This is a genomic window from Klebsiella sp. JB_Kp004 (genome assembly GCF_040065795.1).
GTDB lineage: Bacteria > Pseudomonadota > Gammaproteobacteria > Enterobacterales > Enterobacteriaceae > Klebsiella > Klebsiella quasipneumoniae.
The window spans coordinates 1-193,114 of record NZ_JBEAKW010000047.1; the positions used below are offsets into that span (position 1 = coordinate 1).

Below are 193,114 nucleotides of genomic sequence, written 5' to 3' on the forward strand. Positions count from 1 at the left end.
CCTTCCGGGAACGTCTCAGCGATTTTGAGGCCGCCAGCACCGGCAGTTTCAGCAAGGCTGGTGAATAAATTAACGACAGGTCGTAAGAACGTAGGCCGGGTCAGGCGTAGCCGCCACCCGGCATAAAAACGGCTCCGTGCCCGCTGTCATCGCCCGGTGGCGCTGCGCTTACCGGGCCTACGAGGTATGAGCCTGTGAGAGGACCCCGTAGGCCGGGTAAGGCGGAGCCGCCACCCGGCATAAAAGTGGCTCCGTGCCAGCTGTCATCGCCCGGTGGCGCTGCGCTTACCGGGCCTACGATGTGTCAGCCTGTGAGAGGACCCTCCAGGCCGGGTCAGGCGCAGCCGCCACCCGGCAAAATAACGGCGCAACAGGATTGCCTGGAAGGTAATCGGCGCTGCGCTTGCCGGGCCTGGGGGGGAGCCTACGGGAGGCCCCCCCAGGCAGGGGAATGCGGGAAGCTGGACTAGATCCGGGTTCCCCACAGATCGTATTCGTCGGCGTGCTCGACTTTCACCCGCACCACGTCGCCCGGCTTAACGCGGGTTTCGCCGTTCAGGTAGACCGCGCCGTCGATTTCCGGGGCGTCGGCCATGCTGCGGCCAATGGCGCCTTCTTCATCCACTTCATCCACCAGCACCAGGATTTCGCGGCCCACTTTTTCCTGCAGACGCTCGGCAGAGATCTGCTGCTGCAGCTGCATAAAGCGGTTCCAGCGCTCCTCTTTCACCTCTTCCGGCACCTGGTCCGCCAGCTCATTGGCGGTGGCGCCTTCAACCGGGCTGTACTTGAAGCAGCCGACGCGGTCGAGACGCGCCTCTTTCAGGAAGTCGAGCAGCATCTGGAAATCTTCTTCCGTTTCGCCCGGGAAGCCCACGATAAAGGTGGAGCGCAGGGTCAGATCCGGGCAGATTTCACGCCACTGCTTGATGCGCGCCAGCTGACGGTCCGCGGATCCTGGACGCTTCATCAGCTTCAGGATACGCGGGCTGGCGTGCTGCAGCGGAATATCGAGGTACGGCAGAATTTTGCCTTCCGCCATCAGCGGGATCACATCGTCGACGTGCGGGTACGGGTAGACATAGTGCAGGCGCACCCAGATGCCGAGCTTCGCCAGCTCTTCGCACAGGCTGACCATGCTGGTCTTCACCGGCATACCGTTGTGGAAACCGGTGCGGTGCTTGACGTCGACGCCGTAGGCGGAGGTGTCCTGCGAAATCACCAGCAGTTCTTTCACGCCAGCGTCAGCGAGGCGTTTGGCTTCCGCCAGCACTTCGCCAATCGGACGGCTCACCAGATCGCCGCGCATGGACGGAATAATGCAGAAGGTGCAGCGATGGTTGCAGCCTTCGGAAATTTTTAAGTAGGCGTAGTGGCGCGGCGTCAGCTTCACGCCCTGTTCCGGCACCAGGCTCAGGAACGGGTTGTGCTTCGGCTTTGGCGTATAGTGGTGGACGTGCTCCAGCACCTGCTCATAGCTGTGCGGACCGGTGATCTCCAGCACCTTCGGGTGCACTTCGCGGATCTGATCCTCTTTTGCGCCGAGACAGCCGGTGACGATCACCTTACCGTTCTCTTTCAACGCTTCGCCGATCGCTTCCAGCGATTCCTGCACAGCGCTGTCGATAAAGCCGCAGGTGTTAACGATCACCATATCGGCGTTGTCGTAGGTAGGTACGACGTCATAACCTTCGGTGCGCAGTTCGGTCAGGATACGCTCTGAGTCCACGAGGTTTTTCGGGCAGCCCAGGGAGACGAAGCCGATTTTCGGCTGGTGCGTGACATTGCTCATAGCTTAAAAAGTGTTCAATTATTGGAATGGTCAGGGCAGGAATTCTACAGATCTTTGCGAAAAAGAGTATAGCTCCGTCACGGTTAATGGTGAAAAAGCGCACCCAACCCTGCCTTTCACGACCCTGCCGCTACAGCGGATCCCGCACGCCCCGGGGCAGAGGGGCGGGAAACGCTTCCGGCACGCCGTGCGCGCGGGCGGCGACTCATGCCCGGCGTTGCTGCCGGGCAGAGACTTATTGTGCCGGGGTGACGGCTCCGGAGGGGGCGACGCCGGGCTTTTTCGGCTCGCGCTTATCCTGCAGCGTGAAGACAGAGATCAGAGTAAAGAGCCCGGCGATGCCGCCGAGGATCAGATAGGTGTCGGCGAAGCCAATGGTATCGTACAGATAGCCTGCCAGCGGCGAGTAGATGGCGGTGGCGATCGAGGCGACAAACAGCACCAGTAAATAGACTGTTGAAGAGAGCTTGTGGTCGAAGTTGGCGGCGATGAATTTAAAGACCGACACCAGAATTAACGGTTTCTCCAGGGCATGCATCATTTTTACTGCGCCAATCCACACCGGGCCGAGAGGCACCGCCGAGCCAGCAATACGTACCGACATGATCAGCCCGGCAATGATCAGCGCCCATTTGGCGCCGGTCCGGTTAACAAACCACGGCATCAGGCATAAGAACAGCGTTTCGCCGCACACCTGAATGGAGGCGAGGATCCCATACCAGCGGTTGCCTTCCTCCGGCGTCGGGAATTGCAGCGAGAAGTACTGGGCAAATTGCTGATCGTAGGTGTCATAAATCTGCGTGACGAACAGGGTAAAGATCAGCAGCATCCAGAACTGGCGGTTCTTCGCCAGCTCAAGGGCATGGGAGACCTTCAGCGATTCGCTTCGCGCCACATCGGCGTCAGTTAATTCGATTTTGGTCAGCATAAAGCAGACGGCGGCGATGACGATGGCGAGGCTGGCGAGCCAGAAGGCCAGATTGGGATTGCTGTCGATATATTTACCGACGATCCAGGCCGCGGCCGCCCAGCCTAACGAGCCCCACATCCGCACCCGACCGTATTCGAACTGGTAGCGGCGGGAAATCTTATCGATATAAGAGTCGATCACCCCGCAGCCGGAGTTAAAGATGATCCCCAGATAGATGCCCCCCAGCAGCGCGCCAATCCAGAAGCTGTGCATCAGCAGCGGCGCGTAAACGTAGATAAAGAAGGGGCCTACCGGCAGGAGCAGCGCCACCAGCAGCCAGATAAGGCGTTTTTTCAGGCCGAACTTGTCGGAGATAAAGCCGAAGAAAGGCTGCATCAGCAGGGCGATAAAGGCGTTGACCGAATAGAGCAGGCCGGTTTTCGTGGCGCTGATGCCAAGATGCTGGGTGGTCCAGATGACAAAGAAAGCCATGGTCGACGACCAGGCGAACAGGTAGAGGAAATCGAAAAGACTCAACAGAAAGTAGTTTCTTTTACCGGGCGTCATGGTTCAGTTCCTTGCAAATGGGCAGAGAGATTATCAGCGAACCGCGGTCGCTGTTTTTATTAAATGTTATACGTATTACATTAATGATTTGTTATGGCATCCTGACTGGCGATCGCGCAATAGCGCCAGCAATATAATGTGATCATTGCAGCACTATTTTGGCCATTTTATAGCGGCGAATGCGAATTGATTTCTTTATGAAATCAAATGTGATCGTATAACATTATCTTTGTTATATACCTGACAAAGCGGCAAGGTTGTTACATTGTAAAGGGTGTTAAAGGCTTGGGAATAATTGACCTGGCGCATCATTTTGTACAAAAAATAACCGTATTATGGATGAGGTAAAGGACGACAGAGGAGGAACCGTGATGAGCGTTGACAGACTATACCGCCACCTTTTGCAGAAGCTCATTAACGCCAATATCGATATTGACGCCTATCTGCAGCTGCGAAAGGCCAAAGGCTACATGTCAGTCAGCGAAAATGACCATCTGCGTGAAAACTTGTTTGAGCTTTGCCGTGAAATGCGTGCCCAGGCGCCGCGCCTGCAGAATGTCATTTCACCGGAGGAGAGGGATGCCCTTCGTTTGGCCGGCGAGTCCGTCGCCGCCGCTGCAGTATGCCTGATGAGCGGACATCATGATTGTCCGCTGTACATCGCTGTTAACGTAGAGAAGCTAGAACGCTGTCTGACAGGATTGACTTCAAATATTCATAAATTGAATAAATTGTCGCCAATCCCTCATGCCTGATCGGCTGAAACCCAGGGGAAGTGGACGCTTCCCCTGTTAAAGGTTATGTAAAAATCCCCGCGCAAATTTCCCCGCTGGCTACCCTTTAGCGCAGAGCTGACGAAAGGAGAATGCCATGCGTCCGATCCCGCTGCTGTTGCTATTGAGCGCCCTGTCGCTGCCGGCCCTGAGCCAGGCCGCGGTGCGGGTGGAAGTATTGCAGAACCGGCTGGCCCATCCGTGGAGCCTGGCGTTTCTCCCCGGCGACCAGGGCATGTTGATTACTCTGCGCGGCGGCGAGCTCAAGCGCTGGCAGCCGGGTAAAGGCTTGTCGGCGCCGATAGCCGGCGTGCCGCAGGTGTGGGCCAACGGCCAGGGAGGCTTACTGGACGTGGCGCTGGCCCCGGATTTCGCGCAGTCGCGGCGGGTGTGGCTAAGCTATGCGGAGAGCGACGCCAGCGGCAAAGCGGGCACCGCGGTGGGCTACGGGCAGTTGAGCCAGGATGCCACGCAGCTGACGAACTTCACCGTGGTGTTTCGCCAGCAGCCGAAACTCTCCGTCGGCAATCATTTTGGCGGCCGGCTGGTGTTCGACGGCAAAGGGCATCTGTTTATCGGCCTCGGGGAGAACAATCAGCGTCCCACCGCTCAGGATCTCGGCAAGCTGCAGGGAAAAGTGGTCCGTCTGACGGAGACCGGGGGCGTTCCGCCGGATAACCCCTTTGTTGGCCGGGCCGACGTGAGGCCGGAGATCTGGGCCTACGGCATCCGCAATCCGCAGGGTATGGCGATGAATCCGTGGAGCGGGGCGCTGTGGCTGAACGAGCATGGCCCGCGCGGCGGGGATGAAATTAATATCCCGCAGGCGGGAAAAAACTACGGCTGGCCGCTGGCGACGCACGGCATTAACTACAGCGGCCTGCCCATTCCGGAGGCCAGGGGCAAGACGGTGCCGGGGACCGAGCCTCCCCTGTATGTCTGGCCGGTCTCACCGGGAGTGAGCGGGATGGCCTTTTACGCGGCGCAGACCTTTCCCCAGTGGCAACATAAGCTGTTTATCGGCGCGCTGAAGGAGACGTCGCTGATTGTTCTGGCGGTGGACGGCAATCAGGTCCATGAGGAGGGGCGCCTGCTGGAGGCGCGCGGGAAACGGATCCGCGACGTCCGCGTGGGACCCGACGGCTATCTGTATGTGTTAACCGACGAGTCTAACGGCGAGCTATTGCGGCTGAGTCCGGAGAGTTAATTTCAGGTGACCGGGATCTGCACCACTTCGCGCCAGGCCGGACGCTGGCTAATCTGCTGATACCAGCGCTGCAGATGGGGACGCGGTTGCCAGCTGTCGAGGATCGACAGCAGGTTGTAGACGAAGGGGGCGACGGCAATATCGCCAAGGCCGAACTGCTCGCCGGAGAGCCACGGCGTTTTCGCCAGCTCGTCATCCAGCATGGCGAACAGCGCTTCGCAGGCGCTGATCCCCGCGGCGATGGCCGCCGGGTCGCGTTGCTCCGGCGGCGTCCTCACCAGGCCCATTAACACCGGGCGATGGGCGGGAGAGAGGGTGCCGTTGGACCAGTCCATCCACTTATCGCCTTGCGCGCGCTGCGCCGGCGCGGCCAGCCACAGACGGTCAGCGCCATACTGGGCGGCAAGATAGCGAATAATCGTATTTGATTCCCACAACACCACCCCGGTGGCATCGTCCTTTAACAGCGGCACCAGCCCGTTGGGGTTCATCGCCAGATATTCCGGGTCACGATTGAGACCAAACTCCAGCCCGGCGAGGATCTGCTCATACGGCAGATCCAGCTCCTCCAGCACCCAGCGCACTTTCTTCACGTTGGTCGAGTTATTACGTCCCCACAGTGTAATCATTTTCGCTCCTGAGTTTGTTTCACTGCCGTTGCAGCGCGATCGGCGATCATGTTGGGATAAAGTTAATATTTAGGCAATCACGATCAAAAAAATTGTTCTGATTAAAGCACAGCGGCATGTTATTGCGTAAACTTTAAAAACTTTACCAACTCGCTGTTTCTTTAAGGTCATTTGTACGCTTTACTCACCGGTTGCTGCGGCGCGGTCAGAGTGGCGCGGCATATTTTGTTTGGAAAGGATACTTGGGTGGCTCTTATGATGCATGACGCTTTTTCCCTTCGCGGCCTCGCGGCAGGTTGCGCGCTGTTATTTCTTGTCGCACCTGCGGTGCAGGCTGCAGAACAACTCCCCGACGCCCCTTCGATTGACGCTCGCGCCTGGATCCTGATGGACTACGCCAGCGGGAAGGTGCTGAGCGAAGGCAATGCCGATGAAAAACTCGACCCGGCCAGTCTGACGAAGATTATGACCAGCTACGTGGTGGGGCAGGCGATAAAAGCGGGAAAAATTAAACTGACCGATATGGTGACCGTCGGGCGCGATGCCTGGGCGACCGGCAACCCGGCGCTGCGCGGTTCATCGGTGATGTTCCTCAAGCCCGGCATGCAGGTTTCAGTAGAAGATCTGAACAAAGGGGTCATCATTCAGTCCGGTAACGACGCCAGCATTGCCATTGCGGACTACGTGGCGGGCAGCCAGGACGCTTTCGTCAGCCTGATGAACGGCTACGCCAAAAAAATGGGGCTGACCAACACCACCTTTATGACCGTCCACGGCCTCGATGCGCCGGGGCAGTTCAGTACCGCCCGCGATATGGCGTTACTGACCAAAGCGATGATCCACGACGTACCGGAAGAGTACGCGGTACATAAAGAGAAAGAGTTTACCTTTAATAAAATTCGCCAGCCAAACCGTAACCGCCTGCTGTGGAGCACCAACCTCAACGCCGATGGCGTGAAAACCGGGACCACCGCCGGGGCCGGCTATAACCTGGTATCTTCGGCCACTCAGGGCGATATGCGTTTGATTGCCGTGGTGCTGGGGACCAAAACCGACCGCATTCGCTTTAACGAGTCGGAAAAACTGCTGACCTGGGGCTTCCGCTTCTATGAAACCGTGACGCCGATTAAACCGGATGCCACCTTCGTCACCCAGCGCGTGTGGTTTGGCGACAGCAGCGAAGCGAAACTGGGGGCCGGCGAAGCGGGCTCTATCACCCTGCCGAAGGGCCAGCTGAAAAACCTGAAAGCCAGCTACACCTTAAACCAGCCGCAGCTTACCGCGCCGCTGGAGAAGGGGCAGGTGGTCGGGACTATCGACTTTAAGCTGAATGATAAAACCATCGAGCAGCGCCCGCTGATCGTCATGGAGCCGGTGAAAGAGGGCGGCTTCTTCAGCCGGATGATCGACTTCGTACTGATGAAACTGCACGGCTGGTTCGGCAGCTGGTTCTCCTGATGCCATGACCGCGCCCGGCGGGGCGCGGTCAGTTACGCTTCAATGGTGACGCTTCAATACAGCAGGGAGATCTGCTGTGCCTTCGCCAGCGCCACCAGCTCATCATCCGGGCAGATATCGCTGGCGATCACGTCAAACTTCGCTAACGCCCCCATGCGCGCCGGACGCACTTTGCCAAACTTGCTGTGGTCGACCACCAGCACGTGGTAGCGCGCGTGTCGCATCGCCCAGTGTTTGACCGGAAGCTCCTCCAGGTTATAGCAGGTCGCCCCCTGTTCGCAGTCAATGCCCGCCGCCGAGTAAAAGGCGATGTCAGGGCTCAGATGGCTGAGGGTATCCTCAAGGCTCAGCGGCATAAAAATCGCGTTGCTGGCATGAAATTCTCCACCACACAGGACCGCGCGGCACTGGGGCTTTTCCTGCAGGGCGAGAAAGGTGTTCAGGGAGTAGCAGACGCCGGTGAAGGGCAGGGCATCGTCAATGGCGTCGATGATCCACGGGGTGGTGGTCCCGCAGTCGAAGAAGGCCATCTGATGGGGCTCCAGCAGCGCGGCCGCATGGCGGGCGGCGCGGCGTTTCTCCTCGACCAGCCGGGTCTTTTGGTCGCTGAGCAGGTAATGGGTGGCGCTGCGCGGCTCCAGCACAATGTATCCGCCGAGCAGCACGACCGGACCGCTGTGGCCGTTGAGGTCGCGACGAATGGTCATTTCCGACACCCCAAGCAGGGAGGCCGCTTCTTTCAGATGCAGCTTATCGCTGCGCTTGAGTGCCTGAATGAGCTGACTGATGCGTTCGTCACGGCGAGTTTCCATATTCCCTCTGCGCTAAAATCGCCCTGCGGAGGCAGGGCGTTAGCGGGATTTTACCTGTCGCTTGCGGGTTAGTCACGCGGTGGCCGCCGCGACGGTCGGCGTTTAGCCGCGCACCCAGCCTTTGCGGATCGGCAGGGAGAAGCAGAGGCGATAGAGGCGCTGCAGCTGACGGTACAGCGCCGGGCCGACAGTATGCCAGATTAGCGCCGCGCCAAGGCAGCCGCACATCCCGGCCAGCAGGCCGCCAACCATGTCCAGCGGCCAGTGGACGCCGAGATAGACGCGGGACCAGGCGATGGCGGCGGCAAGGGCCATCAGCAGGGCGCCGGACCACAGGCGATGCCAGAACAGGAAGGCCAGGGCAAAGGTAAAGCTGACGGTGCCATGGTCGCTGGGGAAGGAGTCGTCCGCCGCATGGTGCAGGAAGTTATAGCCCACGCCGGCGACAAACGGCCGATCGTGCGGATAGAGGTGGCCGATCGCCCATGAGACGGTCAGGCTGATCGTCAGCGCCAGCATCAGCTTAAAAACCATCTGCCGCTGGGCAGGCCCCCACAGCCACAAGGTCACCACCAGCAGGGGCACGATCAGAATCAGATCTTTAGCGATGAAAATCGCCACCTCAATGGCCCACTGCGGCGAGGCCGGGGTCGCGTTGAGCAGGGCGAACAGCGCGTAGTTAATATTTTCCAGCATAGACTTCCAGGCTCGTTGGTCCGATAGCAAATAAGCCGCCTACCCTAAATAAAAGCGGTGCGGAGATAAAGCAGCATTGTCTTAAAGATCAGGTTGTTATGAAATGTTGCCTCCTGAGGCGCGGCGCTAACCCCCTGAAAAGGGTCAGTATATCCTTTGTCACATTGCTGAAACATAAACGGAATATATACGCAGAGTGAATTGCAAAGAAGAAGTCTGACGGTGGCGCGCAACTCGCAATATTGTGCGGTGTCACCCACAATTCACTATCTCCGCGCCGGGAGTTTCATTACACTTTGCGCGATTTTTGATAGATAAGAGATTTCATGCAAAATTATTCGCTTTCAGGCCGCCGCCTCGGAAGGCAGGCGCTGCTGTTCCCGCTATGTCTGGTGCTGTACGAGTTTTCCACCTATATCGGCAACGATATGATCCAGCCGGGTATGCTGGCCGTGGTTCAGGAATTCCAGGTGGGCAACGAGTGGGTTCCCACCTCGATGACCGCCTATCTGGCCGGCGGCATGTTTTTACAGTGGCTGCTGGGGCCGCTGTCGGACCGTATTGGCCGCCGTCCGGTGATGTTGACCGGGGTGGTGTGGTTTATCGTCACCTGCCTGGCGACGCTGCTGGCGCAGACCATTGAGCAGTTCACCCTGCTGCGCTTCCTGCAGGGGATCAGCCTGTGCTTTATCGGCGCGGTTGGCTACGCGGCGATCCAGGAGTCCTTTGAGGAGGCGGTGTGTATTAAAATCACCGCCCTGATGGCCAACGTGGCGCTGATTGCTCCGCTGCTGGGGCCGCTGGTGGGCGCCGCCTGGGTGCATATCCTGCCGTGGGAGATGATGTTCGTGCTGTTCGCCGTGCTGGCGGCCATCTCGTTTGTCGGCCTGCAGCGAGCGATGCCGGAGACCGCGACGCGGCTGGGTGAAAAGCTGTCGGTCAAAGAGCTGGGCCGCGACTATCGGCTGGTGCTGAAGAACCTGCGCTTCGTCGCCGGCGCGCTGGCCACCGGCTTTGTCAGCCTGCCGCTGCTGGCGTGGATTGCCCAGTCGCCGGTCATTATTATCAGCGGCGAACAAGCCACCAGCTATGAGTATGGCATGCTGCAGGTGCCGATTTTCGGCGCGCTGATTGCCGGCAACCTGGTGCTGGCGCGCCTGACTTCGCGCCGTACCGTGCGTTCGCTGATTATCATGGGCGGCTGGCCGATCGTGTTTGGCCTGCTCCTCTCCGCGGCGGCGACGGTGGTCTCTTCCCACGCCTATCTGTGGATGACCGCCGGCCTGAGCTTCTACGCCTTCGGGATTGGCCTGGCGAACGCCGGCCTGGTGCGCTTAACCCTGTTCGCCAGCGAGATGAGCAAAGGCACGGTTTCGGCGGCGATGGGAATGCTGCAGATGCTGATCTTCACCGTCGGCATCGAACTCAGCAAACATGCTTACGAGCTGGGCGGCAATGGGCTGTTCAGCCTGTTTAACCTGCTGGGCGGGGTGCTGTGGCTGGGGCTGATGATCTACTTCCTGAAAGATAAAAGCGTCGGCAATTCGCAGCAGGGGTAACCGGTTTTCAACCCGGATGCGCTTGCATCCGGGTCTTATCAGGCGAACGGCGCTTCGCGATCCAACACCTTATCGATAATCTGCAGAACCCCCTCTTCGTTGTTGTGCGGCGCATGATAGCGGGCGACGGCTTTGACGTCTTCCCGGGCGTTGGCCATGGCGAAGCCAAACCCGGCGTGCTGCAGCATTTCGATATCGTTGCCGCTGTCGCCGAACGCCACCACCTCATGATCCTCGATGCCCCAGCGCTGCTGCAAAATACGCAGGCCGTTGGCTTTGTGCACCCCCGGGATAATTAAGTCGATGCTGCCGTAGCCGGTGGCCACTGCGGTCACCATGTCCCCCAGCGCCGCGTGCAGCCTCGGCTGAATTTCCGGGATCAGGCGGTCCGGCACGTTGAGACCAAATTTGAGGATGGTGTCATCGAGATGGTTAAAATCATCCACCAGTTCAAGGCGGTGATAATACTTCGCCGCCACCGTCTTCAGCGCGTCGTTGTAGCGGTTGAGGGTGTAGGCGCTGCGCTTCCCGCAGGCGATGATTTCGATATTCGGCAGCGTCTGCAGATGATCGACCACGGCGTTGAAATGGTGAACCGGCAGCTGGCAGTTGAAGACATCTTCATTGCCGCTCACTACCCAGCCGCCGTTTTCCGCCACGAAGGCGATCTGGTGGGCGATCTCCGGAAAGAAGGAGATCAGCTGGTAGTACTGGTTGCCGCTGGCGACCACGAAGCGAATGTTCTGCTCGCGCATTCGTTGATACTGGGCGAGGAAGCGCGGCCGGTTGTAGGTTTTGGCATCGCTTAAAAAGGTGCCGTCCATATCCACCGCAATCAGTTTGATGCTCATTAGCTGTTCTCCATAACGGGTTCAGACTGTGGCTTAGCCACCGCGCGGGCGACCAGCGCCGCCACCATCACCAGGCCCAGCACCACCAGCATCGCGCTGCGCAGGCCGAAGTGCTCGCCGAGGAAGCCCAACAGCGGCGGCCCGACGAGGAAAGCAAGATACCCGGTAATCGCCACCACGCTGACGCGCTTAGGGGCATCCGGACCGGTATCACTGGCGGCGGAAATAGTCAGCGGGAAGCCGAGCGAGGCGCCGATGCCCCACAGCAGCACCGAGATGCCCGCCACCCAGGGGTTATCGACGAAGATAATCAGGCCGATACCCAGGGCGCCCATCACCGCGCTGCCGCGAACCACCGTCACCCGGCTGTAGCGATCGATAAACCAGCCGCCGGTAAAGCGGCCCAGCGTCATGCCGAGGGTGAAGCCGGCATAGATCAGCGAGCCGGAGGTGGGGCTAAAGCCGTGGCCGTCCACCATCAGCAGCGGCAGCCAGTCATTGGCCGAGCCTTCGGCAAAGGCCATCGCCAGGACGATGACCCCGATAAGCAGCAACTGCGCGTCGCGCCATACCGGCAGACCTTTCGCCTCGCCGTGGGCGGCTTCGGCGGCATTTTTACCGGTACCCTCCGGAATGGCTCGGATGGCAATGGCGATGGGCAGAATGGCCACCAGCGCGGCCGCCAGGATATGCGGGGCGGCGGGCAGACCGAACCCGGTCACCGCCATGCCCACCCCGGCGCCGAACAGGGTGCCAAAGCTGTAGAAGCCGTGCATCATCGGCAGCACCGTTTTATTCATCTCCCGCTCAACCGCCGCGCCCTCGACGTTAATGGCGACCTCTGCCGAGCCAAAGCTGGCGCCAAAGATGGCCAGACCGAAGGCGAACAGCGGGGCGGAGGTGACCCACAGCGCCAGGCTGAGCACCAGCATGCCGAGTACGGCGAAGGACATGGTGGTGCGGATGACCTTGCGGGTGCCAAAGCGCTTCACCAGCCACGCCGAGCAGAGAATACCGCTCATCGATCCCACCGACAGGCCAAACAGCACGACGCCCATCTCTGCGGTAGAAAGCGCCAGCAGATCGCGGATCGCCGGCGTGCGGGTGGCCCAGGAAGCCATTAATAAGCCGGGGATGAAAAAGAACATAAACAGCGCCCACAGTCGAAGCTGGAGCGCTCTGCGCGAAGATTGCGTCGTCATCCGTAAACGCCTTAAAGGAGAAGAGTGAAGACAACAGTAGCAAGCATGTGTACATTTGTACATAAACCGGAAGAGGAAAATCATGGCCCGTAGACCGAACGATCCGCAGCGCCGCGAGCGCATCCTGCAGGCGACGCTGGACACCATCGCGGCGCACGGCGTCCATGCGGTGACGCACCGTAAAATCGCCACCTGCGCGAATGTGCCGCTGGGGTCGCTGACCTACTATTTCAGCGGCATCGAGGCGCTGATCGCGGAGGCGTTCAACCTGTTTACCGCCGAGATGTCGGCGCAGTATCAGCAAAGCTTCGCCGGAGTAACGAACCGGCAACAAGCCTGCGATGCCATCGCGGAGCTGATCTTCAGCGCCCAGGTGACCACGGCGCGCAATATGGAGCTGATGTACCAGCTGTACGCGTTCTGCAGCAGCCAGCCAGCGCTGAAGGCGGTGATGCAGAACTGGATGCGGCGCAGCCAGCAGACGCTGGAGCAGTGGTTTGCCCCCGACACCGCCCGCGGCCTTGACGCCTTTATTGAAGGGATGACCCTGCACTTTGTCACCGACCGCGCGCCGCTGTCGAAGGCGGCGATCCGCATGTTGGTCGGGCAGCTGGCAGGGGAGAGGGCGCAGGAAGAGGGGCGCTGAGGCGGCGTTTCAGCCGGAATGGCTAAACGCAGGCAACAAAAAACCCATCAACCTTGAACCGAAGTGGCGGGGTTGATGGGCTCCACAAAATGGGGACATCAAAGAAAAGCAGTGGCATTACTTATGACTGATGCCCTGAGAAAAAGTTCTGCCTGTGGCGGCTTTTTTCGCAAAAAATTTATTGTAGCCCTGGCCAGATGATCACGATGAGCGTCCCGGCGAGGGTGAGCAGCACGTTGGCGATGGCGTAGGTGCCCGCATAGCCGAGCGCCGGGATGTTGCTGCGCGCGGTATCGCTGATGATCTCCATCGCCGGGGCGCAGGTGCGGGCCCCCATCATGGCGCCGAACAGCATCGCCCGGTTCATGCGCAGCACGTAGGCGCCGAACAGGAAGCAGATCACCACCGGCACCAGGCTGACGATAAGCCCGGCCGCCAGCATCTGGCCGCCGACGGCGCCCAGCCCGTTATTGATCCCGGCCCCGGCGCTGAGCCCGACCCCGGCCATAAACACCATCAGGCCAAACTCTTTCACCATGTTCAGCGCCCCCTGCGGGATATAGCCGAAGGTTGGGTGGTTGGCGCGCAGGAAGCCAAGCATGATGCCGGCGAACAGCAGGCCGGCGGCGTTGCCGATGCCGAAGCTGAAGGAGCTGAACTGGAAGGTGATCATGCCGATCATCAGGCCGACGATAAAGAAGGCGCAGAAGGCGAGGAGGTCGGTCACCTGGCTGTGAATGGAGATAAAGCCGATGCGGTCGGCTACGGTCTTCACGCGGCGGGCGTCGCCGCTGACCTGCAGCACGTCGCCTTTGTTCAGCACCACGTTGTCGTCGATAGGCATCTCGATCTGGCTGCGAATGACCCGGTTCAGGAAGCAGCCGTGATCGGTAAGCTTGAGCTGCGCCAGGCGGCGGCCGACGGCGTTGTGGTTTTTGACCACAATCTCTTCGGTGACGATGCGCATGTCGAGCAGGTCGCGGTCGAAAACCTCTTTACCGTTGCGGAAGCTCGGGTCGAGGCGGGCGTGCGCGTCCGGGTAGCCCACCAGCGCAATATCGTCGCCCATCTGCAGCACCGCGTCGCCATCCGGGTTGGCCAGAATGCCGTTGCGGCGGATGCGTTCGATATAGCAGCCGGTCTGGCGATAAATGCCCAGCTCGCGCAGATTTTTGCCATCCGCCCATGCCACCAGCTCCGGGCCGACGCGATAGGCGCGGATCACCGGCAGGTAGACTTTACGTTTGGAATCGGTATCGAGGCCGCGCTCGCGGGCGATTTGCTGGGCGCTGGTCTGCAGATCCTGATGCTGCAGCTTGGGCATATAGCGGGCGCCGACGATCAGGCTCACCAGACCAACCAGGTAGGTCAGGGCATAGCCGAGGCTCAGGTGGTCAAGCGACTGCGCCAGCTGATCGCTGGGCAGGCCGAAATGGCGCAGGGTGTCCCCCGCGCCCACCAGCACCGGGGTGGAGGTCATCGCCCCCGCCAGCATACCGGCGGTGAGCCCGATATCCCAGCCGAACACTTTACCCAGCACCATGGCGATCAGCATCGCGCTGCCGACCATCACCAGGGCCAGCATCAGATAGTTTTTCCCGTCGCGGAAAAAAATCGAAAAAAAGTTAGGACCGGCTTCCACGCCGACGCAAAAAATAAACAACATAAAGCCGAGATTAAGGGCATCGGTGTTAATCGCGAAATGCTGCTGACCTAATAATAGAGAAACGACTAAAACGCCAATGGAATTACCAAGTTGTACTGAGCCGAGACGCAGTTTTCCCAGGCATAGTCCTAATGCAAGTACAACGAATAATAACAGGATGTAATTCCCGTTTAACAAATCTGCGACGTTTATATTCACGAAAGCCAACTTCTCGTTTACTAGTAAGTTGTTGAAGGAAATGGTTATTTGGTCTAAGGTTGCTCAGGCGTTCGCGTTGTCGCGAACCTATTCTGGCACCCTGTTATAACCAGCAAAAATATACCCGCTAGTTTAATCCTTCCTGGATGCGGCGGCTAGTGACAATCGTTTTTAGGCTGGTAGGGGAGTTATTGGCATGGATTGCCGAAATGCTTTATCTGACTGGGCGACGTGGACGTGAGTTAGAGGCAACATCAGGAGGATACGGTGAAATCTGAGCGTAGTTGGGCCGGCATTATCTGTGGCTTCGTTCTGTTCATTGTGGTGTGCTTATCGTTGTTGTTACATATGAAAGGGGCCTTTCGCGCCAGCGGCAACCCGGAGCTGGGCCTGCTCTTCTTTTTGCTGCCAGGGGCGGCGGCGAGCTGTCTCTCTCCCGGGCGGCGGGTGCTGCGTCCTTTGCTCGGCGCGATACTGGCGGCGCCGGTCTGTATGGTGACGATGCGGCTGTTTTTCGTCACGCACCGGACGTTCTGGCAGGAGATGGCGTGGGTACTGAGCGCGGTGTTCTGGTGTGCGCTCGGGGCGTTGTGCTTTTTGTTTATCTGCGCCTGGCTTGATACCTGGCGCAGTCATTCATCGAGTAAATAAATTTACTCAGGCAAACAGGCCAAGGTTCTCTTTCGCCCAGGCTTCGAAATCGGTGCAACCGCCGATGTGTTTCTGGTCGACGAAAATCTGCGGTACGGTTTCAACCGGTTTGCCGACGGTTTTTTCCAGATCAGCTTTGCTGATGCCTTCGGCGTGAATATCCACGTAACGGTAGTTAAAGTCATCACGCTCGTTGGTCAGTTTTTCTGCCAGCTCTTTGGCGCGAACGCAGTAAGGGCAGCCTGGACGACCAAAAATAACGGTAAACATTGCTTCTCTCCTTAAACCTCAGCCGGATGGCGAATGGCGCTTATGATGCCTGCATTGGCCGGTGAGGGAAAGAAGGTTCTGCCTTTTGCTTCGATGGTTTACGGCTATGTTTGATAAATGTCGTACTATCAAAACCCGTATACTGACCCGGCGGCGCGGTGGCATTGGCTGGCGCGCCGCGTTTATCAACCGGAGAGGCGTGATGCGAAAATTTGCCCCGTTGCCAAAAAGCATACTGCTGGTTGAGATCCTCGGGATGGGGCTGTTAACCCTCGCCTGGCTCTCGCTTAACCAGTATGTCCAGCTGCCTGCGCCCATTGCCAGCCCGACCGCGGCGCTGGTGATGCTCTTTGCCGGGATCGTGCTGATGATCCCCGCCGCCATCGTTGTGATGTGGCGGATGGCGCAGATCGTGGCCCCGCAGTTAACCCACTCTCCTGAGCCTGAATCCTTGTCTGACAGAGAAAAACGAAATGACGCCGACCATTGAGCTGCTGCGCAGCCACCGTTCTATCCGCCACTTCACCGATGCGCCCGTGAGCGACGAACAGCGCGCGGCGATTATCGCCAGCGCGCAAGCGGCATCTACCTCGAGTTTTTTACAGTGCACCTCCATCATCCGTATTACCGACCCGGCCCTGCGTGAACGTCTGGTCCCGCTGACCGGCGGCCAGCAGCACGTCGCCCAGGCGGCGGAGTTTTGGGTCTTCTGCGCCGACTTTAACCGCCACCTGCAGATCTGCCCGCAGGCGGAGCTGGGGCTGGCAGAACAGCTGCTGATCGGCGTTGTCGATACGGCGCTGCTGGCGCAAAACGCGCTGACCGCCGCCGAGTCCCTCGGGCTGGGTGGCGTCTATATCGGCGGGTTGCGCAACAGCATCGAGGCGGTGACCGAGCTGCTGGAGCTGCCGCAGCACGTCCTGCCGCTGTTCGGTCTTTGCCTTGGCTGGCCGGCGGATAACCCGGACATCAAGCCGCGGATGCCGGCCGCCATGCTGGTGCATGAGAACCGCTATCAGCCGCTGGATAACGCGCTGCTGGCCGAGTATGACGAACAGCTGGCGCACTATTATCTGTCGCGCGGCAGCAACGCCCGCCGCGATACCTGGAGCGATCATATCCGTCGCACTATCGTGAAAGAGAGTCGTCCGTTTATTCTCGACTATCTGCATAAGCAGGGGTGGGCAACGCGCTGATTACGTGTACACTGCTGCTCCGGCCAGGCGGTATCCGACGCTGGCGGCAGGAAAGGTGGAAGTGTGTTCGATAGCTGAGGCCCGCCAGTGCGGGTCTTTTTGCAGAGGTGCAGGATGAAAATTGCCATATTATCCCGGGATGGAACGCTTTATTCATGTCGACGCCTGCGCGAAGCGGCGCAACAGCGCGGGCATCAGGTCGAGATCCTCGATCCGCTTTCCTGTTATATGAACGTCAGCCCGGTGGCCTCTTCGATCCACTATAAAGGGCGCCAGCTGCCGCACTTTGATGCGGTGATCCCGCGCATTGGCTCGGCGATTACCTACTATGGCACCGCGGCCCTGCGTCAGTTTGAGCTCCTGGGAAGCTATCCGCTGAACGAATCGGTCGCCATCACCCGCGCTCGCGATAAGCTGCGCTCGCTGCAGCTGCTGGCGCGCCAGGGCATCGATCTGCCGCTGACCGGCATCGCTCACTCCCCCGATGACACCAGCGATCTGATCGCCATGGTCGGCGGCGCGCCGCTGGTGGTGAAGCTGGTGGAGGGCACCCAGGGGATCGGCGTGGTGCTGGCGGAGACCCGCCAGGCGGCGGAGAGCGTGATCGACGCCTTTCGCGGGCTGAACGCCCACATCCTGGTGCAGGAGTACATTGCCGAGGCGAAAGGCTGCGATATTCGCTGCCTGGTGGTCGGCAATGAGGTGGTGGCGGCGATCGAACGGCGGGCGAAAGAGGGCGATTTTCGCTCTAACCTGCACCGTGGCGGCATGGCTACGGTGGCGCAGATTAGCGATGAGGAGCGCGCCATTGCCATCAAGGCGACGCAAACCCTGGGCCTGGACGTCGCCGGTGTCGATATTTTACGCGCCACCCGCGGGCCGCTGGTGATGGAGGTGAATGCCTCGCCCGGACTGGAAGGCGTGGAAACCACCTCCGGCGTGGACATCGCCAGCAGGATGATCGCCTGGATCGAGCGCCAGGCGACACCGGAATTCTGTTTGAAAATAGGCGGCTAACCGCCGGATGCAAGACTGTCATGGTATGCGGCGCTTTTTTTGCGTAAGCTATGGCGTCGTTTTTCCACTGTAAGAGGTCACAGGCACTATGGATTCACTGGTCGTTCCAGGTCTGGATACGCTACGTCGCTGGCTGGATGAGATCGGCATCAGCTTTTTTGAGTGCGATTCCTGTCAGGCATTGCACCTGCCGCATATGCAGAATTTCGACGGTATTTTTGATGCCAAAATTGACCTGGTGGATAACGTGGTGCTCTTTTCCGCCCTGGCGGAGGTGAAGCCGTCTGCTTTACTGGCGCTGTCGGCGGATCTCTCGGCCATCAACGCCAGTTCGTTAACCGTGAAGGCGTTTATCGACATTCAGGACGATAATTTGCCCAAGCTGGTGGTCTGCCAGTCGCTGTCTATCGGCCCCGGGGTGACGATGGAGCAGTTCGCCTGGTTCTTCCGCCAAAGCGAGGAGCAGATCTCGATGGTGATCCTCGAAGCCGGCGCCAATCAGCTGCTGTACAAAGGCGAAGAAGAAGAGCCGGCCGCGGAAAACGTGCAATACCATTTTCTTCACTAAACCTGCCTAAAATTAGCGCAGCCACTACCGCAGCGGCTGCGTATTACCCGCTTTTATTCTGCATTTAACCTTTCTTTAAAGCATTATTCACCGCCATTCAGGCCGTTTTGGCTTATCACGTAGACCGTTATTGCATAAAAATTTGATAAAAGGCGTTTTTTTACCTGGGCTATAGCCTCTTATTCTGGCTACAGTTATTCTGGCGATGCTTCCAGTTGCGAGCAACCACTCCGGGAGAGATCCGCTCTCCTTTTCTCAGGCAATGAAAAAATATGCATGATTTTTGCATGCGTAGAAATGCGTATATTTGAGCCCGTAAGTTAACGGGCGTTGAGAAGGAAAAGAGATATGACCGCCTTTGGTAAAAAATGGTTAACAGGTCTGGTTACGGGTGCGCTGATGGCCGTCTCTGCCGGTTCGCTCGCCGCCGAACAAAAAACCCTGCATGTCTATAACTGGTCTGATTATATTGCGCCGGACACCGTGGCCAATTTCGAAAAAGAGACCGGGATTAAAGTCGTGTATGACGTTTTTGATTCCAATGAAGTGCTGGAAGGTAAATTAATGGCCGGCAGCACCGGTTTCGATCTGGTGGTGCCATCGGCCAGCTTCCTTGAGCGCCAGCTGGCGGCGGGCGTGTTCCAGCCGCTGGATAAGAGCAAACTGCCTAACTGGAAGAATCTCGACCCCGAAGTGCTGAAGCTGGTCGCCAAGCATGACCCGGAGAATAAATACGCCATGCCTTACCTGTGGGCGACGACGGGCATTGGCTACAACGTGGATAAGGTGAAAGCCGTCCTCGGCAAAGATGCGCCGGTGGACAGCTGGGATCTGGTGCTGAAGCCGGAGAACCTTGAAAAACTGAAAAGCTGCGGCGTCTCCTTCCTCGACGCGCCGGAAGAGATTTTCGCCACCGTGCTGAACTACCTTGGCAAGGATCCGAACAGCAGCAAAGCGAATGATTACACCGGTCCGGCCACCGATCTGCTGCTGAAGCTGCGGCCGAACATCCGCTACTTCCACTCTTCGCAATATATTAACGACCTCGCCAATGGCGACATCTGCGTGGCGATCGGCTGGGCAGGGGACGTCTGGCAGGCGGCGAACCGCGCGAAAGAGGCGAAGAACGGCGTCAACGTCTCCTACTTTATTCCGAAGGAAGGCGCCCTGGCGTTCTTTGACGTCTTTGCGATGCCGGCCGACGCTAAGAATAAAGATGAGGCCTATCAGTTCCTTAACTATCTGATGCGCCCGGATGTGATCGCCAAAATCAGCGACCAGGTGTTCTACGCCAACGGCAACAAGGCCTCTACGCCGCTGGTCAGCGAGACTATCCGTAACAACCCGGCGATTTATCCGCCAGCGGATGTGTTCGCCAAACTGTTCACGCTGAAGGTGCAGGATCCGAAGATCGACCGCGTGCGGACCCGCGCGTGGACCAAAGTGAAGAGCGGTAAATAAACTCTGACGGCCCGGTAAGCGGGCCGTATCAGAACGGCACTCGCCGGGAAATGGCAGCGCGCCCGGCGAGCAGAAGCACCAGGATGGTGCACCTGCACTGTTAAGCACGAAGTATGGCACCGGACCATATGGTGATCGTTTTTTTGCCGGAGAGCACCCGATTGAACGACGTAATGCCCCGCCCACAGGCGAAAGCCCCCAAAGCGCTGACCCCGCTGCTGGAAATCCGTAACTTAACCAAGTCGTTTGATGGCCAGCACGCTGTCGACGATGTCAGTCTCACTATTTATAAAGGCGAAATTTTTGCTCTGCTCGGCGCATCAGGCTGCGGGAAATCGACCCTGCTGCGCATGCTGGCGGGCTTTGAGCAACCGACCGCCGGACAGATTATGCTCGACGGCGTGGATCTGGCGCGCGTACCGCCCTATCAGCGGCCTATCAATATGATGTTCCAGTCCTACGCCCTATTTCCCCATATGACCGTTGAGCAGAATATCGCTTTCGGTCTGAAGCAGGATCGTCTGCCTAAGGCGGAAATCACCGCCCGGGTGCAGGAGATGCTGGCTCTGGTGCACATGCAGGAGTTCGCTAAACGTAAGCCGCACCAGCTCTCTGGCGGTCAGCGCCAGCGCGTCGCGTTGGCGCGCAGCCTGGCGAAACGACCAAAGCTGCTGCTGCTCGACGAGCCGATGGGGGCGCTGGATAAAAAGCTGCGCGATCGCATGCAGCTGGAGGTGGTGGATATTCTTGAGCGCGTTGGCGTGACCTGCGTGATGGTGACTCACGATCAGGAAGAGGCCATGACCATGGCGGGCCGTATCGCCATCATGAACCGCGGCAAGTTTGTGCAGATTGGCGAACCGGAAGAGATTTACGAGCACCCGACCACCCGCTACAGCGCCGAGTTCATCGGCTCGGTGAACGTCTTTGAAGGGCTGGTGAAAGAGCGTCTGGAAGATGGCCTGGTGCTGCGCTCGCCGGGACTGGTGCATCCGCTGAAGGTCGACCCCGACGCCTCGGTGGTGGACAACGTGCCGGTGTGGGTGGCGCTGCGTCCGGAGAAGATCATGCTGTGCGATGAGCCGCCGGCGGATGGCTACAATTTTGCCGTCGGCGAGGTGATTCATATCGCCTATCTGGGGGATCTCTCCATCTACCATGTGCGCCTGCAAAGCGGGCAGATGATCAGCGCCCAGCTGCAGAATGAGCACCGCCATCGGAAAGGGACGCCCACCTGGGGTGACGAGGTGCGTTTATGCTGGGATGCGGACAGCTGCGTTGTACTGACGGTGTAAGGAGAGGGCGATGAGTACCGTTGAATCCCCGTCAGGGGCGAAAAAACCGGGCGGCTTCGCGCTGTGGGCGGCGCGCCTGCAGATGGCGCATGGCCGCAAGCTGGTGATCGCGCTGCCCTATCTGTGGCTGATCCTGTTGTTTATGCTGCCGTTCCTGATCGTGTTCAAGATAAGTCTTGCCGAGATGGCGCGGGCGATCCCTCCCTACACCGATCTGATGGAGTGGGCGGATGGTCAGCTGACGCTGACCCTTAACTTTGCCAACTTCCTGCAGCTGACCGACGATCCGCTCTATTTTGAGGCTTATCTGCAGTCGCTGCAGGTGGCGGGCATCTCGACGCTCTGCTGCCTGCTGCTGGGCTATCCGCTGGCCTGGGCGGTGGCGCACAGCAAGCCGTCGACGCGCAATATTCTGCTGTTGCTGGTGATCCTCCCGTCGTGGACGTCGTTTTTGATCCGCGTCTATGCCTGGATGGGACTGCTGAAAAGCAACGGGGTGTTGAATAACTTCCTGCTGTGGCTAGGGGTTATCGATCAGCCGCTGGAGATCCTGCACACCAACCTGGCGGTATATATCGGTATCGTCTATGCCTATCTGCCGTTTATGGTGCTGCCTATCTACACCGCGCTGACCCGCATCGACTATTCGCTGGTGGAGGCCTCGCTGGATCTCGGCGCCCGGCCGCTGAAGACCTTCTTTCAGGTGATCGTTCCGCTCACCAAAGGGGGGATTATCGCTGGCTCCATGCTGGTGTTTATCCCGGCGGTGGGGGAGTTCGTGATCCCGGAGCTGCTGGGCGGGCCGGACAGCATTATGATTGGCCGCGTGCTGTGGCAGGAGTTCTTTAACAACCGTGACTGGCCGGTGGCTTCGGCGGTGGCGATTGTCATGCTGCTGCTGCTGATCGTGCCGATCATGTGGTTCCATAAGCACCAGCAAAAACAGATGGGAGAGCAGGGATGAACGACTTGCCGGTAGTACGCTCGCCGTGGCGCATTCTGATCCTCGTGCTCGGGTTCACCTTCCTCTATGCCCCGATGCTGATGCTGGTGATCTACTCCTTCAATAGCTCAAAGCTGGTGACGGTCTGGGCCGGGTGGTCAACGCGCTGGTATAGCGAGCTGTTCCACGATGACGCGATGATGAGCGCGGTGGGGCTCAGCCTGACTATCGCCGCCTGCGCGGCGACGGCGGCGGCGATCCTTGGCACCATCGCCGCGGTGGTGATGGTGCGCTTTGGACGTTTTCGCGGCTCCAACGGCTTCGCGTTCATGATCACCGCGCCGCTGGTCATGCCGGACGTGATCACCGGGCTCTCGCTGCTGCTGCTGTTCGTGGCGCTGGGACATGCCATCGGCTGGCCGTCGGATCGCGGGATGCTGACCATCTGGCTGGCGCACGTCACCTTCTGTACCGCCTACGTGGCGGTGGTGATCTCCTCGCGCCTGCGTGAGCTGGACCACTCGATCGAAGAGGCGGCGATGGATCTGGGCGCCGCGCCGCTGAAGGTCTTCTTCGTCATCACGCTGCCGATGATTATGCCAGCGGTGATCTCCGGCTGGCTGCTGGCCTTCACGCTGTCGCTGGATGACCTGGTGATCGCCAGCTTTGTCTCCGGTCCCGGGGCCACGACCTTGCCGATGCTGGTCTTCTCCAGCGTGCGCATGGGGGTCAACCCGGAGATTAACGCACTGGCGACGCTCATCCTCGGCGTGGTCGGCGTTGTTGGTTTTATCGCCTGGTATTTGATGGCCCGCGCAGAAAAGCAGCGAGTGCGCGATATCCAGCGTGCAAGACAAGGCTGAACCACCTAAAATCGGTACAGCAGCCTCCGGTCGGCGCCACTCTGTGGCGCCGTTTTCATGGAAGACATTACGTTGGGATTGTTTACGAAAACTCGCTCATCGCATGCCCGCCTTAACGTCCCTGCGCTGGTGCAGGTGGCGGCCTTTGCGATTATTTTGATTCGCGGTCTGGATCTGCTGATGATCCTCAATCTGTTGGGCCTGCAGGGGCTGAACGAATTCATACACCGTAGCGTCCAGACCTGGAACCTGACGCTGGTCTTCCTCGGCAGCCTGGCGCTGGTGTTTATCGAAATCTGGTGCGCCTTCTCGCTGGTGAAAGGGCGCAACTGGGCGCGCTGGGTTTATCTGCTGACGCAGATGATAGCCGCCGGCTACCTGTGGGCGGCGTCGCTGGGCTACGGGTATCCGGAGCTGTTCAGTATTCCCGGCGAATCCAAACGGGAGATCTTCCACTCGCTGGTGATGCAAAAACTGCCGGATCTACTGGTCCTGACGCTGCTGTTTGTGCCAGCGACCTGCCGTCGGTTTTTCCGCCTGCAATAACGGTGATACAATCCCCGCCCCTGGAATTTTGAAGGTCAATTATGCATTGCGCACTCTACGACGCCGGCCGCTGCCGTTCCTGTCAATGGCTGGAACGGTCGGTTCCGCAACAGCTCGCCGATAAAATGGCCGACCTGCGCACGCTGCTGGCGGCAATCCCCGTCGCCGACTGGGGCGAGCCGGTCAGCGGGCCGGAGGCGGCTTTCCGTAACAAGGCCAAAATGGTGGTCAGCGGCAGCGTGGAGCGTCCGCTGCTGGGGATGCTGCACCGCGATGGCACCCCGGTGGACCTCACCGACTGCCCGCTCTATCCCGCCGAGTTTGCGCCGGTGTTTGCCGGCCTGAAGCCCTTTATCGCCCGCGCCGGGTTAACTCCCTACAACGTCGCGCGCAAGCGCGGGGAGCTGAAATATCTGCTGCTGACCGCCAGCCAGCAGGGGGAGATGATGCTGCGCTTCGTGCTGCGCTCAGAGGCCAAGGTGGCCCAGCTGCGCGCCGCGCTGCCCTGGCTGCAGGCACAGCTCCCGCAGCTCAAGGTGATCACGGCGAATATCCAGCCGGTGCATATGGCAATCATGGAAGGCGAGCAGGAGATCTTCTTCACCGAACAGCAGGCGCTGGGCGAGGTCTTTAATGAGGTGCCGCTGTGGATCCGTCCGCAAAGCTTCTTTCAGACTAACCCGACGGTAGCCAGCCGGCTGTACGCCACCGCCCGCGACTGGGTGCGCGCGCTGCCGGTCCAGCATATGTGGGATCTGTTTTGCGGCGTCGGCGGTTTTGGCCTGCACTGCGCGACGCCGGCGATGCGCCTGACCGGGATAGAGATAGCCCCGGAAGCGATCGCCTGCGCCAGGCAGTCTGCCGCGCAGCTGGGGCTCGGCAATCTGCATTTTCAGGCGCTGGACTCCACGCGGTTCGCCACGCATGAAGCGGATATCCCGCAGCTGGTGCTGGTCAACCCGCCGCGACGCGGCATTGGCGCTGAACTGTGCGACTATTTGAGCCGCATGGCGCCGCCCTACATTATCTATTCCAGCTGTAACGCCCGCACCATGGCGACCGACATTGCCCGTCTTAGCGGCTATCGCGTCGAGCGGGTCCAGCTGTTTGATATGTTCCCTCATACCGCCCACTACGAAGTGCTGACCCTGCTGGTCCGCGAAGTTTAAACAAAATGTGAAGGCTTTGCGCCGCCGAAATCGGGTAAGCTTGACGCAGCATGTTTTGTTATTGGTGGGGGGAATCTAATGGCCAAAACCATTCTGCTGGTGGAAGATGATGAGGATATAGCCACGCTGCTGCGGCTCAATCTGCAGGATGAGGGCTATCAGATTGTGCATGAGGCCGATGGCGGCCAGGCCCTCGCCCGACTGGAAACGCGGGTCTGGGATGCGGTGATCCTCGATTTGATGCTGCCCGGCGTCGATGGCCTGGAGATCTGCCGGCGCATCCGCCAGATGACCCGCTATCTGCCGGTGATCATCATCAGCGCTCGCACCAGCGAAATGCACCGTGTGCTGGGCCTGGAGATGGGCGCCGACGACTATCTGGCGAAACCCTTTTCGTTACTGGAACTTATCGCCCGCGTTAAAGCGCTGTTTCGTCGCCAGGAGGCGATGGGGCAGAACCTGCTGATGGACGCCGGGCGGCTGTCCTGCCATGGCCTGAGCATCGATCCGCTGTCCCGCGAAGTGAGGCTGCGCGGCGAGATGGTGGACCTCACGCCGCGCGAATTCGAGCTGCTGTATTACTTTGCCCGCCATCCCGGGGAGGTGTTTTCCCGGCTGGCGCTGCTGGAGCAGGTCTGGGGATATCAGCATGAGGGCTATGAGCACACGGTCAATACCCATATCAACCGCCTGCGCAGCAAAATCGAACGTGACCCGGCCGAGCCGGACATCATTCTGACCGTCTGGGGAAAAGGCTATAAGTTCGCCCCGGTGACCCAGGAGGCCGCCCCGTGATCCGCCGCCTGAGCCTCAGCCAGCGGCTGGCGCTGGTGGTGGTCTCCCTGCTGATGCTGTGCGCGGCGGCGGTGTGCGCCGTTCAGTTACACAGCAGCGCGCAGTATGGCAACGCCATGGTGCAGCGCCTCTCCGCCGGGCTGGCTCAGCAAATTGTGGCCCGCGAACCGCTGCTGGACGCCCACGGCGAGGTCAACCGGCAAACCCTGAAGTCGCTGTTTGACCGCCTGATGACCTTTAATCCCAGCGTGGAGCTCTATCTGCTGTCGCCGGATGGCGACCTGCTGGCCGATGCGGCGCCGCCGGGCCATATCCAGCGCCAGCGGATCGACATGGCGCCGGTACAGGTTTTTCTCACCGGCAGTACGTCGCCGGTGTATGGCGACGATCCCCGCAGCCTTGACGGGCGAAAAGTCTTCAGCGCCGCCCCGCTGCGCGTCGACGGCCAGCTGCGCGGCTACCTGTATATCATTTTGCAGGGGGAGACCTTTAATCATCTGGCGGCCGACGCCTGGCAAAAAACGCTGTGGAGCATTGTTCTGTGGACCCTGCTGCTGGTGGCCCTGTTTGGTCTGCTGGCGGGAGGCCTGGCATGGTTCTGGGTTACCCGGCCTGTCCGCCAGCTCACCGCCCAGGTGGCGGCGAACGATCGGGACAGCATCAGCGCCATCAAAACCCTGGCGGCCCGCACGCCGGAGCCACAGCCCGGTAACGAGGTAGCGGTCCTTGAGAACCGCTTTATTGACCTTGCCCGGCAGATAGCCGGTCAGTGGGATCGGCTGGCCGATAGCGACCGCCAGCGCCGCGAATTTGTGGCCAATATTTCCCACGATTTGCGCACACCGCTGACTTCGCTGCTGGGGTATCTGGAAACGCTGACCCTGAAGGACGAACGGCTGACCGCCGAGGAGCGCAGGCAGTATCTCACCATCGCCCTGCGCCAGGGCAACAAGGTGCGCCATCTTTCACAGCAGCTGTTTGAGCTGGCGCGACTGGAGCACGGGAGCATTAAGCCGCAGCGCGAGCGTTTCGCGATGGGGGAGCTGATTTCCGACGTGGCGCAGAAGTTTGAACTCACCGCCCGCACGCGCGAGGTGAACCTGCAAATTGATGTGCCGGGGCCGTTGCCGCTGATCAACGCCGATGTGTCGATGATTGAGAGGGTGGTGACCAACCTGCTCGATAACGCGATGCGGCATACTCCCGTCGGCGGGGAGATCCGTCTGGCGGTCTGGCAGGAGAATCAACAGCTCCAGGTTGAAGTGGCAGACAACGGAACGGGCGTCGATGCCGCGCTGCGCGATGATCTGTTCCAGCGGCCGTCGGCGTTGTCTACCCAGGCGTCGCGGGAGGATCGCGGTGGGTTAGGACTGCTGATTGTGAAACGGATGCTGGAGCTGCACGGGGGCGGGATCCGGCTGGTGGAGTCGGTAAGCGGGGCGCGGTTCAGGTTCTTCGTGCCACTTTGAGAAATTGCCGGGTGGCGGCTACGCCTTACCCGGCTACGGGGACGGAGCAGGCCGGGTAAGCGCAGCGCCCCCCCGGCAAAAAAGTTACTCCGGGAACCACTGGTTGCTGATTTTCTGGTAGGTACCGTCGGCTTTAATCGCCTTCAGCGCGGCGTTCAGTTTCTCCAGCAGCGCCTTGTTATCCGGGCGCACGGCAATCCCAAGGCCGGTGCCAAAGTATTGCGGATCGGTTACTTTCGGCGTGGCTGCCCCCAGCTGCGGGTTGGTTTTCAGCCACTCGTTGACCACCGCCGTGTCGCCGAACACGCCGTCGATACGGCCATTTTTCAGGTCGATAATCGCGTTCTGGTAGCTGTCATAGGCGACGGTCTTCACCTCAGGATGTTTATCCTGCAGATATTTCTGGTGGGTGGTGCCGTTTTCCATGCCGATCCGTTTGCCTTTCAAATCATTGAACGAGTGGAACGCGTCTTTTTTGGCGATCACCAGCGCGGAGTTGGCGTAGTACGGGTCGGTGAAGGCCACCTGCTTGCTGCGTTCCGGCGTAATATCCATTCCGGAAATCACCGCGTCATACTTCTTAAACTTCAGCGCCGGGATCAGGCTGTCAAACGCGTGGTTGGTAAAGGTGCATTCTGCCTGCATTTGTTTGCACAGCGCATGGGCCAGATCGATATCAAAGCCGACAATCTGGTTATTCGCGTCCATCGATTCAAACGGCGGATAGGTCGCGGACACGCCGAAGCTGATTTTCTCCGCGGCGGCGGCGCCGAAGGTGAACGTGGTGAGCAGTGCAGCCAGAACTAACTTTTTCATCGTGGAACTCCCGTCTGTCAATCTTATGATTATTTGCCGTGTCTGCGGCATAGGGTGACAATGCCATTAAATGAATTTGTATGCAATAAAAATGATTAACTATTTTGTTTGATATAAAAAAAGACGGACAGGTATTAGACTTGTCCGTCTTGTTGTTCGCTTATTATGCAAATACGCCAGGCGCTAGTTACGCCGTTCGAAAGCTAGCGCTTTGCGCTCCACCAGGCGCATCAACAGGGTCAGCAACCCGTTGACGATGAGATAAATAATCCCGGCGGCGCCGAACACCATCACGTCGTAGGTCCGTCCGTACAGCAGCTGGCCGTGACCCATCACTTCCATCAGGGTGATGGTGTAGGCCAGAGAAGTACTTTTGAACACCAGCACCACTTCGTTGGAGTAGGACGACAGCGCGCGTTTAAAGGCGTACGGCAGCAGGATCGCCAGGGTATCCTTTTTACTCATCCCCAGCGCGCTGCACGACTGCCATTGCCCGTCGGGGATCGCCCGGATGGCGCCATAAAACAGCTGGGTGGTATAGGCGGCGCTGTTAAGCGACAGGGCGATCAGGGCGCACAGCCACGGCTCGGAGATAAGATGCCACAGCCATGGATATTCCTGCAGCGAAGGAAACTGCCCGGGGCCATAGTAGATCAGGAAGATCTGCACCAGCAGCGGCGTACCGGTAAACAGGGTGATGTAGCCGCGCACTATCCACACTAGCCCCGGCGTCTTCAGCGTCAGGATAATGGTAAAGATCAGCGACAGGATCAGCGCCACGATAATCGACGCCACGGTCAGCGTCAGGCTGGTATGCAGGCCTTTCAGCAGTTCGGGTAAGTAGTCGAGCATCAGCCTGGTCTCCGTTCGAAGCGCGTCGCACGCTGGTCAATCCGCTTAAGGATGTATTGACTCAACAGGGTGATGACGAGATAGATTGCTGCGGCAATGATATACCAGTTAAAGGGCTCCTGAGTGCGGGTGGCGATGCTTTTGGTCTGCAGCATCAGATCGTTGACGCTGATCAGGCTCACCAGCGCGGTGTCCTTCAGTAGCACCAGCCACTGGTTGCCGAGACCGGGCAGGGCATGGCGCCACATCTGCGGCATCACCAGGCGGAAGAAAATGGCCGCTTTCGACAGCCCCAGCGCCTGGCCGGACTCCCACTGACCCTGCGGAACGGCTTTCAGCGCGCCGCGCAGCGTTTGCGAGGCGTAGGCGGCATACAGCAGCGACAGGGCGATCGCCCCGCAGAGGAACGGACTGACGTCAAAGTTCTCAATCTGCATCTGCACCGGGATCTGCGTGAACCCGAGCGGGATGGTGAAACCGTCAGAGAGCGTCAGCAGCAGCTGGGACGAGCCGAAATAGATAAACAGCACCACCAGAATTTCCGGTAGGCCGCGCAGAATGGTCACAATGCCGGTTGCAAGCCAGGCTACCGGGCGCCATTTCACTGACTCCAGTACCGCGAAGAGCATCGCCAGGACGAGGCCGATGGCGAGCGCGCAAACGGCAAGGCCGACGGTCATCCCGGCGGCGCTTGCTAATGGAAAAATTTCGTTCATTCAGTCTTACTTCTGGAACCATTTGTTATAGATGGTCTGGTAAGTGCCGTCTTTCTTCACTTTTTCCAGCGCAGCGTTAAATTTCTGCTGCAGGTCGGTGTTGCCCTGACGCACGGCAATGCCCAGCCCGGTGCCGAAATAGGCTTTGTCGGTCACTTTATCGCCCACGGCCGCCAGCTTCGGATTGCTCTTCAGCCATTCGGTGACCACAGCGGTATCACCGAAGACCGCGTCAATACGACCGTTCTGCAGATCCAGCTTCGCATTCTGGTAGCTGTCGTAAGGCACGGTGGTGATTTCCGGATGTTTATCCGTGATAAATTTCTGGTGGGTGGTGCCGTTCTGTACGCCCACTTTTTTGCCCTTCAGCTGGTCAATGCTGGTGAACTTGCCCTGCTGACCGACGAACAGCGCCGAGTTGTCATAATACGGGGTGGAGAACAGGACCTGCTTTTCACGCTCAGGCGTGATGTCCATCCCGGCCATGACCGCGTCGAAACGGCGGAATTTCAGGCCCGGGATCAGGCTGTCAAAGGCCTGGTTGGTAAAGGTACAGGTGGCGTCGATCTCTTTACACAGCGCGTTAGCCAGATCCACATCGAAACCGACGATCTGGTTGTTGGCATCCACCAGCTCAAACGGAGGGTAGGAGGCCTCGGTGGCGAAACGAATGGTTTGCGCGGCGGAAGCGGAGAGGCTCATGCCTGCGAGCAGGGCGGCAATCAGTACTTTTTTCATCGTCATTTCCCCGAAAAACATCAGTGTGAAAGATAGTTTTTAAACGCGTCAGTTTGCGGATGCGTGAAGCAGGAGGCATCCCCTTGCTCGACGATATGGCCATTTTCCATATACACCACCCGGCTGGCCGTCTTGCGCGCCACTTCAACTTCATGGGTGACGATAACCTGGGTGATGCCGGTTTCAGCCAGCTCGCGGATGATACTAACGATCTGGGCGGTGATTTCCGGGTCGAGCGCCGCGGTAGGCTCATCGAACAGCAGAACCTGCGGCTCCATCATCAGCGCGCGGGCGATTGCCACACGCTGCTGCTGACCGCCGGATAAATGCAGCGGGTAACGATCGCTGTAGGGCTTCAGACGCAGGCGCTCCAGCAGCTTCTCTGCGCGAGCCAGCGCCTGATCCTTGCTTAACCCCAGTACGCGACAGGGGGCCTCGATCAGGTTCTGCTGTACCGTCAGGTGCGGCCACAGGTTGTACTGCTGAAAGACCATGCCGACGTTCTGCCGCAGTTCGCGAATCGCTTTATCGGACGGCGCTCTGGTGAAGTCGAAATGGTTACCGGCGATGGTTAATGAACCGGAACGCGGCATCTCCAGCAGGTTGAGTACGCGCAGCAGCGAGCTCTTCCCGGCACCGCTGGGGCCGAGCAGCACCAGCGTTTCCCCCTGCGGGCAATCCAGCGTGATGTCGAACAGCGCCTGGTGCGCGCCGTAGAAGCAATTAATGCCGTTTAGTTTAATACTCATCTGGGCAGTCTGATACGAATAGCTATTGAGGCCGCAAATACTACCTTTGGCAGAATAGTTATGCAATATTTATGCGTTAAAAGTTAAATCTAAACCACGTTTAGCTTTAAAGTTAGCACAAAATATTGCCTGGTGGGTGAGGGGGGAGTAAATGTCGGCATTCTCGGGGCGAATACCGACATTTTACCGGGGTTATCGTTTCAGCGACGTCGCTTCAACTCCAGAACTAACGTTTCTCCAGACTCTGTCGCAACGTCCCGGCCGGCGCGTGGCTGTTGTTGCCGAGATAGCGAACGTCATCGACGGCCCAGCACTGTCCTTCCTGGATCATCAGCACTTCGTCTTTCCAGCTCTGGGTTCCCTGCTTTAGCTCCACGCGCAGCGGAATGTTGCGCGCATCGCGATTAGGGATGGTTGAGGCGCTGGCGACGACGGCGCTGTCCGCCGGGGTGCTGCTGCTCGAGAACAGGTTAGCCTGCAGCAGTTTGCTGTTGGCCGGATCCTGACGGGCGTCATTGAGTAACTTCGCCAGGCCGTCGCTGAGATAGGGGCGCAGCGCCGCCGGATCCTGCGTACGGTTCTGGAGCTGGGTGTCGTAGAATTTTTGCGCTACGTCGTCAGGGCCGCCTTCGACACAGGGGCCGCTGCGGGTGCCATTATCTTTATAGGCCGGGGTGACGGTCGTACAGGCGCTGAGCGCCAGCGCGCAAGGGAGAAGTGCTGCAAGAAGTTTGTAGCGCATGATGATTTCCTTATAAGCGAACTACGTTTTCAGTTTCCGTTAAAGCATAGCGTATAGCGTGCGGATTGTACTTGACGCAAAGAGCTAAGACCTTGATGTGACTACGGCCTTAGGGCAGGACATCGACAGGGAAGATCACTATATGATATTAAGGCAGGAAAAACTGGGGCCGTTTAAAAATAAACAGACTTTTTGGGCAAACAAGAAACATTACCCGGGCAATATGATAATGTTTCTTGAAATATAAGATTAATTACTTCTTCTTATAGATGTTAGCGGAGATGTGCAGTTTTTTATCGGTATTACCGGAAGAGAGCACGATAACGTCTGCGCCTTTCTCATCGGCCTTTTTAATCAGTTCTTCACGGGCATCGCTGGGTGCAGTCTGACCGGTAGAAGAAATGGTACCGATTTTAGTATATTGCGTATGGACCTTATCGAAGGCTTCTTTCGTTAAAATTTCTGCAGAGAAGGCGTTCGCCGTTAAAAACAATGCTGCACCTGCCACTAAAGCTGCATATTTCATATTTTTAGACTCCATTGTTTATCTTGCTATCATCATGCTCTTGTTTTATCTCACCAATGAGCGGTTTCAGATTGTACTAACACCGTTTTTTTTTCAAGTGCAATACTGCAATTTTATGACGGTTAGTTAACTCTTTTTTAAAGAAAAGATGACGTATTTCGCATTGATAATGCTTGCTTTTTTTTGCCAGATACACATAGGGAGAGGACTAGACCCTTTTCATCTGACGTTAGCAGAAAATCAGCTTAAGGCGCCGGGGCAGAAAGGGGGCAGCGTTGACAGACATTCCCGGAAACATGGTTTATCATAAAGCAAAGCAGGGTCTGCGCCCATGGTCATGCAGGTCACCAGGGAGATAAGATGTTAACAAATAAGCAAGAGGGCGTCCGCCAGCTGCGAACCGAGCTGTGGGCCACCAGAGATAATGTCCAGCGCCATGCGCTATCCATGAGTATGCCCTGGCTGGCCTTTGTCAATATCGCTTTTGCGTTAATGGTTTTCTTCCGCAATTTTATCTTTACGCATTTTGATAAGAAGCTGTTAACGCACCAGGCGGTTATTCCTTATGTCGAAGTCGCGCTGATCGCGGTTATTATTATTTCGATAATTTTAGCCATTATTGCCGTCACGCCGCGCCTGGCGCAGGGGCGCTATACGTTGAGCATTATCACCGGCCTGCAGCTGGCACTCAGCCTGTGCTGGTCCCTGAGTAATTACTGTTTTATCTTTTTCTGGACACTGCCCTTCGCCTGGCCGCTGCTGGTGATATTAATGACCACCGGCCTCGCCGCGCTGTATCACCATTGGCCCGGCATTATCGCTTTTTTGCTTCCGCTATGGGGAACCGCCCTGCTGGCGGGACTACAGATCCACCCTCACACTGAGGTCCGCTTTTTGATCCTGTGGGGAATTTTTACGGCGATTTTACTCTATGGCAGGCGTATTCTTAAGCGCTGGTATGATGAGGCCTGGAATACGCATCAGGAAAATATGCGGCTTATTCAGCGGCTGGAAAGCATTGCCAACCAGGATGCATTAACCGGGACCGCGAATCGCCGGGCGCTGAATGCCTATCTGGCGGAGATTTGGCAGCAAAAAACGCCGTTGGCGCTGATGATGATCGACGTCGATTACTTTAAGCGTTACAACGACCAGTATGGCCATCAGGCTGGCGACGATTGCTTATCGACTGTCGCCCAGGTGCTTAAAATGGCGGTACGGGCCGAGGGCGATCTGGTCGCCCGCTACGGCGGCGAAGAGTTTGTCATCGCGCTGCCCGGGGTTTCCTTAGCGCGAGCCACCTCCATTGCCGAGCGCATTCAGCAGAAAATTAGCGAGGCGGCGATCCCCCATGAAGCTTCGGCGGTGGCCTCGGTGGTGACCGTCAGTATGGGGGTCGTCGCCTCCGACGGCACGGTTCCGATGGAGACGCTGATCGCCCGGGCGGACAGCGCGCTGTACCAGGCGAAAAATAAAGGACGAAATCGATGGTCTTATTAACCCGGAGACGCTGCCGGGCAAGGATGAAAGAATGACACGGATTGCGCTGATCGCGCTGCTGGCGTTACTGCTAAGCGGCTGTGCCGGCGAAAAAGGGATTATCGATCGCGATGGATACCAGCTGGACACCCGCCATCCGGCGCAGGCGGCCTATCCGCGAATAAAAGTGCTGGTGATCCACTATACGGCAGACAACTTTGATACTTCTCTGGCGACCCTGACCGATAAAGAGGTCAGCTCCCACTATTTAATTCCTGAACAGCCGCCGCGCCACCATGATAAACCGCGGATCTGGCAGCTGGTGCCGGAAGAGGATCTGGCCTGGCACGCCGGTGTCAGCTACTGGAGCGGCAGCACGCGCATCAACGATACTTCCATCGGTATTGAACTGGAAAACCGCGGCTGGCAGAAGACCGCGGGAGGTAAAAGCTTTACCCCCTTTCACCCGGAACAGATCGCGGCCCTGATCCCGCTGGCGCGCGATATTATCACCCGCTACCACATCGCGCCGCAGAACGTGGTGGCCCATGCCGATATCGCCCCGCAGCGCAAAGACGATCCGGGGCCGTTGTTCCCCTGGCAACAGCTGGCGCAGCAGGGGATTGGCGCCTGGCCGGACGAGCAGCGGGTGGCTTTTTATCTGAACGGGCGGCCGCCCAGTGAGCCAGTGGACCCTGAGGTGGTGCTGGATTTGCTGGCGCGCTACGGCTATCAGGTCACGCCGGAGATGACTCCCGCGCAGCAGAAACGGGTAATTATCGCCTTCCAGATGCACTTCCGCCCCCAGCGCTGGGATGGCGTAGCGGATGCGCAAACCGAAGCGATAGCCGAGGCGCTGTTAGAGAAATATGGCCAGGGTTAGCGGTGAAGTTTACCGTGGTCGCGTAACCAGGCGGCGGTACGCACAATCCCGTCGTCCAGCGTCACCACAGGCTGATAGCCCAGCTCATCCTGCGCGCGCGTGATATCGAGCGTAAAATCAAAATTAAGTTTAGAGACGCCGTAGTGGGTAAAGGCCGGCTCTTTGGCCGTTTTATCGCCAAAACGCTCCATGCTGCGGGCGATAATATCCAGCATCGGGTAGGGAACTGAACGGATCCGGCATTTGATGCCCAGCTCATCGATCAGTTTCTGCACGATGCTGCGCAGAGTGCGCGGTTCGCCATTGCTGATATTCCACGCGCGGGCGGAGGGAAGATGATCGCAGGCAGGCTGGCTCGCCAGCCACATCGCGTGGACGGCATTTTCATAATAGGTCATATCGACCAGCGCGCTGCCGCCCCGCGGCAACAGGACGCTGCCGTAGTGCTGCATCATTTGCGCCAGCCGGGGAATAAAGACTTTATCGTGCGGCCCGAACAGGCTCTGCGGGCGCAAAATGGTAAAACGGGTGTGCGGGTTGGCCTGCGCCAGCAGGTTGATCACCTCTTCGCTGGCCGCCTTGCTGCGGGCAAACTCATTGGCGAAGCGGTGCGGGCGGAAATCTTCCTGAATATCGCGATGGTGGTGATAATCAAAATAGAGCGAGGGCGAAGAGATATGGACGAAATTGCGTACGCCCCATGCTACCGACCATTCGCCGAGGCGGCGGGTGGCGCGGACGTTAGCGAGATCGAAAGCCTGTTGCGTGCCCCAGGGCGAGGTGAAACTTGAGCAGTGCCACAGGGTATCGATACCGGCGAGCATCACTTTAGCCTGCGAAGAGACCAGCTCGGTTAAATCTGCCGGGATGAATTCCGCCCCCATTTTGCTCAGAAGCTTACCCATCGCTTCGTTGCGCCCGGTCGCTCGCACGCTGATGCCCTTGTTGCGCAGATATTCCACTGCGTTGCGGCCTAATCCGCTGGTCGCACCGGTAACCAGTACCTTCATATTACTCTACTGTCCCAGAAAAGAATTTCGTGCGCATTTTTCCGTGATTCTCCCGACTATGCAATGAGAATCATGAAAGAATAATGCTTATCCTTCGACTCTGCCTGAGATTTGTTCGGCCAACCGGGTGATGCGTTGCGCCATACCGCGGAAAATAAACAGGTGCGCCGGGATCATCAGCAGCCAGTAGACCAGGCCCGGCATACCGTGCGGGTGCCACCAGGCGCGGACGTCCAGTTCACGACGATCGCCTTTATCGTTAATGGTAAAGCTTAACCGGCCCAGTCCCGGCGCTTTCATGCCGAACAGCAGAGTGAGCTGTTTTTCTTCCTCCACGATAATCACCTTCCAGCTGTCGACCGTATCGCCGGTCTGCAGATAGTCGCGCTGCGGTCGCCCTTTGGCCAGCCGGTGGCCGACCAGCAGATCCAACGCGCCGCGGGTTTTCCACAGCAGATTGCCGAAAAAATATCCCTCTTTACCGCCGATTTGGTTAACGACCTGCCACAGGGCTTTGCGGCTCGCCTGAGTGGTGATGGTGCAGCCTGCCTGTTTCGGATAATAGCCATACTCCGGTCGCCAGCGGGCGAAAGCCTGGGCGTCGTAGCCCCAGTCGCTGGAGTTTACCAGCTGCTCTTCTTCTTTCAGGGTGCGGCGAACCGCCTGATCGAAGGGGATCAGCGTTTGCGGGATCAGCGCCCGCAGCGTCCGGTCATCGGCGATCAGATCGTGCTTCAACCCCTGAATTAGCGCTTTGGCGATGGTCGGCGGCACCGAGGTGATGACATTGAGGAACCACACCGAGATCCAGCGCGTCGGCAGGGGAATCGGAATGAGCGGGCGGTGTTTGCCGCTGACGGCCATAAAGCGAATGAACTGCTGCTGATAGCTTAACACCTCCGGACCGGCGGCTTCGAAGACGCGGTGCGCGTCGGAAGGATGATTCAGTAGCTCAACGAGGTCAACGAGCAGATTTTCCAGCGCGACAGGGGTGGTACGCGAACGCACCCAGCGCGGGGGGGTCAGCACCGGCAGGTTATAGACCATGTCGCGCATCACCTCGAAGGCGGCGGAGCCGGCGCCGACGATAATTCCGGCCCGCAGCTCGGTTACCGGCACGCCCGACTCGCGCAGGAGATCGCCGGTGACCTGACGAGCGCGCAGATGGTCGGACTGCTCCTGCGCTGGAGCCTGCAGCGAGCTGAGAAAGATAATCTGACGCACCGGCGTCTGGCGCAGGGCATCGCGAACATGCGTCGCCACCCGACGCTCATGGGCGATAAAATCGCCGCCTTCGCCCATGCCGTGTACCAGATAGTAAAGGGTATCGATACCTGTGAGCAGCGCAGGCAGAGCCTGCGGCTGATTGAGATCGACTGACCGGCAGGTGACGCCGGGCAAAGCGAGTTTTTGCAGTCGGTCGGTATGGCGCGCCGCCGCCAGTACCGGATAACCCCGCGCGCTTAATTCGCGGACTAAATGTTGACCAATATAGCCGCTGGCGCCGAGCACCAAAACCGATTGCGACACGCCTGACTCCTTAGCGTTGTAAAAAAGCCTGCCAGTGGGCGACCACTTCGCTCAACTGCTGACGATTGACATCCAGGTGAGTGACCAGACGGACGATGGGCGAGGCGTTGATCAGCACGCCGCGCGCCTGCATAAACTCGCCGAGCGCCCGGGCCTGTTCATCACCGACGCGAACGAACAGCATGTTGGTATCGTGACGGGTGACGTCGGCGCCGATGGCGCGCAGCTGATCCGCCATCCACGCGGCGTTATCATGATCCTCCTGCAGGCGCTGCACGTTATTTTTCAGCGCGTACAGCCCGGCGGCGGCCAGAATGCCCGCCTGGCGCATCCCGCCGCCGACCATTTTCCGCCAGCGAACGGCGCGGCGAATATACGCCTCACTGCCGACCAGCAGCGAGCCAACCGGGGCGCCAAGCCCCTTTGACAGGCAGATGGTGAAGGAGTCGCAGTACTGGGCGATATCGCGCAGCTCACAGCCGTAGGCGACCACGGCGTTAAAGATGCGCGCGCCGTCGACGTGCAGCGCCAGATCGCGCTGGCGGGTAAACGCCCAGGCTTCCTGGAGATAGTCGCGCGGCAGCACCTTACCGTTATGGGTGTTTTCCAGGCTCAGCAGGCGGGTCGGGGCAAAATGGATATCGTCAGGTTTGATTTTCGCTGCGACTTTATCCAGCGGCAGCGAGCCGTCCGCCGCGGCGTCAATCGGCTGCGGCTGAATACTGCCGAGAACCGCCGCCCCGCCGGCTTCGTACAGATAGTTATGCGCCCCCTGGCCGACGATATACTCTTCGCCGCGCTGGCAGTGGCTGAGCAGGCCGACGAGGTTGGCCTGGGTGCCGGTGGGCAGAAACAGCGCCGCCTCTTTGCCGGCCAGGTCGGCGGCGTAGCGCTGAAGTTCATTGACGGTAGGGTCGTCACCATACACATCGTCCCCGACCGGGGCGGCCATCATGGCTTCCAACATGGCGCGCCCGGGACGGGTAACGGTATCACTGCGCAGATCGATCACGGCTTTTCCTTGTTCTGGTTCAGAGTATTGCTTCTGTTTTACCTGAGCCAGTTGGTTTTCGCCAGTTCGATGACTTCATCGCCGCGCCCGCTGATGATCGCCCGCAGCATATACAGGCTAAAGCCTTTCGCCTGCTCCAGCTTGATCTGCGGCGGGATCGCCAGCTCCTCTTTGGCGACCACGACGTCGACCAGCACCGGACCGTCGGTGCGGAAGGCGGTCTGCAGCGCTTCATCCACCTCGGCGGCTTTCTCAACGCGAATACCTTTAATACCGCAGGCTTCGGCGATGCGGGCGAAGTTGGTGTCGTGCAGCTCTGTGCCGTCGGTGAGATAGCCCCCGGCCTTCATCTCCATCGCCACGAAACCCAGCACGCTGTTGTTAAAGATGATAATTTTCACCGGCAGCTTCATCTGCGCCAGCGACAGAAAATCCCCCATCAGCATGCTAAACCCGCCGTCGCCGCACATGGCCACCACCTGACGCTCCGGCGCGGTGGCTTTGGCGCCAATGGCCTGCGGCATGGCGTTGGCCATGGAGCCGTGGTTGAATGAACCCAGCAGGCGGCGTTTGCCGTTCATCTTGAGATAGCGTGCCGCCCAGACGGTCGGGGTGCCGACATCGCAGGTGAAAATGGCGTCTTCATCGGCAAAATGGCTGATCTGCTGCGCCAGATATTGCGGGTGGATCGCCTTCTCGCTGGGCTTCGCCAGATCGTCGAGTCCTTTTCGCGCGTCGCGATAGTGCTCCAGCGCCTTATCGAGGAAGCGGCGATCGGTTTTCTCTTCCAGCAGCGGCAGCAGCGCCTTTAGCGTTGATTTGATGTCGCCCACCAGCGCCATATCAACCTTACTGTGCGCGCCGATGCTGCCGGGGTTAATGTCGATCTGAATAATTTTGGCGTCGGTCGGATAGAAGGCGCGATAGGGGAACTGGGTGCCGAGCAGGATCAGGGTGTCGGCATTCATCATGGTGTGGAAGCCAGAAGAGAAGCCAATCAGCCCGGTCATGCCCACATCATACGGGTTGTCATACTCCACATGCTCTTTACCGCGCAGCGCATGGACGATGGGGGCTTTAATTTTTGCTGCGAACTCCACCAGCTCCTGGTGGGCGCCGGCGCAGCCGCTACCGCACATGAGCGCGATATTGCTGGAGTAGCGGATAAGCTGCGCCAGCTTGCGCAGCTCCTCGTCGGCCGGGGAGACCGTCGGCAACGGCGCATGGTACCAGTGGCTGCTGGCGCTCTCCGGGGCGGCTTTCAGCGCCACGTCGCCGGGCAGAACCACCACCGAAACGCCGCGGTTAATCACCGCCTTGCGCATCGCCACCGCCAGCACCTGCGGGATCTGCTCCGGGGTGGAGACCAGCTCGCAGTAGTGGCTGCATTCGCGGAACAGCTCCTGGGGATGGGTCTCCTGGAAATAGCCGCTGCCAATCTCGCTGGAAGGGATGTGGGCGGCAATCGCCAGCACCGGGACATGGTTGCGGTGACAGTCAAACAGACCGTTGATCAGGTGCAGGTTACCCGGTCCGCAGGAACCGGCGCAGACCGCCAGTTCGCCGGTCAGTTGCGCCTCCGCGCCGGCGGCGAAAGCAGCGACCTCTTCGTGCCGGGTGGCCATCCAGTCGATGGTGCCCATGCGGTTCAGGCTATCGCTCAATCCATTGAGGGAATCGCCGGTGACGCCCCAGATACGTTTCACGCCGGCCTGTTCCAGCGTTTTGGCAATGTATGCGGCCACGGTTTGTTTCATGATCTCCATCTCCTTTTTTTGATAACGCCTTCAAGCTTAGATGAAACTGCAGCGTACGTTGCCGATTTCCCTCAATTTTTCGCTGGTTTTATTGCTGAAGTATTGGGCATGCTCTGGCATCTCACAGGGTGTAAAACAGGAAGCACATCAAATGGTTAAGGGATTGTTAAACACAGTAAATAGAACGCTGTCGCATGAAGATGCCGGTAAACTCTTGTTACGACTCGCCGTCGGCGGGTTAATGCTCTTTCACGGTTTGCACAAGCTGCTGGATGGCGTGGACGGCATTAGCGGGATGCTGGTGGCGAAGGGGTTGCCGGGGTTTATCGCCTACGGTGTGCTGGTGGGGGAAGTGGTTGCCCCCTGTTTGTTGATTGTCGGCATCCTGACGCGCCCAGCGGCGCTGGTGTTGGCTTTCACCATGGTAGTGGCGTGGCTGATGGTCGGTCTCGGCAAGACGTTTGCGCTTGATGCGGTGGGCGCGTGGGCGATTGAGAATCTGGTCTATTTCTTTGTTGGCGCGCTGGCGATTGCGCTTTTGGGCGCCGGGCGTTACTCGCTGGCCGGTCAGTCGGCCTGGCGATAGCCATGCGCCGAAAGGCGGAACAACTGCGTACGACGTAAAGCAGAAACAGAGGCCGGATAAACCTAGCGTCATCCGGCCTTTTAAGGTCAGGCCAGAACCAGATCGCCCAGCGGGTGACAGGAGCAGGCCAGCACATAGCCGTCGGCGATTTCGCCGTCGGTCAGCGTCATGGTGCTGGTGACGCTATACTCCCCGGAAACGACTCTGGTTTTGCAGCAGCCGCAGACGCCGGCGCGGCAGGCGACGGTCACCGGCACCTGATTGCTCTCCAGCGCATCGAGCAGGGTGGTGCCCACCGGCGCGTAAAATTCTCGCGCCGGCTGCAGTTTGGTGAATTTCAGCCCGCTGGTGGCGGCCTCCGCCACCGGGGTGAAGAACTTCTCCTTAAAGAAGCGGGTAACACCCAGGGCGGCAACGTCCTGTTCAACTTTCTCCATATACGGCGCTGGCCCGCAGGTCATCACGGTGCGGCTGGCGATATCCGGCACGCTCTGCAGTAGTTCCGGGGTCAGACGGCCGGCGACAAAACCGTGCGTCGCGTGGTGCTCCGCCACCAGGGTAACCGGATAGTTGCGCCACTCTTCGGCAAAGATCACATCCTCCGGCGAACGAACGCTATAGATCACCTGCACGTCGGCCTGCGGACGGTACTTCGCCAGCCAGCGGCGCATCGACATGATCGGCGTGACGCCGCAGCCAGCGGCCAGCAGCAGGAACTTATCATCCGCCTTATCCTCGCAGGTGAAATCCCCCATCGCGTCGGACAGCCAGATATAGTCGCCGCGCTTTATGTCGCGGGTGAGCCACTGTGAGCCCGCGCCATCGTCAATACGGCGAACGGTCAACGTAATATATTCGCTGACGCCCGGCGTGGACGAAATAGTGTAAGCGCGCAGGGTCTCTGCCGAATGACGTACGCTGACCAGGGCGTACTGCCCGGCACGGTACGGATAATAGTCATGGCAGAGCAATGAAACGGTCCACACATCCGGCGTTTCCTGATGGATGTGATGCACCTGCATTCGCCACGGGCATTGTGAGGTTGGCATGGTCATCAGGGACTCCTTACGCGCTCAGCAGCTGCTGCATATCTTGTTCCACGGTGGTCACGGAACGCAGACCAAACTTCTCATTGAGGATAGCCAGCAGATCCGGAGTGAAGAAGCCAGGAGCCGTCGGGCCGGTGACAATGTTTTTCACGCCGAGAGACAGCAGCGTCAGCAGGATGACGATCGCTTTCTGCTCGAACCAGGAAAGCACCAGCGACAGCGGCAGATCGTTGACGCCGCAGCCCAGTTTTTCCGCCAGCGTGACCGCCAGAATAATCGCCGAGTAGGCATCGTTGCACTGCCCGGCATCCACCAGACGCGGCAGGCCTTCGATATCGCCGAAGTCCAGCTTGTTGAAGCGGTATTTACCGCAGGCCAGGGTCAGGATCAGGCAGTCGTCCGGCACGCTGGTGGCGAAATCGGTGAAATAGTTACGTTCCCCGCGGGCGCCATCGCAGCCGCCGACGAGGAAAATGTGACGCAGTTTTTCCCGGCTGACCAGATCGATCAGTGTGTCCGCCGCGCCGAGCAGGGTCTGACGGCCAAAGCCGACGGTGATCAGATGCGGGATTTCGCTGTACGGGAAGCCAGCCATCTGCTGCGCCTGGGCGATAACCGGCGCGAAGTCTTCACCTTCCAGGTGGTTCACGCCCGGCCAGCCGACGATGCTGCGGGTCCAGATACGATCGTCGTAGGCGCCGACGGTGGGGTCGATGATGCAGTTAGAGGTCATGACGATGGGGCCCGGGAAGCGGGCGAACTCCACCTGCTGGTTCTGCCAGCCGCTGCCGTAGTTCCCAATCAGGTGTTTGAATTTACGCAGCTCCGGATAGCCGTGCGCCGGCAGCATTTCCCCGTGGGTATAGACGTTAACGCCGGTGCCTTCGGTCTGCTCCAGCAGGTTATAGAGATCTTTCAGGTCATGGCCGGAGATCAGGATGCACTTGCCCTCGGTCGCTTTAACGTTGACCTGGGTTGGGGTCGGATGACCGTATTTGCTGGTCTCACCGGCGTCCAGAATGCTCATGACTTTGAAGTTCATCTGGCCGATCTCCATTGAGCACTCCAGCAGCGCGTTCATATCGGCAGGCCAGGTACCCAGCCATGCCATGATTTTATGGTACTGGGCGTAGATGTCGTTGTCATACTGGCCGAGAACGTGCGCGTGCTCCATATAAGCCGCAGCGCCTTTCAGGCCGTACAGGCACAGCAGGCGCAGGCCGAGAATGTTGTCGCCGATGGCCGCTTTGTCTTTGTTCGGGGTAAATTCCGCCGCCTGACGCTGCAGGTCGCCCAGATCGTCGCTAGCCAGTTGCAGAGCGGCCATCGGATTGTTAACCGTCGCGTGGGCATCAATGTTCAGGCACTGCGCTTTAAGCGCTTCACGCATGGCGATAGCCTGGCGCGCATAGCCAACTATACGCGGGGAGTCGAAGTTAACGTTAGTCAGCGTAGAGAAAAAAGCGCGCGGCGCAAAGCTATCGACGTCGTGGTCGATAATGCCATATTCGCGGGCCTTGAGCGCCCAGGCGGAGAGGCCTTGCAGTGACGCAATCAGCAGATCCTGTAGATCGGAGGTTTCCGCTGTTTTACCGCACATCCCCTGCGCGTAAGAGCAGCCGTTGCCGGCCGGGGTACGAATGGTTTGTTCACATTGCACACAAAACATGGTCACACCTTTAAAGTTATATTTGATATACATGTTTAAGGTTATGCCCGAGCGCGTGAGGAGAAAAGGTATTTCTGATACAACTTAAAGGGAGATTGATTTAGCGCAAAATTGGCGGCAGGAAGTCTGCCGCCAGCGCCTGCTCAGGCGGCAAAAAAGGCGATCAGGATCGGGACCAGCAGGCTCAGCAGAAAACCGTGCACGATGGCGGCAGGGACGATCTCCACGCCGCCGGAACGCTGCAGCACCGGTAAGGTGAAGTCCATGGAGGTGGCGCCGCACAGCCCCAGCGCCGTGGAGCGGCTACGGCGAATCAGGCCCGGAATTAACATGATGGCCAGCAGCTCGCGGCACAGGTCGTTAAAGAACGCCGCGCTGCCGATCACCGGGCCAAAGGATTCGGTCAGTAAAATACCGGAGAGTGAATACCAGCCGAAGCCGCTGGCCATCGCCAGACCGGTCTTTAGCGGCAAATCCAGAATAAAGGCGTTGAGGATGCCGCCGAGTAATGAACTGGCCGTGACCACCACGGCGACGATCATTCCCCGCCGGTTGAGGACTATTTGTCGCAGACTCATTCCATTATTGCGTAATTGAATACCGACGAGGAACAGGAGAAAGATCAGCGTATATTCGCTGGCTTCGGTGGCGTGTTGTAAAAAAGACAGGCCGGTCAGGCCAAGCAAGAAACCGAGCACCACCACACCGCACAGCTGGAGTGATTCCAGGGCCATGGCCAGGCGCGAGGGTAATTTCTCCTGACGATGCAGACTGCGCCAGGGCATTTTTCTTTCCAGCCACAGCAGAGCGGTAATATTACACAGTAAAATGATGACCACGCTCACCGAGGCGTAATGCAATATCGCCAGCAGATTGCTGGCCAGATTGTCGAGAAACGCCAGGCTGATACCCATAAAAAAGAGGATCACATAGACAATCCAGCTCAGCATCCGGTTAATCAGTTTTAACGCGGAGGAGTGACGAAGAGGCAGTAAATAGCCGACGACCAGCGGCAACAGAATGATGAACAGTCCCGAGAACATGAACGATGCAACCCTTGCATGATGAGAATAGCGCTCATGACACTATCCAAATAGCCGGGCCGAGTAAAGCTGTCGCCAGAAAGAAAAAGCCCGGGGACCCGGGCTTTAGAAAAGATTAATCGCGTTTTTCCAGCAGAGTGCGGTATAGCACGCCGCCGAGGATCCCGCCGACGATCGGCATGACCCAGAACAGCCACAGCTGCTGCAGCGCCCAACCGCCCTGGAAAATCGCCACCGCGGTGCTGCGCGCCGGGTTGACTGAGGTGTTGGTGACCGGAATGCTGATCAAATGGATGAGGGTCAGCGCCAGGCCGATAGCGATCGGCGCGAAGCCCGCAGGCGCGTGTTTGTCGGTAGCGCCATGGATAACCAGCAGGAAGCCGCAGGTCAGTACGATTTCAATAACGATAGCCGACAGCATAGAGAAGCCGCCCGGGGAGTGTTCGCCATAGCCGTTGGAGGCAAAACCGCTGGCGGCGGCATCAAAGCCGGCTTTACCGCTGGCCACTACGTACAGCACCGCGGCGGCAATAATTCCGCCGACCACCTGGGCGATAATATAGCCAATGACCTCTTTCGCCGGGAAACGACCGCCGGCCCACAGGCCTAAGGTCACCGCCGGGTTGAAATGACCGCCGGAAATATGGCCAACCGCATACGCCATGGTTAATACGGTTAAACCAAATGCCAGCGCCACGCCGGCAAAACCGATACCCAGCTCGGGAAATGCTGCGGCAAGGACGGCGCTACCGCAGCCGCCAAATACAAGCCAGAAGGTGCCGAAGCATTCGGCTGCTAATTTTCTGAACATAACCACCTCAATTTAAATGTATACGCGCACGAGCGGACCGTGCCGTTCTTTATTTATCGTGATAAGGGACGACGATAAAAATAAAGCGGCGTTATTCTAGAGATAATCGCCATCCCAGAGCCAGTTAAATATATTGATATTATTTGATTTAGGGCAAGGTGAAGGGATTGCGTTTGCCAGTTTAACTATTCCTATATCCATCCAAGATTATCAATAGTGTAGAACATAACGTCTGAAATAAAACTATTTTGTTTGATGAATAATCAACAGCGGTTAATAGGCGGTAAGTGTGTAATTTTATGAATATATTTAACCTCCTGAATAGGATGCGCGAGGTGACCAAGCGGAGTGTCATCTTGCCGCCGCCCTCGCTATACTGTTGATTACTGAAGGAGAGTGGTGGTTTAGCGGAGGGGATATGCTTCTTGAGCGCGTAGAAATCGTCGGTTTTCGCGGTATCAATCGTCTGTCGTTGATGCTCGAGCAAAATAACGTCCTGATCGGGGAAAACGCGTGGGGGAAGTCCAGTCTGCTTGATGCGCTGACCCTGCTTTTGTCGCCAGAGTTCGATCTTTATCACTTTGTTCGCGATGACTTTTGGTTCCCCGCGGGCGACATCCAGGGGCGCGAGCACCATTTGCATATTATTCTGACCTTCCGCGAAACGGAGCCGGGACGCCATCGGGTGCGGCGTTTCCGTCCGCTTCAGCGCTGTTGGGTGCCCTGTGATGACGGGTATCACCGGGTGTTCTACCGCCTGGAAGGCGAACTTGCCGATGACGACAGCGTGATGACCCTGCGCAGTTTTATCGATGGCGAAGGCGAAGCGCTGGCGCTGGAGGATATCGATGAGCTGGCCAGACACCTGGTGCGTTTGATGCCGGTGCTGCGTCTGCGCGACGCGCGCTTTATGCGGCGCATTCATAACGGAACGGTACCGCACTCGCCGCAGATAGAGATCACCGCCCGCCAGCTGGATTTTCTGTCCCGCGAACTGGTCAGCCACCCGCAAAATTTATCCGACGGTCAGATCCGCGAGGGGTTGTCGGCCATGGTGCAGCTGCTGGAGCATTATTTTGCCGAGCAAAGCAGCGCCCAGACGCGACATCGCCTGATGCGGCGGCGTTCCCATGATGAACAGCGTAGCTGGCGTTATCTGGATATTATCAACCGGATGATCGACAAGCCCGGCGGGCGCAGCCATCGGGTGATCCTGCTGGGGCTGTTCGCCACCCTGCTGCAGGCGAAAGGGACGGTGCGCCTCGATCGCGACGCGCGGCCGCTGCTGTTGATTGAAGATCCCGAGACCCGCCTGCATCCGATCATGCTCTCCGTCGCCTGGCATCTGCTGAATTTGCTGCCGTTGCAGCGGGTGACCACCACCAACTCCGGAGAGCTGCTGTCCCTGACGCCGGTGGAGCAGGTGTGTCGGCTGGTGCGTGAATCGGCGCGGGTGTCGGCATGGCGGCTGGGGCCCGGCGGAATGAATGCCGAAGAGAGTCGGCGCATTGCCTTTCATATCCGCTTCAATCGCGCCTCATCGCTCTTCGCCCGCTGTTGGTTGCTGGTGGAGGGGGAGACGGAAACCTGGGTTATCAACGAACTGGCCCGCCAGTGCGGCCATCATTTTGATGCTGAAGGGGTGAAAGTCATTGAATTCGCCCAGTCGGGCCTGAAGCCGTTGATCAAATTCGCCCGCCGGATGGGGATCCAGTGGCACGTGCTGGTGGACGGCGATGAGGCAGGGAAAAAATATGCCGCGACCGTACGCGGCCTGCTGAATAACGATCGCGAACTGGAGCGCGACCATCTGACCACTCTGCCGGCGCTGGATATGGAACACTTTATGTATCGTCAGGGATTTGATGACGTTTACCACCGGGTGGCGCAGATCCCGGATAATGTGCCCATGAATATGCGGCGGGTGATCACCAAGGCCATTCATCGTTCATCCAAGCCGGACCTGGCGATTGAGGTGGCAATGGAAGCCGGCCGCCGTGGGGTGGACGCAGTGCCGACGCTGCTGAAAAAAATGTTCTCGCGGGTACTGTGGCTGGCCCGCGGTCGCGCCGATTAATCTCTTCGCCGTCGGGGAGCTCGGTGGCGCAAAGCTCTCCGGCAGCTAAACAAAACGTCATTGGCGCGAAAAATGGATGTTCTGTTGCCAATGGGTTTCGATAGAATCACCGCCTGGAGCGGCAGGGAAACAGCAGGAATCGGAATATGAAAGTGAAGGGAAAACGCAGGACCGTCTGGTGGCTGTTGGCGATCGTGGTGCTGGGTCTGGCGGTCTGGGGATGGCAGATCCTCAACGCGCCGCTGCCGCACTACCAGACACTGGTGGTGCGCAAAGGCGACCTCCAGCAGAGCGTGCTGGCTACCGGCAAGCTGGATGCCCTGCGAAAAGTTGACGTCGGCGCCCAGGTCAGCGGACAGCTGAAGACGCTGCACGTGAATATCGGCGATAAGGTCAAAAAGGACCAACTGCTGGGGGTTATCGATCCTGAGCAGGCGCAAAACCAGATCAAAGAGGTGGAAGCGACGTTGATGGAGCTGCGCGCCCAGCTCAATCAGGCGCGCGCGGAGAGTAAGCTGGCACAGGTGACCCTGGCCCGTCAGCAGCAGCTGGCGCAGCGCCAGCTGGTCTCGCGACAGGACCTCGATACCGCGGCCACCGACCTGGCGGTGAAACAGGCGCAAATCGGCACCATTGAAGCGCAAATTAAGCGCAACCAGGCGACGCTCGACACCGCGAAGACCAACCTCGACTACACGCGGATCCTGGCGCCGATGGCTGGCGAAGTGACGCAAATTACCACCCTGCAGGGACAGACGGTGATCGCTGCCCAGCAGGCGCCGAACATTCTGACTCTGGCGGACCTCAGCACCATGCTGGTTAAAGCGCAGGTCTCCGAAGCGGATGTCATCCATCTCAGACCGGGGCAAAAGGCGTGGTTTACCGTGCTGGGCGACCCGTTAACCCGCTATGAAGGCAAGCTGAAGGACATTCTGCCGACGCCGGAAAAAGTCAATGACGCCATCTTCTATTATGCCCGCTTCGAGGTCCCGAACCCGCAGGGGATCCTGCGCCTCGACATGACCGCGCAGGTGCATATTCAACTGGCCGAGGTAAAGAACGTGATCACCATCCCGCTGAGCGCCCTGGGCGATGCGGTCGGTGATAACCGCTACCACGTCCGGCTGTTGCGTACCGGCGAGGTCAAAGAGCGTGAAATTGTCATTGGCGCGCGCAATGATACCGACGTCGCGGTGGTGCAGGGGCTTGAAGAGGGGGATGAGGTGATCGTCGGCGAGAGCGCGAGCGGGGCGGCAAAATGACGGCCCTGCTCGAGCTGCGTGATATTCGTCGCAGCTATCCTTCCGGCGACGGCAGCGTTGAGGTCCTCAAGGGGATCACCCTCAGTATCCATGCCGGGGAGATGGTGGCGATCGTGGGCGCCTCCGGCTCGGGTAAATCAACGCTGATGAACATCCTTGGCTGCCTTGATAAACCCACCAGCGGCACCTATCGGGTGGCGGGAACCGATATTGCGCAGCTGGATGGCGATGCGCTGGCCCGTCTGCGGCGGGAACACTTTGGTTTTATCTTTCAACGCTATCACCTGCTGTCGCATCTGACCGCCGCGCAGAACGTCGAAGTGCCGGCGGTGTATGCTGGCAGTGAACGGCGGGCGCGCCTGGCGCGCGCTCATGAGCTGCTGGCGCGCCTGGGGCTTGGCGATCGCGCCGACTATCAGCCGTCGCAGCTGTCCGGCGGCCAACAGCAGCGGGTCAGTATCGCCCGCGCCCTGATGAACGGTGGGGAAGTGATCCTCGCCGATGAGCCGACCGGCGCGCTGGACAGCCATTCCGGCGAAGAGGTGATGGCGATCCTGCACCAGCTGAAAGCGCAGGGGCACACGGTCATCATTGTCACTCACGATCCGCAGGTCGCCGCTCAGGCGGAGCGGATCGTCGAGATCCGCGATGGCGAAATCGTCCGCAACCCCTCCGCCAGCCGCCAGGGCGGTGGGCTGCGCGCCCGTCAGCAGGAGGAGCCCTCGGCGTGGCGTCAGTTCACCAGCGGCTTTCGTGAGGCGCTGGTCATGGCCTGGCGGGCGATGGCGGCGAATAAAATGCGCACCCTGCTGACCATGCTCGGCATTATTATTGGGATTGCCTCGGTGGTGTCGATCGTCGTGGTGGGCGATGCCGCCAAACAGATGGTGCTGGCAGATATTCGCGCGATAGGCACCAATACCATTGACGTCTACCCTGGCAAGGATTTTGGCGATGACGACCCGCGCTATCAACAGGCGCTGAAGTATGACGACTTGCTGGCGATCCAGAAACAGCCGTGGGTGCGTTCCGCTACGCCGGCGGTGTCAAAAAGCCTGCGTCTGCGCGCCAACAATATTGACGTAGCCGCCAGCGCGGAAGGGGTGGGGCCGCAATACTTTAATGTTTACGGCATGACCTTTAGCGAGGGCAATACCTTTAATGAGCTGCAGCTCAACAGCCGGGCGCAGGTGGTGGTGCTCGACAGCAATACCCGTCGCCAGCTGTTTCCCAACAAAGCGAAAGTGGTGGGCGAGGTGATTCTGGTGGGCAATATGCCGGCCACGGTGATTGGCGTTGCGGATGAAAAGCAGTCGATGTTCGGCAGCAGTAAAATTCTCCGCGTCTGGTTGCCCTACACCACCATGGCGGGAAGGGTGATGGGCCAGTCGTGGCTGAACTCGATCACCGTCCGCGTTCATGAAGGCTATGACAGCGACACCGCTGAAAAACAGCTGCTGCGTTTGCTGGAGCTGCGGCATGGTAAAAAAGATGTATTCACCTGGAATATGGACAGCATCTTGAAAACCGCCGAAAGGACCACACATACCTTACAGCTGTTCCTCACATTGGTGGCGGTGATCGCCCTGGTGGTCGGCGGGATTGGCGTGATGAATATTATGCTGGTGTCGGTGACCGAACGAACGCGTGAGATAGGCATCCGCATGGCGGTTGGCGCCCGGGCCAGCAATGTGCTGCAGCAGTTTCTCATCGAAGCGGTGCTGGTTTGCCTGGTCGGCGGCGCGCTGGGGGTGACATTGTCGCTGATGATTGCGTTTATTCTGCAGCTGTTTCTCCCCGGCTGGGAGATCGGTTTTTCGCCGCTGGCGCTGGTGACAGCGTTTCTCTGTTCGACGTTAACCGGGGTGCTGTTTGGGTGGCTGCCGGCGCGCAATGCGGCGCGGCTCGATCCGGTGGATGCCCTGGCGCGGGAGTAGTCGGGATGAGAAATAAAAATGCCAGTCAGAAGGACTGGCATTTTATTAGCAGGATGTACACAATGAAGCAAAAGAGTTATGCAGCCGTTTCCGCTTCCACAGGGACGATCACGCTGGCGTGGTTGCCTTTTGGCCCCTGGTGAACATCAAACCGAACGGCTTGTCCGGCTTTTAGCGTTCTGTAACCATCCATCTGGATGGTGGAGTAATGGGCGAAAATGTCTTCGCCGCCGCCCTCAGGGCAGATAAAACCGAACCCTTTGGCATTGTTGAACCACTTAACAGTACCCATTTCCATACTTCGACATCCTTCGTAAATCTTTATTAGTAAGATGGAATGAACCGGTGGTGGAGTGACGAGTTGTTCAATTGCTCGCCAACTCTCGCCACTACAATTTAGAGAAATACGAAAACGCGTCAAGCGATTGAGGAGGGGGAGCGGCGAAAAATGCGTCAAAATTTGAAGCAGTTAACGCTATTGCCGGGGAATGTGACAGCCGTCGCGGATAGAAGCGATAGATGATAGTTATCTATGATCTGTTGTAGATTTGTGATGAGCATAACCTCTGGTCATCGACAGGCCTCCGCCTGTTGGCAACAGCAACCGATGATGAACACTGACGATGAGTAAGAGAGATTGGCTGGACTTCGAGCACCTGGTTGACGACGAAGTTCGTGATGCGATTAAACCGCCATCTATGTATAAAGTGATATTGGTCAATGATGACTACACTCCAATGGAGTTTGTTATTGACGTGTTACAAAAATTCTTTTCTTATGATGTTGAACGTGCAACGCAACTGATGCTCACGGTTCACTATGAAGGTAAGGCGATTTGTGGCGTGTTTACCGCGGAAGTGGCGGAGACCAAAGTCGCTATGGTGAATCAGTACGCGAGGGAGAACGAGCATCCATTGCTGTGTACGCTGGAAAAAGCCTGAATACAGGCATGAAAATTGGGGGAGGTGCCTATGCTCAATCAAGAACTGGAACTCAGTTTAAATATGGCTTTCGCCAGAGCGCGCGAGCACCGTCATGAGTTTATGACCGTCGAGCACTTGCTGCTGGCTCTGCTAAGCAACCCCTCGGCCCGTGAGGCCCTGGAAGCGTGTTCAGTGGACCTGGTGGCATTGCGTCAGGAACTTGAAGCCTTCATCGAACAAACCACACCCGTCCTGCCAGCCACGGAAGAAGAGCGCGACACCCAGCCGACGCTGAGCTTCCAGCGTGTGCTGCAGCGCGCCGTCTTCCACGTGCAATCTTCTGGCCGCAGCGAAGTGACCGGCGCCAACGTGCTGGTGGCGATTTTCAGCGAGCAGGAGTCGCAGGCCGCCTACCTGCTGCGTAAACATGAAGTGAGCCGACTCGATGTGGTGAACTTCATTTCTCATGGTACACGCAAAGACGAGCCGAGCCAGTCTTCCGATAACAGCGGAAGCCAGCCTGGCAATGAAGAGCAAGCCGGCGGGGAGGAACGTATGGAAAACTTCACCACCAACCTCAATCAGCTTGCTCGCGTCGGCGGCATTGATCCCCTGATCGGCCGTGAAAAAGAGCTGGAGCGCGCCATTCAGGTTCTGTGCCGTCGGCGTAAAAATAACCCGCTGCTGGTGGGGGAATCCGGCGTCGGTAAAACCGCCATCGCCGAAGGCCTTGCCTGGCGTATTGTGCAGGGCGATGTGCCGGAAGTCATGGCTGACTGCACCATCTACTCGCTCGATATTGGTTCTCTGCTGGCCGGGACGAAATACCGTGGCGATTTTGAAAAACGCTTTAAAGCGTTGCTCAAACAGCTGGAGCAGGATACCAACAGCATCCTGTTCATTGATGAGATCCACACCATCATCGGTGCGGGGGCGGCGTCTGGCGGTCAGGTCGATGCGGCTAACCTGATCAAACCGCTGCTTTCCAGCGGCAAGATCCGGGTGATTGGCTCCACCACTTACCAGGAGTTCAGCAACATCTTTGAGAAAGATCGTGCGCTGGCCCGCCGTTTCCAGAAAATTGATATTACCGAACCGTCGGTGGAAGAGACCGTCCAGATTATCAACGGCCTGAAGCCGAAGTACGAAGCGCACCACGATGTGCGTTATACCGCCAAGGCGGTGCGTGCCGCGGTTGAGCTGGCGGTGAAATATATTAACGATCGTCATCTGCCGGATAAGGCGATTGACGTGATTGACGAGGCAGGGGCGCGGGCGCGCTTAATGCCGGTCAGCAAGCGTAAGAAAACGGTTAATGTGGCGGATATCGAGTCAGTGGTGGCGCGCATTGCGCGGATCCCTGAGAAGAGCGTCTCCCGCAGCGATCGCGATACGCTGAAAAACCTTGGCGATCGACTGAAAATGCTGGTCTTTGGTCAGGATAAGGCCATCGAGGCGCTGACGGAAGCCATCAAAATGGCGCGCGCCGGGCTGGGCCATGAGCACAAGCCGGTGGGTTCATTCCTGTTCGCCGGGCCGACCGGGGTGGGGAAAACCGAAGTGACCGTGCAGCTGGCGAAGGCGCTGGGTATTGAGCTGCTGCGTTTTGATATGTCCGAATATATGGAACGTCATACCGTCAGCCGTTTAATCGGGGCGCCTCCGGGCTACGTCGGCTTCGATCAGGGCGGGCTGCTGACCGATGCGGTGATTAAACATCCGCACGCGGTGCTGCTGCTCGATGAGATCGAAAAAGCGCATCCGGACGTGTTCAACCTGCTGCTGCAGGTGATGGATAACGGAACGCTGACCGATAACAACGGACGTAAAGCGGACTTCCGCAACGTGGTGCTGGTGATGACCACTAACGCCGGGGTGCGGGAAACCGAGCGTAAATCGATTGGCCTTATCCAGCAGGACAACAGTCCGGATGCAATGGATGAGATCAAGAAGATCTTTACGCCGGAGTTCCGTAACCGTCTCGACAACATTATCTGGTTCGATCACCTCTCCACCACGGTGATCCATCAGGTTGTCGACAAGTTTATCGTCGAGCTGCAGGTTCAGCTGGATCAGAAAGGCGTCTCCCTGGAAGTCAGCCAGGAAGCGCGCGACTGGCTGGCGGAAAAAGGCTACGACCGGGCGATGGGGGCACGTCCGATGGGACGCGTCATTCAGGACAACCTGAAAAAACCGCTGGCGAACGAGCTGCTGTTTGGCTCGCTGGTCGACGGGGGGCAGGTGACGGTCTCTCTGGACAGCGTGAAAAATACGCTGACTTACGACTTCCAGAGCGCGCCGAAGCACAAACCGGAAGCCGCCCACTAAGGCGATATCTTGCATGTAAAAACCGGCCATTGGCCGGTTTTTTTTTGCTGGCTGGCGGTAGAAATGAAAAGACCGGGAATTATCCCGGCCTTCAGCATCTGACGCCTTAGTGGCGAAAACAATCAGCGACTACGGAAGACAATGCGGCCTTTGCTCAGGTCGTACGGGGTCAGCTCAACAGTCACTTTGTCGCCCGTCAGAATGCGGATGTAGTTTTTACGCATTTTACCGGAGATATGCGCGGTTACCACGTGACCGTTTTCCAGTTCTACGCGGAACATAGTGTTAGGCAACGTTTCAAGTACGGTGCCCTGCATTTCAATATTGTCTTCTTTGGCCATCTAGTCCTCTGGGGTATCACTACCGTAGTTTTGAACCGGCAAGATAATGCCGAAGTTCATCATGTAAGTAAAGTTTTACGTGTCTACCCTGAATCATTCACCTTACCGCAAGGCGCGCAGTCAGCACGCCGGCAATGGAAATATGACGGGTATGAATCGCCGAAGTAGTTTTGGCGCATTGCCCGGGACACACACGGCCATGCCGCGTGACAGGCGCAAACGTAAAGGGGAGTGACAGAACGATGGGCGTTATCTGACTCTTATTATTCCCAAACGGCGGCGGGGCAACAGGCAGAAGCTACTCTACCGCGCAATTATACCATCCTGACGCAAAATGTGCTGAAAACATTTTATTATCCGCCCGGAAATAGCACCCGTGGTACCCAAAATCGCTCGGGTAGACGGTAGCCGCGTAATACCGAGAGATAGTCCAGATAATCGCGGCGGGGAATATCCACTGCGCCTAATGACGCGGTGTGGTTGTTCAGCACCTGACAGTCAATTAATTTACCGCCGCTCTGCGCAAAGTCCTGGCAAAATACCAGCAGCGCGGTTTTAGAGGCATTTTCCGCCCGGCTGAACATCGACTCGCCGCAAAACAACGCCCCCTGCGCCACGCCGTACATTCCCCCCACAAGGGTATTCTCCTGCCAGACTTCAATAGAGTGGGCATGGCCCAGCTCATGCAGCTGGTGATAGGCGCGAACGATGCTGCTGGTTATCCAGGTGCCTTCGTCACGATCGCTGGCGCAGCCCTCAATCACCTCGCCAAAGGCATGATTGAGCGTGACGCGGTAGGGGGAGCGCTGATGAAAGCGCTTCATGCTGCGGCTGAGATGGAACTGCTCCGGCCAAAGCACTGCCCGGGGATCGGGCGACCACCAGAGGATCGGGTCGCCGGGGGAAAACCAGGGAAAAATACCACGCTGATAGGCCATCAGCAGACGCGCGGGGCTTAGATCGCCGCCGAGCGCCAGCAGGCCGTTAGGTTCACGCAGGGCGCCTTCCGGAGAAGGGAAGGCGATAGAATGCCGGGAGAGCTGAACCAGACGCATTTTAACCTCAATACGCATCAGCAAAAATTAGATAATAGCCTACAGACGCTGTTTAAACTGGAAGTACCGGCCCTGTTTAGCGAGCAGCTCCGCGTGACTACCTTGCTCAATTATCTGGCCGTTGTCCATGACTATTATCTGATTAAAACGCGCCAGGCCTCGCAGGCGGTGGGTGACCATCAGCACGGTTTTCTCGCGCATGACTTCCGCCAGCAGATGCAGGATCTGGCTTTCGGTGGCGGCATCCAGACCTTCTGTCGGTTCATCCAGCAGCATCAGCGGCGCATCGTGGAGCAGCGCGCGGGCAATGGCCAGCCGGCGCAGTTCGCCGCCGGAAAGCTGGCGTCCGCCTTCGCCCAGCCAGCCGTTGAGTCCGCCATCTTCCAGCAGTTTTTCCAGGCCTACCTTCTCAAGGGTGGCGCAGAGCAGAGTGTCATCAGCCTCAGGCGCCGCCAGCCGCAGGTTGTCGCGCAGGGTGGCGCTGAACAGATGCACGCGCTGCGGCACCACGCTCATTGACTGCCGCAGGGTGGCTTCGCTCAGCCCGGACAGCGGCTGGTCGTTGAGCAATATCTCTCCCTGCGCCGGATCCCATGCGCGGGTGAGCAACTGCAACAGCGTCGACTTTCCGCAGCCGGTTCGGCCAAGAATAGCGATATGTTCCCCGGCGGCAATCTGCAGGGAGATGTTCTCCAGGGCGGGGGAGGGCTGCTGCGGGTAGCGGAAGGTGACCTGCCTGAAGGTTAAGGCCACCTGCGCAGGCCTGCTGGCCTCGCCCTCAACGAAGGAGACTTCCGGCTGCTGGTCAGTGATCTGCGAGATCCGCAGCGCGGAGGCGATCACCTGACCTAAATGCTGGAAAGCGCCGGTGACGGGCGCCAGGGCTTCGAAAGCCGCCAGGGCGCAGAAGACGAATAGGGCGATCAGCGCCCCGGGCTGACTGTTGCCGCCGACGCCGTCTGAGGCCAGCCAGAGCATGGCCACCACGGCGATTCCGCCAATTAACAGCATTAGCGCCTGTGAAAGCGCGGTCAGCTCGGCCTGGCGACGCTGCGCGTCCTGCCAGCTGAGCTCGGTTTTTTCCATTTGCGCGCGATAGCGGTCGCTGGCGTTAAACACCATCAGCTCCGCCTGGCCCTGCAGCCAGGCGGTAAGCTGTTGTCGATACTGACCGCGCAGCTGGGTCATACTCTCTCCGGCCGGTTTACCGGCGCGATAGAACAGCGGCGGCATAACCAGCAGGGTCACCAGCATGATGCCGCCGAGCGTCAGCGCGAGGGTAACATCGAGCAGGCTTAATCCGCAGGTCACCACCACAATCACCACCAGCGCGCCGACCAGCGGCGAAATGACCCGCAGGTAGAGATGATCCAGGGTGTCGACGTCGGCGACTACGCGGTTGAGCAGTTCCCCCTGGCGAAAGCGCGCCAGCCCCGCCGGAGAGAGGGGGAGCAGTTTGCTGAAGGTGAAGACGCGCAGGTGCTGCAGCACGCGGAAGGTGGCATCGTGGCTGACCAGACGCTCGAAATAGCGTCCGGCGGTACGGATAATCGCTGCGCCGCGGACGCCCGCGGCGGGCAGCATATAGTTAAAACTGTAGATCCCGGCGACGCCCACCACCGCAGAGGCGGAGAGAAACCAGCCGGAGAGCGTCAGCAGGCCGATACTGGCCAGCAGGGTCACAATAGCCAGTACGATGCCGAGCAGCAGCATCCATTTGTGGCGTTTATACAGTGCCAGATAGGGTAAGAGCGCACGCATTTAAATCTCCTCCTGACGATGGGCCAACAGCGCCGAGAAGACCCCGCCGGCGCGGGCCAGCGTGGCGTAGTCGCCTTGTTCGATAATCTGTCCGTTCTGCATCACCCAGACGGCATCCCAGTCCGCCAGTCCCTCAAGCTGATGGGTAACCAGCAGCGTGGTTTGCTGGGTGGAGGCGTGGGTCAACGCCTGCATGACCCGTTGTTCGCTATGGGCGTCGAGGCTGGCGGCGGGTTCATCCAGCAGCAGCAGGCGGCACGGCACCAACAGCGCGCGGGCGACCGCGATACGCTGCGCCTGGCCGACCGACAGACGGCCCGCCTGATCGCCCACGGCGGTATGGATCCCATCCGGCAGCAGAGCGATAAACTCGCTCACCCAGGCCTTGTCCAGCGCCAGCCGAAGCTGGGCATCGCTGGCTTCCGGCCACGCCAGCAGCACATTTTCCCGCAGCGTGGCGGCAGGAAGCTGGGGATTCTGCCCCACCCAGCTTAACAGGCGACGCCAGCGATCGGCGTCCAGCTCGCGCAGCTCCACGCCGTTGACCTTCAGCGAACCTTCATAGGGCAAAAAGCCGAGCAGGGTGTTCAGCAGGGAACTTTTCCCTGAGCCGCTCTGTCCCACCAGCACCACCCGCGCGCCTGCAGGCAGTGAAAAATTCAGCGGCCCGGCGAGGACTTTCCCGTCGGGGGATTTAATCAGCAGATCGCGCGCTTCCACGCCAATCAGATCGTTATCATTTAAGGTTTTTTCGCCACGCTCCACCTGGGTCAGCGGGGTTTCCATAAACGTTTTCAGACTGTCCGCAGCGCCGACGGCCTGGGCTTTGGCATGGTAGAAGGTGCCCAGGTCGCGTAATGGCTGGAAAAACTCCGGGGCGAGGATCAGCGTCAGGAAGCCCGCCATCAGCGTGACGCCCGCGCCATAGTGGCCGAAGTTAAGCTCGCCCAGGTATGAGAAGCCGAAATAAACCGCTACCAGCGCAATGGAGAGCGAGGTGAAAAACTCCAGTACTCCGGAGGAGAGGAACGCCAGGCGCAGGACTTCCATGGTGCGTTGGCGAAAGTCCTGCGAGGCGTCGCGAATATTATCCGTTTCGGCCTGACCACGGTGAAAAATACGCAAGGTTTCCATGCCGCGCAGACGGTCGAGGAAGTGGCCGCTGAGGCGGGCCAGCGCCTGGAAGTTACGCCGGTTGGCATCGGCGGCGCCCATCCCAACCAGGGCCATGAACAGGGGGATCAGCGGCGCGGTGCCGAGGAGGATCAGCGCGGCGGCCCAGTTGATCGGGAAAATAGTGATAACGATCAGCAGCGGCACGCAGGCCGCCAGCGTCATCTGCGGCAGGTAGCGGGCATAATAGTCATGCATATCGTCGATCTGCTCGAGGATAAGCGTCGCCCAGCTGCCGGCCGGTTTAACCTGGATCCACGCCGGGCCCGCCTGCTGGAGACGGTCGAGCACCTGGCGGCGAATTTCATAGCGAATATGCTGTCCGGCCTGAAAGCCGACCCGTTCACGCAGCCAGACCACCCAGGCGCGCAGCACAAAGGTCAGCACCAGCAGGGTCAGCGGCAGCAGCAGGGCGGTCGCAGGAATATTCTCCATCACCATCCGGTGCAGGATCCGCGCCAGGAACCAGGCCTGCGCCACGATCAGCAGACCGCTCGCCACGCCGAGGAGGCGGGAAATCATCAACCAGCGACGGGAGATAATGCTTTGCTGTTTTAACCAGCGGGTTAACTCTTGTTGACGGGTTTTATTCATTGCGCGCTTAGCAGGTGTCGTTATGGGAATATTGGGCACGGCAATGTTACATCGCGGCAAAAATAAAGGCGACTTTTCGTCGCCTTCTTTACCTTTGTTACTGACTTGTAAAGATTATTTGCACGCGTCAGCCAGACCGTCGAGGTAACGTTCAGCGTCCAGCGCCGCCATGCAGCCGGTGCCGGCGGAGGTGATAGCCTGACGATAAATATGGTCCATGACATCGCCGGCGGCAAACACGCCCGGGATGCTGGTCTGGGTCGCGTTGCCGTGGATACCGGACTGCACTTTGATGTAGCCGTTCTCCAGCTCCAGCTGACCTTCAAAGATGGCGGTGTTCGGGCTGTGGCCGATGGCGACAAACAGACCGGCTACTTCCAGGGACTCGACGTTGTCGCTGTTTTTGGTATCGCGCAGACGCAGGCCGCTGACGCCCATCTGGTCGCCGGTCACCTCTTCGAGGGTGCGATCGGTATGCAGCACGATGTTGCCGCTTGCCACTTTGTCCATCAGGCGTTTGATGAGGATTTTTTCCGCACGGAAGGAATCGCGACGGTGGATCAGATGTACCTCAGAGGCGATGTTCGACAGATACAGGGCCTCTTCAACCGCGGTGTTGCCGCCGCCGATCACCGCCACTTTCTGGTTGCGATAGAAGAATCCGTCACAGGTGGCGCACGCGGAAACGCCGCGGCCCTTGAAGGCTTCTTCGGAAGGCAGGCCCAGGTAACGGGCTGAAGCGCCGGTGGCGATAATCAGCGCGTCACAGGTGTATTCGCCGCTGTCGCCGGTCAGACGGAACGGCCGGTTTTGCAGGTCGACGCGGCTGATATGGTCGAAAATAATCTCGGTTTCAAATTTCGCGGCATGCTCGTGCATGCGCTCCATCAGCAGCGGACCGGTCAAATCGTTCGGATCGCCTGGCCAGTTTTCCACTTCCGTCGTGGTGGTCAGCTGACCGCCTTTTTCCATCCCGGTGATCAGCACCGGCTGCAGGTTGGCGCGCGCGGCATAGACCGCCGCGGTGTATCCCGCAGGTCCAGAACCAAGAATAAGCAGTTTACTGTGTTTGGCTGTGCCCATGAGATCCCCATAATAATTGGCATACATTGGGCTGGGATTGTAGGGAATTTGTTGTCGTAAAAAAAGAGCGCAGCGATTTTGTTAACGATGTGTGCAATAGAAGCGGCCGATGAATTGGCGATTTTCCCGGCAAGGAATATAACTATTTCTACTGTTGGCGGGACAATTATAAGACGAAAAAATGAGAATCAACCAGGGTGGATGATGAATATCTGGCATCTTGTACTAAAAATCGATGTTTTGCTTTGACAATCCCCTGTGCTTTTGCGAAAACATTCAAGGAAGAAAAAAAGCAGTATTTGGCGTGCGGCGAATTTTCATGCACGCAAATGCCATTTTTATCCGGGTTAACGAAATCTACGCATGGTGTGGACAGACGCCATGCGTGATATCGGTGACTGCCGTCAGGCAACGGGCTTCTCACGTACCCCTGGGTTACCTAATGTCGTACGGGTAATAACAGGATGGGCTCTGGCAGTGAAGGCACAGAGCCGGAACAGGAGTAGGGAAGGAATACAGAGAGACAATAATAATGGTAGATAGCAAGAAGCGCCCTGGCAAAGATCTCGACCGCATTGATCGTAACATCCTGAATGAATTGCAAAAAGATGGGCGAATTTCTAACGTCGAGCTTTCTAAACGGGTGGGACTTTCTCCGACGCCTTGCCTTGAGCGTGTGCGTCGTCTTGAAAGACAGGGTTTTATTCAGGGCTATACGGCGCTGCTCAACCCGCATTATCTGGATGCATCACTTCTGGTATTTGTTGAGATTACTCTGAATCGTGGCGCACCGGATGTGTTTGAGCAATTTAACGCCGCAGTGCAAAAACTTGAAGAAATTCAAGAGTGTCATCTGGTTTCCGGTGATTTCGACTATCTGTTGAAAACCCGCGTACCGGATATGTCAGCGTATCGTAAATTACTGGGCGAGACCTTGCTGCGCCTGCCGGGCGTTAACGACACCCGTACCTATGTGGTAATGGAAGAAGTCAAGCAAAGTAATCGTCTGGTTATTAAGACGCGCTAACACGGAACAGGTGCAAACTCGACGTAGTTTGATTACACTCCTGTTAATCCATACAGCAACAGTGCCGGGGAGACCCGGCGCTGTTGTCCGTTTTAGCAGCAGGCAGGAAACAGCCTGATACCTGGAGAGCCTTTCTTGAGCCAGGAATACACCGAAGACAAAGAAGTCAAACTTACCAAACTCAGCAGCGGGCGCCGACTCCTTGAGGCGATGCTCATCCTTTGCTCCCTCTTCGCCATCTGGCTGATGGCGGCATTACTGAGCTTTAACCCCTCGGACCCAAGCTGGTCGCAAACGGCATGGCATGAGCCTATTCATAATTTAGGCGGCGCCCCCGGCGCGTGGCTTGCCGATACCCTGTTTTTCATTTTTGGCGTCATGGCCTATACCATCCCGGTGATCATCATCGGCGGATGCTGGTTTGCCTGGCGGCATCAGGAAAACGACGAATACATTGATTATTTCGCCGTTTCTCTGCGTCTCATCGGTGCGTTAGCCCTGATCCTGACCTCCTGCGGTCTGGCGGCGATTAACGCCGATGATATCTGGTACTTCGCCTCTGGCGGGGTGATTGGCAGCCTGCTGAGCACCACCCTGCAACCGCTGCTGCACAGCAGCGGCGGCACCATCGCTCTGTTGTGCATCTGGGCGGCCGGCCTGACGCTGTTTACCGGCTGGTCGTGGGTCAGCATTGCGGAAAAACTGGGCGGCGGCATCCTGTCCGTACTCACCTTTGCCAGCAACCGCACCCGTCGGGATGATACCTGGGTCGATGAAGGCGAATACGAAGACGACGATGAAGAGTACGACGACGAAGAGGCGGCAACCCCCCAGGAGTCGCGTCGGGCCCGTATCTTGCGCAGCGCGCTGGCGCGGCGTAAACGTCTGGCCGAGAAGTTTACCAACCCTATGGGGCGTAAAACCGACGCGGCGCTTTTCTCCGGCAAACGGATGGACGACGGGGACGAGGCCGTGCAGTACAGCGCCAGCGGTGCGCCTGTCGCCGCCGACGATGTACTGTTTTCCGGCGCCAGCGCCGCGCGTCCCGCAGAGAATGATGTGCTATTTTCCGGCGCCAGCGCCGCGCGCCCGGGCGATTTCGACCCTTACGATCCGTTGCTGAACGGCCACAGTATCGCTGAGCCGGTGGGCGCAGCGGCGGCGGCCACTGCCGCGCCGCAGGCGTGGGGCGAGTCGACGGCGGGCCATCAGGGCGCTGCGCCGGCTTATCAGCCAGAAGCCAGCTATCCGCCGCAGCAGGCCTACCAGCCTGAACCCGCCCCGTTCCAGCAGGCTGCTTATCAGCCGCCAGCGGGGCAACCCGCGCCGCAGGCGTATCAGCCAGAGCCAGCGCAGTATCAACAGCCGGTTTACGATCCGCATGCCGGACAACAGCCTGCGCCGCAGGGCTATCAATCCGAGCCTGCACAGTATCAGCAGCCGGTTTACGATCCGCATGCCGGTCAGCCTGCGCCGCAGGGGTATCAACCCGAGCCTGCACAGTATCAGCAGCCGGTTTACGATCCGCATGCCGGTCAGCCCACGCCGCAGGGGTATCAACCCGAGCCTGCACAGTATCAGCAGCCGAGTTACGATCCGCATGCCGGCCAGCCCGCGCCGCAGGCGTATCAGCCTGAGCCCGCGCCGGTACCTGCCGCGCAGCCAGAGCCTGAGGCCGTGCAGGAAGAAGTGAAACGCCCGCCGCTCTATTACTTCGAGGAAGTGGAAGAGAAACGGGCGCGCGAACGCGAGCTGCTGGCTTCCTGGTATCAGCCTATTCCGGAGCCGGAAAGCCCGATCGCCACCAAACCGCTGACGCCGCCAGCCGCCCCGTCCAAACCGCCCGTGGAGTCAACCGTGGTTTCTGCGGTGGCGGCCGGGGTGCATCAGGCAACGGCTGCCAGCGGCGGCTCAGCGGCCGCGACGACGGCGACCGCCGCGTCCGCAGCGACGGCGCCATTGTTCAGCCCGGCCTCCAGCGGACCGCGGGTACAGGTGAAAGAGGGCATTGGTCCAAAACTACCGCGGCCTAATCGCGTTCGCGTACCGACGCGTCGGGAACTGGCCTCCTACGGCATCAAGCTACCGTCGCAGCGTGAAGCAGAACAGCGCGCGCGGCAGGCGGAGCGAGACCCCCATTATGATGATGGGCTGCTCTCCGATGAGGAAGCAGATGCTATGGAGCAGGATGAACTGGCTCGCCAGTTCGCCGCCACTCAACAGCAGCGCTATGGCCATCGCTGGGAAGACGATAACGCGACTGATGACGATGATGCCGACGCCGCGGCGGAAGCGGAGCTGGCGCGCCAGTTTGCCGCCACCCAGCAGCAGCGCTACGCCTCCGAGCAGCCGCCGGGCGCCAATCCGTTCTCGCCGGCGGATTACGAATTCTCGCCGATGAAAACCCTGGTCAATGAGGGGCCGAGCGAGCCGCTGTTTACGCCGACACCGGAAGTACAGCCGCAGCAGCCAGCCCAGCACTATCAACAACCGGCCGCCGTTCCGCAGCAGGGTTATCAACCTGCGCAGCACCAGCCGGTACACCATCAGCCAGTACCGCCGCAGCCTTACCAGACTGCGCCGCAGTCCGTGCCTCACCACCAGCCGGTTACCCCGCCGGGGCATCAGCATGCCGCGCCTGCGCCGCAGGAGAGCCTGATCCACCCGCTGCTGATGCGCAATGGCGATAGTCGACCGCTGCAAAAGCCGACGACGCCGCTGCCGTCGCTGGATCTGCTTACGCCGCCGCCCAGTGAAGTCGAGCCGGTGGATACCTTTGCTCTCGAGCAGATGGCACGACTGGTGGAAGCGCGACTCGCCGATTTCCGCATTAAAGCGGATGTGGTGAACTACTCGCCGGGGCCGGTGATCACCCGCTTCGAACTGAATCTGGCGCCTGGCGTCAAAGCGGCGCGAATCTCTAACCTGTCACGGGATCTGGCGCGTTCACTGTCCACGGTCGCCGTGCGCGTGGTGGAGGTGATCCCGGGTAAACCGTATGTCGGGCTTGAGCTGCCGAATAAAAAGCGCCAGACCGTCTACCTGCGTGAAGTGCTCGACAACAGCAAGTTCCGTGATAACCCGTCGCCGCTGACCGTGGTGCTGGGTAAAGACATCGCCGGCGATCCGGTGGTGGCCGATCTGGCGAAAATGCCGCACCTGCTGGTGGCCGGTACCACCGGTTCCGGTAAGTCGGTCGGCGTCAACGCCATGATCCTCAGCATGCTCTACAAGGCGCAGCCGGAAGATGTGCGTTTCATCATGATTGACCCGAAAATGCTGGAGCTGTCGGTCTACGAAGGTATTCCGCACCTGCTGACGGAAGTGGTTACCGACATGAAAGACGCCGCCAATGCGCTGCGCTGGAGCGTCAACGAGATGGAGCGTCGCTACAAGCTGATGTCGGCGCTGGGCGTGCGTAACCTGGCGGGCTATAACGAGAAGATTGCAGAAGCGGCGCGCATGGGGCGTCCGATCCCGGATCCGTACTGGAAGCCTGGCGACAGTATGGACGCCGTGCACCCGGTACTGGAAAAGCTGCCGTACATTGTGGTGCTGGTGGACGAATTCGCCGACCTGATGATGACCGTCGGTAAGAAGGTGGAAGAGCTGATCGCTCGCCTGGCGCAGAAAGCGCGTGCGGCGGGGATCCACCTGGTGCTGGCGACGCAGCGTCCGTCGGTGGATGTCATTACCGGTCTGATTAAGGCCAACATTCCGACGCGCATCGCTTTTACCGTGTCGAGCAAAATTGACTCGCGTACCATTCTGGATCAGGGCGGTGCGGAATCGCTGCTCGGGATGGGGGACATGCTCTACTCCGGGCCGAACTCCACCACGCCGGTGCGCGTCCATGGGGCGTTTGTTCGCGACCAGGAAGTCCACGCCGTGGTTCAGGACTGGAAAGCCCGCGGTCGTCCGCAGTATGTAGACGGCATTACCTCCGACAGCGAAAGCGAAGGCGGCGGCGGTGGCTTCGACGGTGGTGAAGAGCTGGATCCGCTGTTCGATCAGGCGGTCAGCTTTGTGACCGAGAAGCGTAAAGCGTCGATTTCCGGGGTGCAGCGCCAGTTCCGCATCGGCTATAACCGTGCCGCGCGTATTATCGAACAGATGGAAGCGCAGGGCATTGTCAGCGAACAGGGCCATAACGGTAACCGCGAAGTACTGGCGCCGCCGCCCTTTGAATGAGTGCAAAGTTGGGTAAATAAGCGCAAAATCAGCCAATTCTTCTGTCCCGCCGCCGTCGGCGGTCCTACATTAGGGGCAGAAGAGGCTCCCGCGTCGGGAGTGACGCACATTAAGGAAGAACAATGAAAAAACTCGCAATCACCTGTGCATTACTGTCTGGTATGGTCGTCAGCCAGGTCTGGGCAGATGCGGCCAGTGACTTAAAAAGCCGTCTTGATAAAGTGAGCAGCTTCCATGCCAGCTTCACGCAAAAAGTCACCGACGGCAGCGGCAACGCCGTGCAGGACGGACAGGGCGACCTGTGGGTAAAACGCCCGAATCTGTTTAACTGGCATATGACCCAGCCGGATGAGAGCGTCCTCGTTTCGGATGGTAAAACCCTGTGGTTCTATAACCCGTTCGTCGAGCAGGCCACTGCGACCTGGCTGAAAGACGCCACCAGCAACACGCCGTTTATGCTGATTGCCCGCAACCAGTCCAGCGACTGGCAGCAGTACAATATCAAACAAAACGGCGATGATTTTGTGCTGACGCCGAAAAGCGGCAGCGGCAACCTGAAGCAGTTCACGATCAACGTCGGTCGGGACGGCACCATCCATCAGTTCAGCGCCGTCGAGCAGGATGATCAGCGCAGCAGCTATCAGCTGAAATCGCAGCAGAACGGCGCCGTCGACGCATCTAAGTTCACCTTTACGCCGCCGAAAGGGGTGACGGTGGACGATCAACGTAAGTAGAGGCGAAAGTGAGCAATCTGTCGCTCGATTTTTCCGACAACGCGTTTCAACCTCTGGCCGCTCGCATGCGGCCAGAAAATTTAGCGCAGTATATTGGCCAGCAGCACCTGCTGGCGCCGGGCAAACCCCTGCCGCGGGCGATCGAAGCCGGGCACCTGCATTCGATGATCCTCTGGGGGCCGCCGGGCACCGGCAAGACTACCCTGGCGGAAGTGATCGCCCGCTATGCCAGCGCCGATGTCGAACGGATCTCGGCGGTGACCTCCGGGGTGAAAGAGATCCGCGAGGCCATTGAGCGCGCGCGGCAGAATCGCCACGCCGGCCGACGAACGATTCTGTTTGTTGACGAAGTGCATCGCTTCAATAAAAGCCAGCAGGATGCCTTTCTGCCGCATATTGAAGATGGCACCATCACCTTTATTGGCGCGACCACCGAAAATCCCTCCTTTGAGCTTAACTCGGCGCTGCTCTCCCGCGCCCGCGTCTACTTACTGAAATCGCTTACCACCGACGATATCGAGCAGGTGCTTGACCAGGCGATGCACGATAAAACCCGCGGCTACGGCGGCCAGGATATCGTTTTGCCGGATGAGACCCGCAGGGCCATCGCCGAACTGGTGAACGGCGATGCGCGGCGGGCGCTGAATACCCTGGAAATGATGGCCGATATGGCCGAGAGCGATGATGCGGGCAAGCGGGTGTTGAAGGCGGAACTGCTGACCGAGATCGCCGGCGAGCGCAGCGCGCGCTTTGATAATAAAGGCGACCGTTTCTACGATTTGATTTCCGCCCTGCATAAGTCAGTGCGCGGGAGCGCGCCGGACGCGGCGCTCTACTGGTACGCGCGGATCATCACCGCCGGGGGCGATCCGCTGTACGTTGCCCGCCGTTGTCTGGCGATTGCCTCGGAAGACGTCGGCAACGCCGACCCGCGGGCGATGCAGGTGGCCATTTCGGCGTGGGACTGCTTTACCCGCGTCGGGCCGGCGGAAGGCGAACGGGCGATTGCCCAGGCCATTGTCTATCTGGCCTGCGCGCCGAAGAGCAATGCGGTCTACACCGCCTTTAAAGCGGCGCTGGCCGACGCGCGAGACCGTCCGGACTATGACGTTCCGGTGCATCTGCGCAATGCCCCGACGAAGCTGATGAAAGAGATGGGCTACGGGCAGGAGTATCGTTACGCTCATGACGAACCTAACGCCTACGCCGCCGGTGAGCAGTACTTCCCGCAGGAAATGGCGCAAACGCGCTATTATCACCCGACAAACCGGGGGCTTGAGGGCAAAATTGGCGAAAAGCTCGCCTGGCTCGCTGAACAGGATCAAAATAGCCCGATAAAACGCTACCGCTAATTGAGGCGTTGCGGTAAGGTTATTACACTATTTCCGTGGTCGTAGTCTGCGGCCACTATTCTTTTTTTAATTCGATAAGCACAGGATAAGCATGCTCGATCCCAATCTGCTGCGTACCGAGCCAGACGCAGTCGCAGAAAAACTGGCACGCCGGGGCTTTAAGCTGGATGTAGATAAACTTCGCGCGCTTGAAGAGCGTCGTAAAGTTCTGCAGGTGCAAACGGAAAACCTGCAGGCGGAGCGCAACTCCCGATCGAAATCCATTGGCCAGGCGAAAGCGCGCGGGGAAGACATCGAGCCATTACGCCTGGAAGTGAACAAACTCGGCGAACAGCTGGATGCCGCAAAATCCGAGCTGGAAGCGCTGCTGGCGGAAATCCGCGATATCGCGCTGGCGATCCCGAATATTCCTCACGATGACGTGCCGGTTGGCCGTGACGAAAACGACAACGTTGAAGTCAGCCGCTGGGGCACGCCGCGCCAGTTCGATTTCGACGTGCGCGATCACGTGACGCTGGGTGAAATGCACGGGGGGCTGGATTTTGCCGCCGCCGTTAAGCTCACCGGTTCGCGCTTCGTGGTGATGAAAGGCCAGCTGGCCCGTCTGCACCGCGCCCTGGCGCAGTTCATGCTTGATCTGCACACTGAACAGCATGGCTATAGCGAAAACTATGTCCCGTACCTGGTTAACCAGGACACCCTGTATGGCACCGGCCAGCTGCCGAAATTCGCCGGAGACCTGTTCCATACCCGTCCGCTGGAAGAAGAGGCTGACAGCAGCAACTACGCGCTGATCCCGACGGCGGAAGTGCCGCTGACCAACCTGGTGCGTGATGAAATTATCGATGAAGACGATCTGCCAATAAAAATGACCGCCCATACGCCGTGCTTCCGTTCCGAAGCAGGTTCTTATGGTCGCGACACCCGCGGTCTGATCCGTATGCACCAGTTCGATAAAGTTGAAATGGTGCAGATTGTCCGTCCGGAAGACTCGATGGCGGCGCTGGAAGAGATGACCGGCCACGCCGAGAAAGTGCTGCAGCTGCTGGGCCTGCCTTACCGTAAGGTCGCGCTGTGCACCGGCGATATGGGCTTCAGCGCCTGCAAAACCTATGACCTCGAAGTATGGGTCCCGGCGCAGAACACCTACCGTGAGATCTCTTCCTGCTCCAACGTCTGGGATTTCCAGGCGCGTCGTATGCAGGCTCGCTGCCGCAGCAAGTCCGACAAGAAGACCCGTCTCGTTCATACCCTGAATGGTTCTGGCCTGGCGGTCGGTCGTACCCTGGTGGCGCTGATGGAAAACTATCAGCAGGCCGATGGCCGTATCGAGATCCCGGAAATCCTGCGCCCGTATATGCGCGGCCTCGAATATATCGGTTAATTTTTACCTTCTCCCTTAAAAGCGCCTGCGGGCGCTTTTTTTACATCCTTATTGATACCGGGCAATAATCCCATCCGCGAATGCAGTGATACTCCCTTTGGATTAAACCAGCATAAAAAACCAATAATATTTCAAAGCCTTATATATATCACTATATAGCGCTTGTCAGTTTATTGTGAGCAACCAAAGCGAGTATCCATGAAAATTAAAGCCCCCGATGCTTTACTGGCTGCTGAGGTAAGCCGCCGTGGTCTGATGAAAACCACGGCAATAGGCGGCCTGGCGCTGGCCAGCAACGCACTAACGTTACCCTTTTCCCGTATGGCCCACGCCGCCGACACGCCAGCCCCGGCCAGTGAGAAAGTGGTCTGGAGTGCCTGCACCGTCAACTGCGGTAGCCGCTGCCCGCTGCGCATGCACGTGGTGGATGGCGCGATTAAATACGTCGAAACCGATAATACCGGTGACGATAACTATGACGGCCTGCATCAGGTGCGCGCCTGCCTGCGCGGGCGGTCTATGCGCCGCCGGGTTTATAACCCCGATCGGCTGAAATATCCGATGAAGCGCGTAGGCAAACGCGGTGAGGGTAAATTCGAGCAAATCAGCTGGGAAGAGGCGTTCGATATCATCGCCAGCACGACGCAGCGCCTGATTAAAGACTACGGCAACGAGTCCATCTATCTGAACTACGGCACCGGCACGCTGGGAGGCACGCTGACCCGCTCCTGGCCGCCGGGGAAAACCCTGATTGCCCGTCTGATGAACTGCTGCGGTGGGTATCTCAATCATTACGGCGACTATTCATCCGCGCAGATTGCCGCAGGGTTGAATTACACCTACGGCGGCTGGGCGGATGGCAACAGCCCGTCGGATATTGAAAACAGCCAGTTAGTGGTGCTGTTCGGCAACAACCCCGGGGAAACGCGGATGAGCGGCGGCGGGGTGACCTACTATCTTGAGCAGGCGCGCCAGAAATCCAATGCCCGGATGATCATTATCGATCCGCGCTATACCGACACCGGCGCCGGCCGCGAAGATGAATGGATCCCGATTCGCCCCGGTACCGATGCGGCGCTGGTATCGGGTCTGGCGTGGGTGATGATCACCGAGAATCTGGTCGATCAGCCGTTCCTCGATAAATACTGTGTGGGATACGACGAGAAAACTCTGCCTGCCGATGCCCCGGCCAATGGCCACTATAAAGCCTGGATACTTGGCCAGGGCGCCGACGGTATCGCCAAAACGCCGGAGTGGGCCTCGACCATAACCGGTATTCCGCGCGAACGCATTGTTAAACTGGCGCGCGAAATTGCCAGCGCCAAACCGGCCTATATCAGCCAGGGCTGGGGGCCGCAGCGTCACGCCAACGGCGAAATCGCCACCCGGGCTATCGCGATGCTCGCCATTCTGACCGGTAACGTCGGGATCAACGGCGGTAACAGCGGCGCGCGCGAGGGCTCCTACAGCCTGCCGTTTGAGCGCATGCCGACGCTGGAGAATCCGGTTCAGACCAGCATATCGATGTTTATGTGGACCGATGCGATTGAGCGCGGCCCGGAAATGACTGCCCTGCGCGATGGGGTGCGTGGCAAAGATAAGCTCGATGTGCCGATCAAAATGATCTGGAACTATGCGGGCAACTGCCTGATCAACCAGCACTCAGAGATTAACCGCACCCACGAGATCCTGCAGGACGACAAGAAGTGCGAGATGATTGTGGTCATCGACTGCCATATGACCTCGTCAGCGAAATACGCCGATATTCTGCTGCCGGACTGCACCGCCTCTGAGCAGATGGATTTCGCGCTGGATGCCTCCTGCGGCAACATGTCCTACGTCATCTTTGCCGACCAGGCCATCAATCCGCGTTTCGAATGCAAAACTATCTATGAGATGACCAGCGAGCTGGCGAAGCGCCTCGGCGTCGAGGAAAAATTTACCGAAGGCCGTACCCAGGAAGGCTGGATGCGCTATCTGTATGAGCAGTCGCGCACAGCGATTCCCGACCTGCCGGATTTCGACACCTTCCGTCAGCAGGGCATCTATAAGCAGCGCGATCCGCAAGGGCACCATGTGGCTTATAAAGCCTTCCGTGAGGATCCGCAGGCTAATCCGCTGACCACGCCTTCGGGCAAGATTGAAATCTATTCGCAGGCGCTGGCGAAAATCGCCGCCACCTGGGAGCTGCCGGAAGGCGATGTCATCGATCCGCTGCCGATATACACCCCGGGCTTCGAAAACTACAACGATCCGCTGACGGCGAAATACCCGCTACAGCTGACCGGCTTCCACTATAAATCGCGCGTCCATTCAACCTACGGCAACGTCGATGTACTGAAGGCTGCCTGTCGGCAGGAGATGTGGATTAACCCGATCGATGCCCGCCAGCGCGGTATTGCCAACGGCGATCGCATTCGCATCTTCAATGACCGTGGGGAAGTGCATATCGAAGCGAAGGTGACCCCGCGCATGATGCCAGGCGTGGTCGCGCTGGGGGAAGGGGCCTGGTATAACCCGGACGCCTCGCGCGTGGATCAGGCTGGCAGCATTAACGTGCTGACCACCCAGCGCCCCTCGCCGCTGGCGAAGGGGAACCCGTCGCATACCAACCTCGTCCAGGTTGAGAAGCTGTAAGGAGTAACCGATGACAACTCAGTATGGATTTTTTATTGATTCCGCCCGTTGCACCGGTTGCAAGACCTGCGAACTGGCCTGTAAGGACTACAAAAATCTGACCCCGGAGGTCAGCTTCCGCCGCATTTATGAATATGCCGGCGGCGACTGGCAGGAGGATAACGGCGTCTGGAATCAGAACGTGTTCGCCTATTACCTCTCCATCGCCTGTAACCACTGCGAAGATCCTGCCTGCACCAAGGTCTGTCCGAGCGGAGCGATGCACAAGCGCGAAGACGGTTTTGTGGTGGTCAACGAAGAGGTGTGCATTGGCTGCCGTTACTGCCATATGGCCTGTCCTTACGGCGCGCCGCAATATAATGCCGACAAAGGCCATATGACCAAGTGTGACGGCTGCCACGAGCGCGTCGCCGACGGGAAAAAGCCGATCTGCGTCGAGTCCTGCCCGCTGCGGGCGCTGGATTTCGGGCCGATTGCCGAACTGCGCGCTAAGCACGGCCAGCTGGCGGCGGTGGCGCCGTTGCCTTCGGCGCACTTTACCCGGCCGAGCATCGTGATCAAACCTAACGCCAATGCCCGGCCGTGTGGCGATACCACCGGTTACCTGGCAAACCCGAAGGAGGTGTAAGATGGGAAACGGATGGCATGAATGGCCGCTGATGATCTTTACGGTCTTCGGCCAGTGCGTCGCGGGCGGCTTCATCGTCCTGGCGCTGGCGCTCATGACGGGCAAGCTTTCCCGTGAGCAGGAGCAGCGCGTGGTGGGTAGCATGTTCGGCCTGTGGGTATTGATGGGGATCGGGTTTATCGCCTCGACAATGCACCTCGGTTCGCCGCTGCGGGCCTTTAACTCGCTCAATCGCGTAGGGGCCTCATCGCTGAGTAATGAGATAGCCAGCGGGGCGATCTTCTTCGCCGTCGGCGGGATTGGCTGGCTGCTGGCCGTGTGTAAAAAGCTGCCTGCCGGACTGCGTAGCCTGTGGCTGGTCGCGACCATGGCGCTTGGGGTGATCTTCGTCTGGATGATGGTGCGGGTCTATAACACCATCGACACGGTGCCGACCTGGTATACCCTCTGGACGCCGCTGAGCTTCTTCCTGACGTTGTTTATCGGCGGTCCGCTGCTGGGCTACCTGCTGCTGCGCGTCGCAGGCGTTGACGGTTGGGCGCTGCGCCTGCTACCGGTGGTCACTTTACTGGCGCTGCTGGTGAGTATCGTGGTGGTCCTGATGCAGGGGAGTGAACTCGCCACTATCCGCAGCTCAATTCAGCAGGCCTCCGCCCTGGTGCCGGATTATGGGCTGCTTATGGCCTGGCGCGTGGTGCTGCTGGCGCTGGCCCTGGCCTGCTGGTGCGTGCCGCAGATCCGCGGCCGCAAGCCGACGGTCTCGCTGCTCGGCCTGGCGTTTGTTCTGGTGCTGGCGGGAGAGATGATTGGCCGCGGCGTATTCTATGGTCTGCATATGACCGTCGGGATGGCTATCGCCAGTTAATCAGCGTCATCATGCCGGCGCAGGCGTGCCGGCATGATGAAAACGTGCTGTCGATAGATGAAATTTTTCAACTGAAATCAACGTCGACATTTATTAATAAATTAAGAAAAACAACAGCGTATTATCTGTTGCCTCATCTTTATCCCTTCTGTGGATAAAAAACTTCTATCGTGCCCGGCAAAACCGCGTCAGGCCTGATTTCAGGTGGATTGACAATGTTTTTAGCGGTGGCATGATGCGCTCGCGATCTGAACATTCCTCACGGTTTTTACCCATGACCATCTACACCCGGCCAGTGCAAATGCTGCTCTGTGGCCTGCTTTTACTGACCCTGGCGATAGCGGTGCTGAATACGCTCGTCCCGCTCTGGCTCGCCCATGAAAATATGCCAACCTGGCAGGTCGGCATGGTGGGGTCATCCTATTTTACCGGCAACCTGGCCGGTACGTTGCTTGCCGGCTGGGTGATCAAGCGCCTGGGGTTTAACCGCAGCTATTATCTCGCGTCGTTAATATTCGCCGTCGGCTGCGTAGGGCTGGGGATCACCGTGGGTTTCTGGACGTGGCTGAGCTGGCGTTTTATCGCCGGCGTAGGCTGCGCGATGATTTGGGTGGTGGTGGAAAGCGCGCTGGTCTGCAGCGGCACTTCACGCAGCCGCGGTCGTCTGCTGGCGGCGTACATGATGGTCTATTACGTCGGTACCGTACTGGGCCAGCTGATGGTCAGTAAACTCCCCACCGATTTAATGAGCGTCCTGCCGTGGGTGACGGGTCTGGCGCTGGCGGCGATCCTGCCGCTGCTGTTTACCCGCATCATGGGGCAGGCCGAAGAGCCACATGAAACGGTACGTATCTGGCCGATGCTGAAGCTGCGCCAGGCGCGCCACGGGGTCAATGGCTGCATTATCTCAGGGATTGTCCTCGGCTCGCTGTATGGTCTGATGCCGCTGTGGCTGAACCATCAGGGCGTCAGCGACGCCGGCATTGGCTTCTGGATGGCGGTGATGGTTAGCGCCGGGATCCTCGGCCAGTGGCCGGTAGGGCGTCTGGCAGACCGCTACGGTCGCCTGCTGGTGCTGCGGGTGCAGGTGTTTGTGGTGATCCTGGGATGTCTGGCGATGCTCAGCCAGGCGGCGATGGCGCCGGCGCTGTTTGTGTTGGGCGCTTCGGGCTTTACCCTCTATCCGGTGGCGATGGCCTGGGCCTGTGAAAAAGTGGAGCACCATCAGCTGGTGGCAATGAACCAGGCGCTGTTGATGAGCTATACCATCGGCAGCCTGCTGGGCCCGACGCTGACGGCGATGCTGATGCAGAACTTCTCGGATAACCTGCTGTTTATTATGATCGCCAGCGTGTCGTTTATCTATCTGCTGACCCTGCTGCGCAAAGCCGGACATCATCCAACGCCGGTGGCGCACGCCTGACCCTGTAGCGCGCAGCGCATGCTGCGCGTCATCCGTTTTAATAGCCTGTGCTTACTGCAGTAGAGCCGTCTTGCATAAGAATGCAACGGCTGGACGGTAACAGCTTCCCACGCCGTTGCAGGCCGGCATAAGCGCATCACCGGCCCGGGCGGGATTAGTACATCACTTTGTGCCCATATTGCTCAAGGATGCCTTTGACTCGCTCCATGGTCTCTTTCTTCGGCGGATGGACGCCGTCCAGCTTGTACTCTTCGCCCATCGCTACCCATTTGTGTTTGCCCAGCTCATGGTAGGGCAGTAGCTCGATTTTTTCGACATTGCCCATATCGCGGGTAAATTCGCCCAGGCGGTGCGCGGAATCATCATCGTCTGACCAGCCCGGAACCACCACGTAGCGGATCCAGACATTGATATTCTTCTTCGCCAGATACTGGGCGAATTCCAGCGTACGATGGTTAGAGACGCCGACCAGGTTCTGGTGAATCTCATCGTTCATCTGCTTAAGATCCAGCATCACCAGGTCTGTTACCTCCAGCAGTTCGTCGATAACGGGATCGTAGCGACGAACAAAGCCGTTGGTATCGAGACAGGTATGAATACCTTCCTTCTTACAGGCGCGGAACCAGTCGCGAACAAACTCCGCCTGCAGGATCGCTTCGCCGCCCGATGCGGTGACGCCGCCGCCGGAAGCATTCATAAAGTGACGATAGGTCACCACCTCTTTCATTAACTCTTCAACGGTGATTTCTTTGCCGCCGTGGGTATCCCAGGTATCACGGTTATGGCAGTACAGGCAGCGCATCAGGCAGCCCTGGAAAAAAGTAATAAAGCGGATGCCCGGGCCATCAACGGTGCCACAGGATTCAAAGGAGTGAATGCGACCAATAACTGACATTGCGGTGTTTTCTCCAGATGTGGCCCATCCGGGGCCGTGTTGGTGCACAGCTCAGCGGCTGTGTCGAGTCTGTTTTGACAGATACCCAAAGTATAGATAACTGGCAAAGCAGGCTAGGGCGGGGATTGCTTGTTAAAAAGGCCCCACTGATGTGGGGCCTTTATTGTACGCTTTTTCAGTCAGACAGGGAATTACATGGTCTGAGTGAAGGTACGGGTAATAACGTCCTGCTGCTGTTCTTTAGTCAGGGAGTTAAAACGTACAGCGTAGCCAGATACGCGGATGGTCAACTGCGGATATTTTTCCGGGTTTTCCATCGCGTCGAGCAGCATTTCGCGGTTCATCACGTTCACGTTCAGGTGCTGACCACCTTCGATGGACGCTTCGTGGTGGAAGTAACCATCCATCAGACCCGCCAGGTTGGTCTTACGAACTTCGTCATCTTTACCCAGCGCGTTCGGTACGATAGAGAAGGTGTAAGAGATACCATCTTTCGCGTAAGCAAACGGCAGTTTCGCTACGGAGGTCAGAGAGGCAACAGCACCTTTCTGATCACGGCCGTGCATCGGGTTAGCACCTGGTCCGAACGGCGCGCCAGCGCGACGACCGTCTGGGGTGTTACCGGTTTTCTTACCATATACCACGTTAGAGGTAATGGTCAGAACAGACTGAGTCGGGATCGCGTTGCGGTAGGTGTGCAGTTTCTGAATTTTCTTCATGAAACGTTCAACCAGGTCAACGGCCATGTCATCGACGCGAGCATCGTTGTTACCAAACTGCGGGTATTCGCCTTCGATTTCGAAGTCGACAGCCAGACCGTCTTCGTCACGAATCGGTTTAACTTTCGCATATTTGATTGCAGACAGGGAGTCAGCAGCAACGGACAGACCCGCGATACCACACGCCATGGTGCGGATAACGTCACGGTCGTGCAGCGCCATCAGAGAGGCTTCGTAGCTGTACTTGTCGTGCATGTAGTGGATGATGTTCAGCGCAGTGACGTACTGTTTAGCCAGCCAGTCCATGAAGTGATCCATGCGTTCCATCACTTCGTCGAAGTTCAGAACGTCGCCTTTGATCGGTTCAGATTTCGGACCCACCTGCATTTTCAGTTTTTCATCCACGCCGCCGTTGATAGCGTACAGCATGGTTTTTGCGAGGTTGGCGCGAGCACCGAAGAACTGCATTTGCTTACCAACAACCATCGGGCTTACGCAGCATGCGATAGCGTAGTCGTCGTTGTTGAAGTCCGGACGCATCAGGTCATCGTTCTCATACTGCAGAGAAGAGGTATCGATGGACACTTTAGCAGCGAATTTCTTGAAGCTCAGCGGCAGTTTTTCAGACCACAGGATAGTGATGTTCGGCTCCGGAGACGGCCCCATGGTGTACAGGGTGTTCAGGAAGCGGAAGCTGTTTTTGGTCACCAGAGTACGGCCGTCAACGCCCATACCGCCGATGGATTCTGTTGCCCAAATCGGGTCACCGGAGAACAGTTCATCGTATTCCGGGGTACGCAGGAAGCGAACCATACGCAGTTTCATGACCAGGTGGTCAACCATTTCCTGCGCGTCTTGCTCGGTGATTTTACCCGCCTGCAGGTCACGTTCGATGTAGATATCCAGGAAGCTGGAGGTACGACCGAAGGACATTGCCGCGCCGTTCTGAGATTTAACGGCAGCCAGGTAACCGAAGTAGGTCCACTGGATAGCTTCCTGAGCGGTGGTCGCCGGACCGGAGATGTCGTAGCCATATTTAGCCGCCATCTCTTTGATCTGGCCCAGCGCGCGGTGCTGTTCAGCGATTTCTTCACGCAGACGGATGGTCGCTTCCAGATCTTCGCCGCTTTCCAGTTTCGCTTGCAGAGAGTTGAACTGGGCGAATTTGTCTTTCATCAGGAAGTCGATACCGTACAGCGCAACGCGACGGTAGTCACCGATGATACGACCACGGCCGTAAGCATCCGGCAGACCAGTCAGCACGCCGGATTTACGGCAGCGCAGGATGTCCGGAGTATAGACGTCGAAAACGCCCTGGTTGTGAGTTTTACGGTACTCAGTGAAGATTTTTTTCAGCATCGGGTCCAGCTCGCGATTGTACGCTTTGCAGGAACCTTCAACCATTTTAATACCACCGAACGGGATGATCGCACGTTTCAGCGGCGCTTCGGTCTGCAGACCAACGATTTTTTCCAGACCTTTCTCGATATAGCCTGCGTCGTGAGAGGTGATGGTGGAAGCCAGGGCAGTGTCAAAATCAACAGGCGCGTGAGTGCGGTTTTCCTGTTTTACACCTTCCATTACGCTGTCCCACAGCTTGGTGGTCGCTTCAGTCGCGCCAGCCAGGAAGGATTCGTCGCCTTCATATGGGGTGTAGTTTTTCTGAATAAAGTCACGGACGTTGACTTCATTCTGCCAGTCACCTTTCGCAAAACCTTCCCAGGCTGTGGCTAACTTTTCATTAAGCTCGGACATGTAACACCTACCTTCTTAAGTGGATTTTTTATTTACTGCCTGAAACAACCCTTAGTGATGGTCGTTGCCACGCAGGTAAATGACCCAGTATGTCAACCCGACCAGCAGACCCCCGCCGATAATGTTCCCGATAGTTACCGGAATCAGGTTATCAGTGATGAAGTTCATAACGGTCAAGTGAGAGAAACTTTCCGGAGTCGAACCGATTGCGGTCCAGAATTCCGGGCTTGCAAAGTTGCGGATTACGATACCCATCGGGATCATAAACATGTTGGCGATGCTGTGCTCAAAGCCGCTGGCAACGAACATCGCTACCGGCAGAACCATGATCATCGCTTTATCCATCAGGCTACGACCGGAATAGCTCATCCATACGGCGAGACAAACCATCAGGTTAGCGAGGATACCCAGGCTCACGGCCTCCACAAAAGTATGGTGCATTTTGTGGTCAGCGGTCTGCAGGACATTGAGCCCCCAACCGCCGTTGGCAGTCATATATTCGCCTGATAACCACATCAGCAGCACAAACAGCAGTGCGCCCACCAGGTTACCAAAATAGACGTTGAGCCAGTTTTTTGCCAGTTGCCCCCAGGTAATTCGACCGCTGGCTTTCGCCACCACGATCAATACCGTAGAGGTAAAGAGGTCAGCGCCGCAGATAATGCACAGAATCAGACCCAGGGAAAAACAGACCCCACCGATAAGCTTGGCAATCCCATAAGGCATCGCGGCAGTGCCGGTGGTCGCGGTGATATAGAATACGAAAGCGATGGAGATGAAAACGCCAGCGGTGATCGCCAGATAAAAGGTCTTCATCGGATGCTTCGTTGCTTTATAGACACCTGCTTCTTCGGCGACTTTCGCCATCGCGGCAGGGAGCAAAAGATCAAAAGGGTTGTCAGCTTTCACACTAACTCTCTCTTTATATAAGTTGGCGGTGAGATACTAACAAAGCATTATAGAAGGGAAATTGATATAGATCATATCTCACCGGAACTATATGCCTTTTTAGTGTGTGGTTTTTGTGTTTTTAGTGGTTAAATGATTGAATATTATGAAGAAAATAAATTTTAAAATTTATAAGTTATGTTGAATTTTTTCGTTTTCACGCCATTTTTTGAGTTAATTAATATGGAGTATTTTATTTAAAATTAACGAATGGTAAATCTTATAAGCGCATTATTTACTATTAATTAACTTTGCAACTACAAACTATAGTGGCCGCCTCGTCAGGTGAAATCAACGGAGCCGTATTGGGCTCCGTTGCTGGTCACCACGATGGCGCGCTTAGGGCTTATTTTGCCCAGAACGCCGCCTTCGCTCGCTGCAGTTTTTCATAAGCCTTCAGTAGCGACTGATGGGCCGGGAAGGCCTGCAGATCGCTGTCGACAGCCTGAAGGCCATAGAACGGCGCTTCCCCGCTCAGCGCCGCGCTGGCGGCTTCGACCGCTTCGGCGCCGTACATACGGATAAAGGCGTTCAGGTATTGCAGCGGCTGACGCTCCTCTTCCTGGCTCAGCAGCAGCAGGGTCTGCAGGCAGCGATAGTAGTTAGCGCGTTCCGCGCTGAAGACCGAAGCGTTGAACTCCATGGTCCACTCGGTCCAGATCAGCGCCTGCTCCAGATCGCCGCCGGCCAGGGCCAGCATGGCTTTCAGCTCACCGACGCGCAGGGTATACCAGCCGTTGTCTTTGCCGGTGGCGAGGCCCAGCAGTTCGCGAACGCGGGTGAAATCATCCAGGCCTTCATCGTCCATCTGCTCGATCAGCGCCAGGTAATCTTCTTTTTCCCACTCGCTGCCCGGCAGGGACAGAATGGTGTCGCGCAGATGAGCGCCCATGCTGTTGTTCGCCAGCCACAGATCTTCCGCCGGGTAAATATCCGACATCCCCGGGACGATGATACGGCAGGCGTAAACGCCCAGGTGCTCGTAGTCGGCGATATACACTTCTTTATCTTCGGCCTTGAAGATGGCCATCAGGGTGGCGAACTCTTCTTCTGTGGTGCCGGAGAAGCTCCAGTCAACGAACGGATAGTCGGCATCCTGCTTGAACATATCCCAGGAAATCAGGCCGCTGGAGTCGATAAAGTGGGTTTCGAGGTTAGCATGCTCGGCGACTTCTTCGTCGTCGAAGGTCGGCGGCGTGAAGACGTCGAGATCTTTCAGACTGCGGCCCTGCAGCAGTTCGGTGACCGTACGCTCCAGCGCCACGCCGAAGTCCGGATGGGCGCCGAAAGAGGCGAAGCAGGTGCCGTTTGCCGGGTTAAACAGCACGACGCAGATAACCGGATACTTGCCGCCCAGCGAGCCATCATAGGCAAAGATCGGGAAACCTTCGGCTTCCAGTTTGGCGATCGACTCCACGACGCCCGGATAGCGCGCCATGACCTCCGCCGGGATCTCCGGCAGGCTGATGCTTTCGGCGATGATGCGGTTTTTGATATGGCGCTCAAAGACTTCGGACAGGCCCTGCACGCGAGCTTCATTACGGGTGTTGCCAGCGGACATGCCGTTGGAGACATACAGGTTGCCGACGATATTCATAGGAATATAGACCGTTTCGCCGTCGGACTGGCGGGTAAAGGGCAGGCCGCACACGCCGCGCTCATCGTTACCGGATTGCAGATCCACCAGCATGCTGGCCGTCAGCTGATCGTCCGGATCGTAGAACGCGAGCAGGCGGGCATCCAGCAGACCTTCCGGGACGTCGTCGTTTTCGGTCAGCGGGAACCACTTTTCGTTCGGGTAGTGAACGAACGGGCCGTTAGCGATAGTGTCGCCTAACCAGAAGTCAGCGAAAAAATAGTTGGTGGACAGGCGCTCGAAATATTCGCCCAGCGCGGAGGCGAGGGCTGCCTTTTTGGTGGCGCCTTTACCATTGGTAAAGCACAGCGCGCATTCCTTATCGCGAATGTGAACGGACCACACGTGCGGCACCGGGTTCAGCCACGAGGCCTCTTCGATATCAAATCCGAGGTCGAGCAATTTTTGCTGGAAGCGAGCGATGGAATCTTCCAGGGCGGCATCTTTGCCGGGAATAAACGTTTGGGTCATGGCGATCACTTTTGTCGTACGGAAAGCGCGCAATGATACGGCTTTTATCTGACAGGTGCTATCTCCATCATCTGGCTATGCTTAGAGACATCTTTTAATGCTCAGGGAGATGATAATGAAAGCCTTTGACTGGCAGCGGATGGCGCTCGATAAAGTGCCGGTGGAATTTCTCGGCGAGGTGGCGTTGCGCAGCCTCTACACCTTCGTTCTGGTCTTTATTTTCCTCAAAATTACCGGACGGCGCGGCGTGCGGCAGATGTCGCTGTTTGAGGTGCTGATTATTCTGACCCTCGGCTCGGCGGCGGGGGACGTGGCGTTTTATGACGATGTCCCGCTGTTGCCGGTGCTGGTGGTCTTCGTCACGCTGGCGCTGCTTTATCGCGGCATCATGTGGCTGATGGGGCATAGTGAAAAGCTGGAGGATCTGCTGGAGGGCAAGCCTATCGTGGTGGTGGAGGAGGGGCAACTGGCATGGGAGAAACTGCATGCGGAAAATATGACCGAATTCGAATTTTTTATGGAGCTACGGGTCAACAGCGTCGAGCAGCTCGGCCAGGTGCGGCTGGCGATCCTTGAAACCAATGGCCAGATCAGCGTGTTTTATTATCCCGATGACGAGGTGAGGGCCGGGTTGTCGATTCTCCCGACGCACTGCACCACGCGCTATACCACTATTCCTCAGGAGGGGATCTACGCCTGCGTACGCTGCAGCATCGTGATGGCGATGCAGGCGGGAGAAAAGCGAATATGTTCCCGCTGCGCAAATGCAGAATGGTCGAAGGCCAGCCGGGCGAAACGACTCACCTGACAGCAAATATGTCGGTTTTATTACGTCAAGCCGATAGATTCTGTTGTGTGACGGCTGCCGCGTTTTGCCGTCGGCGAGTTTTAGCCATTGCGGACCGTGTCACTGAATGATAAAACCGATAGCCACAGGAATAACTTATGCCCGCGGCGGTTCGCGGGCAAAACAACATAGCAACGTGGTGAGGGGAAATGGCTCAGGTCTATAACTTCAGTTCGGGCCCGGCAATGCTGCCGGCGGAAGTACTCAAACTGGCTCAGCAGGAACTGTGCGACTGGCACGGTCTGGGTACGTCGGTCATGGAAATCAGTCACCGTGGTAAGGAGTTCATCCAGGTGGCAGAAGAGGCAGAACAGGACTTCCGTTCTCTGCTGAATATCCCTTCCAACTATAAAGTGTTGTTCTGTCATGGCGGCGGCCGCGGCCAGTTCGCCGGGATCCCGCTGAACATCCTCGGCGATAAAAACGTCGCTGACTATGTGGACGCTGGCTACTGGGCCGCCAGCGCGGTCAAAGAGGCGAAGAAATACTGCACGCCTAACGTCATCGACGCGAAAATCACCGTCGACGGCAAGCGCGCGGTCAAGCCAATGAGCGAGTGGCAGCTGACGCCGGGCGCGGCGTATCTGCACTACTGCCCGAACGAAACCATTGACGGTATCGCGATTGATGATACGCCGAACTTCGGCGACGACGTCATCGTGACCGCCGATTTCTCCTCCACCATTCTGTCCCGCGAAATTGACGTCAACCGCTTCGGCGTGATCTATGCCGGCGCGCAGAAGAATATCGGCCCGGCAGGGTTGACGCTGGTCATCGTACGTGAAGATCTGCTGGGTAAAGCCAGCGTGGCCTGCCCGTCAATCCTCGACTACACCGTGTTAAGCGAGAATGACTCGATGTTTAACACGCCGCCGACGTTCGCCTGGTATCTGGCCGGTCTGGTGTTTAAGTGGCTGAAACAGCAGGGCGGCGTTGCCGCGATGGACAAGATCAACCAGCAGAAAGCCGAACTGCTGTATGGCGTGATCGATAACAGCGGCTTCTATCGTAACGATGTGGCGCAAGCCAACCGCTCCCGTATGAACGTGCCGTTCCAGCTGGCGGACAGCGCGCTGGATAAACTGTTCCTTGAAGAGTCGTTTGCCGCCGGGCTGCACGCGCTTAAGGGCCACCGGGTGGTGGGCGGCATGCGTGCCTCCATCTACAACGCGATGCCGTTGGACGGCGTGAAGGCGTTAACCGACTTTATGCTGGACTTCGAACGCCGCCACGGTTAATCGCCCGTTCCTTTCTTCCTCCCCGCGGCCTGTCTGCGGGGTTTTTATTCTGTTTGTTTGAGAGTGAAGTTTGATGGATTCCCTGACGTTACAACCCATCGCACGCGTAGAGGGCACCGTGAACCTGCCAGGTTCGAAAAGCGTCTCCAACCGCGCGCTGCTGCTGGCCGCCCTGGCCCGCGGCACGACGGTGCTGACCAACCTGCTGGACAGCGACGATGTGCGCCATATGCTGAATGCCCTGAGTGCGCTGGGGGTTCAATACACCCTGTCTGCTGACCGTACCCGCTGTGAAGTGACCGGCAACGGCGGCCCGCTGCATGCCGCAGCGGCGCTGGAGCTGTACCTCGGCAACGCCGGTACCGCGATGCGCCCGCTGGCGGCAGCCCTGTGCCTTGGCAGCAACGATATCGTGCTGACCGGCGAGCCGCGAATGAAAGAGCGCCCGATCGGCCATCTGGTGGATGCCCTGCGTCAGGGCGGCGCTCAGATCGACTATCTGGAGCAGGAAAATTATCCGCCGCTGCGCCTGCGCGGAGGGTTCCAGGGGGGCAATGTTGAAGTTGACGGCAGCGTCTCCAGCCAGTTCCTGACCGCGCTGCTGATGACCGCGCCGCTGGCGCCGCAGGATACTGTGATCGCCATTAAGGGCGATCTGGTGTCAAAACCCTATATCGACATTACGCTGCACCTGATGAAAACCTTCGGGGTTGAGGTGGACAACCAGTCTTATCAGCGCTTTGTGGTGCGCGGCAAGCAACAGTATCAGTCGCCGGGGGATTACCTGGTGGAAGGGGATGCTTCATCGGCCTCGTATTTCCTTGCCGCTGGCGCTATTAAGGGCGGCACGGTGAAAGTCACCGGTATCGGCCGCGGCAGCGTACAGGGCGATATTCGTTTCGCCGACGTACTGGAAAAAATGGGCGCCACCGTCACCTGGGGCGACGATTTCATCGCCTGTACCCGTGGCGAGCTCAAGGCTATCGATATGGATATGAACCATATCCCGGACGCCGCGATGACCATCGCCACCGCCGCGCTGTTCGCGCAAGGGACCACCACGCTGCGCAATATCTACAACTGGCGGGTCAAGGAGACGGACCGTCTGTTCGCCATGGCGACCGAGTTGCGTAAAGTGGGCGCCGAGGTGGAAGAGGGTGAAGATTATATTCGCATCACCCCGCCGGCGACGCTGAAGTATGCTGAAATCGGCACCTATAACGACCACCGGATGGCGATGTGCTTCTCGCTGGTGGCGCTGTCTGATACGCCGGTGACCATCCTTGATCCGAAGTGTACGGCGAAAACCTTCCCCGACTATTTTGAGCAACTGGCGCGGATCAGTACGCCGGCCTGAATGACGCGAATTTAAGGTAACAACGCCGACCCTCAGGTCGGCGTTTTTTTATCTCTGCTTGTCGGACAGGAAACTAAATGCTAGCCTTGCTTGCTTGTAAATATAGGATTTATAAGCATTTATTATGCTAATCAATGGATGATTGATATGAGAAATACAAAAGTAATGCTGGCTTTGGCCGTTTCCGCCACGTTGTTGGCAGGTTGTAAAAATATGCAGGGGATGGACACCAACGCCCTCGTCAATTCAGGAATGACGGCTTACAAAGCGGCGACGCTTTCTGACTCTGAAGTCAAAACGCTTTCCGACGATGCCTGTAAGCAAATGGATAGTGAAAATAAACTGGCTAGTGCATCAAGTAAGTACACCAAACGTCTGAACAAAATTGCCAAAGCGTTAGGAAATAATATCAACGGCACGCCGGTAACCTATAAGGTTTACATGACATCCGACGTCAACGCCTGGGCAATGGCCAACGGCTGCGTCCGCGTCTATAGCGGCCTGATGGACATGATGACCGATAATGAAGTTGAAGCGGTTCTGGGCCATGAGCTGGGTCACGTTGCGCTCGGACACTCGCGCAAAGCGATGCAAACCGCGTATGCGACTATTGCCGCACGCGATGCAATTTCAGCGACCAGCGAAGCGGCTGCAAGCTTGTCTAAATCTCAGTTGGGCGATATCGCTGAGGGAATGATCAACTCTGCGTTCTCCCGCTCGCAGGAGTCGGATGCTGATGATTTCTCTTACGATCTGCTGAAAAAACGCAACATCAGCACTCAGGGGCTGGTGGGCAGCTTCGACAAACTGGCCAGCCTTGACGCCGGCCACAGTAAATCTCTGTTCGATTCACACCCGCCTTCCGCTGAACGCGCGCAGCATATCCGCGACCGTATCGCTGCAGATAAAAAGTAAAACTCCCTCATCTTCCGGGCTGATGCTCTATCAGCCCGCTATAATTGCTCAATTCTTCCGCATGAGATTTCCAGTTATCTGTAATTTAAAAGCAAGACTCACTTTCCGCCGAAGAGATGCGTATAATGCGCGGCGTTTCGATATTTATGCGCCTTGCTGAAGGAGAAAAAGATGACGGCAACAGTTCCGGTAATCACCATTGATGGGCCTGGCGGTGCGGGTAAAGGTACGTTATGCAAGGCAATGGCGGAAGCGCTGGGCTGGCATCTGTTAGATTCAGGCGCGATCTACCGCGTTCTGGCGCTGGCGTCGCTGCATCATCATGTTGACGTGGAGTCCGAAGAGGCGCTGGTGCCCCTGGCTGCCCATCTTGACGTGCGCTTTATTTCTACTGACGGCAACCTCGAAGTGGTGCTGGAAGGGGAAGATGTCAGCGGCGAAATTCGCACCCAGGAGGTCGCGAACGCCGCCTCGAAAGTGGCGGCTTTCCCTCGCGTTCGCGAAGCGCTGCTGCGCCGCCAGCGCGCCTTTCGTGAACTGCCGGGGCTGATTGCCGACGGGCGCGATATGGGCACGGTGGTTTTCCCGGACGCGCCGGTGAAAATTTTCCTCGATGCCTCGGCCGATGAGCGGGCGCATCGCCGCATGCGGCAGTTGCAGGAAAAGGGCTTTGATGTTAACTTTGAACGTCTTTTGTCCGAGATAAAAGAGCGTGACGATCGTGATAGAAATCGCGCCGTGGCGCCGCTTGTCCCGGCTGCCGATGCATTAGTTCTCGATTCAACCGAACTAAACATTGAGCAAGTGATTGAAAAAGCGCTACAATATGCGCGCGAAAAATTGGCCGTTGCGTAAGCCTTAACCGGTCACGCGCCGAAGCCTCCGAATTATAGCAGTACCCCGCGGCAATGGATGGTCAGCGGGTATGTGAAACAACCCCATCCGGCACGGAGCCAGGTGGACGTTAATATTAACCTGAAGATTAAACATGACTGAATCTTTTGCTCAACTGTTTGAAGAATCCTTAAAAGAAATCGAAACCCGCCCGGGTTCCATCGTTCGTGGTGTTGTTGTTGCTATCGACAAAGACGTAGTACTGGTTGACGCCGGTCTGAAATCTGAGTCCGCCATCCCGGCTGAGCAGTTCAAAAACGCCCAGGGCGAGCTGGAAATCCAGGTTGGTGACGAAGTTGACGTTGCTCTGGATGCAGTAGAAGACGGCTTCGGTGAAACTCTGCTGTCCCGTGAGAAAGCTAAACGTCACGAAGCTTGGATCACGCTGGAAAAAGCTTACGAAGACGCTGAAACTGTTACCGGTGTTATCAACGGCAAAGTTAAAGGTGGCTTCACTGTTGAGCTGAACGGTATTCGTGCGTTCCTGCCGGGTTCCCTGGTAGACGTTCGTCCGGTGCGCGACACGCTGCACCTGGAAGGCAAAGAGCTTGAGTTCAAAGTCATCAAGCTGGACCAGAAGCGTAACAACGTTGTTGTTTCTCGTCGTGCCGTTATCGAATCCGAAAACAGCGCAGAGCGCGATCAGCTGCTGGAAAACCTGCAGGAAGGCATGGAAGTCAAAGGTATCGTTAAGAACCTCACTGACTACGGTGCATTCGTTGATCTGGGCGGCGTTGACGGCCTGCTGCACATCACCGATATGGCCTGGAAACGCGTTAAGCATCCGAGCGAAATCGTAAACGTTGGCGACGAAATCACTGTTAAAGTGCTGAAGTTCGACCGCGAGCGTACCCGTGTATCCCTGGGCCTGAAACAGCTGGGCGAAGATCCGTGGGTAGCTATCGCTAAACGTTATCCGGAAGGTACCAAACTGACCGGTCGCGTGACCAACCTGACCGACTACGGCTGCTTCGTTGAAATCGAAGAAGGCGTTGAAGGCCTGGTTCACGTTTCCGAAATGGATTGGACCAACAAAAACATCCACCCGTCCAAAGTTGTTAACGTTGGCGACGTAGTGGAAGTAATGGTTCTGGATATCGACGAAGAACGTCGTCGTATCTCCCTGGGTCTGAAGCAGTGCAAATCTAACCCATGGCAGCAGTTCGCGGAAACCCACAACAAGGGCGACCGTGTTGAAGGTAAAATCAAGTCTATCACTGACTTCGGTATCTTCATCGGCCTGGACGGCGGCATCGACGGCCTGGTTCACCTGTCTGACATCTCCTGGAACGTTGCAGGCGAAGAAGCAGTTCGTGAATACAAAAAAGGCGACGAAATCGCAGCAGTTGTTCTGCAGGTTGACGCAGAGCGTGAGCGTATCTCCCTGGGCGTTAAACAGCTGGCGGAAGATCCGTTCAACAACTACGTTGCTCTGAACAAGAAAGGCGCTATCGTTGTTGGTAAAGTGACTGCAGTTGACGCTAAAGGCGCAACCGTAGAACTGGCTGACGGCGTAGAAGGTTACCTGCGTGCTTCTGAAGCATCCCGTGACCGCGTTGAAGACGCAACTCTGGTTCTGAGCGTTGGCGACGAAGTTGAAGCGAAATTCACTGGCGTGGATCGTAAGAACCGCGTAGTGAGCCTGTCTGTACGTGCGAAAGACGAAGCGGAAGAAAAAGACGCTATCGCTACCGTGAACAAGCAGGAAGACGCGAACTTCTCCAACAACGCCATGGCTGAAGCGTTCAAAGCAGCGAAAGGCGAGTAATCTTTGTCATTCAGGTAATAACAACCTGAATAGTGACGAGTTTACTTGACAGATTGCAGGATTCGTCCTGTAATCAAGCACAAAGGGCGGCTACGGCCGCCCTTGTTTAAGCTGTTAGCTAATTTTTGCCTTGAAGGAAACCGGAGGAATAATGACCAAGTCAGAATTGATTGAAAGACTTGCCAGCCAGCAATCTCACATTCCGGCGAAAGCGGTGGAAGATGCTGTTAAAGAAATGCTGGAACATATGGCCTCAACGCTTGCTCAAGGTGAGCGCATTGAAATCCGCGGTTTCGGCAGCTTCTCTCTGCACTATCGAGCACCTCGCACCGGACGTAACCCGAAAACTGGTGATAAAGTCGAACTGGAAGGTAAGTACGTTCCGCACTTTAAGCCCGGGAAAGAATTACGTGACCGCGCCAATATTTATGAAGGGTGAGTTGCACGACGTGCAACCTGCCTGACGATAAAAGCACCTTTGGGTGCTTTTTTTGTACCCGCCATTTGCGTTCCGCCTCGCAAAACAAAAGTGCCTGACTGCAAGCGTGACGATTGTCTGGAACGCTGCGCGCGCGCCTGAATACTGCCCCAGGACGCCAGCCTCGCTTTGCGTAACACTGCCCGCTCACAGGGAGGTGTTTATGCGTCTACCATGGCTTGCCGGATGCGCCATCATCGCAATACTGCCGCTACTCTGGCTACCCGCGTTGCCGGGGCCGGGCATTCTGGCGGTCGCCGGCGTACTGGCGATATTGCTGACCCGTCTGCGCGGGACGGTCGTCGCCGTTGTGACGATGACGCTTCTGCTGATGGTCTGGGGAGTTTTAAGCGCGTATCAGGCGCTGTGGCCAACGCAGCACCTCACCGGCGCCGTCCGTCAGGCGGAAGTGATCCTTCACGAGACGGATGGTCAGACCCTGCACCGCGGGCAGATTGTGCGCCTGGCGGGTCGCTTCCTGTTCCCTCCGGTTGGCGTGACTTTATACGGGGAACTTGCACCTGCGCCCGTCTGCGAGGGGCAGCGCTGGATGATGACGCTGCGCCTGCGGCCGGTGCATGGGCAGCTCAATGACGGGGGCTTCGACAGCCAGCGCTATGCGCTGGCTCAGCATCGGCCGCTGAGCGGGGGGATCGTCGCCGCTTCCGCGCTGGATACCCGCTGCAGTCTGCGCGCCCGCTACCTGGCGTCGCTGACCCGGCGATTGCAGACTTATCCCTGGCATCCGGTGATGCTGGGGCTGGGAATGGGGGAGCGGCTGGCGCTGCCGGCGGAGATAAAGGTCCTGATGCAGAACACAGGCACCTCCCACCTGATGGCTATCTCCGGTTTGCATATTGCTCTCGCGGCTTCCCTGATCGTGCTCCTGCTGCGCGGATTACAGTCACTTTTACCGGGGCGCTGGATCGGCTGGCGGCTACCGCTGCTGGCCGGGCTGGCGGGCGCCGTCGGCTATGCCTGGCTGACCGGTATGCAGCCGCCGGCCCTGCGCACTTGCGTAGGGCTTGCGGTCTGCTGTGCTTTACGTTTGTTGGGTCAACGCTGGACGGCATGGCAGGTGTGGCTCTGCTGTTTGGGGGCGATACTGGTTGCCGATCCGTTAGCGGTGTTGTCGCAAAGCCTGTGGCTATCCGCCTTCGCCGTGGCGGGGCTGATATTCTGGTACCAGTGGTTACCGCTGCCTGACAGCCGCTGGCGCTGGCCGTGGAAAGCCCTGTTCGCCCTCGCGCATTTGCAGGCTGGCGTGACGCTGCTGCTGATGCCGCTGCAACTGCTGCTCTTCCACGGCATAAGCCTGACGTCGATGGCCGCCAATTTGTTGGCGGTACCGTTAGTGACCCTGCTGGCGGTGCCGCTCATTCTCGCCGGAATGCTGCTGCATCTCACTGGACCGGAGATGGTGGCGTCGCTGAACTGGCTGGCAGCCGATCGCGTGCTGGCGGTATTGTTCTGGGGGTTACGACGTTTACCGGACGGCTGGCTGACGTTGGATGCCCGCTGGCTCTGGATCAGTAGCCTGCCGTGGCTGCTGGTGATGGGCTGGCGTTTTCAGAGCTGGCGACATTCGCCGGCGCTGTGTCTGAGCGTGCTGTTTTTGCTGACGCGGCCATTCAGCCGGCAACCGCCCGCGGACCAATGGCAGGTGACGATGCTGGATGTCGGGCAGGGGCTGGCGATGGTGATCGAGCGTTACGGCAAGGCGTTATTGTACGATACCGGGCCGGCATGGCCGCAGGGCGACAGCGGTCGACAGGTGATTATCCCGTGGCTGCGCTGGCACCATCTGCAGCTGCAGGGGATTATGCTGAGCCACGAGCATCTTGACCATCGCGGCGGCCTCGAATCGGTGCTGCAGGCATGGCCGCAGGCGTGGGTGCGCAGCCCGCCAGGCTGGTCGGGTCATCTGCCGTGCCATCGCGGCGAGCGCTGGCAGTGGCAGGGACTCACTTTCCAGGCGCTGTGGCCGCTGCCGGGCAGCACGGCAAAGGGAAATAATCACTCCTGCGTGGTGCGGATCGATGACGGTCGCTCCAGCATCCTGCTGACCGGCGATATAGAACGTCAGGCGGAGCAGGCGATGATCAGCCGCTACTGGCAGCATCTGGCGTCTACACTTATTCAGGTTCCCCATCACGGCAGCAACACCTCCTCCAGCGAGCTGCTGATCCGGCGGGTGGATGGCGCGGCCGCGCTGGTTTCCGCTTCGCGCTACAATGCGTGGCGGATGCCCTCGCAGAAGGTCGTTCAGCGTTATCGCCAGCGGGGGTATCGCTGGTTCGCCACGCCGCAGCAGGGGCAGATAACGGTGGTTTTTTCTGCAGAAGGGTGGCAAATCCATAGCTTACGGGATCAAGTTTTACCACGTTGGTATCATCAGTGGTTTGGCGCGCCCGCCGATAACGGGTAGAATATGCGGCTATTTCAACACAAGCTGGTTTATTGAATGCAGAACGATAAAGATCTCTCCACGTGGCAGACCTTCCGCCGACTTTGGCCGATTATTGCACCGTTTAAAGCCGGGCTAATCGTAGCGGCGGTGGCGTTAGTGCTTAACGCGGGCAGTGACACCTTCATGTTATCGCTTCTTAAACCGTTATTGGATGATGGTTTTGGTAAAACGGATCGCTCAGTGCTGCTATGGATGCCGCTGGTGGTTATCGGGCTGATGGTGCTGCGTGGGATCACCAGCTACATCTCGAGCTATTGTATCTCCTGGGTTTCCGGCAAGGTGGTGATGACCATGCGTCGTCGCCTGTTCGGCCACATGATGGGTATGCCGGTGGCATTCTTTGACAAGCAGTCTACCGGGACGCTGCTGTCACGTATCACCTATGATTCCGAGCAGGTCGCTTCCTCTTCTTCCAGCGCGCTGATCACCGTGGTCCGCGAAGGGGCATCGATTATCGGCCTGTTCGTGATGATGTTCTATTACAGCTGGCAGCTGTCGCTGATCCTGATCGTACTGGCGCCTATCGTGTCGGTAGCAATCCGCGTGGTCTCCAAGCGTTTTCGCAATATCAGTAAGAATATGCAGAACACGATGGGGCAGGTCACCACCAGCGCCGAGCAGATGCTGAAAGGGCACAAAGAGGTGCTGATGTTTGGCGGCCAGGAAGTGGAAACTAAACGTTTTGATAAGGTCAGCAATAAAATGCGCTTGCAGGGGATGAAGATGGTTTCCGCCTCGTCTATCTCCGACCCGATCATTCAGCTTATCGCCTCCCTGGCGCTGGCCTTTGTCCTGTATGCCGCCAGCTTCCCGAGCGTGATGGACACCCTGACCGCCGGGACCATTACCGTGGTCTTCTCCTCCATGATTGCGCTGATGCGTCCGCTGAAGTCGCTGACCAACGTCAATGCCCAGTTCCAGCGCGGGATGGCGGCATGCCAGACGCTGTTTGCGATCCTCGATTCCGAGCAGGAAAAAGACGAAGGTACGCGCGTCATTGAGCGGGCGAAAGGCAATCTCAAGTTCGAGAACGTCACCTTTACCTATCCGGGTCGCGAAGTGGCCGCGCTGCGCAATATCAATCTCGATATCCCGGAAGGGAAAACCGTGGCGTTGGTGGGACGCTCCGGGTCGGGTAAATCGACCATCGCCAGCCTGATCACACGCTTCTACGATGTCGACGACGGGCAGATCCTGCTGGATGGCCACGACCTGCGCGAGTACAAGCTGAGCTCGCTGCGCGACCAGGTCGCGCTGGTTTCACAGAACGTGCACCTGTTCAATGATACCGTCGCTAATAACATCGCCTATGCCCGTACCGAAGAGTACAGCCGCGAGCAAATTGAAGAGGCTGCGCGGATGGCCTACGCCATGGACTTCATCAACAAGATGGACAATGGCCTGGATACCATCATCGGCGAAAATGGCGTGATGCTGTCCGGCGGCCAGCGCCAGCGTATTGCTATCGCCCGTGCGCTACTGCGTAACAGCCCGATCCTGATCCTCGATGAAGCCACCTCGGCGCTGGATACCGAGTCCGAGCGTGCGATTCAGGCGGCGCTGGATGAGCTGCAGAAAAACCGCACCTCGCTGGTTATCGCCCACCGTCTGTCAACCATTGAGCAGGCTGATGAGATCGTGGTGGTTGAAGACGGGCGGATCGTGGAGCGCGGAACGCACCACGACCTGCTGGAGCATAAAGGCGTATACGCCCAGCTGCATAAGATGCAATTCGGCGAATGATCGCGCGCATCTGGTCCGGTGAATCGCCGCTGTGGCGCCTGCTGCTGCCGCTCTCCTGGCTGTATGGCCTGGTGAGCGCGGTGATTCGCCTCAGTTATCAGCTGGGGTGGAAAAAAGCCTGGCGCGCGCCGGTGCCGGTGGTGGTGGTCGGTAACCTGACCGCCGGCGGCAATGGTAAAACGCCGGTGGTGATCTGGCTGGTGGAGCAGCTGCAACAGCGCGGCATTCGCGTTGGGGTGGTCTCCCGCGGCTACGGCGGTAAAGCCGAACGCTACCCGCTGGTGTTAACTGACCGGACCAGTACGGCGCAGGCAGGTGATGAACCGGTGCTCATCCATCAGCGCACCGGCGCGCCGGTGGCTGTCTCTCCGCTGCGCAGCGACGCGGTGAAATCGCTGCTCAGCGCGCACGATCTGCAGATTATCGTGACCGACGATGGTTTGCAGCACTATAAGCTGGCGCGGGACCGGGAAATTGTCGTCATCGACGGCGTGCGCCGCTTTGGCAACGGCTGGTGGCTGCCTGCCGGGCCGATGCGTGAGCGGGCGTCGCGCTTGCAAAGCGTTGATGCGGTTATCGTCAACGGCGGCGTGGCGCGTCCGGGAGAGATCCCGATGCAGCTGCGTCCCGGGATGGCGGTCAACCTGCTCACCGGTGAACGTCGCGATGTCTCTACCTTCACTAACGTGGTGGCAATGGCCGGCATCGGCCATCCGCCGCGCTTTTTCGCCACCCTCGAAAGCAGTGGCGTCCAACCGGTCAAAACCGTGGCTCTGGCGGACCATCAGGCGCTGAGCCAGGCCGATGTCGCCGCCCTGGTAACCGCCGGGCAGACGCTGCTGATGACCGAAAAAGACGCCGTGAAATGTCGCGATTTCGCCGCTGCGAACTGGTGGTATTTACCGGTCGACGCCATAATGGCCGATGAACGCGCACAGCGGTTGCTTGCGGACTTAGCGACGTTGGCGCAACGTTAACCGACGCGCCGGCTTTGCTCGCCGCTGTGCTGGAAATCCTGACGGAGAACCTGCATGTCGGTATTGCAACTATCGCTTAATGAGGCGCGCCACCTCCATCTCGCGGCGCAGGGGTTATTAAAAAAGCCCCGGCGTCGCGCTCGCCCAAATGACATCCTTTCCACCGTCCAGCAGATGTCGCTGCTGCAAATCGATACCATCAACGTGGTGGCCCGCAGCCCCTACCTGGTGCTGTTCAGCCGTCTCGGCAGCTATCCGCAGCACTGGCTGGATGAGTCGCTGCGCAACGGCGAGCTGATGGAATACTGGGCGCATGAAGCCTGTTTTCTGCCGCGCAGCGATTTCGCCCTTGTACGCCACCGGATGTTGAACCCCGACAAGATGGGCTGGAAATATCATCGCGCGTGGATGGAGGAGCATGCCGGCAGTATTGCAGAGCTGGTGGCGCATATCGGCCAAAACGGGCCGGTTCGCTCGGCGGATTTTGCCCACCCTCGCAAAGGCGCCAGCGGCTGGTGGGAGTGGAAACCGCATAAGCGCCACCTGGAAGGGCTGTTTACCGCCGGGGAAGTGATGGTGGTGGAGCGGCGCAACTTTCACCGCGTGTATGATTTAACCCGGCGGGTGATGCCGCACTGGGACGACGAGCGCGATGCGCTGTCCCGCGACGCCGCAGAGGCCATCATGCTGCGCAACAGCGCCCGCAGCCTCGGCATCTTTCGTCCCCAGTGGCTGGCGGATTACTATCGTTTACGTCAGCCGGCGCTACCGGGTCTGCTGGCGGCCTGGCAGGAAGAGGGTCTGGTGACCCAGGCCAACGTGGAAGCGCTTGGCGAGATGTGGCTCCATCGCGATGCGCTGGCGCAGCTGGAGTCCGCGCCCGGCGGTAAACTTACCGCCAGCCATAGCGCCGTGCTCTCGCCCTTCGACCCGGTGGTCTGGGATCGGAAACGCGCTGAGCAGCTGTTCAACTTCAGCTATCGCCTGGAGTGCTATACCCCTGCGCCGAAGCGTCAGTATGGCTACTTCGTACTGCCTCTGCTGCACCAGGGAAAACTGGTCGGGCGGATGGACAGTAAAATACATCGCAAAAGCCGGGAACTGGAGATCTTCGCCCTGTGGCTGGAGGATGGGGTGAAGATCACCCGTGGTCTGGAGCAGGGGCTGCGCCGGGCGATCAACGATTTCGCACGCTGGCAATCGGCAGAGCGGATCCTGTGCCGACGCCTGCCGGAAGGGCTGTTTGTCGGCCAGACGCAGGGGTGGGAAATCGATGCCGATTGATCCCGGCGCCGACCTTCCTGTGTTATGCTGCTGAGAAATCTATCCGGTCCATCAGGAGGAAACATGGATCACCGTTTACTTGAAATCATCGCCTGCCCGGTCTGTAACGGTAAGCTGTATTACAGTCAGGATAAGCAAGAACTTATTTGCAAACTTGATAGTCTGGCGTTTCCGCTCCGCGACGGCATCCCTGTGCTGCTGGAGACAGAAGCGCGTCCGCTGGCGGTAGAAGAGAGTCACTCATGAGTTTCGTGGTCATTATTCCTGCGCGTTTCGCCTCCACGCGCCTGCCGGGAAAACCACTGCAGGACATTAACGGCAAGCCGATGATTGTCCATGTGCTGGAGCGCGCCCGCGAATCCGGCGCGGAACGCATTATTGTCGCCACCGATCACGAAGATGTCGCCCGGGCGGTTGAAGCCGCCGGCGGCGAGGTCTGCATGACCCGCGCCGACCATCAGTCCGGCACCGAACGGCTGGCGGAGGTGGTGGAGAAGTGCGCGTTCAGCGATGACACCATCATCGTCAATATCCAGGGCGATGAGCCGATGATCCCCCCGGCTATCGTCCGCCAGGTGGCGGAGAATCTGGCTGCCAGCACCAGCGGAATGGCGACGCTGGCGGTACCGATCCACGATGCGGAAGAGGCGTTTAATCCAAATGCGGTCAAAGTAGTGATGGATGCGCAGGGCTATGCGCTCTATTTCTCCCGCGCCACCATTCCCTGGGATCGCGATCGCTTTGCCCACTCCCGCGACGCCATTGGTGATTCTCTGCTGCGCCACATCGGCATCTATGGCTATCGCGCCGGCTTTATTCGCCGCTACGTCAGCTGGGCGCCAAGCCCGCTGGAGCAGATTGAAATGCTCGAGCAGCTGCGGGTGCTGTGGTATGGCGAGAAGATCCACGTCGCCGTGGCGGCCGAAGTGCCCGGCACCGGCGTCGATACCCCTGAAGATCTGGCGCGCGTCCGCGCTGAACTGCGCTAGTCCTCTGTCCCCTCCTTGCAGGAGGGGATATCCCCTCCAGTTTTATGCTTTTTTTGCCCATTTTTGATCTTATCCGATGACAACCCAGATGCGGGCGCTCATTATGAAATCAGTAGTGTTCATAGGGGTAATCGACAATGGAACAGTTGCGAACCGAACTCAGTCACCTGCTTGGCGAAAAGCTGAGCCGGGTGGAGTGTGTCAGTGAAAAAGCCGCTACGGCGCTGTGGTCCCTGTATGACGCGCAGGGAAATCCGATGCCGCTGCTGGCGCGAAGTTTCACCACGCCCGGGGTGGCGCGGCAGCTGGCCTGGAAGATCTCAACTCTGGCGCGCAGCGGTACGGTGCGCATGCCGGTGGTCTACGGCGTGATGACGCACGAAGAGCATCCTGGGCCGGACGTGCTGCTGCTTGAGCGCCTGCGCGGCGTCCCGGTGGAGGCGCCCACCCGCACCCCGGCGCGCTGGGAGCAGCTGCAGGAGCAGATCGTCGAGGCGCTGCTGGCCTGGCATCGTCAGGACAGCGGCGGCTGCGTGGGAATGGTCGATAATACCCAGGATAATCTGTGGCCGAACTGGTACCGGCAACGGGTGGCGATGTTGTGGAGCACCCTGAACCTGTATCAGGACACCGGCCTGACCATGCAGGATAAGCGGGTTTTGTTCCGCTCTCGCGAGTGTCTGCCGGAGCTGTTCCGCGACTTCAATGATAATGCCGTGCTGGTGCACGGCAATTTCACCCTGCGCAGCATGCTGAAAGATCCGCGCAGCGACCAGCTGCTGGCGATGGTCGGCCCGGGGATGATGCTGTGGGCGCCGCGGGAGTACGAACTGTTCCGTCTCGCGGAGGGGGGCCAGGCCGAGCAGCTGCTATGGCGCTACCTGCAGCAGGCGCCGGTTTCCGAGGCCTTTGTCTGGCGGCGCTGGCTTTATCTGCTGTGGGATGAGGTGGATAGTCTGGTCAATACCGGGCGCTTTGACCGCGCCCGTTTCGACCTCGCCGCAAAATCACTCCTGCCCTGGCTCGCCTGAGCTGCCTTTCAGCCATTGCCAAACGCGACCGAGCGTTTCATAGCCGACCCGGTCGCTGTGCATCAGCCACACCGGAGAAGGAATGACCCGCTCCCACGGATTGAGCGGTGACGTGATCGCCATCTGATTAGCCGGTGCGGGCAGCGGGTCCAGACCGGCATGGCGAAAGAAGATCATCGCCCGCGGAAGGTGTGACGCCGAGGTGACCAGCAGGAAGGGGGCGTCGCCGATGGCGCCCTTCACCGCCAGCGCTTCCTCTTCCGTATCTTTCGGCTTATCGAGCACGATGATATCGCTGCGCGGTACGCCGAGGCTCTCCGCCACTCTCGCCCCGGCCTCCGCCGTGCTGACGGGGTTGGTTTTTGCCGCCGCGCCGGTAAAGATCATTTTCGATCCCGGATTCTCCTGCCACAGGCGAATGCCCTCCGTCAGGCGCGGCAGGCTGTTGCTGATAAGGTTAGAGCTTGGCGCCCACTCCGGGTTCCAGGTATAGCCGCCGCCCAGCACCACCACGTAGCTCACCGGCTGCTCGCCGCGCCAGGTGGGATAGCGATCTTCTATCGGCTTAAGCAGGCTGTCTGCCACGGGCTGCAGGCTCAGCAGCGCCAGCAGCAGCCAGCCGAGGCTCACGCACAGCTTCCCGGTACGTTGAAAGCGGCTGAACCATAACAGGGCGATCCCGATACCGATCAGCAACAGCAGGGCAGGAAGCGGCAGCAGCAGACCGCCGACGATCTTTTTTAGCGTGAAAAGCATGCCAGATGGTTCCTTTTTTAACCATATAACCAAAGTTATGTTCGGATCTTATAACAGATCGCTTCATTCTCGGCGCGGGTATGACAAAATAGCGGTTTTGTGTTGGCTTGTGGAGTCGCCCGTGCAGGATCGCAATTTCGATGACATTGCTGAAAAGTTTTCGCGCAATATTTACGGCACCACAAAAGGCCAGCTGCGCCAGGCGATCCTCTGGCAGGATCTGGAGCCGCTGCTGGCGCAGCTGGGGCCGGGACCGCTGAGGGTACTGGATGCCGGCGGCGGCGAAGGGCAAACGGCCATTAAAGTGGCGCAACTGGGCCATCACGTGACGCTGTGCGATCTCTCCGCTGAAATGGTGGCCCGCGCCCGCCAGGCTGCTGTCGATAAAGGTGTGATCGACAACATGCATTTTGTACAATGCGCGGCTCAGGATATTGCGCAGCACTTGGAAAGCCCGGTCGATCTGGTACTGTTTCATGCGGTGCTGGAGTGGGTGGCGGAGCCCCAGGCGGTGCTGCGTACCCTGTGGTCGACGCTGCGTCCTGGCGGCGGCTTGTCGTTGATGTTCTACAATGCTAACGGCCTGCTGATGCACAATATGGTTGCCGGTAATTTCGATTACGTACAACTGGGCATGCCAAAAAAGAAAAAACGCACGCTGTCGCCGGATTATCCGCGTGAGCCGCAGCAGGTTTATCACTGGCTGGAAGAGATTGGCTGGCAAATTGTCAGCAAAACCGGCGTGCGGGTGTTTCATGATTATCTGCGTGAAAAACGCCAACAGCATGACAGCTATGCGGCGCTGCTGGAGCTGGAGACGCGCTACTGTCGTCAGGAGCCGTACCTCAGCCTGGGTCGTTATATTCATGTCACCGCGCTTAAGAGCCAGGCTCATAGCCGCAGATGCAAGGATAAAGTATGAGTGAATTTTCCCAGACAGTCCCCGAACTGGTTGCCTGGGCCAGGAAAAATGATTTTTCTATCTCGCTGCCGGTCGACAGGCTCTCTTTCCTGCTGGCGATCGCCACCCTGAATGGCGAACGGCTGGAAGGAGAAATGAGCGAGGGAGAACTGGTGGATGCGTTCCGCCACGTGAGTGATGCGTTTGAGCAGACCAGCGAAACCATCAGCCAGCGCGCCAATAACGCCATCAACGATTTGGTGCGCCAGCGTCTGCTGAACCGCTTTACCAGCGAAATTACCGAAGGCAATGCAATCTATCGTCTGACGCCGTTGGGGATCGGGATCACCGATTATTATATCCGGCAGCGCGAATTTTCGACGCTGCGTCTCTCGATGCAGTTGTCGATCGTCGCCGGAGAGCTGAAGCGCGCGGCGGACGCGGCAGAAGAGGGCGGCGATGAGTTTCACTGGCATCGCAACGTTTTTGCCCCGCTGAAGTATTCGGTGGCGGAAATTTTCGACAGCATCGACCTGACGCAGCGCATCATGGATGAGCAGCAGCAGCTGGTGAAAGACGATATCGCGCAGCTGTTGAACAAAGACTGGCGCGCGGCGATTTCCAGCTGTGAACTGTTGCTGTCGGAAACTTCCGGCACCCTGCGTGAACTGCAGGATACGCTGGATGCGGCGGGGGATAAGCTGCAGGCGAATCTGCTGCGCATTCAGGATTCGACCATGGCGCGCGACGATCTCCATTTTGTCGACCGGCTGGTGTTCGATCTGCAAAGCAAGCTCGACCGCATCGTCAGCTGGGGCCAGCAGGCGATTGACCTGTGGATCGGCTATGACCGCCACGTGCACAAGTTTATCCGTACCGCTATCGATATGGATAAGAACCGCGTCTTCGCACAGCGTCTGCGCCAGTCGGTACAGACCTATTTTGATGAGCCGTGGGCGCTGACTTACGCCAACGCCGACCGTCTGCTGGATATGCGCGACGAGGAGATGGCCCTGCGCGATGAAGAGGTCACCGGCGAGCTGCCTGCGGACCTTGAATTTGAAGAGTTTAACGAAATTCGCGAGCAGCTGGCGGCGCTGATCGAAGCGCAGCTGGCGGTCTATAAAGAGAAAGGAATACCGCTGGATCTCGGCCTGGTGGCGCGGGAGTTCCTGGCGCAATATCCGCGCGGGCGTCACTTTGACGTGGCGCGGATCGTCGTGGATCAGGCGGTACAGCTGGGCGTCGCCCAGGCAGATTTCACCGGACTGCCAGCCAAATGGCAGCCGATTAATGATTACGGAGCCAAGGTACAGGCGCATGTCATTGACAAATATTGAACAAGTGATGCCGGTTAAGCTGGCGCAGGCGTTGGCCAATCCGTTATTTCCGGCGCTGGACAGCGCCCTGCGCGCGGGCCGACATATCGGCCTCGACGAGCTGGATAATCACGCATTTTTGATGGATTTCCAGGATTATCTGGAAGAGTTTTATGCTCGCTATAACGTCGAGCTGATCCGCGCGCCGGAGGGCTTCTTCTACCTTCGCCCGCGTTCCACAACCCTGATTTCACGCTCGGTGCTGTCCGAACTGGATATGATGGTGGGCAAAATTCTTTGCTATCTCTATCTCAGCCCGGAGCGCCTGGCAAATGAAGGGATTTTCACCCAGCAGGAGCTGTATGACGAGCTGCTGACCCTGGCGGATGAATCCAGGCTGCTGAAGCTGGTCAACAACCGTTCCACCGGTTCGGATCTGGACCGCCAGAAGCTGCAGGAAAAAATGCGCGCGTCGCTTAACCGCCTGCGCCGTCTGGGGATGGTGTGGTTTATGGGCCATGACAGCAGCAAGTTCCGTATTACCGAATCGGTATTCCGCTTTGGCGCCGATGTGCGCGCCGGCGACGACCCACGCGAGGCGCAGCGCCGCCTGATCCGCGACGGGGAAGCGATGGCCCTGGAAAATCACCTGCAGCTCAATGATGAGAATGAAGAGAACCAGCCGGATAGCGGGGAGGAAGAGTAATGATTGAACGCGGTAAGTTTCGCTCGCTGACGCTGGTTAACTGGAACGGTTTCTTTGCCCGGACCTTTGATCTTGATGAACTGGTCACCACCCTCTCCGGGGGGAACGGCGCCGGTAAGTCGACGACCATGGCGGCCTTCGTCACGGCGCTGATCCCCGATTTAACCCTGCTGCACTTCCGTAACACCACCGAAGCGGGGGCCACCAGCGGCTCACGCGATAAAGGCCTGCACGGGAAGCTGCGCGCCGGGGTCTGTTACTCCGTGCTCGACGTCATCAACTCCCGCCATCAGCGCGTGGTGGTCGGCGTGCGTCTGCAGCAGGTTGCCGGGCGCGATCGCAAAGTCGATATCAAGCCTTTCGCCATTCAGGGGCTGCCCACCGCTATCCTGCCGACCCAGCTGTTAACCGAAACGCTGAACGATCGCCAGGCGCGCGTGGTCAGTCTCAATGAGCTGAAAGACAAGCTCGAGGCGATGGAAGGGGTCCAGTTTAAGCAGTTCAACTCGATCACCGAGTATCACTCGCTGATGTTCGACCTGGGCGTGGTGGCGCGTCGTCTGCGTTCCGCCTCCGATCGAAGTAAATACTATCGCCTGATCGAGGCCTCGCTGTACGGCGGGATCTCCAGCACCATTACCCGCTCGCTGCGCGACTACCTGTTGCCGGAAAACAGCGGCGTGCGTAAGGCATTCCAGGATATGGAAGCGGCGCTGCGGGAAAACCGCATGACCCTCGAGGCGATCCGCGTCACCCAGTCCGATCGCGATCTGTTCAAACACCTGATCAGCGAAGCCACCAACTACGTGGCGGCGGACTATATGCGTCACGCCAACGAGCGGCGCATTCATCTTGATAAGGCGCTGGAGTATCGTCGCGATCTCTTTACCTCGCGTTCGCAGCTGGCGGCAGAGCAGTATAAGCACGTCGACATGGCGCGCGAGCTGCAGGAGCATAACGGCGCAGAAGGCGATCTGGAAGCGGATTACCAGGCCGCCAGCGACCACCTGAACCTGGTGCAGACCGCACTGCGTCAGCAGGAAAAAATCGAGCGCTACGAAGCGGATCTCGACGAGCTGCAGATCCGTCTGGAAGAGCAGAACGAAGTGGTGGCGGAAGCCATCGATCGCCAGGAAGAGAACGAAGCCCGCGCCGAGGCCGCCGAGCTGGAAGTGGATGAGCTGAAAAACCAGCTCGCCGACTATCAGCAGGCGCTCGACGTGCAGCAGACCCGCGCCATTCAGTATAACCAGGCGCTGCAGGCGCTGGAGCGCGCGAAGGCGCTGTGTCATCTGCCGGATCTGACGCCGGAGAGCGCCGACGAGTGGCTGGAAACCTTCCAGGCGAAAGAGCAGGAAGCGACGGAGAAAATGCTGTCGCTGGAACAGAAAATGAGCGTGGCGCAAACCGCGCACAGCCAGTTTGAACAGGCCTACCAGCTAGTGGCGGCGATTAACGGCCCGCTGGCGCGCAATGAAGCCTGGGACGTGGCGCGCGAATTGCTGCGCGACGGCGTGAACCAGCGTCACCAGGCCGAGCAGGCGCAGGGGCTGCGTAGCCGCCTCAACGAGCTGGAGCAGCGCCTGCGCGAGCAGCAGGACGCCGAGCGCCAGCTGGCTGAGTTCTGCAAACGGCAGGGCAAACGCTACGATATCGACGATCTGGAAACGCTGCATCAGGAGCTGGAAGCGCGCATCGCTTCGCTGGCCGACAGCGTTTCTAACGCGCAGGAACAGCGCATGACCCTGCGCCAGGAACTGGAGCAGCTGCAGTCGCGCACTCAGACGCTGATGCGCCGGGCGCCGGTCTGGCTGGCGGCGCAGAACAGCCTTAACCAGCTGTGCGAGCAGAGCGGTGAGCAGTTTGAGTCCGGCCAGGAGGTTACCGAATACCTGCAGCAGCTGCTGGAGCGCGAGCGCGAAGCTATCGTTGAACGTGACGAGGTCGGCGCCCGCAAGCGCGCCATCGACGAAGAAATTGAGCGTCTCAGCCAGCCGGGCGGTTCGGAAGATCCGCGCCTCAACGCGCTGGCGGAACGGTTCGGCGGCGTTCTGCTGTCCGAGATCTACGATGATGTCAGCCTTGACGATGCGCCGTACTTCTCCGCGCTGTACGGTCCGTCGCGCCATGCCATCGTGGTGCCGGATCTGTCGCAGGTTGCCGAGCAGCTTGAAGGACTGGAAGATTGTCCGGAAGATCTCTATCTGATCGAAGGCGATCCGCAGTCCTTTGACGATAGCGTATTTAGCGTGGATGAGCTGGAAAAAGCGGTGGTGGTGAAGATCGCCGACCGCCAGTGGCGTTATTCGCGCTTCCCGTCGCTGCCGCTGTTTGGCCGCGCCGCGCGTGAAAACCGCATTGAAACCCTGCATGCCGAGCGTGAATCGCTGTCCGAGCGTTTTGCGACCCTGTCGTTTGACGTGCAGAAAACTCAGCGTCTGCATCAGGCCTTTAGCCGCTTCATTGGCAGCCATCTGGCGGTGGCCTTCGAGGACGACCCGGAAGAAGAGATCCGCAAACTCAACAGCCGCCGCGGCGAGCTGGAGCGCGCGCTGAGCGCCCATGAAAGCGATAACCAACAGAACCGCGTGCAGTATGAGCAGGCGAAAGAGGGCGTGTCGGCGCTCAACCGCCTGCTGCCGCGCCTGAATCTGCTGGCGGATGATACGCTGGCCGACCGCGTGGACGAGATCCAGGAACGTCTGGACGAAGCGCAGGAGGCCGCGCGCTTTATTCAGCAGCACGGCAACCAGCTGGCGAAGCTGGAGCCGATTGTTTCGGTGCTGCAGAGCGATCCGGAGCAGTTTGAGCAGCTGAAAGAAGATTACGCCTATGCGCAGCAGACCCAGCGCGATGCGCGCCAGCAGGCTTTTGCCCTGGCGGAAGTCGTCCAGCGCCGGGCCCACTTCAGCTACTCCGATTCGGCGGAAATGCTCAGCGGCAACAGCGATCTCAACGAGAAACTGCGCCAGCGCCTGGAGCAGGCGGAAACCGAACGCAGCCGCGCGCGCGACGCGATGCGTGCCCATGCGGCGCAGCTTAGCCAGTACAATCAGGTGCTGGCCTCGCTGAAGAGCTCGTATGACACCAAGAAAGAGCTGCTCAACGATCTGTATAAAGAGCTGCAGGACATTGGCGTGCGCGCCGATGCCGGCGCGGAAGAGCGTGCCCGTGCGCGTCGCGATGAGCTGCACATGCAGCTGAGCAATAACCGCTCCCGTCGCAATCAGCTGGAGAAAGCGCTGACCTTCTGCGAAGCGGAAATGGACAACCTGACCCGCAAACTGCGCAAGCTGGAGCGCGATTACTGCGAAATGCGCGAGCAGGTGGTGTCCGCCAAGGCGGGCTGGTGCGCGGTGATGCGCCTGGTGAAAGACAACGGCGTCGAGCGTCGTCTGCACCGCCGCGAGCTGGCCTATCTCTCCGCCGACGAGCTGCGCTCCATGTCGGATAAGGCGCTCGGTGCGCTGCGTCTGGCGGTCGCCGATAACGAACATCTGCGCGACGTGCTGCGTATCTCGGAAGATCCGAAGCGCCCGGAGCGCAAAATTCAGTTCTTCGTTGCCGTCTACCAGCATCTGCGCGAGCGTATCCGCCAGGATATTATCCGCACCGATGATCCGGTGGAAGCGATCGAGCAGATGGAGATTGAGCTCAGCCGCCTGACCGAAGAGCTGACAAACCGCGAACAGAAGCTGGCCATCAGCTCCCGCAGCGTGGCCAACATCATTCGCAAAACCATTCAGCGCGAGCAGAACCGTATCCGAATGCTCAACCAGGGATTGCAGAGCGTCTCCTTCGGCCAGGTCAACAGCGTGCGTCTGAACGTCAACGTGCGCGAGACCCACTCGACGCTGCTTGATGTGCTCTCCGAGCAGCATGAACAGCATCAGGATCTGTTCAACAGCAACCGCCTGACCTTCTCGGAAGCGCTGGCCAAGCTCTATCAGCGCCTGAATCCGCAGATCGACATGGGGCAGCGCACGCCGCAAACCATCGGCGAAGAGCTGCTCGACTACCGCAACTATCTGGAGATGGAAGTGGAAGTTAACCGCGGCTCCGACGGCTGGCTGCGCGCGGAGTCCGGCGCGCTGTCCACCGGGGAAGCGATCGGTACCGGGATGTCGATTCTGGTGATGGTCGTCCAGAGCTGGGAAGATGAATCCCGCCGCCTGCGCGGCAAGGATATCTCGCCTTGCCGTCTGCTGTTCCTCGATGAAGCGGCGCGTCTCGACGCCCGCTCCATCGCCACGCTGTTCGAGCTGTGCGAACGTCTGGAGATGCAGCTGATTATCGCGGCGCCGGAGAACATCAGTCCGGAGAAAGGCACCACCTATAAACTGGTGCGTAAGGTGTTCAATAATCACGAACACGTCCACGTGGTGGGGCTGCGCGGGTTTGCCGCGCCGCTGCCGGAAGCGCTGCCGGGAACAGCCGACGCCTCCTGAGGCTGCGGCTACATTCTGGCGGCTAAGCGGTGAAGAGGGCAACGTTACGTTGCCCTTTTTTTCTATCCAGCCCGGTATGCGAGGGTGGTATAATCTTTAAACTTCTTTACATTAGGTAAGGCAAAAGCCTTTTCGTCTTTATATACTGAAAAAAGAGCCCCAATTTTGTGGGCAGCAATGTGTGACAACAGGGGGCAAGGGATGTTGCTAAAGAAACGGTATGGTCGTCCATTGTCAGCGCTCAGCCTGAGCCTGGCACTGGCATTTGCTCCGCTGTTCAATGTCCAGGCCGAAGAGCCTGAAGTCGTACCCGGCGACAGTTCTGCGGCGCCCGCCGAGGTTTCCGCTGCGCTGGCGCAAAGCGATGGGCAATCGCCGGCGGTCGCGAAGCTGGCCGGTGAGCAGCCGCTGTCGATGGAGGCGGCGGCAAACAGCCGCGCCCAGATCGAGGCGCTGTTGCCGGCAGGGTACAAACCCGTCTTTATGAATCCGCTGGTGTCGCTGTACGCCGCCAGGGATATGAAACCGATGTGGGAAAACCGCGAGGCAGTGCAGGAGTTCCAGCAGCAGCTGGCGGAGATCGCCATCGCCGGTTTTCAGCCGCAGTTTACCACCTGGGTCAGCCTGCTGACCGATCCCGCCGTCAGCGGCATGGCGCGCGATGTGGTGCTGTCGGACGCCATGATGGGCTATCTGCACTTTATCAGCGGCATCCCCACCCAGGGGACCCGCTGGTTGTACAGTTCAACGCCGTACAAGATGGCGACCCCGCCGCTGTCGGTGATTAACCAGTGGCAGCTGGCGCTGGACAATGGCTCCCTGCCGGCGTTTATCACCGGCCTGGCGCCGCATCATCCGCAGTATGAAGCCATGCATCAGTCGCTGCTGGCGCTGGTGGCTGATTCTCGCCCATGGCCGCAGATGACCGGCAGCGGCTCGCTGCGCCCCGGCGAATGGAGCAATGATATCGGCGCCCTGCGCGAGATCCTCCAGCGTACCGGAATGCTGGACGATACCGCCAATATCGTTCTGCCCGGCGATGTGGTGAGCCCGTCGGCGAAGAAAAAGAGCAAACCTGCGGCGCGCGGCGTTTACGATCGCCAGCTGGTGGAGGGGGTTAAGCGCTTCCAGGCGATGCAGGGGCTGGGGGCGGATGGCGTCATCGGCCAGTCGACTCGCGACTGGCTCAACGTCTCTTCCGCGCAGCGCGCAGGGGTGCTGGCCCTGAACATTCAGCGTTTACGCTTACTGCCGGGCAAACTGTCCACCGGCATTATGGTCAATATTCCGGCGTTCTCGCTGGTCTATTACCAGGACGGCAGCCAGGTGCTGGCCTCGCGGGTAATTGTGGGGCGTCCGGATCGCAAAACGCCAATGATGAGCAGCGCGCTGAATAACGTGGTGGTCAATCCGCCATGGAACGTGCCGCCAACCCTGGCGCGCAAAGATATCCTGCCGAAGGTGCGTAACAATCCGGGCTATCTTGAGCAGCATGGCTACACCGTCATGCGCGGCTGGAACAGTAAAGAGACCATCGATCCTTATCGGGTCGACTGGTCGACCATCACCGAGAACAACTTACCGTTCCGTTTTCAGCAGGCGCCCGGAGCGCGTAACTCGCTCGGACGCTACAAATTCAATATGCCGAGCTCCGATGCCATCTACCTGCACGATACGCCGAACCATAACCTGTTCCAGAAGGATGTTCGTGCGCTCAGTTCCGGCTGTGTGAGGGTGAATAAGGCTTCGGAGCTGGCCAATATGCTGCTGCAGGATGCGGGCTGGAACGACACGCGTATTTCCGATGCCCTGAAGCAAGGGGACACGCGCTATGTCAATATTCGGCAAAATATACCGGTGAATTTATATTACTTAACGGCGTTTGTGGACGCTGATGGACGTACACAATATCGAACAGATATTTACAATTACGATATCACCGCGCGATCCAGCGCACAAATTCTGACGAAAGCTGAGCAATTAATCAGGTAAATGAAGTAGTTCAATGGATTTTGTTGTCCTAGCACTGGGTAAAAAAGGGCGCTGCTCCTCTGCAGCGCCCGATTTTCCTGGGGTGAGGCTGCCTTGACGTTGGCAATAATGCCCGGTAAGGTGCCTTTCGTGCGCCAGAAGTGCATATACATATCATTCCGCTCAATGCGTGACGCAGTCAGCGCGAACGCTCTCTTTTGCCGGGCAGCATCACGGCTGTGGCGAGCGATGGCGTGCTGAGGTTCAGCATCGCGCAAGGCGGAAAAAGTATATAACGATTCATTGACTGTAGACCTGATTATCATGGACAAATTTGACGCTAATCGCCGCAGATTGCTGGCGTTGGGTGGTGCTGCGCTGGGTGCTGCCGCCATTCTCCCTGCGCCGGCATTTGCCACCCTCTCGACCCCCCGTCCGCGTATTTTGACGCTGAATAACCTGCATACTGGTGAATCACTCAAGGCGGAGTTTTTCGATGGCAGAGGCTATATTCAGGATGAATTAGCAAGACTTAACCATTTTTTCCGTGATTACCGCGCGAATAAAATTAAGTCCATCGATCCAAATCTGTTCGATCATCTTTATCGGTTGCAGGGACTACTTGGCACCAACAAACCTGTCCAGCTTATCTCTGGCTATCGTTCCCTCGATACCAATGATGAGCTTCGCGCACGAAGCCGTGGTGTAGCAAAACACAGCTATCACACCAAGGGGCAGGCAATGGATTTCCATATTGAAGGTATTTCGTTAAGCAATATTCGCAAAGCGGCGTTATCTATGCGCGCAGGTGGTGTAGGATACTACCCACGTAGTAACTTTGTGCATATTGATACCGGTCCCGTAAGGCACTGGTAACGAAAGGAGCGTCATGAACTATCGTATTATTCCGGTTACCGCGTTCGCGCAGAACTGTTCTCTTATCTGGTGCGAACAAACCCGGCTGGCGGCGCTGGTCGATCCTGGCGGCGATGCTGAACGTATCAAAGCGGTGGTGGCGGAGGCTGGCGTCACGCTGATGCAGATCCTGCTGACGCATGGCCATCTCGATCACGTCGGCGCCGCTGCGGAACTGGCGCAGCACTATGGCGTACCGGTTATTGGTCCGGAAAAAGAAGATGAGTTCTGGCTGGAAGGATTACCGGCGCAAAGCCGGATGTTCGGCCTGGAGGATTGCCAGCCGCTGCGTCCGGATCGCTGGCTCAATGAAGGCGATGTGGTTAATGTGGGGAATGTGGCGCTGCGGGTATTGCACTGCCCGGGCCATACGCCGGGTCACGTGGTCTTCTTTGATGACGCTTCCCGCCTGCTCATTTCCGGAGATGTGATTTTCAAAGGCGGGGTGGGGCGCAGTGATTTTCCACGCGGCGACCATGGACAGCTGATCGCGGCCATTAAGGATAAGCTGTTGCCGCTGGGCGATGACGTGACCTTTATTCCCGGCCATGGTCCGCTGTCGACGCTGGGTGAGGAACGCCGCAACAACCCGTTCCTGCAGGATGAGATGCCGGTCTGGTAACCGACCTGACGCGAACGTAAAAAAGGCCGCATTCGCGGCCTTTTTCTTTATAGCGAATAATATCGCTTACAGCACGGCGACGATGGCTTCACACAGCGGCGCCATGTTGTCAGGCGTCATGCCGGCCACGTTGATACGGCCGGACGCGACCGCATAGATGGCGAACTCTTCACGCAGACGCAGCACTTGCTCTTTAGTCAGGCCGCTGAACGAGAACATACCGTTCTGCTTGCTGATAAAGCTGAAGTCGCGGCTCGCGCCTTTCTCCTGCAGGGTGTTGACGAACAGCAGGCGCATACGCTGGATGCGCTGGCGCATATCGGTCAGCTCCTGCTCCCAGATTGCCCGCAGCGCATCGTTGCTCAGGATGGTCGCGACCACGGACGCGCCGTGCGCTGGCGGGTTGGAGTAGTTAGCGCGGATCACCGACTTCATCTGGCTGAACGCGCGGTCTACGGTCTCCTGATCGGCGGCGACCAGGGTGCAGGCGCCGACGCGCTCGTTGTACAGGCCAAAGTTTTTCGAGTAGGAGCTGGCGACCAGCAGCTCTTTATGCAGAGCAGCAAAGGCGCGCAACCCTTCAGCATCTTCTTCCAGACCGCGGGCGAAGCCCTGGTAGGCGAAATCAAACAGCGGCAGCCAGCCTTTCTCGACCGACAGCTGCGCCAGCGTCTGCCACTGATCGAGCGTCGGATCGATACCGGTCGGGTTGTGGCAGCAGCCGTGGAACAGTACCACGTCGCCTGCCTGGGCTTCGTTCAGGCTGGCCAGCAGACCATCAAAGTCCAGCGCGTGGTTAGCCGCATCGTAGTAGGCATATTCACGTACTTCCAGCCCGGCGGAGGTAAACACACTCTTATGGTTTGGCCAGCTTGGATTGCTTACCCACACGCGTTTCACGTCGGTGTTTTTGGCGAGGAAGTCTGCGGCGACGCGCAGCGCACCGGTACCGCCCGGGGTCTGCGCGGTGCGGGCGCGTTTATCGGTGATAATCGCATTGCCTTTACCGAACAGCAGCTCCTGGGTGCAGCGACCAAATTCAGGAATACCATCAATGCCCAGATAGTTTTTAGTCGTTTCATTTTCCAGCAGGTACTGCTCTGCTTTTTTGACGCTGGTCAGAACGGGTGTTTTACCGGTTTCATCCTTGTAAACACCAATTCCGAGGTTAATCTTTTCAGGGCGGTCATCGGCACGAAACAGATCGGCCAGACCTAAAATCGGGTCGGCTGGGGCGGCGGTAATGTTCTCAAACATGACGAGGTTCCATTGTGATTACTGAAGGGAAATCCGCTATCAGGTTAACGGGAGAACAACGAATTGCCAACCGTTTGCGATAAAAAGCGCGAAGGTTTTCGAAAGATACGATCTTTGCCTCAGTAATAGAGAAAAGCAGGACCGAAGTCCTGCTCTGAAGGCATATCACGAAGGGGTGTACTGCAGATTAGAACTGGTAAACGATACCCACGGCCGCCTGGTCGTCGGTCGCTACGCCAGCTGCTTTGGTGTAATCGTTGTCGCTCAGCTGGTTGAATTTATACGCAGCGTAGACGTTCATGTTCTTGTTGAAGTAGTACCAGGTTCCCACTTCAATGTATTTAACCAGATCCGCATCGCCGCCTTCGAAATCAGTACCTGGACGTGCCTGCAGATTTTTACCTTTGGTCTGCACGTAGCCGATGGACGGACGCAGGCCGAAGTCGAACTGATACTGTACAACCGCTTCAAAGTTTTGAGTTTTACCTGCAAAATACTTTTTAGCGGTGGCAGGTGCATCAGACGGGTTGCTCTCAGGAGTCATATTGTAGGTCTGGGAGTACATGACGGCTGCATAGACGTTGTTGGCGTCATACTTAGCAGAGGTCGCCCAGGCTTCGGCTTTGTCGCCATTACCGTCAGCTTTCTGCGCGCTGCTGCGGTTGGAATTAGCGTAACCTGCGGAGAGCGCGATACCGTTGTCGAACGCGTAGGTCGCCGCGGTGCTGAAGCCGTCGCCATTCTGCTTACTGATAGAACGGTCGTGGTCGTTTTTACCCTGGTACTGCAGCGCGAAGCTCAGGCCGTCAACCAGACCGAAGAAGTCAGAGTTACGGTAGGTTGCCACGCCGTTGGTACGGCCGGTCATGTAGTTGTCGGTGTAGTTCCAACCGTCGCCACCCCATTCAACCAGCATATCGGTTGCTGCTTCGACGTCGTAGATCGCGCCGTAGTTACGGCCGTAGTCGAATGAACCATACTCGCCCGCTTTCAGACCTGCGAACGCCAGACGGGTTTTCGTCGGCTGGGAACCTTCAACATTGGAGGCGTCCATGTTGTATTCCCACTGACCGTAGCCGGTCAGCTGATCGTTGATCTGGGTTTCGCCTTTCAGGCCGATACGGGCGTAGGTGGTATCGTCGCTGCTGGTCTTGCCATTGGTGGTCCAGACGTGCTCGCCGACCATTTTTCCGTAGAAGTCCAGTTTGTTGCCGTTTTTGTTATAGATTTCTGCAGCGTTAGCTGCACCGGCTACCAGCAGGGCAGGGATCACCACTGCCAGAATATTGCGCTTCATCATTATTTATTACCCTCATTAATATTTTTTATATGAACACGTGCCACTGCCGTCAATAAGTTCTGTCAATAAAAACTTACAGAACCATTGATGAGAGTTTGGTGTCTGAAGGCATCTTTCCATCCGCGACAACGTTTCGCTAGCCGGAAAATGCTACTAATATCTCATATGAGTAACAAAAAGAAAAAACATGTAACTAAATATGTATTTATGGGAACTTTGTGAACTTAATCAAAATTCCGTTCCACATGGTGAGGTAAATCGCCTTCCCATATCTATCTATATGAATTATTTATGATTAATTTGGATAAGCGTAAATTTGCTCATTTTGTGTGTTGAATTAGCCTTCTTTTTATTCAGCCTTTGTCTTGGCAAGACGTGCGGCGCGTGGTTAAAAAATGAGCAAATTTATCAGGGGTTTTGCTCTGTTATGAACATAAAGTGCGATCTGCATCACCCGGATGCACCGAAACAGTGCGTAACATAAATGTGAATCCGAGGCCTTGATGTTTAAGTTTGTTGAATTTTGATAACAGTAATTGACATAAAAAAAGGCCAGCTTGCGCTGGCCTTTCAGGTTTATGTCAGAAAAATTTAGAATGTCGCGTTGCGCGGGGTCCGCGGGAACGGGATGACATCGCGGACGTTCTGCACGCCGGTCACGTAGGCGATCAGACGCTCGAAGCCCAGGCCAAAGCCGGAGTGTGGAACGGTGCCGTAGCGGCGCAGGTCGCGATACCACCAGTAGTCTTCTTTATTCAGACCCATCTCGGCCATACGCGCGTCGAGCACGTCGAGGCGCTCTTCACGTTGGGAACCGCCGATGATCTCGCCAATACCCGGCGCCAGGACGTCCATTGCCGCGACGGTTTTACCGTCTTCGTTAAGGCGCATGTAGAAGGCTTTAATATCTTTCGGATAGTTTTTCACTACCACCGGCGCTTTGAAGTGTTCTTCAGCCAGGTAACGTTCGTGCTCGGAGGAGAGATCCACGCCCCAGTACACCGGGTTCTCGAACTGCTTGCCGCAGTTTTCCAGAATAGTGACGGCGTCGGTATAATCCACCTGCGCAAAATCAGCGGTGATAAAGCGCTGCAGACGGTCGATAGCGTCTTTATCAACGCGCTCGGCGAAGAACTGCATGTCGTCCGCGCGCTCTTCCAGTACCGCTTTAAAGACGTACTTGAGCATCGCTTCCGCCAGGCCGGCAACATCGTTCAGGTTAGCGAAGGCCACTTCCGGCTCCAGCATCCAGAACTCCGCCAGGTGGCGGCTGGTGTTGGAGTTTTCCGCACGGAAGGTCGGGCCGAAGGTGTAAATCTTCGACAGCGCGCAGGCATAGGTCTCGCCGTTCAGCTGGCCGGAAACGGTCAGGAACGACTCTTTACCGAAGAAGTCTTTGTCGAAATCGACTTTGCCCTGATCGTTACGCGGCAGGTTTTCCAGATCCAGCGTCGACACGCGGAACATTTCGCCGGCGCCTTCGGTATCGGAGGCAGTAATCAGCGGGGTGGAGACCCAGAAGAAGCCCTGCTCATCAAAGAAGCGATGCAGCGCCTGCGCCAGGGTGTGACGCACGCGGGCAACCGCGCCGATCAGGTTGGTGCGCGGACGCAGGTGGGCCACCTCACGCAGATACTCGATGCTGTGACGCTTGGCCGCCATCGGGTAGGTGTCCGGGTCTTCCACCCAGCCGGTCACTTCCACGTTGGTCGCCTGGATCTCAAAGCTTTGACCCTGGCCCTGGGAAGCCACGACTTTACCGGTGACAATCACCGAGCAACCGGTGGTCAGACGCAGCACTTCCTGATTGTAATTGGGCAGAGAATTATTAATAACGGCCTGTACAGGATCAAAGCAGGAACCGTCATAGACGGCGAGGAATGAAAAGCCAGCTTTTGAATCTCGGCGGGTACGCACCCATCCGCGGACCGTGACTTCGCTGTCAACGGCAACGCGGCCCTGGAGTACGTCGGCTACAGGCACAACGCTCATAATAATCTCTCTATATAGTCCAATAAAAAAGTCTCTTCCCCCTACAGCGGGGGGATATCTATGTTACCTGTCATCTTCCATCAGACAAGTAGATTTCGCACAGGGAAGGGTGGATTTCGGAAATAAATACACCTCCGGGACGTTCTTTGACTCCCCATTTCGACTTTTACACGACTTACTCGATAATGACCGTCATTTCCTGCTTCGCATTTTGCATCGACACGATGGTCCGGAAAGACTTGATATTTCCCGAGGCAAAAAAGAGTTCACGGGTTAGCGCTTCGTATTCCGCCATATCACGGACGTTGATCACGAGCAGAAAATCGAAGTCGCCAGTGACATAGTAGACCTGCTGCACTTGCGGACAGGTTACGAAACGCTGTTTATCCTCCTCAAGCAGATCGAGACGTTCATTCTCAATGGTCACCTGCACCATAATGGTGATGGGTCTTCCCACTTTACTGGCGTCCACTAAGCTAACACTGCCTTTAATCACCCCTGCATCCTCAAGTGCAGCGATACGCCGATTGACTGCCGAAGGAGACAGGCTGATCCGATCGGCGATCTCCCGTTGCGACAAGCGATTATTACGCTGCAAGAGCGTAAGAATTTTTTTATCCCATGCGTCAAGTTTCATCATATATCTCGTCCTGCAAGCCTGTGATCAATCTCACTCATGCAACGTTGTTGCGTGAGAATCATAAAACAGAGTGAAAATTGCGGCGCGATGGGCAACTTTGCGCCAATTAACCGCCGGGCGCAGTGTACCATCACAGGCAGTGGGAAAGCGGCATATCGCGACAAAAAGCCTCTCACACTCTGACTTAACCAATTTAAAGCGACCGTCCTGTCTCAGGCCGCACGGATCCGTGCACCCGTCGTTTAGGCGGAATGGTCGCAAATAACGTTATCGTCCCAGGACGATATGAAAATAGAGGTGCCTGAATAGTGGACACAATTAAATTTCAACTCAACGCCCGGCGGCAGCCCTATGGCCAGGGAGCAGACTTGAGTCTGCTCAATGAAAGCGTGGGGAACGAAGTGCTGGCATTCCATCAAAAATTTCCTGATTACCGGGTCACGCCGCTGCGTAAGCTGGAATTTTTAAGCCAGCGGCTGGGCCTGGGGTCGATCCATATAAAAGATGAAGCCCAGCGATTCGGTTTGAATGCGTTTAAAGGATTAGGCGGATCTTATGCGATGGGGAAATATCTCGCCGCTCTGCTTGAGCGAGATATTACTACGTTGAGCTTTGCCGAGCTTAATTCACCAGCGATTAAGGCGCGTATCAAGGACATCGTATTTGTGACTGCTACCGACGGTAACCATGGACGTGGCGTGGCGTGGGCGGCTGAGCAGCTTGGGCTGCGTGCGGTGGTGTATATGCCAAAGGGCTCCTCACCGGTACGCGCGCAGAATATTCGCCGGCATGGCGCCGAATGCACGATTACTGAACTGAACTACGACGACACAGTTCGGCTGGCGGCCAAAACCGCGCGCGAGCAGGGATGGGTTTTACTCCAGGATACCGCCTGGCAGGGCTACGAGCAGATCCCCACATGGATCATGCAAGGCTATATGACCCTCGCTGTTGAAATCTGGCAGCAATTGGTAGAAAGCGGGGCGCCGATGCCGACGCATCTGTTTTTACAAGCCGGTGTCGGGTCGTTTGCCGGCAGCATCATGGGATATTTCATCGAAAAGATGCAGCAGCAGGCTCCCACCATCATCATCGTTGAGCCGCACAAGGCGAACTGCCTGTATCGCTCGGCAACCATTAATGACGGGCTGCCGCACAGCGTCGGCGGGGATATGTCAACCCTGATGGCCGGGCTTGCCTGTGGTGAACCTAATATCACCAGCTGGCCAATGCTCCGCGACCATGCCACCTGTTTTATTTCCGCCGACGATTGTCTGGCCGCCAATGGCATGCGCCTGCTGGCCGCTCCGCGACCAGGTACTGACGAACCTTTTATCTCCGGGGAATCCGGCGCTATCGGCACTGGCGTGCTTTACGCGCTGATGACTCAGCCGGAGTATCGCGAGCTTGCCGAATCTCTGCGCCTGAATGCCGATGCACAGGTTCTGTTAATCAGCACGGAAGGAGATACATCACCCGATGTCTATGAAGACATCGTCTGGTTTGGACGTAATGGTTGAGCGCTATCGACAATAACAAGGGGGCCATCTTACCTACCCTACGAGCCCTCGGTGTGACAAGCGTTCTGACTCATAACGAAAACATACGCGCTTTCGCGTCATGCACAGAGAGAACCTGACCGATGAATACTGAAAATATAATTATCAATAAAGGATGTTCCGATCCCGCAAAGTGGCATAGCGAAGATACCGTTTGGGTCCTTGGCCTTTTCGGTACCGCAATTGGCGCCGGGGTGCTGTTTCTGCCGATTAATGCCGGAATTGGCGGCTTCTGGCCGCTGCTGATTGTTTGTGTCCTCGCTTTTCCTATTACTTATCTGGCTCACCGCGGTCTGGCGAGATTCATTTACTCTTCCAATACGCCGGAAAGCAGTATTACCGATGTTATTGGCGAGCATTTTGGCGCGCTGGCGGGAAAAGTGTTTACCGTCATCTATTTCTTCGCTGTCTATACCATTTTGATTATGTATGCGGTGGCAATCACCAACACCGCGCAGAGCTTTATCACCCACCAGTTGGCAATGGCCGAGCCTCCCCGGTCGCTGGTGGCCATCGTTCTGATCCTCGGGCTGATGTTTATCGTCCGTTTTGGTCAGCGTTTGATAATGCGGGTGATGAGCACCCTGGTTTATCCCTTTATTATCTCGCTTATTTTTATGGCACTTTTTCTGATTCCGCACTGGAACGGCGCAATTTTGCAAACCGCAAGCTTCAGCGCCACAGGCGATGGGCAGGGGATCATGTTATCCCTCTGGATGACCTTCCCGGTACTGGTGATGTCGTTTAACCACTATCCCATCATTTCGCCGATGGTGGTGCGCCAGAAGCAGCGTTACGGTCTGGCGCTCGCTGAGGGGAAATGCGCGCAGATCCAGCGCTACGGTATCCTGCTCATGACGGTGGTGGTGCTGTTTTTTGTTCTCAGCTGCGTGTTAAGCCTGTCGCCGCAGCAACTGGCGGAAGCCAAAGCCCAGAATCTGTCGATTTTGTCCTATCTGGCCAATCAGTACGATACACCGATTATTGCCTGGCTATCGCCGATTATCGCCTTTGTCGCTATTACTAAATCATTTCTTGGCCACTACATCGGCGCCTATGAATCGCTGCGCGACCTGATTCTGGAGGCCGCCGCCGCACGCGGGAAAAAACCTGGCATTCGCCTCGTCGACGCGGTCATCCTGGTGTTTATGGTGTTTACCTGCTGGTTCGCCGCGTACAAGAACCCCAGTATCCTCGGTATTATCGAATGCATCAGCGGTCCCACCGGGGCGGCAATTCTTCTGCTGTTGCCTATGTACGCCATTCATAAATTACCGGTGCTTGCCCCCTGGCGCGGTAAAGCGAGCAATGTTTTCGTCACCCTGATCGGGCTTATCACCGTCTCTGCCATTTTTTACGGCATGTTCCAATAACCACCATCACTAGCGAGATGTTTTATGAGTCATTTTCTGCAGATTAACGGCCAACGGCTTATCGATTCCCTGTATGCGCTTGGCGAATATGGTGCGCTGGAAGGCGGCGGCGTATGCCGCCTGGCAGCGACGGCCGAAGATAAAGCCGGCAGGGACTTTGTTGTAGCCCGCATGAAGGCCCTGGGCCTGAGTGTGTCTATTGATGCTATCGGTAATGTCACCGGTGTTTATCACGGCGAGGAGACGTTGCCGATGGTGATGATGGGGTCACATATCGATACCGTCGCTACCGGTGGGTTATACGATGGCAACTACGGCGTTATGGCCGGCCTTGAGGTGATTGCCACCCTCCAGGATGCCGGGATCCGCCCCCGACGACCGTTGGCGGTAACCTTCTTTACTAACGAGGAGGGGGTGCGATTTCAGCCCGATATGATGGGCAGCGTGGTGTTTGCCGGCGAGTATCCGTTGGCGCAGGCGCTCGCGGCAAAAGATCTCGACGGTATCACGCTCGATGAAGCGCTACGTAGCATTGGTTATAAGGGCGAACGTCAGCCGGGAGATATGGCGGTAGATAGCTACGTTGAGCTGCATATCGAACAGGGACCGATTCTTGATAAAGAGCAAATTGATATTGGCGTTGTTACCGGCGTACAGGGTATTTCGTGGCAGGAATTTACCCTGAGAGGCGTATCGAATCATGCGGGTACTACCCCAATGTCCATGAGACGCGATGCCGGGCTGGCGGCTGCGAAAATCGCTGTTTTTGCCCGTGAGCTGGCGCTAAGCCTTGGTGGTGATCAGGTAGCTACCGTTGGGCATTTCAGCGTGAAGCCTAATCTGATCAACGTCATTCCCAACCATGTCGTTATGTCAGTGGATCTTCGCAATACCGATAATGCGATCTTATGTCTGGCGGAGCAGCAACTGGCAGAATTTGTTGCAAAAACGTCGCAGGAAGAGGGCGTGGAGATAACCAGCCGCTCACTGGCGCGCTTTGAACCGGTCATTTTTGCCGATGAGATCGTCAATGCGGTGGAAGCCGAGGCGGAGCGTCAGGCGCTCAGTTACCGACGTTTGCCAAGCGGCGCTGGACACGATGCACAATTTATGGCGTCGGTATGTCCAGCCGGGATGATTTTTGTCCCCTGCGTTGATGGCATCAGTCACAACGTCAAAGAACACAGTGCGGCCAAAGACCTGATTGCTGGCGCCAATGTGCTGCTGCAGGTGGTTTTACAGCGCGCCCAGCGTATGGACTAATGTTTACAGGAGCAGAGAATGAATCAGCAACAGTTAAAGCAGCAGCTTATCGCCTGGCGTCACTATTTGCATGCCCATCCGGAAAGCGCCTTCGAAGAGCAGAATACTTCACGGTTTATTGCCGAAAAGCTCGAGGCCATGGGCATTGAGGTACACCGCGATATTGGCAAAACCGGGGTAGTGGGGAGATTGAAATGCGGCGACGGCAAGGGCGTTATCGCTATTCGTGCCGATATTGATGCCATTCAATTGACCGAACAGGGAGACCGGTCTTACCGCTCCATGACCGCCGATCGGATGCACGGCTGCGGGCATGATGGTCATACCTGCATTGCATTGGGCGCGGCGCAGTTGCTATTGCAGCGGCAGAATTTTAACGGCACGGTCATCTTTGTTTTTCAGCCTGCTGAGGAGCCTGGCTATGGCGCCAGAGCGATGATGGACGATGGCGTTATTGAACGCTTTGGCATTGAGGAAATCTACGGTCTGCATAATATGCCGGGTATGAAAGCCGGGACTATCGCCACGCGAGTCGGTGGCATTGTGGCCAGTGAAGATAACTTTATTATTCGTATTCAAGGGCAGGGAGCGCATGCGGCGCGGCCGCATATGGCGAAAGATCCGCTGGTAATTGCGGCGGAAATCATCCTGGCTTTGCAGACAATTGTTTCGCGAAATGTTGATCCGAACGTGCCAGCGGTCATTTCCTGTACTGAACTGCACACCGACGGCATCCGCAATGCGATTCCGACGCATGTTGAAATCAAAGGGGATACGCGCAGCTTTGTACCGGAGGTGCAGATGCTGCTCGAAGAACGAATGCGTACCATTAGCGAAGCAATTTGCGCGATGCACGGTGCGAGGTGCCAGTTCAGCTATACCCATGAATTTGCGCCAACGGTGAACTGGCAGAAATGCGTTGATGTGGCGGTCACCGCTGCGATTAACGTGGTAGGGGCTGAGAAGGTGGACGGCAACGTCGCACAGATGATGATTTCGGAGGATTTTGGCGCTTTTCTGCAAAAAATCCCCGGCTGTTTCATCTTTTTAGGCAACGGCGATGGTTCAGATGCTCAGGGCAATACACCGTTGCATAATGCCTGCTACGACTTTAATGATGAGATATTGCTAACTGGCGCGGAGTATTTTGCCGAGGTCGTCAGAACCCGTCTGCCGCAGGAGTGATATTGATTGGCCCGATAGCAGAATGCCGTCGGGCCATGTTTTTTAGCTCGCCTTTTTAATCGGCGGCAGGTCGAACGCCTCGCGCAGGGCGCGGACGAAGGCCTTATCGTGGCAGATGGTTTTCCCCGGGCTGTCGGAGAGTTTCGCCACCGGCTTGCCGTTACATTCCACCAGCTTAATCACGATATTGAGCGGTTTAACCTGCGGCAGATCGCAGGTTAAACGGGTACCAATACCAAAGCTCAGCTTCACCCGCGAGGCGAAGTGGCGATACAGGTCGACGGCTTTCGCCAGGTCGAGATTATCGGAGAAGACCAGCACTTTGCTCAGCGGATCGATGCCCAGCTTCTGGTAATGGGCGATGGCTTTTTCACCCCATTCCACCGGGTCGCCGGAGTCGTGGCGCAAACCCTGATAGCGGGTGGCGAACTCCGGACCGAAATCGCGCAGGAACGCATCCATGGTGATGCAGTCGGTCAGCGCGATGCCCAGCTGGTCAGGATACTCTTCCAGCCAGGCGGCGAGGGCCGCCCGCTGGCTGCTGGCCAGGTTCGGGCTGATCTGCTGGTGGGCCTGGAACCACTCATGGGCCTGGGTGCCCATCGGGGTTAAGTTCAGACGGCGCGCCAGATCGTAGTTGCTGGTGCCGACAAACCATGGCTCCTGCTGCAGGCGTTGCACAATGGCTTCCTGTACATCGCGTGAAAAACGACGGCGGGTGCCGAAATCCATCAGGCGGAAGGCGCTCATATCGAGGTCAGCGGTCATGGTGGCGAAGTCGCCTAGCTTATGCTCCAGCGCGTTTAGCGCTTGTTCAACGCCCATCTCGGGTGAACGGTAGCGATGGACCAGCTCGCTTATCACCGCCAGCAGGGGGACTTCCCACATGATGGCTTCCCGCCACGGGCCGGTGAGGCGAATGTTCAGCTTGCCGTTGTCATTGGCGACCGTGACCTGGCGCGGGTCATAGCGAAAATCGCGCAGCCAGTCGAGGTAATCCTGGCGAAAAAAGGGAAGGGTGGACAGCCAGCGATATTCATCATCCCGCAGCCTCAGATCGCGCATGGACTCCACCTGCTCGCGGATCGCGTCGGCATAAATGCCGAGCAGGTCGTCTCCACGGCAGCGAAACTCCGCCGCCACATGTACATCGCCGTAGCGGTGGAAGACAGCCTGCTGCATGTGCAGCTTGTAGGCATCCGTATCAAGCAGCGAATGCAGTACAGGAGAAGTGAATTGTGTCATGGTGCGCAGTAGCATCCTCTCACTGGAGCGTTCCATCGAAACCAACGCGGAAAAAGGAGGCGGAGTATACCTTTATTACCCGGCTCTGTCCCGCGATGGCGAGCGATGGCGACGCTGACGGTCATTTGCGAGGCCTAGTTTAATATATTGAACATGGATCACACCACAAGCTTTGCGTCGGGTCGAGGGCAATTCGTGCCGCGAGTGTTAACAAAATGTAGCGATTTTCGTGTTTCACGTTGAAAAGATGAAGATTCTGCATAGCGCGATTGACACAACAGGAATAGACTGGGACGACACTTTACCGAAGATGCTAAAGGTTTTTTATGACACAACAGCCCCAAGCCAAATACCGCCACGACTATCGTGCGCCGGAGTATCTGATTAGCGATATCGATTTGACCTTTGACCTGGATGCCGCAAAAACCGTTGTTACGGCCGAGAGCAAGGTCTCCCGCCATGCGGCTGCGTCTGATGTGCCATTGCGCCTGGACGGCGAAGATCTGACCCTGATTGCTCTGCAGGTGAACGGCCAGCCGTGGAGCGACTATAAAGAAGAAAACAATCAGCTGGTGATCGGCGGCCTGCCGGAGCATTTCACCCTGACCATCGTCAATGAGATCAGCCCGGCGGCGAACACCGCGCTGGAAGGCCTGTATCAGTCAGGCGAAGCGCTGTGCACCCAGTGTGAAGCGGAAGGTTTCCGCCATATCACCTGGTACCTGGACCGTCCGGATGTGCTGGCGCGCTTTACCACCAAAATTATCGCCGATAAAGCCAAATATCCGTTCCTGCTCTCCAACGGCAACCGGATGGCGGAAGGGGAACTGGAGAACGGTCGTCACTGGGTACAGTGGCAGGATCCCTTCCCGAAGCCGTGCTACCTGTTTGCGCTGGTGGCCGGTGATTTCGACGTCCTGCGCGACACTTTTACCACCCGCTCCGGGCGTGAAGTGGCGCTGGAATTGTACGTCGACCGCGGTAACCTCGACCGCGCGCCGTGGGCGATGACCTCGCTGAAAAACTCCATGAAATGGGATGAGGAGCGCTTTGGCCTCGAGTACGACCTCGACATCTATATGATTGTCGCCGTCGACTTCTTCAATATGGGAGCGATGGAAAACAAAGGGCTGAACGTCTTTAACTCCAAATATGTCCTGGCCCGCACCGACACCGCCACCGATAAAGACTACCTCGATATCGAGCGGGTGATTGGCCATGAGTATTTCCATAACTGGACCGGCAACCGCGTCACCTGTCGCGACTGGTTCCAGCTCAGCCTGAAAGAGGGGCTGACCGTGTTCCGCGATCAGGAGTTCAGTTCCGACCTCGGCTCGCGGGCGGTGAACCGCATTAACAACGTGCGCACCATGCGCGGGCTGCAGTTTGCCGAAGACGCCAGCCCGATGGCGCACCCGATCCGCCCGGATAGGGTTATCGAGATGAATAACTTCTATACCCTGACGGTCTATGAAAAGGGTGCCGAAGTGATCCGCATGCTGCACACGCTGCTGGGTGAAGAAAACTTCCAGAAAGGGATGCAGCTATATTTCGAACGTCATGACGGCAGCGCCGCCACCTGCGACGATTTCGTCCAGGCGATGGAAGATGCTTCTAACGTCGACCTGTCGCACTTCCGCCGCTGGTACAGCCAGTCCGGCACGCCGATTGTCACCGTCCACGATGACTATAACCCGGAAACCGAGCAGTATACGCTGACCATCAGCCAGCGCACGCCGCCGACCGCCGAGCAGGCTGAGAAACAGCCGCTGCATATTCCGTTTGCCATCGAGCTGTACGATAACGAAGGTAAGGTGATCCCCCTGCAGAAGGGCGCTCATCCGCTGCACCCGGTGCTTAATGTGACTCAGGCTGAGCAGACCTTCGTCTTTGATAATGTCTATTTCCAGCCGGTCCCGGCCCTGCTGTGCGAGTTTTCAGCACCGGTGAAACTGGAATACAAGTGGAGCGATCAGCAGCTGACCTTCCTGATGCGCCATGCGCGGAATGATTTCTCGCGCTGGGATGCGGCGCAGAGTCTGCTGGCGACCTACATCAAGCTGAACGTCAACCGTCATCAGCAGGGACAGCCGCTGTCGCTGCCGGTGCACGTGGCGGACGCCTTCCGCGCGATTCTGCTCGATGAGAAGATTGACCCGGCGCTGGCCGCCGAGATCTTAACCCTGCCGTCGGCCAACGAAATCGCCGAGATGTTCGCCATTATCGATCCTATCGCCATCGCCACCGTGCGCGAGGCGCTCACCCGCACCCTGGCGAACGAGCTGGCGGACGAATTCCTCGCGGTATATAACGCCAATAAGCTCGACAGCTACCGGGTGGAGCACGCCGATATCGGTAAGCGAACCCTGCGCAATACCTGCCTGCGCTATCTGGCGTTCGCAGAGCCGACGCTGGGCGATAAGCTGGTGGCGGCGCAGTATCACCAGGCGGATAACATGACCGACGCGCTGGCCGCGCTGTCGGCGGCGGTTGCCGCTGAGCTGCCGTGCCGCGATGCGCTGATGCAGGAGTATGACGATAAATGGCATCAGGACGGCCTGGTGATGGACAAGTGGTTTATCCTGCAGTCCACCAGTCCGGCGGCCAATGTGGTCGAAACGGTACGCGGTCTGCTGAACCATCGTTCGTTCAGCATGAGCAACCCGAACCGCGTGCGGTCGCTCATCGGCGCTTTCGCCAGCAGCAACCCGGCGGCGTTCCATGCTGAAGACGGTAGCGGCTACCAGTTCCTGGTGGAGATGCTGACCGAGCTTAACCAGCGCAACCCGCAGGTCGCCTCGCGACTGATTGAGCCGTTGATTCGTCTGAAGCGTTATGATGAGAAACGCCAGGCGCTGATGCGCGCCGCGCTGGAGCAGTTGAAAGGGCTGAAGGATCTCTCAGGCGATCTGTACGAGAAAATCAGTAAGGCGCTGGCGTAACGGTGGCAAAATCCCCGGTTGCGCTCTTGCTTACCGGGGCTACAGCGCTGTGCGATTTGGTAGCCCGGCCGAGCGAAGCGCGGGCCGGGGACGTTAGTTAGCCATGACTAAACAAACGCGGTGCGCTCTCGCTCTTGCCGCGTTTCATCACCCGATCCAGCACCTCCGCCTCCAGCTCGGCCAGCTTCGCCGAACCGGTGCGCCGCGGTCGCGGAATATCCACGTTCAAATCGAGACCGATCTTCTTCTCTTCAATCAACAGCACCCGGTCGGCCATCGCCACGGCTTCGCTGACGTCGTGGGTCACCAGCAGGACCGTAAAGCCATGCTCCTGCCACAGGGAGACGATCAGCTCCTGCATCTCCAGACGGGTGAGGGCGTCCAGCGCCCCCAGCGGCTCGTCCAGCAGCAGCAGGCGCGGGCGATGGATCAGCGCGCGGGCCAGCGCAACGCGCTGCTTCTGCCCGCCCGACAGCGCCGCCGGCCACTCCTGCGCACGGCTCTCGAGTCCGACGCTGGCCAACGCCTGCAGGGCGGCGTCGCGCCAGGCGCCTTTTAACCCCAGCCCCACGTTATCAATCACCGTTTTCCACGGCAGCAGGCGCGCATCCTGAAACATCATCCGGGTGTCGTCCTGGATCGCCGCCAGCGGCGTCGCGCCTGCCAGCAGCTCGCCGGCATTCGGGTTTTCCAGGCCCGCCAGCAGGCGCAGCAGGGTGCTTTTTCCGCCGCCGCTGCGGCCCACCACCGCCACAAACTGGCCGCTGGGGATATGCAGATCCAGCTCGTTAAGAATGGTGTTGTCGCCATAGCGTTTCGTCACCCCGTTCAGCAGCAACGGGATACCTGGGTTCAGACGGGCAGTGTTCATGCGTTAGCCTCCTGAAGATGATACGCCGGGTTCCAGCGCAGCCAGAGCCGCTCCAGCAGCTGGGCGCTGACGTCGGCCAGTTTGCCAAGAATGGCGTAAAGAATGATGGCGACCACCACCACGTCGGTTTGCAGAAATTCACGCGCATTCATCGCCAGGTAGCCGATACCGGCGTTCGCCGAGATGGTTTCGGCGACAATAAGCGTCAGCCACATCAGACCGAGTGCAAAACGCACGCCGACCATAATCGAGGGCAGGGCGCCGGGTAAAATCACGTGACGGAAAAGAGCAAAGCCGGATAAACCATAGCTGCGCGCCATCTCCACCAGCCCACGGTCGATATTGCGGATCCCGTGCCAGGTATTGATATAGATCGGGAACAGGGTGCCCAGCGATACGAGAAAGATCTTCGCGGTCTCATCGATGCCGAACCACAAGATCACCAGTGGGATAAGCGCCAGGTGCGGCACATTGCGCAGCATCTGGATCGACGTGTCCAGCAGGCGCTCGCCCCAGCGTGACAGACCGCTGATCAGGCCGAGCACCAGTCCAATGGAACCGCCGATGGCGAAGCCGACCAGCGCCCGCCACGAGCTAATGGCCAGATGCTGCCACAGCTCACCGCTGGCCGAGAGCGTCCAGAACGCTTTCAAAACGCCCTCCGGCGAGGGCAGCACCCGCGTCGACAGCCAGCCGACGGACGACGCCAACTGCCAGACAATGACCGTTCCCACCGGCAGCAGCCAGGGGGCGAGGCGTAACAACAGGGGATGGGTTGATTTTGCCATCAGTGCCTCCTCAGCTCTGCGCCACTTTACGCGGGATAAACTCGTTGGCGACGGCTTCCCCCTGCAGACGCAGGTTGTGCGGCTGCGGAACAGACGGCACCGCGACGTCGAGCAGCGGGAACAGCAGCTCGCCGACCCGATACGCCTCTTCCAGATGCGGATAGCCGGAGAAGATAAAGCTATCGATACCCAGCGCGGCGTATTCATTGATCCGTTCGGCAACGGTAGCGGCATCGCCCACCAGCGCGGTCCCGGCGCCGCCGCGCGCTAAACCGACGCCAGCCCACAGGTTGGGGCTGATTTCCAGCTTATCGCGTCGACCATTGTGCAGCGCCGCCATCCGCTGTTGGCCGACGGAGTCGGTTCTGGCGAAGGCCGCCTGGGCGCGGGCGATAGTCTCATCATCCAGATGGGAGATAAGGCTGTCCGCCGCCTGCCAGGCTTCCTCATTGGTTTCCCGCACGATCACGTGCAGGCGGATACCAAACCGCACCCGGCGACCGTGCCGGGCAGCTTTCTCCCGCACCTGAGCTATCTTCTCTGCCACCTGGGCCGGCGGTTCGCCCCAGGTAAGATAGAGATCGACCTGCTCAGCGGCCAGATCCTGCGCCACCTCAGACGACCCGCCGAAATAGAGCGGCGGACGCGGCTGCTGGAGCGGCGGGAACAGCAGTTTGGCGTCGCGAACGCGCTGATGCTTGCCGTTAAAGGTGACAGTCTCCCCCTCCATCAGCTTGCGCCAGATATGGGTAAATTCAGCCGAGGCCTCATAGCGCTCGGTGTGGTCGAGGAAGACACCGTCGCCTGCCAGCTCGGCGGGATCGCTGCCGGTGACCAGATTGAACAGCGCCCGGCCGTTCGACAGTCGGTCCAGGGTCGCCGCCTGGCGCGCCGCCACCGTCGGCGACACCACGCTTGGCCTCAGGGCGACAAGAAATTTCAGCCGCTGCGTTACCGGGATCATCGAGGCCGCAACCAGCCAGGCATCTTCACATGAGCGCCCGGTCGGGATCAGTACGCCAGTGAATCCCAGCCGATCCGCCGTCTGCGCGATTTGCTGCAGATAGCCGTAATCGACCGGACGGGCTCCCTCTTCGGTACCCAGATAACGACCATCACCATGGGTCGGTAAAAACCAGAACATATTCAGACTCATGATTTCGCTCCTTGTGCGGCGGCGGGCTGCCAGATGCGGGCCCGGATATCAACTTTTTTCGGCACCAGCTTGTTCTCATAGAACAGGTCGGCCGTCTGCTGCTGGCGAGCGGCGGTTTCAGCGCTCACTGGGGTAACCGAGGTGGGGGGACGATGGTCCAGGTAGCTGGCGATCACCGCTTCCGGTAATCCCATCGTTTTCGCCAGCAGCGTAATGCTTTGCGCACGCTGGCTATGGGTCAGGGCATCGGCCTGGGTAAAGGTATCGAGTACGCCCTCAATAAATGCGCCATTGCGTTCAGCGTAAGGGCGGGAAGCGAGATAGAAGGATCCCGTCTGTTTCAGGTCGGTTCCGTCGGTCAGCACCCGGGCGCTGCCCTGCAGCAGCGCGGCGGAGTAATACGGATCCCAGATCGCCCAGGCGTCGACATTGCCCTGCTGGAAGGCGGCGCGCGCATCGGCGGGGGCGAGATAGACCGGCTGAATGTCGCTAAACTTCAAACCTGCGAGCTGCAGGGCGCGCAGCAGCAGATTGTGGGAACTGGAGCCTTTCTGAAAAGCGACCTTTTTCCCTTTTAGCTCAGCAACGTTATGAATCGGGCCGCCCTGCGCCACCAGAATCACTTCCGCTTTGGGCTTTGGCGGTTCCGAACCGATATACACCAGATCGGCGCCGGCCGCCTGCGCAAAGATAGGCGGAATGTCGCCAGTGCTGCCAATATCGATGCTGCCGACGTTCAGCGCCTCCAGCATCTGCGGACCGGCCGGGAATTCAATCCACGAAATATGGGTTTGCGGGTAGCGCTGCTCCAGCAGCTGATGGCTTTTCGCCAGCACCATGCTGACGCTGCCTTTCTGATAGCCGATGCGCAGGGCGTCAGGCGCCGCCGGGGCGGCATGGCCCAGGGCGGAGAACAGCAGCAGCCCGCCGAGGGTCAGAGCGCGGAGAGGATTAAGCATGTTCCACCCCACGCAGAGACGTTAACGACGGGGCGCGGCTGCTGGGGCGATGCAGCGCCTGCCAGAAGGTCTCCAGGGCTTCATCGAGGCGCCGCTGCAGGTTCGGGGTAAACTGCGGCTTGTGCTGGTAATCGGTCACCTGGCTGTCGTCAGCGAAGACGCCATGGAGGATCTCCTGAGCCTTGAGGGCATTCAGCACCGGCTTCAGGGCGTAGTCCACCGCCAGCATGTGGGCGATGGTGCCGCCGGTGGCCAGCGGCAGCACGATTTTGCCCTCCAGCGCCCGCTCAGGAAGCAGGTCGAGCAGCGTTTTCAGGGCGCCGGAAAACGAGGCTTTATACACCGGCGTGGCGATGATCAGTCCGTCAGCCCCGGCCAGCTGCTCATTGAGCGTCTGCAGCGCCGGGTTGTCAAAGCGAGCGTACAGGAGGTCTTCCGGGGCAAAGTTCTGCAGATGCCAGTGGCAGACTTCGATATCGGCGGCGGTGAGCGTCTCTCTGGCGTATTCCAGCAGGGCGCTGGAACGGGAAGGGTAACGCGGGCTGCCCGCAAGCGTAATGACGCGCATCTCTCTCTCCTTATAACTAAATGTTTGCATTTATCTATAATTGATAACATTTGTAGTGAGTGTGACAGAGGGCCATTCTTTCCCTAAATGATTTATCCACCGTTAGATAGCCGAAAAGCGCATAACGGCGCGCGGGGGAGGTAATCGTTTGCGCTGATGGGGGATTTTTTGTCGCAGGTCAATTCCCTTTCCGCAACAGATCGCACATAATACGCCCCCGGTTTGCACACCGGGAATCCAGGAGAGTTCATGTACTACCCCTTCGTTCGTAAAGCCCTTTTTCAGCTCGATCCTGAGCGCGCTCATGAAGTTACCTTTCAACAATTACGCCGTGTCACCGGGACGCCGCTGGAAATACTGGTTCGCCAGAAGGTGCCGGCCAGGCCTGTCACCTGCATGGGGCTGACCTTTAAAAACCCGCTGGGTCTGGCGGCCGGGCTGGATAAAAACGGGGAATGCATTGACGCACTGGGCGCGATGGGTTTTGGATCCATTGAGATCGGCACCGTGACGCCGCGTCCCCAGGCGGGCAACGATAAGCCAAGGATCTTCCGCCTGGTGGATGCCGAGGGGTTGATCAACCGCATGGGCTTTAATAACCATGGCGTCGATAACCTGGTTGAGAACGTGAAAAAGGCGCATTTTGACGGCGTGCTGGGCATCAATATCGGCAAAAATAAAGACACGCCGGTTGAGCACGGGAAAGATGATTATCTGATTTGTATGGAAAAAGTCTATCCCTATGCCGGCTATATCGCCATTAATATCTCCTCGCCGAATACCCCGGGGCTGCGCACGCTGCAATACGGCGAAGCGCTCGATGATTTACTCTCCGGTATTAAAAATAAGCAGCTTGAGCTGCAGCAGAAGCATCAAAAATATGTTCCGGTCGCCGTGAAGATCGCGCCGGATCTTTTGCCTGAGGAATTGATCCAGGTTGCCGATAGCCTCGTGCGTCATAATATTGATGGCGTGATTGCCACCAATACCACCCTCGATCGTTCTCTGGTTCAGGGAATGAAACATTGCGATGAGACCGGCGGACTTAGCGGTCGTCCATTACAATTAAAAAGTACCGAAATTATCCGTATGCTCTCCGCTGAGCTCAATGGCCGCTTGCCTATCATTGGCGTGGGCGGCATTGATTCCGTGATTGCCGCGCGGGAAAAAATGGCCGCCGGAGCATCGCTGGTGCAGATCTATTCCGGATTTATTTTTAAAGGTCCGCCGCTGATTAAAGAAATTGTTACCCACATCTAATCTTTTCCTCCTCTGAATCCCACCCAGGGCTTTATTTCCGGCCCTGGTTGTTTTATATTCCCTCACTGTTGCTTATTTAAACATTTTAGACTTTTCTTAATTTTAGAAAATATTCTGCGGCAAGTCGCAACAACTTTGCAGAGGCGTATGAAAGGGGACAGGGGGAAAAATGCGGATTAAACCTGACGATAACTGGCGTTGGTATTACGATGAAGAGCACGACCGCATGATGCTCGATCTGGCCAATGGCATGTTATTTCGCTCGCGCTTCGCCCGGCGCATGCTGACCCCGGACGCTTTTGCCCCATCGGGATTCTGCGTCGATGACGCCGCGCTCTATTTCTCCTTTGAAGAAAAATGCCGCGATTTCGAGTTGTCGAAAGAGCAGCGGGCGGAATTAGTCCTCAACGCATTAACCGCGATCCGTTTTCTCAAACCGCAGATGCCGAAAAGCTGGCACTTCGTCGCCCATCCCCATCACTGGCAGCCGAGCGGCGGCGACGCGGCCTGCGTCTGGCTGAGCGATACCGGGGAGCAGGTCAATTTGCTGGTGGTGGAGCCGGGCGATAACGCCGCGCTTTGTCTGCTGGCCCAGCCGGGTCTCACGCTTGCCGGCCGCGTTATGCAGCTGGGCGATGTGATTAAAATCATGAACGACAGGCTGCAGCCGGCGCAAAGCGCGGTCAGCTACAGCCTGGGGCAGGCGGTTTAAGGCGCCAGGCGCAGGGCCGTTTTCGGCACGCAGCTGCAGGCGAGAATGGTGCCATCTCCGGCGACCGCATTTTTCTTTAACGGATTCACTTCCCCCTCTTCAAGACGGATGCGGCAGCTGCCGCAGATCCCCGCCCGACACGAGTAGGGTACGCGAATGCCCTGTTGCTCCAGTTGTTCCAGCAGCACCTGCTGGTTATTGCCGGTAAATTGTTGACCCTGCCATTCAATGGCAACCGTGGCCTGCTGCTGCGCCTCGGGAGCCGGGGTATCGTCGCTTTCGCCGGCGCCGTAGGCTTTCGCCGGGCCGCGGGCGAGGATTTCCACTTCATCCCCCACCCGGATCACGCCGCTGTTACGGGCTATCAGGTTCTGACCAAAGTCGACATCGCCATTATCCTGCGCGGTGCGGAAGCGCTTTAAGGTTTCCAGCGGCTCTCCGCTGGGATGTTTCTGCCCGCGCTCCGGACTGACGGTGGTAAAAATGCAGCGGCTGCACGGCTTGGCGACGTCAAATACCACCTCGCCGACGCGGATCACTTTCCAGCTGTCTTCATCCCAGGCCGCCGCGCCGGTGACCACGAGATTAGGGCGAAACTGTTCTATGCTTACGCTTGCCGGGCAGCGCTGCTGCAGGTCGCGCAGCGAGGCCTCGTTAGCCAGCAGGTAAGGGTAGCCGTCGGCGAAGGAGAGCGGTACCGCATCGTGGCGCTTCACCCGGCGGGTTAACTGTGGCCCCAGCCAGCGCAGCTGGACATCGCGATTGAAAAAGCCGCTGAGCCACTGATTAACGGCGGCGGGCGCGATAAGGGCGGTAAAATGGTTGCCCCAGACTTCTGTCGGCTCGGCCTGAGGGGCGAAATCGTTAAAACGCACCACGGCGCTGCTGCCGTCCGGTGCGGTCAGGTGAAGGCCATCATGCAGCGGCGCCGGAATAAATTTCACCATTTGCGGAAACTGACGGGCGGTAATAAAGGTGCCGTCGGTTTCAGTGACCATAAACAGGCGATCGAAGGCCAGGCCGCTGATATCGGCAAAGGCGTGGGTCAGGCCCATGCCGCGCATGGATTTAACGGGATGAATAAAAAGACGCGAGAGCGTTACCATACGCTGCCTCCGGGTTCCAAAAATAAGCCTATAACTTTATGACATAGGGCACATATTGGCTATAATGCGCACCAATTTTCTTTAAGTAAAAGTGACGATATGAATTCTCTGTTTGCCAGTACGGCTCGTGGGCTGGAAGAGCTGTTAAAAACTGAACTGGAAGGGCTTGGCGCGACGGACTGCCAGGTAGTCCAGGGCGGGGTCCATTTTCAGGGGGATACGCGCCTGCTGTATCAAAGCCTGATGTGGAGCCGGCTGGCTTCGCGCATCATGCTGCCGCTGGGCGAGTGTCGCGTATACAGCGATCTGGATCTGTACCTCGGCGTACAGGCCATTCCGTGGACGGAGATGTTCAACCCTGGCGCCACCTTCGCGGTGCATTTTAGCGGTCTCAATGAGGAGATCCGCAACAGCCAGTACGGCGCGCTGAAGGTCAAAGACGCCATTGTCGACAGCTTCACCCGTAAGAACCTGCCGCGCCCGAACGTCGATCGTGAGTCGCCCGATCTGCGGATCAACGTCTGGCTGAACAAAGAGACGGCGCACATCTCGCTGGATCTGAGCGGCGAAGGCCTGCACCTGCGCGGCTACCGCGATGGCACCGGTATGGCGCCGATCAAAGAAAACCTCGCGGCGGCGATCGTGATGCGCTCCGGCTGGGTGCCGGGCACTCCGCTGCTCGATCCGATGTGCGGCTCCGGTACCCTGCTGATTGAGGCGGCGATGCTGGCGACCGACCGCGCGCCGGGCCTGCACCGCGGCCACTGGGGCTTTGGCGGCTGGGCGCAGCACGACGACGCCATCTGGAAAGAAGTGAAAGCGGAAGCGCAAACGCGCGCCCGTCAGGGGCTGGCGGCATATGGGTCACGCTTCTATGGCTCGGATGTCGACGAACGCGTCATTGACCGCGCCCGTCGCAACGCCCGTCGGGCCGGCATCGGCGAGCTGATCGATTTTGAAGTCAAAGACGTCGCCCAGTTGAATAATCCGCTACCGAAAGGCCCGTACGGCACCGTGATCAGCAACCCGCCGTACGGCGAGCGTCTGGAAAGCGAGCCGGCGCTGATCGCCCTGCACAGCCTGCTGGGCCGGATCATGAAAAGTCAGTTTGGCGGCTGGAACCTGTCGGTGTTCAGCGCCTCGCCGGAGCTGTTAAGCTGCCTGCAGCTGCGCGCCGACAAACAGTTTAAAGCCAAGAACGGCCCGCTGGACTGCGTACAGAAGAATTATCACCTGGCGGAGAGCGAAGGCGGCAAGCCGGCGATGCTGGCGGAAGATTTTGCTAACCGTCTGCGTAAGAACCTGAAGAAGTTTGAAAAATGGGCCCGTCAGGAAGGCATTGAATGCTATCGCCTGTACGATGCTGACCTGCCGGAATACAACGTGGCCATCGACCGCTACGCCGACTGGGTGGTGGTCCAGGAATATGCCCCGCCGAAAACCGTCGATGCGCACAAAGCGCGTCAGCGCCTGTTCGATATTATCGCCGCGACCATCGCCGTACTGGACATGGCGCCTAACAAGCTGGTGCTGAAGACCCGCGAGCGGCAGAAGGGGAAAAACCAGTACCAGAAGATGGCGGAGAAGGGCGACTTTATCGAGGTGCAGGAGTACAACGCGCGCCTGTGGGTCAACCTCACCGACTACCTGGATACCGGTCTGTTCCTCGACCACCGTATCGCCCGTCGCATGCTCGGCCAGATGAGCAAAGGCAAGGACTTCCTGAACCTGTTCTCTTATACCGGCAGCGCCAGCGTCCACGCCGGTCTCGGCGGCGCGCGCTCCACCACCACGGTGGATATGTCGCGCACCTACCTGGAGTGGGCGGAACGCAACCTGCGTCTCAATGGCCTGACCGGCCGCGCGCATCGCCTGATGCAGGCGGACGTGCTGGGCTGGCTGCGGGAGAGCACCGAGCAGTTCGATCTGATCTTTATCGATCCGCCGACCTTCTCCAACTCCAAACGAATGGAAGATGCTTTCGACGTCCAGCGCGATCACATTCGCCTGATGACCGATCTGAAACGTCTGCTGCGTAAAGGCGGCACCATTATGTTCTCGAATAACAAACGCGGTTTCCGTATGGATCATGACGGGCTGGCGGCGCTTGGCCTGAAGGCGCAAGAAATTTCGCAAAAAACGCTGTCGCAGGATTTTGCCCGCAACCGTCAGATCCACAACTGCTGGCTGATTACCGCAGCCTGAAAGGAATAAAGAATGTCACTGATTAGTATGCACGGCGCCTGGCTTTCCTTCAGCGATGCGCCGCTGCTGGATAATGCCGAGCTGCATATCGAAGATAACGAGCGCGTCTGCCTCGTCGGACGCAACGGCGCCGGTAAATCGACCCTGATGAAGATCCTCAACCGCGAGCAGGGGCTGGATGACGGGCGCATTATTTATGAACAGGATCTGATTGTGGCGCGTCTGCAGCAGGATCCGCCGCGCAATGTCGCCGGTACGGTGTACGATTTTGTCGCGGAAGGCATCGCCGAGCAGGCGGCTTATCTGAAGGCCTATCATGACGTGTCGCATCAGGTCATGACCGATCCGAGCGACAAAAATTTAAATGAACTGGCGCGCCTGCAGGAGCAGCTCGATAACCTGGGGCTGTGGCAGCTGGACAGCCGCATTAACGAAGTGATTGAGCAACTTGGTCTCGACGCCAACGCGCAGCTGGCATCCCTGTCCGGCGGCTGGCTGCGTAAAGCGGCGCTGGGCCGCGCGCTGGTCAGCGGGCCGCGCGTGCTGCTGCTCGATGAACCCACCAACCACCTGGATATCGAAACCATCGACTGGCTGGAAGGGTTCCTCAAAACCTTTAAAGGCACCATTATCTTTATTTCGCACGACCGCTCCTTTATCCGCAATATGGCGACGCGCATCGTTGACCTCGATCGCGGCAAGCTGGTGACCTACCCGGGCGATTACGATCAGTATCTGCTGGATAAAGAGGAAGCCCTGCGGGTTGAAGAGCTGCAGAATGCGGAATTCGACCGCAAGCTGGCCCAGGAAGAGGTATGGATCCGCCAGGGGATCAAAGCGCGCCGCACGCGTAACGAAGGCCGCGTTCGCGCCCTGAAGGCGATGCGTCGCGAGCGCGGGGAGCGTCGGGAAGTGATGGGCAGCGCCAGAATGCAGGTTGAAGAGGCTTCGCGCTCCGGCAAAATCGTGTTCGAAATGGAGAACGTCGACTACCAGGTTGATGGCAAAGTGCTGGTGAAAGATTTCTCCGCGCAGATCCAGCGCGGCGACAAGATTGCCCTGATTGGCCCCAACGGCTGCGGGAAAACCACGCTGCTGAAGCTGATGCTTGGCCAACTGCAGGCCGACAGCGGGCGGATCCACGTCGGCACTAAACTGGAAGTCGCCTACTTCGACCAGCACCGCGCAGAGCTGGATCCGGATCGGACGGTGATGGATAACCTCGCGGAAGGTAAGCAAGAGGTGATGGTTAACGGTAAGCCGCGCCATGTGCTGGGCTACCTGCAGGACTTCCTGTTCCATCCCAAACGGGCGATGACCCCGGTGCGCGCGCTCTCCGGCGGGGAACGTAACCGCCTGCTGCTGGCGCGTCTGTTCCTGAAACCCAGCAACTTATTGATTCTCGATGAACCGACAAACGACCTGGATGTCGAAACGCTGGAGCTGCTGGAAGAGCTGATCGATGGCTATCAGGGCACCGTGATGCTGGTAAGCCACGATCGTCAGTTCGTGGATAACACCGTAACCGAATGCTGGATCTTCGAAGGCGGCGGTCGCATCGGCCAGTACATCGGCGGCTATCACGATGCCCGCGGCCAGCAGGCCCAGTCGTTGGCGCAGAAGCAGCCGGCAGCGAAAAAAACGATGGAAGTCGCTCAGCCAAAAGCAGAAACTGTCAAACGCGGTGGGAACAAACTAAGCTATAACCTGCAGCGCGAGCTGGAACAGCTGCCGCAGAAGCTGGAAGCTCTCGAGGCCGAACTGCAGACGCTGCAGGAACAGGTTGCCGATCCCGACTTCTTTGGACAACCGCACGATCGCACGCAGCAGGTGCTGGCAAAGCTGGCCGAAGCGGAACAGGCGCTGGAAGCAGCCTTTGAACGCTGGGAATATCTCGAAGGATTAAAGAACGGCGCCTGAGCCGAGGAGTTGTCATGTGCGATCATCATCATGCTGCGCGACATATTTTATGTCCCCAATGTGATTTGCTGGTGGCTTTGCCGCAGCTGGAGCATCGCCAGAAAGCCGCTTGTCCGCGCTGCGGTACAACGTTAACTACCACGTGGGACGCGCCTCGCCAGCGTCCCACGGCTTACGCGTTGGTCGCGCTGTTTATGCTGCTGTTGGCCAACCTGTTTCCATTTATCTATATGAAAGTGGGCGGGATCAGCAGCGAAATAGAGCTGTTGGAAATTCCCAATGTGTTATTTACCGAGGATTACGCCAGCCTCGGCACCTTCTTTTTACTCTTTGTGCAACTGGTACCGGCCTTTTGCCTGGTCACCATTCTGCTGTTGGTCAATCGGGTCAGGATGCCCGCTGGCCTGAAAGCGTTTCTGGCGCGAATTCTGTTTCACCTGAAGACGTGGGGAATGGCGGAGATCTTTCTTGCCGGCGTGCTGGTGAGCTTCGTTAAGCTGATGGCCTATGGCGATATCGGTATCGGTCTGAGCTTTGTTCCGTGGTGCATGTTTTGTCTGCTGCAGTTACGCACTTTCCAGTGCGTCGACCGCCGCTGGCTGTGGGATGATATTGCCCCCATGCCAGCCATTAGCCAACCGCTGAAGGTCGGAGTGGCCGGCATCCGCCAGGGGCTGCGCTCCTGCGCCTGCTGCACGGCGGTGTTACCGGTCGACCAGACGGTCTGCCCGCGCTGTCATAGTAAAGGAACGGCGCGGCGTAAAAACAGCCTGCAGTGGACGCTGGCCCTGCTGGTGACCTCATTTATCCTCTATCTCCCCGCCAATATTATGCCGATCATGATCACCGATCTGCTGGGCGATAAAATGCCGTCAACCATCATGGCCGGGGTAATTTTACTGTGGAGCGAGGGGTCTTATCCGGTGGCGCTGGTGATTTTTATCGCCAGTATTATGGTGCCGACGCTAAAGATGATCGCTATCGCCTGGCTGTGCTGGAATGCCAATGGCAACGGTGCGCGCGATTCGGAACGCATGCATCTGATCTATGAAGTGGTGGAATTTGTTGGCCGCTGGTCAATGATTGATGTTTTTGTCATCGCCGTACTCTCTGCGCTGGTGCGCATGGGAGGGTTGATGAATATCTATCCCGCCATCGGCGCGGTTATGTTTGCGCTGGTGGTGGTGATGACCATGTTTTCAGCCATGACGTTTGATCCCCGTTTACTGTGGGATCGTGAGCCAGATTCAAGCCATGAGGAAAGACAACAACATGGAAAATAAGAGCGGAGAAGCGAAAGTGCAGAAGGTGAAGAACTGGTCACCGGTGTGGATCTTCCCTATCGTCACTGCGCTGATCGGGGCGTGGATCCTGTTTTATCATTACAGCCATCAGGGACCTGAGGTCACGCTGATCACCACGAATGCGGAGGGGATTGAAGGGGGAAAAACCCGTATCAAGAGCCGTAGCGTGGACGTTGGGGTGGTGGAGAGCGCCACGCTGACCGACGATTTAACCCACGTGGAAATCAAAGCCCACCTCAATTCCGGGATGCAGAAATTACTGCACAACGATTCCGTCTTCTGGGTGGTGAAACCGCAGGTAGGGCGCGAGGGGATCAGTGGCCTGGGAACATTATTGTCCGGGGCCTATATTGAACTGCAGCCGGGGTCGAAAGGTACGGTGCCGGAGCAGTATCCGCTGCTTGATTCTCCGCCGCTGGCCTCGCCGGACGCCAAGGGGATCCGTATTCTGCTGGAGAGCAGCAAGGCGGGCCAGCTGTCGCCTGGCGATCCGGTGCTGTTCCGCGGCTATCGCGTGGGGTCGGTGGAAACCAGCACCTTCGACACCCAGAAACGTCGTATCACTTATCAGTTGTTCATCAATGCGCCCAATGACCGCCTGGTGACCACCAATGTCCGCTTCTGGAAGGACAGTGGGATCGCTGTCGATTTGACCTCGGCGGGGATGCGCGTCGAGATGGGCTCGCTGTCGACGCTGTTTGGCGGCGGCGTGAGCTTCGATATTCCGGAAGGACTGGATCTCGGCGAGCCGGTGGCGAATAAAACGGAATACCATCTGTTTGACGATCAGAAGAGCATCCAGGATTCGGTCTTTACCGAACATATTGACTATGTGATGTTCTTCAAAGACTCAGTTCGCGGCCTGCAGCCCGGCGCGCCGGTGGAGTTCCGCGGCATCCGTCTGGGAACCGTCGGCAAAGTGCCATTCTTCATTCCCGGTCTGAAGCAGCGTTTGAACGACGACTATCGCATTCCGGTGGAAGTGCGGGTTGAACCGCAACGTCTGGTTAACCAGCTGGGCGGCGATCCGAATATTCGCGCCCACATTGACGATCTGATCAACCGCGGACTGCGCGGCTCGCTGAAAACCGGCAATCTGGTGACCGGCGCGCTGTATATCGATCTCGACTTCTATCCGAAGGCGCCGCCGCGCGGGAAAATGCAGGAGTTTAACGGCTATCCGATTATCCCGACCATCAGCGGTGGTCTGGCGCAGATCCAGCAGCGTCTGATGGATGCGCTGGATAAGATTAATAACCTGCCGCTCAATCCGTTGCTGGAGCAGGCGACGAGCACCCTGGCGCAGAGCGAGAAGACCATGCAGCACGTGCAGACCACGCTGGATAGTCTGAATAAGATCACCTCCAGCCAGTCGATGCAGCAGTTGCCTGCCGATATGCAGACGACGCTGCGCGAGCTGAACCGCAGCATGCAGGGCTTCCAGCCGGGCTCCGCGGCCTACAATAAGATGGTGGCCGATATGCAGCGTCTGGATCAGGTGCTGCGCGAGCTGCAGCCGGTCCTGAAAACGCTCAATGATAAGAGCAATGCGCTGGTATTTGAGGCGAAGGATAAAAAAGACCCACAGCCGAAGGGAGCGAAATAATGAAAAAATGGTTACTCGCGGCAACCGTATGCGTGCTGACGGCATGCAGTAGCGGCGGCGAAAGCAAAACGTATTACCAGCTGCCGGTGGCGCAGGGCGGCGCACAGCGCGCCGCCAGCCAGGGGGCACGTCTGCTGTGGGTTGAGCAGGTCAGCATCCCGGATTATCTGGCGGGTAACGGGGTGGTCTACCAGACCACCGACGTACAGTATGTGATCGCCAATAATAATCTGTGGGCCAGCCCGCTGGACCAGCAGCTGCGCACTACGCTGGTGGCGAACCTGAGCCAACAGCTGCCGGGCTGGGTAGTGTCATCCCAGCCGCTGGGTAGCGAACAGGATACGCTCAACGTCGCGGTTAACGGCTTTCACGGACGCTACGACGGGCGGGTTATCGTCAGCGGTGAGTGGCTGCTAAAGCATCAGGGGCAGCTGATCAAACGCCCGTTTAACATCGTGCTTAAGCAGGATCAGGATGGATATGATGCGATGGTCAAGACTCTGGCGCAGGCGTGGAGCCAGGAGGCGGCAGCCATTGCCAGCGAGCTTAACCGTCTGCCATAAGTAAAATTCATCACGCTGATCTGCCGCGCGGTTCATCTGAGCCGCGCGGCTTTTTTTTGTCAGGTCAGTTCGTTACCGGCCGGTGTGCCAGGTGAGCAAAAAATGAACTCTTATATAGGTCACAAATATGACAATGGCGTGAATTTTGCGCATTGACGTCGCCTTCATTTCGCGGTATTCGTAACCCGTGGCTGCACAATTTGCGACCACTGTTTTCTTTTCCACCAGATCAAAGAATGAGGGAAACGAGGCATGAAGAGACAAAAACGAGATCGCCTGGAACGGGCACATCAACGCGGATATCAGGCGGGTATCGCAGGAAGATCGAAAGAAATGTGTCCATACCAGAGCTTGAATCAACGCTCATGGTGGCTGGGAGGCTGGCGAGAAGCCATGGAGGACAGGGTACTAACGGCCTGACACTGTCTCTTTAAAAAAGAAGCCTCCGCATAGCGGGGGCTTCGCCTTTTAATCGCTGCTGAACGTTATCAGAAAGCGGAAGTATCCTGGAACAGACCCACTTTCAGATCGCTTGCGGTGTAGATCAGACGATCGTCAACCAGCACTTCTCCATCGGCAAGGCCCATAATCAGACGACGGTTAACGATGCGCTTGAAGTGGATGCGGTAGGTCACTTTTTTCGCGGTCGGCAGAACCTGGCCCGTGAATTTCACTTCGCCAACGCCCAGCGCACGGCCTTTGCCTTCGCCGCCGAGCCAGCCGAGATAGAAACCTACCAGCTGCCACATGGCATCCAGGCCCAGGCAGCCCGGCATCACCGGATCGCCGATAAAGTGGCAACCGAAGAACCACAGGTCCGGGTTGATGTCGAGTTCGGCCTCAACATAACCTTTGTCGTAGTTACCACCGGTTTCGGTCATTTTGATGACGCGGTCCATCATCAGCATGTTTGGCGCCGGCAACTGCGGGCCTTTCGCGCCGAACAGTTCACCACGACCAGAGGCAAGAAGATCTTCTTTTGTATAGGATTCGCGTTTATCTACCATGTTTTCAGTAAGCCTTATTTTAAGTTCGGGACGCAGGATAGCTAACACGTGTAAGCTGAACAAGTCCGATCAGTTAGAACTTGTCCCACCTAACCAGCGTAGCGGCCACGGAAAACGATGGCGAGTCTCCTGCTGGGTCGCCTGCGCTATCCGCTCCTGAATGGTTTGTCGCAGCGTCTGTCCTTCACCGTCCCACATCAGCTGGGTCAACATCGGCAGCGCTTCGGTAATATCGTCTATTGCCCAGATAGCAAACTGATTGTCGGCAACGGCCTGACGCAGCTCGTGGGTCAGACTAAGATGGCGAACGTTGGCGGCAGGGATAATCACGCCCTGTTTTCCGGTGAGACCGCGCTGCTGACAGATTGTGAAGAAACCTTCAATTTTTTCATTCAGTCCGCCGACCGGCTGCACACGACCAAACTGGTCGACGGAGCCGGTGATCGCGATGCTCTGATTAATCGGCACGTTGGCCAGCGCGCTGATTAAGGCGCAGAGTTCCGCCATGGAGGCGCTGTCGCCATCCACTTCACTGTAGGACTGTTCAAAGGTCAGCGAAGCGGAGAAGGGGAGTTGTTGCTCCAGCTCCAGCTCGGACATCAGAAAAGCCTGCATGATCATCATGCCTTTCGCATGGATGTTGCCGCCCAGCTCGGCTTTGCGTTCGACATCGATAAACTCGCCGTCGCCAATGTGCACGACGCAGCTGATGCGCGAAGGTTCGCCGAAGGCGCGTGGATGACCGGGGAATTCAATGACTGAGAGGGCGTTGATCTGCCCGACGCATTCGCCTTCGGTTTCAATCAGGATCTGTTCCTGCAGGATTTCATCCTGCATACGCTCCGCCAGGTAGCCTTCACGCCACTCCCGGCGCGCCAGCATCGTCTGCATCGCTTCGCCGGTAATCTCTTCGCCTTCGCAGAAGGCGGCAGACTCACGCAGCTGGCGGGCTATCCATAGCGGGCTGAGCGGCAGAGTCTCCTGGTCGCCGGTGTAGCGCGTCCCTTCATCGATCAGCAGTGGCCAGGCATCGCTCGCCGGGCCCGGTAGCTCCAGCTGCTGCGCATTCTGCCATACCCACTGGCACCAGGCCTTCAGCGTATCGGCGTCCGCAAACTGCAGGGTGTCTTCATACTCGCTATAGATAGCCTGGGCAGAGAGCTCTGGCTCCATTTCCTGGAAATCGGCCAGCGATTCGCGTTCGCCCACCAGCATGACTTTCAGGCTCAGCGGCATGGAAGGGATGCTGACCGGCAGCGGCCGTGATTCATCAATGGAGAGCCAGTCAAAGCGCTGACGGGTCACCATATTTTTCAGGCGCATCCACAGCAGCGGTTGCGCCAGTAATGCGCGTAGTGAGAGCACCAGCACGCCGCCGTTGGCCTGATGGACCAGGCCAGGCTGGAGTGTGATTTCACCATTAAACTGGCGTACGCAGCCAAACAGCTGTTCCGCCTCCAGCCAATCGGCCGCCACGACCGGAGCGGTACTGGCAAAATTATCTTCAGCGCGTTGCGCCGGCGTGAGCGTCACGTGAGCGCCGTTAACCTCATAGCGAACTCCGTGAAGCGGTGCGGCAGGCTCGTGCAGCGTGCGAGTTTCAGCCGCCAGCCATTGCAGATATTCCGGCTCCTCAGGGGCTTTCACCAACATGAAGGAGGAGACTGCCGGGGTGTACAGCAGCTGCTCAAGCGCATAGAACAACCGCGGCTGCAGATCGCCCGAGAGGGAGGGGGCCGGATGAGAGAGTTCAGCTTGAGCAAACAGCGCCTGGTAAGGTTCCAGATCAGGCGCAAGGTCGGTTCGGGTCAGTTTCGTAATGGTCAAAGTCGCTGTTTTTTAGTTAGATGTAAAGCGCGCAATTATACCTGATGCCGCGTCTGAGCACACGGAGGATTATGGCTACCCCGATGATTACCCGGCCATCCACATCACGAATAATGATTTATATTCAGCACATCAGGAAAAAACTGATATCCTGAAATGAGTTACACGGTCACATTGAGATCGCAATGAAATATCAACAACTGGAAAATCTTGAAAGCGGCTGGAAATGGAAATATCTGGTAAAGAAGCACCGGGAAGGTGAGCTGATTACCCGCTACATTGAGGCCAGCGCTGCGCAAGCTGCGGTAGATGACTTGCTGACGCTCGAGAATGAACCTGTGCTGGTGCATGCCTGGATTGAGCAGCATATGAATCCGGCGCTGATGAACCGCATGAAACAGACCATCCGTGCGCGACGGAAACGCCATTTTAACGCCGAGCATCAGCATACGCGTAAGAAGTCGATCGACCTTGAGTTTGTCGTCTGGCAGCGCCTTGCCGGTCTGGCGCAGAGGCGTGGGAAAACCTTGTCCGAAACCATCGTCCAGCTGATTGAGGATGCTGAGCATAAAGAGAAGTATGCCAGCAAAATGTCGAGCCTGAAGCACGATCTGCAGGTACTGTTAGGTAAGGAGTAGCAGGCTGCCCGTTCAGTGGTGACTAAGGCGCAGGTCGCGCCACACAGGCTACCATCCGCCTCTAACGGCCTTCAGTCTTTAGCCGCTAAAGCGAGCGAGAAGACATAAAAAAACCCGCCGAAGCGGGTTTTTTCATCAGTTATAACTTAAGCCGCAGGCTGAGTTACAACTTCTTTGTAGCCTTTAACTTCGATCTCTACACGACGATCCGGAGCCAGGCAGTCGATCAGGGCAGCGCGAGCTTTCACGTTGTCACAGGTGTTGCCAGTAACCGGGTTGGATTCACCCATGCCGCGAGCGGAGATTTTGCCAGCCGGGATGCCTTTAGCAACCAGGTAGTCAACAACGGACTGAGCACGTTTCTCAGACAGCTGCTGGTTGTAAGCTTCGGAACCGATGCGGTCGGTGTAGCCCAGAACAACAGCGGAACCGTCTTTCGGATCCATGTTGCTCAGCTGGGTGTACAGCTGATCCAGAGCCTGCTGACCTTCCGGTTTCAGGGTTGCTTTGTTGAAGTTGAACAGTACGTCAGACTTCAGGGTGAAGTGCTTGGTAGCCACTTCCGGAGCCGGAGCCGGAGCCGGAGCTACAACCGGAGCAGCATCTTCCTGACCGAAACGGTAGGAAACGCCCAGGCTCAGCATGCCGTTATCAGGACGGGTACCCACAGTGCCCGCGTCGCCGATGTTGTTAACCCACTGGTATTCCAGACGGGTAGCGATGTCACGAGTAACAGCCCACTCTACGCCGCCAGCAAATACTGGGGAAACGCCAGTGTCGTGTTCGCTACGGGAAACGCCGGTAGAAGCGTAGTTGCCTTTGGAGTCAGCGCGCCAAACCATGCCGCCCAGACGGGTGTAGATGTCCAGATCGTCAGTGATCGGGTAACCCAGTTTAGCGGTCAGCTGAACGCCCTGAGCTTTGAAAGCACCGTTGTCAACGCTGCCTTTATATGCCATACGGCCCAGCCAGTCGTAACCCATTTCGAAACCGAGGTACGGGTTAACCTGGTAACCACCGAACGCACCAGCACCGAGCTGATCGTTACGGGTCGGACCATTGTTGCCCTGGAAACCGTTACCGTAGAAACCGGTGTCGTGATACTGGGACCAACCCAGTTTACCACCTGCATACCAGGTGTTATCTTTCGGAGCGGCCTGCGCTACGGTAGCGAAGCCAGCCAGTGCCACTGCAATCGCGATAGCTGTCTTTTTCATTTTTTGCGCCTCATTATCATCCAAAATTCGCCATGAAGTTACAAAAGACCTCACGGTTAAATCCTTCACCGGGGGCGTGACTTGTTGTTAACTATGCTGATACATGCAGCGTAAGCCGATCACCCCTGGCGATGTAAAGTCTACAACTTAGTTCGAAACTTACAAGTGTGAACTCTGTCAGGCATATGAAAAAAAAGGGTTGTGTACACAATATTTAACAAATATGGTTGATTTTCGTACACGAAAAAAAGGCACGAATGCCCGTGTGGCAGGCATTCCGCGAAAAAGACCTTAAAAAACGCTGTGCCATTACTACCGGTAAAAAAAATTCCAGGAATAATCCTAATTTCACTCAATGATACAAATTTGAGTGAATTTTTAGCCCGCTGAGTTGTCTGCCGAGCGTGCCCTGATTTCGGACCGGGCGCATGATGAATCCCATCGCGCAGCCTTCCTGGGCTGCATGCACCAGACGCTCATGTTCGTCAGCGGTTAACTCCTCCGCAAGCCAGCAGATAACCACGCTATAGTTACCGGTACGCAGGGCGCGGATCATCGAGTCTAAAGTGTGACTGGGGGAGAGCTGGCTAATTTGCATGACCTTAGACAGCGGCAGACCGGCGGACTGAACCCACTCGCGGCTAAGCTTTTGTTGCGGCGTAAGCCACAGCTGCCAGCGAGACTGTTGACCCAACTGCTGTAATAAAGGTAGCAACAACAACTGTGTCATCATGGGTTGATCTTCACGATAGACAATTTCACTGATCAGCCCATTGGCGGCCTGTTCGCCAGAACGATGAGCGTAGTGGGCTGCCGGAGCAGAGGCCTGTGCTGAACGGTTTGCATGAGCTGAAGTAAACATAGTCTATCCCGCCTGTAGTTACTGTATGCATATACAGTATATCCGCCAGGGGAAAAGATCAACCGCAATTTGTCATTTTGCTGGTGGAAATTTAATCGCTTTCAGCCATCCTGACGGTACAGGTTTGCGGCTACTCGCAACACCATCCTTAACACCGGCTAATCCTTTTTCTCCTGTCTACCAGTTGCAGCAACAGCTGCAATTTTCTGAAAGCGTCTCGCAAAACCGCATTCTGGTGGAAAAGCAGGCAAAAATCATCTTGCTGCTGTCAGGGAAGTCCCTTATGTTTTCCCTTAGCGGATCCGTTAACAACTTAAGTTTAATTACATGATTCACAAAGGAATGATCATGAGAAAACTCGTATGTCCGCGGCTCCCGCAATTTCAGGCCTGCGTCTCTCCGCTGGGTCAACTTCACTCTCGCCCCCTGTTTGGCGGCTACAGCCTTGCTATCGAAGATACCGTGTTTGCGATGGTGGCAGAGGGGAATATTTATCTAAAGGCCTGCGAGCAGAGCGCTGCCTATCGGGTAGAACACCATAATCCTTTATTGATGCTGCGCCGACACGGGCGCATCGTGCCGCTAAAGTATTATCAAATCGACGATGCCTTGTGGCGCGATGAGAAACAGCTATTCCGCTTGTCGCTGATGTCGTGGCAGAGCGCCCAGCGTGAAAAATATCGCCGCCGGTCGTCGGGACGCCTGAAGGATTTACCCAATATCAGCTTTCATATGGAATTGCAGCTGATTCACTCGGGCATTCCAGATGTGTTAGCACTACGGGAGGTGGGTGCCCGCCAGGCCTGGCTAAAGCTGCGCGAGAACAATGCTTCCCTTTCGCACAACGTCTTGCTGGCGCTGGAGGGGGCTATCGTTGGCGTTCATGCCGCCGCGCTCCCGACGCCACGGCGTCAGGAGCTTCTGGAATGGGCGTCTGCGCGCTAATGGACAACGGTTATTCCGTTTGAGCGTGTACCCGCTGCTGCAGGCGGCAGATTTCAGGCAACAGCGCCAGCAGCAGGCCAATCTGCTGTAACACCAGGGGCTCTTTACTGTCCGCGCGAGGCTCCAGATGGTGGATCCGGCTTTGCAGGCTGGTCAACGCCTTCTGCACCCGCTGTTCATCCGCTGGGGTATGATGCAGGGCATCATCCACATAGCAGACCGCATCATCGAGCAGGGCGAGGATGTCCGGCGTGGACAGTTTTTCCCGATGCGCGCCGAGAGCGGAAATGTAGCTGGTGAAGGTATGATTGAGACACAGCAGGCGAAAGGCGGTCTCGCGCTGGGCGGCATCCGCCCGTGGTTCCGTCGACAAGTTCGAGACGACGGAAGCCAGCTCAGCATCGCGGTTGTAGGCGTCACGGCGTGCGACACGGTAGGCCAGCCGGTTGTCGCGGCCCTGGTGGTACTGCTCCAGGATGGCATCCAGATAACGGCAGTTCGCGTTTAGCGCCTGGTCCAGCGCCCGCGGCAGGTTGCGGAATTTCCAGTCCGGCCAGATGAAGCTGACCGCCGCCCAGGCGATGGCGCAGCCGATCAGCGTATCAATGATGCGCGGCAGCGCGACTTCAAAACCTTCGCCAAGCAGGTTAAAGCACAGCAGCACCAGCAGCGTAATAAACATGGTGGCATGGGCGTACTGCACGTTACGAAAGGCGAAGAACAGCACGCCGGTGAGGACGATCAGCAGCAGCTGCCCTTCAACCGACGGTACCAGCAGGAGGACCGGCAGGCCGATCGCCACCCCGACCAGCGTGCCGATGATCCGCAACGCCAGGCGATGGCGGGTGGCGTTATAGTTCGGCTGACAGACGAACAAACTGGTCAGCAGGATCCAGTAGCCGTGCTGAAGCCCGGTAAACTGGATAAAGGCATAGCCGGCGCAGAGCACCAGCGACATACGCACCGCGTGGCGAAAGAGGGCTGACTCTGGCGACATATTGCGCTGCAGGCGCAGCCAGATATCGTTCAGTCCGCCGAGCCTGTCGTCGGCCAGCAGCGTCTCTGTATTACTCCCGGCGGGCGCGGTGGTTTGCACCGATTCAATCGTGGCCAGCTGAGCATCAATGGCGCGCAGGTTATTGAGTAAATAGCCAAGGGCGTTGAGCTGCTCATCGGATGCGCCGCTGGCGCGTACGCGCTCAAGTGCCGCATCGAGATGCATAAACGCCCGTTCGAAGTGGGCATCATGCTGATAGGGTTCGCGCAGCAGAATCGCCCGCGAGAGTTTCTGGCAGGCCTGCGCCTGCATCGAAAGCATGCGCTGGAAACGGAACATCACATCGCTGTAGCGGAACTGGTCACGCATGGTCTGGTACTGAATATGCGATGAGCTGGCGCGTTCATGAATATCCTGGGCCACAAAGTAATACTGCAGCGTACGACGAGTACCACGCTGTCCCCGGTCGCCTCGTAGTCGGGTCAACAGTGAGACCTTGGTTTGGTTAAGGGTCGCCACCAGTTGGCCGTTGGCGAGGGCCAGATCGTACAGCGGCGCCTGGCTCTCATCCTCAAGGTCTGGATCAAACAGCCGGGATTTGAGCTCCAGATAGCGGGCCAGTTGCTCATAGCTACGCGCCAGGTTGTCCTGCAGTGGACGAATTGGAAAAATCAGATGGCCGGACAACGTCAGCAGGTTGTACCACACGGCTCCCGCCAGCAGGAACAACGGCTGCAGATACCAGTGATCGTACAGCGTGACGCCGAGCATGGTGTAGATGGCGATAAGCAGGGCGCCGAAGGCAATGGTCGCATAGCGCTGTCCGAGGCCGCCAAGCAAAATAAAGCCGATGGTAGACACGGTCAGACCAAGGGCAAACAGCGGCGGCCACGGAAACAGCAGCTCCACGGAGGCGGAGGCGATAAAAAAGCAAACCAGAGTAATAGCGAGGTTGCGCAGGCGGCCCGCCAGACGGTCATCAAGGTCGGTCAGCGCCGCGGCCACGACGCCGAGGGTGAGGGGGATGGTCAGTTTGACTTCGCCGATCCACCAGGGAAACAACGTCGTGCCGCAGAGCGCAATAAAAATGCGTACGTTATAAAGCCAGGCGCTGTTCCAGGTGTAGCGGCGTAGCAGGGGGCTAATCATGTCCGTGTTCCATTCGGTTACTGAAAGCGACGACGCGCATTGGCTTCGCGTGCGGCGCGCGCGGTTTCCACAGAGACGACCCGGCGACCCACCGGCCAGAGGGCGATGGCGGCGATTTTAAAATTAGCGATCCCCACCGGGATGCCAATGATAGTCAGGCATTGGGCGATGCCGCTGAAAATATGCATCAGGCACAACCACCAGCCGAAAAAAATGAACCACAGAATGTTCAGGATGGTGCCGCCGGCGTTCAGCAGGCTGTTTTGGCGACCTGGCTCGAGCTCATCAACATGAATCGCCTCGTTACCATAGGGAAATAACGAAAGGCGAGTGATTTCCCAGCAGGAACGAGTCAGCGGCAGCGTGACGATCAGCATAATGCTGACCAGAGTGGCGAGCAGCCAGCCTAAAGTGGTGGCGAAACCGCCAAGGATAAAGTTCAAAATATTCAGAATGGTACGCATAAAGCCTCGGTTTTGCCCTGTGGATAATAAGACCTGACAATTGTAACGTTTTTTTGCGCTGGAGCACCTGGTCCGGGGCGGTTAAACTGAAAAACAATCCACCCTGATTGAAAATCGACATTATATGGAACTTAAAGCGACAACATTGGGCAAACGCATGGCTCAGCATCCTTATGACAGGGTGCAGTTACTGAATGCCGGGGTAAAGGTTTCCGGCGATCGTCATGAGTATCTTATCCCTTTCAATCAGTTATTGTCAGTGCATTGTAAGCGCGGTCTGGTCTGGGGCGAACTGGAGTTTGTGCTGCCGGACGATAAAGTCGTGCGTTTGCACGGTACCGAATGGAGCGAAACGCAGCGCTTTTATCACCATTTACACACGCTCTGGCAGCAGTGGAGCACGGAAATGAGCGGTATCGCCGCCGGGGTGCTGAAGCAGCAGCTGACAGCCATCGAACGCACCCGGGCAGAAGGTAAGTGGCTGACGCGTCAGCAGGTGGCGGATGTTCAGGATAATATTCGCCATGCGTTAACCGGGCTGCCGATGCCCACCAGCCGGCTTGACGCCTTTGATAACTGCCGGGAGCTGTGGCGGGAATGTCAGCGCTGGTTAGGGGATGTTGAAGCGGCGCGTCAGGCCCATAACCAGGCCTTTACCGAGGCGATGCTGGAACAGTATCGCGGCTTTTTTGACGGCGTGGAATCCTCCCCGCTCAATCCGTCGCAGGCGCGAGCGGTGGTGAACGGCGAGCACTCCCTGCTGGTGCTGGCGGGAGCGGGCAGTGGTAAAACCTCGGTGCTGGTGGCTCGAGCGGGCTGGCTGCTGGCGCGGGGAGAAGCGGCGGCAGAGCAAATTCTGCTGCTGGCATTCGGCCGCCAGGCGGCGCAGGAGATGGATGAGCGGATTCGCGAGCGTCTGGCATCAGACGATATTACCGCCCGCACCTTCCACTCGCTGGCGCTGCATATTATCCAGCAGGGCAGCAAAAAAGTGCCCACCATCAGTAAGCTGGAAAGCGATACTGCGGCCCGCCACGCATTGCTGCTGAAAAGCTGGCAAAAGCAGTGCCAGGAGAAAAAAGCGCAGGCGAAAGGCTGGCGCCTGTGGCTGGAAGAGGAGATGGGCTGGCAGCTGCCGGAGGGGGATTTCTGGCAGGATAAAAAGGTGCAGCGGCGGATGGCCAGCCGGCTTGACCGCTGGGTCAGCCTGATGCGCATGCACGGCGGCTCCCAGGCAGAGATGATCGCTGGCGCGCCGGATGCGGTACGCGATCTGTTCAGTAAACGGGTGAAGCTGATGTCGCCCCTGCTGAAAGAGTGGAAGGCGGCGCTGAAGGCGGAGAATGCGGTCGATTTTTCCGGTCTGATCCATCAGGCGGTCAATATTCTCGATAAAGGCCGCTTTGTTAGCCCGTGGAAACACATTCTGGTGGATGAATTTCAGGATATTTCGCCGCAGCGAGCCTCGCTGCTGGCCGCGTTACGCCGGCAAAATAGCCAAACCACGCTCTTTGCCGTTGGCGATGACTGGCAGGCGATTTACCGGTTCAGCGGGGCGCAGCTCTCCCTGACCACCGCGTTCAACCACTACTTTGGCGAAGGGGACTGCTGTGCGCTGGATACCACCTATCGCTTTAACGGGCGTATCGGCGAAATAGCCAATGGTTTTATCCAGCAGAATCCGCATCAGTTAAGCAAACCGCTGAACAGCCTGACCGCGGGAGATAAAAAGGCCGTCACTCTGTTAACCGACGATAAGCTGGACGATCTTCTGGATAAATTGAGCGGTTACGTTAAGCCCGAGCAGCGGATCCTTCTGCTTGCCCGCTACCATCATCTGAAGCCCGAGGCGCTTGATAAAGCGGCGACGCGCTGGCCGCACCTCCAGCTTGATTTTATGACTATTCACGCCAGCAAAGGTCAGCAGGCCGACTATGTCATTGTGCTGGGACTGCAGGAGGGAGTGGATGCGTTTCCGGCTCCAGCGCGCGAGTCGATCATAGAGGAGGCGCTCCTCCCGCAACCGGAAGATTTTCCGGATGCGGAGGAACGTCGACTGCTGTACGTGGCCATAACCCGTGCCCGTCACCGGGTGTGGCTGTTATTTAACAAGGCGCAACCGTCGCCGTTTGTCGAGATCCTGCAGGCGCTGGATGTGCCTGTGGCCAGAAAGCCGTGATCGCGGTTCGATTATTTCAGGCGCTCGGCAAGATATCGCGGATAATCCGGGATCAGAATATCGAGCGGTTGAGCGAAGTGCGGCGACTGGATAATAAAGTCGGCGGTGGAGACGTTAGTGGCGACCGGAATGTTCCAGACCGTGGCCAGACGCAGCAAGGCTTTGACATCCGGGTCGTGGGGAACGGCGTTCAGCGGATCCCAGAAGAAGATCAGCACGTCGATTTTCCCTTCTGAAATGAGGGCACCCACCTGCTGGTCGCCGCCCATCGGGCCGCTCAGCATGGCATTGACCTCCAGCCCGGTAGCCCGGGAGACCAGGTTGCCGGTAGTGCCGGTGGCGTACAAAACATGTTGCGCCAGCAGCGCCTGATGGCGAGCAACCCATTTCATCAGCATATCTTTACAGTGATCGTGAGCCACCAGCGCGATATGTTTTTGCGCAGGCAGGGTACGTGTTGTCAGTTCCATATTTTCATTCCGCATTTTGACCTGCTGACAGATTACTGAATGTGGCTGTCGCTGCAAGCATCAGGGATGAAAATTTTGCTGAATCTGCGGGTTAGCCTGGATGGCCCCCTGCTGCGGATTAGCATACACTTAGGTGAAATAGCAGGAGGAAACCATGAAAGAGAACGATATTGCCGATATCCTGACCTCGACACGGACGATTGCGCTGGTCGGCGCCAGCGACAAACCTGACCGTCCGAGCTACCGGGTCATGAAGTATCTGCTGGATCAGGGGTATCACGTTATCCCGGTTTCGCCGAAGGTGGCAGGCAAGACGCTGTTGGGGCAGCAGGGCTATGGAACGCTTGCCGATGTTCCGGAAAAGGTCGACATGGTTGATGTCTTCCGTAATTCAGAAGCGGCATGGGGCGTGGCGCAGGAGGCGATTGCTATCGGCGCGAAAACGCTGTGGCTGCAGCTGGGGGTGATCAATGAACAGGCCGCGGTGCTGGCCCGAGAAGCCGGGTTAAACGTGGTGATGGATCGTTGTCCGGCCATTGAGCTACCGCGACTGGGATTAGCAAAATAACAAAAAACCCCGCCTGGCGGGGTTTTGTTTAATTGCGAAGGCGCGGCGCCTGCAACTGCTGACGAATTGTTTTGGCCAGCTCGTCGAGGGACGGCTGCTCCGGATGTTCGTCGCGGGGTTCGCTGCTCAGCTGCGCTTCTGCCAGATAGGTATGGATGGGTTGGCCATCATCATCTTCCATCACTACATGGTACCAGGGGGCCGCGCGCAGTTCGTCATTGGCGGCAATTTCATCCTCTTCCGGTTCCGCGAGCGAGTACTCGGGATCGACATCGACGATGACGCCCAGGTAGCCCAAGAGCGTATGGCGGACCTGTTGGCCGATACCGAATTTGCTGGCTATCATAGGCACCTCCTGGGAAACATGAATACTCCCTATATGAGGCTCATGTTTCGTTTTTCAAGTTACATGACGCGACAGGCAAACCCCTTCAGATACAGCCCTTCCGGATAGGTTGCGATCACCGGATGGTCGGCAGCCTGACGGAACTGTTCTATAAATTGTACATCACGTCCGGCATCAATTGCGGAATCCGCGATGATTTTCTGAAATAAATCGGTGGTCATCAGGCCGGAGCAGGAGAAGGTCAGCAGCACGCCGCCGGGGTTCAGCAGCTGGATCGCCAGCATATTGATGTCTTTATAGCCACGGCAGGCGCCCATCAACTGGCTTTTATTTTCTACGAATTTCGGCGGATCCATCACGATGACGTCGAATTTCTCCCCTTGATCGCGGTATTTACGCAGCAGTTTGAACACGTCGTCGCGCACAAACTCCGCTTTGGACAGATCCAGTCCGTTGAGCTCCACGTTCTGGCGCGCAACGTCGAGCGCCTCCTGCGAGGTATCCACGCTGGTGACCTTGCGGCAGCCGCCCATCAGCGCCGACACCGCAAAGCCGCCGGTATAAGAGAAGCAGTTCAGCACCCGTTTATCCGCCACATAGCGACGGGTCGCCAGGCGACTGTCGCGCTGGTCGAGGTAGTAGCCGGTTTTGTGCCCGCCCTGGATATCGACCAACAGCTTCATGCCGTGCTCAGCGATCGGCAGCAGCGCTGGCGGCAGTTCGCCCACTACCGGCCCCTGGGCCAGCTCCAGCCCCTCTTTTTTACGCACCGCGACATCGCTGCGATCGTAAATGGCGCAGTCCGGGAACAGGCTCTGCAGGGCGCTGATGATGGCGGCGCGCTGGTATTCGGCGCCTGCGCTGAGGAGCTGCAGCACGAAAAAGTTGCCAAAGCGGTCGATTGTCACGCCCGGCAGCCCATCGGACTCGCCGGCGATCAGACGGTAGCTGTCGAGGCCATCGCGCTCGGCCAGCCAGGCACGCCAGGTTTGCGCCTGCTGCAGGCGGCGTTCAAAGAAGGCGTTATCAATGGCTTCGTTGCGATCGAAGGTCCACACGCGGGCGCGGATCTGCGACGACGGCGAGTAAGCGCCGCGGGCCAGCCATTTTCCCTGATGGTCAACGATATCGATGGTTTCACCGCTGCGGGCTTTACCTTCCATGCGGGCGACGCCGCCGGAGAAAATCCACGGATGGCGACGCAGCAGGGATTTCTCGCGTCCTTTGGCTAACACTAAGCGGGGGAATAGGGAATCTGTCATGGAGCTACCTTTAAGCAACGGGAATGTCGGCACCGAAAAATGGCGCGTAGATTAGCACACCTGGCGCATACAAGCATCTTTCCCCCGCCAGGCGCGGTTGAGCGTTTCGGCACAAAATGCAGGCGCTTCAGCACATTCACCTTGCGTGGCGTTTCATACTCTGTCTTCACACCCCCAGGAGGAGAAGACGATGAAAACAGGTATGCGGATAGTTGTGGCGATGGTTGCGGCAGTGAGCAGTGGCGCGATGGCTGCGCCGTTTAGCGTGAGCAGCAATGATATGCGTGACGGGCAGCCGCTGGCCCAGAAACACTGGTTTACCGGTTTCGGCTGCACAGGAGGCAATGTCTCTCCACAGCTGGCATGGAAAAACGCCCCGGCAGGCACGCGCAGCTTCGCGGTCACCGTCCGGGATCCTGATGCGCCTACCGGCAGCGGCTGGTGGCACTGGACGTTAGTCAATATTGCCAGCAGCGTCTCTTCTCTGCCCGCTGGCGCGGGAGATAAAAACAGCGCTACACTGCCGGGCGGGGCGGTACAGGGCCGCAACGATTTTGGCTATGCCGGCTTCGGCGGCGCCTGCCCGCCGGCGGGAGATAAACCGCATCGCTACCGTTTTACGGTGTGGGCGCTGGATATCCCCACGCTGCCGGTGAACGCCGATGCCAGCGGGGCGCTGGTGGGGTATCTGTTACACAGCCATGCTCTCGCCAGCGCCCAGTTGACGGCGACGGCCGGGCGCTAAAATAAAAGGGTGGTCGGATGGAGAGTATTCATTTTCAGCATAACGCCCTGACCGCCGCGGAGATCACCACCCGACGGCTATGCAGGCTGCATCGGGTGCGTCTGTTCGCCCCGGCGCTCTGTCGGGTAAAGCGCGGCAGCAAGGTGATTGTGCAAGGGGAGAGCCGGGTGCTGGCAACCCCGCAACAGCTGATTGTTTTGCCGGCTGACGTTGAGCTGGAGGTGATTAACCAGCCGGAGAATGGCCTCTTTTGCTCCGATCTGCTGTCGCTGACGTCCGAGCTGTTGACGGCGTTCAAGACCCGCTATGTCAGTGAACCACCGCCCGGGCGTCTGACCTCGCTCTGCGCCCCGGTGACGACTGAGCTGGCGTTTATGTGGCAAAGCGTTCTGCAGGCGGTGCGGGAAGGCTTGTCCCCCTCTCTGCAGCAGCATCAGACCATGGGCCTGCTGCTGGCCTTGCACGAGGCGGGTTATGCCGGCCCGCTGCTCGTCGAGCGGCAGCAGGATCTGTCGGCGCAGGTTCGACAACTGGTCATGCTGTCGCCAGCGCAAGCGTGGAGCGTGTCGCGGGTAGCGAAAATGCTCTTTCTCGGCGAGTCCACGCTGCGCCGTCGGCTGCAGCAGGAATCGCAGAGTTTTCGCCAGATTGTCGAGGAGGTGCGGATGGCCCATGCCCTGGGGCAGCTGCAGACCACTTCGCGGCCCATCGGGGAAATTGCGCAGAACAGCGGATATCAGTCGGGATCGCGCTTTACCGCGCGCTTCCGTCAGCACTATGGTTTACTGCCAAAGCACGTACGCTGAATGAATTTGCTATCCTCAGCGTAAAGGGTGAGCGAAAAGGAGACGATGATGGCCAGTATCTGCACGATGGCATGGGTTTACGGTTCGGTTCAGGGCGTAGGATTTCGCTATTCGACACAGCGGGAAGCGCTGCAGCTGGGATTGACCGGCTATGCCCGTAATCTGGACGACGGCGGCGTGGAAGTGCTTGCCTGCGGCGAGGCGGAGCAGGTGGAGAAACTCATCGCCTGGCTGAAAGCCGGTGGGCCGCGCAGCGCGCGGGTTGACCGAGTGTTGACTGAACCCCATCAACCCACCCGCAGCTGGGACAAGTTCGCGATCCTCTATTAGATGCACTTCACCGGCTTCGGCAGACCGGCGATTTTGGTCGCTTGTTTGGCGGGGCCTTTCGGAAACAGGCGATAGAGATAGCGGCTGTTGCCTTTCTCTTCGCCAAACTTGTTGGCCATCGCCTTTACCAGCATGCGGATCGCTGGCGAGGTGTTGAATTCAAGGTAAAACTCGCGCACAAAGCGCACCACTTCCCAGTGCTCAACGGCGAGCGTTATCCCTTCCTGCGCGGCGATGACGTCGGCCATCGCCTCGCTCCACTGGGTGGTATCTTTCAGATAGCCTTCGCTATCCGTCTCAATTTCGTTGCCTTCAAAAATAAACATAATTTTTCACATACCGCCTGAAACTGGCAGCAGTGTAGCAAAAAAAAAGGCCCCGCATAAGCGAGGCCTTTGTTAGCAGGGGAACGGTTAGTCCCGGCTGGCGAAGCCCAGGATGCTCAGCAGGCTGACAAAGATGTTGTACAGCGAGACATACAGGCTGACCGTGGCGCGAATGTAGTTGGTTTCACCACCGCGGATGATGTTGCTGGTCTCGAACAGGATGGCGCCCGAAGAGATCAGGATGAACACCGCGCTAATCGCCAGGTGCAGCGCCGGCAGCTGCAGGAACAGGTTAGCGACCATACCAATCAGCACCACGACCACGCCGGCCATCAGCATCCCGCCGAGAAAAGACATATCTTTGCGCGTCGTCAGCACGTAGGCCGAGCAGCAGAAGAAGACCAGCGCCGTACCGCCCAGCGCCAGGCCGATCAAATCGCCCATGCCGGCAGAAAGGTACGCGTTCAGCATCGGTCCAAGGATATAGCCGAGGAACCCGGTGAAGGCGAAGGCGGAAATAATCCCGGTGGGCTTATTCGCCGTTTTATAGGTCAGGAACATCAGACCGTACATCCCCACGAGGGTCAAAATCAGCCCCGGGGAAGGAAGCATCAGCACCGTGCTGGCGGTAGCGGTGATGGCGGAAAACGCCAGCGTCAGGCTGAGCAGGAAGTAGGTGTTACGCAGAACCTTGTGCGTGCTGAGCAGCGAGGAACGGTCACGCGATGATGTAATTATGCGATCCATGAGTCACTCTCTTATGACAGATGTAATTAGGTATAAAGAATAAGAAAAACAAGCGTGAAGCCCTAATGCTTTTACCCATCTTTACTTAGCTTTTGCCGCTTTTGACTAGCATAAAATTCTACATGGATTGGAAAAAGCGATATGTTTTCGCGTTTCGCTTCGGTGAGCCGATCGAAATCTTATAGGTTACTGAAAAATATTGCTTTATTGAAATTCTGCGACTAAGTGTGGAAGGGGGAATAACTCCGTACGTTAAAGGCAAAGGGAAATGACATTACATCAAAACAATCACATCACGCGAACGCTGCTGGCAGTCAGTATGATAGCAATGATCGGCGGGGCGCAGGCGGCGCAGGTGCCGCCGGGCACCCAACTGGCGGAAAAGCAGGAGCTGGTCAGAAATAACGGCAGTGAACCAGCCTCGCTCGATCCGCACAAAGTCGAGAGCGACGTTGAAAATAATATTATTAGCGATCTCTTCGAAGGTCTGGTCAGCGTATCGCCTGCGGGGGCGGTCGAGCCCCGGCTGGCGGAACGCTGGGAAAACAAGGACAACCAGCTGTGGACCTTCCATTTACGTCCCGGGCTGACCTGGTCCGACGGCACGGCCATCACGGCGCAGGATATCGTCTGGAGCTGGCAACGGCTGGTCTCGCCGGCCACCGCCTCCCCCTATGCAAGCTACCCCGGCAATATGCATATCACCAACGCCCGAGAGATTGCCCTGGGGCAAAAGGGCCCCGAGACGCTGGGGGTGAAAGCCCTAAACGACACCACGCTGCAGGTCACCCTGACTCAGCCGAATGCTGCCTTCCTGGCGATGCTGGCGCACCCCGCGCTGGTGCCGATCGACAAAGTGCTGGTGGAGCGTTTTGCCGATAAATGGACCCGGCCAGAGCATATCGTCACCAGCGGGCCCTATAAGCTGACCCAATGGGTGGTGAATGAACGGCTGGTGGCTGAACGTAATGTGAAGTACTGGGACAATGCGCACACGGTTATCAATAAAGTCACTTACCTGCCAGTCTCTTCCGAGGCCGCCGATGTTAATCGCTACAAAGCGGGGGAGATCGATATTGTTTACACGGTGCCGATCAATCAGTTTGCGCAGTTGCAGAAAACCATGGGCGACCAGCTGGACGTTTCGCCACAGCTGGCGACCTATTACTACGAGTTCAATACCACCCGGCCGCCGTTTAACGACGCGCGCGTGCGTCGGGCGCTGAATATGGCGCTTGATAAAGATATCATTGCCGGAAAAGTACTCGGCCAGGGCCAGCGCCCGGCCTGGGTGATCAGTCAGCCGGATATTGGCGGCGTGACGCTACACAACCCGGACTATGCCAGCTGGCCGCGCGAGAAGCGGATTGCCGAGGCGAAAAAACTGCTGGCGCAGGCAGGGTACGATGAGCGGCACCCACTGGTCTTTACCCTGCTATATAACACCTACGAGTCACATCAGCGCATCGCCATCGCCGCCAGCTCTATGTGGAAGAAAAACCTCGGCGTCGAGGTGAAGCTGCAGAACCAGGAGTGGAAGACGATGCTGGATACGATGCATACGCATAATTTTGACGCCGTCCGCTACGCGTGGATTGCCGACTACGACGATGCCGCCTCCTTCCTCAATACCTTCCGCACCGGGGATAGCGAGAACACCAGTCAGTACAGCAACCCGGCTTACGATGAGGCGCTGCACAACGCGGCGAAAGCCACCGACGTGGCGACCCGCGGCAAATACTATCAGCAGGCGGAAGATCTGCTGGCGCAGGATGTTCCCGCCATTCCGGTCTATCACTATGTGCGTACCCATTTAGTGAAGCCCTGGGTGGGCGGCTTCACGCCGGACAAGCTGGGGTACTACTACACCAAAGATATGTACATAAAGAAACTGCCGTCCACGAGCGGCGATGGGCGCTGATTTTCTGTGCGAACTGCCTGAAATTCAGACGAATAACACAGATTTGTTTGTTTTTAAGGCAGTTGAACAAAATGGTGCTTTACAGCATCCGCCGAGGTGTTTATAGTGCGCCTCACACCGGAAGTGTGGCCGAGCGGTTGAAGGCACCGGTCTTGAAAACCGGCGACCCGAAAGGGTTCCAGAGTTCGAATCTCTGCGCTTCCGCCATATAAAAGAAGGGGTTACCGAAAGGTAACCCCTTTTTGCTTTTCCCTTTGACCATCCCAACCGCGCTTCATCCTGACCTTCGACTTCGTAAACCCGCCATGCGAAATCTCGTTGACTCTGTCAGCGCCGCAGCGTAATCAGCTGGCGAAAATAAAACCACCAATCCGTTTAAAAGGAGGAATGTTAATTGTTCCGAAGCACGATATAAGCGAATTGATGCTCAGGAATAAAAAACTTTCCGCAAAAAAACTTCGTCTATACTTGGAAAAATGATGATTTACCTGCCACGGTTTTACGCAGAAAAGAGACCAGTGAGGTCAGCATGCCTGTCATTAATCCGCAAGATATCAAAGAATTACGGGCGTTGGTTGAAGAGCAATTAAAATACACGCTGTGTGTCAGCTTAAATAAAGCCACGCAAGGCGATATTTTTAACGCGGTGGCGCTGGCCATTCGTCATTTTCAGCAGGACCATTTTCTGTCGAGCCAGGCGCGGCAGCGCGGAGCGCGAAAAAAGCGAGTTTACTACCTGTCGATGGAGTTTTTACTCGGCCAGTCGCTGCGTAATAACCTGGTGAATATGAATTTACTGTCGGAGATGCGCCAGGTGGTCAATGACCTGGGGTTTGATCTTGAACGCCTCCTTGACGAGGAGCCTGACGCCGCGCTGGGTAACGGCGGGTTAGGGCGCTTAGCCGCTTGCTTTATCGACTCGATGGCCACCCTTGACATTGCAGCGTCCGGGCATGGCATCAAATACGAATATGGCCTTTTTCGCCAGTCCTTTCAAAACGATCAGCAGATCGAACATCCTGATGACTGGCACTCCATGCATTCCCCATGGCTGGTGGAGCATCACGCCCAGCATATTCTAATCCCGCTGGGGGGGTATATCGAGCACAGCGAAGATATTGATGGTAATTACAACCCGATGTGGCTCGGCTGGAAAACTATCGTTGGTATTCCCCATGACTATTTTGTTTCCGGCTACCGGGATACGACCACCAACAAGCTGCGTCTCTACAGCGCGGTAGCCTCTGACTCCTTTAATATCCATATTTTTAATCGCGGCGATTATATCAAGGCGGTGAGTGAAAAAATCGCCTCGGAGAATATTTCAAAAATACTCTATCCTTCCGATGAGGTGCTGACCGGAAAAGAGCTGCGGCTGACCCAAGAATATTTTCTGGTGGCCTGTACGCTGCGGGATATATTTCGTGACTACGCTGAGGTTAATGACGACATTACTTTGCTGGCGCAGCATGTGGCTATTCAGCTTAATGACACCCATCCGGCATTGGCGGTGGTGGAGCTGATGCGGATCCTCGTGGACGAATACCGACTGCCCTGGGAGCAGGCGTGGGAGATAACGCAAAATACCTGCGCCTACACCAATCATACGCTGATGCCGGAAGCGCTGGAGACCTGGCCGGTGTCGTTGTTTGAGAAACTTCTGCCGCGTCATTTGCAGATTATATTTGAGATTAACCACCGTTTTCTCGAAGCGGTGGCCCGGCGCTGGCCGGATAAAAATCATCTGTTATCTTCGCTGTCTTTAATTGACGAACATCATGATAAGCAAATCCGCATGGCTAATCTGGCCATTGTCGGTAGCCATCGCGTGAATGGGGTGGCGTGGCTGCACTCAGAATTGGTCAAAAAACAGCTGGTGCCTGATTTCTATTTTATCACCCCGGAGAAATTCATTAATCAGACCAACGGCGTCACACCGCGTCGTTGGGTGCAGCAGGCTAACCCTGGGCTGGCAGAATTTTTGCACCAACAATTGGGGGAGGGGTGGCCAACCGATTTACCCCAGCTCTCCCGTCTGGAAAACCTGGTCGACGATCCGGCCGTTATTGACAATATCCGGGCCATAAAATTTGCCAACAAAACCGCGCTCAGCCAGCTGGTGGCGCAACGCTACGGCATCCCGCTGGATCCGCTGGCCATGTTTGACTGTCAGGTCAAACGTATTCACGAATACAAACGACAGTTACTCAATATTCTTCACGTGATCGCGCTGTACCTGGAGATCAAAGAGGCAGGGAGAACGATTGCGCCTAAGGTCCATTTGTTTGCGGGTAAAGCGGCGCCGGGCTACCGGATGGCGAAGCTGATTATTCAGTTGATTAATACCGTTGCCCGAAAAATTAACAGTGACCCGCAGGTCGCCGGGCAGCTTAAAGTGGTTTTCCTCGAAGATTATAAAGTCTCGCTGGCGGAAAAAATTATTCCCGCCACGGATCTCTCTGAGCAAATTTCCACCGCCGGGACCGAGGCGTCCGGCACCAGCAATATGAAGTTTGCCATGAACGGCGCGTTAACTATCGGCACCTATGATGGGGCGAATATCGAAATCCGCGAGGCAGTGGGGATCGATAATTTTTATCTGTTTGGCGCGGTGGCGGAAGAGATTGAAGAGAGCCGACGCCTCGGGCGTCACCATGCGTTCTATCATCAGAATCCGGCTATCGCGCGAGTGGTCGATAGCCTGGTGTCCGGGCAGTTTACCGCCGATCGCGAACGGTTTGCGCCGCTGCATCAGATGCTGACGGGGGCCGATCATTACTGCCATCTGCTGGATTTCGACAGTTATTGTCAGGTGCAACAGCAGGCGATGGCTGATTTTGAACAACCGGATCGCTGGCACCGCCGGGCCTTGCTCAACATTTGCCGGATGGGGGAGTTTTCCAGCGACAGAACCATCCGCGGCTACGCCAGGGATATCTGGGGCATTACCCGCTAAAAAAGCACACGCCGAACAGAACTGAGTCGCGTTGACAGGTGTCAGCCAACATTGAGGATAAAGATGAACGTTGAATTACATACTGAGCAGGGTGTCAAAATTATCGTGCCCCTGGTGCGTCGACTGGATGCTTCCGTTGTCTCGGCGTTTAAGCAGCAGGTCCTCGAGGCCATCGACGGGGAGACGAAAAACGTACTGCTGGATCTGAGCCATGTCGAGTTTATCGACAGCAGTTGCCTGGGCGCCCTGGTATCCATACTCAAGAGCGTCAGTGGGCAGGGAGAGCTGGTGCTGTGTTCGCTCAACGGGACGATCCAGGACCTGTTCAAGCTTACCCGTATGGATCGTATCTTTTCTATTAAAGAGAACCGTCAGGAGGCGCTGAACCTGTTTGCTCAGGGATAAGGTGTGTGCAGGGCAGGATTGCCGCCGGGTTACTGACCGCCCGCTTATTCTTCGATAATCCGTGCCTTCGGTTTACTCAGCAGGAGCATCACCAGCGCGACGTAGGGCATCGGCTTCCAGAAGAAGTAGCCCTGCAGCAGAGGAATATTCTGGCGATTGAGGTAATCCAGCTGGGCCTGGGTTTCAACGCCCTCGGCAATGATGCGCAGTGAAAGCGTTCGGGCCATCTCTATCACGCAGTCCAGCAGCTTGCTTGACGGCGTCTCTCCGGTCACGCGACCGACAAAGCTCTGATCGATTTTAATGTAATCAAACACCAGTTCGTGCAGATAGGAAAGCCCGGAATAGCCGGTACCAAAGTCGTCCAGCGCGATGGAAAACCCGCAGTTGTGTAACCTGTTGAGCTTGTCGACCACCGCCCCATTGAGTAACAGCGGTTCCTGCTCGGTGATCTCCAGCATCAGCTTTACCGCTTTACCCTCAAAGCCGCGCTGAAAGTGCAGACAATCATCGATAAACGTCGGGGAGTTAATATGCGACGCGCTGATGTTGAGGCCGATATGAAACCCATCCGGTAGTTTATTAAAGAGCGGTCTCATCTGGGCGGTTACCTGCGCCATCAGGCTGCGGGTCAGCGGAATAATTAAGCCGGTACGCTCGGCCAGCGGTATAAATTCAGCAGGTGAACGCGAGGGCGTGGTGGTGTTTTGCCAGCGTGCCAGTATTTCCACACCGTATATCTCACCGGTTTTCCCGTTCACCAAAGGCTGGTAGTAGGGAATGATATAGCCCTGGGTGATGGCGTAGCGCAACTTTTCCTCTTCAGAGGTGTAAACATTGAGAAATTTACGCATCAGAAAATAAAACAGCAGCGAAACAGAGAAAATAAAAATCAGCAAACCGGCGCCATTATTCACCAGGCGTCCGGGGCTTAAAAAAGATGACTCGGGATAGGCAATGCGAAACGGATAGGCCGGCGAGGTAAAAACGCTCCGGCTTGGATCAGCAGCCTGTGGCTGGACATCGCCATGCCTGGCAATCATTTGATCCTGAACCCATAGGGCCAGCCCGTTGCTATCCGAATCGCTATATAGCGCATCGCGCAGATGGACGTCGCTGATAGTGACAATCACCCGGATCTGCGCTGAGTGCGTCTGATAGATCAGCACCGGACGCTTATTGACCATCATTCTGGCCGGGAGCAGCATCAGAGGTTCGTCAGATAATGACACAGGGCTGAGCGTCAGGACCCGGTTGCCGGGCAGGGACGAGCACCACACCTTGCCCTCTTTTATCAGCATAATGGTGCGCAGATGCGGCTGCAGGGCGGCCTCCGTTCCAAGCTGAAACTGACCCTGCTCCGAGCACCCACTGCGGCTAACGTTCATCGCCGTCACCGTTGCGGTGCGGGCCTCATCCAGAATAACGGCGATTTTCGTCGCCGCCTGGCGGGCGGCGGCGACATGGGCAGCCTGGTCGGAATGCCACAGTTGCCAGTTAATGACGAACACGCCAGCCAGAAACACCACCAGCGCGAGGGAAAAGGCAATCCATGCGTTTCGCCGCTTTATCTCTTTCATTTATCGTGCGTGCCAGGGTGAGTGTGCATAAAGTTAACCATCCCTCTGACGGTAAAGGCTTTTTAATGATCGTAGAAGGAGGATATCTTTCGTGATGACGGCGCATATTAAAAACATGATCAGTATCACAATACCCGCCGGCAAAGACCGAAGATAACGTGCAGAGGCTGCTGTTCTGTCACGAAGGCAATAAAAAAATCGCAGCTTAATGTTTTCTTAATCTAAATTTCGGGAACGGATGGTTTTAAGCATTTTCTAATCCCTAATAACAGACTGGCGCTATTTTTTGCTTTTTTAAGTTTATGATAATTGTTTTCATTATCATTCTTTTTTTGCTGTGATTTAATCCTCTCCGCTCAGGCTATTTACCATTAATTGCCCTATTTCATTAAGGATGCGTTCATGAAATCTCGCTTATCGCCCCTCCGCACGGCAGCGCTGGTTGCCGCTTCTCTGTTTCTGGCGCCGCAAGGGATGGCGGCTGACGGTCAGGACGGGATTGTGGTCTACAACGCCCAACACGAAAATCTGGTGAAGTCGTGGGTGGATGGATTTACGAAAGAGACCGGTATTAAAGTCACGCTGCGCAATGGTGATGACAGCGAGCTGGGTAATCAGCTGGTTCAGGAAGGCGCCGCGTCGCCAGCCGATGTGTTTCTGACCGAGAACTCGCCGTCGATGGTGCTGGTTGATAATGCCAAACTTTTCGCCCCGCTGGATGCGGCTACCCTGCAGCAGGTTCCGGCGCAGTACCGCCCTCAGCACGGTCGCTGGATCGGCATCGCCGCGCGCAGCACCGTCTTCGTCTATAACCCGGCGAAAATCAGCGAGGCGCAGCTGCCGCAGTCGCTGATGGATCTGGCAAAACCGGAGTGGAAGGGCCGCTGGGCGGCTTCGCCATCGGGGGCGGATTTCCAGGCTATCGTCAGCGCGATGCTGGCGCTGAAGGGTGAGCAGGCGACCCTCGACTGGCTGAAGGCGATGAAAACCAACTTTGTCGCCTATAAAGGCAACAGCACGGTGATGAAAGCGGTCAACGCCGGGCAGATCGACGGCGGGGTGATCTACCATTACTATCGCTTCGTTGACCAGTCAAAAACCGGCGAGAACAGCAAAAACACCCAACTGTATTACTTCAAACACCAGGATCCAGGGGCCTTCGTCAGCATTTCCGGCGGCGGCGTGCTGGCCTCCAGCAAACATAAAGCGCAGGCGCAGGCCTTTATTAAATGGATCACCGGTAAGCAGGGACAGGATGCGCTGCGCACCAATAATGCCTTCGAATATGCGGTGGGGGTAGACGCGGCCTCTAACCCGAAACTGACCCCGCTGAAAGATCTGGATGCCCCGAAGGTGGAACCTTCCTCGCTGAACAGTAAAAAGGTCATTGAACTGATGACGCAGGCTGGCCTGCTCTGATCCTGAGGAAGTGATGTTGCTATGTCTGTTCTGAGTCTGTCGCTCGGAAAGAAAACAGGACGCCTGCCCGAGCGCAGGCGTCCTGCATTTCCGATGGTTGCCTTAGCGCTCCTGTTTTCATTGCTGGCGCTGTTGCCGTTAGGGTTTGTGGTGGCGGTCGGATTCGATACCGGCTGGCCGACAATCAAAGCGCTGGTCTTTCGCCCACGGGTAGGCGAGCTGCTCAGCAATACCCTGTGGCTGACGGTGCTGGCGGTCCCCATCAGCATTGTGCTTGGCGTGACGCTGGCCTGGCTGACGGAACGTACCGTGCTGGCCGGGCGGCAGTTGTGGTCGGCGCTGGCGGTGGCCCCGCTGGCCATTCCAGCCTTTGTTCAGAGCTACGCGTGGGTCAGCGCTGCGCCCTCGCTGCATGGCCTGGGCGCCGGGGTGTTTCTTTCCGTGCTGGCCTACTATCCGTTTATCTATATGCCGGTAGCGGCCGTGCTGCGCCGACTCGATCCCACGCTTGAAGATGTCGCCGCATCGCTGGGCACTCCGCCGTGGAAAGTGTTCTTTCGGGTGGTGCTCCCGCAGCTGCGGCTGGCTATCTGCGGCGGTGCGCTGCTGGTGGCCCTGCATCTGCTGGCGGAATATGGTCTGTATGTGATGATCCGCTTCGATACTTTCACTACCGCCATTTACGATCAGTTCCAGTCGACCTTCAGCGGTCCGGCCGCCAATATGCTGGCGGGCGTGCTGGCTCTGTGCTGTCTGGCGATCCTGCTGCTGGAGAGCGCTTCGCGCGGTAAAGCGCGCTATGCGCGTATCGGCGCCGGGGCGGCGCGCGAGCAGAAGCGCCTGGTGCTGGGTAAAGGGGCCGCTTTCGGCGCGCAGCTGCTGCTTCTGTTGCTGGTGTTGCTGGCGATGGGGGTGCCGTTGCTGGTCCTGGGACGCTGGCTGTGGCTGGGCGGTATCGACAACTGGCTGCATGCCGATCTGTGGCATTCCCTGCGTCAAACGCTGCTGCTGGGGGCGGGCGGGGCGCTGCTGACGACGGTCTGCGCGATCCCCATCGCCTGGCTCGGCGTGCGCTATCCGCGTCCGCTGTTCCGCCTGCTGGAGGGGTGTAATTACATCACCAGCTCGCTGCCCGGCATCGTGACCGCGCTGGCGCTGGTCACCGTCACCATCCACTATGCCCGTCCGGTGTACCAGACCGAAGTGACGCTGTTTCTGGCCTATTTGCTGATGTTTATGCCGCGGGCGCTGATTAACCTGCGCGCCGGTATCGCCCAGGCGCCGGTGGAGCTGGAAAACGTCGCCCGCAGTCTCGGACGCAGCCCGGCCCGCGCCCTGTGGAGTATCACCATGCGGCTTGCCGCCCCGGGGGCGGCCGCCGGCGCCGCGCTGGTGTTCCTCGGCGTCAGCAATGAGCTGACCGCCACGCTGCTGCTCTCGCCGTTAGGCACCCGCACGTTGTCGACCGGATTCTGGGCGTTAACCAGCGAGATCGACTACGTGGCGGCGGCGCCCTACGCGCTGTTGATGATCGTCATTTCGCTGCCGCTGACGGCGGTTCTCTATATGCAGTCGAAAAAAATGGCAGGGTTGTAACATGCTGGAATTGTCTTCTGTTTCGAAATCCTTCGCCGACGCGCAGGTCCTCGATAATATTCATCTTCAGGTGGCGCCGGGTAGCCGGACGGCTATAGTGGGTCCGTCGGGTTCGGGAAAAACCACGCTGCTGCGCATTCTCGCCGGTTTCGAAACGCCCGACAGCGGGCGGATCGTGATGCACGGCGCGCCGCTGTTTGCCGAGGGCGTGTTTGTTCCTGCCCACCAGCGTCGGATCGGCTACGTTCCGCAGGAGGGGGCGCTGTTTCCTCACCTCAATGTGGCGGACAATATCGCCTGGGGACTGGACGCCAGCCGCGAGGAAAAACGTCGCCGGGTGGGCGCGCTGATGGAGATGGTCGCCCTCGACCACAGCCTGGCGCGCCACTGGCCGCATGAGATCTCCGGGGGCCAGCAGCAGCGTGTGGCTCTGGCTCGCGCCCTGGCCCAGCAGCCGGCGCTGATGCTGCTCGATGAACCCTTTTCTGCCCTGGACACCGGACTGCGCGCCAGCACGCGCAAAGCGACCGCCGATCTGCTGGCGGAGACCGGTATCGCCTCGATTCTGGTGACCCATGACCAGACCGAAGCGCTGTCGTTCGCCACACAGGTGGCGGTGATGCGCCAGGGGCGTTTCGCCCAGGTGGGGACCCCGCTGGCGGTTTACGCGCAGCCGGTGGATGAAGAGACGGCGCTGTTTCTCGGCGATGCCCTGATCCTCCCCGCACGGCTGAGCCCCGGGCGGGCCAGCTGCGCGCTGGGCGACCTGGCGACAGACGCAGGGCATCCTGCTGGTGAAGGTAAGGTGATGTTGCGTCCGGAACAGCTGAGCGTCAGCGTGAGCGGGCCGCAGGAAAGTACCGCCACCATCCGCGATGTTGATTTCTCCGGCCAGCTCTCCACGCTGACGCTGTCGATGTCCGGGCACGATCGGCCGATTGTCCTGCGAACCGTAAGCCAGCCGGCGTGGCAGCCCGGCGCGACGGTGCGACTGACGGTCAGCGGCAAGGCGCGAGTGTTCAGCGGCTAATCTCTGACAGGCGCCGCCGGTTATCGGTGGCGCCGCACGGAAAGCTAATCAGCTGATGGATTTAGCCGATAGTATCCGCGCCACTGACCTCGTCGCCATGGAGTGGTAGTACGTTGGAACAATTCCGCGGGGTCAGTCTACCTCACCGCCGTTTTGTCGGCGCGTCGCTTTTTCATTCGTCCCGCTGCGCTTAACTGCTATCCTGTCCCGCGATCGGCCCTGTGGTTACCATGAGACATCGCTATGCCTGAATGCCTTATTCCTGCGAAACGCCCCATTCCGTCCGCTTTGGCGCGGGGTACTCTACTGCCTGCGCTGCTGGTTATCGTCGCCGTCGCTGTCGGCTGTGCGCTGGTGTCGCCGCCCATCGGCACGTGGCGAGAAATCCTGGCCAACCCCGGGCTCTATATCGATATGCTGGCGCTGCTGTTTCTGGTGTTTATGCTGTGGAGCTCAGCGAAGGTGCGGATGAGCCATATTGCCGTCAACTGGGTGCGCTATGGGCTGCTGCTGTGGATTGCCGGCGGCACGTTCGATGTGATGGATGAGATGGTGGTTCAGCCGCGCTGGATGGGCTACTACTGCGAAGATCTGCTGCGCCTCTCCGGGATGCTGCTGACCGTGGTGGGCGTCTACAAAATTATTGAGCGCATCAACCTGCTGTACGTTGACGCGCGCTCGCAATCCCTAAAAGATGAGCTCACTCAGTTGCCCAACCGCCGCTTTTTTATCGATACCATTCGCGAAAAGTCCGGACATGCCTTGGGGCTCATGATCCTGGATATCGATTTTTTTAAGAAAATCAACGATACCTGGGGCCACCTGGTGGGGGATGAAGTGTTATTTTCCCTGGGGAAACAGCTGGCGAAACTGACCAGCGAGCAGGTCCTGCCGGCGCGTATCGGTGGGGAAGAGTTTGCCATTATCGTCGATGGCCTGTCGGAGCCTGAGCTGCACGATCTGGCGCAGGCGATCCTCGAGAATGCCCGCACCATCCTGATCAATCATCAAACACCGCTGTCGATCAGCATTGGCGTCGGAACCTGGCGGCCGGGCGAAGCGCAGGAGACGTTTATCCGCAAAGTCGACGAGGCGTTGTACAAGGCCAAGCACAACGGGCGCGGGCGCGTGGAGAGGGCGTAATATTCCGACACGGCAGGTTAGGCCTGCTGCGCGCTGCGGCAGTGTCGCCGATACTCGGACGGCGAACGCTCGGTGTAGCGTTTGAAGACCCGGCAAAAATAGTTGCTGTCGACAAAGCCGCAGTTATGGGCGATCTCTTTCACCTTCAGGTCATAGCCGCGCAGCAACTGTTTTGCCTTTTCAAGACGCACCCGGGTCAGATATTCGTTAAATCCCACCGAGCCTGATTTCTGAAAAATATGCGAAAGATAGTTGGGCGTGATGTGAAAACGTCTGGCCACTGATTCCCGCGTCAGCGGCAGGCTCAGATTTTCCTCGAGATAGTCCTGAACGGCAAGAAACAGATCCCGGCTGCGACTGACGCGCATTTCCAGCCCAACCAGCTGTTCGCGACAGTGGCTCAGTAGCGCGGCGACCACCAGCCGGGCGGTCAGCGGATCGGGCTGCAGGCTGACTTCATTCAGGCTCAGCAGCAGGTAAGAGCCCACGCGCGGCCCGAGGCGGGCAACGCTTTGCTTCTCCGTGTGCAGGCTTTTCCCGTCCCAGCGCTGAATACTGAATCCCAGTTTCTGCCTGCCAAACAGGATACTCAAGGTAGTGGCCGGGCCGGTCCACTGCGGCAGCGTCCACTTTCCCGCCTGCACGTAGAGTACCTGCAGCGCGGTTAACGTCGAAGCGGCTAGCGGCAGCCCCTGTTCATTAAGCTGACCCTCCAGCACAATTTCCAGACGTGGAAACGGTACGTTGAAGGCAAGGGCAGGCACGGAGATATCCGGCTCAGGAAATCTCACCTGTAAGCGATCTTTTTGACCGATTAACCGATGCAGTATATCCGGCAGATCTTCAATCATTCTTTGCCCTCAGCATGCGCATTATCCTGTTGATGATAATCTATTTTTTCCTCCCCGGCAGCGTTTGTTAAGCCATTTTGCGCGGTGGATTCCCGGTCAGCTACAGCACCGGCATCGCCGAAAACGTGATTGTTGACGCCCATCACACTTTGTTGGCTCGCGTACGTATGTCCAGTTTTTCGTAGCGCTCGCCTCCTGTCATGCCGCGGATGGACCAGTAGAGTTTGTTTGTGTTATCGGAACGTTAAAAAGGAACGCAACATGAACTCATCATCAGCTAGCTTTCTCGATGCGTTAGGCGCCAGCCTGGCGCTCAGCGCGCAAATGAAACACGAGCTCGACACCCTCGGCTACACCGTTGTGCATAACGTCGTTGACGCTCAGTGGCTGAGCGAAATGCGACGGCTAATTGATACCCTGGTTGAGCGCGAAGGTGACAATCTGGCGATGGAACATCATCAGGAAGCGACCGCGACGCGGATCGCCAACCTGGTGAATAAGGGGGTTATATGGGAGAAAGTCTGGGCTCATCCGCTGATCCTCTCCGCCTGCCGCTATATCTTCAACGGCGATTTTAAAGTCTCCAGCCTGAACGCGCGCGAGGCGTTATATAACGGCGGCCACCAGCCGCTGCACGCCGACTGGAAAAAGCCGCGCCCGGATTTTCCCAAAGTCCACCTGGTGAATACCATCTGGGCGATAGACGATTTGAGCGCCGCCAACGGCGCGCCGCGGATTATCCCCGGTACCCACCTGCGTCCAGAGCTCCCGGAAGAGGTACTGGCCGACCCGGAGCAGGCCCACCCTGATGAAATCGTGTTTGCTGCGCCGGCCGGGAGCGTGATGATTTACAACGCTCACGCCTGGCACGGCGGCACGCGTAATCGTGAGGGCACCAGACGACGTGTGCTGCATGGGTTATACATCGATCGCGCGGATACGCCGCAGCAGGACCAGCGGCGCTGGTTGACGCCCGAGACGGCCAGCCGCCTGACGCCAGCGCAAAAGTGGTTGCTGGATGTAGAGTAAGGCCCGTCGCCGGTCAGGGAAGTTCAACATAGACGACCGGCTTTTTCATGATGCTTTTCACGGCCTCGACGATCTGCTGCGGCTGCAGCAGGAAGCTCTTGATGCTGGTTTTAATCGTCCGCAGGCCGCGAAAGCGCTGGGCGTCGTCAATTTCGATATCCGTCACCAGCAGCACCACTTCGGCGCGGGCGATATCTTCTGCGGTAATGCGATTTTCAACGCCGAGCGCGCCCTGAGTTTCCACCTTAAGATGCCATTTTTCATGATGACCGACCTTTTCCAGCCGTTCGGCAGCCATATAGGTGTGCGCCACTCCGCTGACGCAGGCGGTGACGGCGATAATATTGAAGTCCATAACATCCTCCTGGCGTTAACCGCCGATAGTGACGTGGAATCCGGCCGCTTCGGCCATTACCCGATAAGGTTGAATGTCCGCTTCGTCAGGCGCTTTCACCCTGGCCAGCGCCCAGGGTTTGCCCAGCAGACGGTATTTGGGCTCGCCGTATTGATGAAATGGCAGCAGGTGCAATTCTGTAAGATTAAAAGGTGCGAGAAAGTTCAGAATCTGGCGAAAATTATCGACGCTCATGGTATAGCCCGGGATCAGCGGCACGCGTGGGATGAGGTTGATCTCTCTTGCCGCCAGCTGGCGAAAATTATCCAGTACCCGCGGCTGATTGATTCGCAGTAGCGACAGTGCCCGCTCAGGTTCCATGATTTTAAAATCAAATAACACCTCGTCGCAGGCTTCAGCCACCGGTAAAAAACGGTTGAGGGGCCCGTCGCCAGCGGTTTCGATGGCGGTGCGGATCCCCCACTGGCGCAGGCGCTGGAGAAAGCGGGCGGCAAATTCGGCCTGCATGAGCACTTCACCGCCGGAGAGGGTGACACCGCCGCCGGAGGCGCGGAAGAAGACTTCATCCTTCAGCACCTCCTGAAGGAGGTTATCCAGCGTCATGTCGCGACCGATCTGCTCCCATGCCCCGGAGGGACACTCGGCGACATCCTGCTGGCAGCGGGCGCAACCCAGGCATTTACTCTGTCGGCGCAGGGTCTGGATCCTGGGTGACATTGACTCCGGGTTGGCGCACCACGGGCAGGTGTGGGGGCAGCCTTTGAAAAAGACCACCGTGCGGATCCCCTGGCCATCGTTGAGGGAGTAGCGCTGCAGATTAAAAATGCGCGCCCGGTCGGCGCGCGTCTCCATCACCTCACAGCTGATGCGCGGTGCGGCGGATAATGTCATCCTGAATCTCCTTCGACAGCTCAACAAAGAAGGCGCTGTAGCCCGCGACGCGCACCACCAGGCCGGCAAAGTCCTGCGGCCGTTGCTGCGCTTCACGCAGGGTGTCGGCATTGACCACGTTAAACTGAATATGCTGCAGCTTGAGCTTGCAGAAAGCCTGTAAAAAGTCTGCCAGCTTGTTAAGCCCGCCGTCGCCGGCCAGCGTCGCCGGGGTAAATTTAACGTTGAGCAGCGTACCGTTCGACAGCAGATAGTTATCCAGCTTGCTGACTGATTTCAGCACCGCCGTCGGCCCCTGGGCATCCTGGCCGACCATTGGCGACAGGCCGCCGTCCGCTAACTGTTCGCCAGCCAGCCGCCCGTCCGGGGTAGCCCCCACCACCGAGCCCAGCGGCACGTGCGCCGAGACGGTATAGGAGCCGGGCGTAAAACGCCCGCCGCGCGGATTCAGATATTGTTCCACCTCTTTGCAGTAAAAGCGCAGCAGATCGGCGCTGATATTATCGACGTCGTCGATATCGTTGCCGTATTTTTCAAAACGGTTGATCAACCGGGCGCGGATTTGCTCTCCCTCTGGCGTCTGGAAGTTGGCTTTCAGTACCGCCATCAGTTGGTCAAAGCTAAGGCGCTGCTGGTCAAAGACCATCCCCTTCAGGGCATAAAGCGAATCGCTCAGGTTGGCGATCCCGATGCCCTGGACGCCGGAGAAGTTATAGCGCGCTCCGCCGGCGGTGATGTCTTTACCGTGCTGCACGCAATCTTTAATGAACGAGGAGAGGAGAGGCACCGGCGCCCAGTCGCGATGGCCGATATCGCAGATATTGCTGCCCTCGACCATCAGCTTGATGTAATAGCGAATTTTGTCGCGCATCTGGCGGATAAGCCCTTCCCAGCTGACCTCCGGTTGCCCTTCATTTTCCTGCAGGACAAGTTCCATGACCTTCAGCAGGTTGAACATGGCGATATCATGCAGGCCGTAGGTGCGGCCGGGGATCGACAACTCGACGCAGCCGACCACCGCGTAGTCGCGGGCGTCTTCCAGCGACACGCCGCGATTGAGGAAGGCGGGGACCACCACCTCGTCGTTGAAAATCTGTGGAATGCCGGTGCCCAGGCGGATGGTTTCGGCGGTTTTACGCAGGAACGGGCGGTCAATCAGCTCGTTCACCCGCACGCCAAGATTCGGCTGCGGCAATTGCACGTTTTGATAGGCATCGAGGCATAAAAATGACAGCACATTGACCGCGCTGCGCCCGGTTTCCGTTAGCCCACCGAGCAGGGCGGTATACCCGGTGGGAAAACCGGCGAAATAGCGTGCGCTACTGGAGGAGCGCAGCAGGACGATGTCGTTGCATTTTACCCAAAGCGACTCCAGCAGCTCCTTGAGCGACGCCGGATCCTGTCCTTGATTCAGCGACGCCTGATAAAACGGCAGCATGTACTGGTCAAAACGGCCGAGCGAAATGGAGCTGGCATTGGATTCGTACTGCAGAATGATGTTCATATACCAGAACAGCTGGCAGGCATGGGGGAAGTCCGTTGGCCGGTGCTGCGCATTGTGGCGCGAAATCGCGGCGATGGTTAACAGCTCCCGCTGACGCTGCGGATCCTGACAGTGTCCAGCCATCTCCTCGGCCAGCGCGGCGTAGCGCAGAATATGGCGCTGAGAGGCCTCCAGCAGGATCAATACCGCCTGATAAAAAGGGTTATCAGGCTGCCGGTCGCAGTGTGATTGCATCTCCGTAACCAGCGCGTCCAGGCCATTATTCAACAGGTGCGGATAGTCGATAATGATATGGCCCTGGCCTTTATCGGTCTGGTTCACGCTGAATATTTGGGTGTTGACGGCGGCTTTGACCTCGTCGGTCATCTGGCCGTTGATGAAATCTTTCATTGAGCGCTTTTCCCAGTAGGGGAACAGCGTTTCCCGATAAACGCGCTTATCTTCTTCGCTTATTGCGAAGCGGTCCTGCGGTCGGGTCGGGAAGGTGTCGAGCTCGTTAAGCAGCCAGTAGGGATCCATCTCCGGCGACATAATGCCGGCCCGCGGTTTGATGGTACGGTTGCCGGCAATCAGTTCATCATCACGAATCGAAATGTCTACCTTATCGAGGATCCAGGCGGTGGCCTTCGCCCGGCGAATAATCACCGGCTCGCCCTCCGTTTGCCGATGGCTGGCGGTATACAGCAGGGCGCGTTCAAGTGATATTTCACGCGGTTGGGCGAACAGGCTGGCTTTCAGGCGTTGAGTACGATTCGTCATGACAAACTCCATGTTGTGGCGAAGGGCGCGCGGGCGCCCCTTTTAAGGCTTCAGGCTCGTTGGGAAAGGTGGCTGTCTATCTTGTTCATGATCGCGTCGGCGCGTTTGACCGCATCGCTGATATTGACGCGTACGATAGTTTTCCCGGCAAAACGCTCTTCGAATTTGATACCGATATCTTTGGTCAGAATGACCATATCGGCGGCGGCAATCTCTTCCGCGGTCAGCTCGTTTTCAATGCCGATAGAGCCCTGGGTTTCAACTTTGACCTGCCAGCCTTTGGCCTTAGCGGCGCTTTCTAACGATTCGGCGGCCATATAGGTGTGAGCCACACCCGACGGGCAGGCGGTGACAGCGATAATGTGGGTCATAATCTGTTCCTTCCAGTCTGTTAGTTAATTTCAAAATCAAGGTCTAATTCGTCGTCGGCTTTGGCGTCAGACGATTTCTTTTTAGCCAGCGCTTTCAGCGCAATGACGCAGGCGGCGCTGACGCAGGCGCCGACCAGCAGCGCGGCGATAAAGCCGAGTTTGCCCTGGACCACCGGCAGCACGATGAGCCCGCCCCAGCCGGCGTAACACTGGGCGCCCAACAGCGCCGCGGTGACGCAGCCGCTGGCCGCGCCAATCATATTGGCCGGAATAACGCGCAGCGGGTCGGCAGCGGCAAAGGGAATCGCCCCTTCGGTGACCCCGACGCAGCCCATCACCAGCGCCGCTTTGCCGGTTTCCCTCTCTTCGGCGGTGAAATATTTGCGGCCGATCAGCGTCGCCAGTCCCATCCCCAGCGGTGGTACGGCGATGCCGACGGCGGCGATAGCCACTACGCTGTAGACCCCCTGTGAAACGCAGATCAGCATGAAGGCGTAGGCCACTTTGTTCACCGGGCCGCCCATATCAAACGCCAGCATCAGGCCCATAATGATGGCCAGCACCACGATGCTGCCTTCGCGCATGCCCTGCAGCCAGTTGGTCAGGTTTGCCGTGAGCGCGCCTACCGGTTCGCCGAGCCCCCACATCATGATCCCGGCAGTAATAAAGGTGCCGATGATGGGAATAATGAATATCGGCATCACCGAGCGAAGCACCTTGTGGACCGGTATTTTTTTCAGGTAATAGACCACCAGACCGCCGATCATCCCAGCGATTAGCGCGCCAAAGAAGCCGGCGCCGAAGCTGTTACCTACCCAGGCGCCGATGGCGCAGGGGGCCAGCGCGGCGCGGTCGGCGATGGAGTAGCCAATGTAGGCGGCGAGAAAAGGGACCATCAGCGTCAGGCCGGCGACGCCAATATCAAACAGTTTCTTCAGGTTGGGATCGGTGGCGGCATCCGGAACCGCACCTTTGCCATACAACATGACGGACACCGCCAGCAGGATCCCGCCGGAGACCACGAAGGGGATCATATGTGACACGCCGGTCATCAGATGCTGGCGAGTATTTTTTAGTATTTGCACCAGTTCGTTCATTGCTTGCTCCTGAGCGCTCTAGGGCCCGTGACAGTATTGATGGCTCAACATTAGAAAAAGGGCGCCGCATAAAACAGTAGAGAAAAAGTGCATTTACTGGATATTTGTAAGGTTAGAAAAGAATTGCGATCCACCTCAAATCTTAGTGATGACAGGAGGATTGAGCGCTAAAATGGTGGAATTGTGATGGCGGGCATAAAAAAGTATCGTGTGTACAATAGTCCAGTAATTGCCAGTTTTGTCACCTAGTCCACTTGACCATCTTTCATTACCTTTTGGGGAATTAATGGATTACTCAGGAGGAAGGCGATGGCTCTGGTCATTGAATTTACATGTGATTTGCCCAACGGCGTGCATGCGCGTCCGGCCAGTCTGGTCGAAACGCTGTGTAACCGTTTTTCATCGGCAATTGAGTGGCGGAACCTGCGCTGCGATACCGGTGGCAATGCCAAAAGCGCGTTGGCGGTCATCGGCACGAACACCCTGAAGGGCGACACCTGCCAGCTGCTTATCAGCGGCGAAGATGAAGCCGAGGCTTACGCCGCGTTAACGGCCTTTCTGCGTGATGAATTTCCTCACTGCGACACGCCGCTGCCTACGGCACAAGCGCTGGACGTCCAGCCGGTGCCGGAGTCACTCTCACGCCTGAACCCGACGCTGTTCCATGCCAGTCCGGTCTGCGCCGGCAGCGCGGGGGGCAGGCTCATCCATCTAAAATCCCGCGATTTGCACGAGCTTGGCGCACTGCCCGTCGCCAGCACTCCTGAACAGGAGCAGGCGGCACTGGATAACGGCCTGCGCCTGCTGGTGAAAGATATCGAACTGCGGCTGCTGGACAATGACGGTACCGCCAGCGCGATACTGGAAGCTCACCGTTCGCTGGCGACGGATGCCTTGCTGCGCCAGCATCTGCTCGGCGGGATCCTCACCGGTCTCAGCTGCGCCCAGGCGATCGTCGCCACCAGCGACCACTTCTGCGCCCAGTTCCGCGATTCCGGCAGCAGCTATCTGCAGGAGCGGGTGCTGGATGTGCGCGATGTCTGCTTCCAGCTGTTGCAGCATATCTACGGCGAAGCCCGTTTCCCGGCGCCGGGTCAACTGCGGGAAGCCGCCATTTGCCTTGCCGACGAACTCACCCCCAGTCAGTTCCTCGAACTGGATAAAACGCATCTCAAAGGGCTGCTGCTGCGCAGCGGCGGCACTACGTCGCACACCGTGATCCTCGCCCGCTCATTCAATATCCCGACCCTGGTGGGGGTTGACCTCGACGCACTGTTGCCGTGGGAGGATACCCAGGTGCAGATCGACGGCAACGCGGGGCTACTGGTGGTCGACCTGAGTCCGGCGGTGGCGCGCTACTATCAGCAGGAGTCGTGGGTTCAGGCGCAGATCCAGCAACAGCAGCAGGTATGGCTGGATAAGGCGGGGCAGACGGAAGACGGTATTCGCGTCGAGATCGCGGCGAACATCGCCCATTCGGTAGAGGCGGTGGCGGCCTTCAACAACGGCGCGCAGTCGGTTGGCCTGTTTCGCACGGAGATGCTCTATATGGACCGGCCCGGCGCGCCATCGGAAGACGAACTCTACAACATTTTCTGCCAGGCGCTGGAGCCTGCCGCCGGGCGCAGCATTATCGTGCGGACTATGGATATCGGCGGTGATAAGCCGGTGGCCTACCTCAACATTCCGGCGGAAAATAACCCCTTCCTCGGCTACCGCGCGGTGCGCATCTATGAAGAGTACCAGGCGCTGTTTCATACTCAGCTGCGGGCGATTCTACGCGCTTCGGCGCACGGCGCGCTGAAGATCATGATCCCGATGATTTCCTCAATGGAAGAGATCCTGTGGGTGAAAGAGCGGCTGGCGGAGGCCAAACAGTCGCTGCGCGTCGAACAGATCCCGTTTGATGAAAAAATCCCGCTGGGCATCATGCTGGAGGTGCCGTCGGTGATGTTCATCATCGATCAGTGCTGCGAAGAGGTGGACTTCTTTAGCATCGGCAGCAATGACTTAACGCAGTATTTGCTGGCGGTCGACCGGGATAACGCGAAAGTGACGCGCCATTACAACAGTCTCAACCCGGCCTTCCTGCGTGCGCTGGACTATGCCGTGCAGGCGGCGCACCGGCAGGGGAAATGGATCGGTCTGTGCGGCGAGCTGGGGGCCAAAGGTTCGGTGCTGCCGCTGCTGGTCGGCCTCGGCCTGGATGAACTGAGCATGAGCGCGCCGACGATCCCGGCGACCAAAGCGCGTCTGGCGCAGCTGGACAGCCGCGCCTGCCGTCAGCTGCTGAATCAGGCGATGCAGTGCCGTACCTCGCTGGAAGTGGAGCATCTGTTGGCCCAGTTCCGCATGCGCCAGCAGGATGTGCCGTTGATTAGCCGCCAGTGCATCACCCTCAACAGCGACTGGCGCAGCAAGGAGGAGGTGCTGAAGGGGATGACGGATAATCTGCTGCTGGCCGGGCGCTGCCGCTATCCGCGCAAGCTGGAGGCCGATCTCTGGGCCCGCGAGGCGGTGTTCTCCACCGGGCTGGGCTTCAGTTTTGCCATTCCGCACAGTAAATCCGAGCATATTGAGCAGTCGACCATTAGCGTCGCCCGCCTGGCGCAGCCGGTGAAGTGGGGTGATGAAGAAGCGCAGTTTGTGATTATGCTGACGCTAAACAAGCATTCGGCGGGCGACCAGCATATGCGCATCTTCTCGCGTCTGGCGCGGCGCATTATGCACGCCGAGTTCCGCCAGGCGCTGGTATCCGCAGAGAGCAGCGAGGCTATCGCGCAACTGCTGCGCCGCGAGCTGGAGTTGTGATCGGTTATCCGGCCCGCGCCGCTGGCCGGAGCCCGTGGATGCTGGTGGAGGTGGCGACGGGCCTCTCCCTATGTGCTCCCGGTGCCAGGAGAGACTTAACGCAGAAGACATATCGGGAGCGCCATCTGCCCGGACATAACACAGAACAACCGTTTTTCCGGGGCGAAACCGTTGCAAACTGATAACTATATCGATTATTCCGGCTCTGACCGTCAGTCGGCCCGCGCAAGCGCCGCACCGCCGGGCGATGGCATCAGGCGCGGAGACGATTTTGTGCCGGGTGGCGGCTGCGCCTAACCCGGCCAACTCACTCCATTATCGTGCCTTTTGTAGCCCAGGTCAGCCGTAGCGCGACCTGGGAGCGGCCGGGATAATTATGCCAAAATAGCTTTGCAGACGGCGTCGCTGACCTGCTGCGTTGACGCGCTGCCCTGCATATCCGGCGTCTTCGGCCCGCTGGCGATCGTCTGCTCAATTGCCGCCAGGATGCCGTTGTGCGCGGCGTGATAGCGCGCATCGCCGTTCCCGAGAAAATCAAGCATCATCGCCCCGGCCCATATGGTGGCGATCGGATTGGCGATATTTTTACCGTAGATATCCGGCGCTGAACCGTGGACCGGCTCGAACAGCGACGGGAAGGTGCGCTCCGGGTTGAGATTGGCCGATGGCGCAATACCAATGGTACCGGTGCAGGCCGGGCCAAGATCGGAGAGAATATCACCGAACAGATTGGAGCCGACGACCACGTCAAACCGCTCCGGCTGCAGCACGAAGCGGGCGCAAAGAATATCGATATGCTGCTTGTCCCAGCGGATCTCGGGATAGTTTTTGGCCATCTCCTCCACCCGCTCATCCCAGTAGGGCATGCTGATGGCCAGCCCGTTGGATTTTGTCGCCGAGGTCAGCGTTTTGCGCGGGCGGCTTTGCGCCAGCTCGAAGGCGTAGCGCAGGATACGGTCAACGCCCCGGCGGGTAAAGATCGACTCCTGAATCACCACTTCATGCTCGGTGCCTTCATTTGCGCGCCCGCCCAGAGCGGAATATTCGCCTTCGGTGTTCTCGCGCACCACGTAGAAATCGATATCGCCAGCCTTTTTCCCCGCCAGCGGGCAGGGGACGCCGGGGAACAGGCGCACCGGGCGCAGGTTGACGTACTGATCGAACTCGCGGCGGAACTTCAGCAGCGACCCCCACAGCGAGATATGATCCGGGACGGTATCCGGCCAGCCGACGGCGCCAAAGTAGATGGCGTCGACCCCCTGTAACTGCTCGCGCCAGTCGTCCGGCATCATCTTACCGTGATGTGCATAATATTCGCAGCTTGCCCACTCCATCTGCTCGAAACTCAGCGCCAGATCCCACCGCTGCGCGGCGGCTTTCAGTACGCGGATCCCTTCAGGCAGAACTTCTTTGCCAATTCCGTCACCCGGGATGGCGGCAATACGACAGGTTTTTTTCATTCCGGTTCTCACTTTTTAGCGATGATGTTTGACCACCTGCTTATCCTATAATTGACTGATTCATAATTAATCACGCTAACTGGTGAAACATAAAACACAGATCATGAATAATCTGCCGCTGCTGAATGATTTACGCGTCTTTATGCTGGTCGCCCGCCGGGCCGGGTTTGCCGCCGCCGCTGAGGAGCTGGGCGTATCGCCGGCTTTCGTCAGCAAGCGGGTTTCGCTGCTGGAGCAAACCCTGAATGTGCTGTTGCTGCACCGGACCACCCGCCGGGTCACCATTACCGAAGAGGGAGAGCGGATCTACGAGTGGGCGCAGCGCATTCTGCAGGATGTCGATGAGATGATGGACGAGCTCTCCGACGTGCGTCAGGTGCCGCAGGGAACGCTGCGGATTATCAGCAGCTTCGGCTTTGGCCGCCGGGTGGTGGCCCCCGCGCTGTCGGCGCTGGCGCTTCAGTACCCGCAGCTGGAGCTGCGTTTTGATGTTCAGGACCGGCTGGTGGATTTAGTCAATGAAGGGGTGGATCTCGATATTCGCCTCGGCGACGATATCGCGCCGAATCTGATTGCCCGCCAGCTGGCGCGCAATCACCGCGTGCTCTGCGCGTCGCCGCAGTTCCTCGCCCGCCATGCGCCGCCGAAACAGCTGAGCGATCTGGCGGCTCTGCCGTGCCTGGTGATTAAAGAGCGGGATCATCCGTTCGGCGTCTGGCAGCTGCATAGCAAAGAGGGCCAGCACGCCATCAAAGTGACCGGGCCGCTGTCGTCCAACCATGGCGAAATTGTTCATCAGTGGTGTCTGGACGGGCAGGGGATTGCGCTCCGTTCGTGGTGGGACGTCAGGGAGAATATCGCCAGCGGACATCTGGTGCAGGTGCTGCCGGACTACTGGCAACCGGCCAACGTCTGGGCGGTTTACGTCTCCCGCCTGGCGACGTCGGCTAAAATTCGCACCACCGTGGAGTTTCTGCGCCACTACTTCCAGCAACACTATCCGCAGCATGAGCCGACGGCCAGGGCCGTCGGCAAAGGCGATTAAACCCCAAGGCGGTCGCGCAGGCTGTAGTAGGCGGCGCCCATCGCGGTAAAGGGGATACGCAGGCTGCGGCCGCCCGGGAACGGGTAGTGCGGCAGTTTGGCAAAGGCGTCGAAACGCTCGGCGTCGCCGCGCAGCAGTTCCGAAATCAATCGTCCGGCGAGGTGGGTACAGGTGACCCCATGCCCGCTGTAGCCCTGCATGTAGTAGATGTTGCTATCCAGGCGACCAAACTGCGGCATCCGCGACAAGGTCAGCAGGAAGTTGCCCGTCCAGCGGTAGTCAATCTTCACCCCCTGCAGCTGTGGGAAGGTTTTCAGCAGCTTTGGCATAATCAGCCGCTCCACATCGTCCGGGTCGCGGGCGCCGTAGACCACGCCGCCGCCGTACAGCAGGCGGTTATCGCCGGTCAGACGGTAGTAGTCCAGCAGGTAGTTACAGTCTTCCACACAGTAGTTTTTCGGGATCAGCGAGCGGGCGACCTCCTCCGACAGCGGCGCGGTGGTGACCACCTGGGTGCCGCACGGCATGCTGCGCTTTGCCAGCTCCGGCTCCAGTTTGTCACCGAGATAGGCGTTGCCGGCGACAATCACATAGCGGGCAGTGACCTGGCCGCGGGCGGTGCTGACCACTGCCGGGCTGGTGTGCTGAATGCGGGTGACCGGCGACTGCTCATACACCCGGCCGCCGTTCAGGCGAATAGCGTCCGCTTCGCCGATGGCGAGGTTGAGCGGGTGAATATGGCCGCCGCTGTGGTCGAGCAGGGCGCCGACGTAGCGGTCGCTATCCACTTCGCGACGAATCGCCTCTCTGTCCAGCAGCTCCAGCTGCGTGTTGCCGTAGCGCTCCCAGTTGGCTTTCTGTTCTTCCAGCGTCTCCAGCTGTTTATGGTTCATCGCCACGAACAGGCCGCCCGGTCGGTAATCGCACTGGATCTGATAGCGCTGGATGCGTTCGCGGATAATATCGCCGCCTTCGAACATCATGCTGCCGAGCATTTTTGCTGCATCCGGGCCGTAGTTTTTTTCAATCACGTCGATATCGCGGCTGTAGGAGTTAACCAGCTGACCGCCGTTGCGGCCGCTGGCGCCGAAGCCGATGCGCGCCCCTTCAAGCACCACCACGTCGTAGCCCATTTCGGCAAGATGCAGGGCAGATGAGAGGCCGGTGTAGCCGCCGCCGACGACGCAGACGTCGCAGCTTATCGATTCGTCCAGCGTCGGAAAGGGTTCATATTTGTTGGCGCTGGCGGCGTAATAGCTGGTGGTATGTTCGGTCATGATTAAGACTCCAGGGCAATCCAGATGGTTTTCAGTTCGGTGAATTTTTCCAGAGCGTGCAGCGACTTATCGCGCCCGTTGCCGCTCTGTTTGTAACCGCCGAAGGGGACGGTCATATCACCATCGTTATAGTTGTTGACGAAGACCGAACCGGCCTTCAGGCGGCGGCTCATGCGGTGGGCGCGTGAGAGATCGCGAGTCCATACCGCGGCGCCGAGGCCGTATTCGCTGTCGTTGGCAAGCCGCAGCGCCTCGTCTTCGCTTTTGAATCGCGTCACCACCAGCACCGGGCCGAAGATCTCTTCCCGGCTGAGGGTGGAAGCCGGGTCGACGTCAATGAAAATGGTCGGGCCGACGGCGGCAGGCCATGGATTTTTCCGCCCGTCGAGGAACAGCGTGCTTTTACTTTCGCCGCCGCGAATAAAACTGTGCACGCTGTCGGCATGGGTGTTGTCAATCAGCATGCCCATGGTGGTGTTTGGGTCGAGCGGGTTGCCCGGCTGCCAGTGTTGCGCTTCGGTTTTCAGTCGCGCCAGGAACTCGTCGGCGATGCTCTCCTCCAGCAGCAGGCGAGTGCCGGCGATGCACACCTGGCCCTGGTTGTAGAAGATGCCGCCGGCGGTGGCGCTGACCGCTTTTTGCAGATCCGGGCAGTCGGCGAAGACGATGTTGGCGCTCTTACCGCCCGCTTCCAGCCACACGCGCTTCATATTGCTGTCGCCGGCGTCTTTCAGCAGCTGCTTGCCGGTGCGGGTGGAGCCGGTAAAGGTAATGACCTCCACGTCAGGATGCAGGGCCAGCGCCTGTCCGGCCTCGTGACCAAAGCCGCTGACCACGTTCAGCACGCCGTCCGGCAGGCCAGCCTCTTTCGCCAGCCCGGCGAGGCGCAGGGCGGTGAGCGGCGATTTTTCCGACGGCTTAAGGATCACGCTGTTGCCTGCCGCCAGCGCCGGACCGAGCTTCCAGCAGGCCAGCAGCAGCGGGAAGTTCCATGGCACCACCGCGGCGATGACGCCAATCGGTTCGCGGACGATCATCGCCAGCTCGTTGCTGCCGGTGGGGGCCACTTCGCCATAGACTTTATCCAGCGCTTCGGCATACCAGCGGATGGCGCGGGCGGCGCCGGGAATATCGTCGCGCAGGCTGTGGCGAATCGGTTTGCCGGTATCCAGCGTTTCCAGCAGCGCCAGCTCTTCGCGGTGGGCCTCAATCAGGTCGGCGAAGCGTGTGAGAACCGCTTTACGCTGCGCGGGGGCGGCCTGTGACCAGTCGCCGTTATCAAAGACCCGGCGCGCGGCCTTCACCGCCAGCTCGACGTCGGCTTTTTTGCCGCGGGCGACATGGGCTAACGTTTGCTGCGCGGCAGGGTCAATGGTTTCAAAGGTGGTATTATCGACCGCGGCGCAATATTCGCCGTTAATAAATAATCGTGTTTCAATGGCCAGGCTTTTCGCTTTTTCCTGCCAGTAAGCCAGGTGCTGAAAATTCATCATGACTCCTTAAAAACATTATCGGCAAATTAATCATTTCGGCGTTTTCAGGCTGCACGGGGGCGCTGCGCCAGGCGCAGGGCATCGTGAATCCCCGGAGTTGAATACCGTTTTATTGCCCTAAATTTCGGCAGGTTGTCTGCATGCCGAATAATTCAGGGACGAGTCGCCATTCACGGCGTTAATTATTTCAGGGCCAGCAGGAAATAGGATTCCCTTCCGGCACAAACGTTATGACGGCGAGTTTTTCGCGGCGACGAAAATAAAATTTCCGCCGTCGCAGGTCTGAAGAAAGCCTGAACCTCGTTCAGGCTAACTATTCAGAATGTGGTGGGGGTGTGGGCACTGATGATGCGGCAGATGCCTGCCGAGGTGTTGCTGAAGCTGTGCGGGATGCCGGTGTTAATGGCATAGCTCTGTCCAGCCACCAGGTGGTACGACTGACCGTTAATGGTCAGCACGATCTCCCCCTCCAGTATGGTGCCTATCTCCTCCCCCTGATGCTTAATCCTCTCCCCGGTCGTGGTTCCAGGCTGGTAAGTTTCAAAAATCATCGCCAGCGTACGGTTCGGATTTCCATTATGAACCAGCTTCATGGAAACGCCCTGACTGCCCATTTCGATAAGGTCATCCTGATTAATGACCACCTGGGGTTCGTCCGGCTTTTCGGGTTCAGAAAAGAATTCCGAGAGCGACAGCCCATAGACTTTCAGCAGCTTTTGCAGCGTACTGATGGCGGGACTGACTTTGTCCTGCTCTATGGTGCTGATGGCACTATGTGTTAACCCAGACAGTTCGGCGGCACGACGCTGCGAGAGACCCAGCTGTTGGCGGATCTCTGACAGACGTTTCCCTGGCGCCAGTCCGTCATCGCTCATATTTGCATTTCCTTAACGGTAGTGGTCAGCGCCGCCGCTTTTCAGCATGATGGCCCTGACAGGCGGTGATAAAACCATCAAACAACATACGCGACAGGGCGTATTCGCTACTGTTCCATTCAGGATGCCACTGTACGCCCAGCGCGAAAGGGTGATCGTTCACGCTGACCGCTTCCACCAGTCCATCCGGCGCTCGCGCCTCCACGCGCAGCTGCGGACTCAGGGTTTTTGCCCCTTGTCCGTGTAGCGAGTTTACCCAAAACGTGTTGCAGCCCAGTATCAATTGCGACAGCAATCCTCCTTCCTGAACCTCAACCTGATGGGACGGGGCATACTGCTGCTCGACGGGCAGTTCAGGATCTTCGCGATGCTCCAGCAGCTCAGGCTGCTCGAACAGACGACGATACAGAGTCCCACCGGTGGCGACAACCAGTTCCTGCAGTCCACGACAGATGGCGAAAATGGGGATGCGCCTTTCGAGTGCGGCGTTAATCAGCGCCATGCTCAGAAGATCACGCCCGGGGTCGGCGTCAGGCTCATCGCCGTTTTCACCATAAAGGTGCGGCTGCACGTTACTGGGGCTGCCTGGCAGGTATATCCCGTCCAGTTTATCGACTAACGCGTTCAGCAGCTCCGGCTCCGCCAGCGCATGCGGCAGGGCGATCGGCAGTCCGCCGGCGTTAACAATTGCATTCAGGTACTTTTCTTGCAAGGTCTGGGTCTGGTGACCCTTAAGCCTGTTTCTACACATCACGACGCCAATAACTGGCTTGTACATTATATTTTCCATGATCGCCCTCACAAAGTGGACTAAATTATGACCGCTATAGCGGGTTTAACGGCCATATCGTTCAATATTTTCTCAATCTAGCAGTGGAAATAGCCCTTTGCAAACTTAATTTAACATTTGACAAACAATTTATTTGCATACACAGTCGATGGGGTGGACATTATATTTAACGGTCTGAGTGCAGGACCGAAACCAAACCAACGGCGGTGAATCATGGAAACCAATATCGTAGAAGTTGAGAATTTTGTTCAGCAAACGGAAGAGAGACGGGTCAGCGCGTTCGCGAAAGAAGTGAAGCGCTACCTCGAAACCTACCCTGATACCCAATATGTCGATGTCCTCCTTACTGACCTGAACGGCTGCTTCCGCGGCAAGCGCATCCCCGTTGCCGGCCTGAGCAAGCTGGAGAAAGGCTGTTATTTTCCGGCCTCGGTGTTTGCGATGGATATTCTCGGCAACGTCGTGGAAGAGGCCGGTCTGGGCCAGGAGATGGGCGAGCCGGATCGCAGCTGCATCCCGGTGCCCGGTACCTTAACGCCTTCAGCGGCCGATCCGCAGTCGATAGCCCAGGTACAGCTGACCATGGTTGATGAAGATGGCGCTCCCTTTGACGTTGAGCCGCGGAACGTACTCAACCGCCTCTGGCAGCAGCTGCGCCAGCGCGGGCTGTTCCCCGTGGTAGCGGTAGAGCTGGAGTTCTATTTACTGGACCGCAAACGCGATGCCGAAGGCTACCTGCAGCCGCCGTGCGCGCCGGGCACCGACGATCGCAACACCCAAAGCCAGGTCTACTCGGTCGATAACCTGAACCACTTTGCCGACGTGCTCAACGACATCGACGAGCTGGCGAAACTGCAGCTGATCCCCGCCGACGGCGCGGTGGCCGAAGCCTCGCCGGGCCAGTTTGAAATCAACCTCCACCATACCGATAACGTGCTGGACGCCTGCGATGATGCGCTGGCGTTAAAACGTCTCGTGCGTTTAATGGCGGAGAAGCATAAGATGCACGCCACTTTTATGGCCAAGCCTTATGAAGAGCATGCGGGCAGCGGGATGCATATCCACATCAGCATGCTGAACAATAAAGGGGAAAACGTGCTGGTGGACGGCGACGGGGAAGACTCCGCGCTGCTCAAACGCGCGCTGGCCGGGATGATCGATCTGATGCCGGCCTCGATGGCGCTGCTGGCGCCGAACGTGAACTCGTATCGCCGCTTCCAGCCGGGGATGTATGTCCCGACGCAGGCTTCCTGGGGCCATAACAACCGTACCGTGGCGCTGCGGATCCCGTGCGGCGAACGGCAGAACCACCGCGTGGAGTATCGCGTGGCGGGAGCGGACGCCAACCCGTATCTGGTGATGGCGGCGATTTTCGCCGGTATCCTTCACGGGCTGGATAACCCTCAGCTGCCTTTGCAGGAAGAAGTGGAAGGTAACGGCCTGGAACAAGAAGGGCTGCCGTTCCCGATCCGTCAGAGCGACGCGCTGTGGGAGTTTATGCAGAACGATCACCTGCGTGAGCGTCTCGGCGAGCGTTTCTGCCACGTTTTCCATGCCTGCAAGCATGATGAATTATTGCAGTTTGAGCGTCTTATCACAGAAACTGAAATTGAGTGGATGTTGAAAAACGCCTGATGGTCGCCCCGCGAGGGGCGCATGAGTTGAGTCATGAGTAGCATCATACGGCCTGAGCGGAGCCTGGTCGTCCTTTTTGCTGGGAGCCCAGCCATTTCCCGGATGTCGCGTTAAGGAGCGCAGGCGGCAACGGGGCTTCAGTTAACGACACAGTGTGTGACGAGGAAATGAGATGATGCAGATGTTCAAATATCCGCAGGGAGAGGGAGGCCGCTCAGGCCGCATTGGATGCCAGCCAGCAACCACTCACCGGTCCGTCTTACCCTTTTATTTATGCCTTACCCCCTTGCTAAGCAGGTTTGTCACGCGAACGTTGTGCCCGCAATCTGTTATCCGCAGGGGGGGAATGGTCGATGGCAATTAATCTCCCTGCGCATAACGCCGCTCAGGCGGGCAGACCGCGTCTGCGTAAATCCCTCAAACTCTGGCAAGTGGTGATGATGGGGCTCGCCTATCTGACGCCGATGACGGTGTTTGATACCTTCGGCATTGTCTCCGGCATCAGTAACGGCCACGTCCCGGCGTCGTATTTGCTGGCGCTGGCTGGCGTGCTGTTCACCGCCATCAGCTACGGCAAACTGGTGCGCCAGTTCCCGGAAGCCGGCTCTGCCTACACCTACGCGCAAAAATCCATCAGTCCGCACGTCGGTTTTATGGTCGGCTGGTCGTCGCTGCTGGATTATCTGTTCCTACCGATGATCAACGTCCTGCTGGCGAAGATCTATCTCTCGGCGCTGTTCCCGGAAGTGCCGCCATGGGTGTGGGTGGTGACCTTTGTCGCCATTCTGACCGCCGCGAACCTGAAAAGCGTTAACCTGGTGGCCAACTTCAACACCCTGTTCGTGCTGGTGCAGATCTCGATTATGGTGGTGTTTGTCATTCTGGTGGTCCAGGGGCTGCACAAAGGCGAGGGGGTAGGGACCGTCTGGTCGCTGCAGCCGTTTATCAGCCAGAATGCGCATCTGATCCCGATTATTACCGGGGCGACCATCGTCTGCTTTTCGTTTCTCGGCTTCGACGCGGTGACCACGCTGTCGGAAGAGACGCCTGACGCCGCGCGGGTGATCCCGAAGGCGATTTTTCTCACCGCGATGTACGGCGGCATTATTTTCATCGTCGCGTCGTTCTTTATGCAGCTGTTTTTCCCGGATATTCATCGCTTTAAAGACCCGGACGCCGCGCTGCCGGAGATTGCGCTGTACGTGGGCGGCAAGCTGTTCCAGTCAATTTTCCTCTGCACCACCTTTGTTAACACCCTGGCGTCCGGCCTGGCGTCCCATGCCAGCGTCTCCCGTCTGCTGTACGTGATGGGCCGGGATAACGTCTTCCCGGAGCGCATTTTCGGCTATGTGCATCCGAAATGGCGCACCCCGGCGTTGAACGTGATTATGGTGGGTATTGTCGCGCTGTCGGCGCTGTTCTTCGACCTGGTGACCGCCACCGCGTTGATTAACTTCGGCGCGCTGGTGGCCTTCACCTTCGTTAACCTGTCGGTGTTCAACCACTTCTGGCGGCGCAAGGGGTACAACAAAACCTGGAAGGATCGACTGCACTATCTGCTGCTGCCGATGGTCGGGGCGTTGACGGTAGGGGTGCTGTGGATCAACCTCGAGGCCACTTCCCTGACGCTCGGTCTGGTGTGGGCGGCGCTTGGTCTGCTGTATCTGGCTTATCTGACCCGACGCTTCCGTAAACCGCCGCCGCAGTTCGATGCCGCCAAGGCGGAGCAGGCCTGGGAGTCCTAGAGCCTGACGCAGAAACCGAACAAAGGCAGGCCCGCAGGCCTGCCTTTGTTATGGCATCGGTAAGGGACAGTACAGGATGGTAAAGAAATCAGCAGAAAACGGCGGAGAACGGAAGGTATTATTTCTTCTTTTTATGGACAGGTAACTGACTGGCGCGCCGCTCTTTGAGGTACGACACCAGACTGTAGATGGCGACGCCCAGCAGCGCCACCGCGACGATAAAGAGAATAAGACCCGACATAGACCAACCTAAAATTCTGTTTAGAAAGGGAAAAAGATACAGGGCTCAGTTGAAGATAACATCGGGATATGTCTGAAAGATGACGCCTCATCGCGGGAATATCCGCCGCAGGGGTTGTGATAAAATATTTCCCGCAGGAATGTGACAGCCTGGGTTTCAGCTGAAAGGGCGTAACACTCCGTTAAGTGATTTTACAGAAGTGCGGCCAGCAGCGGGTTACGCTGACCGCGAATTAGAATGATCTGAGAGCAAGACATGTATAAGAAAACCCTCAGCCTGCTGGGCGTGGCGCTGGCGCTGACGGCCTTCGCCAGTCAGGCTGAAAATGAACGTCAGGCGATCCGCGAGCGGATCGTGGAGCAGGTCCTGAAACCGTGTGAAGGTAAAAAAGCGGGCGATAAGGTGGTGATCACCGATCGCCGCGGCGGTGAGCACGAGGCGATCTGTACCCTGGCGGCGGTTCCACTGCCGGAGTGAGTTAGCGATATCGCGGCGCCGGTTGCCCGGTTCGCGCGCTGGTAAACAGCGCCAGTCGCGTCTGCTCGAAAGCCTCCCACAATCCCAGGTCATGCACGGGCGGTAAGGTGACCTTTTCCCCCATCTCCAGTCCTCTGAGGGCGGCGTCAACCAGATCCTCGGTGGTCATGACCGTACCGGTGGGCAGGGCGTCCAGCGCCACGCCGGAGGTCGGCCACAGATCGGTGGCGGTCGCCGCCGGCAATACCGCCTGAATACGCACGCCGCTGTCGGCAAACTCATCCTGCAGGCCACGGGTAAAGCTCAACACCCAGGCTTTGCTGGCGCTGTAGACCGCGCTGTCCGGCAGCGTATGCAGCGCAAGAATAGAGGCAATATTGATCAGCGTTCCGCGGCCCCGGGGAGCGAAAGCGGCCAGCGCGGCATAGCTCAGGCGCAGGAGCGCGGTGGTGTTGAGCGTATGAATCGCCTGGTGCTCGCGCGGCGTACTGGCGAGAAAGCCCGCCATTTTTGCCGTGCCGGCGTTGTTGATGAACAGGTCAATGGCGGGATCGTGCTGCAGACGCTGCTCCACGGCTTCAATGCCTTGCTCCTCGCTCAGGTCGGCCTTGACGATGCTGGCCCGGATGGCGTAGCGCGCCTGCAGCTGCCCGGCGAGCGTCTGCAGCCGATCTTCACGGCGGGCCGCGAGGATCAGATCGTAGCCGCGAGCGGCGAGTCGTTCGGCATAGATCGCGCCGATACCTGAGGAAGCGCCGGTGATAAAAGCAGTGTGCGATGACTGGGACATGAGTATTGCCTCTTAAAAGGTTGCATTATTAAACCAAATTCAGCATGAGATACTTGGTTTAATAATGCAACCATTTTGCCGGGCTTTTTTTATTTTTGCCTGCCGCGGGCAGCGATTAGTCGTTCAGCGGAACGGCGATGGTGATATCCGCCGGGGCCAGCTCACGGCCATCCGCCGACTGCAGGACCAGTTTACGCAGGGGCTGGCGCTGCTGGCGGTCAATGAGCCGGGTTGCCGGTTCGTCAGGATCGAACAGATAGTCATCCGCCCACTGGGAAAGGGCAACCAGCACGGTCTGCAGGGCGCGGCCCTTATCCGTCAGGACGTACTCCTGCCAGGCGCTGCCGTCGGAGGCCGGCTGCAGCCGCAGGATGCCTTCATCCACCAGCATTTTCAGGCGTCCGGCGAGCATATTTTTGGCAATGCCGAGGTTTTTCTGGAATTCACTAAAACGGCACGCCCCGCGCAGGGCATCGCGGACGATAAGCAGCGACCACCAGTCACCGATAACGTCGAGGGAGCGGGCGACAGGACAGCAGCTGTTTTCAAGACGGGTACGTTTCACGAAAGCCTCCAGGGTAGTTGTTTCATTATAAAACTATTTGGTCGGCAGAGGAAATTTTCGGCGGCGGTCTAAGTTTGCGAGCGAATGCCAGGAAAAATGGCATAACTCCGTCACAATTAACCCGATGATAATAAATGACTAAGGATGAAGGGATGAAAAAACGTCTACTCGCCGCCGCCGTAGCCGGCGCGGTCATGTTATCCGCCGGCGCTCTGGCGCAGGACACGGCCGCCCCGGAGGGGTATCAGCTGCAGCAGGTGCTGATCATGAGTCGTCACAACCTGCGCGCGCCGCTGGCCAATAACGGTAGCGTGCTGGAGCAGTCCACCGCCAAAGCCTGGCCGCAGTGGGATGTGCCGGGCGGCCAGCTGACCACCAAGGGTGGCGTGCTGGAGGTGTATATGGGCCACTATATGCGCGAATGGCTGGCGCAGCAGAAGCTGGTGACCAGCGGCGAGTGCCCGCCGGAAAACGCTGTTTACGCCTACGCTAACAGCCTGCAGCGCACCGTCGCCACCGCGCAGTTCTTTATCACCGGCGCGTTCCCGGGCTGCGGCATTGCGGTGCATCATCAGCCGCAGATGGGCACCATGGACCCGACCTTCAACCCGGTTATCACCGACGACTCCCCGGCGTTTCGTGAGAAAGCGCTGCAGGCGATGGAAAAAGAGCGCCAGGGGTTGCAGTTGACCGAGAGTTACAAGCTACTGGAGACGATGATCGATTACCGCAACTCGCCCTCCTGCAAAGAGAAGCAGGTCTGTTCCCTGAGCGAGGGTAAAGATACCTTTAGCGCCGGTTATCAGCTGGAGCCGGGGGTGTCCGGGTCGCTGAAGGTGGGCAACTCGCTGGTGGACGCCTTCACCCTGCAATATTATGAAGGCTTCCCCAAAGACCAGGTGGCGTGGGGGGAGATCACCAGCGATAAGCAGTGGCAGGTGCTGTCGAAGCTGAAAAACGGCTATCAGGATAGTCTGTTTACTTCGGTGGCGGTGGCGCAAAACGTGGCCAAGCCGCTGGTCAACTATATCGATAACGCGCTGGTGGGCGAGGGGGCCAGCAAGGCGAAAGTCACGCTGCTGGTGGGACACGACTCGAATATTGCCTCGCTGCTGACGGCGCTGGACTTTAAGCCCTATCAACTGCCCGGCCAGTATGAGCGCACGCCTATCGGCGGCAAACTGCTGTTTCAACGCTGGCACGACAGCGGCAGCAACCGCGATCTGATGAAGATTGAGTATGTGTACCAGAGCACCGAGCAGCTGCGTAACGCCGACCCATTGACGTTGCAGACCCCGCCGCAGCGGGTCACGCTGGCGCTTAACGGCTGCCCGGTCGATGACCAGGGTTTCTGTCCGCTGGAGACCTTTAAAAAGGTGATCAACGAGGCGGCGAAATAACGAAAAAACCCGGAGCAATCCGGGTTTTTTAGCAGGTTAGGGTGAGACTCGGCAGGGATAAACGTCCTAAACGTTTTTACGCTCAATCGTCTGTTCACCCCAGAACAGCGCATCTTTATCGGTTTTGGCAAAGGCCAGCGCCAGCACTTCGTCGCTGCCTTCCTCCCAGATTTGCTCCGCCAGTTTTTCATCATAGTGGGCGACTTCGAAAATCGCCTCGGCGATCTCCGGCGAGGTGTTACGTAAACTTGCCCATTCGCCGACGCGATGTGCTTTTGCTTCTTGAGTTGGCATAGTGCTCCTCCTGCGGAAGATTAGCCGTGCAGTTTAACGGCCAGTTTGGCGACATGTTCACCCTGATAGCGGGCGATGGCTAACTCTTCCTCGCTTGGCTGACGCGAGCCGTCGCCGCCGGCAATAGTGGTTGCGCCATAAGGCGTCCCGCCGCGGACCTGGGAGATATCGAACAGCTCCTGGGCGCCGTAGCCGATCGGCACGATGATCATGCCGTGGTGGGCCAGCGTCGTCCAGGTGGAGGTAATGGTTTGTTCCTGGCCGCCGCCGGTGCCGGTTGAGCTGAATACGCTGGCGATCTTGCCATACAGCGCGCCGGATGCCCACAGGCCGCCGGTCTGATCGAGGAAGGTGCGCATTTGTCCGGACATATTGCCGAAACGAGTCGGGGTACCAAAGATGATGGCGTCATACTCAGCCAGTTCCTGCGGCGTAGCGACAGGCGCGTTTTGCGTTTTACCGCCTGCTTTGGCAAACGCTTCTGCCTGCATGGTTTCCGGCACACGCTTCACAACCACCTCAACGCCGTCCACCCGGTTCGCCCCATCGGCGACGGCGTGAGCCATGGTTTCAATGTGTCCATACATGGAATAATAAAGCACCAGAATTTTAGCCATTTCCATCACTCCTCGGTTGCATTATAAGCCAGCCAAATAGCTGGTACCTTTAAAGATAAAGCCTCTGCCGAAGAGTGCAAATCCAACGGGCATTTATTTGATTTATAACAAAATGACAAAGCATTATTTACTTTTCCTTGCGCAGCGCGGCCTGAGCGGCGGAGAAGCGGGAAGCGATGCCTCCGCCGTTCTGGCCGGTGCGGCGAGGATGTAGCATCAGGATACATTTTCGCTAACTATTTTTTCTTCGTCAGCAGAGGAGGTTAGCGCCATCACGCGGCGCGAGGGGATTTTTTTCGCCAGGCTTTGTTTCTGAATGTGACATTTGCCATCGTCAGCGGCAGTCATTCACTAACCTTATAGATACGCGGCAGGACAGCGGCGTCGCCGCTCCCGCGTAATGCACTATGATGTCTAACCTAATGGAGGTCAGTAATGGCAAACCATCGTGGCGGTTCTGGCAACTTTGCTGAAGACCGTGAAAGAGCATCAGAAGCAGGACGTAAAGGTGGCCAGCATAGCGGGGGGAATTTTAAAAATGACCCTCAGCGCGCCTCAGAGGCTGGTAAAAAAGGGGGTAAAAACAGTCACGGTAGTCGTGAGAGTTAACGCGCGACTCGCACTGTTCTCTTTGATGCGGTGTTAATCTCCCCGACCCAACCGCATCGCCCTCGCCGCCGGCATCAGCCGGCGGTTTTTTTTTAGCAGTCGGAGGTTGCGCTCCCGCCGGGCCGATTGCACACTGGTCGCCCATTAATCGTCATGGCTGTTTTATGTCTTCGTTAAAATTCTCCGTTAGCCGCCAGGAAGCGCTCCTTATCATGATCACCATGTTCTGGGGAGGGACCTTCCTTGCCGTGCAGTATGCGGTCAGCCTCAGCGGGCCGCTGTTTTTTGTCGGCCTGCGTTTCGCGACCGCCGCGCTGGCGGTGGGTCTGCTCTCGCTGCGCACCCTCCGCGGTATGACATGGCTGGAGGTGAAGGCGGGGGTGGCGATTGGCGTGGCGATTGCGCTGGGGTATGGGCTGCAGACCTGGGGACTGCAGTCGATCTCCAGCAGCAAGTCTGCCTTTATCACGGCGATGTATGTGCCGCTGGTGCCGCTGCTGCAGTGGCTGTGCCTGGGTCGTATGCCGGGGGTGATGTCCTGCGTGGGGATTGTGCTGGCCTTTATCGGTTTGATCCTGCTGGCCGGGCCGGAAAACAATCTGCTGGCGCTTGGCGTGGGGGAGATGATCACGCTGGCGAGCGCGCTGGCGATTGCCGCGGAGATTATCCTTATCAGCGCCTGGGCCGGGAAAGTGGATGTTCGGCGGGTGACGGTGGTGCAGCTGGCGACCGCGTCGCTGGTGGCTTTCGCCGCCATGAAGCCGGCCGGTGAGTCAGTGCCGCCGTTGACGCCGGCGCTGCTCGGCGTGGCGCTGGGGCTGGGCATTTTCAGCGCGATCATTCAGGTGACCATGAACTGGGCGCAGCGCAGCGTCTCGCCGACGCGGGCCACGCTGATCTATACCGGCGAACCGGTGTGGGCCGGTATTTTTGGCCGGTTGGCCGGTGAGCGTCTGCCGCTGCTGGCCCTCCTCGGCTGCGTCTTTATCCTCGCGGGAGTGCTGGTGAGCGAGCTGAAGTGGAAGCGCAAACCGCCGCCGCAGATGTCAACGAATAACGATGCGCAGCCGCTCCCGGACCTGGCCGATCGTCGCGAGCCGTAATCTTTCTTTCTGTCCCGGCAGCGGCGCTTATTCTGCCAGGCGTTCCATCAGGCCATATCCCTCAGCCGTCGTACCCGCCCTGGTGCCGGATGGCGGCATAATTGCCTTATCCGGCCTACATAACCATCTCTATATCAGATGGTTAACTCTCATCGTAGGCCCGCGCAAGCGCAGCGCCGCCGGGCGATGGCATCAGGCTCGGCGTCGCTTTTATGCCGGGTGGCGGTTGCGCCTTACCCGGCCTACGTTCGTACGACCTGCCGTTAATTTATTCACCATTGTTGCTGAAACTGCCGGTGCTGACGGCCTCAAAATC

General features: G+C 57.9%; 168 protein-coding genes, 1 tRNA gene and 2 pseudogenes. 94 read left to right on the forward strand and 77 right to left on the reverse strand.

Features of this window, described 5'->3' with window-relative positions; all coding sequences use genetic code 11:
- Positions 1-466: 466 nt before the first annotated feature.
- Together rimO and ABLX76_RS21265 are read right to left on the reverse strand one after the other, a co-directional pair.
- The gene (rimO, locus tag ABLX76_RS21260) at positions 467-1,792 is read right to left on the reverse strand and encodes a 30S ribosomal protein S12 methylthiotransferase RimO (protein ID WP_023288970.1); all 1,326 of its coding nucleotides are present in this window, start codon (positions 1,790-1,792) and stop codon (positions 467-469) included.
- Positions 1,793-2,027: 235 nt separating this feature from the next.
- Entirely contained in the window at positions 2,028-3,269 is a 1,242-nt protein-coding gene (locus ABLX76_RS21265; protein ID WP_348875268.1) for an oligosaccharide MFS transporter, read from the reverse strand.
- Between the two features lie 371 nt (positions 3,270-3,640).
- On the opposite strand from ABLX76_RS21265, the gene bssR reads away from it, so the two are divergent.
- Together bssR and ABLX76_RS21275 are read left to right on the forward strand one after the other, a co-directional pair.
- Positions 3,641-4,024 carry a biofilm formation regulator BssR gene (gene bssR, locus ABLX76_RS21270; RefSeq protein ID WP_065881878.1) on the forward strand — a complete coding sequence of 128 codons (384 nt, stop codon included), beginning with the start codon at positions 3,641-3,643 and terminating at the stop codon, positions 4,022-4,024.
- A 115-nt stretch (positions 4,025-4,139) separates the two neighbouring features.
- On the forward strand, positions 4,140-5,249 hold the full coding sequence (locus ABLX76_RS21275) for a PQQ-dependent sugar dehydrogenase (RefSeq protein ID WP_065881877.1): 1,110 nt from the start codon (positions 4,140-4,142) through the stop codon (positions 5,247-5,249).
- 2 nt (positions 5,250-5,251) lie between these two features.
- Here ABLX76_RS21275 and ABLX76_RS21280 read toward each other — a convergent pair whose 3' ends face one another.
- Entirely contained in the window at positions 5,252-5,878 is a 627-nt protein-coding gene (locus tag ABLX76_RS21280; protein ID WP_044521882.1) for a glutathione S-transferase family protein, read from the reverse strand.
- Positions 5,879-6,133: 255 nt separating this feature from the next.
- On the opposite strand from ABLX76_RS21280, the gene dacC reads away from it, so the two are divergent.
- Positions 6,134-7,336 carry a serine-type D-Ala-D-Ala carboxypeptidase gene (gene dacC / locus ABLX76_RS21285; RefSeq protein ID WP_004201290.1) on the forward strand — a complete coding sequence of 401 codons (1,203 nt, stop codon included), beginning with the start codon at positions 6,134-6,136 and terminating at the stop codon, positions 7,334-7,336.
- A gap of 53 nt (positions 7,337-7,389) precedes the next feature.
- Here dacC and deoR read toward each other — a convergent pair whose 3' ends face one another.
- Both deoR and ybjG read right to left on the reverse strand, forming a co-directional pair.
- On the reverse strand, positions 7,390-8,148 hold the full coding sequence (gene deoR, locus ABLX76_RS21290) for a DNA-binding transcriptional repressor DeoR (RefSeq protein WP_023288975.1): 759 nt from the start codon (positions 8,146-8,148) through the stop codon (positions 7,390-7,392).
- Between the two features lie 102 nt (positions 8,149-8,250).
- Complete coding sequence (gene ybjG, locus ABLX76_RS21295) at positions 8,251-8,844, reverse strand: undecaprenyl-diphosphate phosphatase (protein WP_023288976.1); 594 nt, start codon at positions 8,842-8,844, stop codon at positions 8,251-8,253.
- Between the two features lie 326 nt (positions 8,845-9,170).
- Here ybjG and kdeA point away from each other — a divergent pair, with 326 nt between their 5' ends.
- Entirely contained in the window at positions 9,171-10,403 is a 1,233-nt protein-coding gene (kdeA, locus tag ABLX76_RS21300; RefSeq protein ID WP_004201293.1) for a multidrug efflux MFS transporter KdeA, read from the forward strand.
- 38 nt (positions 10,404-10,441) lie between these two features.
- Here the strand turns inward: kdeA and ABLX76_RS21305 are convergent, their stop codons facing one another.
- Positions 10,442-11,254: a Cof-type HAD-IIB family hydrolase gene (locus tag ABLX76_RS21305; RefSeq protein WP_023288977.1), complete on the reverse strand. Its 813-nt coding sequence runs from the start codon at positions 11,252-11,254 to the stop codon at positions 10,442-10,444.
- Positions 11,254-12,456, reverse strand: a complete 1,203-nt coding sequence (locus ABLX76_RS21310) for an MFS transporter (protein WP_044521889.1) — start codon at positions 12,454-12,456, stop codon at positions 11,254-11,256. Before ABLX76_RS21310 ends, ABLX76_RS21305 begins: the two co-directional genes overlap by 1 nt.
- Positions 12,457-12,538: 82 nt before the next feature.
- Here ABLX76_RS21310 and ABLX76_RS21315 point away from each other — a divergent pair, with 82 nt between their 5' ends.
- The gene (locus tag ABLX76_RS21315) at positions 12,539-13,102 is read left to right on the forward strand and encodes a TetR family transcriptional regulator (RefSeq protein ID WP_048334559.1); all 564 of its coding nucleotides are present in this window, start codon (positions 12,539-12,541) and stop codon (positions 13,100-13,102) included.
- A 178-nt stretch (positions 13,103-13,280) separates the two neighbouring features.
- Here the strand turns inward: ABLX76_RS21315 and ABLX76_RS21320 are convergent, their stop codons facing one another.
- Positions 13,281-14,966 (reverse strand): aspartate:alanine antiporter, encoded by a 1,686-nt coding sequence (locus tag ABLX76_RS21320; RefSeq protein WP_004179131.1) that lies wholly within the window; start codon positions 14,964-14,966, stop codon positions 13,281-13,283.
- 267 nt (positions 14,967-15,233) lie between these two features.
- Between ABLX76_RS21320 and ybjM the strand changes: the two genes are divergently transcribed.
- Positions 15,234-15,617, forward strand: coding sequence for an inner membrane protein YbjM (ybjM, locus tag ABLX76_RS21325; RefSeq protein ID WP_002896351.1), 384 nt, complete (start codon positions 15,234-15,236; stop codon positions 15,615-15,617).
- 6 nt (positions 15,618-15,623) lie between these two features.
- On the opposite strand, the gene ABLX76_RS21330 is transcribed toward ybjM, so the two are convergent.
- Positions 15,624-15,887 carry a GrxA family glutaredoxin gene (locus ABLX76_RS21330; protein WP_002896352.1) on the reverse strand — a complete coding sequence of 88 codons (264 nt, stop codon included), beginning with the start codon at positions 15,885-15,887 and terminating at the stop codon, positions 15,624-15,626.
- 202 nt (positions 15,888-16,089) lie between these two features.
- On the opposite strand from ABLX76_RS21330, the gene ABLX76_RS21335 reads away from it, so the two are divergent.
- The 12 genes from ABLX76_RS21335 (at position 16,090) to ABLX76_RS21390 (ending at position 27,209) form a co-directional block, all read left to right on the forward strand.
- Complete coding sequence (locus tag ABLX76_RS21335) at positions 16,090-16,377, forward strand: YbjC family protein (protein WP_004201326.1); 288 nt, start codon at positions 16,090-16,092, stop codon at positions 16,375-16,377.
- A complete protein-coding gene (nfsA, locus tag ABLX76_RS21340; protein WP_032455244.1) occupies positions 16,361-17,083 on the forward strand; it encodes a nitroreductase NfsA in 723 nt (240 codons plus the stop codon). The genes ABLX76_RS21335 and nfsA overlap by 17 nt, the downstream gene beginning before the upstream one ends.
- Positions 17,084-17,197: 114 nt before the next feature.
- On the forward strand, positions 17,198-18,100 hold the full coding sequence (gene rimK, locus ABLX76_RS21345; RefSeq protein WP_023288981.1) for a 30S ribosomal protein S6--L-glutamate ligase: 903 nt from the start codon (positions 17,198-17,200) through the stop codon (positions 18,098-18,100).
- 88 nt (positions 18,101-18,188) lie between these two features.
- Positions 18,189-18,668, forward strand: a complete 480-nt coding sequence (locus tag ABLX76_RS21350) for a YbjN domain-containing protein (RefSeq protein ID WP_002896365.1) — start codon at positions 18,189-18,191, stop codon at positions 18,666-18,668.
- A 348-nt stretch (positions 18,669-19,016) separates the two neighbouring features.
- Positions 19,017-20,129, forward strand: coding sequence for a spermidine/putrescine ABC transporter substrate-binding protein PotF (potF, locus tag ABLX76_RS21355; RefSeq protein ID WP_023288982.1), 1,113 nt, complete (start codon positions 19,017-19,019; stop codon positions 20,127-20,129).
- 161 nt (positions 20,130-20,290) lie between these two features.
- The gene (gene potG / locus ABLX76_RS21360) at positions 20,291-21,424 is read left to right on the forward strand and encodes a putrescine ABC transporter ATP-binding subunit PotG (protein WP_044521950.1); all 1,134 of its coding nucleotides are present in this window, start codon (positions 20,291-20,293) and stop codon (positions 21,422-21,424) included.
- Positions 21,425-21,434: 10 nt separating this feature from the next.
- Positions 21,435-22,388: a putrescine ABC transporter permease PotH gene (gene potH / locus ABLX76_RS21365; RefSeq protein ID WP_004201331.1), complete on the forward strand. Its 954-nt coding sequence runs from the start codon at positions 21,435-21,437 to the stop codon at positions 22,386-22,388.
- Positions 22,385-23,230: a putrescine ABC transporter permease PotI gene (gene potI / locus ABLX76_RS21370; RefSeq protein WP_023288984.1), complete on the forward strand. Its 846-nt coding sequence runs from the start codon at positions 22,385-22,387 to the stop codon at positions 23,228-23,230. Before potH ends, potI begins: the two co-directional genes overlap by 4 nt.
- A 57-nt stretch (positions 23,231-23,287) precedes the next feature.
- Positions 23,288-23,776, forward strand: coding sequence for a YbjO family protein (locus tag ABLX76_RS21375; RefSeq protein ID WP_023288985.1), 489 nt, complete (start codon positions 23,288-23,290; stop codon positions 23,774-23,776).
- Between the two features lie 41 nt (positions 23,777-23,817).
- Positions 23,818-24,945, forward strand: a complete 1,128-nt coding sequence (gene rlmC / locus ABLX76_RS21380; RefSeq protein WP_048297139.1) for a 23S rRNA (uracil(747)-C(5))-methyltransferase RlmC — start codon at positions 23,818-23,820, stop codon at positions 24,943-24,945.
- Positions 24,946-25,023: 78 nt separating this feature from the next.
- Positions 25,024-25,740: a response regulator transcription factor gene (locus ABLX76_RS21385; protein WP_023288987.1), complete on the forward strand. Its 717-nt coding sequence runs from the start codon at positions 25,024-25,026 to the stop codon at positions 25,738-25,740.
- A complete protein-coding gene (locus ABLX76_RS21390; RefSeq protein ID WP_348875270.1) occupies positions 25,737-27,209 on the forward strand; it encodes an ATP-binding protein in 1,473 nt (490 codons plus the stop codon). Before ABLX76_RS21385 ends, ABLX76_RS21390 begins: the two co-directional genes overlap by 4 nt.
- Before the next feature lie 84 nt (positions 27,210-27,293).
- Here ABLX76_RS21390 and artJ read toward each other — a convergent pair whose 3' ends face one another.
- From artJ to yahO, 7 genes are all read right to left on the reverse strand, one after another.
- Positions 27,294-28,025, reverse strand: coding sequence for an arginine ABC transporter substrate-binding protein ArtJ (artJ, locus tag ABLX76_RS21395; protein WP_048334570.1), 732 nt, complete (start codon positions 28,023-28,025; stop codon positions 27,294-27,296).
- A gap of 183 nt (positions 28,026-28,208) precedes the next feature.
- A complete protein-coding gene (gene artM / locus ABLX76_RS21400) occupies positions 28,209-28,877 on the reverse strand; it encodes an arginine ABC transporter permease ArtM (protein ID WP_004201338.1) in 669 nt (222 codons plus the stop codon).
- Complete coding sequence (gene artQ / locus ABLX76_RS21405) at positions 28,877-29,593, reverse strand: arginine ABC transporter permease ArtQ (protein ID WP_023288989.1); 717 nt, start codon at positions 29,591-29,593, stop codon at positions 28,877-28,879. The genes artM and artQ overlap by 1 nt, the downstream gene beginning before the upstream one ends.
- Positions 29,594-29,599: 6 nt before the next feature.
- Positions 29,600-30,331, reverse strand: a complete 732-nt coding sequence (gene artI / locus ABLX76_RS21410) for an arginine ABC transporter substrate-binding protein ArtI (RefSeq protein ID WP_002896390.1) — start codon at positions 30,329-30,331, stop codon at positions 29,600-29,602.
- A 20-nt stretch (positions 30,332-30,351) separates the two neighbouring features.
- The gene (gene artP, locus ABLX76_RS21415; protein WP_032428704.1) at positions 30,352-31,080 is read right to left on the reverse strand and encodes an arginine ABC transporter ATP-binding protein ArtP; all 729 of its coding nucleotides are present in this window, start codon (positions 31,078-31,080) and stop codon (positions 30,352-30,354) included.
- Between the two features lie 226 nt (positions 31,081-31,306).
- Positions 31,307-31,822, reverse strand: coding sequence for a lipoprotein (locus ABLX76_RS21420; protein WP_023288991.1), 516 nt, complete (start codon positions 31,820-31,822; stop codon positions 31,307-31,309).
- 253 nt (positions 31,823-32,075) lie between these two features.
- Positions 32,076-32,348: a DUF1471 family periplasmic protein YahO gene (gene yahO, locus ABLX76_RS21425; RefSeq protein ID WP_023288992.1), complete on the reverse strand. Its 273-nt coding sequence runs from the start codon at positions 32,346-32,348 to the stop codon at positions 32,076-32,078.
- A 360-nt stretch (positions 32,349-32,708) separates the two neighbouring features.
- Between yahO and ABLX76_RS21430 the strand changes: the two genes are divergently transcribed.
- Together ABLX76_RS21430 and ABLX76_RS21435 are read left to right on the forward strand one after the other, a co-directional pair.
- The gene (locus tag ABLX76_RS21430) at positions 32,709-33,848 is read left to right on the forward strand and encodes a GGDEF domain-containing protein (RefSeq protein WP_348875271.1); all 1,140 of its coding nucleotides are present in this window, start codon (positions 32,709-32,711) and stop codon (positions 33,846-33,848) included.
- Between the two features lie 31 nt (positions 33,849-33,879).
- Entirely contained in the window at positions 33,880-34,710 is an 831-nt protein-coding gene (locus ABLX76_RS21435) for an N-acetylmuramoyl-L-alanine amidase (RefSeq protein ID WP_348875272.1), read from the forward strand.
- On the opposite strand, the gene ABLX76_RS21440 is transcribed toward ABLX76_RS21435, so the two are convergent.
- From ABLX76_RS21440 to poxB, 4 genes are all read right to left on the reverse strand, one after another.
- Complete coding sequence (locus ABLX76_RS21440; protein WP_002896399.1) at positions 34,707-35,720, reverse strand: NAD(P)-dependent oxidoreductase; 1,014 nt, start codon at positions 35,718-35,720, stop codon at positions 34,707-34,709. The genes ABLX76_RS21435 and ABLX76_RS21440 overlap by 4 nt on opposite strands.
- 87 nt (positions 35,721-35,807) lie before the next feature.
- On the reverse strand, positions 35,808-37,250 hold the full coding sequence (locus ABLX76_RS21445) for a DUF2867 domain-containing protein (RefSeq protein WP_348875273.1): 1,443 nt from the start codon (positions 37,248-37,250) through the stop codon (positions 35,808-35,810).
- A gap of 10 nt (positions 37,251-37,260) precedes the next feature.
- Entirely contained in the window at positions 37,261-38,262 is a 1,002-nt protein-coding gene (ltaE, locus tag ABLX76_RS21450; protein ID WP_023288996.1) for a low-specificity L-threonine aldolase, read from the reverse strand.
- Positions 38,263-38,300: 38 nt separating this feature from the next.
- Positions 38,301-40,019: a ubiquinone-dependent pyruvate dehydrogenase gene (gene poxB / locus ABLX76_RS21455; RefSeq protein WP_023288997.1), complete on the reverse strand. Its 1,719-nt coding sequence runs from the start codon at positions 40,017-40,019 to the stop codon at positions 38,301-38,303.
- 151 nt (positions 40,020-40,170) lie between these two features.
- On the opposite strand from poxB, the gene ABLX76_RS21460 reads away from it, so the two are divergent.
- A complete protein-coding gene (locus ABLX76_RS21460; protein WP_023288998.1) occupies positions 40,171-40,605 on the forward strand; it encodes a DoxX family protein in 435 nt (144 codons plus the stop codon).
- Positions 40,606-40,691: 86 nt separating this feature from the next.
- Here ABLX76_RS21460 and hcr read toward each other — a convergent pair whose 3' ends face one another.
- The 4 genes from hcr to aqpZ all read right to left on the reverse strand — a co-directional run bounded on the left by hcr (position 40,692) and on the right by aqpZ (position 45,177).
- Positions 40,692-41,660 (reverse strand): NADH oxidoreductase, encoded by a 969-nt coding sequence (hcr, locus tag ABLX76_RS21465; RefSeq protein ID WP_243806366.1) that lies wholly within the window; start codon positions 41,658-41,660, stop codon positions 40,692-40,694.
- 10 nt (positions 41,661-41,670) lie between these two features.
- A complete protein-coding gene (hcp, locus tag ABLX76_RS21470; RefSeq protein WP_023289000.1) occupies positions 41,671-43,323 on the reverse strand; it encodes a hydroxylamine reductase in 1,653 nt (550 codons plus the stop codon).
- Between the two features lie 143 nt (positions 43,324-43,466).
- Positions 43,467-44,366 (reverse strand): lysine exporter LysO family protein, encoded by a 900-nt coding sequence (locus ABLX76_RS21475; protein ID WP_048334579.1) that lies wholly within the window; start codon positions 44,364-44,366, stop codon positions 43,467-43,469.
- Between the two features lie 115 nt (positions 44,367-44,481).
- Positions 44,482-45,177 (reverse strand): aquaporin Z, encoded by a 696-nt coding sequence (gene aqpZ, locus ABLX76_RS21480; RefSeq protein WP_004201355.1) that lies wholly within the window; start codon positions 45,175-45,177, stop codon positions 44,482-44,484.
- A gap of 418 nt (positions 45,178-45,595) precedes the next feature.
- On the opposite strand from aqpZ, the gene ABLX76_RS21485 reads away from it, so the two are divergent.
- The 3 genes from ABLX76_RS21485 (at position 45,596) to macB (ending at position 50,453) form a co-directional block, all read left to right on the forward strand.
- Complete coding sequence (locus tag ABLX76_RS21485) at positions 45,596-47,254, forward strand: ATP-dependent endonuclease (RefSeq protein WP_023289003.1); 1,659 nt, start codon at positions 45,596-45,598, stop codon at positions 47,252-47,254.
- Between the two features lie 146 nt (positions 47,255-47,400).
- The gene (gene macA / locus ABLX76_RS21490) at positions 47,401-48,516 is read left to right on the forward strand and encodes a macrolide transporter subunit MacA (protein WP_050532922.1); all 1,116 of its coding nucleotides are present in this window, start codon (positions 47,401-47,403) and stop codon (positions 48,514-48,516) included.
- Positions 48,513-50,453, forward strand: a complete 1,941-nt coding sequence (gene macB, locus ABLX76_RS21495; RefSeq protein WP_348875275.1) for a macrolide ABC transporter ATP-binding protein/permease MacB — start codon at positions 48,513-48,515, stop codon at positions 50,451-50,453. The genes macA and macB overlap by 4 nt, the downstream gene beginning before the upstream one ends.
- A gap of 76 nt (positions 50,454-50,529) precedes the next feature.
- Here the strand turns inward: macB and cspD are convergent, their stop codons facing one another.
- A complete protein-coding gene (cspD, locus tag ABLX76_RS21500; RefSeq protein ID WP_002896516.1) occupies positions 50,530-50,751 on the reverse strand; it encodes a cold shock-like protein CspD in 222 nt (73 codons plus the stop codon).
- 325 nt (positions 50,752-51,076) lie between these two features.
- Between cspD and clpS the strand changes: the two genes are divergently transcribed.
- Together clpS and clpA are read left to right on the forward strand one after the other, a co-directional pair.
- The gene (clpS, locus tag ABLX76_RS21505) at positions 51,077-51,394 is read left to right on the forward strand and encodes an ATP-dependent Clp protease adapter ClpS (protein WP_002896520.1); all 318 of its coding nucleotides are present in this window, start codon (positions 51,077-51,079) and stop codon (positions 51,392-51,394) included.
- Positions 51,395-51,424: 30 nt separating this feature from the next.
- A complete protein-coding gene (gene clpA / locus ABLX76_RS21510) occupies positions 51,425-53,704 on the forward strand; it encodes an ATP-dependent Clp protease ATP-binding subunit ClpA (RefSeq protein WP_032455257.1) in 2,280 nt (759 codons plus the stop codon).
- A 122-nt stretch (positions 53,705-53,826) separates the two neighbouring features.
- Here the strand turns inward: clpA and infA are convergent, their stop codons facing one another.
- From infA to trxB, 5 genes are all read right to left on the reverse strand, one after another.
- Positions 53,827-54,045, reverse strand: coding sequence for a translation initiation factor IF-1 (gene infA, locus ABLX76_RS21515; protein ID WP_001040187.1), 219 nt, complete (start codon positions 54,043-54,045; stop codon positions 53,827-53,829).
- Positions 54,046-54,398: 353 nt separating this feature from the next.
- Positions 54,399-55,100 (reverse strand): leucyl/phenylalanyl-tRNA--protein transferase, encoded by a 702-nt coding sequence (aat, locus tag ABLX76_RS21520; RefSeq protein WP_023289006.1) that lies wholly within the window; start codon positions 55,098-55,100, stop codon positions 54,399-54,401.
- Between the two features lie 39 nt (positions 55,101-55,139).
- On the reverse strand, positions 55,140-56,861 hold the full coding sequence (gene cydC, locus ABLX76_RS21525) for a cysteine/glutathione ABC transporter ATP-binding protein/permease CydC (RefSeq protein WP_023289007.1): 1,722 nt from the start codon (positions 56,859-56,861) through the stop codon (positions 55,140-55,142).
- Positions 56,862-58,628, reverse strand: coding sequence for a cysteine/glutathione ABC transporter permease/ATP-binding protein CydD (gene cydD / locus ABLX76_RS21530; protein WP_348875277.1), 1,767 nt, complete (start codon positions 58,626-58,628; stop codon positions 56,862-56,864). It abuts the gene before it with no gap.
- A 114-nt stretch (positions 58,629-58,742) separates the two neighbouring features.
- Entirely contained in the window at positions 58,743-59,711 is a 969-nt protein-coding gene (gene trxB, locus ABLX76_RS21535; RefSeq protein ID WP_002898019.1) for a thioredoxin-disulfide reductase, read from the reverse strand.
- 532 nt (positions 59,712-60,243) lie between these two features.
- On the opposite strand from trxB, the gene lrp reads away from it, so the two are divergent.
- The 9 genes from lrp (at position 60,244) to ABLX76_RS21580 (ending at position 73,952) form a co-directional block, all read left to right on the forward strand.
- Complete coding sequence (lrp, locus tag ABLX76_RS21540) at positions 60,244-60,738, forward strand: leucine-responsive transcriptional regulator Lrp (RefSeq protein ID WP_000228469.1); 495 nt, start codon at positions 60,244-60,246, stop codon at positions 60,736-60,738.
- Between the two features lie 135 nt (positions 60,739-60,873).
- Positions 60,874-64,929, forward strand: coding sequence for a DNA translocase FtsK (gene ftsK / locus ABLX76_RS21545; protein WP_348875278.1), 4,056 nt, complete (start codon positions 60,874-60,876; stop codon positions 64,927-64,929).
- A gap of 122 nt (positions 64,930-65,051) precedes the next feature.
- Positions 65,052-65,663 carry an outer membrane lipoprotein chaperone LolA gene (gene lolA, locus ABLX76_RS21550; protein ID WP_004201368.1) on the forward strand — a complete coding sequence of 204 codons (612 nt, stop codon included), beginning with the start codon at positions 65,052-65,054 and terminating at the stop codon, positions 65,661-65,663.
- Between the two features lie 8 nt (positions 65,664-65,671).
- On the forward strand, positions 65,672-67,015 hold the full coding sequence (gene rarA, locus ABLX76_RS21555) for a replication-associated recombination protein RarA (RefSeq protein WP_086076087.1): 1,344 nt from the start codon (positions 65,672-65,674) through the stop codon (positions 67,013-67,015).
- A 91-nt stretch (positions 67,016-67,106) separates the two neighbouring features.
- Positions 67,107-68,399 (forward strand): serine--tRNA ligase, encoded by a 1,293-nt coding sequence (gene serS, locus ABLX76_RS21560; RefSeq protein WP_004201371.1) that lies wholly within the window; start codon positions 67,107-67,109, stop codon positions 68,397-68,399.
- Between the two features lie 198 nt (positions 68,400-68,597).
- A complete protein-coding gene (gene dmsA, locus ABLX76_RS21565) occupies positions 68,598-71,036 on the forward strand; it encodes a dimethylsulfoxide reductase subunit A (RefSeq protein ID WP_348875279.1) in 2,439 nt (812 codons plus the stop codon).
- 10 nt (positions 71,037-71,046) lie between these two features.
- The gene (locus tag ABLX76_RS21570) at positions 71,047-71,664 is read left to right on the forward strand and encodes a DMSO/selenate family reductase complex B subunit (RefSeq protein ID WP_048334592.1); all 618 of its coding nucleotides are present in this window, start codon (positions 71,047-71,049) and stop codon (positions 71,662-71,664) included.
- Between the two features lies 1 nt (position 71,665).
- On the forward strand, positions 71,666-72,529 hold the full coding sequence (locus tag ABLX76_RS21575) for a dimethyl sulfoxide reductase anchor subunit family protein (protein WP_065881852.1): 864 nt from the start codon (positions 71,666-71,668) through the stop codon (positions 72,527-72,529).
- Between the two features lie 274 nt (positions 72,530-72,803).
- Entirely contained in the window at positions 72,804-73,952 is a 1,149-nt protein-coding gene (locus ABLX76_RS21580) for an MFS transporter (protein ID WP_004201378.1), read from the forward strand.
- A 154-nt stretch (positions 73,953-74,106) separates the two neighbouring features.
- Here the strand turns inward: ABLX76_RS21580 and pflA are convergent, their stop codons facing one another.
- From pflA to ycaO, 4 genes are all read right to left on the reverse strand, one after another.
- Positions 74,107-74,847, reverse strand: a complete 741-nt coding sequence (pflA, locus tag ABLX76_RS21585; protein ID WP_002898145.1) for a pyruvate formate lyase 1-activating protein — start codon at positions 74,845-74,847, stop codon at positions 74,107-74,109.
- Between the two features lie 191 nt (positions 74,848-75,038).
- A complete protein-coding gene (gene pflB, locus ABLX76_RS21590) occupies positions 75,039-77,321 on the reverse strand; it encodes a formate C-acetyltransferase (RefSeq protein ID WP_023289014.1) in 2,283 nt (760 codons plus the stop codon).
- A gap of 51 nt (positions 77,322-77,372) precedes the next feature.
- Positions 77,373-78,230 carry a formate transporter FocA gene (gene focA, locus ABLX76_RS21595; protein ID WP_023289015.1) on the reverse strand — a complete coding sequence of 286 codons (858 nt, stop codon included), beginning with the start codon at positions 78,228-78,230 and terminating at the stop codon, positions 77,373-77,375.
- Positions 78,231-78,615: 385 nt separating this feature from the next.
- Complete coding sequence (ycaO, locus tag ABLX76_RS21600; protein ID WP_044521954.1) at positions 78,616-80,376, reverse strand: 30S ribosomal protein S12 methylthiotransferase accessory factor YcaO; 1,761 nt, start codon at positions 80,374-80,376, stop codon at positions 78,616-78,618.
- A 115-nt stretch (positions 80,377-80,491) separates the two neighbouring features.
- Between ycaO and ABLX76_RS21605 the strand changes: the two genes are divergently transcribed.
- The 14 genes from ABLX76_RS21605 to ABLX76_RS21670 all read left to right on the forward strand — a co-directional run bounded on the left by ABLX76_RS21605 (position 80,492) and on the right by ABLX76_RS21670 (position 96,367).
- Positions 80,492-81,184, forward strand: a complete 693-nt coding sequence (locus ABLX76_RS21605) for a DUF421 domain-containing protein (RefSeq protein WP_023289017.1) — start codon at positions 80,492-80,494, stop codon at positions 81,182-81,184.
- A 188-nt stretch (positions 81,185-81,372) separates the two neighbouring features.
- Positions 81,373-82,461: a 3-phosphoserine/phosphohydroxythreonine transaminase gene (gene serC / locus ABLX76_RS21610; protein ID WP_023289018.1), complete on the forward strand. Its 1,089-nt coding sequence runs from the start codon at positions 81,373-81,375 to the stop codon at positions 82,459-82,461.
- Positions 82,462-82,534: 73 nt separating this feature from the next.
- Positions 82,535-83,818, forward strand: coding sequence for a 3-phosphoshikimate 1-carboxyvinyltransferase (aroA, locus tag ABLX76_RS21615; protein ID WP_348875280.1), 1,284 nt, complete (start codon positions 82,535-82,537; stop codon positions 83,816-83,818).
- A 147-nt stretch (positions 83,819-83,965) separates the two neighbouring features.
- Complete coding sequence (locus ABLX76_RS21620; protein WP_044521916.1) at positions 83,966-84,733, forward strand: M48 family metallopeptidase; 768 nt, start codon at positions 83,966-83,968, stop codon at positions 84,731-84,733.
- 171 nt (positions 84,734-84,904) lie between these two features.
- Positions 84,905-85,588, forward strand: a complete 684-nt coding sequence (gene cmk, locus ABLX76_RS21625; protein WP_241516024.1) for a (d)CMP kinase — start codon at positions 84,905-84,907, stop codon at positions 85,586-85,588.
- Positions 85,589-85,721: 133 nt separating this feature from the next.
- Positions 85,722-87,395, forward strand: coding sequence for a 30S ribosomal protein S1 (rpsA, locus tag ABLX76_RS21630; RefSeq protein ID WP_002898162.1), 1,674 nt, complete (start codon positions 85,722-85,724; stop codon positions 87,393-87,395).
- A 151-nt stretch (positions 87,396-87,546) separates the two neighbouring features.
- A complete protein-coding gene (gene ihfB, locus ABLX76_RS21635) occupies positions 87,547-87,834 on the forward strand; it encodes an integration host factor subunit beta (RefSeq protein ID WP_002898165.1) in 288 nt (95 codons plus the stop codon).
- A gap of 202 nt (positions 87,835-88,036) precedes the next feature.
- Positions 88,037-90,301, forward strand: coding sequence for a ComEC family protein (locus ABLX76_RS21640; RefSeq protein WP_348875281.1), 2,265 nt, complete (start codon positions 88,037-88,039; stop codon positions 90,299-90,301).
- Positions 90,302-90,337: 36 nt separating this feature from the next.
- Positions 90,338-92,086: a lipid A ABC transporter ATP-binding protein/permease MsbA gene (msbA, locus tag ABLX76_RS21645; protein WP_004201387.1), complete on the forward strand. Its 1,749-nt coding sequence runs from the start codon at positions 90,338-90,340 to the stop codon at positions 92,084-92,086.
- Positions 92,083-93,063 (forward strand): tetraacyldisaccharide 4'-kinase, encoded by a 981-nt coding sequence (gene lpxK / locus ABLX76_RS21650; RefSeq protein WP_065812154.1) that lies wholly within the window; start codon positions 92,083-92,085, stop codon positions 93,061-93,063. The genes msbA and lpxK overlap by 4 nt, the downstream gene beginning before the upstream one ends.
- A gap of 54 nt (positions 93,064-93,117) precedes the next feature.
- A complete protein-coding gene (locus ABLX76_RS21655) occupies positions 93,118-94,347 on the forward strand; it encodes a winged helix-turn-helix domain-containing protein (protein ID WP_087849037.1) in 1,230 nt (409 codons plus the stop codon).
- 63 nt (positions 94,348-94,410) lie between these two features.
- Positions 94,411-94,593 carry a protein YcaR gene (gene ycaR, locus ABLX76_RS21660; protein ID WP_004201390.1) on the forward strand — a complete coding sequence of 61 codons (183 nt, stop codon included), beginning with the start codon at positions 94,411-94,413 and terminating at the stop codon, positions 94,591-94,593.
- A complete protein-coding gene (gene kdsB / locus ABLX76_RS21665) occupies positions 94,590-95,336 on the forward strand; it encodes a 3-deoxy-manno-octulosonate cytidylyltransferase (RefSeq protein WP_023289025.1) in 747 nt (248 codons plus the stop codon). Before ycaR ends, kdsB begins: the two co-directional genes overlap by 4 nt.
- A 137-nt stretch (positions 95,337-95,473) precedes the next feature.
- Positions 95,474-96,367, forward strand: coding sequence for a YcbJ family phosphotransferase (locus ABLX76_RS21670; RefSeq protein ID WP_004201393.1), 894 nt, complete (start codon positions 95,474-95,476; stop codon positions 96,365-96,367).
- Here the strand turns inward: ABLX76_RS21670 and elyC are convergent.
- Complete coding sequence (gene elyC / locus ABLX76_RS21675; RefSeq protein WP_032455272.1) at positions 96,344-97,123, reverse strand: envelope biogenesis factor ElyC; 780 nt, start codon at positions 97,121-97,123, stop codon at positions 96,344-96,346. The genes ABLX76_RS21670 and elyC overlap by 24 nt on opposite strands.
- A gap of 121 nt (positions 97,124-97,244) precedes the next feature.
- Here elyC and cmoM point away from each other — a divergent pair, with 121 nt between their 5' ends.
- The 7 genes from cmoM (at position 97,245) to ABLX76_RS21710 (ending at position 108,005) form a co-directional block, all read left to right on the forward strand.
- On the forward strand, positions 97,245-98,045 hold the full coding sequence (gene cmoM / locus ABLX76_RS21680) for a tRNA uridine 5-oxyacetic acid(34) methyltransferase CmoM (RefSeq protein WP_017899447.1): 801 nt from the start codon (positions 97,245-97,247) through the stop codon (positions 98,043-98,045).
- Positions 98,042-99,364, forward strand: a complete 1,323-nt coding sequence (mukF, locus tag ABLX76_RS21685; protein ID WP_002898189.1) for a chromosome partition protein MukF — start codon at positions 98,042-98,044, stop codon at positions 99,362-99,364. Before cmoM ends, mukF begins: the two co-directional genes overlap by 4 nt.
- Positions 99,345-100,049, forward strand: a complete 705-nt coding sequence (mukE, locus tag ABLX76_RS21690; protein ID WP_004150840.1) for a chromosome partition protein MukE — start codon at positions 99,345-99,347, stop codon at positions 100,047-100,049. Before mukF ends, mukE begins: the two co-directional genes overlap by 20 nt.
- Positions 100,049-104,497, forward strand: coding sequence for a chromosome partition protein MukB (gene mukB / locus ABLX76_RS21695; protein WP_348875282.1), 4,449 nt, complete (start codon positions 100,049-100,051; stop codon positions 104,495-104,497). The genes mukE and mukB overlap by 1 nt, the downstream gene beginning before the upstream one ends.
- Positions 104,498-104,698: 201 nt before the next feature.
- Complete coding sequence (ldtD, locus tag ABLX76_RS21700) at positions 104,699-106,489, forward strand: L,D-transpeptidase (protein ID WP_348875283.1); 1,791 nt, start codon at positions 104,699-104,701, stop codon at positions 106,487-106,489.
- Between the two features lie 303 nt (positions 106,490-106,792).
- The gene (locus ABLX76_RS21705; RefSeq protein WP_004201403.1) at positions 106,793-107,344 is read left to right on the forward strand and encodes a YcbK family protein; all 552 of its coding nucleotides are present in this window, start codon (positions 106,793-106,795) and stop codon (positions 107,342-107,344) included.
- A gap of 13 nt (positions 107,345-107,357) precedes the next feature.
- Positions 107,358-108,005: an MBL fold metallo-hydrolase gene (locus ABLX76_RS21710; RefSeq protein ID WP_023289031.1), complete on the forward strand. Its 648-nt coding sequence runs from the start codon at positions 107,358-107,360 to the stop codon at positions 108,003-108,005.
- A gap of 66 nt (positions 108,006-108,071) precedes the next feature.
- On the opposite strand, the gene ABLX76_RS21715 is transcribed toward ABLX76_RS21710, so the two are convergent.
- The 4 genes from ABLX76_RS21715 to ABLX76_RS21730 form a co-directional block, all read right to left on the reverse strand.
- Entirely contained in the window at positions 108,072-109,262 is a 1,191-nt protein-coding gene (locus ABLX76_RS21715) for an amino acid aminotransferase (RefSeq protein WP_348875284.1), read from the reverse strand.
- A 187-nt stretch (positions 109,263-109,449) separates the two neighbouring features.
- Positions 109,450-110,562 (reverse strand): porin, encoded by a 1,113-nt coding sequence (locus ABLX76_RS21720; protein ID WP_087849036.1) that lies wholly within the window; start codon positions 110,560-110,562, stop codon positions 109,450-109,452.
- Positions 110,563-111,153: 591 nt separating this feature from the next.
- Entirely contained in the window at positions 111,154-112,554 is a 1,401-nt protein-coding gene (gene asnS / locus ABLX76_RS21725) for an asparagine--tRNA ligase (protein ID WP_017899452.1), read from the reverse strand.
- Positions 112,555-112,729: 175 nt separating this feature from the next.
- Entirely contained in the window at positions 112,730-113,191 is a 462-nt protein-coding gene (locus ABLX76_RS21730) for an Lrp/AsnC family transcriptional regulator (RefSeq protein ID WP_002898209.1), read from the reverse strand.
- 311 nt (positions 113,192-113,502) lie between these two features.
- Between ABLX76_RS21730 and dpaL the strand changes: the two genes are divergently transcribed.
- The 4 genes from dpaL (at position 113,503) to ABLX76_RS21750 (ending at position 118,574) form a co-directional block, all read left to right on the forward strand.
- On the forward strand, positions 113,503-114,714 hold the full coding sequence (gene dpaL / locus ABLX76_RS21735; RefSeq protein ID WP_110238026.1) for a diaminopropionate ammonia-lyase: 1,212 nt from the start codon (positions 113,503-113,505) through the stop codon (positions 114,712-114,714).
- Positions 114,715-114,836: 122 nt separating this feature from the next.
- On the forward strand, positions 114,837-116,126 hold the full coding sequence (locus ABLX76_RS21740; protein WP_065881832.1) for an aromatic amino acid transport family protein: 1,290 nt from the start codon (positions 114,837-114,839) through the stop codon (positions 116,124-116,126).
- A 24-nt stretch (positions 116,127-116,150) separates the two neighbouring features.
- Positions 116,151-117,389 carry a Zn-dependent hydrolase gene (locus tag ABLX76_RS21745; protein WP_289551504.1) on the forward strand — a complete coding sequence of 413 codons (1,239 nt, stop codon included), beginning with the start codon at positions 116,151-116,153 and terminating at the stop codon, positions 117,387-117,389.
- An 18-nt stretch (positions 117,390-117,407) separates the two neighbouring features.
- The gene (locus tag ABLX76_RS21750; RefSeq protein WP_218810208.1) at positions 117,408-118,574 is read left to right on the forward strand and encodes a M20 aminoacylase family protein; all 1,167 of its coding nucleotides are present in this window, start codon (positions 117,408-117,410) and stop codon (positions 118,572-118,574) included.
- A gap of 42 nt (positions 118,575-118,616) precedes the next feature.
- Here ABLX76_RS21750 and pncB read toward each other — a convergent pair whose 3' ends face one another.
- Positions 118,617-119,819 (reverse strand): nicotinate phosphoribosyltransferase, encoded by a 1,203-nt coding sequence (pncB, locus tag ABLX76_RS21755; protein WP_032428717.1) that lies wholly within the window; start codon positions 119,817-119,819, stop codon positions 118,617-118,619.
- 326 nt (positions 119,820-120,145) lie between these two features.
- Between pncB and pepN the strand changes: the two genes are divergently transcribed.
- Positions 120,146-122,761, forward strand: coding sequence for an aminopeptidase N (pepN, locus tag ABLX76_RS21760; RefSeq protein ID WP_241516028.1), 2,616 nt, complete (start codon positions 120,146-120,148; stop codon positions 122,759-122,761).
- Positions 122,762-122,858: 97 nt separating this feature from the next.
- Here pepN and ssuB read toward each other — a convergent pair whose 3' ends face one another.
- From ssuB to ssuE, 5 genes and pseudogenes are all read right to left on the reverse strand, one after another.
- On the reverse strand, positions 122,859-123,632 hold the full coding sequence (gene ssuB, locus ABLX76_RS21765; protein ID WP_086075733.1) for an aliphatic sulfonates ABC transporter ATP-binding protein: 774 nt from the start codon (positions 123,630-123,632) through the stop codon (positions 122,859-122,861).
- Entirely contained in the window at positions 123,629-124,420 is a 792-nt protein-coding gene (gene ssuC, locus ABLX76_RS21770) for an aliphatic sulfonate ABC transporter permease SsuC (RefSeq protein ID WP_004201413.1), read from the reverse strand. Before ssuC ends, ssuB begins: the two co-directional genes overlap by 4 nt.
- A 10-nt stretch (positions 124,421-124,430) precedes the next feature.
- Positions 124,431-125,576: an FMNH2-dependent alkanesulfonate monooxygenase gene (ssuD, locus tag ABLX76_RS21775; RefSeq protein WP_023289041.1), complete on the reverse strand. Its 1,146-nt coding sequence runs from the start codon at positions 125,574-125,576 to the stop codon at positions 124,431-124,433.
- Positions 125,536-126,535 (reverse strand): annotated as a pseudogene (locus ABLX76_RS21780) (sulfonate ABC transporter substrate-binding protein). Before ABLX76_RS21780 ends, ssuD begins: the two are co-directional and overlap by 41 nt.
- On the reverse strand, positions 126,528-127,103 hold the full coding sequence (ssuE, locus tag ABLX76_RS21785; RefSeq protein WP_004201416.1) for an NADPH-dependent FMN reductase: 576 nt from the start codon (positions 127,101-127,103) through the stop codon (positions 126,528-126,530). Before ssuE ends, ABLX76_RS21780 begins: the two are co-directional and overlap by 8 nt.
- 249 nt (positions 127,104-127,352) lie before the next feature.
- Between ssuE and pyrD the strand changes: the two genes are divergently transcribed.
- Positions 127,353-128,363 (forward strand): quinone-dependent dihydroorotate dehydrogenase, encoded by a 1,011-nt coding sequence (gene pyrD / locus ABLX76_RS21790; RefSeq protein ID WP_087849031.1) that lies wholly within the window; start codon positions 127,353-127,355, stop codon positions 128,361-128,363.
- Between the two features lie 169 nt (positions 128,364-128,532).
- The gene (gene zapC / locus ABLX76_RS21795) at positions 128,533-129,075 is read left to right on the forward strand and encodes a cell division protein ZapC (RefSeq protein WP_023289043.1); all 543 of its coding nucleotides are present in this window, start codon (positions 128,533-128,535) and stop codon (positions 129,073-129,075) included.
- Here zapC and ABLX76_RS21800 read toward each other — a convergent pair.
- Positions 129,072-130,181 carry a YcbX family protein gene (locus ABLX76_RS21800; protein WP_110243678.1) on the reverse strand — a complete coding sequence of 370 codons (1,110 nt, stop codon included), beginning with the start codon at positions 130,179-130,181 and terminating at the stop codon, positions 129,072-129,074. The two genes, zapC and ABLX76_RS21800, sit on opposite strands and share 4 nt — an antisense overlap.
- A 99-nt stretch (positions 130,182-130,280) precedes the next feature.
- Here ABLX76_RS21800 and rlmKL point away from each other — a divergent pair, with 99 nt between their 5' ends.
- From rlmKL to rmf, 6 genes are all read left to right on the forward strand, one after another.
- Positions 130,281-132,386 carry a bifunctional 23S rRNA (guanine(2069)-N(7))-methyltransferase RlmK/23S rRNA (guanine(2445)-N(2))-methyltransferase RlmL gene (gene rlmKL, locus ABLX76_RS21805; protein ID WP_023289045.1) on the forward strand — a complete coding sequence of 702 codons (2,106 nt, stop codon included), beginning with the start codon at positions 130,281-130,283 and terminating at the stop codon, positions 132,384-132,386.
- Positions 132,387-132,398: 12 nt separating this feature from the next.
- Positions 132,399-134,306, forward strand: coding sequence for an ABC transporter ATP-binding protein (locus tag ABLX76_RS21810; RefSeq protein WP_086075738.1), 1,908 nt, complete (start codon positions 132,399-132,401; stop codon positions 134,304-134,306).
- Between the two features lie 14 nt (positions 134,307-134,320).
- Positions 134,321-135,589, forward strand: coding sequence for a membrane integrity-associated transporter subunit PqiA (gene pqiA, locus ABLX76_RS21815; protein WP_023289047.1), 1,269 nt, complete (start codon positions 134,321-134,323; stop codon positions 135,587-135,589).
- Positions 135,579-137,216, forward strand: a complete 1,638-nt coding sequence (gene pqiB / locus ABLX76_RS21820) for an intermembrane transport protein PqiB (protein ID WP_348875285.1) — start codon at positions 135,579-135,581, stop codon at positions 137,214-137,216. The genes pqiA and pqiB overlap by 11 nt, the downstream gene beginning before the upstream one ends.
- The gene (gene pqiC, locus ABLX76_RS21825; RefSeq protein WP_032455285.1) at positions 137,216-137,779 is read left to right on the forward strand and encodes a membrane integrity-associated transporter subunit PqiC; all 564 of its coding nucleotides are present in this window, start codon (positions 137,216-137,218) and stop codon (positions 137,777-137,779) included. Before pqiB ends, pqiC begins: the two co-directional genes overlap by 1 nt.
- A 252-nt stretch (positions 137,780-138,031) precedes the next feature.
- Positions 138,032-138,199 (forward strand): ribosome modulation factor, encoded by a 168-nt coding sequence (rmf, locus tag ABLX76_RS21830; RefSeq protein ID WP_002898396.1) that lies wholly within the window; start codon positions 138,032-138,034, stop codon positions 138,197-138,199.
- Between the two features lie 68 nt (positions 138,200-138,267).
- On the opposite strand, the gene fabA is transcribed toward rmf, so the two are convergent.
- The gene (fabA, locus tag ABLX76_RS21835) at positions 138,268-138,786 is read right to left on the reverse strand and encodes a bifunctional 3-hydroxydecanoyl-ACP dehydratase/trans-2-decenoyl-ACP isomerase (RefSeq protein WP_004201428.1); all 519 of its coding nucleotides are present in this window, start codon (positions 138,784-138,786) and stop codon (positions 138,268-138,270) included.
- A gap of 69 nt (positions 138,787-138,855) precedes the next feature.
- Positions 138,856-140,613 (reverse strand): Lon protease family protein, encoded by a 1,758-nt coding sequence (locus ABLX76_RS21840; RefSeq protein WP_023289050.1) that lies wholly within the window; start codon positions 140,611-140,613, stop codon positions 138,856-138,858.
- A 185-nt stretch (positions 140,614-140,798) separates the two neighbouring features.
- On the opposite strand from ABLX76_RS21840, the gene matP reads away from it, so the two are divergent.
- The gene (gene matP / locus ABLX76_RS21845; RefSeq protein WP_002898404.1) at positions 140,799-141,251 is read left to right on the forward strand and encodes a macrodomain Ter protein MatP; all 453 of its coding nucleotides are present in this window, start codon (positions 140,799-140,801) and stop codon (positions 141,249-141,251) included.
- Positions 141,252-141,397: 146 nt separating this feature from the next.
- On the opposite strand, the gene ompA is transcribed toward matP, so the two are convergent.
- The gene (ompA, locus tag ABLX76_RS21850) at positions 141,398-142,468 is read right to left on the reverse strand and encodes a porin OmpA (RefSeq protein WP_044521956.1); all 1,071 of its coding nucleotides are present in this window, start codon (positions 142,466-142,468) and stop codon (positions 141,398-141,400) included.
- 352 nt (positions 142,469-142,820) lie between these two features.
- Positions 142,821-143,330: an SOS-induced cell division inhibitor SulA gene (gene sulA, locus ABLX76_RS21855; protein WP_023289052.1), complete on the reverse strand. Its 510-nt coding sequence runs from the start codon at positions 143,328-143,330 to the stop codon at positions 142,821-142,823.
- A gap of 25 nt (positions 143,331-143,355) precedes the next feature.
- On the opposite strand from sulA, the gene ABLX76_RS21860 reads away from it, so the two are divergent.
- Together ABLX76_RS21860 and ABLX76_RS21865 are read left to right on the forward strand one after the other, a co-directional pair.
- Complete coding sequence (locus ABLX76_RS21860; RefSeq protein ID WP_170927824.1) at positions 143,356-143,661, forward strand: hypothetical protein; 306 nt, start codon at positions 143,356-143,358, stop codon at positions 143,659-143,661.
- 17 nt (positions 143,662-143,678) lie between these two features.
- Positions 143,679-144,275 carry a TfoX/Sxy family DNA transformation protein gene (locus ABLX76_RS21865; RefSeq protein WP_023289053.1) on the forward strand — a complete coding sequence of 199 codons (597 nt, stop codon included), beginning with the start codon at positions 143,679-143,681 and terminating at the stop codon, positions 144,273-144,275.
- 10 nt (positions 144,276-144,285) lie between these two features.
- On the opposite strand, the gene yccS is transcribed toward ABLX76_RS21865, so the two are convergent.
- Positions 144,286-146,421, reverse strand: a complete 2,136-nt coding sequence (gene yccS / locus ABLX76_RS21870) for a YccS family putative transporter (RefSeq protein WP_348875287.1) — start codon at positions 146,419-146,421, stop codon at positions 144,286-144,288.
- Positions 146,422-146,438: 17 nt separating this feature from the next.
- Positions 146,439-146,885 (reverse strand): YccF domain-containing protein, encoded by a 447-nt coding sequence (locus tag ABLX76_RS21875; RefSeq protein WP_004201437.1) that lies wholly within the window; start codon positions 146,883-146,885, stop codon positions 146,439-146,441.
- A gap of 124 nt (positions 146,886-147,009) precedes the next feature.
- On the opposite strand from ABLX76_RS21875, the gene helD reads away from it, so the two are divergent.
- Positions 147,010-149,064, forward strand: a complete 2,055-nt coding sequence (gene helD / locus ABLX76_RS21880) for a DNA helicase IV (RefSeq protein WP_348875288.1) — start codon at positions 147,010-147,012, stop codon at positions 149,062-149,064.
- An 11-nt stretch (positions 149,065-149,075) separates the two neighbouring features.
- On the opposite strand, the gene mgsA is transcribed toward helD, so the two are convergent.
- Complete coding sequence (gene mgsA, locus ABLX76_RS21885; RefSeq protein ID WP_004201439.1) at positions 149,076-149,534, reverse strand: methylglyoxal synthase; 459 nt, start codon at positions 149,532-149,534, stop codon at positions 149,076-149,078.
- A 154-nt stretch (positions 149,535-149,688) separates the two neighbouring features.
- On the opposite strand from mgsA, the gene ABLX76_RS21890 reads away from it, so the two are divergent.
- Positions 149,689-150,102 (forward strand): CoA-binding protein, encoded by a 414-nt coding sequence (locus ABLX76_RS21890; protein ID WP_004201441.1) that lies wholly within the window; start codon positions 149,689-149,691, stop codon positions 150,100-150,102.
- Between the two features lie 28 nt (positions 150,103-150,130).
- Here ABLX76_RS21890 and hspQ read toward each other — a convergent pair whose 3' ends face one another.
- Positions 150,131-150,448 carry a heat shock protein HspQ gene (hspQ, locus tag ABLX76_RS21895; protein ID WP_023289058.1) on the reverse strand — a complete coding sequence of 106 codons (318 nt, stop codon included), beginning with the start codon at positions 150,446-150,448 and terminating at the stop codon, positions 150,131-150,133.
- Positions 150,449-150,507: 59 nt separating this feature from the next.
- A complete protein-coding gene (gene rlmI, locus ABLX76_RS21900; RefSeq protein WP_348875289.1) occupies positions 150,508-151,710 on the reverse strand; it encodes a 23S rRNA (cytosine(1962)-C(5))-methyltransferase RlmI in 1,203 nt (400 codons plus the stop codon).
- A 190-nt stretch (positions 151,711-151,900) separates the two neighbouring features.
- Here rlmI and ABLX76_RS21905 point away from each other — a divergent pair, with 190 nt between their 5' ends.
- From ABLX76_RS21905 to yccX, 3 genes are read left to right on the forward strand one after another with little or no spacing between them, the layout of a single operon-like run.
- Positions 151,901-152,455, forward strand: coding sequence for a YbhB/YbcL family Raf kinase inhibitor-like protein (locus tag ABLX76_RS21905; RefSeq protein ID WP_032455288.1), 555 nt, complete (start codon positions 151,901-151,903; stop codon positions 152,453-152,455).
- Positions 152,456-152,472: 17 nt separating this feature from the next.
- Positions 152,473-153,261 (forward strand): helix-turn-helix transcriptional regulator, encoded by a 789-nt coding sequence (locus tag ABLX76_RS21910; protein ID WP_065881808.1) that lies wholly within the window; start codon positions 152,473-152,475, stop codon positions 153,259-153,261.
- A gap of 48 nt (positions 153,262-153,309) precedes the next feature.
- Positions 153,310-153,591 carry an acylphosphatase gene (gene yccX / locus ABLX76_RS21915; protein WP_004201446.1) on the forward strand — a complete coding sequence of 94 codons (282 nt, stop codon included), beginning with the start codon at positions 153,310-153,312 and terminating at the stop codon, positions 153,589-153,591.
- On the opposite strand, the gene tusE is transcribed toward yccX, so the two are convergent.
- Together tusE and yccA are read right to left on the reverse strand one after the other, a co-directional pair.
- Entirely contained in the window at positions 153,588-153,917 is a 330-nt protein-coding gene (tusE, locus tag ABLX76_RS21920; RefSeq protein ID WP_004201447.1) for a sulfurtransferase TusE, read from the reverse strand. The two genes, yccX and tusE, sit on opposite strands and share 4 nt — an antisense overlap.
- Before the next feature lie 87 nt (positions 153,918-154,004).
- The gene (yccA, locus tag ABLX76_RS21925; protein ID WP_002898458.1) at positions 154,005-154,664 is read right to left on the reverse strand and encodes an FtsH protease modulator YccA; all 660 of its coding nucleotides are present in this window, start codon (positions 154,662-154,664) and stop codon (positions 154,005-154,007) included.
- A 268-nt stretch (positions 154,665-154,932) separates the two neighbouring features.
- Between yccA and ABLX76_RS21930 the strand changes: the two genes are divergently transcribed.
- The 4 genes from ABLX76_RS21930 (at position 154,933) to ABLX76_RS21945 (ending at position 159,946) form a co-directional block, all read left to right on the forward strand.
- Entirely contained in the window at positions 154,933-156,585 is a 1,653-nt protein-coding gene (locus tag ABLX76_RS21930; protein WP_086075745.1) for an ABC transporter substrate-binding protein, read from the forward strand.
- A gap of 119 nt (positions 156,586-156,704) precedes the next feature.
- A tRNA-Ser gene (locus tag ABLX76_RS21935) sits at positions 156,705-156,792 on the forward strand.
- 322 nt (positions 156,793-157,114) lie between these two features.
- Positions 157,115-159,541 (forward strand): glycogen/starch/alpha-glucan phosphorylase, encoded by a 2,427-nt coding sequence (locus tag ABLX76_RS21940; protein ID WP_065881801.1) that lies wholly within the window; start codon positions 157,115-157,117, stop codon positions 159,539-159,541.
- A 63-nt stretch (positions 159,542-159,604) separates the two neighbouring features.
- Positions 159,605-159,946 (forward strand): STAS domain-containing protein, encoded by a 342-nt coding sequence (locus ABLX76_RS21945; RefSeq protein ID WP_065881799.1) that lies wholly within the window; start codon positions 159,605-159,607, stop codon positions 159,944-159,946.
- 44 nt (positions 159,947-159,990) lie between these two features.
- On the opposite strand, the gene ABLX76_RS21950 is transcribed toward ABLX76_RS21945, so the two are convergent.
- Both ABLX76_RS21950 and ABLX76_RS21955 read right to left on the reverse strand, forming a co-directional pair.
- Positions 159,991-160,800 (reverse strand): EAL domain-containing protein, encoded by an 810-nt coding sequence (locus ABLX76_RS21950; RefSeq protein ID WP_223822591.1) that lies wholly within the window; start codon positions 160,798-160,800, stop codon positions 159,991-159,993.
- Between the two features lie 111 nt (positions 160,801-160,911).
- Positions 160,912-161,526 (reverse strand): annotated as a pseudogene (locus tag ABLX76_RS21955) (CSS-motif domain-containing protein); the annotation flags it as partial.
- A gap of 402 nt (positions 161,527-161,928) precedes the next feature.
- On the opposite strand from ABLX76_RS21955, the gene ABLX76_RS21960 reads away from it, so the two are divergent.
- From ABLX76_RS21960 to ABLX76_RS21975, 4 genes are all read left to right on the forward strand, one after another.
- Positions 161,929-162,945: an iron ABC transporter substrate-binding protein gene (locus ABLX76_RS21960; RefSeq protein WP_065881796.1), complete on the forward strand. Its 1,017-nt coding sequence runs from the start codon at positions 161,929-161,931 to the stop codon at positions 162,943-162,945.
- A gap of 21 nt (positions 162,946-162,966) precedes the next feature.
- The gene (locus ABLX76_RS21965; protein WP_168380165.1) at positions 162,967-164,541 is read left to right on the forward strand and encodes an iron ABC transporter permease; all 1,575 of its coding nucleotides are present in this window, start codon (positions 162,967-162,969) and stop codon (positions 164,539-164,541) included.
- 1 nt (position 164,542) lies between these two features.
- A complete protein-coding gene (locus ABLX76_RS21970) occupies positions 164,543-165,571 on the forward strand; it encodes an ABC transporter ATP-binding protein (RefSeq protein WP_023289069.1) in 1,029 nt (342 codons plus the stop codon).
- 243 nt (positions 165,572-165,814) lie between these two features.
- Entirely contained in the window at positions 165,815-166,714 is a 900-nt protein-coding gene (locus ABLX76_RS21975; protein WP_241516034.1) for a GGDEF domain-containing protein, read from the forward strand.
- Positions 166,715-166,731: 17 nt separating this feature from the next.
- On the opposite strand, the gene ABLX76_RS21980 is transcribed toward ABLX76_RS21975, so the two are convergent.
- Positions 166,732-167,565: an AraC family transcriptional regulator gene (locus tag ABLX76_RS21980; protein ID WP_023289071.1), complete on the reverse strand. Its 834-nt coding sequence runs from the start codon at positions 167,563-167,565 to the stop codon at positions 166,732-166,734.
- Entirely contained in the window at positions 167,562-167,711 is a 150-nt protein-coding gene (locus ABLX76_RS21985; RefSeq protein WP_158238152.1) for a hypothetical protein, read from the reverse strand. The genes ABLX76_RS21980 and ABLX76_RS21985 overlap by 4 nt, the downstream gene beginning before the upstream one ends.
- 115 nt (positions 167,712-167,826) lie before the next feature.
- On the opposite strand from ABLX76_RS21985, the gene ABLX76_RS21990 reads away from it, so the two are divergent.
- Positions 167,827-168,594 carry a phytanoyl-CoA dioxygenase family protein gene (locus ABLX76_RS21990; protein ID WP_086075749.1) on the forward strand — a complete coding sequence of 256 codons (768 nt, stop codon included), beginning with the start codon at positions 167,827-167,829 and terminating at the stop codon, positions 168,592-168,594.
- Positions 168,595-168,607: 13 nt separating this feature from the next.
- Here the strand turns inward: ABLX76_RS21990 and ABLX76_RS21995 are convergent, their stop codons facing one another.
- The 5 genes from ABLX76_RS21995 to ABLX76_RS22015 are packed head-to-tail and all read right to left on the reverse strand — an operon-like array spanning position 168,608 to position 173,571.
- Positions 168,608-168,949: a PTS fructose-like transporter subunit IIB gene (locus ABLX76_RS21995; RefSeq protein ID WP_023289073.1), complete on the reverse strand. Its 342-nt coding sequence runs from the start codon at positions 168,947-168,949 to the stop codon at positions 168,608-168,610.
- A 15-nt stretch (positions 168,950-168,964) separates the two neighbouring features.
- On the reverse strand, positions 168,965-169,840 hold the full coding sequence (locus ABLX76_RS22000; RefSeq protein WP_086075750.1) for a [formate-C-acetyltransferase]-activating enzyme: 876 nt from the start codon (positions 169,838-169,840) through the stop codon (positions 168,965-168,967).
- Complete coding sequence (locus ABLX76_RS22005) at positions 169,806-172,103, reverse strand: formate C-acetyltransferase (RefSeq protein WP_348875291.1); 2,298 nt, start codon at positions 172,101-172,103, stop codon at positions 169,806-169,808. Before ABLX76_RS22005 ends, ABLX76_RS22000 begins: the two co-directional genes overlap by 35 nt.
- A gap of 50 nt (positions 172,104-172,153) precedes the next feature.
- The gene (locus ABLX76_RS22010; RefSeq protein WP_023289076.1) at positions 172,154-172,474 is read right to left on the reverse strand and encodes a PTS fructose-like transporter subunit IIB; all 321 of its coding nucleotides are present in this window, start codon (positions 172,472-172,474) and stop codon (positions 172,154-172,156) included.
- A 20-nt stretch (positions 172,475-172,494) separates the two neighbouring features.
- Positions 172,495-173,571, reverse strand: coding sequence for a PTS fructose transporter subunit EIIC (locus ABLX76_RS22015; RefSeq protein ID WP_087849016.1), 1,077 nt, complete (start codon positions 173,569-173,571; stop codon positions 172,495-172,497).
- Positions 173,572-173,880: 309 nt separating this feature from the next.
- Here ABLX76_RS22015 and ptsP point away from each other — a divergent pair, with 309 nt between their 5' ends.
- Entirely contained in the window at positions 173,881-176,382 is a 2,502-nt protein-coding gene (gene ptsP, locus ABLX76_RS22020) for a phosphoenolpyruvate--protein phosphotransferase (RefSeq protein ID WP_348875292.1), read from the forward strand.
- Positions 176,383-176,756: 374 nt separating this feature from the next.
- On the opposite strand, the gene ABLX76_RS22025 is transcribed toward ptsP, so the two are convergent.
- Entirely contained in the window at positions 176,757-177,842 is a 1,086-nt protein-coding gene (locus ABLX76_RS22025; protein ID WP_348875293.1) for a tartrate dehydrogenase, read from the reverse strand.
- Between the two features lie 82 nt (positions 177,843-177,924).
- Here ABLX76_RS22025 and ABLX76_RS22030 point away from each other — a divergent pair, with 82 nt between their 5' ends.
- Positions 177,925-178,887 carry a LysR substrate-binding domain-containing protein gene (locus tag ABLX76_RS22030; RefSeq protein WP_168380164.1) on the forward strand — a complete coding sequence of 321 codons (963 nt, stop codon included), beginning with the start codon at positions 177,925-177,927 and terminating at the stop codon, positions 178,885-178,887.
- On the opposite strand, the gene ABLX76_RS22035 is transcribed toward ABLX76_RS22030, so the two are convergent.
- The 4 genes from ABLX76_RS22035 to puuD form a co-directional block, all read right to left on the reverse strand.
- Complete coding sequence (locus ABLX76_RS22035) at positions 178,884-180,164, reverse strand: FAD-binding oxidoreductase (protein ID WP_023289085.1); 1,281 nt, start codon at positions 180,162-180,164, stop codon at positions 178,884-178,886. The two genes, ABLX76_RS22030 and ABLX76_RS22035, sit on opposite strands and share 4 nt — an antisense overlap.
- Positions 180,165-180,166: 2 nt before the next feature.
- Positions 180,167-181,654, reverse strand: coding sequence for an aldehyde dehydrogenase PuuC (gene puuC / locus ABLX76_RS22040; RefSeq protein ID WP_348875295.1), 1,488 nt, complete (start codon positions 181,652-181,654; stop codon positions 180,167-180,169).
- Positions 181,655-181,974: 320 nt separating this feature from the next.
- Positions 181,975-182,532 (reverse strand): HTH-type transcriptional regulator PuuR, encoded by a 558-nt coding sequence (gene puuR, locus ABLX76_RS22045; protein ID WP_002898590.1) that lies wholly within the window; start codon positions 182,530-182,532, stop codon positions 181,975-181,977.
- Between the two features lie 25 nt (positions 182,533-182,557).
- Entirely contained in the window at positions 182,558-183,310 is a 753-nt protein-coding gene (gene puuD, locus ABLX76_RS22050) for a gamma-glutamyl-gamma-aminobutyrate hydrolase (protein WP_348875296.1), read from the reverse strand.
- A gap of 225 nt (positions 183,311-183,535) precedes the next feature.
- Between puuD and ABLX76_RS22055 the strand changes: the two genes are divergently transcribed.
- Both ABLX76_RS22055 and ABLX76_RS22060 read left to right on the forward strand, forming a co-directional pair.
- The gene (locus ABLX76_RS22055; protein WP_002898595.1) at positions 183,536-184,957 is read left to right on the forward strand and encodes a glutamine synthetase family protein; all 1,422 of its coding nucleotides are present in this window, start codon (positions 183,536-183,538) and stop codon (positions 184,955-184,957) included.
- Positions 184,958-185,310: 353 nt separating this feature from the next.
- On the forward strand, positions 185,311-186,702 hold the full coding sequence (locus ABLX76_RS22060) for an APC family permease (RefSeq protein ID WP_023289089.1): 1,392 nt from the start codon (positions 185,311-185,313) through the stop codon (positions 186,700-186,702).
- A gap of 118 nt (positions 186,703-186,820) precedes the next feature.
- Here ABLX76_RS22060 and ABLX76_RS22065 read toward each other — a convergent pair whose 3' ends face one another.
- A complete protein-coding gene (locus ABLX76_RS22065; protein ID WP_002898600.1) occupies positions 186,821-186,943 on the reverse strand; it encodes a small membrane protein in 123 nt (40 codons plus the stop codon).
- Positions 186,944-187,198: 255 nt separating this feature from the next.
- On the opposite strand from ABLX76_RS22065, the gene ABLX76_RS22070 reads away from it, so the two are divergent.
- Positions 187,199-187,420 carry a hypothetical protein gene (locus tag ABLX76_RS22070; RefSeq protein ID WP_023289090.1) on the forward strand — a complete coding sequence of 74 codons (222 nt, stop codon included), beginning with the start codon at positions 187,199-187,201 and terminating at the stop codon, positions 187,418-187,420.
- Between the two features lies 1 nt (position 187,421).
- Here the strand turns inward: ABLX76_RS22070 and ABLX76_RS22075 are convergent, their stop codons facing one another.
- Both ABLX76_RS22075 and ABLX76_RS22080 read right to left on the reverse strand, forming a co-directional pair.
- The gene (locus ABLX76_RS22075; RefSeq protein ID WP_086075758.1) at positions 187,422-188,210 is read right to left on the reverse strand and encodes an SDR family oxidoreductase; all 789 of its coding nucleotides are present in this window, start codon (positions 188,208-188,210) and stop codon (positions 187,422-187,424) included.
- Positions 188,211-188,325: 115 nt separating this feature from the next.
- Positions 188,326-188,775, reverse strand: a complete 450-nt coding sequence (locus ABLX76_RS22080) for a helix-turn-helix domain-containing protein (RefSeq protein WP_048334647.1) — start codon at positions 188,773-188,775, stop codon at positions 188,326-188,328.
- Positions 188,776-188,927: 152 nt separating this feature from the next.
- On the opposite strand from ABLX76_RS22080, the gene agp reads away from it, so the two are divergent.
- Complete coding sequence (gene agp / locus ABLX76_RS22085; protein ID WP_348875297.1) at positions 188,928-190,175, forward strand: bifunctional glucose-1-phosphatase/inositol phosphatase; 1,248 nt, start codon at positions 188,928-188,930, stop codon at positions 190,173-190,175.
- A gap of 66 nt (positions 190,176-190,241) precedes the next feature.
- On the opposite strand, the gene ABLX76_RS22090 is transcribed toward agp, so the two are convergent.
- The 3 genes from ABLX76_RS22090 to ABLX76_RS22100 form a co-directional block, all read right to left on the reverse strand.
- The gene (locus ABLX76_RS22090) at positions 190,242-190,469 is read right to left on the reverse strand and encodes a YccJ family protein (RefSeq protein WP_008805934.1); all 228 of its coding nucleotides are present in this window, start codon (positions 190,467-190,469) and stop codon (positions 190,242-190,244) included.
- Positions 190,470-190,489: 20 nt separating this feature from the next.
- Entirely contained in the window at positions 190,490-191,086 is a 597-nt protein-coding gene (wrbA, locus tag ABLX76_RS22095) for an NAD(P)H:quinone oxidoreductase (RefSeq protein ID WP_002898704.1), read from the reverse strand.
- 216 nt (positions 191,087-191,302) lie between these two features.
- Positions 191,303-191,434: a hypothetical protein gene (locus tag ABLX76_RS22100; protein ID WP_032428724.1), complete on the reverse strand. Its 132-nt coding sequence runs from the start codon at positions 191,432-191,434 to the stop codon at positions 191,303-191,305.
- Positions 191,435-191,521: 87 nt separating this feature from the next.
- On the opposite strand from ABLX76_RS22100, the gene ABLX76_RS22105 reads away from it, so the two are divergent.
- Both ABLX76_RS22105 and ABLX76_RS22110 read left to right on the forward strand, forming a co-directional pair.
- Complete coding sequence (locus tag ABLX76_RS22105) at positions 191,522-191,695, forward strand: general stress protein (protein WP_002898708.1); 174 nt, start codon at positions 191,522-191,524, stop codon at positions 191,693-191,695.
- Between the two features lie 164 nt (positions 191,696-191,859).
- Positions 191,860-192,798 (forward strand): DMT family transporter, encoded by a 939-nt coding sequence (locus ABLX76_RS22110; RefSeq protein ID WP_044522006.1) that lies wholly within the window; start codon positions 191,860-191,862, stop codon positions 192,796-192,798.
- The last annotated feature ends 316 nt before the right edge of the window (positions 192,799-193,114 follow it).

Coding starts and splice junctions, on each gene's coding strand:
- rpsA (WP_002898162.1), top strand. CDS start 85,722: ATGACTGAATCTTTTGCTCAACTGTTTGAAGAATCCTTAAAAGAAATC.
- mukE (WP_004150840.1), top strand. CDS start 99,345: ATGTCATTGACAAATATTGAACAAGTGATGCCGGTTAAGCTGGCGCAG.
- ABLX76_RS21460 (WP_023288998.1), top strand. CDS start 40,171: ATGGTTAAGGGATTGTTAAACACAGTAAATAGAACGCTGTCGCATGAA.
- rimK (WP_023288981.1), top strand. CDS start 17,198: ATGAAAATTGCCATATTATCCCGGGATGGAACGCTTTATTCATGTCGA.
- ABLX76_RS21715 (WP_348875284.1), bottom strand. CDS start 109,262: ATGTTTGAGAACATTACCGCCGCCCCAGCCGACCCGATTTTAGGTCTG.
- asnS (WP_017899452.1), bottom strand. CDS start 112,554: ATGAGCGTTGTGCCTGTAGCCGACGTACTCCAGGGCCGCGTTGCCGTT.
- matP (WP_002898404.1), top strand. CDS start 140,799: ATGAAATATCAACAACTGGAAAATCTTGAAAGCGGCTGGAAATGGAAA.
- ABLX76_RS22060 (WP_023289089.1), top strand. CDS start 185,311: ATGGCAATTAATCTCCCTGCGCATAACGCCGCTCAGGCGGGCAGACCG.
- serC (WP_023289018.1), top strand. CDS start 81,373: ATGGCTCAGGTCTATAACTTCAGTTCGGGCCCGGCAATGCTGCCGGCG.
- ABLX76_RS21975 (WP_241516034.1), top strand. CDS start 165,815: ATGCCTGAATGCCTTATTCCTGCGAAACGCCCCATTCCGTCCGCTTTG.
- poxB (WP_023288997.1), bottom strand. CDS start 40,019: ATGAAACAAACCGTGGCCGCATACATTGCCAAAACGCTGGAACAGGCC.
- ABLX76_RS21570 (WP_048334592.1), top strand. CDS start 71,047: ATGACAACTCAGTATGGATTTTTTATTGATTCCGCCCGTTGCACCGGT.
- mgsA (WP_004201439.1), bottom strand. CDS start 149,534: ATGGAACTGACAACACGTACCCTGCCTGCGCAAAAACATATCGCGCTG.
- ABLX76_RS21980 (WP_023289071.1), bottom strand. CDS start 167,565: ATGATTGAAGATCTGCCGGATATACTGCATCGGTTAATCGGTCAAAAA.
- ABLX76_RS21580 (WP_004201378.1), top strand. CDS start 72,804: ATGACCATCTACACCCGGCCAGTGCAAATGCTGCTCTGTGGCCTGCTT.
- ABLX76_RS21710 (WP_023289031.1), top strand. CDS start 107,358: ATGAACTATCGTATTATTCCGGTTACCGCGTTCGCGCAGAACTGTTCT.
- ABLX76_RS21740 (WP_065881832.1), top strand. CDS start 114,837: ATGAATACTGAAAATATAATTATCAATAAAGGATGTTCCGATCCCGCA.
- ABLX76_RS22005 (WP_348875291.1), bottom strand. CDS start 172,103: ATGACGAATCGTACTCAACGCCTGAAAGCCAGCCTGTTCGCCCAACCG.
- ABLX76_RS21730 (WP_002898209.1), bottom strand. CDS start 113,191: ATGAAACTTGACGCATGGGATAAAAAAATTCTTACGCTCTTGCAGCGT.
- ABLX76_RS21960 (WP_065881796.1), top strand. CDS start 161,929: ATGAAATCTCGCTTATCGCCCCTCCGCACGGCAGCGCTGGTTGCCGCT.
- ABLX76_RS22070 (WP_023289090.1), top strand. CDS start 187,199: ATGTATAAGAAAACCCTCAGCCTGCTGGGCGTGGCGCTGGCGCTGACG.
- cydC (WP_023289007.1), bottom strand. CDS start 56,861: ATGCGTGCGCTCTTACCCTATCTGGCACTGTATAAACGCCACAAATGG.
- puuR (WP_002898590.1), bottom strand. CDS start 182,532: ATGAGCGATGACGGACTGGCGCCAGGGAAACGTCTGTCAGAGATCCGC.
- ABLX76_RS21605 (WP_023289017.1), top strand. CDS start 80,492: ATGAAAGCCTTTGACTGGCAGCGGATGGCGCTCGATAAAGTGCCGGTG.
- cydD (WP_348875277.1), bottom strand. CDS start 58,628: ATGAATAAAACCCGTCAACAAGAGTTAACCCGCTGGTTAAAACAGCAA.
- elyC (WP_032455272.1), bottom strand. CDS start 97,123: ATGCTTTTCACGCTAAAAAAGATCGTCGGCGGTCTGCTGCTGCCGCTT.
- ABLX76_RS22110 (WP_044522006.1), top strand. CDS start 191,860: ATGTCTTCGTTAAAATTCTCCGTTAGCCGCCAGGAAGCGCTCCTTATC.
- ABLX76_RS22025 (WP_348875293.1), bottom strand. CDS start 177,842: ATGAAAAAAACCTGTCGTATTGCCGCCATCCCGGGTGACGGAATTGGC.
- infA (WP_001040187.1), bottom strand. CDS start 54,045: ATGGCCAAAGAAGACAATATTGAAATGCAGGGCACCGTACTTGAAACG.
- mukF (WP_002898189.1), top strand. CDS start 98,042: ATGAGTGAATTTTCCCAGACAGTCCCCGAACTGGTTGCCTGGGCCAGG.
- lrp (WP_000228469.1), top strand. CDS start 60,244: ATGGTAGATAGCAAGAAGCGCCCTGGCAAAGATCTCGACCGCATTGAT.
- trxB (WP_002898019.1), bottom strand. CDS start 59,711: ATGGGCACAGCCAAACACAGTAAACTGCTTATTCTTGGTTCTGGACCT.
- potF (WP_023288982.1), top strand. CDS start 19,017: ATGACCGCCTTTGGTAAAAAATGGTTAACAGGTCTGGTTACGGGTGCG.
- pqiC (WP_032455285.1), top strand. CDS start 137,216: ATGAAAAAATGGTTACTCGCGGCAACCGTATGCGTGCTGACGGCATGC.
- zapC (WP_023289043.1), top strand. CDS start 128,533: ATGCGGATTAAACCTGACGATAACTGGCGTTGGTATTACGATGAAGAG.
- ABLX76_RS21385 (WP_023288987.1), top strand. CDS start 25,024: ATGGCCAAAACCATTCTGCTGGTGGAAGATGATGAGGATATAGCCACG.
- pflA (WP_002898145.1), bottom strand. CDS start 74,847: ATGTCAGTTATTGGTCGCATTCACTCCTTTGAATCCTGTGGCACCGTT.
- ABLX76_RS21265 (WP_348875268.1), bottom strand. CDS start 3,269: ATGACGCCCGGTAAAAGAAACTACTTTCTGTTGAGTCTTTTCGATTTC.
- sulA (WP_023289052.1), bottom strand. CDS start 143,330: ATGTTTACTTCAGCTCATGCAAACCGTTCAGCACAGGCCTCTGCTCCG.
- pflB (WP_023289014.1), bottom strand. CDS start 77,321: ATGTCCGAGCTTAATGAAAAGTTAGCCACAGCCTGGGAAGGTTTTGCG.
- wrbA (WP_002898704.1), bottom strand. CDS start 191,086: ATGGCTAAAATTCTGGTGCTTTATTATTCCATGTATGGACACATTGAA.
- ssuE (WP_004201416.1), bottom strand. CDS start 127,103: ATGCGCGTCATTACGCTTGCGGGCAGCCCGCGTTACCCTTCCCGTTCC.
- pncB (WP_032428717.1), bottom strand. CDS start 119,819: ATGACACAATTCACTTCTCCTGTACTGCATTCGCTGCTTGATACGGAT.
- pyrD (WP_087849031.1), top strand. CDS start 127,353: ATGTACTACCCCTTCGTTCGTAAAGCCCTTTTTCAGCTCGATCCTGAG.
- yccX (WP_004201446.1), top strand. CDS start 153,310: ATGGCCAGTATCTGCACGATGGCATGGGTTTACGGTTCGGTTCAGGGC.
- aqpZ (WP_004201355.1), bottom strand. CDS start 45,177: ATGTTCAGAAAATTAGCAGCCGAATGCTTCGGCACCTTCTGGCTTGTA.
- clpS (WP_002896520.1), top strand. CDS start 51,077: ATGAGTAAGAGAGATTGGCTGGACTTCGAGCACCTGGTTGACGACGAA.
- tusE (WP_004201447.1), bottom strand. CDS start 153,917: ATGTTTATTTTTGAAGGCAACGAAATTGAGACGGATAGCGAAGGCTAT.
- ycaR (WP_004201390.1), top strand. CDS start 94,411: ATGGATCACCGTTTACTTGAAATCATCGCCTGCCCGGTCTGTAACGGT.
- cmk (WP_241516024.1), top strand. CDS start 84,905: ATGACGGCAACAGTTCCGGTAATCACCATTGATGGGCCTGGCGGTGCG.
- ABLX76_RS22015 (WP_087849016.1), bottom strand. CDS start 173,571: ATGAACGAACTGGTGCAAATACTAAAAAATACTCGCCAGCATCTGATG.
- ABLX76_RS21940 (WP_065881801.1), top strand. CDS start 157,115: ATGCCTGTCATTAATCCGCAAGATATCAAAGAATTACGGGCGTTGGTT.
- ABLX76_RS21275 (WP_065881877.1), top strand. CDS start 4,140: ATGCGTCCGATCCCGCTGCTGTTGCTATTGAGCGCCCTGTCGCTGCCG.
- macB (WP_348875275.1), top strand. CDS start 48,513: ATGACGGCCCTGCTCGAGCTGCGTGATATTCGTCGCAGCTATCCTTCC.
- ABLX76_RS21930 (WP_086075745.1), top strand. CDS start 154,933: ATGACATTACATCAAAACAATCACATCACGCGAACGCTGCTGGCAGTC.
- helD (WP_348875288.1), top strand. CDS start 147,010: ATGGAACTTAAAGCGACAACATTGGGCAAACGCATGGCTCAGCATCCT.
- mukB (WP_348875282.1), top strand. CDS start 100,049: ATGATTGAACGCGGTAAGTTTCGCTCGCTGACGCTGGTTAACTGGAAC.
- ssuD (WP_023289041.1), bottom strand. CDS start 125,576: ATGAGTCTGAATATGTTCTGGTTTTTACCGACCCATGGTGATGGTCGT.
- hspQ (WP_023289058.1), bottom strand. CDS start 150,448: ATGATAGCCAGCAAATTCGGTATCGGCCAACAGGTCCGCCATACGCTC.
- serS (WP_004201371.1), top strand. CDS start 67,107: ATGCTCGATCCCAATCTGCTGCGTACCGAGCCAGACGCAGTCGCAGAA.
- ABLX76_RS22055 (WP_002898595.1), top strand. CDS start 183,536: ATGGAAACCAATATCGTAGAAGTTGAGAATTTTGTTCAGCAAACGGAA.
- dmsA (WP_348875279.1), top strand. CDS start 68,598: ATGAAAATTAAAGCCCCCGATGCTTTACTGGCTGCTGAGGTAAGCCGC.
- ABLX76_RS22035 (WP_023289085.1), bottom strand. CDS start 180,164: ATGACCGAACATACCACCAGCTATTACGCCGCCAGCGCCAACAAATAT.
- ABLX76_RS21875 (WP_004201437.1), bottom strand. CDS start 146,885: ATGCGTACCATTCTGAATATTTTGAACTTTATCCTTGGCGGTTTCGCC.
- lolA (WP_004201368.1), top strand. CDS start 65,052: ATGAAAAAACTCGCAATCACCTGTGCATTACTGTCTGGTATGGTCGTC.
- ABLX76_RS21305 (WP_023288977.1), bottom strand. CDS start 11,254: ATGAGCATCAAACTGATTGCGGTGGATATGGACGGCACCTTTTTAAGC.
- ABLX76_RS21375 (WP_023288985.1), top strand. CDS start 23,288: ATGGAAGACATTACGTTGGGATTGTTTACGAAAACTCGCTCATCGCAT.
- puuD (WP_348875296.1), bottom strand. CDS start 183,310: ATGTACAAGCCAGTTATTGGCGTCGTGATGTGTAGAAACAGGCTTAAG.
- ABLX76_RS21745 (WP_289551504.1), top strand. CDS start 116,151: ATGAGTCATTTTCTGCAGATTAACGGCCAACGGCTTATCGATTCCCTG.
- yccS (WP_348875287.1), bottom strand. CDS start 146,421: ATGATTAGCCCCCTGCTACGCCGCTACACCTGGAACAGCGCCTGGCTT.
- bssR (WP_065881878.1), top strand. CDS start 3,641: ATGAGCGTTGACAGACTATACCGCCACCTTTTGCAGAAGCTCATTAAC.
- yahO (WP_023288992.1), bottom strand. CDS start 32,348: ATGAAATATGCAGCTTTAGTGGCAGGTGCAGCATTGTTTTTAACGGCG.
- hcr (WP_243806366.1), bottom strand. CDS start 41,660: ATGACCATGCCAACCTCACAATGCCCGTGGCGAATGCAGGTGCATCAC.
- clpA (WP_032455257.1), top strand. CDS start 51,425: ATGCTCAATCAAGAACTGGAACTCAGTTTAAATATGGCTTTCGCCAGA.
- hcp (WP_023289000.1), bottom strand. CDS start 43,323: ATGTTTTGTGTGCAATGTGAACAAACCATTCGTACCCCGGCCGGCAAC.
- ABLX76_RS22105 (WP_002898708.1), top strand. CDS start 191,522: ATGGCAAACCATCGTGGCGGTTCTGGCAACTTTGCTGAAGACCGTGAA.
- ABLX76_RS21945 (WP_065881799.1), top strand. CDS start 159,605: ATGAACGTTGAATTACATACTGAGCAGGGTGTCAAAATTATCGTGCCC.
- aroA (WP_348875280.1), top strand. CDS start 82,535: ATGGATTCCCTGACGTTACAACCCATCGCACGCGTAGAGGGCACCGTG.
- ABLX76_RS22065 (WP_002898600.1), bottom strand. CDS start 186,943: ATGTCGGGTCTTATTCTCTTTATCGTCGCGGTGGCGCTGCTGGGCGTC.
- ABLX76_RS21995 (WP_023289073.1), bottom strand. CDS start 168,949: ATGGACTTCAATATTATCGCCGTCACCGCCTGCGTCAGCGGAGTGGCG.
- ssuC (WP_004201413.1), bottom strand. CDS start 124,420: ATGGCAAAATCAACCCATCCCCTGTTGTTACGCCTCGCCCCCTGGCTG.
- ABLX76_RS21475 (WP_048334579.1), bottom strand. CDS start 44,366: ATGTTCTCGGGACTGTTCATCATTCTGTTGCCGCTGGTCGTCGGCTAT.
- artP (WP_032428704.1), bottom strand. CDS start 31,080: ATGAGTATTAAACTAAACGGCATTAATTGCTTCTACGGCGCGCACCAG.
- aat (WP_023289006.1), bottom strand. CDS start 55,100: ATGCGTCTGGTTCAGCTCTCCCGGCATTCTATCGCCTTCCCTTCTCCG.
- kdeA (WP_004201293.1), top strand. CDS start 9,171: ATGCAAAATTATTCGCTTTCAGGCCGCCGCCTCGGAAGGCAGGCGCTG.
- rmf (WP_002898396.1), top strand. CDS start 138,032: ATGAAGAGACAAAAACGAGATCGCCTGGAACGGGCACATCAACGCGGA.
- pepN (WP_241516028.1), top strand. CDS start 120,146: ATGACACAACAGCCCCAAGCCAAATACCGCCACGACTATCGTGCGCCG.
- yccA (WP_002898458.1), bottom strand. CDS start 154,664: ATGGATCGCATAATTACATCATCGCGTGACCGTTCCTCGCTGCTCAGC.
- ABLX76_RS21750 (WP_218810208.1), top strand. CDS start 117,408: ATGAATCAGCAACAGTTAAAGCAGCAGCTTATCGCCTGGCGTCACTAT.
- ABLX76_RS21800 (WP_110243678.1), bottom strand. CDS start 130,181: ATGGTAACGCTCTCGCGTCTTTTTATTCATCCCGTTAAATCCATGCGC.
- artJ (WP_048334570.1), bottom strand. CDS start 28,025: ATGAAAAAGTTAGTTCTGGCTGCACTGCTCACCACGTTCACCTTCGGC.
- ABLX76_RS21865 (WP_023289053.1), top strand. CDS start 143,679: ATGAGAAAACTCGTATGTCCGCGGCTCCCGCAATTTCAGGCCTGCGTC.
- ssuB (WP_086075733.1), bottom strand. CDS start 123,632: ATGAACACTGCCCGTCTGAACCCAGGTATCCCGTTGCTGCTGAACGGG.
- fabA (WP_004201428.1), bottom strand. CDS start 138,786: ATGGTAGATAAACGCGAATCCTATACAAAAGAAGATCTTCTTGCCTCT.
- ybjG (WP_023288976.1), bottom strand. CDS start 8,844: ATGCTGGAAAATATTAACTACGCGCTGTTCGCCCTGCTCAACGCGACC.
- ycaO (WP_044521954.1), bottom strand. CDS start 80,376: ATGACCCAAACGTTTATTCCCGGCAAAGATGCCGCCCTGGAAGATTCC.
- macA (WP_050532922.1), top strand. CDS start 47,401: ATGAAAGTGAAGGGAAAACGCAGGACCGTCTGGTGGCTGTTGGCGATC.
- artI (WP_002896390.1), bottom strand. CDS start 30,331: ATGAAAAAAGTACTGATTGCCGCCCTGCTCGCAGGCATGAGCCTCTCC.
- ABLX76_RS22000 (WP_086075750.1), bottom strand. CDS start 169,840: ATGACATTATCCGCCGCACCGCGCATCAGCTGTGAGGTGATGGAGACG.
- ABLX76_RS21705 (WP_004201403.1), top strand. CDS start 106,793: ATGGACAAATTTGACGCTAATCGCCGCAGATTGCTGGCGTTGGGTGGT.
- ABLX76_RS21485 (WP_023289003.1), top strand. CDS start 45,596: ATGCTTCTTGAGCGCGTAGAAATCGTCGGTTTTCGCGGTATCAATCGT.
- ABLX76_RS21420 (WP_023288991.1), bottom strand. CDS start 31,822: ATGCGCTACAAACTTCTTGCAGCACTTCTCCCTTGCGCGCTGGCGCTC.
- msbA (WP_004201387.1), top strand. CDS start 90,338: ATGCAGAACGATAAAGATCTCTCCACGTGGCAGACCTTCCGCCGACTT.
- ABLX76_RS21670 (WP_004201393.1), top strand. CDS start 95,474: ATGGAACAGTTGCGAACCGAACTCAGTCACCTGCTTGGCGAAAAGCTG.
- rlmKL (WP_023289045.1), top strand. CDS start 130,281: ATGAATTCTCTGTTTGCCAGTACGGCTCGTGGGCTGGAAGAGCTGTTA.
- ABLX76_RS21310 (WP_044521889.1), bottom strand. CDS start 12,456: ATGACGACGCAATCTTCGCGCAGAGCGCTCCAGCTTCGACTGTGGGCG.
- ABLX76_RS21965 (WP_168380165.1), top strand. CDS start 162,967: ATGTCTGTTCTGAGTCTGTCGCTCGGAAAGAAAACAGGACGCCTGCCC.
- ABLX76_RS21950 (WP_223822591.1), bottom strand. CDS start 160,800: ATGCGTAAATTTCTCAATGTTTACACCTCTGAAGAGGAAAAGTTGCGC.
- ABLX76_RS21810 (WP_086075738.1), top strand. CDS start 132,399: ATGTCACTGATTAGTATGCACGGCGCCTGGCTTTCCTTCAGCGATGCG.
- potI (WP_023288984.1), top strand. CDS start 22,385: ATGAACGACTTGCCGGTAGTACGCTCGCCGTGGCGCATTCTGATCCTC.
- puuC (WP_348875295.1), bottom strand. CDS start 181,654: ATGAATTTTCAGCACCTGGCTTACTGGCAGGAAAAAGCGAAAAGCCTG.
- ABLX76_RS21990 (WP_086075749.1), top strand. CDS start 167,827: ATGAACTCATCATCAGCTAGCTTTCTCGATGCGTTAGGCGCCAGCCTG.
- ABLX76_RS21280 (WP_044521882.1), bottom strand. CDS start 5,878: ATGATTACACTGTGGGGACGTAATAACTCGACCAACGTGAAGAAAGTG.
- ABLX76_RS21440 (WP_002896399.1), bottom strand. CDS start 35,720: ATGAAGGTACTGGTTACCGGTGCGACCAGCGGATTAGGCCGCAACGCA.
- ptsP (WP_348875292.1), top strand. CDS start 173,881: ATGGCTCTGGTCATTGAATTTACATGTGATTTGCCCAACGGCGTGCAT.
- dacC (WP_004201290.1), top strand. CDS start 6,134: ATGATGCATGACGCTTTTTCCCTTCGCGGCCTCGCGGCAGGTTGCGCG.
- rlmI (WP_348875289.1), bottom strand. CDS start 151,710: ATGACAGATTCCCTATTCCCCCGCTTAGTGTTAGCCAAAGGACGCGAG.
- ABLX76_RS21640 (WP_348875281.1), top strand. CDS start 88,037: ATGCGTCTACCATGGCTTGCCGGATGCGCCATCATCGCAATACTGCCG.
- ABLX76_RS22090 (WP_008805934.1), bottom strand. CDS start 190,469: ATGCCAACTCAAGAAGCAAAAGCACATCGCGTCGGCGAATGGGCAAGT.
- ABLX76_RS21350 (WP_002896365.1), top strand. CDS start 18,189: ATGGATTCACTGGTCGTTCCAGGTCTGGATACGCTACGTCGCTGGCTG.
- artM (WP_004201338.1), bottom strand. CDS start 28,877: ATGCTCGACTACTTACCCGAACTGCTGAAAGGCCTGCATACCAGCCTG.
- ABLX76_RS22010 (WP_023289076.1), bottom strand. CDS start 172,474: ATGACCCACATTATCGCTGTCACCGCCTGCCCGTCGGGTGTGGCTCAC.
- ABLX76_RS21720 (WP_087849036.1), bottom strand. CDS start 110,562: ATGATGAAGCGCAATATTCTGGCAGTGGTGATCCCTGCCCTGCTGGTA.
- ABLX76_RS21575 (WP_065881852.1), top strand. CDS start 71,666: ATGGGAAACGGATGGCATGAATGGCCGCTGATGATCTTTACGGTCTTC.
- artQ (WP_023288989.1), bottom strand. CDS start 29,593: ATGAACGAAATTTTTCCATTAGCAAGCGCCGCCGGGATGACCGTCGGC.
- potH (WP_004201331.1), top strand. CDS start 21,435: ATGAGTACCGTTGAATCCCCGTCAGGGGCGAAAAAACCGGGCGGCTTC.
- ABLX76_RS21910 (WP_065881808.1), top strand. CDS start 152,473: ATGGAGAGTATTCATTTTCAGCATAACGCCCTGACCGCCGCGGAGATC.
- nfsA (WP_032455244.1), top strand. CDS start 16,361: ATGACGCCGACCATTGAGCTGCTGCGCAGCCACCGTTCTATCCGCCAC.
- ABLX76_RS21970 (WP_023289069.1), top strand. CDS start 164,543: ATGCTGGAATTGTCTTCTGTTTCGAAATCCTTCGCCGACGCGCAGGTC.
- ABLX76_RS21335 (WP_004201326.1), top strand. CDS start 16,090: ATGCGAAAATTTGCCCCGTTGCCAAAAAGCATACTGCTGGTTGAGATC.
- kdsB (WP_023289025.1), top strand. CDS start 94,590: ATGAGTTTCGTGGTCATTATTCCTGCGCGTTTCGCCTCCACGCGCCTG.
- cspD (WP_002896516.1), bottom strand. CDS start 50,751: ATGGAAATGGGTACTGTTAAGTGGTTCAACAATGCCAAAGGGTTCGGT.
- deoR (WP_023288975.1), bottom strand. CDS start 8,148: ATGGAAACTCGCCGTGACGAACGCATCAGTCAGCTCATTCAGGCACTC.
- lpxK (WP_065812154.1), top strand. CDS start 92,083: ATGATCGCGCGCATCTGGTCCGGTGAATCGCCGCTGTGGCGCCTGCTG.
- ABLX76_RS21315 (WP_048334559.1), top strand. CDS start 12,539: ATGGCCCGTAGACCGAACGATCCGCAGCGCCGCGAGCGCATCCTGCAG.
- ABLX76_RS22100 (WP_032428724.1), bottom strand. CDS start 191,434: ATGACTGCCGCTGACGATGGCAAATGTCACATTCAGAAACAAAGCCTG.
- ABLX76_RS21905 (WP_032455288.1), top strand. CDS start 151,901: ATGAAAACAGGTATGCGGATAGTTGTGGCGATGGTTGCGGCAGTGAGC.
- ihfB (WP_002898165.1), top strand. CDS start 87,547: ATGACCAAGTCAGAATTGATTGAAAGACTTGCCAGCCAGCAATCTCAC.
- ABLX76_RS21860 (WP_170927824.1), top strand. CDS start 143,356: ATGCATATACAGTATATCCGCCAGGGGAAAAGATCAACCGCAATTTGT.
- ABLX76_RS21620 (WP_044521916.1), top strand. CDS start 83,966: ATGAGAAATACAAAAGTAATGCTGGCTTTGGCCGTTTCCGCCACGTTG.
- ABLX76_RS21330 (WP_002896352.1), bottom strand. CDS start 15,887: ATGTTTACCGTTATTTTTGGTCGTCCAGGCTGCCCTTACTGCGTTCGC.
- rimO (WP_023288970.1), bottom strand. CDS start 1,792: ATGAGCAATGTCACGCACCAGCCGAAAATCGGCTTCGTCTCCCTGGGC.
- agp (WP_348875297.1), top strand. CDS start 188,928: ATGAAAAAACGTCTACTCGCCGCCGCCGTAGCCGGCGCGGTCATGTTA.
- ABLX76_RS21430 (WP_348875271.1), top strand. CDS start 32,709: ATGTTAACAAATAAGCAAGAGGGCGTCCGCCAGCTGCGAACCGAGCTG.
- rlmC (WP_048297139.1), top strand. CDS start 23,818: ATGCATTGCGCACTCTACGACGCCGGCCGCTGCCGTTCCTGTCAATGG.
- ompA (WP_044521956.1), bottom strand. CDS start 142,468: ATGAAAAAGACAGCTATCGCGATTGCAGTGGCACTGGCTGGCTTCGCT.
- pqiA (WP_023289047.1), top strand. CDS start 134,321: ATGTGCGATCATCATCATGCTGCGCGACATATTTTATGTCCCCAATGT.
- ABLX76_RS21655 (WP_087849037.1), top strand. CDS start 93,118: ATGTCGGTATTGCAACTATCGCTTAATGAGGCGCGCCACCTCCATCTC.
- pqiB (WP_348875285.1), top strand. CDS start 135,579: ATGGAAAATAAGAGCGGAGAAGCGAAAGTGCAGAAGGTGAAGAACTGG.
- ABLX76_RS21435 (WP_348875272.1), top strand. CDS start 33,880: ATGACACGGATTGCGCTGATCGCGCTGCTGGCGTTACTGCTAAGCGGC.
- ldtD (WP_348875283.1), top strand. CDS start 104,699: ATGTTGCTAAAGAAACGGTATGGTCGTCCATTGTCAGCGCTCAGCCTG.
- ABLX76_RS22075 (WP_086075758.1), bottom strand. CDS start 188,210: ATGTCCCAGTCATCGCACACTGCTTTTATCACCGGCGCTTCCTCAGGT.
- ABLX76_RS21890 (WP_004201441.1), top strand. CDS start 149,689: ATGAAAGAGAACGATATTGCCGATATCCTGACCTCGACACGGACGATT.